The organism is Embleya sp. NPDC025285 (genome assembly GCF_055558835.1).
The window spans coordinates 1-170,143 of record NZ_JBVHLU010000009.1 but is presented as its reverse complement, the minus strand read 5'-3'; the positions used below and the strand labels follow the sequence as shown (position 1 = coordinate 170,143).

170 protein-coding genes, 4 tRNA genes and 1 pseudogene are annotated in these 170,143 nt (G+C 69.9%); 48 read left to right on the top strand and 127 right to left on the bottom strand.

Going from position 1 to position 170,143, the window contains the following annotated elements; translation table 11 throughout:
• Positions 1–146: 146 nt before the first annotated feature.
• From ACZ4FV_RS08750 to groES, 3 genes are all read right to left on the bottom strand, one after another.
• On the bottom strand, positions 147–965 hold the full coding sequence (locus ACZ4FV_RS08750) for an SDR family oxidoreductase (RefSeq protein ID WP_395871631.1): 819 nt from the start codon (positions 963–965) through the stop codon (positions 147–149).
• A 185-nt stretch (positions 966–1,150) separates the two neighbouring features.
• Entirely contained in the window at positions 1,151–2,779 is a 1,629-nt protein-coding gene (gene groL / locus ACZ4FV_RS08745) for a chaperonin GroEL (RefSeq protein ID WP_395871633.1), read from the bottom strand.
• Positions 2,780–2,913: 134 nt separating this feature from the next.
• Positions 2,914–3,222 (bottom strand): co-chaperone GroES, encoded by a 309-nt coding sequence (gene groES, locus ACZ4FV_RS08740; protein ID WP_161359282.1) that lies wholly within the window; start codon positions 3,220–3,222, stop codon positions 2,914–2,916.
• Positions 3,223–3,467: 245 nt separating this feature from the next.
• Here groES and ACZ4FV_RS08735 point away from each other — a divergent pair, with 245 nt between their 5' ends.
• A complete protein-coding gene (locus ACZ4FV_RS08735; protein ID WP_395871635.1) occupies positions 3,468–4,706 on the top strand; it encodes a THUMP-like domain-containing protein in 1,239 nt (412 codons plus the stop codon).
• Here ACZ4FV_RS08735 and ACZ4FV_RS08730 read toward each other — a convergent pair.
• From ACZ4FV_RS08730 to tsaB, 5 genes are all read right to left on the bottom strand, one after another.
• The gene (locus tag ACZ4FV_RS08730) at positions 4,694–5,587 is read right to left on the bottom strand and encodes a polysaccharide deacetylase family protein (protein WP_395871637.1); all 894 of its coding nucleotides are present in this window, start codon (positions 5,585–5,587) and stop codon (positions 4,694–4,696) included. The genes ACZ4FV_RS08735 and ACZ4FV_RS08730 overlap by 13 nt on opposite strands.
• Before the next feature lie 335 nt (positions 5,588–5,922).
• Entirely contained in the window at positions 5,923–6,198 is a 276-nt protein-coding gene (locus ACZ4FV_RS08725) for a hypothetical protein (RefSeq protein ID WP_395871639.1), read from the bottom strand.
• A gap of 58 nt (positions 6,199–6,256) precedes the next feature.
• On the bottom strand, positions 6,257–7,300 hold the full coding sequence (gene tsaD / locus ACZ4FV_RS08720) for a tRNA (adenosine(37)-N6)-threonylcarbamoyltransferase complex transferase subunit TsaD (protein ID WP_395871641.1): 1,044 nt from the start codon (positions 7,298–7,300) through the stop codon (positions 6,257–6,259).
• Positions 7,293–7,781, bottom strand: coding sequence for a ribosomal protein S18-alanine N-acetyltransferase (gene rimI / locus ACZ4FV_RS08715; RefSeq protein WP_395871643.1), 489 nt, complete (start codon positions 7,779–7,781; stop codon positions 7,293–7,295). Before rimI ends, tsaD begins: the two co-directional genes overlap by 8 nt.
• Positions 7,782–7,912: 131 nt before the next feature.
• Complete coding sequence (gene tsaB / locus ACZ4FV_RS08710; protein ID WP_402238228.1) at positions 7,913–8,596, bottom strand: tRNA (adenosine(37)-N6)-threonylcarbamoyltransferase complex dimerization subunit type 1 TsaB; 684 nt, start codon at positions 8,594–8,596, stop codon at positions 7,913–7,915.
• 173 nt (positions 8,597–8,769) lie between these two features.
• Between tsaB and ACZ4FV_RS08705 the strand changes: the two genes are divergently transcribed.
• On the top strand, positions 8,770–9,390 hold the full coding sequence (locus tag ACZ4FV_RS08705) for a L,D-transpeptidase (protein WP_395871648.1): 621 nt from the start codon (positions 8,770–8,772) through the stop codon (positions 9,388–9,390).
• Between the two features lie 177 nt (positions 9,391–9,567).
• The gene (locus ACZ4FV_RS08700) at positions 9,568–11,883 is read left to right on the top strand and encodes a transglycosylase domain-containing protein (protein WP_395871650.1); all 2,316 of its coding nucleotides are present in this window, start codon (positions 9,568–9,570) and stop codon (positions 11,881–11,883) included.
• 67 nt (positions 11,884–11,950) lie between these two features.
• On the opposite strand, the gene tsaE is transcribed toward ACZ4FV_RS08700, so the two are convergent.
• From tsaE to ACZ4FV_RS08670, 6 genes are all read right to left on the bottom strand, one after another.
• On the bottom strand, positions 11,951–12,469 hold the full coding sequence (gene tsaE / locus ACZ4FV_RS08695; protein ID WP_395871652.1) for a tRNA (adenosine(37)-N6)-threonylcarbamoyltransferase complex ATPase subunit type 1 TsaE: 519 nt from the start codon (positions 12,467–12,469) through the stop codon (positions 11,951–11,953).
• Positions 12,470–12,627: 158 nt separating this feature from the next.
• Positions 12,628–13,770: an alpha/beta fold hydrolase gene (locus ACZ4FV_RS08690; RefSeq protein WP_395871654.1), complete on the bottom strand. Its 1,143-nt coding sequence runs from the start codon at positions 13,768–13,770 to the stop codon at positions 12,628–12,630.
• Complete coding sequence (gene alr / locus ACZ4FV_RS08685) at positions 13,767–14,939, bottom strand: alanine racemase (protein WP_465322229.1); 1,173 nt, start codon at positions 14,937–14,939, stop codon at positions 13,767–13,769. The genes ACZ4FV_RS08690 and alr overlap by 4 nt, the downstream gene beginning before the upstream one ends.
• Positions 14,940–15,070: 131 nt before the next feature.
• Positions 15,071–16,537, bottom strand: a complete 1,467-nt coding sequence (locus ACZ4FV_RS08680; RefSeq protein ID WP_402238233.1) for an NAD(P)H-hydrate dehydratase — start codon at positions 16,535–16,537, stop codon at positions 15,071–15,073.
• A gap of 11 nt (positions 16,538–16,548) precedes the next feature.
• Positions 16,549–16,917: a holo-ACP synthase gene (locus ACZ4FV_RS08675; protein WP_395871658.1), complete on the bottom strand. Its 369-nt coding sequence runs from the start codon at positions 16,915–16,917 to the stop codon at positions 16,549–16,551.
• Positions 16,918–17,023: 106 nt separating this feature from the next.
• Positions 17,024–17,980 (bottom strand): EamA family transporter, encoded by a 957-nt coding sequence (locus ACZ4FV_RS08670; protein WP_395871660.1) that lies wholly within the window; start codon positions 17,978–17,980, stop codon positions 17,024–17,026.
• Positions 17,981–18,092: 112 nt separating this feature from the next.
• Here ACZ4FV_RS08670 and ACZ4FV_RS08665 point away from each other — a divergent pair, with 112 nt between their 5' ends.
• Entirely contained in the window at positions 18,093–18,632 is a 540-nt protein-coding gene (locus ACZ4FV_RS08665) for a MarR family winged helix-turn-helix transcriptional regulator (protein ID WP_395871662.1), read from the top strand.
• A 99-nt stretch (positions 18,633–18,731) separates the two neighbouring features.
• On the opposite strand, the gene glmS is transcribed toward ACZ4FV_RS08665, so the two are convergent.
• The gene (glmS, locus tag ACZ4FV_RS08660; protein WP_395871664.1) at positions 18,732–20,582 is read right to left on the bottom strand and encodes a glutamine--fructose-6-phosphate transaminase (isomerizing); all 1,851 of its coding nucleotides are present in this window, start codon (positions 20,580–20,582) and stop codon (positions 18,732–18,734) included.
• Between the two features lie 93 nt (positions 20,583–20,675).
• Between glmS and coaA the strand changes: the two genes are divergently transcribed.
• Entirely contained in the window at positions 20,676–21,644 is a 969-nt protein-coding gene (gene coaA / locus ACZ4FV_RS08655; RefSeq protein ID WP_395871666.1) for a type I pantothenate kinase, read from the top strand.
• A 19-nt stretch (positions 21,645–21,663) separates the two neighbouring features.
• Positions 21,664–22,638 (top strand): DUF389 domain-containing protein, encoded by a 975-nt coding sequence (locus tag ACZ4FV_RS08650; RefSeq protein ID WP_395871668.1) that lies wholly within the window; start codon positions 21,664–21,666, stop codon positions 22,636–22,638.
• 21 nt (positions 22,639–22,659) lie between these two features.
• Here ACZ4FV_RS08650 and glmM read toward each other — a convergent pair whose 3' ends face one another.
• From glmM to rplM, 3 genes are all read right to left on the bottom strand, one after another.
• Positions 22,660–24,027, bottom strand: coding sequence for a phosphoglucosamine mutase (glmM, locus tag ACZ4FV_RS08645; RefSeq protein ID WP_395871670.1), 1,368 nt, complete (start codon positions 24,025–24,027; stop codon positions 22,660–22,662).
• A gap of 160 nt (positions 24,028–24,187) precedes the next feature.
• Positions 24,188–24,673 carry a 30S ribosomal protein S9 gene (gene rpsI / locus ACZ4FV_RS08640; protein WP_395871672.1) on the bottom strand — a complete coding sequence of 162 codons (486 nt, stop codon included), beginning with the start codon at positions 24,671–24,673 and terminating at the stop codon, positions 24,188–24,190.
• Positions 24,674–24,714: 41 nt separating this feature from the next.
• Positions 24,715–25,158: a 50S ribosomal protein L13 gene (gene rplM, locus ACZ4FV_RS08635; protein WP_020549205.1), complete on the bottom strand. Its 444-nt coding sequence runs from the start codon at positions 25,156–25,158 to the stop codon at positions 24,715–24,717.
• A 357-nt stretch (positions 25,159–25,515) separates the two neighbouring features.
• On the opposite strand from rplM, the gene ACZ4FV_RS08630 reads away from it, so the two are divergent.
• Positions 25,516–26,562: a hypothetical protein gene (locus tag ACZ4FV_RS08630; RefSeq protein ID WP_465322221.1), complete on the top strand. Its 1,047-nt coding sequence runs from the start codon at positions 25,516–25,518 to the stop codon at positions 26,560–26,562.
• A gap of 45 nt (positions 26,563–26,607) precedes the next feature.
• Here the strand turns inward: ACZ4FV_RS08630 and truA are convergent, their stop codons facing one another.
• The 48 genes from truA to ACZ4FV_RS08390 form a co-directional block, all read right to left on the bottom strand.
• The gene (gene truA, locus ACZ4FV_RS08625; protein WP_395871676.1) at positions 26,608–27,450 is read right to left on the bottom strand and encodes a tRNA pseudouridine(38-40) synthase TruA; all 843 of its coding nucleotides are present in this window, start codon (positions 27,448–27,450) and stop codon (positions 26,608–26,610) included.
• 100 nt (positions 27,451–27,550) lie between these two features.
• Positions 27,551–28,072 carry a 50S ribosomal protein L17 gene (rplQ, locus tag ACZ4FV_RS08620; RefSeq protein ID WP_395871678.1) on the bottom strand — a complete coding sequence of 174 codons (522 nt, stop codon included), beginning with the start codon at positions 28,070–28,072 and terminating at the stop codon, positions 27,551–27,553.
• Positions 28,073–28,171: 99 nt separating this feature from the next.
• Complete coding sequence (locus tag ACZ4FV_RS08615; protein ID WP_465322219.1) at positions 28,172–29,188, bottom strand: DNA-directed RNA polymerase subunit alpha; 1,017 nt, start codon at positions 29,186–29,188, stop codon at positions 28,172–28,174.
• 100 nt (positions 29,189–29,288) lie between these two features.
• Positions 29,289–29,915, bottom strand: coding sequence for a 30S ribosomal protein S4 (gene rpsD / locus ACZ4FV_RS08610; protein WP_020549210.1), 627 nt, complete (start codon positions 29,913–29,915; stop codon positions 29,289–29,291).
• Between the two features lie 28 nt (positions 29,916–29,943).
• On the bottom strand, positions 29,944–30,345 hold the full coding sequence (rpsK, locus tag ACZ4FV_RS08605) for a 30S ribosomal protein S11 (RefSeq protein ID WP_020549211.1): 402 nt from the start codon (positions 30,343–30,345) through the stop codon (positions 29,944–29,946).
• A gap of 67 nt (positions 30,346–30,412) precedes the next feature.
• Positions 30,413–30,793, bottom strand: a complete 381-nt coding sequence (rpsM, locus tag ACZ4FV_RS08600; RefSeq protein WP_020549212.1) for a 30S ribosomal protein S13 — start codon at positions 30,791–30,793, stop codon at positions 30,413–30,415.
• Between the two features lie 182 nt (positions 30,794–30,975).
• Entirely contained in the window at positions 30,976–31,089 is a 114-nt protein-coding gene (rpmJ, locus tag ACZ4FV_RS08595) for a 50S ribosomal protein L36 (protein ID WP_009740505.1), read from the bottom strand.
• Positions 31,090–31,205: 116 nt separating this feature from the next.
• Positions 31,206–31,427: a translation initiation factor IF-1 gene (gene infA, locus ACZ4FV_RS08590; protein ID WP_018382544.1), complete on the bottom strand. Its 222-nt coding sequence runs from the start codon at positions 31,425–31,427 to the stop codon at positions 31,206–31,208.
• A gap of 195 nt (positions 31,428–31,622) precedes the next feature.
• Complete coding sequence (locus ACZ4FV_RS08585; RefSeq protein ID WP_395871680.1) at positions 31,623–32,003, bottom strand: DUF1707 SHOCT-like domain-containing protein; 381 nt, start codon at positions 32,001–32,003, stop codon at positions 31,623–31,625.
• Positions 32,004–32,021: 18 nt separating this feature from the next.
• On the bottom strand, positions 32,022–32,606 hold the full coding sequence (locus ACZ4FV_RS08580; protein WP_465322217.1) for a DUF1707 SHOCT-like domain-containing protein: 585 nt from the start codon (positions 32,604–32,606) through the stop codon (positions 32,022–32,024).
• 70 nt (positions 32,607–32,676) lie between these two features.
• Positions 32,677–33,444, bottom strand: coding sequence for a type I methionyl aminopeptidase (map, locus tag ACZ4FV_RS08575; protein ID WP_395871683.1), 768 nt, complete (start codon positions 33,442–33,444; stop codon positions 32,677–32,679).
• Between the two features lie 142 nt (positions 33,445–33,586).
• Positions 33,587–34,240, bottom strand: a complete 654-nt coding sequence (locus tag ACZ4FV_RS08570) for an adenylate kinase (protein ID WP_395871685.1) — start codon at positions 34,238–34,240, stop codon at positions 33,587–33,589.
• Positions 34,241–35,563, bottom strand: coding sequence for a preprotein translocase subunit SecY (secY, locus tag ACZ4FV_RS08565; protein ID WP_020549217.1), 1,323 nt, complete (start codon positions 35,561–35,563; stop codon positions 34,241–34,243).
• 349 nt (positions 35,564–35,912) lie between these two features.
• Complete coding sequence (gene rplO, locus ACZ4FV_RS08560; RefSeq protein ID WP_395871687.1) at positions 35,913–36,371, bottom strand: 50S ribosomal protein L15; 459 nt, start codon at positions 36,369–36,371, stop codon at positions 35,913–35,915.
• A 1-nt stretch (position 36,372) separates the two neighbouring features.
• Positions 36,373–36,555, bottom strand: coding sequence for a 50S ribosomal protein L30 (rpmD, locus tag ACZ4FV_RS08555; RefSeq protein ID WP_020549219.1), 183 nt, complete (start codon positions 36,553–36,555; stop codon positions 36,373–36,375).
• Positions 36,555–37,160, bottom strand: coding sequence for a 30S ribosomal protein S5 (gene rpsE / locus ACZ4FV_RS08550; protein WP_020549220.1), 606 nt, complete (start codon positions 37,158–37,160; stop codon positions 36,555–36,557). The genes rpmD and rpsE overlap by 1 nt, the downstream gene beginning before the upstream one ends.
• Positions 37,161–37,206: 46 nt before the next feature.
• Complete coding sequence (gene rplR, locus ACZ4FV_RS08545; protein WP_020549221.1) at positions 37,207–37,590, bottom strand: 50S ribosomal protein L18; 384 nt, start codon at positions 37,588–37,590, stop codon at positions 37,207–37,209.
• Positions 37,591–37,592: 2 nt separating this feature from the next.
• Positions 37,593–38,132 (bottom strand): 50S ribosomal protein L6, encoded by a 540-nt coding sequence (rplF, locus tag ACZ4FV_RS08540; RefSeq protein ID WP_020549222.1) that lies wholly within the window; start codon positions 38,130–38,132, stop codon positions 37,593–37,595.
• An 18-nt stretch (positions 38,133–38,150) separates the two neighbouring features.
• On the bottom strand, positions 38,151–38,549 hold the full coding sequence (gene rpsH / locus ACZ4FV_RS08535; protein ID WP_020549223.1) for a 30S ribosomal protein S8: 399 nt from the start codon (positions 38,547–38,549) through the stop codon (positions 38,151–38,153).
• A gap of 187 nt (positions 38,550–38,736) precedes the next feature.
• A complete protein-coding gene (locus ACZ4FV_RS08530; protein ID WP_020549224.1) occupies positions 38,737–38,922 on the bottom strand; it encodes a type Z 30S ribosomal protein S14 in 186 nt (61 codons plus the stop codon).
• Between the two features lie 44 nt (positions 38,923–38,966).
• A complete protein-coding gene (gene rplE / locus ACZ4FV_RS08525) occupies positions 38,967–39,536 on the bottom strand; it encodes a 50S ribosomal protein L5 (protein ID WP_020549225.1) in 570 nt (189 codons plus the stop codon).
• Positions 39,536–39,859, bottom strand: a complete 324-nt coding sequence (rplX, locus tag ACZ4FV_RS08520; protein ID WP_026217943.1) for a 50S ribosomal protein L24 — start codon at positions 39,857–39,859, stop codon at positions 39,536–39,538. The genes rplE and rplX overlap by 1 nt, the downstream gene beginning before the upstream one ends.
• A 15-nt stretch (positions 39,860–39,874) precedes the next feature.
• The gene (rplN, locus tag ACZ4FV_RS08515) at positions 39,875–40,243 is read right to left on the bottom strand and encodes a 50S ribosomal protein L14 (protein WP_020549227.1); all 369 of its coding nucleotides are present in this window, start codon (positions 40,241–40,243) and stop codon (positions 39,875–39,877) included.
• A gap of 62 nt (positions 40,244–40,305) precedes the next feature.
• On the bottom strand, positions 40,306–40,587 hold the full coding sequence (gene rpsQ, locus ACZ4FV_RS08510) for a 30S ribosomal protein S17 (protein WP_355532996.1): 282 nt from the start codon (positions 40,585–40,587) through the stop codon (positions 40,306–40,308).
• Complete coding sequence (gene rpmC, locus ACZ4FV_RS08505; protein WP_020549229.1) at positions 40,584–40,817, bottom strand: 50S ribosomal protein L29; 234 nt, start codon at positions 40,815–40,817, stop codon at positions 40,584–40,586. The genes rpsQ and rpmC overlap by 4 nt, the downstream gene beginning before the upstream one ends.
• Positions 40,817–41,236, bottom strand: a complete 420-nt coding sequence (gene rplP / locus ACZ4FV_RS08500) for a 50S ribosomal protein L16 (protein WP_020549230.1) — start codon at positions 41,234–41,236, stop codon at positions 40,817–40,819. Before rplP ends, rpmC begins: the two co-directional genes overlap by 1 nt.
• 5 nt (positions 41,237–41,241) lie before the next feature.
• A complete protein-coding gene (gene rpsC / locus ACZ4FV_RS08495; RefSeq protein ID WP_078975729.1) occupies positions 41,242–42,114 on the bottom strand; it encodes a 30S ribosomal protein S3 in 873 nt (290 codons plus the stop codon).
• Positions 42,114–42,458, bottom strand: a complete 345-nt coding sequence (gene rplV / locus ACZ4FV_RS08490) for a 50S ribosomal protein L22 (protein WP_026217944.1) — start codon at positions 42,456–42,458, stop codon at positions 42,114–42,116. Before rplV ends, rpsC begins: the two co-directional genes overlap by 1 nt.
• A 43-nt stretch (positions 42,459–42,501) precedes the next feature.
• On the bottom strand, positions 42,502–42,783 hold the full coding sequence (gene rpsS, locus ACZ4FV_RS08485; protein ID WP_020549233.1) for a 30S ribosomal protein S19: 282 nt from the start codon (positions 42,781–42,783) through the stop codon (positions 42,502–42,504).
• A gap of 11 nt (positions 42,784–42,794) precedes the next feature.
• Complete coding sequence (gene rplB / locus ACZ4FV_RS08480; RefSeq protein WP_020549234.1) at positions 42,795–43,631, bottom strand: 50S ribosomal protein L2; 837 nt, start codon at positions 43,629–43,631, stop codon at positions 42,795–42,797.
• A 34-nt stretch (positions 43,632–43,665) separates the two neighbouring features.
• Positions 43,666–44,007 (bottom strand): 50S ribosomal protein L23, encoded by a 342-nt coding sequence (rplW, locus tag ACZ4FV_RS08475; protein ID WP_020549235.1) that lies wholly within the window; start codon positions 44,005–44,007, stop codon positions 43,666–43,668.
• The gene (gene rplD, locus ACZ4FV_RS08470) at positions 44,004–44,681 is read right to left on the bottom strand and encodes a 50S ribosomal protein L4 (protein WP_395871689.1); all 678 of its coding nucleotides are present in this window, start codon (positions 44,679–44,681) and stop codon (positions 44,004–44,006) included. The genes rplW and rplD overlap by 4 nt, the downstream gene beginning before the upstream one ends.
• A 5-nt stretch (positions 44,682–44,686) precedes the next feature.
• Positions 44,687–45,331, bottom strand: a complete 645-nt coding sequence (gene rplC / locus ACZ4FV_RS08465; protein ID WP_391585394.1) for a 50S ribosomal protein L3 — start codon at positions 45,329–45,331, stop codon at positions 44,687–44,689.
• Positions 45,332–45,344: 13 nt separating this feature from the next.
• Positions 45,345–45,653, bottom strand: coding sequence for a 30S ribosomal protein S10 (gene rpsJ, locus ACZ4FV_RS08460; RefSeq protein ID WP_020549238.1), 309 nt, complete (start codon positions 45,651–45,653; stop codon positions 45,345–45,347).
• A 525-nt stretch (positions 45,654–46,178) separates the two neighbouring features.
• Complete coding sequence (tuf, locus tag ACZ4FV_RS08455) at positions 46,179–47,372, bottom strand: elongation factor Tu (protein ID WP_395871691.1); 1,194 nt, start codon at positions 47,370–47,372, stop codon at positions 46,179–46,181.
• Between the two features lie 132 nt (positions 47,373–47,504).
• A complete protein-coding gene (gene fusA / locus ACZ4FV_RS08450) occupies positions 47,505–49,634 on the bottom strand; it encodes an elongation factor G (RefSeq protein WP_395871693.1) in 2,130 nt (709 codons plus the stop codon).
• A 42-nt stretch (positions 49,635–49,676) separates the two neighbouring features.
• Positions 49,677–50,147: a 30S ribosomal protein S7 gene (gene rpsG, locus ACZ4FV_RS08445; RefSeq protein ID WP_020549241.1), complete on the bottom strand. Its 471-nt coding sequence runs from the start codon at positions 50,145–50,147 to the stop codon at positions 49,677–49,679.
• Positions 50,147–50,521: a 30S ribosomal protein S12 gene (rpsL, locus tag ACZ4FV_RS08440; RefSeq protein WP_020549242.1), complete on the bottom strand. Its 375-nt coding sequence runs from the start codon at positions 50,519–50,521 to the stop codon at positions 50,147–50,149. Before rpsL ends, rpsG begins: the two co-directional genes overlap by 1 nt.
• A gap of 449 nt (positions 50,522–50,970) precedes the next feature.
• Positions 50,971–51,483: a DUF4190 domain-containing protein gene (locus tag ACZ4FV_RS08435; RefSeq protein WP_465322215.1), complete on the bottom strand. Its 513-nt coding sequence runs from the start codon at positions 51,481–51,483 to the stop codon at positions 50,971–50,973.
• Positions 51,484–51,630: 147 nt separating this feature from the next.
• Positions 51,631–55,506, bottom strand: a complete 3,876-nt coding sequence (locus ACZ4FV_RS08430; protein ID WP_395871697.1) for a DNA-directed RNA polymerase subunit beta' — start codon at positions 55,504–55,506, stop codon at positions 51,631–51,633.
• Between the two features lie 138 nt (positions 55,507–55,644).
• Entirely contained in the window at positions 55,645–59,124 is a 3,480-nt protein-coding gene (rpoB, locus tag ACZ4FV_RS08425; protein ID WP_360308749.1) for a DNA-directed RNA polymerase subunit beta, read from the bottom strand.
• 668 nt (positions 59,125–59,792) lie between these two features.
• Complete coding sequence (rplL, locus tag ACZ4FV_RS08420; protein WP_395871699.1) at positions 59,793–60,173, bottom strand: 50S ribosomal protein L7/L12; 381 nt, start codon at positions 60,171–60,173, stop codon at positions 59,793–59,795.
• A 96-nt stretch (positions 60,174–60,269) separates the two neighbouring features.
• Positions 60,270–60,833: a 50S ribosomal protein L10 gene (gene rplJ / locus ACZ4FV_RS08415; RefSeq protein WP_395871701.1), complete on the bottom strand. Its 564-nt coding sequence runs from the start codon at positions 60,831–60,833 to the stop codon at positions 60,270–60,272.
• Positions 60,834–61,293: 460 nt separating this feature from the next.
• Complete coding sequence (gene rplA, locus ACZ4FV_RS08410) at positions 61,294–62,010, bottom strand: 50S ribosomal protein L1 (protein WP_020549249.1); 717 nt, start codon at positions 62,008–62,010, stop codon at positions 61,294–61,296.
• Positions 62,011–62,140: 130 nt separating this feature from the next.
• Positions 62,141–62,575, bottom strand: a complete 435-nt coding sequence (gene rplK / locus ACZ4FV_RS08405; RefSeq protein WP_020549250.1) for a 50S ribosomal protein L11 — start codon at positions 62,573–62,575, stop codon at positions 62,141–62,143.
• A gap of 172 nt (positions 62,576–62,747) precedes the next feature.
• Positions 62,748–63,596, bottom strand: a complete 849-nt coding sequence (nusG, locus tag ACZ4FV_RS08400; protein ID WP_395871703.1) for a transcription termination/antitermination protein NusG — start codon at positions 63,594–63,596, stop codon at positions 62,748–62,750.
• Positions 63,597–63,661: 65 nt separating this feature from the next.
• Positions 63,662–63,988: a preprotein translocase subunit SecE gene (gene secE, locus ACZ4FV_RS08395; RefSeq protein WP_079026295.1), complete on the bottom strand. Its 327-nt coding sequence runs from the start codon at positions 63,986–63,988 to the stop codon at positions 63,662–63,664.
• 119 nt (positions 63,989–64,107) lie between these two features.
• Positions 64,108–64,180, bottom strand: a tRNA-Trp gene (locus ACZ4FV_RS08390).
• 205 nt (positions 64,181–64,385) lie between these two features.
• Between ACZ4FV_RS08390 and ACZ4FV_RS08385 the strand changes: the two genes are divergently transcribed.
• Positions 64,386–65,627, top strand: coding sequence for a pyridoxal phosphate-dependent aminotransferase (locus tag ACZ4FV_RS08385; RefSeq protein WP_465322213.1), 1,242 nt, complete (start codon positions 64,386–64,388; stop codon positions 65,625–65,627).
• 188 nt (positions 65,628–65,815) lie between these two features.
• Entirely contained in the window at positions 65,816–66,889 is a 1,074-nt protein-coding gene (locus tag ACZ4FV_RS08380; protein ID WP_395871706.1) for an adenosine deaminase, read from the top strand.
• A gap of 37 nt (positions 66,890–66,926) precedes the next feature.
• Here the strand turns inward: ACZ4FV_RS08380 and ACZ4FV_RS08375 are convergent, their stop codons facing one another.
• From ACZ4FV_RS08375 to ACZ4FV_RS08325, 11 genes are all read right to left on the bottom strand, one after another.
• The gene (locus tag ACZ4FV_RS08375) at positions 66,927–67,979 is read right to left on the bottom strand and encodes a UDP-N-acetylmuramate dehydrogenase (protein WP_395871708.1); all 1,053 of its coding nucleotides are present in this window, start codon (positions 67,977–67,979) and stop codon (positions 66,927–66,929) included.
• Positions 67,980–68,014: 35 nt separating this feature from the next.
• Positions 68,015–68,443, bottom strand: coding sequence for a MaoC family dehydratase (locus ACZ4FV_RS08370; RefSeq protein WP_402238270.1), 429 nt, complete (start codon positions 68,441–68,443; stop codon positions 68,015–68,017).
• Positions 68,444–68,445: 2 nt separating this feature from the next.
• Positions 68,446–68,901 carry an FAS1-like dehydratase domain-containing protein gene (locus ACZ4FV_RS08365; protein WP_402238273.1) on the bottom strand — a complete coding sequence of 152 codons (456 nt, stop codon included), beginning with the start codon at positions 68,899–68,901 and terminating at the stop codon, positions 68,446–68,448.
• Between the two features lie 160 nt (positions 68,902–69,061).
• Entirely contained in the window at positions 69,062–69,226 is a 165-nt protein-coding gene (gene rpmG, locus ACZ4FV_RS08360) for a 50S ribosomal protein L33 (RefSeq protein ID WP_004571794.1), read from the bottom strand.
• Positions 69,227–69,302: 76 nt separating this feature from the next.
• Positions 69,303–69,378 (bottom strand) — tRNA-Met (locus ACZ4FV_RS08355).
• A gap of 45 nt (positions 69,379–69,423) precedes the next feature.
• Positions 69,424–69,496, bottom strand: a tRNA-Thr gene (locus ACZ4FV_RS08350).
• A gap of 68 nt (positions 69,497–69,564) precedes the next feature.
• Positions 69,565–71,382, bottom strand: coding sequence for a hypothetical protein (locus ACZ4FV_RS08345; RefSeq protein ID WP_395871714.1), 1,818 nt, complete (start codon positions 71,380–71,382; stop codon positions 69,565–69,567).
• Positions 71,379–75,023, bottom strand: a complete 3,645-nt coding sequence (locus ACZ4FV_RS08340) for a vWA domain-containing protein (RefSeq protein ID WP_465322212.1) — start codon at positions 75,021–75,023, stop codon at positions 71,379–71,381. Before ACZ4FV_RS08340 ends, ACZ4FV_RS08345 begins: the two co-directional genes overlap by 4 nt.
• 4 nt (positions 75,024–75,027) lie before the next feature.
• On the bottom strand, positions 75,028–76,188 hold the full coding sequence (locus ACZ4FV_RS08335) for an ATP-binding protein (RefSeq protein WP_465322211.1): 1,161 nt from the start codon (positions 76,186–76,188) through the stop codon (positions 75,028–75,030).
• Positions 76,188–81,068 carry a hypothetical protein gene (locus tag ACZ4FV_RS08330; protein WP_395871720.1) on the bottom strand — a complete coding sequence of 1,627 codons (4,881 nt, stop codon included), beginning with the start codon at positions 81,066–81,068 and terminating at the stop codon, positions 76,188–76,190. Before ACZ4FV_RS08330 ends, ACZ4FV_RS08335 begins: the two co-directional genes overlap by 1 nt.
• Complete coding sequence (locus tag ACZ4FV_RS08325; RefSeq protein WP_395871722.1) at positions 81,065–81,916, bottom strand: DUF4132 domain-containing protein; 852 nt, start codon at positions 81,914–81,916, stop codon at positions 81,065–81,067. The genes ACZ4FV_RS08330 and ACZ4FV_RS08325 overlap by 4 nt, the downstream gene beginning before the upstream one ends.
• Positions 81,917–82,140: 224 nt before the next feature.
• On the opposite strand from ACZ4FV_RS08325, the gene ACZ4FV_RS08320 reads away from it, so the two are divergent.
• From ACZ4FV_RS08320 to ACZ4FV_RS08310, 3 genes are all read left to right on the top strand, one after another.
• Positions 82,141–82,464, top strand: coding sequence for a hypothetical protein (locus ACZ4FV_RS08320; protein WP_395871724.1), 324 nt, complete (start codon positions 82,141–82,143; stop codon positions 82,462–82,464).
• A gap of 119 nt (positions 82,465–82,583) precedes the next feature.
• Complete coding sequence (locus ACZ4FV_RS08315; protein ID WP_395871726.1) at positions 82,584–82,826, top strand: chaplin; 243 nt, start codon at positions 82,584–82,586, stop codon at positions 82,824–82,826.
• Between the two features lie 229 nt (positions 82,827–83,055).
• Complete coding sequence (locus ACZ4FV_RS08310; protein ID WP_395871729.1) at positions 83,056–83,418, top strand: VOC family protein; 363 nt, start codon at positions 83,056–83,058, stop codon at positions 83,416–83,418.
• A gap of 19 nt (positions 83,419–83,437) precedes the next feature.
• Here ACZ4FV_RS08310 and ACZ4FV_RS08305 read toward each other — a convergent pair whose 3' ends face one another.
• The 5 genes from ACZ4FV_RS08305 to ACZ4FV_RS08285 form a co-directional block, all read right to left on the bottom strand.
• A complete protein-coding gene (locus tag ACZ4FV_RS08305; RefSeq protein WP_020549267.1) occupies positions 83,438–83,818 on the bottom strand; it encodes a RidA family protein in 381 nt (126 codons plus the stop codon).
• A gap of 59 nt (positions 83,819–83,877) precedes the next feature.
• A complete protein-coding gene (locus tag ACZ4FV_RS08300; protein ID WP_395871731.1) occupies positions 83,878–84,879 on the bottom strand; it encodes a sugar kinase in 1,002 nt (333 codons plus the stop codon).
• A gap of 136 nt (positions 84,880–85,015) precedes the next feature.
• Positions 85,016–86,212 carry a type III PLP-dependent enzyme domain-containing protein gene (locus ACZ4FV_RS08295; protein ID WP_402238283.1) on the bottom strand — a complete coding sequence of 399 codons (1,197 nt, stop codon included), beginning with the start codon at positions 86,210–86,212 and terminating at the stop codon, positions 85,016–85,018.
• Entirely contained in the window at positions 86,209–87,078 is an 870-nt protein-coding gene (locus tag ACZ4FV_RS08290) for an IclR family transcriptional regulator (protein WP_465322208.1), read from the bottom strand. Before ACZ4FV_RS08290 ends, ACZ4FV_RS08295 begins: the two co-directional genes overlap by 4 nt.
• Before the next feature lie 4 nt (positions 87,079–87,082).
• Positions 87,083–88,630, bottom strand: coding sequence for an N-acyl-D-amino-acid deacylase family protein (locus ACZ4FV_RS08285; protein WP_395871737.1), 1,548 nt, complete (start codon positions 88,628–88,630; stop codon positions 87,083–87,085).
• 340 nt (positions 88,631–88,970) lie between these two features.
• On the opposite strand from ACZ4FV_RS08285, the gene ACZ4FV_RS08280 reads away from it, so the two are divergent.
• From ACZ4FV_RS08280 to ACZ4FV_RS08260, 5 genes are all read left to right on the top strand, one after another.
• Positions 88,971–90,263, top strand: a complete 1,293-nt coding sequence (locus ACZ4FV_RS08280; protein ID WP_395871739.1) for an extracellular solute-binding protein — start codon at positions 88,971–88,973, stop codon at positions 90,261–90,263.
• A 4-nt stretch (positions 90,264–90,267) separates the two neighbouring features.
• Entirely contained in the window at positions 90,268–91,233 is a 966-nt protein-coding gene (locus ACZ4FV_RS08275) for a carbohydrate ABC transporter permease (protein ID WP_395871741.1), read from the top strand.
• A 113-nt stretch (positions 91,234–91,346) separates the two neighbouring features.
• A complete protein-coding gene (locus ACZ4FV_RS08270) occupies positions 91,347–92,177 on the top strand; it encodes a carbohydrate ABC transporter permease (RefSeq protein WP_395871743.1) in 831 nt (276 codons plus the stop codon).
• A 7-nt stretch (positions 92,178–92,184) separates the two neighbouring features.
• Positions 92,185–93,828, top strand: a complete 1,644-nt coding sequence (locus ACZ4FV_RS08265; protein ID WP_465322206.1) for a beta-N-acetylhexosaminidase — start codon at positions 92,185–92,187, stop codon at positions 93,826–93,828.
• Between the two features lie 284 nt (positions 93,829–94,112).
• Positions 94,113–94,556, top strand: coding sequence for a nuclear transport factor 2 family protein (locus tag ACZ4FV_RS08260; RefSeq protein WP_395871747.1), 444 nt, complete (start codon positions 94,113–94,115; stop codon positions 94,554–94,556).
• A gap of 165 nt (positions 94,557–94,721) precedes the next feature.
• Here the strand turns inward: ACZ4FV_RS08260 and ACZ4FV_RS08255 are convergent, their stop codons facing one another.
• The 3 genes from ACZ4FV_RS08255 to ACZ4FV_RS08245 form a co-directional block, all read right to left on the bottom strand.
• Positions 94,722–95,738 (bottom strand): NUDIX hydrolase, encoded by a 1,017-nt coding sequence (locus ACZ4FV_RS08255; RefSeq protein WP_402238294.1) that lies wholly within the window; start codon positions 95,736–95,738, stop codon positions 94,722–94,724.
• 293 nt (positions 95,739–96,031) lie between these two features.
• Positions 96,032–96,868 carry a DUF1932 domain-containing protein gene (locus ACZ4FV_RS08250; protein WP_465322204.1) on the bottom strand — a complete coding sequence of 279 codons (837 nt, stop codon included), beginning with the start codon at positions 96,866–96,868 and terminating at the stop codon, positions 96,032–96,034.
• A complete protein-coding gene (locus tag ACZ4FV_RS08245) occupies positions 96,865–97,317 on the bottom strand; it encodes a guanylate kinase (protein ID WP_465322203.1) in 453 nt (150 codons plus the stop codon). The genes ACZ4FV_RS08250 and ACZ4FV_RS08245 overlap by 4 nt, the downstream gene beginning before the upstream one ends.
• Before the next feature lie 893 nt (positions 97,318–98,210).
• Here ACZ4FV_RS08245 and ACZ4FV_RS08240 point away from each other — a divergent pair.
• The 6 genes from ACZ4FV_RS08240 (at position 98,211) to ACZ4FV_RS08215 (ending at position 103,298) form a co-directional block, all read left to right on the top strand.
• A complete protein-coding gene (locus ACZ4FV_RS08240) occupies positions 98,211–99,050 on the top strand; it encodes a 5'-methylthioadenosine/S-adenosylhomocysteine nucleosidase family protein (protein ID WP_465322202.1) in 840 nt (279 codons plus the stop codon).
• Positions 99,047–100,981 carry an NACHT domain-containing protein gene (locus ACZ4FV_RS08235; protein WP_465322200.1) on the top strand — a complete coding sequence of 645 codons (1,935 nt, stop codon included), beginning with the start codon at positions 99,047–99,049 and terminating at the stop codon, positions 100,979–100,981. The genes ACZ4FV_RS08240 and ACZ4FV_RS08235 overlap by 4 nt, the downstream gene beginning before the upstream one ends.
• Entirely contained in the window at positions 100,933–101,373 is a 441-nt protein-coding gene (locus ACZ4FV_RS08230) for a cytidine deaminase family protein (RefSeq protein WP_465322199.1), read from the top strand. The genes ACZ4FV_RS08235 and ACZ4FV_RS08230 overlap by 49 nt, the downstream gene beginning before the upstream one ends.
• A 51-nt stretch (positions 101,374–101,424) precedes the next feature.
• Positions 101,425–101,949, top strand: a complete 525-nt coding sequence (locus tag ACZ4FV_RS08225; protein ID WP_465322198.1) for a hypothetical protein — start codon at positions 101,425–101,427, stop codon at positions 101,947–101,949.
• Positions 101,950–102,152: 203 nt separating this feature from the next.
• The gene (locus tag ACZ4FV_RS08220) at positions 102,153–102,728 is read left to right on the top strand and encodes a GntR family transcriptional regulator (RefSeq protein WP_465322227.1); all 576 of its coding nucleotides are present in this window, start codon (positions 102,153–102,155) and stop codon (positions 102,726–102,728) included.
• A 9-nt stretch (positions 102,729–102,737) separates the two neighbouring features.
• A complete protein-coding gene (locus ACZ4FV_RS08215) occupies positions 102,738–103,298 on the top strand; it encodes an HD domain-containing protein (RefSeq protein WP_465322197.1) in 561 nt (186 codons plus the stop codon).
• Here the strand turns inward: ACZ4FV_RS08215 and ACZ4FV_RS08210 are convergent.
• Positions 103,295–103,765, bottom strand: coding sequence for an NUDIX hydrolase (locus ACZ4FV_RS08210; protein ID WP_465322195.1), 471 nt, complete (start codon positions 103,763–103,765; stop codon positions 103,295–103,297). The genes ACZ4FV_RS08215 and ACZ4FV_RS08210 overlap by 4 nt on opposite strands.
• Complete coding sequence (locus tag ACZ4FV_RS08205) at positions 103,765–104,529, bottom strand: DUF5919 domain-containing protein (RefSeq protein WP_465322193.1); 765 nt, start codon at positions 104,527–104,529, stop codon at positions 103,765–103,767. The genes ACZ4FV_RS08210 and ACZ4FV_RS08205 overlap by 1 nt, the downstream gene beginning before the upstream one ends.
• Before the next feature lie 559 nt (positions 104,530–105,088).
• Between ACZ4FV_RS08205 and ACZ4FV_RS08200 the strand changes: the two genes are divergently transcribed.
• The 18 genes from ACZ4FV_RS08200 (at position 105,089) to ACZ4FV_RS08115 (ending at position 119,995) form a co-directional block, all read left to right on the top strand.
• Positions 105,089–105,355: a hypothetical protein gene (locus ACZ4FV_RS08200; RefSeq protein WP_465322192.1), complete on the top strand. Its 267-nt coding sequence runs from the start codon at positions 105,089–105,091 to the stop codon at positions 105,353–105,355.
• Positions 105,352–105,750, top strand: a complete 399-nt coding sequence (locus ACZ4FV_RS08195; protein ID WP_465322190.1) for a hypothetical protein — start codon at positions 105,352–105,354, stop codon at positions 105,748–105,750. Before ACZ4FV_RS08200 ends, ACZ4FV_RS08195 begins: the two co-directional genes overlap by 4 nt.
• Positions 105,747–105,932: a hypothetical protein gene (locus ACZ4FV_RS08190; RefSeq protein WP_465322189.1), complete on the top strand. Its 186-nt coding sequence runs from the start codon at positions 105,747–105,749 to the stop codon at positions 105,930–105,932. The genes ACZ4FV_RS08195 and ACZ4FV_RS08190 overlap by 4 nt, the downstream gene beginning before the upstream one ends.
• Before the next feature lie 219 nt (positions 105,933–106,151).
• The gene (locus ACZ4FV_RS08185; RefSeq protein ID WP_465322188.1) at positions 106,152–107,474 is read left to right on the top strand and encodes a hypothetical protein; all 1,323 of its coding nucleotides are present in this window, start codon (positions 106,152–106,154) and stop codon (positions 107,472–107,474) included.
• A complete protein-coding gene (locus ACZ4FV_RS08180) occupies positions 107,471–107,719 on the top strand; it encodes a WhiB family transcriptional regulator (RefSeq protein WP_465322187.1) in 249 nt (82 codons plus the stop codon). The genes ACZ4FV_RS08185 and ACZ4FV_RS08180 overlap by 4 nt, the downstream gene beginning before the upstream one ends.
• Positions 107,720–107,856: 137 nt before the next feature.
• Positions 107,857–108,018, top strand: a complete 162-nt coding sequence (locus ACZ4FV_RS08175; protein WP_465322186.1) for a hypothetical protein — start codon at positions 107,857–107,859, stop codon at positions 108,016–108,018.
• A gap of 1,515 nt (positions 108,019–109,533) precedes the next feature.
• Positions 109,534–109,884 carry a hypothetical protein gene (locus ACZ4FV_RS08170; RefSeq protein WP_465322184.1) on the top strand — a complete coding sequence of 117 codons (351 nt, stop codon included), beginning with the start codon at positions 109,534–109,536 and terminating at the stop codon, positions 109,882–109,884.
• 170 nt (positions 109,885–110,054) lie between these two features.
• Positions 110,055–112,070 carry a hypothetical protein gene (locus ACZ4FV_RS08165; RefSeq protein WP_465322183.1) on the top strand — a complete coding sequence of 672 codons (2,016 nt, stop codon included), beginning with the start codon at positions 110,055–110,057 and terminating at the stop codon, positions 112,068–112,070.
• An 89-nt stretch (positions 112,071–112,159) separates the two neighbouring features.
• Positions 112,160–112,372: a hypothetical protein gene (locus tag ACZ4FV_RS08160; protein ID WP_465322182.1), complete on the top strand. Its 213-nt coding sequence runs from the start codon at positions 112,160–112,162 to the stop codon at positions 112,370–112,372.
• Between the two features lie 118 nt (positions 112,373–112,490).
• Positions 112,491–112,811, top strand: coding sequence for a hypothetical protein (locus ACZ4FV_RS08155; RefSeq protein ID WP_465322181.1), 321 nt, complete (start codon positions 112,491–112,493; stop codon positions 112,809–112,811).
• 98 nt (positions 112,812–112,909) lie between these two features.
• Entirely contained in the window at positions 112,910–113,383 is a 474-nt protein-coding gene (gene ssb, locus ACZ4FV_RS08150; RefSeq protein WP_465322180.1) for a single-stranded DNA-binding protein, read from the top strand.
• A gap of 88 nt (positions 113,384–113,471) precedes the next feature.
• Positions 113,472–113,840 (top strand): hypothetical protein, encoded by a 369-nt coding sequence (locus ACZ4FV_RS08145; protein ID WP_465322179.1) that lies wholly within the window; start codon positions 113,472–113,474, stop codon positions 113,838–113,840.
• Positions 113,837–115,216 (top strand): DNA cytosine methyltransferase, encoded by a 1,380-nt coding sequence (locus ACZ4FV_RS08140; RefSeq protein ID WP_465322178.1) that lies wholly within the window; start codon positions 113,837–113,839, stop codon positions 115,214–115,216. The genes ACZ4FV_RS08145 and ACZ4FV_RS08140 overlap by 4 nt, the downstream gene beginning before the upstream one ends.
• A complete protein-coding gene (locus ACZ4FV_RS08135) occupies positions 115,213–116,226 on the top strand; it encodes a hypothetical protein (RefSeq protein ID WP_465322177.1) in 1,014 nt (337 codons plus the stop codon). The genes ACZ4FV_RS08140 and ACZ4FV_RS08135 overlap by 4 nt, the downstream gene beginning before the upstream one ends.
• Positions 116,223–117,050, top strand: a complete 828-nt coding sequence (locus tag ACZ4FV_RS08130) for a bifunctional DNA primase/polymerase (protein ID WP_465322176.1) — start codon at positions 116,223–116,225, stop codon at positions 117,048–117,050. Before ACZ4FV_RS08135 ends, ACZ4FV_RS08130 begins: the two co-directional genes overlap by 4 nt.
• A complete protein-coding gene (locus tag ACZ4FV_RS08125) occupies positions 117,047–118,213 on the top strand; it encodes an AAA family ATPase (RefSeq protein WP_465322174.1) in 1,167 nt (388 codons plus the stop codon). The genes ACZ4FV_RS08130 and ACZ4FV_RS08125 overlap by 4 nt, the downstream gene beginning before the upstream one ends.
• A gap of 167 nt (positions 118,214–118,380) precedes the next feature.
• Positions 118,381–118,539, top strand: coding sequence for a helix-turn-helix transcriptional regulator (locus ACZ4FV_RS08120; RefSeq protein WP_465322172.1), 159 nt, complete (start codon positions 118,381–118,383; stop codon positions 118,537–118,539).
• Positions 118,540–118,627: 88 nt separating this feature from the next.
• The gene (locus ACZ4FV_RS08115) at positions 118,628–119,995 is read left to right on the top strand and encodes a tyrosine-type recombinase/integrase (RefSeq protein ID WP_465322171.1); all 1,368 of its coding nucleotides are present in this window, start codon (positions 118,628–118,630) and stop codon (positions 119,993–119,995) included.
• A gap of 164 nt (positions 119,996–120,159) precedes the next feature.
• Here the strand turns inward: ACZ4FV_RS08115 and ACZ4FV_RS08110 are convergent.
• A tRNA-Tyr gene (locus tag ACZ4FV_RS08110) sits at positions 120,160–120,242 on the bottom strand.
• 175 nt (positions 120,243–120,417) lie between these two features.
• On the opposite strand from ACZ4FV_RS08110, the gene ACZ4FV_RS08105 reads away from it, so the two are divergent.
• Positions 120,418–120,906, top strand: a complete 489-nt coding sequence (locus ACZ4FV_RS08105; RefSeq protein WP_026217952.1) for a YajQ family cyclic di-GMP-binding protein — start codon at positions 120,418–120,420, stop codon at positions 120,904–120,906.
• Between the two features lie 196 nt (positions 120,907–121,102).
• Here the strand turns inward: ACZ4FV_RS08105 and ACZ4FV_RS08100 are convergent, their stop codons facing one another.
• The 13 genes from ACZ4FV_RS08100 to ACZ4FV_RS08040 all read right to left on the bottom strand — a co-directional run bounded on the left by ACZ4FV_RS08100 (position 121,103) and on the right by ACZ4FV_RS08040 (position 133,351).
• Positions 121,103–122,083: a glycosyltransferase family 2 protein gene (locus tag ACZ4FV_RS08100; RefSeq protein WP_395871755.1), complete on the bottom strand. Its 981-nt coding sequence runs from the start codon at positions 122,081–122,083 to the stop codon at positions 121,103–121,105.
• A 214-nt stretch (positions 122,084–122,297) separates the two neighbouring features.
• Positions 122,298–122,702 carry a YccF domain-containing protein gene (locus ACZ4FV_RS08095; protein ID WP_395871757.1) on the bottom strand — a complete coding sequence of 135 codons (405 nt, stop codon included), beginning with the start codon at positions 122,700–122,702 and terminating at the stop codon, positions 122,298–122,300.
• Between the two features lie 112 nt (positions 122,703–122,814).
• Positions 122,815–123,675, bottom strand: coding sequence for a zinc metalloprotease HtpX (gene htpX, locus ACZ4FV_RS08090; RefSeq protein ID WP_395871759.1), 861 nt, complete (start codon positions 123,673–123,675; stop codon positions 122,815–122,817).
• A 169-nt stretch (positions 123,676–123,844) separates the two neighbouring features.
• Complete coding sequence (locus tag ACZ4FV_RS08085; protein ID WP_402240471.1) at positions 123,845–125,422, bottom strand: NADH-quinone oxidoreductase subunit N; 1,578 nt, start codon at positions 125,420–125,422, stop codon at positions 123,845–123,847.
• Position 125,423: 1 nt separating this feature from the next.
• A complete protein-coding gene (locus ACZ4FV_RS08080; protein WP_402240469.1) occupies positions 125,424–126,935 on the bottom strand; it encodes a complex I subunit 4 family protein in 1,512 nt (503 codons plus the stop codon).
• Between the two features lie 52 nt (positions 126,936–126,987).
• On the bottom strand, positions 126,988–128,886 hold the full coding sequence (locus ACZ4FV_RS08075; RefSeq protein WP_465322225.1) for an NADH-quinone oxidoreductase subunit 5 family protein: 1,899 nt from the start codon (positions 128,884–128,886) through the stop codon (positions 126,988–126,990).
• Positions 128,877–129,200: an NADH-quinone oxidoreductase subunit NuoK gene (gene nuoK, locus ACZ4FV_RS08070; RefSeq protein ID WP_395871766.1), complete on the bottom strand. Its 324-nt coding sequence runs from the start codon at positions 129,198–129,200 to the stop codon at positions 128,877–128,879. The genes ACZ4FV_RS08075 and nuoK (ACZ4FV_RS08070) overlap by 10 nt, the downstream gene beginning before the upstream one ends.
• 7 nt (positions 129,201–129,207) lie before the next feature.
• A complete protein-coding gene (locus ACZ4FV_RS08065; RefSeq protein WP_395871768.1) occupies positions 129,208–129,768 on the bottom strand; it encodes an NADH-quinone oxidoreductase subunit J in 561 nt (186 codons plus the stop codon).
• Positions 129,765–130,319, bottom strand: a complete 555-nt coding sequence (locus ACZ4FV_RS08060) for a NuoI/complex I 23 kDa subunit family protein (RefSeq protein ID WP_395871770.1) — start codon at positions 130,317–130,319, stop codon at positions 129,765–129,767. Before ACZ4FV_RS08060 ends, ACZ4FV_RS08065 begins: the two co-directional genes overlap by 4 nt.
• Positions 130,319–131,275 carry a complex I subunit 1/NuoH family protein gene (locus ACZ4FV_RS08055; protein WP_395871771.1) on the bottom strand — a complete coding sequence of 319 codons (957 nt, stop codon included), beginning with the start codon at positions 131,273–131,275 and terminating at the stop codon, positions 130,319–130,321. Before ACZ4FV_RS08055 ends, ACZ4FV_RS08060 begins: the two co-directional genes overlap by 1 nt.
• Positions 131,272–132,390 (bottom strand): NADH-quinone oxidoreductase subunit C, encoded by a 1,119-nt coding sequence (locus ACZ4FV_RS08050; protein WP_465322169.1) that lies wholly within the window; start codon positions 132,388–132,390, stop codon positions 131,272–131,274. The genes ACZ4FV_RS08055 and ACZ4FV_RS08050 overlap by 4 nt, the downstream gene beginning before the upstream one ends.
• The gene (locus tag ACZ4FV_RS08045) at positions 132,387–132,989 is read right to left on the bottom strand and encodes an NADH-quinone oxidoreductase subunit B (protein ID WP_395871775.1); all 603 of its coding nucleotides are present in this window, start codon (positions 132,987–132,989) and stop codon (positions 132,387–132,389) included. Before ACZ4FV_RS08045 ends, ACZ4FV_RS08050 begins: the two co-directional genes overlap by 4 nt.
• Positions 132,980–133,351, bottom strand: a complete 372-nt coding sequence (locus ACZ4FV_RS08040) for an NADH-quinone oxidoreductase subunit A (protein ID WP_395871777.1) — start codon at positions 133,349–133,351, stop codon at positions 132,980–132,982. Before ACZ4FV_RS08040 ends, ACZ4FV_RS08045 begins: the two co-directional genes overlap by 10 nt.
• Before the next feature lie 269 nt (positions 133,352–133,620).
• Between ACZ4FV_RS08040 and ACZ4FV_RS08035 the strand changes: the two genes are divergently transcribed.
• The 5 genes and pseudogenes from ACZ4FV_RS08035 to ACZ4FV_RS08015 all read left to right on the top strand — a co-directional run.
• Positions 133,621–134,955, top strand: a complete 1,335-nt coding sequence (locus ACZ4FV_RS08035; protein WP_395871779.1) for a sensor histidine kinase — start codon at positions 133,621–133,623, stop codon at positions 134,953–134,955.
• A gap of 119 nt (positions 134,956–135,074) precedes the next feature.
• Positions 135,075–135,719, top strand: coding sequence for a response regulator (locus ACZ4FV_RS08030; RefSeq protein ID WP_395871781.1), 645 nt, complete (start codon positions 135,075–135,077; stop codon positions 135,717–135,719).
• A 278-nt stretch (positions 135,720–135,997) separates the two neighbouring features.
• Entirely contained in the window at positions 135,998–137,860 is a 1,863-nt protein-coding gene (locus tag ACZ4FV_RS08025) for a 2-oxoacid:acceptor oxidoreductase subunit alpha (protein WP_395871783.1), read from the top strand.
• Positions 137,861–137,927: 67 nt separating this feature from the next.
• The gene (locus tag ACZ4FV_RS08020; RefSeq protein ID WP_395871830.1) at positions 137,928–138,923 is read left to right on the top strand and encodes a 2-oxoacid:ferredoxin oxidoreductase subunit beta; all 996 of its coding nucleotides are present in this window, start codon (positions 137,928–137,930) and stop codon (positions 138,921–138,923) included.
• 174 nt (positions 138,924–139,097) lie between these two features.
• Positions 139,098–141,053: pseudogene (locus ACZ4FV_RS08015) on the top strand (APC family permease); the annotation flags it as partial.
• Between the two features lie 371 nt (positions 141,054–141,424).
• Here ACZ4FV_RS08015 and zapE read toward each other — a convergent pair.
• From zapE to ACZ4FV_RS07995, 4 genes are all read right to left on the bottom strand, one after another.
• The gene (gene zapE / locus ACZ4FV_RS08010) at positions 141,425–142,630 is read right to left on the bottom strand and encodes a cell division protein ZapE (protein ID WP_465322167.1); all 1,206 of its coding nucleotides are present in this window, start codon (positions 142,628–142,630) and stop codon (positions 141,425–141,427) included.
• A 63-nt stretch (positions 142,631–142,693) separates the two neighbouring features.
• Entirely contained in the window at positions 142,694–143,200 is a 507-nt protein-coding gene (locus ACZ4FV_RS08005) for a helix-turn-helix domain-containing protein (protein ID WP_395871832.1), read from the bottom strand.
• Positions 143,201–143,324: 124 nt separating this feature from the next.
• Entirely contained in the window at positions 143,325–143,603 is a 279-nt protein-coding gene (locus ACZ4FV_RS08000) for a hypothetical protein (protein ID WP_395871787.1), read from the bottom strand.
• Positions 143,604–143,621: 18 nt separating this feature from the next.
• Complete coding sequence (locus ACZ4FV_RS07995; RefSeq protein ID WP_395871789.1) at positions 143,622–144,191, bottom strand: Uma2 family endonuclease; 570 nt, start codon at positions 144,189–144,191, stop codon at positions 143,622–143,624.
• Between the two features lie 134 nt (positions 144,192–144,325).
• Here ACZ4FV_RS07995 and ACZ4FV_RS07990 point away from each other — a divergent pair, with 134 nt between their 5' ends.
• Entirely contained in the window at positions 144,326–144,667 is a 342-nt protein-coding gene (locus tag ACZ4FV_RS07990) for a VOC family protein (protein ID WP_402240451.1), read from the top strand.
• A 123-nt stretch (positions 144,668–144,790) separates the two neighbouring features.
• Here ACZ4FV_RS07990 and ACZ4FV_RS07985 read toward each other — a convergent pair whose 3' ends face one another.
• The 22 genes from ACZ4FV_RS07985 to ACZ4FV_RS07880 form a co-directional block, all read right to left on the bottom strand.
• Positions 144,791–145,264, bottom strand: coding sequence for a GtrA domain-containing protein (locus ACZ4FV_RS07985; RefSeq protein WP_465322165.1), 474 nt, complete (start codon positions 145,262–145,264; stop codon positions 144,791–144,793).
• Positions 145,265–145,377: 113 nt separating this feature from the next.
• Complete coding sequence (locus tag ACZ4FV_RS07980) at positions 145,378–145,893, bottom strand: hypothetical protein (RefSeq protein ID WP_402240446.1); 516 nt, start codon at positions 145,891–145,893, stop codon at positions 145,378–145,380.
• Between the two features lie 122 nt (positions 145,894–146,015).
• On the bottom strand, positions 146,016–147,404 hold the full coding sequence (locus tag ACZ4FV_RS07975) for a S8 family serine peptidase (protein ID WP_402240443.1): 1,389 nt from the start codon (positions 147,402–147,404) through the stop codon (positions 146,016–146,018).
• A 78-nt stretch (positions 147,405–147,482) separates the two neighbouring features.
• Positions 147,483–148,403 (bottom strand): ABC transporter permease, encoded by a 921-nt coding sequence (locus ACZ4FV_RS07970; protein WP_395871799.1) that lies wholly within the window; start codon positions 148,401–148,403, stop codon positions 147,483–147,485.
• On the bottom strand, positions 148,390–149,343 hold the full coding sequence (locus ACZ4FV_RS07965; protein ID WP_395871800.1) for an ABC transporter ATP-binding protein: 954 nt from the start codon (positions 149,341–149,343) through the stop codon (positions 148,390–148,392). Before ACZ4FV_RS07965 ends, ACZ4FV_RS07970 begins: the two co-directional genes overlap by 14 nt.
• Positions 149,340–150,413: a LolA family protein gene (locus tag ACZ4FV_RS07960; RefSeq protein ID WP_395871802.1), complete on the bottom strand. Its 1,074-nt coding sequence runs from the start codon at positions 150,411–150,413 to the stop codon at positions 149,340–149,342. The genes ACZ4FV_RS07965 and ACZ4FV_RS07960 overlap by 4 nt, the downstream gene beginning before the upstream one ends.
• Before the next feature lie 247 nt (positions 150,414–150,660).
• Entirely contained in the window at positions 150,661–151,671 is a 1,011-nt protein-coding gene (locus tag ACZ4FV_RS07955; RefSeq protein ID WP_395871804.1) for a polyprenyl synthetase family protein, read from the bottom strand.
• A gap of 43 nt (positions 151,672–151,714) precedes the next feature.
• The gene (nuoN, locus tag ACZ4FV_RS07950; RefSeq protein WP_395871806.1) at positions 151,715–153,301 is read right to left on the bottom strand and encodes an NADH-quinone oxidoreductase subunit NuoN; all 1,587 of its coding nucleotides are present in this window, start codon (positions 153,299–153,301) and stop codon (positions 151,715–151,717) included.
• A 2-nt stretch (positions 153,302–153,303) separates the two neighbouring features.
• Positions 153,304–154,941 carry an NADH-quinone oxidoreductase subunit M gene (locus ACZ4FV_RS07945; RefSeq protein WP_395871808.1) on the bottom strand — a complete coding sequence of 546 codons (1,638 nt, stop codon included), beginning with the start codon at positions 154,939–154,941 and terminating at the stop codon, positions 153,304–153,306.
• A 64-nt stretch (positions 154,942–155,005) separates the two neighbouring features.
• Positions 155,006–156,940, bottom strand: a complete 1,935-nt coding sequence (nuoL, locus tag ACZ4FV_RS07940; protein ID WP_395871834.1) for an NADH-quinone oxidoreductase subunit L — start codon at positions 156,938–156,940, stop codon at positions 155,006–155,008.
• 70 nt (positions 156,941–157,010) lie between these two features.
• On the bottom strand, positions 157,011–157,310 hold the full coding sequence (gene nuoK, locus ACZ4FV_RS07935) for an NADH-quinone oxidoreductase subunit NuoK (protein WP_020549317.1): 300 nt from the start codon (positions 157,308–157,310) through the stop codon (positions 157,011–157,013).
• Entirely contained in the window at positions 157,307–158,311 is a 1,005-nt protein-coding gene (locus ACZ4FV_RS07930; protein WP_395871810.1) for an NADH-quinone oxidoreductase subunit J, read from the bottom strand. The genes nuoK (ACZ4FV_RS07935) and ACZ4FV_RS07930 overlap by 4 nt, the downstream gene beginning before the upstream one ends.
• Positions 158,308–158,892 carry an NADH-quinone oxidoreductase subunit NuoI gene (nuoI, locus tag ACZ4FV_RS07925; protein ID WP_395871812.1) on the bottom strand — a complete coding sequence of 195 codons (585 nt, stop codon included), beginning with the start codon at positions 158,890–158,892 and terminating at the stop codon, positions 158,308–158,310. The genes ACZ4FV_RS07930 and nuoI overlap by 4 nt, the downstream gene beginning before the upstream one ends.
• A 4-nt stretch (positions 158,893–158,896) precedes the next feature.
• Complete coding sequence (gene nuoH, locus ACZ4FV_RS07920; protein ID WP_395871836.1) at positions 158,897–160,225, bottom strand: NADH-quinone oxidoreductase subunit NuoH; 1,329 nt, start codon at positions 160,223–160,225, stop codon at positions 158,897–158,899.
• 11 nt (positions 160,226–160,236) lie between these two features.
• Positions 160,237–162,792: an NADH-quinone oxidoreductase subunit G gene (locus ACZ4FV_RS07915; RefSeq protein ID WP_465322160.1), complete on the bottom strand. Its 2,556-nt coding sequence runs from the start codon at positions 162,790–162,792 to the stop codon at positions 160,237–160,239.
• Position 162,793: 1 nt separating this feature from the next.
• A complete protein-coding gene (nuoF, locus tag ACZ4FV_RS07910; RefSeq protein ID WP_395871816.1) occupies positions 162,794–164,131 on the bottom strand; it encodes an NADH-quinone oxidoreductase subunit NuoF in 1,338 nt (445 codons plus the stop codon).
• Positions 164,128–164,988 (bottom strand): NADH-quinone oxidoreductase subunit NuoE, encoded by an 861-nt coding sequence (nuoE, locus tag ACZ4FV_RS07905; protein ID WP_395871818.1) that lies wholly within the window; start codon positions 164,986–164,988, stop codon positions 164,128–164,130. Before nuoE ends, nuoF begins: the two co-directional genes overlap by 4 nt.
• Entirely contained in the window at positions 164,985–166,322 is a 1,338-nt protein-coding gene (locus tag ACZ4FV_RS07900; protein ID WP_395871821.1) for an NADH-quinone oxidoreductase subunit D, read from the bottom strand. Before ACZ4FV_RS07900 ends, nuoE begins: the two co-directional genes overlap by 4 nt.
• The gene (locus tag ACZ4FV_RS07895) at positions 166,322–167,071 is read right to left on the bottom strand and encodes an NADH-quinone oxidoreductase subunit C (RefSeq protein ID WP_395871822.1); all 750 of its coding nucleotides are present in this window, start codon (positions 167,069–167,071) and stop codon (positions 166,322–166,324) included. Before ACZ4FV_RS07895 ends, ACZ4FV_RS07900 begins: the two co-directional genes overlap by 1 nt.
• On the bottom strand, positions 167,068–167,688 hold the full coding sequence (locus tag ACZ4FV_RS07890) for a NuoB/complex I 20 kDa subunit family protein (RefSeq protein WP_395871824.1): 621 nt from the start codon (positions 167,686–167,688) through the stop codon (positions 167,068–167,070). Before ACZ4FV_RS07890 ends, ACZ4FV_RS07895 begins: the two co-directional genes overlap by 4 nt.
• A gap of 94 nt (positions 167,689–167,782) precedes the next feature.
• Entirely contained in the window at positions 167,783–168,142 is a 360-nt protein-coding gene (locus ACZ4FV_RS07885) for an NADH-quinone oxidoreductase subunit A (protein ID WP_395871826.1), read from the bottom strand.
• A gap of 1,338 nt (positions 168,143–169,480) precedes the next feature.
• Positions 169,481–170,143 (bottom strand): DUF4232 domain-containing protein (locus tag ACZ4FV_RS07880; RefSeq protein WP_465322157.1); only part of this gene is annotated, 663 nt, incomplete at its 5' end.

Here is a 170,143-nt window from a genome sequence, read left to right as displayed (position 1 = left end):
CAGTGTGGGAAGACCCTTTTCCCCCCCCACGCTGTTTTTCGGGTGGGGGTGGGGGGGCGGGCCGCCGAGCTTGGGCGCGGCCCGGCACGTGTCACCACGAGCCGCGGCACGTGTCACCACAGCAGCGCCGAGGCGCTCGCGATCGCCTACCGGAGGGCGGACATGTCCATCTCCCACACCTTCGGCCAGTCCTTGCCCCGGAACGCCGCGTCGGTGCCGCCGTCGCAGAAGACCACCGAACCGACGAAGAAGCTCGACTCGCCGCCGAGCAGGAACGCCACCAGCGCGGCGATCTCCTCCGGCCGACCGCCGCGGCCGGCCGGGATCGTGTTCAGGAACATCTCCATGCCCTCGGCGGTCAACGGGTCCTTGCGGCCCTCGGCCGTCATCGGCGTCTCGATCAGACCCGGCGCGATCGCGTTCAGTCGGATGCCGTCGGCGATGTACTCGGCGCATTTGGTCCGCGCGTACCACGCGAGCGCGGCCTTGGTCGCGGGATAGGCCTGGAGCGCGGCGAACTCGCCGAACGCCTCGGTCGCCGCCGTCGCGCCCGCCTCGTCGCCCGCCAGACACAACTCGGCCACCTCCACCGGCCAGTTCGGCTGGGCGGTCGTCGAGTTCGAGCTGATCAGCACGACGGACGCGTTCGTGCCGGCCGCGAGCAGCGGACGCAGCCCCTCCAGGAGCGCGATCGCGCCGAAGTAGTTCACCGATACGAGCAGACCGCCCGGGCGCCCGGTGGCCGCCGCCAGACCCGCGAAGGGCACGAAGCCGTCGAGCGCGCCGCCGGACAGTTCGGTGACCCCGGCGATCGCCTCGGCGCGACCCTCGGCCGTGCTCAGGTCCACCTCGACGTCGGCGTCGTGCAGGTCGACGCCGATCACCCGGTGGCCGTCCGCCTCCAGCCGGGCCTTGGTCGCGGCGCCCAGACCCGAGGCCGCTCCGGTGATCGCGTAGGTACCCATGTCTCTCCTTCGATGGTGCTCGACCGACGGCGCTCGACGGCAGTCGCCCGGCCGACTCCTGACGGTCCGTCAGTTGACGGCTCCCGGCACTCTCGCAGATCGGGCCGGCACCGGAAAGGCCGACGGGCCCGACCGCTGCGAAGCGGTCGGGCCCGTCGGGGTGTCGCGAGGCGTCGCGGGTGGAACTAGTGCGAGTGGCCGTGGCCGCCGTGGTTGTGCGCGGCGGGCTCTTCCTCGGCCGGCTTCTCGACGACCAGGGTCTCGGTCGTGAGCAGCAGCGACGCGATCGACGCGGCGTTCTGCAGCGCGGAACGGGTCACCTTGACCGGGTCGATGACGCCCGAGTCGACCAGGTTGCCGTACTCGCCGGTCGCGGCGTTGAAGCCGTGCCCGATGCCGAGCTCCTGCACCTTGTTGACGATGACGTAGCCCTCGAGGCCCGCGTTCTCGGCGATCCAGCGCAGCGGCTCGACCGCGGCGCGACGCACGACCGCGACGCCGGTCGCGATGTCGCCGGTCTGGCCGAGGTTGTCGGCGAGCACGGAGACGGCGTGCACCAGGGCGGTGCCGCCGCCGGCGACGATGCCCTCCTCGATGGCCGCGCGGGTCGCGGAGACCGCGTCCTCGAGACGGTGCTTCTTCTCCTTGAGCTCGACCTCGGTGGCCGCGCCCACACGGATCACGCACACGCCGCCGGCCAGCTTCGCGAGGCGCTCCTGGAGCTTCTCGCGGTCCCAGTCGGAGTCGGTGTCGTCGATCTCGCGCTTGATCTGCTTGACCCGGTCCGCGATCGCGGCGGCGTCGCCGGCGCCGTCGACCAGGGTGGTCGCGTCCTTGGTGATGGTGATGCGACGGGCGCTGCCCAGCACCTCCAGGCCGACCTGGTCGAGCTTGAGGCCGACCTCGGGGGCGATGACCTGACCACCGGTCAGGATCGCCATGTCCTCCAGCATCGCCTTGCGGCGGTCGCCGAAGCCCGGGGCCTTGACCGCGACGGCGTTGAACGTGCCGCGGATCTTGTTCACGACCAGGGTCGACAGCGCCTCGCCGTCGACGTCCTCGGCGACGATCAGCAGCGGCTTGGACGCGCCGGCCTGGATGATCTTCTCGAGCAGCGGCAGCAGTTCGGCGATGGCCGAGATCTTGCCCTGGTGGATCAGGATGTACGGGTCGTCGAGGACGGCCTCCATACGCTCCTGGTCGGTGACCATGTACGGCGACAGGTAGCCCTTGTCGAACTGGAGGCCCTCGGCGAACTCCAGCTCCAGACCCATGGTCTGGGACTCCTCGACGGTGATGACACCGTCCTTGCCGACCTTGTCCATGGCCTCGGCGATCAGCTCGCCGATCTGCTGGTCCTGCGCCGAGAGCGCGGCGACGGCGGCGATGTCCTCCTTGCCGTCGATCGCGCGGGCGGTCTTGAGCAGCTGCTCGGATACCGCGGCGACCGCGAGGTCGATGCCCTTCTTCAGGTCCATCGGGGCCGCGCCGGCGGCCACGTTGCGCAGACCCTCGCGGACGAGCGCCTGGGCCAGGACCGTCGCGGTGGTGGTGCCGTCACCCGCGATGTCGTTGGTCTTGGTCGCGACTTCCTTGGCCAGCTGCGCGCCGAGGTTCTCGTACGGGTCCTCGAGCTCCACCTCACGGGCGATCGTCACGCCGTCGTTGGTGATGGTCGGGGCACCGAACTTCTTGTCGATCACGACGTTGCGGCCCTTGGGGCCGAGCGTGACCTTGACGGTGTCGGCCAGCGCGTTGACGCCGCGCTCCAGCGACCGCCGGGCCTTCTCGTCGAACTGGAGGATCTTCGCCATGAGGGTCTTCGTCCTTAAAGGTTGCTAGTCGACGTCGTACAACCGACTCCGCCCCGGGTCCACCGGCCGACAAGGCAGGGCGATCCGGGGCGGGGTCGTCGAACCGTCACCGGTTCCGGCGCGTCAGCGCGATGTCACTTCTCGATGATCGCGAGCACGTCGCGAGCCGAGAGAACGAGGTATTCCTCGCCGTTGTACTTCACCTCGGTGCCGCCGTACTTGCTGTACAGAACGGTGTCACCGACGCTCACGTCGAGCGGCAGACGCTGACCGTCCTCGAAACGACCCGGGCCCACAGCCAGGACGACGCCCTCCTGGGGCTTCTCCTTGGCGGTGTCCGGGATCACGAGACCCGACGCGGTGGTCTGCTCGGCCTCAAGCGTCTGGACCACGATGCGGTCCTCGAGCGGCTTGATGGCAACCTTGGTGTTGGCGGTCGTCACGATGCGACCTCCCCCTTCGGAGATCTCACGGAAAAATGTCTGTCGGCGATGGGACAGATCCGTCGTCGCGGGTGCCGGACCTGCTCGTATCGCACTGGCACACTCATGGGGAGAGTGCCAGCACAGACACTAGGTGGCGGTTAGCACTCCGTCAACCAGAGTGCCAGATTCAGCGCGTCGGACCGCATTGTTCATACCGGTGGCCTTCCCGACGGGGGCCGGCGGCGCTCGGCGAGAATGGGCGCGTGCACACCGAAGCTTTCACCGCGCTGCTGACCGACGAGGGCCGTTCGCTGTTGGACCTGCTCGCCGACCACGAGATCGGCGAAGAGCTGTCGTTGGCCACCCGGCTGCGTCGGGAGCACTCGCCGGAGCTGGTGGCCGCCGCGCTCACCCAGTCCCGGCTGCGGCAGCGCGGGCGGGCCAAGTTCGGTGCGGACGCGGCGCGGATGTACTTCACACCCCATGGGCTGGAACAGTCCACCCGCACCTCGGTGGCCGAGCACCGGGCCGCCCGGCTGGTCGCGGCCGGCGGGATCGACCGGGCCGTGGACCTGTGTTGCGGCATCGGCGGCGACGCGCTCGCGCTGGCCCGCGCCGGGATCGCCGTGCACGCGGTCGACCTGGACCCGCTGACCTGCGCGGTCGCCCGGGCCAACGCCGACGCGCTGGGCTTGGCGCACCTGCTCACCGTCGAGTGCGCGGACGTGACCGAGGTGGAGTTGGGCGGGTACGACGCGGCGCTGATCGACCCGGCGCGGCGCACCGCCCGGGGCCGCACCTTCGACCCCCGGGCGTACTCGCCGCCGTTCTCGTTCCTGACCACGCTCGCCGCCCGGGTGCCGTGCGGCGCGGCCAAGGTCGCGCCCGGCATCCCGCACGAGATCGTGCCCGAGGGCATGGAGGCCGAGTGGGTCTCCGATCGCGGCGACGTCAAGGAGGCGGTGTTGTGGTGGGGCCGGCTCGCGCGCGGCGGCCTGCGCGCCACCGTGCTGCCCGCCGGCGCCGCGCTGGCCTCGGGCCCGGCTCGCCGGGCACCGGTGGGCCCGGTCCGCCGCTACCTCTACGAGCCGGACGGCGCGGTGATCCGGGCGCACCTGGTGGCCGAGGTGGGCGAGTTGGTGGACGGCAACCTGGTGGACGAGACGATCGCCTACCTCGCCTCGGACAAGCTGGTCGCCACCGCGTTCGCGAGCGTGTACGAGATCACCGACGTGTTGCCGTTCAATCTGAAGCGGCTCAAGGCCCTGTTGCGCGAGCGCGGCGTCGGCAACCTCACGGTCAAGAAGCGCGGCTCGGCGGTCGAACCCGAGGAGGTCCGCCGCCGGGTCGGGCCGACCGGCCCGAACGCGGCCACGGTGCTGCTGACCCGGGTGGCGGGCGCGCCCACGATGTTGATCGGGCAGCCGGTGTCCCCGGGGCAGCCCACCGGCCCGGGCCTCGGCGGGGTGCTCGACCGGCCGGGAGGACCTCAACCGATGTAGTCCTCCAGGCGCGCGACCGTGTAGCCCTGGGCCTGGATCTTGCGCAGCATGTTGCCGAACATCTCGGTCATCGTGGTGCCCTTGAGCTCACCGGGCCCGCGGAAGTGGGCCAGGATGATGTCGCCCGGGTGCAGCTTCTTCTCGCCGACGTACTGCATGTCGTTGATCTGCATCGACTCCCGCCACTTGACGATCGCGTCGATCCCGCCGCAACCACCGGCCACCGTCTGCGTGGTCGCGTTCCAGTTGCCGTACGGCGGGCGGAACAGCGTCGGGCGCTTGCCGTAGATCTCGGCGAGCCGGTCCTGCTGACCGCAGATCTGGTGCTTCTGCGCCTCCGCGCCCAGCGTCTTGAGGTCCGGGTGGGACAGCGTGTGGTTCTGCACCGTGGCGCCGAGCGCCTGGAGCTTGCGGAAGTACTCCGGGTCCTGCCGCACGTAGGTGTCGTTGAGGAACATCGACACCGGGATCCGCAGGTCCCGCATCATGTCGAGAAACCCGGGATCCTTCTCCGCCCCGTCGTCGATCGTGATGAACACGATCTTCTCCTCGGTGGGGATCTTGTCCACCACCGGCGGCTGGGGCCCGCCGGCCTTGATCGGCTTGACCGCGGGCGGGGCGGGCGGCGGGGTGAACGGCTTCAGGTTCCACTTCGCGGCAAGCGCGGCGGCGTCGGCGCCCGGGGTGTCCGGCTTCGCGGCGGGAGTGGGCCTGGTCGGGTCGGTGGACGCGCCGCCGGTGGGCCGGCCGGTGCCCTTGACCGCGGCGGTGTCGTCGGAGCCGCCGCAGCCGGTCAGCGCGACGAGCAGCGCACCGGCCAGGCCGATCAGGGCCGAGGTGCGGGCCGCGCCCCGCCGCTTTTGTACCGTTCGATGCGCCACTGTCGCCGGACCCTTTCGTTCGTGTGCTCCGATCGCGCCCACGCTACGCGTCGCGGCGGCCTGTCACGGTCCGGACAAGGGCTGTTCAAGGGACTGTCGAAGGACTGTTGAGCAGCCGATGAGCTGGGCACACTCCCGGCAAGGCCAATGGCACGTGCGGCGGCACGCAGCCATCAGCCAAGGCACTCGGCCCGCGTCCGGCTTGCGAATGGCCTCCTCGTCGGACGCGGGTCGAGTGTTGCGCGGAACCGGACGCCGGACTCCGACGCGGACCGGCAACTCCGCCGCGGACCGGAACGCCCACTCGCGCGTGTCGGCCCGAACGCGGCGCCCGGTCAGGGGCCGACGCTGAGCCGTTCGAAGCTCCACGCGTGCGGCGTGCGGGCGACCAGCGCGGCCGGGGGGTCCGGCAGCGACACCGGCTCGCCGGTCCACAGCGCGATCACCACGACCCGGTCGCCGTCCCGCTCGTCGGAGGAGGCGAACACCTCGACCCGTTCCAGGCCGGGCGCGTCGACCAGGACCGGCAGCGCCGCGGCGTGCACCCACGCGGCCAGCGCCGCTCCCCCGCCGGCCTCGGCCCTGGCCTCCCACATCGCCGCGATCGCCATCTCGCCTCTCCCGTTTCCACCGTTCCCGAACCGTCGTACTCCGCGTGAGCGCCCGCGCCTACGACAGCGCCTGGGTCACCGTGACCGGCATCGAGGAGTCGGCCGGGATGGACAGCGTGGAGGGGGCCCGGTCCCGGGCGACCATCTCGGCGCCCAGCGCGGCGACCATCGCGCCGTTGTCGGTGCACAGGCCCGGCCGCGGCACCCGCAGCACGATCCCGGCCGCGTCGCAGCGCTCCTGCGCCAGGGCGCGCAACCGCGAGTTGGCCGAGACGCCGCCGCCCATCATCAGGTGCTCGACGCCGTTCTCCTTGCAGGCGCGGATCGCCTTGCGGGTCAGCACGTCCACCACCGCCTCCTGGAAGGAGGCCGCGACGTCGGCCACCGGCACCGCCTCGCCGGCCCGCTGCCGGGCCTCGACCCAGCGCGCGACCGAGGTCTTGAGGCCGGAGAAGGAGAAGTCGAAGGGCGCGTCGCGCGGTCCGGTCAGCCCGCGCGGGAAGGCGATCGCGGTTCGGTCGCCCTCGCGCGCCCGCCGGTCGATCACCGGTCCGCCCGGGAAGCCGAGCCCGAGCACCCGCGCGACCTTGTCGAACGCCTCGCCCGCCGCGTCGTCGATGGTCGACCCGAGTGGCCGCACGTCGGCGGTGATGTCGGGCACCAGGAGCAGCGAGGAGTGTCCGCCGGAGACCAGCAGGGCCATGCACGGCTCGGGCAGCTTGCCGTGCTCCAACTGGTCCACGCACACGTGCGAGGCCAGGTGGTTGACGCCGTACAGCGGCTTGTCCAGCGCGACCGAGTAGCCCTTCGCCGCCGCGACGCCGACCAGCAGCGCCCCCGCCAGGCCGGGGCCGGAGGTGACCGCGATCGCGTCGATGTCGCGCATGGTGACGCCCGCGTCGGCGAGCGCGCGGCGCACCGTGGGCACCATCGCCTCCAGGTGCGCGCGGCTGGCCACCTCGGGCACCACCCCGCCGAACCGGGCGTGTTCGTCGACGCTGGAGGCGACCGCGTCGGCGAGCAGCGTGGTGCCGCGCACGATGCCGATGCCCGTCTCGTCGCACGAGGTCTCGATGCCCAGGACGAGTGGTTCGTCAGCCACCGGTGGCCGTTCCTTCCCGACGTTCCTTGAGATCGCGGCGCATCACCAGCGCGTCCACGTTGGCGGGCTGGTAGTAGCCCCGCCGCACGCCGATCCCCTTGAATCCGAAGCGCTCGTAGAGCGCCTGTGCGCGGGCGTTGTCCACGCGCACCTCCAGCAGTACGTCCCGACAGCCGCGTTCGAGCGCCAGATCGAGCAGTTCGGTCAACAACACCGAGCCCAGGCCCGTCCCCCACCGATCGCGGCGCACCCCGATCGTCTGCACGTCGCCCTCGTCGCCGATCACCGCGAGCCCGGCGTACCCGGCGAGCGCCCCGGTCTCGTCCTCGGCCACCACGTAATAGCGCAACTCGGGCTCGGACAACTCGGACCAGAACATCCCGGCCGACCACGCGTCCTCGGCGAACAGTTCGTGTTCGAGTCGCATGACGGCCTCGATGTCCCACCACCGCATGCGCCGCAGTCGAGGGCCGGATTCCATGCCGGGAGTCTATCGACTGCCCCACCACCCCTTGAGCCCGATCGATCGGGCCGGCCCGGGGCGGGGCGACCGACAGGGGGCCGGCAGGGGTGCCGGGGCGGGGTGGGGCCGGCGTCGCGGATCGGTGACCGTCAGGCCCGGGGCGGCGGTCCGTCGGGGGTGACGGCCTTGTAGCCCGCGGGGACCTGCGCGTCGGGGCGGCGCAGGTACAACGGCTCGGGGGCCGACAGGGCCTCCCCGGCCGCCAGTCGCCGTACGGCGAACGCCGCGAGCGCCGCCGCGTCCGGGTGCTCCGGCGCACGCGCGTCGGTGAACGTGCCCGCGTACAACGCGGCGCCCGCGCCCACCGCCGGCAGCTTGGTGACGTCCTCGGGCAGGTCGCCCGCGCGATCCACCGCCGGGCCTTGCGCGCGCGCACCCGCTTCGTCGTACCGCGCCCAGTAGACCTCCTTGCGGCGTGCGTCCGTCGCCGCCACGAACGGCCCGGTGACGGTGCCGTCCCGGCGGGCCGCGTACGCGAGCGCGTCGAGGGTGCACACGCCGTACACGGGGATGCCGAGCGCGTCGCCCATCGCGAGCGCGGTCACGATGCCCACCCGTAGGCCGGTGTACGGCCCGGGCCCGACCCCGACCGCGATGGCGGTGACGTCGGAGCGGGTTCGGCCCGCCGCGCGCAACACGTCGGCGATGCCGGGCGCGAGCAGTTCGCCCTGCCGACGGGCGTCGACCCGGGTGGAATCGGCGAGGACGGCGGAATCGTCGTGGAGGGCGACCGTGACGGCCGGGGTGGCGGTGTCGAAGGCGAGCAGCAGCACGGCACCAGGCTACCGACCGCGCGCCGTGCTCTCGTCCGCCGCGCCCGCGGGACGCGCGGGTGCGCGGGGCGCCGCGGGCTGCCGGGAAGGAAAAGTGGACCCGGCTCCAACGCGCGGGCGGTGCCTGCCGGCACCATGGAGGCCACCACACGGCGGAAGAGGGACCCAAGGCAATGGCGAAGCGGCTCAACCCGGGCGTGGCCGTCGCGGGCATCACCATCGCCGCACTGGTCGGCGTCGGCTTCCTCGCGGCGCAGGCCGCGAACTCGGCACCGGACAACCGGGGGATAGCGCGCACGAACACGCCGACCCCCACCGCCCCGTCCGGGGCGACCGCGCCCCCGGTCTACGTACCGCCGCCGGTGCCCGCGGGCTCCGGCACCGGCAAGCGGGTCGTCTACGCGATCAAGGACAGCCACGTCTGGCTGGTCGACGAGGCCGACCGCACGCTGCGCGAATACCCCGTCGCGAACGCGCCGGTCAAGCCGCAACCGGGCTCGTACCAGGTGACCCTGAAGAAGGAGGAGGCGCAGACCGGCAGCGACAACCTCCGGATCACCTACTCGGTGCGCTTCGGCGCGGTACAGGGCATCCCGCTCGGCTTCGCCGCGACGGACACTCCGCTGGACAAGATCGACACCGGCGCCAAGCCCGGCCCCTCCCCCAGCGGCACCGCACGCCCGAAGGCCTCCACGTCGCCGGCCAAGAGCGCGGGTATCCGCTCCAAGCCGGACGACGGCGCGGCCCTGTGGGCCTTCGCCCCGGTCGGCACACCCGTCATCGTGGTGCCCTGACCGCACAGGTCCGATTCACCACGCCACGCCCACCATTGCCCCATTCAGCGGCGATTCCCGTGCTTTGCCCACATATCATCAGGATGATGATCCCTCCGGTCACACCAGCCCCATCGGGCACACGCGGCTGACCGACAGGGCCCGTCAGGGCAATGGCACCGAGGAAATGGTGGCGGCGTGGCGCACGACTCCTCCGGTCCGAGCGGTCCCGGCGACGTCCAGGGGCCGACTCCCCGGCGCAGGTTGTTCGACTACCCCCGGAGCAATCGGCGGGGACTCCGGCGTTGGTTGCCCTCGTTCAAGCACCTGCTCACCTTCGTCCTGCTGGTCCTGTCCGGCCTGTTCGCCGCCGTGGGTCTGGTCTACGCGGTCACCCCGGTTCCGCACACCGTCAACGCCCAGGCCCGGCAGCAGAGCAACGTCTGGTACTGGAGCGACGGCAGCGAGATCACCCGCACCGGCACCACCAACCGGCAGACCGTGCCGCTGGCCGCGATCCCGATCGACGTGCAGCACGCGGTGCTCGCCGCCGAGGACCGCTCCTTCTTCTCCAACGCCGGTGTATCGATCACCGGCACCGTGCGCGCCCTGCTGCGCAACGCCGCGGGTGGCTCGGGCGGCCTCCAGGGCGGTTCGACGATCACCCAGCAGTACGTCAAGAACGTCTACCTGACCCAGGAGCAGACGCTGGGCCGCAAGTTCAAGGAGGCGATCATCTCGGTCAAACTCGACCGCACCGTCTCCAAGGACGAGATCCTCACCGGCTACCTCAACAGCGTGTACTTCGGCCGCGGCGCGTACGGGATCCAGGCCGCCGCGCAGGCGTACTACGGCATCGACGTCGGGCAACTCACCGTCGAGCAGGGCGCCTACCTGGCGGTGCTGCTGAACGCGCCCAGCGCCAACGACGTCCGGAACACCACCGAGGCGGGCCGGCGGCGGGTACTCGCACGCTGGGACTACGTCCTGGACGGCATGGTCAAGGAGAAGTGGCTCACCCCCGAGCAGCGCGCCGGCATGGTCTTCCCGGAGCCGATCGACCCGCGTCCGGCGGCCAACCTGGCCGGCGTCAACGGCTATCTGGTGGAGATGGCCAAGCGCTACCTGCTCGACCACGACGTGGTCGACGAGGACCGGCTCGACGCCGGCGGCTACGCGATCACCACGACGTTCGACAAGCGCACGACCGAGGTGCTCCAGCAGACCGTGCAGGACCAGCTCGCCCAGTCGCTGGATCCGGCCGAGCGCTCCGCGGACGTCGGCGTACGCGTCGCCGCGGCGTCGGTGGAGCCGGGCAGCGGCCGGATCGTCGCGATCTACGGCGGCCCCAACTACGTCCGGCAGTTCGTCAACGACGCCACCCGCCGCGACGTGCAGGTCGGTTCCACGTTCAAGCCGTTCGTGCTGGCCGCCGGTCTGCGCGACGGCGTGCAGGACCGCGACGGCAGGCGGGACCGGATCAGCCCGCGCACGGTCTACAACGGCAACGACAACGTGGTGATCCGCTACCCGAACGGCAAGCCCGTCCTGCAGGACGGCGTGCCCTGGCAACCGGGCAACGAGGACGGCGTCGACTACGGGCAGATCACCCTGGCCCGGGCGATGGACAAGTCGGTGAACACCGTCTACACCCAACTGGGCATGGACGTCGGCCCCGACCGGGTGGTGCGGGCGGCGGTGGACGCGGGGCTGCCCGCGAGCACGCCGGGGCTGCAACCGATCCCGTCCGTGTCGCTGGGCACCTCCACCCCCAGCGCGCTGGACATGGCCTCGGCGTACGCCACGTTCGCGGCCGAGGGCAAACAGCGCGCGCCCTACCCGGTGGACCGGTTGACCCGCTCCGGCGACACCGTGGACCTGCCCGATCACGACACCGAGGACGCCTACGACAACCAGCAGGCGAACGCGGTCACCCAGGTGCTGCGCGGCGTCGTGGACAGCGGCACCGGATTTCGCGCACAGGCGCTGAACCGCCCGGCGGCGGGCAAGACCGGCACCACCGACGACAACCGCTCGGCCTGGTTCGTCGGCTACACCCCGGACCTGTCCACCTCGATGGGCATGTTCCGCGAGGACGCCGAGACGCACGCGTTCTTGTCCCTGTCCGGGGTCGCCGGACTGGACCGGGTGGACGGCGGCAACCTGCCGACCCGGATGTGGACGACCTACATGCGTGCCGCACTCGCCGGGCAGAAGGCGACCGACTTCCCGGAGGAGACCGCCGGCGGCCTCGGTGTGCCGGACACCAGCCTGGTGCCGCCGAACACCGGTACCGCCACGCCCAGCGCGCCGGCCACCGCGACCACCGGTCCGCCGACCGGCGACACCGGCACCACCGCTCCGCCGACCACGCCCCCGGCGACCGGCACCCGCCCGCCGGACACGTCCGCCCCGCCGGGCGGTTCGGGTGGCGGCGGCGCGACCAGCCGCCCGCCCTCGAACGTGCCCGAGTCCCCCGACGCGCCCGAGTCCCCGGCGGCGGCCGTCACCTGACCGGCCCAGGGCCTCGGTCCCGGTCCGGGTCCGGGTCCGGGTCCGGGCCGGTCGATCCCGGTCCGGGTCAGCCCGCCAACGCGTCGAGGTCGATGCTCGCCCAGCGGGCGCCGACCCCGGTCACCTGGATCGTGCGCACCTCGTCGCCGGCGAAGTCGGTCGCGCTCTCCGCGAGCGCGTCCGGCCCGAGCGCGTCACGCGCGATGGCGATGTCCAGGCGGTCCTCGGTCAGTTCCTCGACCATGCCCTCGCCCCACTCCACGACGGTCACCGACTCGTCGAGCGAGGCGTCCAGGTCCAGGCCGTCGATCTCGGCGGTGACGTCCGCCGAACCGCCGAGCCGATAGGCGTCGACGTGCACCAGGGCCGGGCCGCCGACCTCGGAGGGGTGCACCCGGGCGATCACGAACGTCGGCGAGGTCACCGCGCCGCGCACTCCCAGGCCGACCCCGATGCCCTGGGTCAGCGTGGTCTTGCCCGCGCCCAGGCCGCCGGACAGCACGATCAGATCGCCGGCCCGCAGCAACTTGGCCAGACGGGCACCGAGCGCGCGCGTGTCCGCGCCGCCGGCGACCGTCACCGTCACACTTCGCACCACTTCAGCACTCCCACCACGCCGAACTCGCGAACCCGAACCGCTTCGGGCCCGCCCTCCCCGAGTCGTCCCGGCTTCCCGGGACCATCGCTCGGGGTCATCACCCGGGATCACTGTCCCGCAGGATCACGGCTCGCGTCGATTCCGACCTATGCGGACGATCCGCCGCGCGCGTGCCCGCCGGATCGCCCGGCGCGCCGCCCGGGTGCACGCGTGGCGCGCGCGAGAAGATCGCGCACCGCCGCGTTGACCACCACCGGATGCTCCAGCGGGGTCAGGTGCCCCGACTGCGGCACGATCAGCAACTCGGCGCCGGGCAGCGCCTCCTTGATCGCCTCGCTGTGCGTGGCCGGCGCGATCAGGTCGCCCTCGCCGCCCACCACGAGCGTCTCCACCCCCGCCAGCGCCGGCAGCGCGGCCATCTTGTCGTGTGCCTCGAAGGCCGGGAAGAACTCGGCGATCACGTCGATCGGCGTACCGGAGATCATCCGGTCGGTGAACCGCACCAGGGTCGGGTCCACCTCGGAGTCGAACGCGTACCGCTCGGTGAACAGGTACACCAGGTCGCGGGCCGCCCGCCGACCCGCCTCCACCAGCGCGGCCCGCCGGCCGAGCGTACGCAGCAACCCGGGCGCGATCCGGTGCACGAGCCGGGCGCCGGCCGCGGGAATGCCCAGCGTCACCGTCGCCCAGCGGCCCGCCGAGGTGTTCATCAGCGCGACGCCGATCACCCGGTCCCCGAACAACTCGGGGTGCTGATCGGCCAGCGCCATGATGGTCATCCCACCCATCGAGTGGCCCAGCAGCACGAGCGGGCCCTCGGGCGCCAGTTCCGTCAGCACCGTGTACAGGTCGGCGCCGAGGTGATCGATCGTCGAGGTCTCCGGAGCGCCCCGGCCGGATCGGCCGTGGCTGCGCTGGTCGTAGAACACCAGGCGGTATTCGTCGCGCAGTTCGGCCCGCTGGTAGTGCCAGCAGTCCATGTCGAGGCAGTAGCCGTGACACAGCACCACGGTCACCGCCGCGTCACGCCTGCCGTCCACCTCGGCGTACAACTCGACGCCGTCGCCGGTGGTGACGATGTGCGGCTCGCCGCGCAGCGTGCCGAACTCCGCCAGCGCGTCCATCTGCGCCTCGGTCCGGCGGCGGAACGCGCGGCCGACGGTCATCCGCTCGATCGCCACGCCCGCGGCGGCGCCGGCCGCGAGCACACCGACCGCGGCGCCCACGATGCCGGCCCGGCGGCCGAGCGCACGACCGCCGCCGGAGGGGCCCGGCACGGGGGTGCTCACGGCGCGCCCGTCCCGGTGGCGGCCGTCCCGGCGGTCGTCCCGGCGGCGGTCGTCCCGGTGTAGACGCGAGGCACCCGCGCGCCGATCCGGGTGACGATCTCGTAGCTGATCGTGCCGGTCGCCACCGCCCAGTCCTCCGCGGTGGGCTCGCCCCGATCGCCCGGCCCGAACAGGATCGCCTCGTCGCCTGCGGCGGCCGGGTCGTCGCCGAGGTCGACCACGAACTGGTCCATCGCCACCCGGCCGGCGATCGTGCGCCGGCGGCCGGCCACCAGGACCGGACCGGCGTTGCTCGCGTTCCTGGGGATGCCGTCCGCGTAGCCGGTGGGCACCAGCGCGAGCGTGGTCTCGCGCGGCGCGATCCACGAGTGCCCGTAGGACACGCCGTGCCCGGCCGGAACCCGCTTGACCCCGGCCAGGTTCGCCGCCAGCGTCATCGCCGGGCGCAACCCGAAGTCGGCGGGGCCGCCGACCTCCGGCACGGGCGACAGGCCATAGCTGACCAAGCCCACCCGGACCAGATCGAAGTGCGCTTCGGGCAGCAGCAGCGTCGCGGGCGAGTTGGCCATGTGCCGCACCTCGGGGGTGACCCCGCAGCCCTCGGCGTGCGCCAGCATCTCGGTGAACTCGGCCAGTTGCACCGCAATCGAGGGGTGTCCGGGCTCGTCCGCGCAGGCGAAGTGCGACCACAGGCCGACCACCTCGACGGCGCCGTCGGCCTGGGCCTTGAGCCCGGCATCGACCAGGGCCGGCCAGTCGGCGGGTAGGCAACCGTTGCGGCCCAGGCCGGTGTCCGCCTTGAGGTGCACGCGCGCGGTCCGGCCGCTCGCCCGTGCGGCGTCCACCACCTCGCGCATCGCCCAGAGCCCGCTCACCGAGATGTCCACATCGGCGCGCACCGCGTCCTCGAAGCGGTCGCCCGGGGCCCACAACCAGGTGAGCACGCGCCCGGTGTCGCCGGCCGCGCGCAACGCGAGCGCCTCCTCGACCACCGCGGTGCCCAGCCACGCGGCGCCGCCCGCACGGGCCGCCCGCGCGCACGGGAGCAGGCCGTGTCCGTAGGCGTTCGCCTTGACCACGCTCATCACCGCCGCCGAGCCCACCCGAGCCCGGACGGCCGCGATGTTGTCCCGAATGGCATCGAGATCGATCCGCGCCTCGGCACGCATGTGGCTGGTGGTCCTTCCGACGACGGTCATCGACGAGAGCCCGCGTCCCGGCTCCGGACGGGATCCGGTGCCGGGCATCCCGGAGCTCAAGACTCCCAGTGTGGCAGGCCCGTGCCGGGGCGGTCTCCCTGTCACGTGCCTGTGACGTCCGCCCACACCGCGGGCAGCGCCCGGATCAGGTCCGGCGCGGTCACCGGACCGGGCAGCGCGCGGGCGGCCAGGCCGTGCAGGTAGGCGGCCGCCGAACCGGCGTCCAGCGGGTCCAGGCCCGCCGCGAGCAGCGCGCCGGCCAGGCCGGAGAGCACGTCGCCGCTGCCCGCGGTGGCCAGCCACGGGGTGCCGGTGGGATTGATCCGGACCCGGCCGTCGGGCGCGGCGATCACCGTGGTGGAGCCCTTGAGCAGCACCACGCAGTCGTAGAGCGCGGCGAGCCGGCACGCGTGCTCCAGCCGCTCCGCCTCGACGCGTTCGCGGGTCGTGACGACCCCGGCGGCGGCGAACAGGCGCACCGCCTCTCCCGCGTGCGGGGTGAGCAGCGCGGGAGTCGGCCAGGTGCCGGGTTTCGCCCGGGCGAGCAGGGTCAGTCCGTCCGCGTCCACCAGCACCGGCGCCGAGCCGTGCAGTACGCCCGCCCAGCGCGCCTGGGCGTCCTGGTCGGTGTCCAGGCCCGGTCCCACCACCCAGGCCTGCACCCGACCGGCGTCGACCGGGGCAGCCTCGGTCGCCAGCGTCTCCGGCCAGGCCGCGAGCACCGGGCGCAACACCTCGGCCGGACCCGCGCAGCGGACCGCGCCCACGCCGCCGCGCACGGCCGCGCCGACCACGAGCACCGCCGCGCCGGGGTATCGGGGCGAGCCGGCGACCACGCCGAGCACCCCGCGCGAGTACTTGTCGCTCTCCCCCGTGGGAGCGGGCAACAGCCGGGCCACGTCCGCGTGTTGCAGGACGTCCACCCGTGACGTCGGCAGGTGCGGGTCGAGCCCGATGTCCACCAGGTGCCGCACGCCGGCGTACTGCGCTCCGGGGTCGACCAGCAGGCCGGGCTTGTAGGTGCCGAAGGTGACCGTGACATCGGCCCGTACCGCCGCGCCCTCGACCCGCCCGGTGTCCGCGTCCACCCCGCTGGGCACGTCGACCGCGACCACGATCGAATCCCGCACGTGCGCGAGCAGTTCCGCGGCGGGTGGGCGCAGCGCGCCCTTGCCGCCGATCCCGACGATGCCGTCGAGCACCAGGTCGGCCCGCCCGAGCAGGTCGATCGTGTCGGCCCGGTCCGGCGCGCCGGCGTCCCACACCCGTACGCCGGCCCGCCGCGCCCACGCCAGGCCCGCCGGATGGGCCCGCTCCGGCGCGAGCAGCAACGCGTCCACCCGCGCGCCGCGTCGGGCCAGCATGCCGCCCGCGTACAGCGCGTCCCCGCCGTTGTCGCCGCTGCCCACGAGCAGCGCGACCCGGGTGCCGTAGACCCGGCCGAGCAGTCGGGCGCACGTATTCGCCAGGCCGGTCGCGGCGCGCCGCATCAGTGTGCCCTCGGGCAACGTGGCCAACAGCGCGGCCTCCGCGCCACGCACCTGCTCGACGTCGTGCGCTGCGCGCATGCGCGACCCCCTCAGCCCTCGGCGATGACGACAGCGGAAGCAATGCCCGCGTCGTGGCTGAGCGACACATGCCAGTGCCGCACGCCCAGTTCGAAGGCCCGCGCGGCGACCGTGCCGGTCACCGCGAGCAGCGGCCGGCCGGAATCCTCGGTGGTCACCTCGGCGTCCAGCCAGTGCAGGCCGCCGGGCGCGCCGAGTGCCTTGGCCAGGGCCTCCTTGGCGGCGAACCGGGCGGCCAGGGACGCGACGCCGCGTTCCTGCCCGGACCGCACCCAACGCTCCCCTTCGGTGAAGAGCCGATCGGCCAACCCGGGGGTCCGCTCCAACGACTGCCCGAACCGCGCGATGTCCGCGACGTCGATACCCACACCGATGATCACGGCCCGAGCCTACAAACACCGGGGCCGCCGGCGCCCCGGCCCACGACGAGTCCGGGCCGCACCCCCGGCGGGGGTGCGGCCCGGTGGGCTCGTGGGCGCTCTCGGGTCACGACGCCTCGACGACGTCGGCCCGGTTGCGCTCGTTGACGAGAGTCACCGGCGGCTCGACGCGCACCTCGGTGCGGCGCCGCGGCTGCCACTGGCCGAGCAACATCGCGCCGAGGGCGATCAGCAGCCCGAGCACCTGGAGCGCGGTCAGCGTCTGGCTCAGCACGACCAGGCCGGCCAGCGTGGCGACCACCGGGTTGACCAGGCCGAGGAAGGACGCCACGCCGGCGCCGAGGCGCTCGATGCCGCGGAACCACAGCACGTAGGCGAGCGCGGTGCCGATCAGCACCAGGTAGCCGAAGCCGAGCAGGTTGCGGCCGGTGGGCACCGGCGGCATGCCCTCGATCGCGAACATCATCGGGACGATCACCATGCCGCCGACGGTGAGCTGCCATCCGGTCGTGGCCAACAGCGAGACTCCCTCGGGTCGACCCCAGCGCGCCGACATCACCACGCCCATCGCCATCAAGGTGGTGGCCAGCAGCATCAGGCCGACACCGATCGGGTCGAGTTCCGCCTCCGAGCTGAGCACGAGCAGGGCGACGCCGACCACGCCGCCGACGCCGGCGAGCAGCACCCGCGGTTGTGCCCGCACCTTCAGGATCAGGAACGACAGGCCCGCGACGATCAGCGGCGACACCGAGCCGATGGTGGCCGCGACACCACCGGGCAGGCGGTACGCGCCGGCGAAGATCAGCGGGAAGAACAACCCGACGTTGAGCATCCCCAGGACGAATGAGCGCCACCACCACACCCCGGTCGGCAGCCGTCTGGACATGGCGACCAGGAGCAGACCCGCGGGCAACGCCCGCACGCCGGCCGCGAGCAACGGCCGGTCGGCCGGGAGCATCTCCGTGGTCACGAGGTAGGTGGTCCCCCACGTGGCCGGGGCCACGGCCGTCGCCAGGAGCATCCCCACCCGACCGATCCCCCTGCTACCACCCTGAACCGCCATGCCATTCACCTCAACGCTAGTTTTGCGAGCAGTAACTATCTGAACGTTGAGATAAGTAAATACCCTCCTTCTGTGAGCGTCAAGTAGATGAGCGTTGAGATAAATTGGCGGCATGACCGAACGCGGCACATCCGAGACAGACATCCGCGACGCGATCGACGACGTCTGGGACCAATGGCACCGGGAGCGGCCCGACATCGCTCCCGAGAGCCTCGACGTCATGGCGGCCGTCGGGCGGATGAACCGGCTGCGCCGGTTCATCGACCAGACGTTGCGCACCTACTTCGCCCGCTACGGGCTCGACTTCTCCGAGTTCGACGTGCTGGCCACGCTGCGCCGCTCCGGCGGCGTCGAGGGGGTCAGCGCGGGCACGCTGCTGCGCTCGGCGATGGTCACGTCGGGCGCGATCACCAACCGGGTGGACAAGCTCACCGCGAAGGGCCTGGTCGAGCGCTCGGTCAGCGCCGAGGACCGCCGCTCGGTCCTGGTCAAGCTGACCCCCGAGGGCGTCAAGCTCGTGGACGACATCCTCGTCGGCCACCTGGAGAACGAGGGCCGCTTCCTCGCCGTCCTCGACGAAAGCGAGCGCGACCAGCTCAACGCCCTGCTGCGCAAGCTCCTGATCGCCCAGGGCGACACCCACCTGGGCTGACCCGAACCGATCCGGCCCCGAGCGCCCCGCCCGAAACGCGAAACCGCCCCGCGCCCCCTCTCGATGAGGGGGCGCGGGGCGGTCGAGGATCGGGTCGGACTACTCGACCGTGACCGACTTCGCCAGGTTGCGCGGCTGGTCCACCTCGTGGCCCTTGGCCGTGGCCAGCTCGCACGCGAACACCTGCAACGGCACGGTGGACACCAGCGGCTGCAGCAGCACCGGCGTGACCGGGATGCGCACCAGGTGGTCGGCGTACGGCACGACCGCCTCGTCGCCCTCCTCGGCGATCACGATGGTGCGTGCGCCGCGGGCCCGGATCTCCTGGATGTTGGACACGATCTTGTCGTGCAGCACCGAGCGCCCACGCGGCGACGGGACCACCACCACGACCGGCAGGCCCTCCTCGATCAGCGCGATCGGACCGTGCTTGAGCTCTCCCGCCGCGAAGCCCTCGGCGTGCATGTACGCCAGCTCCTTGAGCTTGAGCGCACCCTCGAGCGCCACCGGGTAGCCCACGTGCCGGCCCAGGAACAACACCGAACCGGCGTCCTTGAGCGAACGGGCCAGCTCGCGCACCGGCTCCATCGTGTCCAGGACCTTGTCCACCATCTCCGGCATCGCCGCGAGCTGCTCGATCACCTCGGTGATCTCGTCGCCCCACTTGGTGCCACGCACCTGGCCCAGGTACAGCGCGACCAGGTAGCAGGCGACCAACTGGGTCAGGAACGCCTTGGTCGAGGCGACGGCGACCTCGGGGCCCGCGTGCGTGTACAACACCGCGTCCGCCTCGCGCGGCATCGTCGAGCCGTTGGTGTTGCAGATGACCAGCACCTTGGCGCCCTGCTCGCGGGCGTGCCGCTGGGCCATCAGCGTGTCCATCGTCTCGCCGGACTGCGAGATGGTCACCACCAGCGTCTGCCGGTCCAGGATCGGGTCGCGGTAGCGGAACTCGCTGGCCAGCTCGACCTCGCAGGGCACGCGGGTCCAGTGCTCGATCGCGTACTTGGCGATCAGGCCCGCGTGGAAGGACGTACCGCAGGCGATGATCACGACCTTGTCGATCTCGCGCAGCACCTCGTCCGCGATCCGCACCTCGTCGAGCACCAGGCGCCCGTCGGTGCCGATCCGGCCCAACAGCGTGTCGGCGACCGCCTTGGGCTGCTCGGCGATCTCCTTGAGCATGAAGTAGTCGTAGCCGTCCTTCTCGGCGGCCGACACGTCCCAGTCCACGTGGTACTCGCGAATGGCCGCGGGCGCGCCGTCGAAGTCGGTCACCGTGATCGCGTCCCGGCGCAGCTCGACCACCTGGTCCTGGCCCAGCTCGATCGCCTCGCGCGTGTGCTCGATGAACGCGGCCACGTCCGAGGCGAGGAAGTTCTCGCCGACACCGCGACCGACCACCAGCGGCGAGTTGCGGCGCGCACCGACCACCACGTCGGGAGCGTCCGCGTGCACCGCGACCAGGGTGAAGGCGCCCTCCAGCCGACGGCAGACCCGGCGCATCGCCTCGGCCAGGTCCTCGCCGGCGCCCGCGAACTCCTCGGCCAGCAGGTGCGCGACCACCTCGGTGTCGGTCTCCGAGGCGAGCTTGTGCCCGCGCTCGGCCAACTCGGCGCGCAGCGCGGCGAAGTTCTCGATGATCCCGTTGTGTACGACGCCGACCCGACCCGCGTTGTCCAGATGCGGATGCGCGTTCGCGTCGTTGGGCGCACCGTGGGTGGCCCACCGCGTGTGCCCGATGCCACACGTCCCCACCGGAAGCGGCGATTCCGCCAGCGCGCCCACCAGGTTGGCCAGCTTCCCGGCGCGCTTCTCGCTCACCAGGGCACCGGCGGAGAGCACGGCCACCCCGGCCGAGTCGTAACCGCGGTATTCCAGCCGCTTGAGCCCGCCGATGACCACGTCCAGCGCCGATTGAGCGCCCACATATCCCACAATCCCGCACATGGGGGCCAGCCTACGGGGTCCACATCGGGCCGGCGGAAACGCGTTCGACGGCCCGGCGACGGCGCGTGGGCGCACACTCGGGACAATAGGCACGTGCACTCCTTCGCGGCTCAGGGGCCGGCTCGCGACCTGTCCCCCTTCGTCGAACTCGACCGCGCCGCCTGGACCCGGCTTCGGGCCGGGACGCCGCTGCCGCTGACCGCCGACGAACTCGAACGCCTGCGCGGCCTGGGCGACGTGGTCGACCTCGACGAGGTCTCCGACGTCTACCTGCCGCTGTCCAGGCTGCTGAACCTCTACGTGGGCGCCACCCGGGGCCTGGGCCGCGCGCTCACCACGTTCCTGGGCAACGGCGAGAACCCGGGCATACCGTTCGTGATCGGCGTCGCGGGCAGCGTCGCGGTGGGCAAGAGCACCACCGCCCGCATCCTGCGCGAACTGCTCGCCCGCTGGCCCGACCACCCGCACGTCGAACTGCTGACCACCGACGGCTTCCTCTACCCCAACGAGGAGTTGGAGCGCCGCGGGATCATGCACCGCAAGGGCTTCCCCGAGTCCTACGACCGACGCGCCCTGGTGCGCTTCGTCGCCGACGTCAAGGCGGGCAAGCCCGAGGTCACCGCGCCGGTGTACTCGCACCTGACCTACAACATCGTGCCGAACGAGCGGCTGACCATCCACCGGCCCGACATCCTGATCGTCGAGGGCCTGAACGTGCTGCAACCCGCCTCGCCGACCGCCGACGGCCGCCCCCGGCTCGCGCTGTCCGACTTCTTCGACTTCAGCCTGTACGTGGACGCCCGCACCCAGGACATCCGCCGCTGGTACCTGGAACGCTTCGTCAAACTGCGCCAGACCGCGTTCCGCGACCCGGCCTCGTACTTCCGCAAGTACGCGGTGATGACCCCCGAGGACGCGCTGCGCTACGCGGAGAACACGTGGGCCACCATCAACGAGACCAACCTGGTGCAGAACATCCGACCCACCCGCGCCCGCGCCACGCTGGTACTGCAAAAGGATGCGGAGCACGCGGTGAGCAGATTGCGACTGCGCAAGCTGTGAAGGGCGGTACCGTCACGGGATGTTCCATCTGCGCCTGATCGTCCCGGCCGACCGCAGCGCCGCCGTGCGCGACCTGTTGCTCGGCGAACCGGGAGCGACCCACCTGGTGGTGTGGCCGGGCGCGGCGGTGCAACCCCCCGGTGACGTGATCGCCTGCGATCTCGCGCGCGAGACCACCAGCGCGGTGCTCGCCGACCTGCGCGCGCTGGGCCTGGAGGACGACGGTGCGATCGCGCTCGAGGACCTGGACGTGATGTTGTCCCGGTCCGCGGACCAGGCCGAGCGGAACGCGCCGGGCGACAGCGCCGACTCCGTAGTCTGGGAGGAGATCGAGGAGGCCACCTCCGAGGAGTCCACCCTCTCGGTGACCTTCCTGGCCTTCCTGACGGTGGCCACCATGATCGCGGCGTGCGGTGTACTGCTGGACAACCCGATCCTGATCGTCGGCGCGATGGTGGTGGGACCCGAGTTCGGCCCGCTCGCCGGACTGTGCGTGGCCACCGTGCAGCGCAAGCCCCGACTCGCCGGCCGTTCCGCGCTCGCGCTGCTGATCGGCTTCCCGGTGGCGATGGCGGTCACCATGGCGTTCACCGCGCTCCTGGGCGCGTTCGGCCTGTTCGACCGCGAAATGCTCGAACGCTCGCGCCCACTCACCGAGTTCATCTTCCAACCGGACTGGTTGTCGTTCTGGGTCGCGCTGCTCGCCGGCGTCGCGGGCATGCTCTCGCTGACCAGCGCCAAGTCCGGCGCGCTGATCGGCGTACTGATCTCGGTCACCACCGTGCCCGCGGCCGCGAACGCGTCGGTGGCCATCCGGTACGCCGACTACCGGCAGGCGGCCGGCTCCCTGGGCCAACTCGGCCTGAACCTGGTCGGCATCGTGCTCGCGGGCACCCTCACCCTGCTCGTCCAGCGCGGCCTGTGGAGCCTGCAGGCCGCCCGCGCGAAACAACGGCCCCCGTCGCGTACGACGGGGGCCGGGAAGTCATCGTGAACCCGCGGGGGTTCGGCCGTGCTACTCGAGCGCGAGCAGGGTCCGCACGACCTCGGCCAGACCCGCGGCCTCGTCGTGCGCCTGGTCGTGCGTCTGCGCCTCGACCATCACCCGCACCAACGGCTCGGTGCCCGAGGGACGCAGCAACACCCGGCCGGTGTCCCCCAATCGCTTCTCCGCCAGCGCGACGGCCTGGGCCAGTTCGGGCGTGGTGTGCACCCGGGTGCGGTCCACCCCGGCGACGTTGACCAACATCTGCGGCAGGCGCGTCATCACCGAGGCCAACTCGTGCAGCGGCGTGCCCGTCTCCGCGACGCGCGCGAGCAGGCGCAGCGCGGTCAGCGTGCCGTCGCCCGTGGTGGCGTGATCCAACAACACCACGTGGCCGGACTGTTCGCCGCCCAGCGACAGGCCCGAGGCCTGCATCGCCTCCAGCACGTAGCGGTCGCCGACCGCGGTCTCCACCATCTTGATGCCCGCGGCCTGCATGGCCAGCTTGAGCCCCAGGTTGGACATCACGGTGGCCACCAGCGTGTTCTCCACGAGATGTCCGCCGTCGCGCATCGCCAGCGCGAGCACCGCCAGGATCGCGTCGCCGTCGACCAACTCGCCGCGCGCGTCCACCGCCAGGCACCGGTCCGCGTCGCCGTCGTGCGCGATGCCCGCGTCCGCGCCGTGCTCGACCACGGCCGCCCGCAGCGCGTCCATGTGCGTGGAACCGCAGTTGTCGTTGATGTTCAGCCCGTCGGGCTCCGCGTGGATCGCGATCACCTCGGCCCCGGCCCGACGCAACGCGTCCGGCGCCACCGCCGAGGAGGCGCCGTTCGCGCAGTCCACCACGACCTTGAGCCCGTCCAGGCGATGCGGCAGCGAGGACAGCAGGTGCTCGACGTAGCGCTCGTGGCCCTCGGGATGGTCCTGTACCCGGCCCACCCCGGACCCGGTCGGCCGCTCCCACGCGGTGCCCAGCAGCGCCTCGATCTCGTTCTCCACGTCGTCGGGCAGCTTGTGCCCGCCCCGCGCGAAGAACTTGATCCCGTTGTCCGGCATCGCGTTGTGGCTCGCCGAGAGCATCACGCCCATGTCCGCGCCGAGCAGCCCGGTCAGGTAGGCGATCGCCGGCGTCGGCAACACGCCGGCGCGGTACACGTCCACACCCGCGCCCGCCAGACCCGCGACCACGGCCGCCTCGAGAAACTCTCCGGAGGCCCGGGGGTCACGACCCACCACGGCGAACGGCCTGCGGCCGTGCCCTGATTGCGGAATCCCGTCCCGGCCGCGTGATCCGAGCACCCGCGCGGCGGCGACCGCCAGATCGAGCGCCAGTTCCGCGGTCAGCCGGCCATTCGCCAGGCCACGCACGCCGTCCGTACCGAAGAGTCGTCCCACAGTTGGATCTCCCGCATACATTCCGGATGTCTCGGACACTACCTCGCGACGCCACTCCCCCAGGAGTACCGTCGGAAAATGCATCAGGCCCCGGGGGCACGAACCGTGCCCCCGGGGCCTGATGACGCTGCGTACAGCCGCAGAGGGTGCTGCGGGCTGTTTAGCGCTTGCTGTACTGAGGCGCCTTGCGCGCCTTCTTCAGACCGTACTTCTTGCGCTCCGTGGCACGCGGGTCACGGGTCAGGAAGCCGGCCTTCTTGAGCGCCGGGCGGTTCGACTCGACATCGGCCTCGTTCAGCGAACGGGCCACACCCAGACGCAGCGCGCCGGCCTGGCCGGAGACGCCGCCACCGTGGATGCGGGCGTGCACGTCGTAGCGGTCGTCCAGCTCGAGCACCTTGAAGGGCTCGTTGACGAGCTGCTGGTGCACCTTGTTCGGGAAGTACTCCTCGAGCGTGCGCCCGTTGATCTTCCACTTGCCCGTGCCCGGAACGATCCGGACGCGCGCGACGGCTTCCTTGCGGCGGCCGGTGGCCGAACCCGCCTGCGGCTCGCTGAAGCGCGAGGCGAGCGACTCGGACGTGTAGCTCTCGAGCGGAAGACCCTCGGTCTCCTCGATCGGGGTTTCTGCAATGGTCTCGGCCACTGTTCTCCTCAAACTATTCGTTCGTCAGGCGGTGGCCGTGACTACTGCGCGACCTGGGTGATCTCGAACGGAACCGGCTGCTGCGCCGAGTGCGGGTGCTCGGAACCGCGGTACACCTTGAGCTTCGACAACATCTGCCGACCCAGGGTGTTCTTCGGGAGCATGCCCTTGATGGCCTTCTCCACGGCCTTCTCGGGGTTCTTCTCCAGCAACTCGTCGTAGCGGACGGCGCGGAGGCCACCCGGGTAGCCGGAGTGGCGGTACGCCATCTTCTGGCTGCGCTTGTTGCCCGACAGGTGAACCTTGTCGGCGTTCACAATGATGACGAAATCGCCGGTGTCGACGTGCGGCGCGTACACCGGCTTGTGCTTACCCCGGAGCAGGGCAGCAGCCTGGGTGGACAGACGGCCGAGCACGACATCGGTCGCGTCGATGACGTGCCACTGACGCTGGACGTCGCCGGGCTTGGGGCTGTACGTGCGCACGGTCGATAGCCTTCGCTTCTTCGTGAGTGTGTGCTTACGGATGCCGACTGGCTGTCCGGGAGATGATTCCGAACCGAATGCGGACTCCGGTGGCCGGCGGCCCGGCGTACCGACTCCACTCAAGCAAGCCAATACGCACAACGAACCGGCACAATACCGGGTCAAGGGGGTGCCGGTCAAAACGAGCAATGGGGCGATGATCTGCTCACGCCCCTCCCCAGCGTAAGCCATCCGCGCGGGTGCTCCTACCGTGCCACGCCGGTCCTCACCGGATCGGCGGATAGGTACGATGCGCCGAACGATCGGGTCGTCGGCGCATGGGGAGCCGAGGCGGGTCACTCCTTGCAGGGGGCGGGTATGTCGGGGGTCGGTACACCGGGAGACGACGGGCAGCAGCCCTGGAGCGTACGCCCGGGCGGGCCCGGGTCACCGGGGCAGCCGGCCCACGCGTGGGATCCGTTCCCCACCCAGGCGCAGGGCCCCCAGGGGCCACAGCCGCATCCCCAACCACAGCAGCCCTTCGCCCGACCGGCGCACGAACAGCCAACGGGGCAACCGCAGTTCGGCTCCTCCACCGGTCCCGACTGGGACGCGCTGGCGGAGCGACGCGACGCGGCGACCCGCCGCCGCAGGCTGCTGTTCACCGTGGGCGGCTCCGTGCTCGGACTCGCCCTGATCGGCGGCGTGGTCGCGGCGGTCATGGCCACGTCCGGCGACGACGACAAGAAGAGCGCGGGACCGGGCGCCTCGGGCGTCCCGTCCGCCTCGACCTTCGCCCCGGCCAAGCCCACCTTCCGCCCCGCGCCCACGGTCCCGCCGCCGCCTCCGGCCCAGGCCGTGCTCGCCGACCCGGCCCTGGACAACGCGCCGTTCACGGTCGAATCGCTGTTCCCCGGCGCGAAGTTCACCGTCAACGGGCGGCAGTACTCGGTGGTCGCGAGCAAGCTGGACAACACCTGTTCGGACGGCACCGACGCCAAGCTCGGCCCGGCCGCGCGCAACCAGCAGTGCACCCAGCTCATCCGACTCGCGGTGGTCGGCCCGAACGGCATCGTCTCCACCGCCGCGGTCGCCTCGTTCCCCTCGGCCGACAAGGCCGCGGCGATCAAGAACGGCAAGGATGGCGGCGAACTGCTGCCGCTGGCCGGCCCCGGCGTCAAGGTCCTCGACGCCCAGAAGCAAAAGCACGGCAAGCTGCGCAACTCCGTCGGCCGCTACGCGCTGTTCACCCTGGACTGGTACGCCGACGGCAAGGACCCGGTCGGCGACGACAAGACCATGGCGCAGGCCCAGGACGACGTGGACAAGTTCCTGTGGAACTCGCTGACCGCGCGCGGCGAGGCGCGCTCCAAGCAGATCGACGACGAGAACCGGCGCAAGGCCCTGGAACAGATCCAGGGCTGACCCGGACGGGCCGGGGCCGCGCCCCGACCCCCGTCCGTCCCGACCTCAGCCGCCGTCCCGGCGCCGACGGGTGGCCGTCACCCGGTCCGCGAGCAACGCGTCCGCCGGGTAGGCCACCTCCTCCAGGGTCAACCCGTGCGCGGGCGCGACGTGCACGCCCGAGTCGCGCACCGCGCGCCCGAGCACCTCCAGCGGCCACTCCACCGGCTTGCGTCCGGTGCCCACCGCCAGCATCGCGCCCACCAGCGAGCGCACCATGTTGTGGCAGAACGCGTCGGCCCGCACGGTCGCCACGATCACCGGCCGAAACGCGGGACCCACATCGGCCCCGCTCGGCGTCTCGCGCGCCCAGGAGAAGTCCTGGAGGCAGCGCACGGTGGTGGCCCCCTCGCGCTTGCGGCAGAACGACGCGAAGTCGTGCTCGCCCAACAACCGCTGCGCGGCCGCGTTCATCCGGGTCTCGTCCAGCGGCCGGTCGTGCCACACCACGCTGCCCCGCCGCAGCGGGTCCACCCCGCCCGGCGCGTCGCACACCCGATACGCGTAGCGCCGCCAGATCGCGCCGAACCGAGCGTCGAAGCCCTCGGGCGCCACGGTGATGTCGCGCACCCGCAGATCCCGGGGCAGCGCCCCGGTGACCCGACGCAGCGCCACGTCGCCCAGCGCGGCCCACACCTCGTCGGGCACGTCGAGGTGGGCCACCTGACCCCGCGCGTGCACCCCCGCGTCCGTGCGCCCGGCCACCGTCAACTGGGCGGGCTCGGCCAGCCGCAGCACGGTGGTCAGGGCGCTCTCCAGCGTGCCCTGCACGGTGCGCAGCTCGCGCTGCCGGGCCCAGCCCGCGAACTCGGTGCCGTCGTACGACAGATCGATGCGCAAGCGCACCACGTCAACCACCTCCGGGCATGGCGCGAGCCCGCCCTCCGTACGGGTACGGGGGACGGGCTCGCACTGTGATTCACAACGCGTGGAGCACGCGACGAGACCGTCAGGCCTTGTCGGCGTCCTTGCTCTCCTCGGCCTTCTCGGCCTCGGCGGCGGGCGCCTCCTCGGTCTCGACGACCTTCGTCGTCTCGACCTTGGCGGTCTCCTGCTCCTTGACCGAGCGCTTCGTGGCGGCCTCGGCCTCGCCGACCGCGGTCTGCGCCACGGTCAGCGCCTCGACCAGCTCGATGACCGCCATGGGCGCGTTGTCGCCCTTGCGGTTGCCGATCTTGGTGATGCGCGTGTAACCGCCCGGGCGGTTCTCGTACCGAGGAGCGATCTCCTCGAAGAGCGCGTGCACGACGCTCTTGTCACGAACGATCGTGAGCACCTGGCGACGGTTGTGCAGGTCGCCCTTCTTCGCCTTGGTGATCAGTCGCTCGGCGACGGGACGCAGCCGACGCGCCTTGGCCTCGGTCGTGGTGATCCGACCGTGCTCGAACAGCGCCGTCGCGAGACCGGCCAGGATCAGCCGCTCGTGGGACGGGCCGCCGCCGAGGCGGGGACCCTTGGTGGGCCTGGGCATGTTCTCTCCTAGATATTCCTGCGCCGGCCGTATCAGGTACCGGCGTCAGTCCACCCGGGCCGGTCGGCCCGGGTGGTGGGCTACGCCTCGCGACGAAGCTCAGTACTGCTCGGTCTCGGCGAAACCGTGGTCGTCGTCGTCGCCGAAGCTGTCCGCGGCGGCGGTCGGGTCGAACCCGGGCGGGCTGTCCTTGAGGGCCAGACCCATCCCGTTGAGCTTCGCCTTGACCTCGTCGATGGACTTCGCACCGAAGTTGCGGATGTCCAGCAGGTCGGCCTCGCTGCGCGCGACCAGTTCACCCACGGTGTGGATGCCCTCGCGCTTGAGGCAGTTGTACGAGCGGACCGTGAGCTCGAGCTCCTCGATCGGCAGCGCCAGATCGGCCGCGAGCGCGGCGTCGGTCGGCGACGGGCCCATGTCGATGCCCTCGGCGTCGATGTTCAGCTCGCGGGCGAGACCGAACAGCTCGACCAGCGTCTTGCCCGCGGAGGCCATCGCGTCGCGCGGACGCATGGACTGCTTGGTCTCGACGTCGACGATCAGCTTGTCGAAGTCCGTGCGCTGCTCGACACGGGTGGCCTCGACCTTGTACGTGACCTTGAGCACCGGCGAGTAGATCGAGTCGACCGGCACGCGGCCGATCTCCTGGCCCGCCTGCTTGTTCTGCACCGCGGAGACGTAGCCGCGACCGCGCTCGACGGTCAGCTCCATCTCCAGCTTGCCCTTGGCGTTCAGCGTCGCCAGGACCAGGTCGGGGTTGTGCACCTCGACACCGGCCGGCGGCGCGATGTCGCCGGCGGTGACCACACCCGGGCCCTGCTTGCGCAGGTACATCACGACCGGCTCGTCGTGCTCCGAGGAGACGACGAGCTGCTTGATGTTCAGGATGAGGTCGGTGACGTCCTCCTTGACACCCGGCACGGTGGTGAACTCGTGCAGGACGCCGTCGATCCGGATGCTGGTGACAGCAGCGCCCGGGATCGAGGACAGGAGCGTACGACGGAGCGAGTTGCCGAGCGTGTAGCCGAAGCCGGGCTCGAGGGGCTCGATGACGAACCGCGAGCGGTATTCGTCGACGACGTCCTCGGTGAGGGTCGGCCGCTGGGCGATAAGCATGGGGATGCCTCCTGGTAATGACGCCCGCTATTTGACGCCAGTGGAAACAAGGATACGGGCGGACCGGCACAATCCCGGTCCGCCCGATCCCGTGGAGCTCTTACTTGGAGTAGAGCTCGACGATGAGCTGCTCCTGCACCTGCGTGTCGATGACCTGACGCGCGGGGAGGGAGTGCACGAGGATGCGCATCTTGCCCGGGATGACCTCGAGCCAGGCCGGGACGGTGCGCTCGCCGGCCTCGGCACGGGCGACCACGAACGGGGTCAGCTCGACCGAGTCCTTGCGGACCTCGATGATGTCGTTGTCGGAGACCCGGAACGACGGGATGTCCGTCTTGACGCCGTTGACCACGATGTGACCGTGGCGAACGAGCTGACGGGCGTGGTCACGCGACTTGGCGAAGCCCGCGCGGTAGACCACGTTGTCCAGGCGCGACTCGAGGATGCGAAGCAGGTTCTCGCCGGTCTTGCCCTGGCGACGGTTCGCTTCCTCGTAGTAGCCCTTGAACTGCTTCTCGAGCACACCGTAGATGCGCGCGCACTTCTGCTTCTCGCGCATCTGCAGCAGGTACTCGCTGTCCTTGGTACGGCCACGACCGTGCTCACCCGGCGGGTAGGGGCGAATCTCGATCGGGCACTTCGGGCCCTCGCACTTGCTGCCCTTGAGGAACAGCTTCATCTTCTCGCGACGGCAGCGCTTGCAGTCCGCGCCGGTGTAACGCGCCATTGTTCTTTAACTCCTAGTCAGCTGCTGGTCAGACGCGGCGGCGCTTGGGGGGGCGGCAGCCGTTGTGCGGCACGGGGGTGACGTCCTGAATGGAGCCGACCTCCAGGCCGGTGGCCTGCAGCGAACGAATGGCGGTCTCACGACCGGAACCCGGGCCCTTGACGAAAACGTCGACCTTGCGCATGCCGTGCTCCTGGGCACGACGCGCGGCGGACTCGGCGGCCATCTGCGCGGCGAAGGGGGTCGACTTGCGCGAACCCTTGAAGCCGACGTGGCCCGCGGAGGCCCACGAGATCACGTTGCCGCTGGGGTCCGTGATCGAAACGATGGTGTTGTTGAACGTGCTCTTGATGTGGGCGTGCCCGTGAGCGACGTTCTTCTTTTCCTTGCGGCGCACCTTCTTGGCGCCCGCGCGGCTCTTGGGAGGCATCTGCTGGAAACTCCTGAGGTCGTCGGTCCGCTACGAATTGAGGACCGCGTGATCCGTCGTACGCGGACTACTTCTTGCCCGGCTTCTTCTTGCCGGCGATCGCGCGGCGCGGGCCCTTGCGGGTACGCGCGTTGGTGTGGGTGCGCTGACCGCGGACGGGAAGACCGCGACGGTGACGCAGACCTTCGTAGCAACCGATCTCGACCTTGCGGCGGATGTCGGCCTGAACTTCGCGGCGGAGGTCACCCTCGACGCGGTAGTTCGACTCGATCCAGTCGCGAAGCTTGATCAGGTCGTCCTCGGCGAGATCGCGGACGCGGGTGTCGGGGTTGACACCGGTGTTCTTCAGCGTGTCCAGCGCACGAGTGCGCCCGACGCCGAAGATGTAGGTCAGAGCGACCTCGACCCGCTTCTCACGGGGGAGGTCGACGCCGACGAGGCGTGCCATATGTGTGGCTCCTGGTTTAGTCGGAGGTCTGGCCCAGCACCGGTCCGGCACACCTTCTGGAGATGTCCTCGGTCCTCGGCCTCCGGCCGAGGGTGGCGTCCCGCACGAAACGGGGGTCGGGTGCTGCGGCTCTTACGGGGTGCGTCGCGCGTCGATCGCTCGTTGTGCGAGGGGGGTGTTGCTCAGCCCTGGCGCTGCTTGTGGCGCAGGTTCTCGCAGATCACCATGACCCGGCCGTGACGGCGGATCACCTTGCACTTGTCGCAGATCTTCTTGACGCTCGGCTTGACCTTCATGATTTCTCCGGTACGTGTGACGAAGGCGTGCGGGCACGCCGCCGTCGCCGAGTCGGTTATCGGTTTGCGTCCAAGCCCCGCACACCACGCTCGGCGTGGGCAGGGCCGGGGCTCGCCTACTTGTAGCGGTAGACGATCCGGCCGCGGGTCAGGTCGTAAGGGCTCAGCTCCACGACAACCCGGTCGTCCGGAAGAATACGGATGTAGTGCATCCGCATCTTCCCACTGATGTGCGCGAGGACTTTGTGCCCGTTCTGAAGCTCCACGCGAAACATGGCGTTGGGGAGCGACTCGATGACGGTGCCCTCGATTTCGATGGCCCCTTGCTTCTTGGGCATGTCCTCCGCGCTTCGTATCTCGGGATCAGCTACCGTTACCCGGCGCACATGACGAAGCTCAAATTTTTGGCGCCCAGATGACGGGCGCGCCAAACCTGGCTACATGTGAGCCGACGAGTCAGTCTAAGGCACTCGGCCAGTGAAAGCGAAACCGGGCCCGGAACCGCAGGTTCCGTTCCCGCCGGGCCCGTCGGTCTACCTCAGGAAGTAGACCAGCGCCCACACCAGCACGCCGAGTGACATCACGACCAACCAGACCTTGTTCAACGTCGCGTTGGAAACCCGCGGACGCCGCTCCTCCGCCGGGCCGTAGGCACCGGCTCGTGGAGGCGCGTCGACGATCGGTCGGTACTCCGGCGGCGGCGTCGCACCCGCCGCGTCGTCTCGATCCTCACGGCCCGGCAGATTCGCCGAGACCGCGTCGAGCTCCCCCACCGTACCGGCTCGGCGGACCGCGTCCAGGCGCGCCCGGTATTCGGACAGCGCCAGCCGACCCGACGCGAGGTGCTCACGCAGCTCGGCGGTCACGCGTTCGCGGTCCGTGGGAGTCGCGGGAGCGTTCGGATCTCGGTCCATGAGACGAGGGTAGCCCGGTCACGGCGAGGAGCGCCCGTGGCGCCAGTAGACCATCTGGATCGAACCCAGCACGGCCGCGGCGGGACCGTAGACCCACACCGGCCAGAAGTACACGACCCCGGTACCGGCCACCGCGACCAGCAGCCAGATCACCACGTTCAACGCGGTGACCGCGTTCAGCGTGGTCCACGCCGCGCGCAGGGCCCGCGCGCCGGCGGCCCACCCGTCGCGCTCCCCGTGCGCCGGAACCACCTCCTGGCGCACCTGCGGCCGGACCGGCGGCGGCGCGGGCCGGGGCGCTGGCCAGGACGCGACCGGCGGCGGCTCCGGCGCGACCGGCCGCGCCAGGGTCGCCCGGGTACGGGCCACCTCGTAGGCCATCCGCGCGCGGATCACCTCGACATCCGCCTCCAGGTGTTCCGGCGGCGGCAGATCGGCGATCAGCCGAGCCAGCTCCCCCAGCGTGACCGCCTCGTAGGCGGCCCCCATGCGTTCGTTGAACTCTGCGAGCGTCAACCGTCCGACGGCGTGGTGATCGCGCAGCAGCGTCACCGCCGCCTCACGGTCCACGTCGGATGCCCGCATGGTCGGAGTCCTCACCATGTCATCGACACTAGGCAGGGCGCGAAGAGTCGTACATGGTGCCAGCCCCACCATCGAGGGGGGTCTGGCATCAGGGCAGCGTCAGTACCACGGGCCCGTTCTCGGTGATCGCGATCGAGTGCTCCCAGTGCGCCGCGTAGCCGCCCGCGGTGGTCTTGACCGTCCACTCGTCGGCCAGCGTGTACGTGTCCGGCTTGCCCAGGGTGACCATCGGCTCGATCGCCAGGCACACCCCGACCTCCAGGCGCGGCCCGCGCCCGCCGGGGCCGTAGTTGAGCACGTGCGGGTCCTGGTGCATCTCGGTGCCGATGCCGTGGCCGCCGTAGTCCTCGACGATGCCGTATTTGGCGCCGCCCGGCAGCGGGTTGGCCCGGATCGACTTCTCCACCGCGTGGCTGATGTCGGTCAGCCGACCGCCGGCCACCGCGGCCTCGATGCCCGCCCACATCGACTGCTCGCACACCCGGCTCAGTTCGAGCACCTCGGGCCGCACCGTGCCGATCGGCACGGTGATCGCCGAGTCGCCGTGCCAGCCGTCCAGGATCGCCCCGCAGTCGATCGAGATGATGTCTCCGTCGTGCAACGGCGTCTCGTCCGGAATCCCGTGCACCACCACGTCGTTGACCGACGCGCAGATCGACGCGGGGAAGCCGTGGTAGCCCTTGAACGAGGGGATCGCGCCCGCGGCGCGGATCGAGCGTTCGGCGATCGCGTCCAGGTCGGCCGTCGTCACGCCCGGCTTCGCCGCTTCGCGCAGCGCCTCCAGGGTGTGTGCCACGACGGCCCCGGCGCGACGCATCTTCTCGATCTGCTCGGGCGTCTTGCGTTCGATTCGCATCTGCCGCTTCCTGAACACCGGCATGGCCGTCCTCATTCGTATTCGTGTGTCGCCGAGGTTGTGTGTCGGCGCGAAAGCACGATGGGCGATCCGGGGTTTCCCCGGATCGCCCATGTGTGATGTCTGTCGCGGCCGACGCCGATCAGGCGCGGAACTCCCGAAGCGCGGCCATCGCGCGCTCGGTGACCTCCTTGACCGGACCGGTCGCCTGGATCGGCAGCAGGAGGTTGCGCTCGGAGTAATAGCCGACCAAGGGTTCGGTCTGCTCCTTGTACACGTCCAGACGGTGCCGAACGGTCTCCTCGCGGTCGTCGTCGCGCTGGTACAGCTCGCTCCCGCACTCGTCGCAGACCCCGGCGACCTTCGGCGGGTCGGTCAGGATGTGGCAGACGTGCCCGTTGGCGCGGCACTGCCGACGGCCGGAGATCCGCTGGATGATCTCCGAGTCGTCGACCTTGAGTTCGAGCACGACGTCGAGTTCGGTGTCGTTCTCGGCGAGGATCTCGTCGAGCACCTTGGCCTGGGCCGTGTTGCGCGGGAACCCGTCGAGCAGGAAACCGGCGGCGACGTCCGGCTGCGCCAGGCGCTCCCGGACCATGCCTATGGTCACCTCGTCGGGTACCAGGTTGCCCGCGTCCATGTAGGTCTTCGCCTCGCGGCCGAGCGGGGTGCCCTGACTCACGTTGGCGCGGAAGATGTCACCGGTCGAGACGGCGGGAATCGACAGGTTGGCGGCGATGTACTGGGCCTGGGTTCCCTTACCCGCGCCGGGAGGCCCCACGAGAACGATACGCATTTAGCGGAGGAAGCCTTCGTAGTTGCGCTGCTGGAGCTGACTCTCGATCTGCTTCACGGTTTCCAGACCCACTCCCACGATGATCAGGATGCTCGTGCCGCCGAACGGGAAGTTCTGGTTGGCGTTGAAGAGCACGAGCGCGATGCTGGGTACCAACGCGATCATGCCCAGGTACAACGATCCGGGCCACGTGATCCTGGTGAGGATGTAGTTCAGGTATTCCGCGGTCGGTCTGCCGGCGCGGATCCCCGGAATGAAGCCACCATACTTCTTCATGTTGTCGGCAACTTCTTCGGGGTTGAACGTGATGGCCACGTAGAAGAACGCGAAGAAGACGATCAGCAGGAAGTACGTGATCATGTACAGCGGATGGTCGCCCTTGACGAAGTGGCGTTCGATCCACACCGCCCAGTCCGATTTCCCACCGCTGAACTGAGCGATGAGGGCCGGGATGTACAGCAGCGACGAGGCGAAGATGACGGGGATGATGCCCGCCTGGTTCACCTTGAGCGGGATGTAGGTCGAGGTCCCGCCGTAGGCGCGACGCCCGATCATGCGCTTGGCGTACTGCACCGGGATCCGGCGCTGCGCCTGTTCCACGAAGACCACCAGGCCGACCATCACGAGGCCGATGGCGATGACGGTGAAGAACGGTACCCAGCCGCCGCCGATGGTGCCCTGCTCCTTGATCGTCCACAGCGCGGCCGGGAAGCCGGCGGCGACCGAGACGAACATCAGGATGGACATGCCGTTGCCGATGCCGCGGTCGGTGATCAGCTCACCGAGCCACATGATCGTCGAGGTGCCGGCGGTCATCACGGCGACCATGACGATCACTCGGAAGAGCGAGTCGTCCGGAACGATGCCCTGCGGGTCGCAGGTGGCGCTGCGGGCGCTGGAGAAGAGCGCGCCGCTGCGTGCGGTGGCGATCAGCGCGGTGGACTGCAGGATCGACAAAGCGATGGTCAGGTACCGGGTGTACTGGGTGATCTTCGCGGTGCCGGACTGCCCCTCCTTCTTGAGGGCCTCCAACCGCGGGATCACCACGGTGAGGAGCTGCAGGATGATGCTCGCCGTGATGTACGGCATGATCCCCAGCGCGAAGATCGTGAGTTGCAGCAGCGCGCCGCCGCTGAACATGTTCACGAGGCCGAACAGGCTGTTCCGGTTGGAGTCCTCTACGCAAGAGCGCACCATCTCGAACGAGACGCCCGGTACCGGGATATGCGACCCGATCCGGAAGAGGACGATGATCGCCAACGTGAACAGCAGCTTCTTGCGCAGGTCGGGCGTGCGGAACGCCCTGGCGAACGCGGTGAGCACACTGCCTCCTGCGCCTCGCCCGTCTTAGGGGCGAGTCGATCGAGTCGTCGGTCCGGTAGGACCACTGGTCAGGTCCCACACAGGAACCTCACGGACAATAACAGCGCCGACGGCCCGGAAGTATCGCCCCGGCCCGACGTTCCTGCGACATGACACAACACACGGTAAAAACACAGCAAGTCATGTGTGGGGGTGGAGCAATGAACCTGCCCCCACGTCACAGCAAACCACAGGGGCGCCACCACCTTACCGGCGTGACACCCCTGCGCTATAGCCTCCAACGACGTCAAGGCCCGTTCGGTACCGATCCGAACGGGCCATGACGATCACACCTTGTCCCGCGTTCGGATCAGACCGACAGTTCGTCGGTCGAACCGCCCGCGGCGGCGATCTTGGTCTTCGCCGAGCCGGAGAAGGCGTGCACCTTCACCTGGACGGCAACCGAGATCTCGCCGGTGCCCAGGATCTTGACGGGCAGGTTCTTGCGAACCGCGCCCTTCTCGATCAGACCCTCGACGGTGACTTCGCCACCGTTGGGGTACAGGGCCTCGATCTTGTCCAGGTTCACGACCTGGAACTCGACCCGGAACGGGTTCTTGAAGCCCTTGAGCTTGGGCAGCCGCATGTGCAGCGGCATCTGCCCACCCTCGAAGCGGGCCGGCACCTGGTAACGAGCCTTGGTGCCCTTGGTGCCACGACCGGCGGTCTTACCCTTGGAGCCCTCGCCACGACCCACGCGGGTCTTGGCGGTCTTGGCGCCCGGGGCGGGCCGCAGGTGGTGCACCTTCAGCGGGTTGTCAGCACCCATGTCAGTCGACCTCCTCGACGGTGACGAGGTGCGACACCGTCGCGATCATGCCGCGGATCTCCGGGCGGTCTTCCTTGACGACCACGTCGTGGACGCGCTTGAGACCGAGCGAACGGAGAGTGTCCCGCTGGTTCTGCCTGCCACCGATCTTGGATCGGGTCTGCGTGACCTTGAGACGTGCCATTACGCACCAACCCCCGCGCGGGCCCGCAGGAGCGCGGCCGGGGCCACGTCCTCCAGAGGCAGGCCACGACGAGCCGCGATCTCCTCGGGGCGAACGAGCCCCTGGAGCGCCGCGACGGTCGCGTGCACGATGTTGATCGGGTTCGACGAACCGAGCGACTTGCTCAGCACGTCGTGGATGCCGGCGCACTCGAGCACGGCGCGCACGGGGCCACCGGCGATGACACCGGTACCCGGCGAGGCCGGCTTCAGGAGCACGACGCCGGCAGCCTTCTCACCCTGGATCGGGTGCGGAATGGTGCCCTGGATACGGGGGACCTTGAAGAAGTGCTTCTTGGCCTCTTCAACACCCTTGGCGATCGCGGCCGGCACCTCCTTGGCCTTGCCGTAACCGACACCTACGGTGCCATCGCCATCGCCAACCACGACCAGCGCGGTGAAGCTGAAGCGACGACCACCCTTCACGACCTTGGCGACGCGATTGATCGCGACGACGCGCTCGACGTAAGCGGTCTTCTCGGCGGCTGCGCCACCATCACGTCGATCCCGCCGGTCCCGCCGCTCGCCGCCGCCGGCGCCGCCACCGCGGCGCTGGGGTCCAGCCATCAGAATGTCCTCACATCTGTCGTTCGAAGCTTGTCCCGGAGCGGGCTCAGAAGGTCAGCCCGTTACCGCGTGCGGCATCCGCGAGGGCGGCGATACGACCGTGGTACTTGTTACCACCGCGGTCGAACACAACGGCCTCTACACCGGCAGCCTTCGCGCGCTCGGCGACCAATTCGCCGACCTTGCGAGCCTGAGCGGTCTTGTCGCCCTCACCACCACGGATGGACGGGTCCATCGTGGAGGCCGAAGCGAGAGTGTGGCCGGCGATGTCGTCGATAACCTGCGCCACCATGTGACGGGTGGAGCGGCTCACGACGAGACGGGGCCGCAGCGGGGTGCCGGAAACCTTCTTCCGCACCCGGATGTGCCGGCGCTTGCGTGCGACAGACTTCTTCGCAACGCCCTTGCCGGTCTTCACGCCGACAGCCATGCCTACTTACCAGCCTTTCCGACCTTGCGGCGGATGACCTCGCCGGCGTACTTGACGCCCTTGGCCTTGTACGGGTCGGGCTTCCGCAGCTTGCGGATGTTCGCGGCGATTTCACCGACCTTCTGCTTGTCGATGCCTTCGACCGAGAAACGGGTCGGGGCCTCGACCACGAAGGTGATGCCCTCCGGGGCCTCGACGACGACGGGGTGGCTGAATCCGAGCGCGAACTCCAGCGAGGAGCCCTTCGCCTGGACTCGGTAACCGACACCGCTGATCTCGAGCTTCTTGATGTATCCCTGGGTCACACCAGTGATCATGTTCGCCACCAGCGTCCGGGACAGCCCGTGCAGGGCCTTCGAGCGACGCTCGTCGTCGGGACGGGTCACCGCGAGGGTGCCGTCATCCGACTTTGCGATCTCGATCGGGGCGGCGATGGTGTGCGACAGGGAACCCTTGGGGCCCTTCACGACAACCTCGCGGCCATTGATGGTGACGTCCACACCGGTGGGAACCGGGATGGGGAGACGTCCGATGCGCGACATTGCTCTCCTTCCCTTCCCTTACCAGACGAAGGCGAGGACTTCCCCGCCCACGCCCTTCTTGGCCGCCTGCTTGTCGGTGAGGAGACCGGTCGACGTCGAGATAATCGCGACGCCGAGGCCACCGAGCACCTTCGGCAGGTTCGTGGACTTTGCGTACACCCGCAGACCGGGCTTCGACACACGGCGGACGCCGGCGATCGAGCGCTCGCGGTTCGGGCCGTACTTGAGGACGACGGTGAGCTTCTTGCCCACCTCCGCGTCCTCGACGCGCCAGCCCTGGATGTAACCCTCCTGCTGGAGGATCTCCGCGATGTGCGACTTGATCTTGCTGAACGGCATCACGACATCGTCGTGATATGCCGAGTTGGCGTTCCGCAGACGGGTCAGCATGTCTGCGATGGGGTCGGTCATGGTCATGACGGCCTCAAGGCCTTTCTCGCCGTGGTTTCCCGGCGTGCGATCCCTCGCTCCGCCGCCCTCCCGAGGGAGAGCGGCGGAGCGACGACTGCGGTGCGGGACCTACGACGTCGTTACTGTTCTCGCCCGTCCCCGCGGGACGGGCGATGTGCCGGGTCGCGTCGGCCGTCGAAACGGCCGCCGCGAACTACCAGCTGCTCTTGGTGACGCCCGGCAGCTCGCCGGCGTGCGCCATCGTGCGCAGGCACACGCGGCACAGGCCGAACTTGCGGTACACCGAGTGAGGGCGGCCACAGCGCTGGCAGCGCGTGTAGCCACGAACCTCGAACTTCGGCTTGCGGGCGGCCTTTGCGATCAGGGCCTTCTTCGCCACGTCTCAGTCTCCTTGTTGCGTTCCTCAGTCGGCGAGCCGACTGCTCACGCTTCCTTGAACGGGAAGCCGAGGAGACGCAGCAGAGCGCGGCCCTCGTCGTCGTTCTTGGCGCTGGTCACCACAGTGATGTCCATGCCGCGAACGCGGTCGATCTTGTCCTGGTCGATCTCGTGGAACATCGACTGCTCCGTGAGACCGAAGGTGTAGTTGCCGCGGCCGTCGAACTGCTTCGGCGAGAGCCCGCGGAAGTCGCGGATACGCGGCAGAGCGATCGACAGCAGACGGTCGAGGAACTCCCACATCCGGTCGCCGCGCAGTGTAACGTGCGCGCCGATCGGCTGACCCTCACGCAGCTTGAACTGCGCGATGGACTTGCGGGCCTTCGTGACCTGGGGCTTCTGGCCGGTGATGGCCATCAGGTCCTTGATCGCGCCGTCGATCAGCTTCGAGTCGCGGGCGGCGTCGCCCACACCCATGTTGACCACGATCTTGGTGACGCCCGGAACCTGCATGACGTTCTCGAACGAGAACTCCTCACGCAGCTTGCCGAGGATCTCCTCGCGGTAACGCTGCTTCAGACGCGGCAGTTCGCGCGCCTCAGTGGTGACCGTCATCAGATGTCCTCACCGGTCCGCTTGGCGTACCGGATCTTGTTGCCCTCGTCATCGAACCGGAAGCCGGTCCGCGTCGGGACCTTCTTACCGTCCTTCTCCACGACCAGCATCACGTTGCTGACGTGGATGGAGGCTTCCTGGGTGATGATGCCACCGGTCTTGGCACCCTTGGCGGACTGACCCACCTTGGTGTGCTTCTTGATCCGGTTGACGCCCTCGACCAGGACGCGCTCCTTCGGCGGGTAGGCCGCGATGACCTTGCCCTGCTTGCCCTTGTCCTTGCCCGTGATGACCTGTACCAGGTCACCCTTCTTGATCTTCATCGCCTTCGCCATTGGTTAGAGCACCTCCGGCGCGAGCGAGATGATCTTCATGAACTTCTTCTCACGAAGCTCACGGCCGACCGGGCCGAAAATACGGGTGCCTCGGGGTTCGCCATCGTTCTTCAGGACAACGGCGGCGTTCTCGTCAAAGCGGATGTAGGAGCCGTCGACACGCCGGCGCTCCTTCACGGTCCGCACGATGACCGCCTTGATGACGTCACCCTTCTTCACGTTGCCACCGGGGATCGCGTCCTTGACGGTGGCAACGATGACGTCCCCGATGCCCGCGTAGCGCCGGCCGGAGCCACCGAGCACACGGATGCAGAGAATCTCCTTCGCACCCGTGTTGTCGGCGACTCGCAGTCGCGACTCCTGCTGGATCACGTCTAACTCCTGATCGTCACGTCGCGGTCACGACCCACGGTTGGTGGGGCGACCGGCGCTCGCTACTTGGCCTTTTCGAGGATCTCGACGATGCGCCAACGCTTGCTGGCGGACAGCGGCCGAGTCTCCATGAGGACGACACGGTCACCGACGCCACAGGCGTTCTGCTCGTCGTGAGCCTTCAGCTTGTTCGTGCGGCGGATGACCTTGCCGTACATCGGGTGCTTCACGCGGTCCTCGACGGCGACAACGACGGTCTTGTCCATCTTGTCGCTGACGACGAGGCCCTCACGGGTCTTGCGGAAACCCCGGGTTGCTTCAGTCATCTCAGTCTTCTCGCTCACGCCGCGCCTCCGGTCTCCTGCACGTCGATGCCCAGCTCGCGCTCGCGCATCAGCGTGTAGATCCGGGCGATGTCCTTACGGACAGCCTTGAGCCGCCCGTGGTTTTCGAGCTGCCCGGTCGCCGCCTGGAAACGGAGGTTGAACAGCTCCTCCTTGGCTTCGCGGAGCTTGGCGACGATTTCCTCGTCACCGAGTTCGCGGAGCTCGGACGCCTTGGTAACGGCCGCCATCACGCCTCACCAGCCTCGCGCCGGACGATCCGGCACTTCATCGGCAGCTTGTGCACGGCGCGGGTAAGCGCCTCACGAGCCACCTTCTCGTTCGGGTACGACAGTTCGAACATCACCCGACCGGGCTTGACGTTCGCGACCCACCACTCGGGCGAGCCCTTACCGGAACCCATGCGGGTCTCGGCAGGCTTCTTGGTCAGCGGACGGTCGGGGTAGATGTTGATCCACACCTTGCCACCACGGCGAATGTGCCGGGTGATGGCAATACGAGCGGACTCGATCTGACGGTTGGTCACGTACGCCTGGCCGAGGGCCTGGATGCCGTACTCGCCGAACGCCAGTTCCGTACCGCCCTTGGCGCGGCCACCGCGCTTGGGGTGGTGCTGCTTGCGGTGCTTGACCCTGCGGGGGATCAGCATCGGGGTCAGGCCTCCGATCCGGATTCGGGCGCCGAGTTCACAGCCTCGGCCGCCGGCGCGGAGCCGGTGTCCGAGGAACCGGTGGCCTGCGCGTCGTTCTGCTGCGGACGTCCGCCGCGGCCACCACGGCCGCCGCGCTCGCCGCCACGACCGCCGCCGCCACCCTCGCCACGACGGGGACGCTCGGGAGCGCCACCACGGGCGGGACGGTTGCTGGCGCGAGCCGCGGCGTTCTCGGCGCGAACCTCGGCGATGTTCTTGACGTCGCCCTTGTAGATCCACACCTTCACACCGATGCGACCGAACGTCGTACGGGCCTCGAAGAAGCCGTAGTCGACGTTGGCGCGCAGCGTGTGCAGCGGCACGCGACCCTCACGGTAGAACTCCGAGCGGGACATTTCGGCCCCACCCAGACGACCACCGCACTGGATCTTGATGCCCTTGGCCCCGGCCTTCATGGAGCTCTGCATCGCCTTGCGCATCGCGCGGCGGAAGGACACGCGGCTCGAGAGCTGCTCGGCCACACCCTGCGCCACAAGCTGAGCGTCGACCTCGGGGTTCTTGACCTCGAGGATGTTCAGCTGAACCTGCTTGCCGGTGAGCTTCTCGAGCTCACCGCGGATGCGGTCGGCCTCCGCACCACGACGGCCGATGACGATGCCCGGCCGGGCGGTGTGGATGTCGACGCGGACGCGCTCACGGGTGCGCTCGATCTCTACCTTCGAGATCCCGGCGCGCTCCATGCCCTTCGTCATCATCTGACGAATCTTGACGTCCTCGCCGACGTAGTCCTTGTACAGCTTGTCGGCGTACCACCGGGACTTGAAGTCCGTGGTGATGCCGAGACGGAACCCGTGCGGGTTAACCTTCTGGCCCACTAGCGGGTCCTCTCCTTCTCGGCGACAACCACGGTGATGTGGCTGGTGCGCTTGCGGATGCGGTACGCCCGGCCCTGTGCCCGCGGACGGAAACGCTTGAGGGTCGGACCCTCGTCCACGTAGGCGGCGGACACGTACAGGATGTTCGTGTCCAGGTTGTGGTTGTGACCGGCGTTGGCAATGGCGCTGTCCAGCACCTTGCCGACCGGCTCACTCGCGGCCTGCGGAGCGAATCGCAGGACCGCCTGGGCCTCCGCGGCGTTCATGCCACGGATGAGGTCCACCACACGGCGGGCCTTCATGGGCGTGACGCGGATGTACCGCGCCTGAGCCCTGGCTTCCATCGACGTCCCCTTGCTCATCTCGATATCCATGCGATTCGCCGCGTCAGCGACGACGCGACTTCCGGTCGTCCTTCTCGTGACCGCGGAAGGTCCGAGTCGGCGCGAACTCGCCGAGCTTGTGGCCGACCATCGACTCGGTCACGAACACCGGGACGTGCTTACGGCCGTCGTGCACCGCGATCGTGTGGCCCAGCATCGCCGGGACGATCATCGAGCGGCGGGACCAGGTCTTGATGACGTTCTTGGTTCCCTTGTCGTTCTGTACGTCCACCTTCTTGATCAGGTGGCCGTCGACGAAGGGTCCCTTCTTGAGACTGCGCGGCATCGAGACTGCTCCTAGCGCTTCTTGTTCGTCTTGCGGCGGCGGATGATGAGCTTGTCGCTGGCCTTCTTCGGCCGGCGAGTACGACCCTCGGGCTTACCCCAGGGGCTCACCGGGTGGCGACCACCGGAGGTCTTACCCTCACCACCACCGTGCGGGTGGTCGATGGGGTTCATCGCCACACCGCGGACGGTCGGGCGCTTGCCCTTCCAGCGCATGCGACCGGCCTTGCCCCAGTTGATGTTCGACTGCTCGGCATTGCCGATCTCGCCGACCGTCGCCCGGCAGCGCACGTCCACCAGGCGAATCTCGCCCGAGGGCATGCGGAGGGTCGCGTGAGCGCCCTCCTTCGCCAGCAGCTGCACGCTGACACCCGCGGAACGGGCGATCTTCGCGCCGCCACCGGGCCGAAGCTCGATGGCGTGGATGACCGTACCGACCGGGATGTTCCGGAGCGGCATGTTGTTGCCCGGCTTGATGTCGGCGCCCGGACCGTTTTCGATCCGGTCGCCCTGCTTCAGCTTGTTCGGGCACAGGATGTAGCGCTTCTCGCCGTCCGCGTAGTGCAGAAGAGCGATGCGCGCGGTGCGGTTCGGGTCGTACTCGATGTGAGCGACCTTCGCCGGAACGCCGTCCTTGTCGTTGCGCCGGAAGTCGATCAGTCGGTACGCGCGCTTGTGGCCGCCACCCTGGTGGCGAGCAGTCACACGGCCGTGGTTGTTACGACCACCCTTGCTGTGCAGAGGGCGGACCAGCGACTTCTCCGGCTCGGACCGCGTGATCTCGACGAAGTCGGCGACGCTGGCGCCACGACGGCCCGGCGTCGTCGGCTTGTACTTGCGGATGCCCATGGCTTCTCTTAGTCCTCGTCCGTATCAGCGGCCGTCAGCCGACGGGTCCACCGAAGATGTCGATCCGCTCGCCCTCTGCAAGGGTGACGATCGCGCGCTTCGTGTCCTTGCGCTTGCCGAAACCGGTCTTGGTGCGCTTGCGCTTACCGACGCGGTTGATCGTGTTGACGCTCTCGACCTTGACCCCGAAGACCGCGATGACGGCCTGCTTGATCTGGGTCTTGTTGGCGTCGGGGTGCACGATGAACGTGTACTTGTTCTCGTCGATGAGCCCGTAGCTCTTCTCCGAGATCACCGGCTTCAGCAGCACATCGCGCGGGTCGGTGTAGGTCTTGCTGGTGACCTTCGTCGTGCTCTCGACGGTGTCGGTGCTCACGCGTGGCTCCCTTCGAGCTCGTCGGAGCTCGCGACCGCCGAGGCGGCCTGGGCCGGTCCGGCGATGAAGCGCTCCAGAGCGGCCTTCGTGAAGACCACGTCGTCGGAGACGAGCACGTCGTAGGTGTTCAGCTGCCCGACCTCGAGCAAGTGCACCTGCGGAAGGTTGCGGGCGCTCAGCCAGGCAGTGGTGTCGGACTTCTCGACGACCAGGAGCACGTTCTTGCGCTCACTGATCTTGCCGAGCAGCGTCTTCGCCGCCTTGACCGACGGCTTGTCGCCCTCGACCAGCGCGGAAACGCAGTGGATGCGCTCGTGACGCGCCCGGTCGGAGAGGGCACCGCGCAGGGCGGACGCCTTCATCTTCTTCGGGGTCCGCTGCTCGTAGTCGCGCGGCACGGGACCGTGCACGACGCCACCACCGGCGAACTGCGGCGCGCGGGTCGAGCCCTGACGGGCGCGACCGGTGCCCTTCTGGCGGTACGGCTTGCGCCCACCGCCGCGGACCTCGCCACGAGTCTTGGTCTTGTGCGTGCCCTGACGAGCCGCGGCGAGCTGGGCCACGACGACCTGGTGGATCGTCGGGATGCTCACCTGGACGTCGAAGATCCCCTCGGGGAGATCGATCGTCCCGGACTTCTCGCCGGCGGGCGAAAGAACGTCAATGCTGGTCATGAAATTCACACACCCTTCGCAGCAGTGCGCACCAGCACCAGGCCGCCGTTGGGGCCGGGGACCGCGCCCTTGATCAGGAGCAGGCCCTTCTCGGCGTCTACGGCGTGCACGGTCAGGTTCTGGGTGGAGACGCGCTCGTTACCCATGCGGCCTGCCATGCGCACGCCCTTGAACACACGACCCGGGGTGGCGCAGCCACCGATCGAGCCGGGCGAGCGGTGCTTGCGCTGCGTACCGTGCGAGCTGCCGAGACCCTTGAAGCCGTGTCGCTTCATGACACCGGCCGTGCCCTTGCCCTTCGAGGTGCCCATGACGTCGACCTTCTGGCCGGCCTCGAACACCTCGGCGGTGATCTCCTGCGCCAGCGTGTACTCGCCGGCGTCGGAGGTACGGAGCTCGACCAGGTGGCGACGCGGGGTCACCCCGGCCTTGGCGAAGTGGCCGGCGAGCGGCTTGTTCACCTTGCGCGGGTCGATCGCGCCGAACGCGATCTGGACGGCGGAGTAGCCGTCGACCTCGGCGTTGCGGACCTGGGTCACGACGCAGGGCCCGGCTTCGACCACAGTCACTGGAACGACGCGGTTGTTCTCGTCCCAGACCTGGGTCATGCCGAGCTTCTTGCCCAGAATGCCCTTCATCTGCTTCGTCATCGTCGGTGCGTCCTCAGAGCTTGATCTCGATGTCGACGCCGGCCGGCAGGTCGAGACGCATAAGCGAGTCGACCGTCTTCGGCGTGGGGTCGAGGATGTCGATGAGCCGCTTGTGAGTGCGCATCTCGAAGTGCTCGCGCGAGTCCTTGTACTTGTGCGGCGAGCGGATGACGCAGTACACGTTCTTCTCGGTCGGCAGCGGCACCGGTCCCGCAACCTGCGCACCAGTACGCGTCACCGTCTCGACGATCTTCTTCGCCGAACTGTCGATGACCTCGTGGTCGTAGGCCTTGAGCCTGATGCGGATCTTCTGTCCCGCCATGGCTGCTTCGAATTCCTTCTCTCGTACCGCTGCGGATCACCCCCGCTGACACGGGGAGAAGACTTGGGCTGAAAACCCCTTGGGGTTTCCCTTCCCCGCCGACCCCCGCGGTCGGGCGTGTCGCTCTGTTGCTCACAAGCGCCCCTTGGAAACCCTTACGGGCGGCCTGGGGGCCTGGGCAACGTACTCTCGGCGTCACCTTCGCTGCGGCAAGCGAAAGGACGGCACGAGGTCGCTAAGCGACGACGCCGGCTGCATGGGTGGCAGGACAGAAGTCCACCGATTGTTCGGAGCCAACGGGGCCGGCGCCACGGCTCTGTCTGTTCGACAGGCACGGCGCAGCCCGTTGTCTATCCGAGCAACTTGGCTAGTATGCCCCACGAATGGCGGGCTTGGCCAATCGAGCGACTCCCCCAGGTTTGAGAGAGCCCCCGAGCAATGGATATCCGGTCCCACCTAGGGGGTGGAATCGATCCGGACAAAGCCCCGCCCGCCGACCCAGGTGGACCGGCGGGCGGGATTTCATCACTTCTTGATCTTGACGACCTGGCCGGCGCCCACGGTGCGGCCACCCTCGCGGATGGCGAAACGCAGACCCTCTTCCATGGCGATCGGCTGGATCAGCGCGACGTCCATGCCGGTGTTGTCACCCGGCATGACCATCTCGGTGCCCTCGGGGAGGGTCACCACGCCGGTCACGTCCGTCGTACGGAAGTAGAACTGCGGCCGGTAGTTGTTGAAGAAGGGGGTGTGACGGCCACCCTCGTCCTTCGACAGGATGTAGACCTGAGCCTCGAAGTCGGTGTGCGGCGTGACCGAACCCGGCTTGATGATGACCTGGCCGCGCTCGACGTCCTCGCGCTTGATGCCGCGCAGGAGCAGACCGACGTTCTCGCCCGCCTGACCCTCGTCGAGCAGCTTGCGGAACATCTCGATGCCGGTGACCGTCGTGGTGGTCTTGGTCTCCTTGATGCCGACGATGTCGACAGTCTCGTTGACCTTGACGATGCCACGCTCGATGCGGCCGGTGACGACGGTGCCACGACCGGTGATCGTGAAGACGTCCTCGACGGGCATCAGGAACGGCATGTCGGTGTCACGCGGCGGGGTCGGGATCGCCTCGTCGACGGCGGCCATGAGCTCGAGCAGCTTGCTGCCCCACTCCTTGTCGCCCTCGAGCGCCTTGAGCGCCGACACCCGCACGACCGGAAGGTCGTCGCCCGGGAACTCGTACTCGGAGAGGAGCTCGCGCACCTCGAGCTCGACGAGCTCCAGGATCTCCTCGTCGTCCACCATGTCGGCCTTGTTCAGCGCGACCACGATGTACGGAACGCCGACCTGGCGGGCCAGGAGCACGTGCTCCTTGGTCTGCGGCATCGGGCCGTCGGTGGCGGCGACCACGAGGATCGCGCCGTCCATCTGCGCGGCACCGGTGATCATGTTCTTGATGTAGTCGGCGTGCCCGGGGCAGTCGACGTGCGCGTAGTGACGGTTCTCCGTCTGGTACTCGACATGCGCGATCGAGATCGTGATACCGCGCTGCCGCTCCTCCGGCGCCTTGTCGATCTGGTCGAACGGCGTGAAGGGGTTCAGGTCCGGGTACGCGTCGTGCAGCACCTTGGTAATCGCCGCGGTCAGCGTCGTCTTACCGTGGTCGATGTGACCAATGGTGCCGATGTTGACGTGCGGCTTAGTCCGCTCGAACTTAGCCTTCGCCACTGGGGTCCTCCTGTGGACTGGTTCTTTACGCCGTACGACGTCGGGTATCGGGGGTGAGCCGGGGCGGGGGCACCGGAGTCCGGATACGGACCCCGGGTCCCCCTGGTATCGCTGCTGCCGCTGGGGCGGTGATTACTCGCCGCGCGACTTGGCGATGATCTCCTCGGCGACGTTCCTCGGAACCTCGGCGTAGGAGTCGAACTGCATGGAGTAGCTCGCGCGACCCGAGGTCTTGCTGCGGAGGTCGCCGACGTAGCCGAACATCTCCGACAGCGGGACCAAGGCCTTGACGACGCGCGCACCGAAGCGCTCGTCCATGGCCTGGATCTGGCCGCGACGCGAGTTGAGGTCGCCGATCACATCGCCCATGTAGTCCTCGGGCGTGGTGACCTCGACGGCCATCATCGGCTCGAGAAGAGCCGGGCTGGCCTGCCGGGCCGCTTCCTTGAACGCCTGCGAACCGGCGATCTTGAACGCGAGCTCGGACGAGTCGACCTCGTGGTAGCCACCGTCGATCAGCGTCAGACGCACGCCGACCATCGGGTAGCCGGCGAGAACGCCGTACTGCATGGCCTCCTGTGCACCCGCGTCCACCGAGGGGATGTACTCCCTGGGGATACGGCCACCGGTGACCTTGTTGACGAACTCGTACGCGTCACCCTCGAGCGGCTCGAGCGCGATCTGCACCTTGGCGAACTGACCGGTACCACCGGTCTGCTTCTTGTGCGTGTAGTCCACGCGCTCGACGACCTTGCGGATCGTCTCGCGGTAGGCCACCTGCGGCTTGCCGACGTTGGCCTCCACGCGGAACTCGCGCTTCATCCGGTCGACCAGCACCTCGAGGTGCAGCTCGCCCATGCCGCCGATGATCGTCTGGCCGGTCTCCTCGTCGGTGTGCACCTGGAACGAGGGGTCCTCGGCGGCGAGGGACTGGATGGCGACACCCAGCTTCTCCTGGTCGCCCTTGGACTTCGGCTCGATGGCCACCTGGATGACCGGGGCCGGGAACGTCATCGACTCCAGGATCACCGGGTTCGCCGGGTCGCAGAGCGTCTCACCGGTGGTGGTGTCCTTGAGACCCATCACGGCGATGATGTCGCCCGCGCCGACCGACGGGATCTCCTCACGCTTGTTCGCGTGCATCCGGTAGATCTTGCCGATGCGTTCCTTCTTGCCCTTGACCGAGTTCAGCACGGAGCTGCCGGCCTCGAGGACACCCGAGTAGACCCGGACGAAGGTGAGCTTGCCCAGGTGCGGGTCACGCATGATCTTGAAGGCGAGGCCCGCGAAAGGCTCGTCATCGCTCGGCTGGCGAACGATGACCTCTTCCTCCTTGTTCACCGCGTGGCCCTGGATGCCCTCGATGTCGAGCGGCGACGGCAGGTAACGGACGACCGCGTCGAGCAGGGGCTGAACGCCCTTGTTTTTGAACGCGGTACCGCAGAACACCGGAGTGAACGTCGGCTGGCCCTTGTTGTCACCCTTGGTCGAGGCGATGGTGGCGCGACGGATCGCGGCCATCAGCTGCTCCGTGGTGGGCTCTTCGCCCTCCAGGTACAGCTCCATCATCTCTTCGTCGTACTCGGCGATCGTCTCGAGCAGCTTGCCGCGGTACTCGGCGGCGGCCTCGGTGTGCGTGGCCGGGATGTCGACGACGTCGTACATCTCGCCCTTGGCCGCCTCGGCCGACCAGACCAGCGCCTTCATGGCGACCAGGTCGACAACGCCCTGGAAGTCCATCTCGGTGCCGATCGGAAGCTGCATGACCAGCGGAACCGCGCCCAGCCGCTCGTCGATCATGTCGACACAGCGGTGGAACTCGGCGCCGGTGCGGTCGAGCTTGTTCACGAAGCAGATACGCGGCACGCCGTACCGGTCGGCCTGACGCCAAACGGTCTCGGACTGCGGCTCCACGCCGGCGACACCGTCGAAGACGGTGACGGCGCCGTCGAGCACACGCAGCGAACGCTCCACCTCTACGGTGAAGTCGACGTGGCCCGGGGTGTCGATGATGTTGATCGTGTGATCGACGTCTTCGAGCGTCCAGTGACAGGTCGTCGCGGCAGACGTGATGGTGATGCCGCGCTCCTGCTCCTGTTCCATCCAGTCCATGGTGGCAGCGCCCTCATGAACCTCACCGATCTTGTAGTTGACCCCGGTGTAGAACAGGATCCGCTCGGTGGTGGTGGTCTTGCCCGCGTCGATGTGGGCCATGATGCCGATGTTTCGGACCTTGGCCAGATCAAGAGCAGTGGTAGCCATCGTGGCTTGTCTTCTCTCGGCTTCTCGTCGTTGCGGGTGGAACTACCAGCGGTAGTGCGCGAAGGCCTTGTTGGACTCGGCCATCTTGTGCGTGTCCTCGCGGCGCTTGACCGCGGCACCGAGACCGTTGCTCGCGTCCAGGAGCTCGTTCATCAGACGCTCGGTCATCGTCTTCTCGCGACGGGCGCGGGAGTAGCCGACGAGCCAGCGGAGAGCGAGGGTCGTGGAGCGGCCCGGACGGACCTCGACCGGCACCTGGTAGGTCGCGCCACCGACGCGGCGGCTGCGGACCTCGAGGGTCGGCTTCACGTTCTCGAGCGCGCGCTTGAGCGTGATGACCGGGTCGGTACCGGTCTTCTCGCGGCAGCCTTCGAGAGCGCCGTAGACGATCTTCTCGGCGACGGAGCGCTTGCCGCTCATCAGGACCTTGTTCACCAGCGAGGTGACCAGCGGCGAGTTGTAAACCGGGTCGATGATGACCGGTCGCTTGGGGGCAGGGCCCTTACGCGGCATTAGCTCTTCTCCTTCTTCGCGCCGTAGCGGCTGCGCGCCTGCTTGCGGTTCTTGACACCCTGGGTGTCGAGCGAACCACGAATGATCTTGTAGCGGACACCGGGGAGGTCCTTCACACGACCACCGCGAACGAGCACAATCGAGTGCTCCTGGAGGTTGTGACCCTCACCGGGGATGTAGGCCGTCACCTCGATGCCACTCGTGAGGCGCACACGCGCGACTTTGCGAAGCGCAGAGTTCGGCTTCTTCGGCGTCGTCGTGTAAACACGGGTGCACACGCCGCGACGCTGCGGGCTCCCCTTGAGCGCCGGAGTCTTGGCCTTGTCGACCTTGTCCTGGCGGCCCTTTCGGACCAGCTGCTGGATCGTGGGCACCGCGTCTCCGTCTTCTTCGTGCCGAGCGGTCTTTTTGAAGCGACTGCAATGTCTGAATCGGCCTGCATCCCGGTCGACGCCGGAGCCAACCGCAAGTCCGACCCCCGCGGTCGGGCGTGTCGCCCGGTCTTGGGAGTGTGCTTGCTGTGGAGGCTGCGGGTCGGTCCCTTACGCCCTCTCACGCACGCATCCCGTGGGGATTGCGGTGAGCGCAGGCACAAGAGCCCGGGGACACCCCAGGCACAAGGAGAGAGACTACCTACCACAGCAGCAGAGGTCAAAGCGAAAAGAAAGACCCCCGCCACGACATGGAATTCGGCGCTCTCACCTTGGCGGAGCACCGAATCGTTCAGGGCGGTACATCACCCTCCGAGCCCCACCGTACCCGGCATTGCGGCCGGAGGCGAACGAGCGCACGCGTGGTGGTCGCCCGGGCGGGACGCGGTGACTCAGCACACGGCGCGCAGCGCGCCGAACAGATGCAGGTGATCGGAATAGTCGTGGCCGTCCGAGTCCAGTACGACGATCACGATGACCAGCGCCAGCAGCGCCATCCCGATCCAGCCCAGCACCACGCCGGCGATCGCCATGCCCCGACCCTGCTGACCGGTGCGCTCGGTCTGGGCCAGGGCTATGTGCCCGAAGATCACCGCGAGCAGGCTGCCGATCCAATAGATCCAGACGATGCCCAGGATCATCGACGCGATGGCCAGGCCGTTGGTGCCCGGCTGAGGCAGGTATCCGCCGTAGCCGGGGTGTTGGTAGTAGCCGTAGGCGTACGGCTGCTGCTGCCCGTACGGCGGCGCCTGGCCGTACCCGTACGGCGGGGGCTGCTCCCCCGGACCGTAGCCCTGGCCGTGCGGCGGGGGCGGCTCGCCGTAGGGGCTCCACGCGGCGCCGGGGGGCTGATCTTCGTGGGGCTCGTATCGGGGCTCGTACTGGGGCCCGTCAGGGGTGCTCATGGGGTTCTCCCGGGGTGGGACGGCGCGTTGGCAGCATCGTCGCACCGATCGGCGCCGGCATGGAGGGCCTGCGGACAACCCGGGTCCGCGCACGCGACAGGGCCGCCACCCCGAAGGGTGACGGCCCTGTTCCCGGCTGTGGGCCGATCAGCCCTGGTAGCCGCCGAAGTCGTACTCCTCCAGCGGGACGGCCTGGCCGGAGCCCGAACCGAACGCGGAGTAGTCGGCCTCGTCGTACCCGGACATCGAGTACATCGCGGCCTTGGCCTCTTCGGTGGGCTCGACCCGGATGTTGCGGTAGCGGGGCATGCCCGTACCGGCCGGGATGAGCTTGCCGAGGATCACGTTCTCCTTCAGGCCGAGCAGCGGGTCCGACTTGGCGTGGATCGCCGCGTCGGTCAGCACTCGGGTGGTCTCCTGGAAGGAGGCCGCCGACAGCCACGACTCGGTGGCCAGCGACGCCTTCGTGATGCCCATGAGCTGCGGACGGCCCGAGGCCGGGTGCCCGCTCTCCGACATCACCCGTCGGTTCTCGGTCTCGAACCGGCCGCGCTCGACGAGCTCGCCCGGAAGCAGCTCGGCGTCGCCCGACTCGATGATCGTCACGCGGCGGAGCATCTGCCGAATGATGATCTCGATGTGCTTGTCGTGGATCGACACACCCTGCGAGCGGTAGACCTGCTGGACCTCCGCCACGAGGTGGATCTGCACCGCACGCTGGCCGAGGATGCGCAGCACGTCGTGCGGGTTGACCGCGCCGACGAGCATCTTCTGACCGACGTCGACGTGGTCGCCCTCGTCGACCAGCAGGCGCGAGCGCTTGCTGACCGCGTACGCCAGTTCCTCGGAACCGTCGTCCGGGACCACCACGACCTTGCGGGTCTTCTCGGTGTCCTCGATGCGCACCCGACCGGCCGCCTCGCTGATCGGGGCGACACCCTTGGGGGTGCGCGCCTCGAAGAGCTCGACGACACGCGGCAGACCCTGCGTGATGTCGTCACCCGCCACACCACCGGTGTGGAAGGTACGCATCGTGAGCTGGGTGCCGGGCTCACCGATCGACTGGGCGGCGATGATGCCGACCGCCTCGCCGATGTCCACGAGCTTGCCGGTCGCCAGCGAGCGGCCGTAGCACATGGCGCACGTACCGACCTTGGACTCGCAGGTCAGCACCGAACGCGTCTTCACCGACTCGACGCCTTCGGCGACGAGGTGGTTGATGATCACGTCACCGAGGTCGGCGTTGGCCGGGGCCAGCACCTTGCCGTCGACGACGACGTCCTCGGCCAGGTTGCGGGCGTACACGCTGGTCTCGACGTCGTCGTCCTTGCGGAGCACGCCGTCGGCACCGCGGGTGGCGATCGACAGGACCAGGCCGCGGTCGGTGCCGCAGTCCTCCTCGCGCACGATCACGTCCTGCGAGACGTCCACCAGACGACGGGTCAGGTAACCCGAGTCGGCGGTACGCAGCGCGGTGTCGGCCAGACCCTTACGGGCACCGTGCGTCGAGATGAAGTACTCGAGGACGGACAGACCCTCACGGAAGGACGCCTTGATGGGACGAGGGATCGTCTCGTTCTTGGCGTTCGACACCAGACCACGCATACCCGCGATCTGACGCATCTGCATCATGTTTCCGCGAGCACCCGAGTCGACCATCATGAAGATGGGGTTCGTCTTGGGGAAGTTCAGGTTCATCGCCTCGGCGACCTCGTTGGTCGCCTTGGTCCAGATCTGAATCTGCTCCTGCTGACGCTCGTCCTTGGTGATCAGGCCGCGCTCGTACTGCTTCTGGACCTTCTCGGCCTGGGCCTCGAAGCGCTCCAGGATCTCCTTCTTCGCCGGCGGCACGACGACGTCGGAGATCGAGACGGTGACACCGGAACGGGTGGCCCAGTGGAAGCCGGCCTCCTTCAGGTTGTCCAGCGTCGCCGCCACGACCACCTTCGGGTACCGCTCCGCCAGGTCGTTCACGATGATCGACAGCGTCTTCTTGCCGATCTCCTCGTCGACGAACGGGTAGTCCGCCGGCAGGAGCTCGTTGAACAGCGCGCGGCCGAGCGAGGTGTGCACGCGCAGCGGCGAACCGGGCTCCCAGCCCTCGGGCGCGACCCAGCCGCGCGACGGGACGGTGCCCGCCGGCAGTCGCAGCTCGATCTTCGCCTGCAGGTCGAGCTCACGGGCGTCGAACGCCATGATCGCCTCGGCCGTGGACGCGAACACGCGTCCGTCGCCCTTGGTGTTCTCCCGCTCGGAGGTCAGGAAGAACAGGCCCAGCACCATGTCCTGGGTCGGCATGGTGACGGGACGACCGTCGGCCGGCTTCAGGATGTTGTTGCTCGAGAGCATCAGGATGCGGGCCTCGGCCTGCGCCTCCGCGGACAGCGGCAGGTGCACGGCCATCTGGTCACCGTCGAAGTCCGCGTTGAACGCGGTGCACACGAGCGGGTGAATCTGGATGGCCTTGCCCTCGACGAGCTGCGGCTCGAACGCCTGGATGCCCAGACGGTGCAGCGTCGGTGCGCGGTTGAGCAGCACCGGGTGCTCGGCGATGACCTCTTCGAGCACGTCCCACACCACGGGGCGGGCGCGCTCGACCATGCGCTTGGCCGACTTGATGTTCTGCGCGTGGTTGAGGTCCACCAGGCGCTTCATCACGAACGGCTTGAACAGCTCGAGCGCCATGGCCTTCGGCAGACCGCACTGGTGCAGCTTGAGCTGCGGGCCGACGACGATGACCGAACGCGCGGAGTAGTCCACGCGCTTGCCGAGCAGGTTCTGGCGGAAACGACCCTGCTTGCCCTTGAGCATGTCGGACAGCGACTTGAGCGGCCGGTTGCCCGGGCCGGTCACCGGACGACCGCGGCGGCCGTTGTCGAACAGCGCGTCGACGGCCTCCTGGAGCATCCGCTTCTCGTTGTTCACGATGATCTCGGGGGCACCGAGGTCGAGCAGACGCTTCAACCGGTTGTTGCGGTTGATCACGCGGCGGTACAGGTCGTTCAGGTCGGAGGTCGCGAAGCGGCCACCGTCCAGCTGCACCATCGGACGCAGGTCCGGCGGGATCACCGGGACGCAGTCCAGGACCATGCCGTTGGGGCTGTTCCGGGTCTGCTGGAACGCGGAGACGACCTTGAGGCGCTTGAGCGCGCGGGTCTTCTTCTGGCCCTTGCCGGTGCGGATGATCTCGCGCAGCTTCTCGGCCTCGGCGTCGAGGTCGAACGACTCCAGTCGACGCTGGAGCGCCTGCGCGCCCATGCCGCCCATGAAGTACGTGCCGAACCGGTCCCGCATCTCGCGGAACAGGATCTCGTCGCCCTCGAGGTCTTGGACCTTGAGGTTCTTGAACCGGGTCCAGACGTCGTCGAGACGGTCGAGCTCGCGCTGGTTGCGGTCGCGGAGCTGCTTCATCTCGCGCTCGGCACCTTCGCGCACCTTGCGGCGGACGTCGGACTTGGCGCCCTCGGCCTCCAGCTCGGCGAGGTCGGTCTCGAGCTTCTTCTGGCGCTCTTCGACGCTGGCGTCGCGACGCTGCTCGATCTGCTGCCGCTCGACCGAGATCTTGGCGTCGAGGGACGGCAGGTCGCGCTGGCGACGCTCGTCGTCGACGTACGTGATCATGTACGCCGCGAAGTAGATGACCTTCTCGAGGTCCTTCGGGGCGAGGTCGAGCAGGTAGCCGAGGCGGCTGGGCACGCCCTTGAAGTACCAGATGTGCGTGACCGGCGCGGCGAGCTCGATGTGGCCCATGCGCTCACGACGCACCTTGGCGCGAGTGACCTCGACGCCGCAGCGCTCACAAATGATGCCCTTGAAGCGGACGCGCTTGTACTTGCCGCAGTAGCACTCCCAGTCCCGGGTCGGACCGAAGATCTTCTCGCAGAAGAGCCCGTCCTTTTCCGGCTTCAGGGTGCGGTAGTTGATGGTCTCGGGCTTCTTGACTTCACCGTGCGACCACTGGCGGATGTCGTCTGCGGTAGCGAGGCCGATACGCAGCTCGTCGAAGAAGTTGACGTCGAGCACTGTTTCGTCAATCCCTCTTTCGGGGTTTGGTCCCGGCGGTCACGGCGGGGGCTGTGCCGTGATCACCAGTGTGTGTCTTCATCAGGACTGGGGTCGAAATCCCGGGGCCGGCCTCACGGCCGGACCCGGGAGGGAGCCTCAGACCTCTTCGACGCTGCTCGGCTCACGCCGCGACAGGTCGATACCAAGCTCCTCCGCAGCGCGGAAGACGTCCTCGTCGGTGTCGCGCATCTCGATCGACATACCGTCGCTGGAGAGGACCTCCACGTTGAGGCAGAGCGACTGCATCTCCTTGATGAGCACCTTGAAGGACTCGGGGATGCCCGGCTCCGGGATGTTCTCGCCCTTGACGATCGCCTCGTACACCTTCACGCGGCCGAGGACGTCGTCGGACTTGATGGTCAGCAGCTCCTGGAGGGCGTAGGCGGCACCGTATGCCTCGAGTGCCCACACCTCCATCTCACCGAAGCGCTGGCCACCGAACTGGGCCTTACCACCCAGCGGCTGCTGGGTGATCATCGAGTAGGGACCGGTCGACCGGGCGTGCAGCTTGTCGTCGACCAGGTGGTGCAGCTTGAGGATGTACATGTACCCGACCGAGACCGGGTGCGGGAACGGCTCGCCGGAGCGGCCGTCGTACATCTTCGCCTTGCCGGTGCCGTCGATCAGACGGACGCCGTCGCGGGTCTTGTTGGTCGAGTCGAGGAGACCGGTGATCTCCTCCTCGCGCGCACCGTCGAAGACCGGGGTGGCGACGTTGGTGCCGGGGGCACCCTGGTCGGCCGCGATCGCCCGGAGGCGACCCTTCCAGTCCTCGTCGTCGCCCTCGACGCTCCAGCCGGTCTTGGCGATCCAGCCGAGGTGCGTCTCCAGGACCTGACCCGGGTTCATGCGGGACGGGACACCGAGCGGGTTGAGGATGATGTCGACCGGGGTGCCGTCCTCCAGGAACGGCATGTCCTCGACCGGCAGGATCTTCGAGATGACGCCCTTGTTGCCGTGGCGACCGGCGAGCTTGTCACCGTCGGTGATCTTGCGCTTCTGCGCGACGTAGACGCGCACGAGCTGGTTCACGCCCGGCGGCAGCTCGTCGCCGGCCTCGCGGTCGAACACGCGGACGCCGATGACCTTGCCCGACTCGCCGTGCGGGACCTTGAGCGAGGTGTCGCGCACCTCGCGCGCCTTCTCGCCGAAGATCGCGCGGAGCAGGCGCTCCTCCGGGGTCAGCTCGGTCTCGCCCTTGGGCGTGACCTTGCCGACCAGGATGTCGCCGGGTACGACGTCGGCGCCGATCCGGATGATGCCGCGCTCGTCCAGGTCCGCGAGGACCTCCTCGGAGACGTTCGGGATGTCCCGGGTGATCTCCTCCGGGCCGAGCTTGGTGTCCCGGGCGTCGACCTCGTGCTCCTCGATGTGAATCGAGGAGAGGACGTCGTCCTGCACCAGACGCTGCGACAGGATGATCGCGTCTTCGTAGTTGTGGCCCTCCCACGGCATGAACGCCACGAGCAGGTTTTTGCCGAGGGCCATCTCGCCCTCTTCGGTGCACGGACCGTCGGCCAGCACCTGGCCGGCCTCGACCCGCGCGCCCTCGTCGACGACGACCTTCTGGTTGAAGGACGTGCCCTGGTTCGAGCGCATGAACTTCTGCACGCGGTACGTGGTGTACGTCGCGTCGTCGTTCATCACGGTGATGTAGTCGGCCGAGACGTCCTGGACCACGCCCGGCTTCTCGGCGGTGATCACGTCGGCGGCGTCGACCGCGGCGCGGTACTCCATGCCGGTGCCCACCAGCGGGGACTCCGCCTTCAGCAGCGGCACGGCCTGGCGCATCATGTTCGAGCCCATCAACGCGCGGTTCGCGTCGTCGTGCTCGAGGAACGGGATCATCGCGGTCGCGACCGACACCATCTGGCGCGGCGAGACGTCCATGTAGTCGACTTCGTCGCCGGGGATGTAGTCGATCTCGCCGCCGCGGCGACGCACGAGCACACGGGCCTCGGCGAAGACGTCGTCTTCCTTGAGCGGCGCGTTCGCCTGGGCGATGACGAAGCGGTCTTCCTCGTCGGCCGTCAGGTAGTCGATGCCGTCGGTGACCCGGCCCTCGATCACCTTGCGGTACGGGGTCTCCACGAAGCCGAACGCGTTGACCCGACCGTAGGACGCGAGCGAGCCGATCAGGCCGATGTTCGGGCCTTCGGGGGTCTCGATCGGGCACATCCGGCCGTAGTGCGACGGGTGCACGTCACGGACCTCGAAGCCGGCCCGCTCACGGGAGAGACCACCGGGGCCCAGCGCGGACAGACGACGCTTGTGGGTCAGGCCCGACAGCGGGTTCGTCTGGTCCATGAACTGGGACAGCTGGCTGGTGCCGAAGAACTCCTTGATGGAGGCGACGACCGGCCGGATGTTGATCAGGGTCTGCGGCGTGATCGCCTCGACGTCCTGGGTGGTCATCCGCTCGCGGACGACGCGCTCCATCCGGGCCAGGCCCGTACGGACCTGGTTCTGGATGAGCTCGCCGACGTTGCGCAGACGACGGTTGCCGAAGTGGTCGATGTCGTCGACCTCGACCACGATCTCCTGGCCGGACGCGCCTTCCATGGCCTCTTCGCCGGCGTGCAGCTTGACCAGGTACTTGATGGTCGCGATGACGTCTTCGACGGTCATGACGCCGGCGTCCAACGCCTGCTCGACCCCGAGCTTCTTGTTCACCTTGTAGCGGCCGACCTTGGCGAGGTCGTAGCGCTTCGGGTTGAAGTAGAGGTTCTCGAGCAGGGTCTGCGCGGCCTCGCGGGTCGGCGGCTCCCCCGGACGCAGCTTGCGGTAGATGTCCAGCAGCGCGTCGTCCTGGCCCTGGGTGTGGTCCTTCTCCAGGGTCTGCCGCATCGACTCGTACTGGCCGAACTCCTCGAGGATCTGGGAGTCGGTCCAGCCGAGCGCCTTGAGCAGCACGGTGACGCTCTGCTTGCGCTTGCGGTCGATGCGGACACCGACGGTGTCGCGCTTGTCGATCTCCAGCTCCAGCCAGGCACCACGCGAGGGGATCACCTTCGCGCTGAAGATGTCCTTGTCGGACGTCTTGTCGACCTGGCTGTCGAAGTAGACACCCGGGGAGCGAACGAGCTGGGACACCACGACACGCTCGGTGCCGTTGATGATGAAGGTGCCCTTGTTCGTCATGAGCGGGAAGTCGCCCATGAAGACCGTCTGGCTCTTGATCTCGCCGGTCTCGTTGTTGGTGAACTCGGCGGTGACGAACAGCGGCGCCGAGTAGGTGAAGTCGCGCTCCTTGCACTCCTCGATGGAGTTCTTCGGAGGCTCGAACCGGTGGTCCCGGAACGTCAGGGACATCGACCCGGAGAAGTCCTCGATCGGGGAGATCTCTTCGAAGATCTCTTCGAGGCCGGACTTCGTGGGCACATCCTGTCCGCCCGCGAGGGCGGCCTCGACCCGTGCCTTCCACGCACTGTTGCCGAGCAGCCAGTCGAAGCTCTCGGTCTGCAACGCGAGAAGGTTCGGAACCTCCAGGGGTTCCCTGATCTTGGCGAAGGAGATGCGGAGCGGGGCAGTGGCGGCGCCGGGGTTGGTAGCGGAGGCGGTGCGCGAGGCGGCCAAGAGGGGTCCTTCCGAGGGCTCGGACTCACTATGCGCATACAAGACGGCCCGGGTTCATACACCGGGAGAAGTCGATAGGCAGCGCAAAGGGTCAGTGTAGCCACAAGGCACACCGCTGTCCAGCCCCTACGAAGGGCCGGTCCACAACCCGGATTCAGAAACCATCCGGCAACCGTGCTTCAGGGGTGCGTCCGAAGAATTGCGCGCCCCGAACCGTTCGTCAAGGGGTTGCTTTCCCCCTCAGAGCCGACGGAACCCTTCCGCGGACCGAGAAAACCGGACGGAGGTCCCGATCCCGCGGCCTGCGACGAGAGTCTCGTCACAGTGGCCGACCGCGCTCGCGGAGAGCCTCGGGAAGCCTGGAAAACACGGTAGACCGGCGGTCCGACAACGACCGGATCCGGCGCTCGGAAGTCGCCGCGCGCGCCGTGGCGCGCGCCCTCGCCGAGGGGCGACGGGCCTGGTACGAAGGGGTCCGACGGGTGCCGAGGGTGTTGGGAGTATCACCCTTTCGAGCGAGGCCGACAGGGGTATCCCCACCCTCGCGCGGCCCGCTGCGGCGCTCGGCCGAGGAGGTGCGGCGCCCCCGGAGAACCCCGGAAAAGCCCGAAGGCGACCGCCCTGACGGACGATCGCCTTCGGTGATGCCACCCGGGGGCGGCGTCGAATTACTTGACCTCGACCGAGGCGCCGGCGCCTTCGAGGGCAGCCTTCGCCTTCTCGGCGGCCTCCTTCGAGACCTTCTCCAGGAGCGCCTTGGGGGCGGAGTCCACGAGGTCCTTGGCCTCCTTCAGACCGAGGCTCGTGAGCGCGCGCACCTCCTTGATGACCTGGATCTTCTTGTCGCCGGCACCCGTGAGGATGACGTCGAACTCGTCCTGCTCCTCGACGGCCTCGGCGACAGCGCCCGGGCCGGCGGGGCCCGCGACGGCGACCGGGGCGGCAGCCTTCACGTCGAAGGTCTCCTCGAACAGCTTCACGAAGTCCGCGAGCTGGATGAGGGGCATGGCCTTGAACTCTTCGATGAGCTCTTCGTGGGTGAGCGCCATGATCGGCGGTCCTTCCTGATCAATTCGGCTGGTGCCGGGTGGTGTGGATGGGCGGGGGCGCTGCCCCCGGCGACGTCGGTCGCGACTGCCGAACTACTACTCGGCGGTCTCGGCCTCGGCGGCGGGAGCCGGCTCGCCGGCACCGCCCTGCTCGACCTTCGCCCGAAGCGCGTCCGCGGTGCGGACGAACTGCGAGAGCGGAGCCTGGAAGGTCGCCGCGGCCTTGGCCATGGATCCCTTCATGGCACCCGCCAGCTTGGCGAGCAGCACCTCGCGGGACTCGAGGTCCGCGAGCTTCTTGATCTCGTCGGCGCTGAGCGCCTTGCCCTCAAGGACGCCGCCCTTGATGACGAGAAGGGGGTTCGCCTTGGCGAAGTCACGCAGGCTCTTCGCGGCCTCCACGGGGTCACCCGTGACGAACGCGATCGCGGACGGGCCCTCGAGGAGGTCGTCGAGCTGATCGATGCCCGCCTCGTTGGCGGCGATCTTGGTCAGCGTGTTCTTCACCACGGCGTACTGCGCGTTCTCACCGAGCGAACGACGCAGCTCCTTGAGCTGCGCGACGGTGAGCCCGCGGTACTCGGTCAGCACTGCGGCGTTCGAGTCACGGAACTGCTCCGTGAGCTCGGCGACCGCGGCCGCCTTGTCGGGCCTCGCCATAGGGCTGGCCTCCTTCCGCGATGCGATTGCCGATCGACCGTGGCGGTCGATCGTGTGCCGGATGAATACGCCGGTCCGCAGGGCGGAAGGGGTCCACATACGAAAAACGCCCCGGCGCAGGCGCACGGGGCGTACATCCTCGAATCACGCGCCATGCGCGTGCCTCGGGGGCAACGTCTCACGTTCACACCTGCGCAGGTCGTCCGCGATGCGGAACCTTCGTTTGCCGACCCTGCCTTACGGCACGACGACAACGACCGACGGTCTTTGGCTTGGACTCAAGGTACGCGACGGCACTCGTTCGGAGCAAATCGGTTGCCGGCGAGCGGGCAACGACGGTTCTTCCGGCGGGCTTTCGGCCCGTCCTCGGTGCCCGCGCCCCGGTCGGCCGGGCGGGGACGAACGTGCCGAGGCCCGGCACACCGTGTGGTGTGCCGGGCCTCGTTCGCGTGCGGGGCGGTCAGACCGCCTCTTCCTCCACCAGGAGGTTGCGGGTGCGGTTGGGGTCGACCTGGATGCCGGGGCCCATCGTGGTCGAGACGCCGACCTTCTTGATGTAGCGACCCTTGGCGGCCGACGGCTTCGCGCGGAGCACCTCTTCGAGGGCGGCGGCGTAGTTCTCGACGAGCTGGGTGTCGTCGAACGTCGTCTTGCCGATGATGAAGTGCAGGTTCGAGTGCTTGTCGACGCGGAACTCGATCTTGCCGCCCTTGATCTCGTTCACGGCCTTCGCCACGTCGGGCGTGACCGTGCCGGTCTTCGGGTTGGGCATGAGGCCACGCGGGCCGAGCACGCGGCCCAGGCGGCCGACCTTGCCCATCAGGTCCGGGGTGGCGACGACGGCGTCGAAGTCGAGCCGACCCTTGGCGACCTCGTCGATGAGCTCGTCGGAACCGACGATGTCGGCGCCGGCGGCCTTGGCAGCCTCGGCACGGTCACCGGTCGCGAAGACCAGGACCCGGGCGGTCTTGCCGGTGCCGTGCGGGAGGATGACGGTGCTGCGGACCATCTGGTCGGCCTTGCGCGGGTCGACGCCCAGACGCATGGCCACCTCGACGGTGCCCGCGAACTTGGTGGGCGAGGTCTCCTTGGCCAGACGAACGGCCTCGAGGGGCGAGTAGAGCCGCTCGTGGTCGATCTTGGTGTCGGCCTCGCGGTAGGACTTGCTGCGCTTCACTGAAAGCTCCTGGAATTCTGAAAGGAGTTGTGGTGGGAGCGGGTCGCGCGGACCCTTCCACTCCGCGGGGCCGTGGGCTTTCGCGCACGTCCTCGCGTCGGTTCCGGTACTGCCTGACTGCGGGGCTCGATCAGCCCTCGACCGTGATGCCCATCGAACGCGCGGTGCCGGAGATGATCTTCTCGGCGGCGTCGATGTCGTTGGCGTTCAGGTCGGCCATCTTGGTCTGCGCGATGCCGCGGATCTGCTCGCGGGTGACCTTGGCGACCTTGGTCTTGTGCGGCTCGCCCGAGCCCTTCTCGACACCGGCGGCCTTGAGGATCAGGCGCGCGGCCGGCGGCGTCTTCGTCACGAAGGTGAAGGAACGGTCTTCGTAGACCGAGATCTCCACCGGGACGATGTCGCCACGCTGCGACTCGGTCGCGGCGTTGTAGGCCTTGCAGAACTCCATGATGTTGACGCCGTGCTGACCCAGCGCGGGGCCGACCGGCGGGGCCGGCGTGGCTGCGCCGGCCTTGATCTGCAGCTTGATGATCGCTGACAGCTTCTTCTTCTTGGGAGGCATTTTTTCCGGGTCCTTCGACGAGATGTACGTCCCGATCACCACGCGGAGCGCGGACGTGTTCGGGCCCGCCACGCGGTGCGGCGCCCCCTCAACGATAACCACCGTTGTGAGGGCGCCTTGTCCACCACCCGGATGCGACCCCGGCGAAACGGGGTCCCACCTGGGGGAAGTATCAGTTCTTCTGGATCTGGTTGAACGAGAGCTCGACCGGCGTCTCGCGCCCGAAGATCTCCACCAGGCCCTTGACCTTCTGCGAATCGGCGTTGATCTCGTTGATCGTCGCCTGCAGCGTCGCGAAGGGACCGTCGATGACGGTGACCGAGTCGCCGACCTCGAAGTCGAGCACCTTGACCTCGGTCGTGCTCTTGGCACCGCTGCCGCCGCCGGTCGCCTTCTCCTCCTCGGGGGCGAGGATCTTGACGACCTCGTCGAGGGTGAGCGGGAAGGGCTCGTGCGCGTTGCCGACGAAGCCGGTGACACCGGGGGTGTTCCGGACGGCGCCCCACGACTCGTTCGTCAGGTCCATCCGGACCAGCACGTAGCCGGGGAACTTGTTGCGCTTGACGGTCTTGCGCTGGCCGTTCTTGATCTCGACGACCTCTTCCTGCGGCACCTCGACCTGGAAGATGTAGTCCTCCATGTTGAGCGAGGTGGTGCGGGACTCGAGGTTGGCCTTCACGCGGTTCTCGTAGCCGGCGTACGAGTGGATGACGTACCACTCGCCCGGGGCGCGGCGGAGCGCTTCCTTGAAGTCCTCGATCGGGTCGCCCTCGGGGGCGTCCTCGAGCTCGGCGTCGTCCTCGGCCTCGGCGGCCTCGTCGTCGTCCTCGAACTCTTCGTCGTCCACGCCCTCGGCGTCGTCCTCGGTGGCCTCGGCGTCTTCCACTTCGTCATCGGTGGAGACGGCCGGGGCCTCGGCCGCGTCCTCGAGGGCGTCCTCGAGAGCAGCGGCCTCCGCCTGCTCCGACAGGGCCGCCGTCTCGTCGGCGGAGTTGTCGGCGGACAGGTTCGGGTCAGACACGTTGGGTGCTTCTTCCTGGCTGGGGGTCGAACGGTCGTTGCAGGCGCGCTGCGCAAGGGTGGGGCTCAGCCGAAGATGGCGAGCGCTGCCTTCGCGAAGCCGAGGTCGAGTCCGTAGACGATTCCAATGATCATCAGACAGAACACGATGACCACCGTGGTGTACGTGCTCAGCTCGTTGCGGGTCGGCCAAACGACCTTGCGCAGCTCGGCGATGATTTGCCGGTAGAAGAGAGCCGCCCGCGCGAACAGGTTTTTCTTCTTCTGCTCCGGCTTGCCCGAAGAGCCCTTCGGGCGGTTCGCCCGGCGACCGCCGGGGGGCTCGTCGTCGGAGCCGCGGCCATCAGAGCTGCTGTGCTCAGGCGTAGCCGTGGAGCCGTGGGCCTCCGTCAACTCGTCCTCACCTGATCCGGTCCGACCGTGGATCACCGACGGGGTTGTCGGCGCCGACAGTTTGCGCTGACTGCGTGCGAGTCACGGTCGATCCGGGGATCGACCGCGGTCACACATCGCAGGGCACGAGGGACTTGAACCCCCAACCCCCGGTTTTGGAGACCGGTGCTCTGCCAATTGAGCTAGTGCCCTTCATCCGATCATCAACCTAGCGGAGTCGCCGACCCGAGAACACGAAATTTTCGGGCGCGGCAGCACGCAGGTTGGGACCGCCAAGCGTCGAGTGTACGGGGTCGAGTGCGTCAGGTCGAACCCGTGCCGCGCGGGCCGGCCGTCGGGCGCCGCCGGCCCGTTTTCCGCGTGCCCCCGGTGGGACCGGAATGGCACCATGCCGGGCATGACGGCTCCCACCTCCAGTTCCCCGTCCGTGCCCGCGTCCGAGCGTCGGATCTCCGCCCTCGTCGGCGCCATCGCCGAGTCCGCGACGCTCGCGGTCGACGCCAAGGCCAAGGCGCTCAAGGCGGCCGGTCGCCCCGTGGTCGGCTTCGGCGCCGGCGAGCCGGACTTCCCGACGCCCGACTACATCGTGGACGCGGCGGTCGCGGCGTGCCGCGAGCCCGGGTTCCACCGGTACACCCCGGCCGGCGGGCTGCCGGAGTTGAAGGCCGCGATCGTCGCCAAGACACTGCGCGACTCGGGCCTGGCGGTGGAGCCGGACCGGGTGCTCGTCACCAACGGCGGCAAGCAGGCCATCCACGAGGCGTTCGCCGCCATCCTGGATCCGGGCGACGAGGTGCTGGTGCCCGCGCCGTACTGGACCACCTACCCGGAGTCGATCAAGCTCGCGGGCGGGGTTCCGGTGGCGGTGGTCGCCGACGAGACCACCGGCTATCTGGTGTCCGTCGAGCAGTTGGAGGCGGCGCGCACCGAGCGCACCAAGGTGCTGGTGTTCGTCTCGCCGTCGAACCCGACCGGCGCGGTGTACTCGCGGGCCCGGACCGAGGCGATCGGGCGCTGGGCGGTCGAGCACGGGCTGTGGGTGCTGACCGACGAGATCTACGAACACCTGGTCTACGACGACACCGAGTTCGTCTCGATGCCGGTGGTGGTGCCGGAGCTGGCGGATCGCTGCGTGATCGTCAACGGCGTCGCCAAGACCTACGCGATGACCGGCTGGCGGGTCGGCTGGGTGATCGGTCCCCGGGACGTGATCAAGGCCGCGACGAACCTCCAGTCGCACGCCACCTCGAACGTGTGCAACGTGGCGCAGGCCGCCGCGCTGGCCGCGCTGACCGGCGACCTGACCGCGGTGGACACGATGAAGGTGGCCTTCGACCGCCGCCGGCGCACGATCGTGCGGATGTTGAACGAGATCCCGGGCGTGCGGTGCCCCGAGCCCAAGGGCGCCTTCTACGTGTATCCGTCGGTCAAGGGGGTGCTGGGCCGAAGGATCCGCGGCGCCCGCCCGAGCAGCTCGGCCGAGTTGGCGAGCCTGATCCTGGACGAGGTCGAGGTGGCCGTGGTGCCGGGCGAGGCCTTCGGCACCCCGGGCTATCTGCGGTTGTCCTACGCCCTCGGCGACGACGATCTGGTCGAGGGCATCGGGCGGATCGCGCGGCTGCTGGCCGAGGCCGAGTAGGCGTCCGCGTGCCCTGGGGCCGTCGCACGGGAGACCGGGCGGCGGCCCTTTCGCGGCGGTCTTGGGTGCGGGCGCGCGGGTGGACACGGAGGCGTTCACGCGCCGGCCCCCGAAGTTTCCGCTCTCCTTCAGGGGGATCATCCGCGGTACCCCTCACGTGGACGGGGCCGGTGGTCCATGATCTGTGGATGGATCGTCCCGCACGCGATGTCCGCACCCTCCCGAAGGCTCATCTCCACCTGCACTTCACGGGATCCATGCGGTCGGAAACCCTGTTGGAACTGGCGGATCTGCACGGAGTGCGGCTGCCCGACTCGCTGACCTCGGGTCGACCACCACGATTGCGGGCCACCGACGAGCGGGGCTGGTTCCGCTTCCAGCGGCTGTACGACATCGCCCGCTCGTGTGTGCGGACCGCGGACGACATGCATCGGCTGGTCCGCGAGGCGGCCGAGGACGACCGGGCCGAGGGGTCGGGCTGGTTGGAGATCCAGGTGGATCCGACCTCGTACGCGCCTCGTCTGGGCGGACTGACGCCCGCGGTGGAGATCGTGCTGGACGCGGTGGAGGCCGCCCGCGCGGCGACCGGGATCGGGATCGCCGTGGTGATCGCGGCCAATCGCACCAAGCACCAATTGGAGGCGCGCACGCTGGCCCGGCTCGCCGCGCAGTACACCGATCGCGGCGTGGTCGGGTTCGGGTTGTCCAACGACGAGCGGCGGGGTCGGGCGCCCGCGTTCGAGCGGGCCTTCGAGATCGCCCGGCACGCCGGGTTGTTCGCGAACCCGCACGGTGGCGAGTTGGACGGGCCGCGCAGCATTCGCGAATGCGTGGACGTGTTGGGCGCGCGCAGGCTCGGGCACGGGATCCGGGTGGTGGAGGATCCCGAGCTGATGGCGCTGCTGGCGCGGCGGCGGATCGTGTGCGAGGTGTGCCCGGCCTCCAACGTCGCGCTCGGCGTCTACGACAAGGTCTCGGACGTGCCGCTGCGGAGGCTGTTCGAGGCGGGGGTGCCGATCGCGCTGGGTGCCGACGATCCGTTGTTGTTCGGGTCCCGGTTGGCCGCGCAGTACGAGCTGGCCCGGGACGAACACGGGTTCACCGATCCGGAGTTGGCCGAACTGGCCCGGCAGTCGATCCTCGGGTCGGTGGCGCCGGCGCAGGTACAGCGGGCGTTGCTGGACGGGGTGGACGGGTGGCTGGCGGCACCGGGTGCCGCGCCGGCGCCGGATCTGGTTCCGGCCCGGCCGCCGGTCGGGTGAGCCGGCGGGGGGCGCGGATTTCGGGCGGCCCGAGCGGTCAGAGCTTGGCGTTGATCAGGACCGGTTCGTTGACCAGGGTGACGCCGAACGTCGCGTGCACACCGTCCCGGACCTCGCGGGCCAGGGTGAGCAGGTCCTCGGTGCTGGCCCGGCCCCGGTTGGTCAGGGCCAGGGTGTGCTTGGTGGAGATCCGCGCCCGGCCCTGCCCGTAGCCCTTGGGGAAGCCGGCGCGTTCGATCAGCCAGGCCGCGGAGGTCTTGACGTGGTCGTCGCCGGACGGGTAGCGGGGCGGGGTGGCGTCGGGGCCCAGGTGCCGCGCGGCCCGCGCGGTCAGGTCGGCGAAGGCGTCGTGGGTCAGGATCGGGTTGGTGAAGAACGAACCCGCGCTCCAGGTGTCGTGGTCGGCCGGGTCCAGCACCATGCCCTTGCCGCGCCGCAGGCCGAGCACCGCGGCGCGGGCGGCCTCGACCGGGACCCGCTCACCGGGCTCGACGCCGAGCGCGCGGGCCAGTTCCGCGTACCGGATCGGCGCCGAGCGGCCGGCGTCGTCGCGCAGTCGAAAGCGCACCCGCAGCACCACGTAGCGGTCGTCGCCCTTGAACACGCTGTGCCGGTAGGTGAAGCCGCACTCGGCGGCGGTCAGCGTGCGCGGCGCGCGCTCGGTGCGGTCGTAGACCTCGACCGAGGCGATGGTCTCGGCGACCTCCTGGCCGTACGCGCCGACGTTCTGCACCGGGGTCGCGCCGGCGCTGCCCGGGATGCCCGCGAGGCATTCGATGCCGGACAACCCCGCGGCGACGGCGGCGGTGACCACGTCGTCCCACGGCACGCCGGCCTCGACGCTCACGTCGGTGCCGTCGACGCGGAGTCCGGTGGTGGCGATCCGCAGCACGTCGCCCGGGAAGCCGTCGTCGCCGACGACCAGGTTGCTGCCGCCGCCGAGCACGAGCAACGGGATGCCCTGCTCGTCGGCGGCGCGCACGGTCGCCAGTACCGCGTCGGTGGTCGTGGCCGTGTGGAGCCGACGAGCCGGACCGCCGAGGCGGAGGGTGGTCAGGGAGGCGAGAGGCGCGTCGGTTTCAGGCTGCACCGTTGGATTCTCGCATCACCCGACCGGGGCGGGACTCAGGCCAGCTGCACGATGGCCCGGGGCACGCCCAGGACCTTGGCGCCGGCGGCGGTGACCAGCAGGTCCACCCGGGCCCGGCGGTCGTCCAGGAGCACCGCGACCTTGCCGCTGACCTCGATGGTCGCGCCGTCGACGGTGTCGGGGACCACGACCGGCTTGGTGAAGCGCACACCGAACTCGATCAGCGCGCCCGGGTCGCCGAGCCAGTCGGTGACCACGCGCGCGGCCTCGGCCATGGTGAACATCCCGTGCGCGATGACGTCGGGCAGGCCGACCTCGCCGGCGAAGCGGCCGTTCCAGTGGATCGGGTTGAAGTCGCCGGAGGCGCCCGCGTAGCGGACCAGGGTCTCGCGGGTGACCGGGAAGCTGCGCGCGGGCAGTTCGGTGCCGACCTCGACGTCGTCGAAGGAGATCTTGGCGGTCATGATCAGGCCTCCGAGCCGGCGGCCCGGGCCACCAGGGACGAGAGCGCGGTGACGATGTGCTCGCCCTCCACCGTGGTCACCTCGGCGCGCGTGGTGAGGATGTCGTTGCCCGCGAGGGACTTGATGTTGTCCACGGTGGTCACCACGGTCAGTCGGTCGCCCGCGCGAACCGGCCGCGTGTAGGTGAACTTCTGGTCGCCGTGCACGACGCGCGAGTAGTCCAGGCCCAGTTCGGGGTCGTACACCACCTGGTCGGCCGCGCGCATGGTGACCACGATCGCGAACGTCGGCGGCGCGATCACGTCCGGGTGGCCGAGCGCCTTGGCCGCCTCGGGGTCGTTGTACGCGGGATCGGGGTCACCGATCGCCGCGGCGAACTCGCGGATCTTCTCCCGACCCACCTCGTACGGCTCGGTGGGCGGATACGTCCGTCCGATGAACTTCGCGTCCAGCGGCATGAAGCGGGTCTCCCTGATGGATGGGCGGGGCTGATGGATGGCGGACCGTTGCACCGCGGGCCGGCGGAGGCGGGCCGGCGCGGGCGACGTTGCGGAGAATACGACAACGAGGCCACCCCCCTTGCGGGGAGTGGCCTCGTCGGTGTCGTGGTGCGAACCGCTAGCGGGTTTCGCGGTGCGCGGTGTGCGCGTTGCAGCGGGGGCAGTGCTTCTTCATCTCAAGACGGTCCGGGTCGTTACGCCGGTTCTTCTTGGTGATGTAGTTCCGCTCCTTGCACTCCACGCAGGCCAGCGTGATCTTCGGGCGGACGTCGGTGGCAGCCACTGGAGTGCCTTCCTTGCGGTCAGGGGTGAATACAGCAAAAGCAGCCGATGCGGAGTCTCCCCCGAATCGGCTCGCTTGGTAGCGGCGACCGGACTTGAACCGGTGACACAGCGATTATGAGCCGCTTGCTCTACCGTCTGAGCTACGCCGCCTCAACGAGGCCCCCGCCTGTTCCCAGGCGGGGATCCCATCGTCTGAGCCCCAATACGGAATCGAACCGTAGACCTTCTCCTTACCATGGAGACGCTCTACCGACTGAGCTATTGGGGCGAGCAGGAAAACCATACACGCTGCCCGTCACCGATCGGAAATCGATTGGCGCAACGCCCCCGGCTCGACTACTCGGTGGACCAAACAGACCTGGTCAGAGCCCCTTCGACGGTTTGCGCGTACACGGCGGCGGCCAGCCACGCAGCGGACAAAAGGTCGTTGTCGCCCGTGCGAAGACGCCCGAAAACATCCCGTTCGCGGCCCGCCGCGACGTGCGTGAGGCGCTCGACCAGATCCGCCCCCGTGGTCAGTCCGACCCGGCGCAGTCGGGCGGTGTCGCCGGCGGTGGAGCCGGCCAGGGCGAGTACCGGCCGGCCGCCGCTGATCGCGCGTTCGACGTGACGGTGCATCAGGTACAGCGGGGCGGGCGACGGTTCCTCGGCAGCGCCGGTCGGCGCCCCGGCCGGCGCTGCACTCGGGAGGTCGGCACGATGCAGCCGGTCCAGGCCCAGGTCGATCCGGCCCAGCCGCTCCTCGGTCAGCCGCAGGGTGGGCCCGTCCCCCGGTGGGATGCCGATCGCCAGCACCCGGACCGCGCGGTCGGCACCGGGTTCGAGCCGACCGATCAGCCGCAGCCGCAGGCCGGGGCAGGTTGCCAGCAGGCGCAGGTTGTCCCGGTAGGCGAAGGCGGGGTCGGCGTGCGCGACCAGCAGGTGCACATCCAGTTCGCCGCACGCGGCGTGCACCCGGTCCCGGGCGCCGGCGGTGGTGCCGAGCACGGTGACGTCGAGGAAGAGCAGGTCGGCGCCGGCGGGACGGTCGTCGGGGGGCAGGTCGCGATGACCCACCACGCGGTCGACCTGGGCGGGCAGCGGGACCTCCCACAGATCGCGCAGGGGTTCCTCGGTCCAGGCCACGCCGCTCGCCCGTGCCGCGCGCACGCCCTGGCCGGCGCCCAGTCGGCCGCCCGCGGACGCGGTGGCACCGGAGACGACCAGGCCCGCACGGGTCAACGCGACCGGGTCGATGGAGGTGTCGCCGACCCGGATCGCGCGGGTCGCGGCACCGACCGCGCGTTCGGCGCCGCCGGGTGCGACGTCGCCGATCGTGCGCAGCGTGCCGGTGGAGTCCACAGTGGTGGTCACCGCGCCCGCGAAGCCGCGTGCGGTCAGCACCGGTTCGGTGAACAGGCCGTACAGGCGCAGCGAACCGGCCGCGGCGTAGGCCCGGCGGGAGGTGCCGCGCAACGCCTCGAGCGCCTGCGCGGCCTCGCCCGTCGAGGTCCGCAACGCATGGGCGACGTCGAGCAGTTCGCGCAGTGCGGCGACCAGCTCGGCGAGCCGGTACGCGGGATCGTCGGCGCGGGCGGCGCGCAGCCCGGTGGCCACCGCGACGGCGGCGGCGGACGCGCGGTGCAGTCCGGCCAGACGCGCGGTGTGCGCGGCGCGCAGCAGGCCGGCCTGGAGCACCGCGCCGGCGCTGTCCAGGCCGGCGTCCACGATCGCGGCGCCGGCGGTCCACAGCGCGTCGGCGGCGGCGCGTTCGGCGTCGGTGGGGCCGGCGGGTTCGGCGCCGATGGGTTCGACGGCCTCGGTCGGCGCCGCGGTCCCGGCCGGGTCCGTGGTCTCGGTGCCGGCGTCGGCGCCGGGTGTGCCTTCGGCGACCGGGGCCGAGGCGGCGGCCGCGGCGCGGTGTACGCAGGCGGGTGCGAGCAGGCACGAGCAGCGCAGGTCGGCGGTGGTGGTGACCGCCCCGGTCGGGATGTACAGGGTCAGTTCGGCGTCGTCGCCGACGGTGATCCGCACGGTGTCGCCGTCGCGTTCGACCGCGCACGCGGCGAGTTTGCCGATCGCGGCGTCCAGGCGTTTGCGCAGGCGCGGGGTGAGTGCCTCGACGATGTCGGCGGTGACGTCCGGCGCGACGGGTGGCAGGCCCTGCGTGCTCATCGGACCTTCTCTCCGACCCAGCGGGCCAGTTCGGTGGGGCTCAGGGCGGCGACCGGCATGCCGGCGGCGACGAGGCTGCCGGCGACGGCGGTGGAGTAGCGCGGCCGGCCCGCGTCGTCCAGGCTCGCGCAGCCGAGGATGTGGCAGCCGGAGGAGGCCAGCGCACGCACCTCGCCGAGCAGGCCGCCCAACGGGTAGCCCTCCTCGAAGTCGCTGATCACGGTGATCAGCGTGCGGGAGGGCACGGTGACCAGTTCGCGGGCGGCCCGCAGGCCGGCGGCGATGTGCGTGCCGCCGCCGACGTTCACCTCCAGGAGCAGGCCGAGCGGGTCGTGCACATGCTCGGTGAGGTCGATCACCTCGGTGGAGAAGGCCAGGAAGTGCGTGCTCAGCGACGGGACGCCGGCCAGGATCGACGCGGTGAGCGCGGACCAGATGGTGGAGGCCTCCATCGAGCCGGACACGTCGACGACCAGGATCAGCCGCCAGTCGTTGCTGCGGCTCGCGCGGGTCCTGAAGATCGGCCGCTCCGGGACCACGACCACGGTGCCCTCCGGGTTGCGGCGGGCGGTGGTGAGGTTGGCGCGGAGGGTGCGCGGCAGGTCGAGCGCGCCGCCGGGGCGGCGGGTCGGGCGCGGTGTGGTGATGCCGGTCAGGGCGGGTCGCAGGCGGGTGGCGAGTTCGCGGGTGAGCTCGGCGACGATCCGGGCGATCAGCGGGCGCAGCAGCGCGAGTTTGCCCTCGGGGAGGCCGCCGGCGTGGGCCAGGACGGTCTTGAGCAGGTCCACGGAGGGGCGGGCGGCGGCCGGGTCGAGGTGGGTGAGCACGTCGGTGCGCCCGGCCGCCGCGGCGGCGGCCAGCACCTCCTCGCGGACGGCGGGGCCGAACAGGGCGATCAGTTCCTCGGACCATTCCCGCACGCCCGGGTAGGGGGCTTCCCGGCCGCCGCGGTCGCCGTCGCCGAGGTCGCCCCGGGCACCTTCGCCTCGGCCGGTGCCGTAGAGCTCGTCGAGCGCGGTGGCCATCCGGGCGGCGTTGCCCGGGAGGCGGTCGGAGCGGCGGCCGAGAATGAGCTTCCAGCGCTGGGCGCTCGGGATTTCGTGGGCGGGTGGCGGGATTGCGGTCCGGTGGGCCGGCAATTGTGCGCCCTCGCCCACCGGTTGCGCGGAATTCGGAGGCTGCGGTGTTACGGCGCCGGGCGAGCCGATCTCGTCTCGCGACGCGCCGGCGGTGGGTTCGGGTGGGGGTAGCAGGCCGCGTCGGGTGAGGGCTTCGCGGGCGGCCAGGTCGGCACCGGTCCAGCGGGCCAGTTCGAGCGGGTCGGTGTCGGTGTCGACGCGGTCGCCCAGGTGGTCGGCCACCGCGTCCAGTACCCGGTCGCGGGCCGCGGGGCTGAGCGTGTCGAAGCCGCCGCGCAGCGCCGGCAGGCGCTCCAGGAACGGGCGGTCGGCGAGGGTGTCGACGCGGTCCAGGAGCGCGGTCGACACCGGGCCGCCGGTTTGCAGCAGCGGGCCGGCCGCGGTGAGCAGGCCGGTGAGTCGACGGGTCAGGTCGGCGCGGGCCGCGGGAGTGGTCGCGGTGTCGATCCAGGAGCCGATCCGGTCGCCGAGGACGACCGCGTCCTCGTGCCCGAGCAGGACCCGGATCGCACCGGCGGCGGCGGACATCAGCGGCGAACCGTCGGCGGCCAGCCGGGCCAGTCCGGTGGACAGCCGCAGTCCGCCGAAAGCGTCGGCGCGCCCGGCCAGATCGGCCAGGGCTCGCGCGTCGGCGGGATCGTCGGATCCGTCCAGGCCGTCGAGGTGGCGGACGGCGGCGGTGAGCAGGGTCCGGGTGATGTCGGGTCCCCCGGCGGAGCCGGACTTCGAGTCGACCGCCTTCGGGTCGGCGTCCGCCGTCTCGTTGCCCGGCGCGTCGTTGCCCGGCTCGGACTCGGATGCCGCCTCGGGCTCGGGTGCGGGCTCCGGTGCGACGCCCAGGTGGCCCGCGTGGATGCGGTCGGTCAGGGTCAGCGCGGTGAGCAGGTTCGGAAGGGTGGCGATGCCGGGGAGGGTGTCGGCGGTCTCGGTCAGCCGGGTCGCGGTGAGCTCGGTCAGGCCGCACGCGGCGGCGCGTTCGAGCCCGGTGAGGATCTGTTCGGCGGTGGGGCCGCCCTCGTCGAGTTCGGTCCGGTGCCGCGCGCGCAGGGTGCCTTCGGCGGCCTGTTCGGGGGTCACGCCGCGCGTGCCGGCCGCGTCCAGCAGTGCCGCGGCGGACGGTGTCCAGCGCACCCGCCAGCGGGTGGTGACCGCGTCCGCACCGCCCGCGCCGACCACCGCGACCGGTTCGGCGTACGGGATCCGACAGGTCGTCAGTTGTTGCAGGAGCAGTTCGCGGCGCCGATCCAGGTCGCTGCGCAGCGGGTCCAGGCGCAGGTCGCGTTCGGCCGGGTCGGCGGGGCCGGGCAGGCCGAGTTCGGCGATCCGGCGTTCGACCTCGGGGCCCAGGCCGCTGCGCGGCGCGGCCGGCGCGGGGCGGCCGGCCCGGGTGCCGACCAGAACGTGTTCGAGCGCGCGGGCCACCGAGCGGCCCCGGCCCAGCGGCTCGCCGTGCGTGAGCACGGTCTGCACCGCCTCGAGCAGTTCGCCGCGGCCCGCCGCGGGCAGCCCGCGCAGGTTGGCCAGGTCGCCGGCGAGCCGGACGATCTCGCGGGCGTCGGCCGGCCCGCTGGGGTGACCCTGGCGGCGCAGTTCGGCGCAGATCCGGACGGCCGCGGCGATCAGCGCCTCGTACAGCGCGGCCGGGTCGCCGCCGGATTCCAGCACACTCTGCTGCCACTCCGGGTCGCGGATGCCGGCCGGGTAGCCGGAGCGCGCGTCCAGGAGCGGGTAGGTGTACGGGATCAGCGACATCGTGACGTCGGCGATCTCGGCGGCGGGCGCGACGGTGTCCTGGTCGAGCAGGGCCGGCGCGTGGAAGGCGCCGAGCACCACCGCGGCGCGCGCGCCGCCGGCGGTCGCCTCGCGCAGGGTGGCGCGCATCCACGCCTCGCGGCGCAGGTCGACCGGGTCCACGCTGCCCGCGTCGCGGCGCAGTGCCCAGCCGACGGTGAGCGCCGCCCGGCGGATCGCCTCGGCGGGCGAGCCGGGTGCGGTGGCCTCGACCAGCCGGTCCCACAGGTCGTCGCCGGCGCGGCCGGTGAGCCGGTCGCGCAGCGCGGCGTGCAGTGTCCCCGCGCCGTGTGCCGCGCCGTCGCCGGCGTCCGCGGGCACGTGGTCGGTGCGGTCCCATCCGGGGTGCCCCAGCGGAAGGTCGCACGGGATCGCGGGGACGCCGTTGCGGGCGGCCCAGCGCAGGGCGGCCAGCTCCGGCGAGAAGTCGGCGAACGGGTAGAAGCCGAGCCCGTTCGGCCCGGTCCCGGCCAGTGCGATCGGAGCCCGGGTGTCCTTGTGCGCGAGCCACTCCAGCCAGGGCGCGGCCTCGTGCGGCAGTTCGACGAGCAGGACCTCGGGGCGGGCCGCGTCCAGCAGGGCCGGGACGGCGGCGGCGAGCGAGGGGGCGTGGTGGCGCACGCCGATCAGGTAGGGCTGCCGGGACGCGGCCAGGCGCTCGGCGGCGGGACGGGCCTCGTCGATGGGCCCGTCCGTACGTGTGGTCGACACCTCGTCAGCCCTCCAGGACTCCGCGCAGGTCCCACAGGGTGCGCCAGGTGGCCGAGCCGTGTTCCGCGCGGCGGCGCACCGCCGCGTCCCAGTAGGACAGGAGCCGGGCGGCGTCGGCCGGGTCGTCCTTCTTCGCGACGCCGAGCAGGTGTCCCGGGAGCAGGCTCAGCACGTCCCGGTCGCCCGGGAAGTACGCCGCGGCCAGCGCGAGCGAGGAGGCCACCGAGACCGCCTCGGCGGTGCTCAGCACGGTGGACGGGCGTTCGATCTCCCAGCCCTCGGCGGAGCGGCCGGTGCGCAGGTCGCGGAACGCGGTGACCAGTACCTCCAGGACCGTGTCGTCGACGGCGTACGCGGTCCCGGTGCGCTCCACCGCGGCCTTGGCCTGGCGGCGGACCAGCGCGATCTCCGCGTCGTGGTCGCCGATCGGGCCGACCGTCTCGAAGTTGAACCGGCGCTTGAGCGCGGCGGACATCTCCGAGACACCCCGGTCGCGCAGGTTCGCGGTGGCGATCAGGGTGAAGCCCGGCGCGGCGTGTACCTGCGCGTCGGTGCCGCCCGCGAGTTCGGGCACCGCGATCCGGCGCTCGGAGAGCAGCGACACCAGCGCGTCCTGCACCTCGGGCAGGCAGCGGGTGACCTCTTCGATCCGGGCCACCCCGCCGGTGGTCATCGCGGTGAGCACCGGCGAGGGCACCAGGGCGCCCCGGCTTGGGCCCTGGGCGAGCAGCAGCGCGTAGTTCCAGCCGTACTTGAGCTGGTCCTCGGTGGTGCCCGCGGTGCCCTGCACGGTGAGCCCGCTGGTGCCGCACACGGCGGCGGCCAGCAGTTCGGACAACATCGACTTCGCGGTCCCGGGCTCGCCGACCAGGAGCAGGCCGCGTTCGCCGGCGAGGGTGACCACGCAGCGCTCGACGAGGGCGCGTTCGCCGACGAACTTGGCGCCGATGGTCAGGGTGCGCGGCAAACCGTCGACCGGTTCGGGCAGCTTGAGTTCGTCGCCGCTGCCCATCACGAAGGTGACCACGGCGCGCGGGGTCAGCCGCCAGGCCGGCGGGCGCGGGCCGCGGTCGTAGGCGGCCAGGAAGGCGAGTTCGCTCGCGTACAGGTCCTCGGGGGGTTGTATCTGGCGCGCGCTCGCGGCGGATTCGGTTGCGGTTGCCATCAGCGGCGGCCCTTCCGGGTGGTGCGGGTGACGAGTTGTTCGAAGCCTGGCGCATCGCCGTCCTGCACCCGTCGCCAGGCCCGGTGGAACAGTTCGGGCACCGGGCATTCGGGCACGATCGTGGTGTGGGTGGGCGTCGCGTACAGCCCTTCCTTCCAGGTCTCCACGGGCAGTGCGGGGGCCTTGAGCGCGCTCCAGCCGCCGGGCAGGAACAGCGTGCGGCCGGCGCGCGAGCGCTTGGCCTCGACCACCAGGTCGGTGCCCGCGAGTTCGGTGCGGGCCTTCTTCAGGCGCGCGGGCTTCCAGCCGGTCCAGCGGGCGACGTGCCGGTCGGTGGGGTCGGGCAGGGCGAGCAGTTGCAGGTACAGGACCGCCGCGTCCTCGCCGATGCCGTGCGTCTTGGCCACCTCGGCGACCAGGTCGGGTACCGAGTACGCCGGGTCCTGCTGGATGCCGGGCGGGCCGTCGGCGCGCAGCAGTTCCTCGAAGGCCGGGTCCAGGATCCGGCGGAAGGACTTGAGGCCGGCAGAGTCGGCGGCGCCGCGGAGCGCGATCAGCCGGTCGAACCACGGGTCGTCGGCACCGGTGAAGCCGGCGGGTCGGACCTCGGCGAATTCGCTCTCGCCGTACCAGGGCCGGAGCCAGAAGCGGTCCTCGAGCCGGAGTATGCCGTCGGGGTCGCTGCCGCCGGTGGCGGGCAGTCCGACCGCCTCGCGCAGCAGGGCCGCGGTGTTGCCGCGCTCGGCGTACTCGATGTCCAGGTCGAACACCAGGCCCGGGTCGGCCAGTCGGGTGCGCAGCAGGCCGAGCACGTGCGGCAGGTGCGCGCGCAGCGGATCGCCGTAGGGCAGCCGGTAGGCGAGCCAGGCGAGCGCGGTCACGGTGGCCTTCAGGCCGTGGCCGCTGGGCACCGCCTCGCTGTCGGAGGCGCGCAGGCGGCCGTCCTTGTCCACCGTGTGGGTGGAGGTGCCGGTGATCCACTTGCACGATTCCGGGGTGAGCACGCTCTCGAACGATCCGGCGGACAGGCCCCGGACGTCCGCCGCGACGTCCTCGGGCAACCGGAGCACCCGGCCGAACGCGGTGTTCCAGGCGCGGCAGCCGGCCTCGATGTCGTGGCCCGTCGTCCACAGGGTGTGCACGTCCTCCGGGCGTTCGGGGATCAGCGCGCCCAGCACGCCGGCCCGCGCGCTGCCCTCCAGTCGGTCCAGCTGCGAGCGGGCGCTGTCGATCTCGGCCACCTTGAGCCGGAGCAGGGCCCGCTGGTCCTTGTCCAGGTCGCCGGCGGTCAGTCCGGTCAGCAACAGGCTCGCCTCGGCCCGGCCCAGGCCGGTGCCCTCCATCAGAGCGGTGACCGCCTCCGGCCGCCAGGTCAGCGGACCGTGTTCGCGGATCCCGCGCACCACGGCGGCGACCCGCTCCGGGGACATCGGCTCCACGTAGCGGTGTTCCTCGTGGGTGGTGAAGCCGTCGATCGCCGCGAACGTTCCCGAGGGGTCGTGGTCGAGCGCGGTCCAGTGCTCCTTGTCGTTGCCGTAGGTGTACTGGCTGTCCAGGATCACGATGGTGCGGTCGCCGCGGCGGATCACCCGGCCCCGGCGCTTGTTGTCCTTGTTCTTCTTGCGGCTGGGCTCGCACAGGGTGACCGAGCGCAGCGTCCCGGCGGGTGTGCCCAGCGGGCCGGCGGCGAGCGCCTCCAGTGCCACGAGCAGCGACGCGCGGTGCTCCTCGGAGGTGAACGGGGACAGCGCACGGGCGAGCATCGCGGCGCGGTGGTCGAGCAGTTCGTGCCAGGACATGTGCGGATCGGTGAGCCGGTCGGACTCGGTGGTCCACTCGGCCGGGCCGTCGGTGCGGGCCAGCATCGCGGCCACGGCGGTGATGTGGTTCATCGTGGTCCACGCGGCCGGGCTTGTGCCGTAGTGCCGGTATCCGCCGTTGCGCGCGATCCCGGCGAGGGCCGGGTGCAGTTCGGCGTCCTGGCCGTGCGCGGGGCCGGTGGGCACCACGCGGGCCTTGCGCTCCTTGACGGTGACCTTGCCGAAGTCGCGGAGTCTGCGGGCGAGTCGGGAGGTGTCCGCGGCCAGCCCGGCAACGCAGCGCACGAGTCCGGCGTGGCCGATCTCGGGCAGCAGTCGGCGCACCGGCTCGATCCGCACGGCGTCGGGTCGGCTCGGCTTGTTCTTGTCCTCGGACTTCTTGGCGATCGCGTACTCGGCCATCGCCCGCTCGTGGTCCGCGTGCACCTCGGCGACCAGTTCGGCGGCCCGCTCGGGGGTGAGCGCGCGCAGGGCCAACGAGCCGGCCTCGTCGCGCGGGCGCAGTGCGTGCCAGAACGCCGGCGGCGGGACGATCCGGCTGCCCAGGGCCAGGTCGCCGACGCCGCCCCGTTGGCCGCACTGGCCGAGCAGCACGTCGCCGGCCCACAGCGTCGCCTTACCGCCGCTCTCGACGACCGCCGTCGGGGCCGCGCCGCCGGGCAGGCGCAGCGCGCCGATCGGCACCTCCTGCGGCGTGTTGTCCCAGTGCCGCCGGTTGCGCACGGGCGCGCCGACGGTGCGGCCGTCCACGGAGCCGGCGGTGATCGTGTCCCCGTCGACGCGGACCCAGTGGCCGAGCAGTGTGCCGTCGGTGCCCAGCGGAGTGTTCTCCAGCCCGGGCAGCAGCGGCAGCAGTTCGCATCGGTCGGCCACCAACGCGCCGCCGTCGGCGACCGCGGCGGCGAACGGCGCGGGCAGCGAGACCCGGCCGTGGGTGCCGGTGGCCGGGTCGTACTCGGTCCACTTGCGGTCGCTGCGGTCGAAGTCGAGCGACCAGTGCGTGGTGCCGTCGGTGAGCACGCCCCGGCGCGGCGGCAGCTTGGTGTCGCCCGCGTACAGCGGCCGGCCGCCGGTGGTGCGGCCGCCGTCGGGCAGCGCGAGGGAGAGCATCGAGTTGGCGTCCGAGCCGCCGTTGGGGCTCTCGCCGGTGAGCGGGAAGGTCTCGGTCGGGCGCCCGGACCAGTACGCCTCCCAGTCGTACTCCTTGTTGTACCAGGCGACCAGGAGTTGTCCGTCGACATAGCGGAAGGCGGGGCGCTGCCACGAGATGCGCTCCTTGGGCAGCCGCGGCTCGTGGTCGAGCAGGATGCCCTCGGGGCCGACCACGACCGCGCGCTTGTCGGAGGAGAGCACCAGCGCGGGCCACGCCTCGTCGACCCGGATCTCGCTCTTGCGGCCGAAGAGGTCGATCGCCTCCTCCAGCGCGGGCCAGCCGAGTTCGTCGTAGACGCCGGCGCGCAGCGTGGTGGTCAGCAGGGCGACGGCGTCGAACGCGCGGATCCGGGAGACCAGGTCCGGGGTGACGTCCTCGACCACCTCGCGGAACTCGTTCAGTACCTTGAACTCGTGCTCGACGGTGGGCAGGCCGGCCGCCGAGGTGACCCGGGCGCCCTGCTCGGTCAGCCAGCGGGCGAGCACACCGCGCAGCACCGGGTGCGCGGCGGTGGCCGCGTGGTGGTTGCCCTTGAGGCCGCCGATCGCGGCCTGGAGCAGGGCGGTGTAGCGCTCGTCCGCGGCGACGTGGGCCAGTTCGCTGCGGCCCGGTTCCTGGTCGTTCCACCATTCGCCGAGGTCGATCGAACCCTTGGGGTCCGGGTCGGCCAGCGGTATGCGCTCGGACAGGGCCGTGTCGAGCAGGTCGATGTCCACGCTGGAGCGCCAGCCGTTGCCACTGAACAGGTCGACCGGCACCGCCTCGGCGCGCAGCGCGTCGGCCATCTCGGCGAGCAGCTTCGCGGTGCGCTCGCTGCGCGCGTTGTAGCGCCAGCCGCGCTGCCGGTGCGTGGACCAGCGGGTGACCCATTGGGCCCGGGCGCCGGCGACCAGGTCGCCGCCGACCAGCAGATCCAGGACTCCGGCTTCGGCGAGCAGGTCGAGCCACAGATCGTCGAGTTCGGCGTCCGGGGTCGAGCCGCCGGGGGTGGGCAGGATCTCCAGCAGCCGGACCCGGATCTCCGGCTCGGCGGCGGCCAGCGCCGCGATCGGCTTGCGGTTGACCTTCCAGAAGGACAGCGGCGCGCGGCCGATCGCGGGCGTAGCGAGCAGTTCGCGCAGCAGCGCGTGCTCCTCGGCGGTGTGGTCGCCGCCGGCCGCGCGGATCAACGCGCGGGCGTCCTCGGCCAGGCCCGCGTACGGCGGCATGCCCGCGGTGCAGCGCTCGACCGCGAGTTGGCGGAACTGCGCCCATGCCTCGATCGGACCCAGCCGCGCGGACAGTGCCTTGGCGTGTTCCTTGAGCGCCTTGGCGGTCAGCGCGCCGGCGAAGGCGAACTCCAGGAAGACCGCGCGCAACCGCTCCTCCTCGATCGGCAGGTTGTGCACCCGCTCGGCCTCGCGGGCCTTGCCGAAGAACGCGGACGCGTAGGTCGTGTTGTCGTGCTTGAGGAAGATCCGCGCGGCCTGCTCGTGGAAGGTGGGCAGGAAGTGCGGTACGGCCCGGCCCAGTCGGGTCGCGAGCTGGTCGAAGCCGTCCTTGGCCGCGCCGGGCTTGGTCTTGGCCTGCCGGTCCAGCCGCTCGATGTCACGGACCAGGGCCAGCGCGTGGTGGCCGTTCGCCGGGTCGTTGACCAGGGCCCAGGCCGGGAAGCCGAGCGCCTCGCGGCGGACCTGGCCGACCTCGGGCGCGTCCTGTTCGCGGGCCAGGCCCAGGAATCCGAGCGCCAGGTCCTCGGCCTCGCCCAGCGTCGCCGGGACCAGCCGGACGATCGGGCGGTCCTCGAACGCGGGGTGCAGGTAGGTGCGCACCGTGAGCGTGTCGATGTCGTCGCCGGTCAGGGTGCCGGCGGGCAGGATGCCGCCGGCGTCCAGCAGCACGCGGGACGGGTCGGGGGTGGTGCTCATGCCGCTTCCTCCGTGGTCTCGATCGTGCGGCCCGCGTACAGCGCGGCGCCCATGCGCATGCCTTCCGACCAGGCCACCGGCGGAACCCGGTCCAGGGTCAGCGTGCTGCCGCCCTCGGTCCAGGTGACCGAGCCGGTCTCGGTCGATTCGTAGCCGTCGTAGTCGCCCAGCCACATCCGGGCCTCGACCTCGCGGTCGCCGTCCAGCACCGCGCACACGGCCTGGCCGCCGCGCACCTGGTAGCCCAGTTGGGTGGCCCGGCCGATCAGGAAGCGCAACTGGTCGTAGCGCCCGCCGGAGAACTCCTCGATGCCGCTGCGGGTGCCGTCCAGGTCGGCGGGTCGGTGCCACACCTCGCGGTAGAGCTGCTGTACCCGCTGCTCGACGCCCAGTTCGACGGCGAACTCGCGCAGATCCTCCAAGTCCTCCAGCAGCACCGGGTGCGGGATCCGCACGGTCCGCGCGTCGAGGTAGACGGTGTCGCCGTCGGGGTCGACGATGCCGACGCCGCGCTCGGGGTCCGCGCCGCGCAGAAATCCGGCCACGTCGGCGCCGTCGGCGGTGACCACCAGATCGCGCAGTACCCGCTGCCAGGACGGATCCGGCCACACCCGGGACAACACCGCGACCGGGACCGGGAGCGAGCCGATCATCCAGCGCTCGACCGCGTCCTGGCACGAGCGGTCGTGCCGCTCCAGCCACTCGACGAGCTGTCGCAGGCCCACCACGGCCGGGTCCTCGGCGAGTTTCCCGGGCACCGACTTCAGTTGCCGCCCCTTGGCATTGCGGCACACCACCTTGCCGTCCTGCACGGCGACCTCATAGTCGCCCGCCCGGATCCATCCCACGATCGTTCCCTCCACAGCTCTTCGCGAATGTCGGTGACACCCCGTCAAATGCCAAGCGGCACAAGGCGCTCGGCGCCGGTGACCAGGTTGGCGGGAACGTTAGCCGCCGATTCCGACAGCGCCGTCACCCGCCAGGATGAAACCCCGGGGAAATCCGCCTTCGATGGCCGAATATCGCGCCCGAGAGGCAAACTCGGGGCGGCGCTTGGACTAACTTGCGTGGAATGACAGTGCCCGCCGCACCCCGAGGTCTGCGCAGCCTGATTCCCGGTCCCGGGCCGGAAGGGGATCCCGGCGCCACGGCCGGCGGTACGGCCGCCGGCGCGCCGATCTCGGCCTGCCCGGTGTCGCAGCCGGCCGAACCCGCGCCGGTCGCGGCGCGTACCCGCTCGATGCTGGACGCGCTGGCGCCGGTAGCGGTGCCGCGCGCGGTCGCCGAGGCGTCCGCGGACGTGTTGTGCGCGCTGGCCGCGACCGCGCCCGCGGAACTCGCGCAGGTGGCCCAGGAACTGGCTCTGCGGCTGCGCGCCGCCGCCCATCCGGCGTAACTTCACCGATCACGACCGCTCGTTCGGCCGTGTCGCCGTATCCGACGGCAGGTTGGCGCGTTGTTCAGGATCCACCCGCCGCGGGTGGGACCTGTACGAACCGAAAGGACCGACACAAGATGTCGCGTATCGCCAAGGCCGCAGTCCTGACCGCCACCGTGGGCGCCGCTCTCGCGGGCGCTGCCGGGCCCGCCATGGCCGGCTCCGAGGCGGACGGCGCGGCCGTGGGCTCGCCCGGCGTGCTCTCCGGCAACAACATCCAGGTTCCGGTTCACGTCCCGGTCAACTTGTGCGGCAACACCGTGAACATCATCGCGGCGCTCAACCCCACCATCGGCAACACCTGCATCAACGGCGGCTGACGTCGACATCGGCTGACGAACACTTCGGCCCCGCTCGGTGCGTTCTTCCACGCATCGAGCGGGGCCGCGTCGTGTGCCGCGACGACCGGCGGGGCGGATCGGAACCGGCGCCCGGCGGCCGGCCGGGGCTCCCCGGCTTCGGACCGGCCTTCATCGGTTCGTCGGTTCATCGGGTCGTCGGTTCGAACCGGGGTTCGGTGCGGCGCGGCGCCGGGGTAGGCATCCGCGCATGACGACCTACGCCCTGCACCACGTACAGCTCGCCATCCCGGCCGGCAGCGAGGACGCGTGCCGTGCCTTCTACCTCGGCGTCCTGGGCATGACCGAGGTGGCCAAGCCGCCGGTGTTGGCCGCGCGCGGCGGCCTGTGGGTGCGGGCCGGCACGCTGGAGATCCACCTCGGTGTCGAGGCCGACTTCCGACCCGCGCGCAAGGCGCATCCCGGCATCCTGGTCACCGACCTGGACGACGTGATGGCCAGACTCACCGCGAACGGCACCGAGGTCGTCCCGGACGGCGAGTTCCCCGGCCACCGCAGGTGCTACGCACAGGACGCGGTGGGCAACCGGCTGGAATTCCTCCAGCCGCTGTGACCGACCGCGCGGCCCGAGGTCACGGGCGGCGGGCCACCACGTCGATCTCGACCAGGATGTTCATCAGGTCCGAGCCGACCGTCGTGCGCACCGGGTACGGCGCGGTGAAGTACTCGCGGTAGACCTCGTCGTATCCGGCGAAGTCGCGCTTGAGGTGCTCCAGGTGGGTGGTCACCTTGACCACGTGGCTGAAGTCGAGGCCGGCCTCGGCCAGCACGGCCTTGAGGTTGTCCAGCACCTGGCGGGTCTGGGTGGCCACGTCGTCGCCCACGGTCGCGCCGGTGGCCGGGTCGATCGGGCCCATGCCCGCGGTGTAGACGAAGTCGCCGGCGTCGATGCCCTGCGAGTACGTGCCGCCCGGCTTGGGCGCGGCGTCGGTGCGGATTTCCTTGTGTGCCATGGGAGTTCGCTTCCTTGATCGCATTGTTCGTGCTTGTGGACAGTAGGTGAGCGGGCGGCTCAGCGGACGACCGCGTCGTCCTGGTGCAGCAGCCGCAGTTCGTCCCGGCGGGGCAGGCCCTCCCAGTCGCCGGGCACGGTGACCGCGAACGCGCCGGCCGCGGCGGCGGTGGCCACTCGGGCGGCGACCGAGCCGCCCTCGACCAGTTCGGCGAGATAACCGGCGGCGAACGCGTCGCCCGCGCCCACCGGGTCGACCGCGTCGACCCGGTGCAGCGGCACCTCGTGCGGCCGGCCGTCGACGAGCGCGACGGCGCCGCGCGAGCCCTGCTTGAGCAGCACCTGGGTGGGGCCCAGCGCACCGAGTTCGCGCGCGAGGTCGAGCACCGGGGTGTGCTCCGGCGCCTTGAGCACCAGGCGGGCCTCGTCCTCGGTGGCGAACACGATGTCCGCGCCGGCGGCCAGCGCGCGCAGTTCGGTCGCCGCGTCCTCGGCCGACCACAGCGCCTTGCGGTAGTTCAGGTCGAGCGAGACCGGGACGCCGGCCGCGTTCGCCTCGGCCACGGCCGCGCGGACCGCCGCGCGCGCGGTCGTGGACAGCGCGGGGGTGATGCCGGTGACGTGCAGGATCCTCGCCGAGCGCACCAGCGCGGGATCCACGTCCTGCGGGCACAACCGCGAACCGGCGCTGCCCGCACGGTAGTAGCGCACGTCGGTGGCCGCGCTGGTGCGCCGCGCCTTGACCATCAATCCGGTGGGCGCGTCCGGGTCGACCACCGCGCCGCGGGTGTCCAGCCCCTCGCCGCCGAGCACGGTCAGCACCAACCGACCGAACTCGTCGTCGCCCACCCGACCGATCCAGGCGGCCCGCCGGCCCAGTCGGGTGATCCCGATGGCCAGGTTGCTCTCCGCCCCGCCGGTGGCGACGTCGAGTGTGCGAGCGTGCCGCAGCGGGCCGATGTGCGGCGCGGTGAGCAGCACCATGGTCTCGCCGAGCGTGACCACGTCCGGGGCTTCCCGGGGTTCGGCGGTCATGATGTCCTCTCGCGTGATTCGCGTCATCGGTGGCATCGGATTCGGGGTCGGGTTCCGAGCCGGCGTCGCGCTCGGGTTCGGAGTCGGGTCGGGTTTCGGATTCGGGACGGCTCGGCCGCGGATCGAGGGTCGGGTGGCCGGCGCGGCGAGCCGAGCGGTGGGCTCAGAAGTGGGTGTTCAGCACGTCCACGACACGATGGTCGTCGTCCACCACCGGCACCGCGCGCCACTTGTCGAACGCCGTACAGGGGTGCGAGATACCCAGGCAGACCAGCTCGCCCGGGGCCATCGTGGTCCCGCCGAGGTCGACGTACGCGTGCTGGTCGTCCAGCTTGACCACGCGCGCCTCCCCCGCTTCGCGCATCGTCCCGTCCAGCGCGCGCACCCGCAGCGGAGTCGGCAGGTCCTGGTCGAACGGCACGTCCCGGCGGCCCGCGCCGAGCACGGCCAGACCCGGTTCGGGCGCGGAGAGCACCTGTGCCCACACCTCCAGGGCGGCCGCGAGCGAGCCCTCCTCGGGGTGCCTGGCGAACGGCGTCACGCGCGTGTAGAAGCCGTCGTCGTGCGAGACGTAGGCGCCGCTGCGCAGGATGATCGTGCGGTCCGGCAGCGGCTTGCCGTCCGGCGCGAGCACGTCCACGACCGCGTCGAACCAGGCGCTGCCCCCCGCCGAGACGATCGGCGTCCCGGGCACCAGGTCGGCGATCGCGTCGGCCAGCCCGGCCAGTTCGCGCATCCAGTCCGACACCGCCGCGGCGTCCGGCAGGCCGCCCTCGTAGCCGGCCACGCCCGCCACGGTCAGCCCCGGCACCTCGGCCGCGGCCCGGGCCAGTTCGACGCCCTCGGCGATGTCGCGGCAGCCGGCCCGCCCGCCCGGGCGGCCCAGCTCGACCAGCACCGACAACTTCCCGCCGGGCACCGCCGCCAGCGCCCGCGCGGCGACCTCGACGCCGGCCCGGGAGTCCACGTAGAACAACAGGTCCGGCCGGGTGGCGGCCCAGCGCAGCACCTTCTCGTCCAGCACCTCGTTGGCGATCAGGATCCGGGGCACCCGGAACCGGTGCGCGGCCAGCGCCTGGTTCGCGGTCGCCACGCTGATCCCCCAGGCACCGGCTGCCAGTTGCTCGGCGAACAGCTCGGGCGACATGGTGGTCTTGCCGTGCGGCGCGAACAACACGCCGTGCCGCGCGGTGTACTCGCTCATCGTGGCCACGTTCGCGATCAGCGCGGACTTGCGCGCGACCATCACCGGCCACGTGAACGGCCCGTCGAACAGGCTGTGTTCGGCGGCACCGAGTTCGTCGTCGGTGAGTTCCTCATACGGCAGCCAGGTGCCCTTGGTGTATGAGTCGAGGGTCATCGGGTCGCTCCCAGGGTGCGCGATACACGGAGGGCCGCCCCCGCGACGGCGGGTCCCAGCTCGCGGACCCGCGCGGCGGTGACGCGGGACGTGAGACCGGAGACCGACAGCGCTCCGACCACGACGTCGTTGTGATCGAAGATAGGCGCTGCGACACAGCGCACCTCGGGCTCGTTCTCCCGATCGTCCACCGAGTAGCCCCGGTTGCGGATCCGGGCCAGTTCGGTACGCAGCAGCACCGGGTCGGTGAGGGTGCGGGCGGTGACGGTGGGCAGGCCAGCGTCGACCACCTGCGCGAACACGTCCTCGGGCAGCCAGGCGAGCATCGCCTTGCCCACGGCCGTGCAGTACATCGGCGCGCGGCTGCCGATCCGCGACGCCATCCGCACGGCGGTCTCGTTCTCGACCTTGTCGATGTAGACGATGTGCGGCGCGTCCGGAACGCACAGGTGCACGGTGCCGCCCGCCTCGCGCATCAGCCGGTGCGCCTCCTCGGCGGCGGCGGTGCGCAGGTCGATGCCGGCCAGGTACGCCTGGCCGAGCGCGAGCGCGCCGGGGCCGAGCCGGAAGTGGCCGTGCCGGCGGTCCCGGGCGAGCAGCCCGGTGTCCAGGAGCGGCTGGGCCAGGCGCAGCACGGTGCTCTTGGACAGGCCGAGCGTGTCGGCGAGTTCGGTCAGGTTCAGGCCCTCGGCGCCCGCGTGGTCGCGGACCTCCTCCAGGACGGCGAGTGCGCGGCGCAGCGACGCGGACTGGTTGCGCGCCGCCGGCGGGCGGTCCTCGCCGCGCGGTCCGCCGCGGGTCTCGCCGCGGGGCTCGCTCGGCGACTCGTGGGCGCCGCGCTCGTGCTCGTGAGTGCTCACTGGCATGTCCTCAGGACGGTCCGACCGGGCGCCCGGGCGTGTTGCCCGTCAGGGCTCCGGACGAGAGTACGGGGACACCGGCCACCAGGACGTCGTCGATGCCGGCGGCGGGTCGGCGGGCGTCGCCGTAGTCGGCGAGGTCGGCCACCCGGGTCGGGTCGATCACCGCGATGTCGGCGGCCAGGCCGACCCGGAGCAGGCCCCGGTCGGTCAGCCCGAAGCGGCGGGCCGGGTGCGACGCGAGGTGCACGGCGGCCTGTTCCCAGGTCCAGTCGCCCAGTTCGACCACGTGTCGGGCGAGCAGTCGGGCGAACGCGCCCCAGCCGCGCGGGTGCGGGCTGCCGCCGATGTAGATGCCGTCGGAGCCGCCGATGTGTGCGGGGTGGCGCAGCAGCGCGCGGACCGATTCGTCGCTGTTGGTCGGCGGCTGGTCGAACACGGCGCTCGCCACCAGGTCGGTGGCGATCAGCAGGTCGGCGCAGAATTCCGCGGGACTCGCACCGGCCTCGGCGGCGGCGTCCACGAGGCGGCGGCCCTCGGCCCAGCGGAAGTCGGCGGCGGGCACGTGCGCGAGGGTGATCCGGGGCCACAGGGCCGGGTCCACCTCGTCGGCCAGGAGGCGTCGGGTGGCCGGTCGGGCCAGTGCGTCCACCACCCGGTCGGGATCGGGATCGTCCAGCGCGCGGGGCAGCGCGACCATCGCCAGGATGCTGCAGCCGCGCAGGTAGGGGTACGCGTCGTAGGTGAGGTCCAGGCCCTCGGACCGGGCCGCGTCCACCATCGCGATCAGTTCCTCGGCCGGGCCGTGGTAGTGCGAGACGTGGGTGGCCACGCCCGCCGCGCGGGCCACGTCGAGCATCTCGCGCATGGCCGGTCCGGCGGCGCCCTCGTAGCCGCGCATGTGCGAGACGTGCGGCAGGCCGCGGGCCGCGACGGGGGCGAGCAGGGCGGCCAGCTCGGCGGTGTCCGCGTAGCGGCCGGGCACGTATTCCAGGCCGGTGGACAGGCCGCACGCGCCCTCGTCCAGGCCCTGTTCGACGGCCTTGGTCATCGCGGCCAGCTCGGCGGCGTCCGCGGGGCGCGCGGTGGGGCCGAGCGCGCTGTAGCGGACGGTGCCGTGCGGCACGAGGTAGGCGGTGTTGACCGCGGTGCTGCGGTCGTAGGTGTCGAGCAGGTCGGCGACCGAGACCGGACCTTCGCCCAGGCCGGGGTGGGTGCCGTTGATCGCCGCGAAGTAGCGGGTCGCGTAGGCCAGCGCGGCGGGGGTGGCGGGGGCGTAGGACAGGCCGTCCTGGCCGAGCACGAAGGTGGTCACGCCCTGGCGCAGCGCGGCGAGCTGGACGTCGGGGTCGAGCACGGCGGCGTCGCCGTGCACGTGGGCGTCGACGAAGCCGGGCGCCACGTACCGGCCGCTCGCGTCGAGCTCGGTCGCGGCCCGGGCGCCGTCCAGGCGGCCGATCGCGGCGATCCGGTCGCCGGTGATCGCGACGTCGGCCCGGAAGGCGGGTGCGCCGGTGCCGTCGAGCACTTGCCCGCCGCGCAGCAGTACGTCGTACATGCGAGCCCTCCCTGCCCTTCGTGGTCCCTCGCGTCCGAGCCGGTCGGAACGGGCGGTGTCCTGCGGATGGCCGACGGATCGACCGAGCAGGGACGTTACGTGTCCGTGAGCGCTCGGTGCCACTTTCGCAGCACACCATTTTGCAGTGCACAACGTTCGGCGGGACGCCTTGTCGGAACGCGGCGCCGCTTTCTAACGTCCCGCTCACGCCGCACCGGATGTTTCCCCCCTTGCGGCCCGTTCGTGTCGATTGATGCAGACGTCCAGACGTACAGGCCGACCCTCGGGTCGCGGCATCCCCGCGATCGCTCCGGCCTGCCTCGCCGCAGGAGGAATTGTCGTGAAGATCCGGAGTTTGGCCGCCGTCGCAGTGGCCGGCATCGCGCTGGCGGCGTGCGCGCCGGGCACGGCGTCCAAGTCGAAGTCCGCCGACGAACAGACCGGCACGCTCAAGGTGTGGCTGTACGACGAGGCGAACCGCGGGCCCAAGGAGAAGGTCGTCAACGCGGCCGTCGCCGAGTTCAAGGCCGCGCACCCGAAGGTGAACGTCGAGCTCGGCTACATACCCACCGACGCCGGCCCGCGCGCGGAGAAGATGAAGGGCGCGTTCAACGATCCGAACAGCGCGCCGGACGTGGTCGAGTTCGGCAACACCGACCTGTTCGGCTACGTCCAGGCCGGCGGTCTCGCGGACATCTCCGCCGACCTGGGCAACTGGTCCGAGGCGGGCGACCTGCCCAAGGACCTCAAGGACACCACGCTGGTCGACGGCAAGACCTACGGCCTGCCGTGGTGGCTGGGCCTGCGCTCGCTGTACTACCGCACGGACGTGTTCACCGAGCTCGGCCTGAAGCCGCCGACCTCGTACGCCGAGCTGGTCGACGCCGCGAAGAAGGTGCGCGCGGCCAAGCCGGACATGTTCGGCATCGCGGTCGGCGGCAAGTACACCTTCGGCGGTCTGCCCTTCCTGTGGGCCAACGGCGGCGATATCGCCACCCAGCAGGGCGGCAAGTACGCGGCCTCGATCGACTCGCCGCAGTCGCAGGCGGGCGTCAAGGCGTACACCGACCTGTTCTCCAAGGACATCTGTCCGCCCCAGCAGTGCGCCGACCTGACCGGCGGCAAGACCGTGGAGGCCTTCGCGGCCGGCACCGCGGGCATGGCGATCCTGCCCAACTCCTCGCGCAGCGCGGTCGAGGCGGGCGTGGCCAAGGGCAAGTACGCGGTGGTCCCGCTGCCGGGCAACGCCCCGGGCTCGATCGCGCCGGCCTTCTCCGGCGGCAACGACCTCGGCGTGATGAAGTCCTCGCAGCACCGCTCACTCGCGGTCGACTTCATGAAGATCCTGGGCGGCAAGAAGTACCAGCTCCAGATGTTCGACGCGATGGGCAACCTGCCCACACTCGCCTCGGCGCGTGGCGACGTGGTGGCCAAGGACCCGTGGCTCAAGCCGTTCATCGACACCCTGAACGCGGGCACCAAGTTCGTGCCCAAGGACGCCGCGTGGGCCAAGATCGACTCGCAGTCCGTGGTGCCGACCATGTTCCAGAAGGTGGTCACCGGCAAGTCCGACGTCCCGGGGGCGACGGGCGAGGCCAAGACCGCGATCGACAACGCGTTCGCCGGGAAGTAGCACGGTGACCACGACCACCACGCCCGCGCGGGCGGACCGGCCGGCCTCGGCCCCGGTCCGCCCGCGCGGCGGCGCGAAGAAGACGAGGCCCGGGCGGCGCCGCTCGTGGATGCCGCTGTGGCTGTTGCTGCCCTCCGCGGTCGTCCTGATCCCGCTGTTCGGCTACCCGCTCTACCAGCTCGGCCTGCTCTCCTTCCTGAAGTTCGGGCAGCCGCAGGCCTCGGCGGGCGAGGTCGCGGAGTTCGTCGGCTTCGACAACTACTCGACCCTGCTGGGCGACGACCAGTTCTGGGACGTGCTGACCCAGACCGTGATCTTCGCGGCGGCCTGTGTGGTGGCCACCCTCGCGGTCGGCGCGGCGCTCGCGGTGCTGTTGACCCGGATCGGCAAGTGGCCGCGGCTGCTGCTGATGTTCGCCGCGCTCGGCGCGTGGGCGGCCCCGGCGATGACCGGCTCGACGGTGTGGATGTTCCTGTTCGACACCAACCTGGGCCTGGTCAACGAGGTCCTGGGCATGCAGGGCCACAACTGGTTCTACGACAAGTGGTCCGCGTTCGCGCTGGTCGGCGTCGTGGTGGTGTGGCACTCGTTCCCGTTCGTGATGATCTCGCTGTACGCGGGCATCGAGTCGATCCCGGTCTCGGTCCTGGAGGCGGCCCGGCTGGACGGCGCGTCCACCTGGACCACCTTCCGGCACGTGATGTTGCCGATCCTGCGGCCGATCCTGACCATCGTGGTGATCCAGTCGATCATCTGGGACTTCAAGGTCTTCACCCAGATCTACGTGATGACCGGGGGCGGCGGCATCGCCGGCCAGAACCTGGTGCTCAACGTGTACGCGTACCAGAAGGCGTTCGCGTCCTCGGACTACAGCCTGGGCGCGGCGATCGGCGTGCTGATGACGCTGATCCTGCTCGTCGTCACGGTCTTCTACATCCGCGCGCTGCGTCGCTCCGGGGAGGAGCTGTGAGCACTGTGTCCACTTCTTCGGGCTCCGCGGTTCCCGGGTCGGGCGCCGCCGCCGTTCGCCCCGACCGGCCGCGTCGCCCCGTCGGGCCGCGTCGCTCCAAGGGGAACCGGAAGGTGTCCCGGCGGATCGCCAACACGACCGCGATCGTCGTCGCGCTGCTGACGGTGTTCCCGCTCTACTGGATGGTGCTCTCCGCGATCAAGCCGGACGGCGAGATCAACTCGGTGAACCCGCGGCCGTGGACGTGGCATCCGACGCTGGACAACTTCCGCGACGCGTTCGGGGTCAGCGGCTTCGGCGGCTATTTCCTCAACAGCCTGATCGTGGCGACCGTGGTGGTCGTACTCTCCGGACTGGTGTCGTTCCTGGCGGCGGTGGCGCTGACCCGGTTCAACTTCAAGTTCCGCACCACGATCCTGGTGATGTTCCTGGTCGCCCAGATGGTGCCGGTCGAGGCGCTGACCATCCCGCTGTTCTTCCTGGTCCGCGACATCGGCACGGTGGCCCCCGGATTCGGGCTCAGCACGCTGGGCTCGCTGATGCTGGTCAACCTGGCCTTCTCGCTGCCGTTCGCGATCTGGATGTTGCGCGGCTTCGTCAAGGCGATCCCCGAATCGCTGGAGGAGGCCGCCCGGATCGACGGCGCGAACCGGTTCACCATCCTGTGGCGGATCCTGTTCCCGCTGGTCGCGCCCGGGCTCGCGGCCACGTCGGTGTTCTCGTTCATCACCGCGTGGAACGACTTCGTGTTCGCGAAGACCTTCATCCTGGACACCGACCACCAGACGCTGCCGGCGGCGCTGATGGTGTTCTTCAAGCCGGACGAGAACGACTGGGGCGGCATCATGGCCGCCTCCACCCTGATGACCATTCCGGTCCTGATCTTCTTCGTGCTGGTCCAGCGGCACCTGGTCTCGGGGCTCGGCGGAGCGGTGAAGGACTGATTCCTCCATGACCACCTCCTCGTCCTCCTCGACCGGCGCCTCCTCCTCGCCGTCGCCGGCGACGTCCGTGCTGCCGCGGCCGGCTCGGGTCGTCCCGGGCGCGGGCACGTTCACCCCCACCGCGACCACGGGTGTGACCCATCCGCCGGAACTGGCGGCCGAGGCGGCGTGGTTGCGCGGCGCGCTCGGCCCGGCGACCGGATGCCTCCTGGGGTCCGGTCCGGGCATCACGCTGCTGCTCGACCCGGACGCGCTGCCGGTCGAGGGGTACCGGTTGGAGGTCACCGCGACGGCCGTCGAGCTGCGCGGCGGTTCGGCGGCCGGGGTGTTCGCGGGTCTGCAGACGCTGCGCCAACTGCTCCCGGCGGACGCGTTCCGGCGCGCGCGAGTGGGCACGGCCGGGTGGTCGCTGCCGGTGTGCGTGATCGAGGACGAGCCGGCCTTCGCCTGGCGCGGGGTGATGCTGGACGTGGCCCGGCACTTTCTGCCCAAGCAGGACGTGTTGCGCTTCGTGGATCTGATGGCTGTGCACCGGTTGAACGTGCTGCACCTGCATCTGACCGACGACCAGGGCTGGCGGATCGAGGTGCCGGGGTGGCCGCGGCTGACCTCGGTGGGCGCGTGGCGCACGGGCAGCATGCGGGGATCGCGGCAGCACGAGATGTTCGACGAACGTCCGCACGGCGGCTACTACACCGGTGCGGACCTGCGCGAGATCGTCGCGTACGCGGCCGATCGGCACATCACCGTGGTGCCCGAGATCGACCTGCCGGCGCACGTACAGGCGGTGGTGGCGGCCTATCCGTCGCTCGGCGCGGTACCGGTGGAGGGGGTGCGCACCCGGTGGGGCGGGTTGTCCGACGGGGTGCTCGCGCCGACCGAGGAGGCGCTGGGGTTCTGTCGCGACGTGCTGGCCGAGGTGTGCGCGATCTTCCCGTCCCGGTACGTGTGCGTGGGCGGCGACGAGGTGCCGACCGGGCCGTGGGAGCGGATGGGGCACCCCGATCCGGGGTCGCTCGGCGGCTGGTTCGTGGCCGAGTTGGCCAGGATGCTGGCCGCGCGGGGGCGGCGGCTGTTCGGCTGGGACGAGGTCCTGGCGGGCGGCGCGGCGGTGCCGGCGGACGCGCTGATCGGCGGCTGGCGCGGCGAGCACGGCACGATCGCGGCGGCGCGGGCCGGCTTCGAGGTGGTGGCGTGCCCGGACACCTCGGTGTACTTCGACTACCGGCAGAGCGAGGGCGCGGACGAGCCGATTCCGGTCGGGCCGTTGTTGACGTTGGCGGACGTGTACGCCTTCCGGCCGGTGCCCTCGGCGCTGACGGCCGAGGAGGGCGCGCGAGTGCTGGGCGGGCAGGCGCAGATCTGGACCGAGCACATGGACTCGGTCCGGCGGATCGACTACATGGCGTTCCCGAGGTTGTGCGCGTTCGCCGAGGCGGTGTGGTCGGGTCCCGGCGACTTCGCCGAGTTCACGGAGCGGTTGACGTCGGCGCACCTGGCTCGGCTGGACGCGCTGGGGGTGGAGTACCGGCCCTTGGCCGGACCGCATCCGTGGCAGACCCGGCCGGACGCGATCGGGTGGCCTCGGGAGCGGGCGGATCGTGAGGCGGAGTTGTTGGAGTTGACGAGGGACATTCGGCGGGGGGTTTGAGGCGGGACTGGGCGGGGGTTGAGGCGGGGCTGGGGCGGGGGTTGAGGCGGGGCTGGGGCGGGGGTTGAGGCGGGGCTGGGGCGGGCGGGGCTGGATCGAGGCATTCGAGCCGAGACATCTGACGCCGCGTCAGCTACGGTCGGGCTGCGGCGGGCTGCGGGTCGTAGTGCGTCGCGGGACGCGGTGGGCTGCGAGTCGCGTTGCGTTCCGTTGCGGGACGCGATGCGCCGTGGGTCGAGCCGTGGCCGTCGGTCGAAGCGTCGAGAGGTCGAGAGGTCGCCGTCATGTCGTCCGGATACCACGCGATTCCGAATCTGATCGGGCTGTACGCCGAGCGCATCGACGCCGGCGACTACGCGGGCGTGGGCGAGTTGTTCGCGCACGCGGTGATCACCGCCGAGGGCCAGGACCTGAAGGTGGCCGGGGCGGACGCCGCCCGGGCGATGTTCGAGGCGTGGACGCGCCGCTATCCCGACAACGGCACACCGCACACCCGGCACGTGACCACGAACCTGATCCTGGACGTGGACGACGAGGCGGGCACCGGAACGTGCCGCAGCTACGTGACGGTCTTCCAGGCGCTTCCCGACTTCCCGCTCCAACCCGTCTTCACTGGCCGCTACCACGACACCTTCGAACGGCCCGAGGGAACCTGGCGCTTCACCCGGCGCCACATGATCACCGACTACGTGGGCGACCTGAGCCGGCACCTGAACCAGTCGTTGTGACCGGGTGGGCGTGCCCGACTCGTGGTGACGCGCCGAAGCGCGCCCGACCGGACCGGTCGTCGTGACGGAGCGAGGTACACCCGACGGTCGGCCCGATCACACCGGACCGCTCGTGGCGTCCCCGCGGTTCCGGCAGCCGGTGCGGGCCGCGCCCGCTCCGCGCGCCTACTCGAACGTGACGCCCTCCGGTGGTACGTCCACCCGGCTGTCGTCGTCGAGGATCGGGACGCCGAGGCGTTCGTGGGCGATGCGTTGCGCGGCCAGCGCCTGGGGCAGGCGCGCTTCGTAGCCACCGCCGAGGAGTGCGGCGGCTCGGCGCGGGGTGACCAGGGCGCGGCTCCACGACCATCCCGTCGCCGGGTCGGGGGCGAGCGGTCCGAGTGAGGCGATCCGGGCGGCGCTGCGGGACCTGACGTCGCCGCCGTCCGGGTCGGACAGATAGCCCACATGGGTGGTCTTGCCCAGCACCGCGTTGGCCTCCTCGGCGACCTCGCGCGTCAGGGTCGCGAGCGCGTCCACGTCCTCAGGTTCGGCGCCGCCGCCGGGCAGCGCGTACCCGTCGTCCGGGTCACCGACCAGCAGGACCCGACCCTCCGGGTCGAACAGCCAGCCCGCCGCGCGGCGGACCGGGGCCCCGGCCGGGATCGGTTCGTCCTCGTGCCACACCCGCTCCTTGGCCGGCCGGTACTCGCGCCCGTCGACCACGTACAGACACGCCCCCGACGCGTACGCCTCCAACGCCACCGACACCCGCCGCCGAGTCCGCCCGGCAAAGCGCGGCAGCGCCTGGTCGGGCGTGAGCACGTACACCGCGTGTGACCCGGCGTCGACCGGGACCAGTGCGGCGACCTGCTCGTCGGTCAGCGTCGGCCCGTCGAAGAGGAAGTCGAGCACGACCCGGCCGTACGCCCCGGCCGTCGAGGTGCACACCGCGAGCAACCGGCCGACGGTGAGGTCGAGAGCCAACACCTCCCGCACCGCACGCCGGGCGGCCTCGTGCGGAGCCTCCCCCGGCTCGGCCGTCCCGCCCGGAAGGCCGAGTCCCGGCTTGCGACCGGGATCCAACACCACCAGCCCGCCATGCCGATCGCGCAGCAGGACGGACGCGGCCACCGGCATCCCCGGCGAGGTCGCGTGGTAGTCGATCGGTCCCTGGGATACCGGCTCGTCGTTACCGCTCACGCTCATCCGCTCCCCCGCCGCGTCCGTCGTAGTCGTGGCTCCATCCTGGCCGACGATCGGATGTACCGAATTTCGGGGGCTGGATGCGGGGCCGGAGGCGGGGCGAACGTGGGGCGGATGGGCGGGTCCGATGCGCGAGTTCGGCGCGGGTGCCGGGGGCCGGGCACCGGGGCCGGCCGGGTACCAGGGCCGGGTACCGGGGCCGGGTACCGGGGCCGGGAGTCGGGGCCGGGAGTCGGGTGCGGGTACCGGGGCCGGGAGTCGGGTGCGGGAGTCGGCCACGGATGCCGCCGCTACGGGGTGTCGCGCAGCATCTCGATGGCCTCGGTCGGGTCGAGTTCGGTGTCCTTCGCGGGCGCCCACCGCGCGAGGACGTCGGCGGCGCCGAAGGCCATCTCGGCGGGCAGGCCGACGGCCGTCAGGGCCGCGGCGACCTCTCTCATCTCCGGCTCCCAGCGCCAGGCCTTGGCGGCGGCATCCGCGATGTAGTCCGGCTCCGCGAGATGCCGCGTGGAGTGATCCCGGGCGATGTCGAGCAGTTCCGCCCCGACGCCGTATTCGCTCGCCATCGCATGCGCCACGGCGGCAAGCGCCCTGCTCGCCTTCTGATAGCTCGCGAACGACAACTTCAGCCCGGACGCCTGCCCGATCCCGCCGGGAAGGGCTCGCACCCGCACCCTCGTGTCGGCGAACAACTCGGCGACACGAGCCACCTCGTCGCCCGCACCGGACAGGTAGAGGCGAGGAGACCGGGTCGGCGAAGGCGGGGACCCGACCACACCTCCATCGACAACGGCGGCGCCGCCCGCGCCAAGCAGCGCGGCCATGCGCCCCATCCGCTCCGGGCTCACCGCGTTCGCCTCCACGTACAACCCGGCGTACCGCCGCTCGGCGACCGAACGGGCAACCGCCTCCGCCGCCCCGGGAGGGCACAGCGAGATCACACAGGCACAGCGATCGAGCAACTCGTCGAGCTCCTCGACGGGTTCGAGACCGAACCTGTCCGCGCGTGCCGCGGTCGCCGCACCACGACCCGTGGGACACCACAACACGGTGATCCCGCGGCCGGTCAACTCCCCCGCCACCGCCGCGCCCATGCTGCCCGGATGAAGAATTCCGATCGTGGTCATGAGGCCCCTCGAAGCAGGTGGGCCGGGGTGAATCGATCCGGCGCCCGGTCACGCACAGCCTGCCGGATCAGCACCGCGGACTCGTCCGGCGACGTCCGATCGGTCCGCACGATCACGGACCACCGCACCTCGCGGTGCGCCTCCAGATCGGCGTACGTCTCCTCCCAGACCCGCAACCGAGCATCACCGTCGACATCACCCCGACCGACCGAACGCTCGGCGGTGACGTCCCGCGAACACCACAACAGAACCCGCGTCCAGTGCACCGGATACGCCGCAAGCGCGAAGACCGCGTCGACCTGTCCGACGTGCACCACGGGAACACACCCGCGTGCCGTAAGCCGATCGAGCTCGGGTACGTCCGTCGCGTATTCCGCCCCGTAACGCCGGTTGCCGTGCACGATCAACCCGTCCCGCCGCATCCCCGCCAACACCCGGGAATCCGTCATGCGATACCCGGACGAACGCCCCGGCCCGGCCTTCAACCGCCGGAAGTGAACAAACGCCCCGTCCAACCGCGACAAAGCCGCCGTGACCGTGTCCTTCCCAGCCGCCGGCGGCCCATAAAGAACCACAGCCCCCGAAGTCACCGCCACCCTCCCCACCCACAACCCATGAGCGCAGCAGTATGCCGCCGACCCCACCCCACCCGCCCACCACCCACAACCCGCCGAACGGCCGGCCTCCGGACACGACAAAGGCCCCCGACCAGCGTTTCCGCTGGTCGGGGGCCTTCGTTTCGGTGTGGCGGGTGTTGGGTTCGAACCAACGTAGGCATACACCGGCAGATTTACAGCCCGCGCAATGACGTCGTTAGACATCGTTCTGACGTGCTCAAAGTGAAAGAACGAGAGCGACCCCGTCCCCGCGCCCCTCAGGTACCCCATCCGTGTGATCTTTCCTCCGACACAGCACAGCCCACGAGCACACCTATCGCCGAACCCAGCTCAACGCGGGTCATCCCGTGTTGTCAGCCTCGCATCACTCGGCGCGCTGCGCAGACGATGGCGGATCGCTAGCACTGTTCGCATGGGACGACGCAGTCACCTCTGCACGGGCACGAGGCATGTCAACCACCTGTGATGCTGCGCCCCGAGGCGGGAGGCAGGACGTTCGTCGTTCATCACGCATAAGTACGCTGTCAGCCGCAACTGCCAGACTCGCCGCCATGCGCGAAGTGCAGCGTCTACAGAGGCCTCTAACGGCCCATCGCCGCTTCCGGAACGATCACGGGCTCTTGGATTCGGACAAGTTGATGCAGTCCCAGGGGGGCAAGCCGAGCAGTAGCATCCTGGCAGCTGCTCGTCCACTCGCGCGGTGTCTTGATGCTTTGGGAGTCTGCATGCCAGCAACCAGGGGACGGCGCGGTCATGCGCGGGTAGCGATTCTCACAGCGATCGAGGACGAAACACAGGCGCTTCGACGAATCAGCAACCTCGGGCAGCGCATCCCTGGGACTCCCTATTTCATAGCGCCAGAATCCAACGCTCAATACCCGAATGTAATTCATAGAGAGGTCGACCGCAATAATCTCCAAGCAGGAGAGCGGGTACGAGAGGTGATTGAACACTGGCAGCCCGAACTACTTGTGCTTTGCGGGATCGCAGGCGGTATCGGAAATCGCCAAGACATCAAGGTCGGCGATATTGTGATTCCACAGTATATTCATTACTGCTCTTTTGCCAAACTAACTGAAAGCGGGTCACAAAGGCGCTATATTCCATTCGATTACCCGTCCATCAATCTTCACTCGGACTATGCCGCTCCGTTGAGAGACGACAGCACGTGGCTGACTGACGAACTCAGAAGTACCCTGCCTGACGGCTGCTCTCCAAAAGTTCTTATTGAGAGCCTCATTGCCGGCGACAAAATCTACGGTGATCCTGACTCCGAGGAGCAGCGTAAAATTATCGCGCAATACGATGAAGCTGTAGCTATTGACATGGAGTCGGTCGGGTTCTGCCGTGGCGTAGCCGCTTCGAGGAATAACCCACAATACAACCCACGTCTTCTGATTGTGCGAAGCGTGTCCGACATCATTGACGAACCCAATAATAATGAAATGCGAAAGATCTGGCGCCCACACGCATGCGCGATCGCTAGTTTCTTCACTTGGAGAGTAGTCAGTGATATTCTGAATCACGAAACTGACCCTAGGCAGATTACGGAGCCCGCAGCATGACCTCCGAAACGAGCCGTGCGAGCCTCTGGGCTGACGTAGCTAATCTAGCTTTCCAGGTACTGAATTCCATCACGGGCGAGCGAGATCACTTCGAGCTCAAAGTTGCTTGGCCAGAATCCTACGATCAATTGCTTTCCTCTCGTTGGAACCAGGAGTCAGTCGGCACCCCATTGGCAGCAACAGCTCTTGAATATGGACGTGTAATCCTTAGCGCTGAGGCCGGTAGCGGGAAAACCCACCTCCTAGCGCGCGCTGGTATTGACGCTCTCCAGAATCATGAGGCGATTCCCGTATGGGTTCCTCTTAGAGACATTCCATCGATTGTCGAGGCAAAAGGCCCCGATTCGTTCCTCCGTGCAATTGTGGAACTAGGCCGGCCATCCCTAAAACCCGTACTAGCCAGCTCGGGGAAGGTTCCGCCCGTACTAATCCTTGCGGATGGATTGAATGAAATCCCCAAGGAATACTCGCAGCAAACGCTCGATGCGCTGGACGAAATGGCTCGTCGCTATCCTTTTATCAGCGTAATCGTAAGTGAGCGGCTAGCTAGGCGCCCTCTTCCCGTCGATCGGTGGCGACTTGCCACAGTCCTGCCCTTGTCTGAGGACCAAGTCCGCAGAACGTTCGAGGCGAACTCGGAAGCGTATCCAGTCCCTCAAGTAATAAAGCTTCTTAAGAATCCGTTCTTTCTCGATACGGCCTCTAGGTTCCGTCTCGACGGTTCAAGCAGGGCAAAAATCATTGAGGCATATTTTCGTGAGCCTGCCGGGCTTGACTCAAAGGCCCTTGATCGACTAGGTGAAGTCGCATTCAAGGCATACTCTCGTGAGCGTGGGATGCTGATCCCGAAAGAGCTTCTCGCCTCACAAGGGAAAAGCACTATCCAAGCTCTAACCAGGGCAGAAATGCTTCGGAAAAGTGATAAGTTCTTCTGGTTTTCACACCATCTCTTCCATGACTATCTCGCATCACGACACCTAGTACAGCATTCCTCCCAATGGGGATGGGAAGCATTTGATATTGTCACGACGGGCGCTGCATCATTTGACGCCCTGCGCTTGGCCGTGGATCAAATTCGCGACCCAAACCTGGCTGACGACTTTGTGCGGCTAGTGTACGACTGGAACTACTTTGGAGCCGCTTATTCATTGGTTCCTGGCCGCGTCAGCTACGAGATGCGCGTGTCATTGCTCGCCATGCTGGCTGACAAGCGTTGGGACCCAGTCGCAGCCACCGTACAGATGGTCACCGATGCGCTGCGAGTCGACTCCACTCCATTCTCTGAGGAGTTGCTTGAGGTGCATTCACGATCAGACCTCTTGCGTCTGATCGGAGACATTTCCTCACCGAATCAGCGATTCATCCACTGGCAAACAATATTCACTATTCCCGACGATGAGTTCGTTGATGCCGATGTGGTCCGCAACCTCCGTTCTGACGACCCAGTGGAGGCATGGACTATGGCAAATGTTCTACGTCGTTGTCGCCTAACAACCGATGGCGAAAACGAGCTTCTCAATATTGCAAGCAGTGATTCAGCCGTGTGCCGATGGCGAGCCGTACACGTACTGGGGCTGCATCCAAGTAAGAGGAACGCCGAAGTCGTCGAAAGACTGACTCGGGATTCGCATCGATGGGTCAGATACGGCGCGGTGCGCGCCGCCGTAGAAATCGCCGCTAAGACCCCGGATACGCAGCTTAGAGCTGACCTAGTCGGTGCCCTCCTTCAAGAGGTAGTGGCTGATCATATGGATAGCAAAATGCTGCAGGAGCTCGCCAGGGTCTTGGACTTTAGACCGCAGCCTATTGGATGGCCTGAAGCCGTGGCACCTCTCGTCCAACAACTAGCAGGAACGTCAAGGAATCTGCTTGAGCAGGATCGGTGGACTTCTCTGATGTCAAATATCTCCTCCGGAAGAGGTACCTCGTGAACACTCTGTCTGACGCTATCCGAAAATCTCTTTCAGATGTTGCATGGCTAGCTCGGGATAATGCAAGGACACACGGGCCCACCCGAGTCGGCTGCGCCGTGCTGTCTACCGACGGAAGAATTTTTGCAGGGTGCAATATCGAGCACCGATTCCGCTCACACGATATCCACGCAGAAGTTAACGGAATCTCATCACTAGTAGCAGGAGGAGGGACTGGTCTCGTGGCAGTCCTAATCGCAGCCGAGAGGGATAGGTTTACCCCTTGCGGAAGCTGTATGGACTGGATATTTGAACTTGGCGGAGAGGAGTGCATCGTTCTAAGCGAGCAAACCCCAGGATATATTGTCCACGAACTCAGAGCCGTAGAACTCATGCCATATTACCCGCGCTAGTGAAATCTTTTCCATTCTACTATCCCTTGGAGCTGAGTCGAATTGTCTAGCATGGAGTTAGCTAAGATTGAATATGAAAGACTAAAGGAAGAGCAGGTTCGAAGAATTGGATTCCGCGACAATCTTATATACGTGGCGCTAGTTTCCTCTGGCGCCATCTTCAGCTTCTCGATGAGCAAAACGGACCAGCTCCACGCACTACTCATCCTTCCCTTTGCTCTTTCCGTCCTGGGGTGGACGTACCTTGTCAATGACGAAAAGATCTCAGCCATTGGCGAATACATCCGTGGGGAATTGAGCAATCGCCTCGTCGCACAAGGCGCGGCACAAGGTGGGCAGCCTTTTGGATGGGAAAGGTTTCATCGAGTCGACAGTCGGCGTGTATGGCGAAAGCGCACTCAAACTGCCGTAGATCTATTATCCTTTTGTGCACCATCCGCCACTGCCATTATCATCTTTATGGTGAGGGGGACGTCCGTACCCTTACGCTTCATCGCAGCCCCGCTTGAAATTCTCGTGGTTCTTCTGCTGTCGTGGGCATTCTGGAATTTTGCCGACCACTCCAATACCGCTTAGCGCCGCAATTTGTATCACTCGCCCCAGATACGTCCATCGGGACGAACGGCGTGGACCCGGGATGCCTGTAGGTCGGTCTGTCTCTGAATCGCACTGCAACGACCCGGGCGCCCCGCCGTCCTGTGTCACCTGCGTCTACCGGCCCTTAGACTCGCAGATTCGAGATTTTGACCGCCGTACAGGTCCTACATATATATTTACTTATGCCAGATCGAGGCATAAGCCCTCAACCGTGGGAGTACCTAGATCGCAAAGTAAGCGGTCTCAACGGCAAAGGAGATGCTTTCCAGGTGGGTGACGCGAGTCCGCGTGGCACGTATCTGACGATCGCCAATGCTCTGAGAGCTGAACTGGCTAATCGATCTAAGCCCGACGTTCTACTGATCGAATCAGCGCTGCGGCAGCGCTTTGGCGTGTCTCGGACGACCGTGCGACGCGCCTTGGGTGTTCTGGCAGCCGAAGGACTCGTTGAAGCCCGCAAAGGTACCGGGTGGCGCCCTACCTCCGGCGCTGGTACCCGAGAGCCGCTATCCGAGCAAATCAGGGCGCACATGGCGGGGGGCGTTCTGCGAGGAGAGCTTCGTGTGGGCAATCCCATCCAGAGCGAGGCGGAGTTGGCTCAAGCGTTTGGAGTCTCCCGGGGCAAGGTACGCCAAGCGCTGGCACATCTCGAAGGAGCGGGTTTGCTCGTCGCGACCCCTGGCAAGCCTCGGCGGCTTTGTGCCAATCCGGTTCTCGAGCGCGATGGGGATAGCGCTCCTCCCCCGTCTGGCTCGTAGCCTCGGAGCATGGAGCTGACGGAGTGGGCGTACGAGCTTGCGGGGAACGTGCTGGCGGATGCGTTGCCGCGGCGGTGGGAGCACTCCAAGGGAGTCGCTGACCGTGCGCGCTCCCTGGCGCCCGTGCTTGGTGGTGATGCCGAGTTGCTCTATGCAGCTGCGATTCTGCATGACATCGGCTATGCGCCGGACTTGGCTAAGTCCGGGTTTCACCCGTTGGATGGCGCGCGGTTCCTGCGGGACGTCGCCCATGCCGACGACCGGGTCACGCGCCTCGTGGCGCACCATTCCTGCGCGCTGCTCGAAGCAGAGGAGCGGGGCCTGCGAGCTGAGTTGGCCGGGGAGTTCCCGCTTGAGAAGGCTGACCTTGTCGACGCGCTGATCTACTCGGACATGACCACGACTCCAGACGGCGAGCCGACCAATCCTCGCGATCGGGTTGCCGAGATCGTGAGTCGATACGGACCGGACAGTCTCATCGGGCGGTTCATCCGGCGAGCCGAGCCGGAGATCTACGCCGCCGCCGCGCGGGTCGACAGCCGGCTTGCCGACTACCGCGGGCGGCGTTAGCCGATGTAGGGCTTCGGGTCGTCGGCCAGGCCGTGCGTGATGCGTAGGCGGATCGATTGGTGGATGTCGAGTGAGTCCAAGTCCCGCGGGTCCACCCACCGCACGGCCTTGGACTCGTCGCTCGTTCGGAGTTCGCCGCCGACCGGGCGGGCCCGGAAGCACATCGAGAACTGTTGCCTTACCTCGCCGTCGCTGTATGCAATGACGTGCTGCGGGTCGGTATAGATGCCGGAGAGTTCCACCACCTCAACGTCGATGCCCGTCTCCTCCCGGACTTCCCGAATCACCGTGTCGCTGATGGACTCGCCCACGTCATGGCCGCCGCCCGGGATTGCCCACAGGTTGTTGTCGGTGCGGTGGATCATCAGCAACCTGCCGCGGTCGTCCACCACGATCGCCGTCACCGACGGCACCACGGAATTCGCGGCCGGCGCTTCTGGGTCGTGGAAGTAGTCGATACGAGGCATCAGCCTTCTCCAACGTCGGTGGAACTGGTCACCGGGCGAGCCTCCGCCCACACGCGCTCGAAGCTCTCCACATAGGTGGCGAACATCGTCCCCTGGGGCAACCGGCGGAGATGCAACACCGGTGCGAGGTAGGCCCCGACGCCGTGGACGTGTGGGTTGACGAGCAGTTCGTCATCGCCCCGATAGATCGAGTTGTAGAGCACGGTGCCATGCACACGGAATTCGACCCCTGGAAGCCCGAACAGGTGGTTCCTCTCGTAGTTCACGAGCGCGTTCCGGATCTTGCTCGCCATGGCGCCGTGGATGCCCTCATCCGCACCGCGCTGGGCCACCGCCGCCGACTCCGGGTCTCCCAGCAGCAGCCGAATGTTTGCGCCGGACTCGGACTTCTCGCGGATGATGCGGAGGAACGACGGGTCTTCGGATAACCAGAAGCTCGAATATCCCAGCAGGTCCAGGCACATGGTGGCCCGACCGTACAGGTCGGTCCAGGACGTGTTCGGGACGCCGTTTCGGTGCGGATACAGGGCGATCAGCTCTGCCTGGCCGATCGCCGTCGTCTCTGCGGTGCTCTGTTCGTCTGCCCAGAGGTACGCGACGTCGCGGTTGAGGATCGACGCGAGCGCGTACTTGTTCCGGCGGTGCGGAGCACGCCCGTTGATCCACTTCTCGATCGTTTTCGGATCCACACCCACCCTCGTCGCGATGGTGGCGATGTCGAGGTCACTGCTCAGGATGGCCGCCCTCAGGCGCTCGTTCGACACGTCGATCCCCCTCGGACGTTCCGGAACATTGTCGACAGTAGTCCGAGACGTCCCGAGACAGCCAGAGACGGGGTGATCACGGATCGGTGACTCGCGAGAACGTTGAGTTGTCGACGGGAACGTCGAAAGAAATCCCCGAAGGGCTTGACGTGGCGAACCTGCCGCGCAAGCCTGAGATACATGTTCAACATGTATCTCATGTTGGACGGGCTCCCCAGGAGCGCGCAAGGGCCGGTCGATTCGACGGCTCGACTCGATACGGCGGCGGACGCTCGCCGCACGTCGACTTGGCTCCGTTCTGCGATCCGACTGATACGGCAACGGCCTTCCGTCGCACGTCTTTCGGCAGCGGGGCGGACTTGCTACTTGATAACTGGATCGATCCGAGCACCGCACGTTGGCCGCTACCCCGGGCCGCTCGGATGCGTGCTTCACAGGGGTGCAGGTCTTCCGCCGCCATCGCGGCAGGGCCTCTTTCAGACGTGTTCCGGGGCAGCCGCCGGTCCTTGGCCGGGTGGCGGCTGCCCCGTGAGTCGTTCCTTCAGAGAGGAGCACGACCGTGAGAATCATTGTTGCGGATCGCCAAGCGATCACGAAGCCGGAGTTCAGCGAGTTGGCGCTGGGCTTCTCGGCGCTGTTCAAGGGAGTGGACGGGGAGTCCGCGATGGAGCGGGCCACCCGGCTCGACGTCGCTCGCGATGTCCTCACCGAACTGTGGCGCGAGGATCGGGAGTTGGCTGAGCACGCCGCGCGACTGCTCGACGACCCGCCGACGGACGTCGTCGAGTTGCCGGTTCGGATGGTGCCAGGGCGGTGGGCAGCATGAGCGCCCCGCGCTCGAAGTACATCTCCAGTCTCCGCAGGCTCGCGGACTGGCTCGACGCTCACCCGGACATGCCGGTGCCGTCGTACCGGTCTGCTGTCAACCTGCCTGTCCTCACCAATGCCGCCGTGGAAGAGTTCGCGACCACGCACGCGCACACCGTCGTCTACGACTCCGAGGGGAACGCCTCGGTGTCCATTTCCTTCGGCTCGATCGACTACCACGTCTACGGCTACGTGGACTTCGAGGCGCACGTGGCAGCCAGCAACGAGCGGGACGCTCGCCGGTGGGCCGAGAAGCACGGCGTCGACTTGGTCAGGCGTGAGCCGGGGGCCGGCAGGCCGCAGGTTGCACTCGCCAAGCGGGAAGCCGTCGTTGTGGCTGGTGAGCAGTCGTGACGCGGCAGGAGTACGCACACGCTCGGGCGGTCCTGGAGTTCGAGGAGATGCACGACAGTCCGGAGCACTGGGCGCCGTGGGAGCACATCGAGTTCCCGCAGTTCGTCGCGGCCCGGGAAGCGGCTCTGTTGAACATGCCCACCGCGCCCTCGAAGGCGTCCGCGGTGCCCGTCGACGCCTGATCGAAGGCTGGATCTTCCTGCGCGATGCGCAGGTTCGGAGTCCGTTGTCCAGGTCCCTCCCGGCCCGTGGGGTCTGCCGGGCCGGGAGGTTGACCCATTGCTTCGCGCGGTATCGGACGCCGCGATCTCAGCACTGCCGACATGACCGGGGCCGGTCGCGCATCCCGTCAGAGCGTGCGACCGACCCGGCACCCATCCCATTCAGGAGGGGCCACCATCATGGCCGAGATCTACACGTTGCGGGCAGGGCGTCGACTCGATCGGGCCCGAATCGCCGAAGCCGATGCGGCTGCCGCCGAACGACAGGCCGCGTCGGCTGTTGTCCAGGCCGAGGCCGCCGCGCGGATCGCCGCGATCAACCGCGGTGCCGTTCGGGAGGCCCAGGCCGACGCGAACGAGGACAAGGCCGCCGCCCGCGCACGGCGCGCCGAGAAGGTCAGGAAGGCCGCCGGCGCGGTGCGGGAACGGCGGGACTTCGCCGCAGTGACCGGCGTCATGGTCGCCAGTGTGGGGACCGCGTGGCCGGCGCAGATGTCGTTCTATCTCGCGCTCGGGATGCACCCCGCGCTCGCGGTGCTCGTGACGGGCATGTCGGAGGGAGCGGCCTGGGCCGGCGCCGCGATGGCGTCCCGCGCGATCGAGGACGGTCGGCCCGCCGGGCTCTACCGATTGATCACGTGGGGTTCGGCGGTTGCCGCCGCGGCGCTGAACGTCGCGCACACGATCCACCGCAGTGTCCCGCTGGCTCTGGTGCTCGGGATCGCGAGCGTGCTCGGTGTCCTGTTGTGGGAGGCGTACGCCCACTCGCGCAGCCAGGCCGCCGACGAGCGAGGAGGGGACCGGATCCGGGCCGACCTCTACCGGCGGCTGCGTTTCCCTCGCGTCTCCCGTAAGGCACGGGCGCTGGTGGCGTCGGTGCCCGACATGACGCCGGATGCCGCCTGGATCATCGCGTGGCGATCGGTCCACGCCGCCGAGCCGGGTGTCACGCGGGCTGGGCTGAAGCGTCACCGCAAGGCCGCTCGTCGCATCGCGAAGCTGCTCGACAAGGCGCCCGCCGGGCCGAGCGCCTCGCTCGCCGACATGGCTCCGGGCGGTTCTGTGGTCGACTCTGCCGACGCTGCCCACCTCGCCGCCGAGGACGCGTTCGCCACACACGCCGCGCCGCTCGCAACTCTGCTGGGTCGAGCACCCACTAAGCAGTCCGATGAGTCGGTTGGTGAGTCCGATCACGCAGCCGACTATCTCCCGTCCGACCTGCGCGTCTCCGCTGCGACCGATGGCGAGGCGCCTACCGACAACGAAGCGAACGAGTCGGTTGCCGAGTCGGATTCCCGTCCGACTCCTCAGCTCGACGAACAGCTGTTGAATCGGGCCCGGCGGCTCACGGAGAGGCTGACGACACGGCAACTGACGGTGGACCGGATCCGGCAGCGGCTGCGGGTATCGCAGGCGACCGCCCGTGCTCTCCGGGACGTACTGAAGGCTGACCGCGCGGAAGGCCGGTCGGAACTGCGGTTGGTCACCGAGGAAGCGCGATGACTCGTCAGCCATCGGCTTGGCGAGACGCCGCCGCCTGCAAGGGCATGGACCCTGAGCTGTTCGTCGGGCCGGATCTGCGGGAGGGCATCGCGGCGCGGCGCATGCGCGAGAAGGCCGCCCTCGCCGTTTGCGGGGCCTGTCCGGTGAGTGATGAGTGCCTGGCAGCTGCGGAGTTCGAGCACGACACAGACGCCGTCCGCGGCGCCACGACTCCCCGGCAGCGACGAACGTCCAAGGTCGCGTGATGGGGCGCCCGCCGATCATCGGGAGTGCGATGTGGCGACCGGTCATGGATCGGGAGGGCTCACGTTGCGCATGCCGGGGAGCGTGCGGTGGTTCGCACCGCAAGGAACCTGACGGCAAGTGCCCACGTCCGGACGGTGTGACCGTCGCACCGCGCGACCTGTCGGTGCCGCTGCACGTCGCGGTGACCCTGAGCCCGGAGGATCTGACCGTCTGGTGCGACCGATGCCGGGCCGGCTCCGAACGCTTGCTTCGGACCGCCGCTCGGGCCGCACAGGCGGCGACCATCGAGCTCTTCTGACCGCGCCGCGATTCACGTTCGGTGACGGATCGCGGTGGACGTCACCCGGTGGCGTCCACCGCGACCGCCCCGGGATCCGGGTTCATCCGCCTGCCTCCCCCCGGATGCCCCGCGCGGGGGTGATTACCGCGTCACCCCGTTCTGATCAGCGCATTCGCCGTATTCACCCGTGACGTCACCCGGTGGCGTCCGGTCGATTCCTCACCCCTGGGTCCGTTACGGGTGACCTCACCCCGTGACCGTCGCAGTCGGTCGCGGACCCGCCGATACGCAGATGGAAGGAGCGCCATGTCCGAGACGACCAACGCCGTCTCACCGGCGCCGCCGCCTACTCCCAGTCCACCGCCCGGACCGGCTCCGGCCCCGCCCACTCCGGAAGCCGCCAAGTCCCCCGCCGGTACGGCGACACCGCTCCCCGCAGTTCCGCTGTCGATCGCCACGGGCAACGCGTTCGTGGTCGCGGGTGGTGCCGCCGTGGCCGCGCCCATGGTGGCCATGGCCGTTGCCGGGGGTGGAGCCGCTCTCGCCGCCGGTACCGCCGCCGCGCGTCGCTGGTCCGCCAAGCGGGATGCACGCGGTCCTCGATCGACCGGACGGCGCGCCGTGGGTCGACTCGCCCGCACCCACGCATCACCGACTGCCGGGCGCAAGAACCTCGGAGGCAGCGCCGGTCGATCCCCGGCCGGTGCCGGCGGCAAGCCGGTCGGCGGCCCCGGAGCACGGGGTCGTGTCGGCACGGCGTCGGGAACGACAGGTCGGGCCTCGAAGGCCAACCCGAAGGCACCGCAACACCCTTCGGGAGTCGGAGCCCGATCCGGCCCCGGCGGACGTCCCACATCGCGCATGGGACCGGGCGCGGTCCGCGCGGCCCAGGCCGGAGCGACGCGTCCGGGAGGCAAAGGCCCGGCAAGCGGTTCGCGAGCCGGTACTGCTCCCAAGGGCAGCTCACGAGCCGCCGGAGGATCCCGAAGCGGACGCTTGAGCAACGCCGCTCGATCGGCAGCCGCGCGAACGCGCTCCGGACTCGGTGCAGCCGCGCAACAGGCATCCCGCGCCCGCGGTCCGGTCGCGTCGGCAATGGGTGCCACACGCAGCCGAGCCGCACACCTCGCCCGGCGCGCCTGGGCCCGCTCCGAACCGGCACGCTCCCGAGCGGCGGCTGCGACCCGGACACACGGTCGCCGGGCCCGACAGGCAATGACGGCCGGATCCCTCGCCGGAGCCGGCGGCCTCTTGGCCGGGCTCCTCACCCTCAGCCCCCGTCGGGGCGCTCGCGTGGCACGGCGGATCTGGGCATGGCGGCGTCGCCGACAGGCCGCCGCGAACGCCCGCAAGTCCCCGCCGACCGAGGAAGCCCCGGGCCCGGCGGTCGCCGGTTCCGGTCACGGTCCGACGACGTCCGCAGGTACCTCGCCCCCGAAGACTCCTTCGACTCGAAAGCACGTCCCGCCCGGCGGCCTCGCCGGAACGGGCCACAACGCCCGGAACGGTCCGGGCACAACCACAGGAGCAGGCATGGGATTCAGCCTGGTGGACGCGGCACAGCAGTTCGCGACCGCTGCCGCCGCCTACAGCGTCGACCCGGATGAAGCCGGGGCAATGATGCAGGTCAAGAACGACTTGACCCAGTTGTCGGACGTCAACGACCACATCGCCGAGGGATTCCGGGCGTGGGTCACCAAGCTCAATGACGGCTACGCGCTGCACCACTCGGTGCTCGAAGCCCTGCATGCGGTCTACACCGCGCAACTCGCCGTCGGGGTCGCCGTCGCGCAGGTACCGGCGACCTTCCACGTGGTGCACGCCGACGACATCGCCCGCCACGAGGCGCCGCGTACGGGCGAGCGCGGGTGGAACGTCGCCTAGTCCCTCGCCGGTCGGCCACTCGCATCGGGTGGCCGACCGGCCCGGATCCATCCTCCGAATCGAAAGGCACCGCTGTGACCGGCACGAAGAAAGCCCGATCGACTCAGACCCTGGATTGGTCCGGCTGCCACTCCCCTGTCTGGGCGGCCATCAGCGCCAGTGGAACCGCGATGTCATCCAGCGTCGTGGCCAACCTCGCCGGAACCGCCCCCGGTTGGGCCGTCGCCGTTGGCGCTGTCGGAGCGGGCGCTGGCCCGCTGCTGGCTCGCGCCCGACACCGGGTCACCACCTTGACCGCGTCCGTCCAGACGACACTGTGGCTCGGCTACGGCGGCTGGTCGGCACACGCCATCGCGGGTTCGCCTTGGGCGCCGGGAAGCCTGGCCGCTCTCGCGGTCGGCGGCGTCGCCACCTACGGCCTGACCCATGCGACGGGCCGCCACGAAGTCGCGGAAGGCGCTCGCCAAGCCGAAGCCGCCACCCTCGCGGAGCGGATCGCGCTCGCCGACGAATGGTCCCTGCGTCTGAAGCGGGTCTGCCGCATTGACGGCGCCGGGATCATCGCGATCGAGCAGTGGCCGGCAACCGCCGACGGCACACCGACGGGCTACTCCGTGGACGTCCAACTCCCTTACGGCGGTGCCGACGTCGACTCTGTGGCGCGCTACGCCAAGGCCCTCGCCGCAGACCTGCGACTGCCCGACGGGTGCGGAGTCGAGCCCCGCCCGGGGCCGGACCGCAGCCGCGTCGTCCTCCACATCGCGACGCTGGACATGTTCGCCGTCGACATCCCGTTCCCGGCCGAGATCACCCCGCTGTCGATCAACGACGACTTCGACATCGGACTGCACCGAGACGGCATCCCCGCGCTCCTGCACAAGCGCGAGGCATCCACGCTGCTCACAGGCCAGAAGCGGTCGGGAAAGACGAATCAACTCAACGTCTTCCTCGCACAGTTCGCCAGGATGACCGACTGCCTGGTGTGGGTCATCGACTTCAACGCGGGGAACCTGGCGCTTCCCTGGATTCGACCGTGGATGTTGGCGCACGCGGCCGGGGAAGGCGCGCGGGTACCGAACCCCGTCGTGGACTGGGTCGCCTCGACTCCGGAAGAGGCAGCCCTGATGACCGAGGCCGCCTTGCGCATCGCCAAGGCGCGCAAGGCCGGTTACCAGGACCGCAAGCGCGCGGCGAACACCGACCTGTTGCCGATCGACGACGATCTTCCCGAGATCGTGATCGTGGTGGACGAGTGCGCCGAACTGCTCGGGCAGTCGGCCATCACGCGCAACCGGCCCGGATCCGCGTTGCGGCGCGCGGCGGACGCGCTCGCGGAGGGTCAGCGCATCGCGGGCGACTCGGGCGTCAACTACGAGATCTGCGGGTTGCGCGCCACCGCCGACATCGTGGCCGACGCCAACATCAAGAAGCAGTCGGAGAACAAGGTCGGCATGCGCACGCCGGACTTCGCGGAGTTGGCCTACCTCTTCGACGGCGACTACACGCTCGACCCGCGCGACGTTCCCCACAAGGGCTGCGGATTCATCAAGGTGGGCGCGGCAGCCCCGCGCCCCTTCAAGGGCTACCGGATCCTGCCGCAGACCATGGAGGACATCGCCACCACCACCTCGCCGTGGCAACCGCCGTTGGACGCCCTGAGCGAGCGCGCGGCAGGCCCGGCGTACACGGAACGGTGGACGTGGGAGCGCTACGGCCACCTGTTCACCGAAGCCGCCGTCACCACCACGGCGAACGCCGCATCGCGACCTTCGGCGACCGCCACGGGCGGCAAGACCGACCCGACCGCCAATTGGCGGGCCCGTGCCGAGTCCAGCATCGCCGATCTCGACATCGACGCCCGTTTCCGCGAGATCACCGACTCGCTTGGCTCGGACGACGGCAGCGTGGACGTCACTGACCCGCGCACCTGGAACTCGTCGACTGCGGCCGATGGCGACACCGACGCCATCGCCTCATCGCGTGATCGCATGCTCGACCAGCTGAACGCGGCCGGGCCGAAGGGCATGAGTGCCGCCGAACTCGCCGCCGCCCTCGAAGTCAGCCGGAAGACGGTCTACGAGCACCTCGGTTTCCACCTGGAGGCCGGCGCCATCGTCAAACTCGCGCGCGGCCGGTACGCGCTCACCGAGCACCAAGTCTCGGACGGCGAAGAGCCCGGCGAGTAGCCCAACCACCGAACCACGCACCTCCGGGGCGCGGCCACGTCCGGCCGCTTCCTTCCACCGTCACGCCCTCACACACCCAGGAGTCCCACGTGATCTCCGACTTCATCATCGTGCTGGTTCTCACTGCCGCCTACGTCGTGCTGTGTCTGGTCTCGCCGCTCGGCCTCTGCCGCCGGTGCGACGGCACCGGTGACGCGCAGGTCGGCTTCTTCCGCCCGTGCCGCCGCTGCCACGGCAGCGGCCTGCGGGCCCGGCTCGGCCTGCGCTTGCTGGAGAGCGTTCGCCGCCGCGAAACCAAGTGACCCACCGCGGCTGGAGCTTGCTCGTGTCCGTTCGGCCCGTCCACTTCCTCTCGGGCAGTGGGCGCGGCCGTGGGTGCACGACCCGCCCGTCCCGAACGGAACAACCACGGAGGCATCCATGCGCACACGCCACAACGCCCGCCGGGTGACCACCATCCTCGGTATCACCCTGGTCATCGCGCTCTCGCCGACTGCGGCCTTCGCCGCCGGACCGGCGACGGGAGCGGCTGGCGGCACCACGCTCAGCATCGGATCGGGCGTACTGCTCGCCGTCATCGTCGGCCTGTGGGCCCACCGCGTACGCGGCATCCCGCTCGCTCTCGCGTCGTTCGTCGCGGGCGTCATGCTCGCCGGTTCCACGATCGCGCTCTCCGCCGCCCGTGCCGGAGACCAGTTCGTGGCCGCCGGAATCGGAGCCGTGACCGGGATCTTCGCCTGACCGCTCGCACTCCATGGCCCCGGATCCCGCTGTCCCGGAGTCGTGGAGGACGAGCCGGCCCGGCCGTCCTCATCCGTATCCATGTCGGAGGCGCACAAGTGACCAACAACGCCACCCACACCACCATCACCGGCAACCTGACCCGAGACCCCGAAATCGGCTTCACCGCGTCCGGTGTCGCCTACGCCCGCCTGGCGATCGCGGTCACCCCGCGGCGGTTCGACAAGGCCACCGACAAATGGGCCGACGGCGAAACGACGTTCTGGGCCTGCACCGCCTGGCGCGGGCTCGCCGAGAACATCGCCGAATCCCTGTACAAGGGCGACCGCGTCGTGGCGACCGGCACCATCAGCACGCAGCGGTGGAACGACAAGGAATCGGGCGAACCCCGCGAGCGCATCGTCGTGGAACTGGACGACGTCGGCCCGTCCCTGACCTGGGCCACCGCCAAGGTCACCAAGGGCGGCCGAGCCAAGCCCCGCTCGAACGGCGACCCGTGGGACATGCCCGCCCCATCCCCGCAGCCCGCCGGAGTCGGTGCCACGCCGCCGGGCGACATGCCGCCGTTCTGACCATGCCCCGGGGCGACTGACGACTTGGCGGAAGACAGTCGCCCCGGGCCCAACCCAATCCCGCAAGGACCCGGAAGGGACCATCAGCATGACAAATCACATCCCACAGTCGTTCCCGATCGACGAGATCGCGACGAACGCGTTCATGGCTGTCTCCGCCGAGATCGCCGCCGAGCGCACCGCTCAGGACGCCAAGTTCGGTGAACAGAACTGGGCGGACGGTACCGGTGGGCCGGTCATGCGCTTCGAGGCCGACCGGCACCGCAACAGCTGCCAGTACCTCGCCGCGCACGGCGGCCCGGACTGGCGCTCAATCCTCTTGGAGGAGGTCTACGAGGCTCTCGCGGAGGAGGAAGCGACCCTTCTCCGAGCTGAGCTGGTGCAAGTCGCGGCCGTCGCCGCCGCATGGATCGAGGCCATCGACCGCCGCTCGACCGGTGAAGTGAGGGCTCTGTGACGTTGACGATGACCGACCTGTTCTGTGGGGCGGGCGGTAGTTCGACCGGAGCCCTTCAGGTGCCCGGGATATCCGTGCGAATGGCCGCGAACCACTGGCGGCTCGCCGTCGACACCCACAACACCAACCACCCGACGACGGACCACGACTGCGCGGACATCTCCCAGGTGGACCCGCGCCGTTACCCGACCACGGACATCGGCTGGTTCTCCCCGGAATGCACGAATCACTCAATCGCCAAGGGAAACCGACGGGCGCCGGCGCAGGCGTCGTTGTTCGACGAGGCACCCTTGCCGAACGAGGCGGCTACGCGGTCACGGGCGACGATGTGGGACGTCGTCCGCTTCGCCGAACACCACCGCTACCGCGCGATCGTGGTGGAAAACGTCGTGGACGTGCGGGACTGGCCGCTCTTCCGCGCGTGGCGTGTCGCCCTCGCCGATCTCGGCTACTGCGTGCATCAGGTGTTCATGAACTCGATGTTCGCCGCCGCGCTCGGGCCGGCCGCGCCACAGTCCCGGGACCGCTGGTACGCCGTCGCCCACCGCACGCCGTCCCCGTGCCCGGACCTGGACAGGTGGACCCGGCCGACCGTGCGGTGCACCTCGTGTAACCGCGATGTGCGGGCGGTGCAGGCGTGGAAGCGCCACGAGCGGCCAGGCGGCCGATACCGCGCCCAGTACGTATGGCGCTGCCCGACCGCGCGCTGCCACGTCGAGGTCCACCCGGCGGTGCGGCCAGCCGCCGACGCAATCGACTGGTCACTGCCCGCCCAGCGACTCGCCGACCGCGCCCGGCCGTTGGCGGACAAGACGATGCGCAGGATCCGAGACGGCTTCGCTGCCTACGCTCGGCCACTGCTGGTCCCGGCCGGAGGCACATGGAACGACAGCGCGTATCCGGTGAGCGAGCCGGCTCGCACCCGCACCACTCGCGAGACCGAAGGACTCGCCATCCCGCCCTACATGGTCGAACTCCGGGGCGGGGGCTCAAACCACCGGGCCGTATCGGCGCCGTTGGCGACGGTGTGCGCGAACGGTAACCACCACGGGGTCGTCACCGCCCCCGACCTGCTCATGACGTACTACGGCAACGGGTCCACCTACCCCACCTCACAGCCCGTTCCGACCGTGACCACACGCGACCGGGCGGCATTGATCGAGGGCGGCGCGGTCACGTCAGTAGAGGACTGCCGTTTTCGGATGCTGAGTCCTGGCGAGTACGCCGCCGCGATGGCCTTCCCCGGCACCTACGTCTTGCTCGGCACCAAGCGCGAGCGCGTTCGAATGGCTGGCAATGCCGTCACACCACCCAGTGCACGCGACTTGATCGCCGCCGTCACGCAGGCCCTCACCGGAGAGGAGATTCACACGTGAACCAGACCACGAAGAAACCGGCGTTGCGCGTCCTGAGTCTGGGAGCTGGGTTTCAGTCCACCGTTCTCTTCCTGATGTCCGCCCGCGGCGAACTCCCCCGCGTAGATGCCGCGATCTTCGCCGACACCGGCTGGGAACCGGACGGTGTGTACGCCCATCTGGATCGCTTGGAGCGGGAAGTGGGCGCACCGGCTGGCATCCCAATCCATCGCGTGAACAACGGGAACTTGCGGGATGACGTCCTGGACCCGGACATGATGCGAAGCATCCCGGCCTACACGCTCGGCCCCAATGGTGAGCGAGGGATGCTCAAGCGGGCCTGCACACAGCAGTACAAGCTCCGACCGATCCTGGCTCAGACCCGGCTCATGCTTGGTGCGCGCACCCGCGAGGAGAAATGCCGGTACTGCGATGGAGTCGGTACGCGGATCGCGCCGTGGCGTGCGCGACGCGGGGAAACCGCCATCGGTCAGTGCTCCGTCTGCTGGGGACGAGGGACGATTCGCCTCGTCGGACAAGCCCCCAGCAAGGCCTGGGCCGAACAGTGGGTGGGCTTCTCCACCGATGAGGTCGAACGCGTCTCCCCACGTGGCGACACCCGCTACAGCCGCAGCACACATCCGTTGCTCGATCTGGGCATGTCCCGCACTCAATGCGGAACCTATCTCGCCCACCATGGATGGACTGCCGTCCAGAAAAGCGCCTGCATCGGCTGCCCGTTCCACCGCAACCGCGAATGGCGGCGCATCCGCGATACCGACCCTGGGGCTTGGGCGGATGCAGTCGAGTTCGATCGCGCCTATCGCACCGGTGCCGGAATGCGCCACAAGCGGTATCTCCACCCCACCTGCCTGCCTCTCGATCAAGCCCCCATCGACCGAGTCCGTCCCTCCGATCATCACCAGACGGACCTCTTCGACGCTCTCTACGAAGACGGTCTCGAAGAGGGGGACGTAGGCGGCTGCTCTCCCTGGGGCTGTGTAAATGATCCGAATGGGGAGGCAGCGTGAACGCGTCCCGGCTCGCTGCCGCAGCACTGGCGTACTCTCGCGCCGGTTGGCGGGTGTTCCCGCTCGTCGAAGCCGACAAGGTGCCCGCTCTGCCGCGTGCTCATCCGGCGGGTGACCCGTGCCGCGGTGGGTGTGGAAAGCAGGGGCACGGCTACCTCGACGCCACGGCCGATACGGACCACGTGGGCGGGTGGTGGCGGCGGTACCCGCAGGCGAACATCGGTCTGCCGTGTGCGCCGAACGGGATCGCCGTTGTCGACGTCGATCCGCGCCATGGTGGTGACGTCACGCTCAGCCGCTTGGAGCTGGACATCGGCGAACTGCCCGCCACTCTCTCCGCCTTCACGGGCGGAGATGGGCTCCACCTGCTTTACCGGCACCCAGGAGTCGCGCTGCCTGGGTCACTCGGGCCCGGGATCGACGTCAAGGCGAACGGCTACATCGTCGTCCCGCCATCGATCCATCCGGACACCGGACACCGGTACGTGTGGACGGGCTCCCTCCGACGACCAGCGCCGTGGCCACGTGCACTCACACCGCGCCCGCGTACCCGGCTGCCGACGCAGGCCCGTCCCGGAGTTCGGTCCATGCGCGCCTTCCAGGGGCTCGTTGCCACCGTTCTGAGCGCCCGTGAGGGACAGCGGAACACGCGGCTGTTCTGGGCCGCGTGCAAGGCGTTCGAGCACCGCGCGCACGGCGCGGTGGATCCCGCTGCCGCCGCGCGCGTGCTGCTCGAAGCGGCGCTGCGGATCGGGCTCCCGGAGAACGAAGCGCGTCGGACCATCACCAGCGCCTATCGAGCACAGCACTTGGAGCACGTGTGACGACTCCCGAACCGCCGGAAGACTTCAACGAACAGGCGCGGGACATTCTCGCTCGCAACGGCATCACGGAGCCCGAACTGCCGCCGTTGCCGAGCGATCCCGAGCAGCCGCAGATCGGGCGACGGCTGCGGATCACGCCCGCGTCCGCGATCGAGCCCGCGCCCGTCTCGTGGGCCTGGGAAGACGAATCGGGCGGGCGCATCCCCGCCGGGGCCATGGCCGTGGCCGCCGGTCGGGAGGGTACGGGCAAGAGTTCCTTCGGAATCTGGATGGCCGCCCGAATCACCGAGGGCAGCCTTCCCGGGTGCTACCAGGGCCGTCCCCGCGTGGTGTTCTACGCCGCGGTGGAGGACTCGTGGGAACAGACCCTCGTCCCCCGCCTCATCGCCGCCGGGGCCGACCTGGACCGGGTGTACCGCGTGGACGCCACGGAAGCCGACTTCGGTGACACGACCCTGTCCCTCCCGCAGGACAACCTCATGCTCGAGCGGGCCCTGACCGAGCACGAAGTCGCGCTGCTCGTCCTCGATCCGCTGATGTCGTGCATCGGGCGCGGCATCGACACCCACCGGGAGCGGGAAGTACGGCACGCGCTCGATCCGCTCGCCCGCATGGCCGACCGGACCGGCAGCGTGGTACTGGGCATCGCGCACTTCAGCAAGGGGCAGGGCGACCCGGCCGCGCTCATCACCGGGTCCGGTGCGTTCAAGAACGTCCCTCGCGCCATCTTCGGATTCGCTCGCGATCCCGACGGCGACCGCGTGATGACGCAGGCGAAGAACAGTCTCGGCAGCTGCGACCTGCCATCACTCGCGTACACGATCGAATCCGTCGACATCCCCACTCCTTCCGGGACGGCGACCACCGGACGGTTCGCCGTTCTCGGCCATGCCGTCCGCTCGGTCGACGACATCCTGACCGCGGTCCCGGACACCGATCGGGGCGGCACCCAGGACGCCGCGTCGTGGCTGCACGCGTACCTCACCGAGCAGGGTGGCGAGGCACCCGCGGCCGAGGTGAAGAAGGCCGCCGCAGCCGATGACATCCCGGAACGGACATTGCAGCGGGCTCTCCCACGCGCAGGTGCGGAAGCCATCCGACGAGGGTTCGGCAACGGCTCCGTCTGGCGACTGCGCGACCCGACCCCCGCTGACACTCCGTAATCGCAGATCGAGCCGAACGGCCATTCGCGCCACATTCGCGCCTTCGCGCCAAGCCCTGGGGCTTGGCGCGGCTGGCACGAATGGCGTGAATGGCGGGCTCCAAGTCACACAACGTCACTGCCACTCGGATCGGATTCCGCCCTCTCTCCATCGAGGAGACGCCCCACATGAGTCCCGTCGAAAAGCTGAAACTGCCGCAGGTCCTCAAGGAGCTGAAGATGTCGCGCGCGGCGTTCTATCGCCTTCGCGCCCGCGGCCAGGCTCCCGAACTCATCAAGCTGCCCAACGGACAGCTCCGGGTCAGCCGCGCGGTCCTGGACGCCTAGTGGGCCTCGCAGGAGACGTCCGTCTGATCGGCAGCGCCGCTACCGCCGGGGGCACGGATCGTGCCCCCGGCTCACTCGGGAGGACAGCTTGAGCAAGCCGACACACAAGGTCCGTGTCTGGGCCGTGCGCCAGCGAGGCGACCGCGGCCAGAAGTCCGGCGAAGTCCGCTGGAAGGTCGGGCCGAACGCGTTCTCGGAGACCTACAAGACCAAGACACTGGCCGACGGTCGCGCGGCCAAACTGCTGACGGCCGTGAACAACGGCGAGCCCTTCGACGAAGTGACCGGGCTGCCGATGTCCGAACTTCGGGCCCGCGACGACGTCAGCTGGTACGTGCACGCTCGCGACTACATCGAGATGAAGTGGCCGCCCTCGCCCGCCAAGACCAGGACCACCCTGGCCGATGCCCTTGCCACGGCGACGCCCGTACTCGTGAAGTCCCGACGCGGCATGCCGGAGTCGCGACTGCTGAGGCGGGCGCTCTACGGCTGGGCCTTCAACGTGAATCGGTGGTCGGAGGATCCGCCGGAGGACATAGCCGCAGCGCTGGAGTGGGTCGAAGGGCACGCGCTCCCCATGAGCGCCCTGGACGACGCGCTACTCATGCGGAAGGTGCTGACGGCCTTCACGCTGCGGCTCGACGGCAAGCCCACCGCCCCCTCGACCGTGATCCGCAAGCGCGCCATCTTCCACAACGCGCTCGGCTACGCGATCGAGGCCCGGCGGCTGACCGCCAACCCCCTGGCGTCGGTCCAGTGGACGGCGCCGGAAACGGTCACCGAGGTTGAGCCCGCCTGCGTGGTCAACCCGCGCCAGGCACGGACCCTGCTCACAGCGGTACGGGCCCAGAACGCCCGCGGGCGGCACCTCGAAGCGTTCTTCGGCTGCCTCTACTACGCGGGCATGCGGCCGGCCGAAGTCGTCTGGTTGCGGACCGACGACTGCGACCTGCCTCGCCGCGGGTGGGGCACGTTGACCCTCAAGGGCTCGCGCCCGCGCGTCGGCTCGTCCTGGACGGACGATCGCACCTCGCACGACGACCAGGGTCTGAAGTGGCGGGCCCGCAAGGTCACTCGCCCGGTGCCGATCCCGCCGGAGCTGGTCGCGATGCTCCGCTGGCACATCTACCGGTACGGCGCCGCTCCCGATGGGCGGCTGTTCCGCACAGCCCGGGGCGGAATGGTGCAGGAGAGCGGATACGGGGAGGTCTGGGGCCGGGCCCGTGAGCGGGCACTGACGCCCCGGCAGCTCGCTTCGCCGCTCGGTGCCCGCCCGTACGACCTGCGACACGCCGCAGTGTCGTTCTGGCTGAATTCCGGCGTCGACGTCGCCGAGGTGGCCAGACGCGCCGGGCACAGCATCGCGGTGCTGTTGAAGGTCTACGCGAAGTGCCTCGACGGAGCCACCTCGTTCGCCAACACGCAGATCGACGACGCGCTCAAGAGGTGGGAGTAGAGAGCCGCAGCTGCCCCACGTATGCCCCACGGAAGCTGGTCAGGGGCCGAATCAGGGTGAGACACACCGGGACGAAGCAGTGAGTTTCGAGCATCGCTCCGGCATGCTCGAACGAAGAAGGCCCCTGTCTGCGTTTCCGCAGATCAGGGGCCTTTTTCACGGTGTGGCGGGTGTTGGGTTCGAACCAACGTAGGCATACACCGGCAGATTTACAGTCTGCTCCCTTTGGCCACTCGGGCAACCCGCCGTGTGCGCCTTGCGGCGCGACGGGACAACAATAGCGGACCACCCGGGGTGCTTCGCCACTCGGTATCGGATCGGGCGGGGTGGGCGCGGCCGGAGTCCGGGTCGTGGGGGACGCTCTAGGCTGGAGGGGTTGCCTTCCCTCTCACTTCAGATCCCACAGAAAGCGATTCCGAGCCTTGGCTGACTCCTCTTTCGACATCGTGTCCAAGGTCGACCGTCAGGAGGTCGACAACGCGCTGAACCAGACCTCGAAGGAGATCGCGCAGCGGTTCGACTTCAAGAACGTCGGCGCGCACATCGGCTGGACCGGCGAGCAGATCGAGATGCGCGCCAACTCCGAGGAGCGCGTGAACGCGATCCTCGACGTGTTCCAGGGCAAGCTGATCAAGCGCAGCATCTCGCTCAAGTCGCTCGACGCCGGGGAGCCGAAGGCTTCCGGCAAGGAGTACAAGATCTTCGCGTCGATCCAGGAGGGCATCTCCCAGGAGAACGCGAAGAAGGTCTCCAAGATCATCCGCGACGAGGGGCCCAAGGGCGTCAAGGCGCAGATCCAGGGTGAGGAGCTGCGCGTGTCGTCCAAGAACCGGGACGACCTCCAGGAGGTCATCGCGCTGCTCAAGGGCAAGGACCTGGACTTCGCGCTGCAGTTCGTGAACTACCGCTGACCGAGGCCGCCACCCTGCGGCGGCGGGATCGTGGCGGGCCCGGTGGGTGACGGGTCGAGGGCACGGCGAGGGCGGATCGCCGGTCGGACACGGCCGGCGGATTCACCGCCCTCGCTGTGCCCTTTCTGTGCTCTTTCGCGCAGTCGAGGAGGGCGGTGTCCGCGTGCCGCGATCGGGTTCCCGAGCCGGAACCGCCCTACTGCTGCACGCGCTCCACCAGAGGCCCACACGCGTCGATCGTCGGGGTGTGGGCGCCGGTCAGCACGGCGGACAGGCGGGTGGGTACGGCGTCCTCCTCCAGCCGGCCGGTGAAGCCCGCGTGCAGGACGCGCAGGGCGTCCTCGTAGGCGAACGGCGCCAGGTGGGCGCCGGTGGACAGTTGTTCCCGGGCGATCGCGAACATGGTCAAAGCGTGTCGGCGGAAGCGCGCGACACGGCCGGTGGGTGGGACCGGCCAGCGGGCGATGATCGTGCGGTAGGTGTCCTCGTACCGGCCCAGCGAGTCGAGTCGGGCCGCCGCGCCGCCGGACAGGCTGGAGTCGGCGGGTTCGCGGTGGTAGACCACGCCGGGCTCGGACAGCCGGGCGAACGACCAGCCCCGATCGTGCACCAGCCGCAACCACAACGACCAGTCGACCAGGAGGGGCAACTCCGGGTCGAAGCGGAACCACGACGCGGGCGCGGTGTGCGCGGGATTGCGGGCGACCACGGCGGTGGTCGGCACGAAGTTGGCCACCGAGAGCATGTCCGGGTCGTACGGGAAGTCGTAGCGATACGGGCTGCCCGGTGTCTCGCCCGGCGACGCCCGGTCGCCGCTGAGGATGCAGTCCGCGTACACGGCGTCGGAGCCGGTGCGCTCCAGGGCGGCCAGGGCCCGGTCGAGATGGCCGGGCAGGTACATGTCGTCGTCGTCGAGGAACGCGACGAACCGCCCGGTGGCGATCTCCAGACCGGCGTTGCGCGCCGCCGCCGGGCCGCGCGAGCGCGGGAAGGAGAGCAACCGCACGGTCATCCCCCGCACGCCCAGCGGCAGCACGCCCGCCACGTCCGCGCCGCCGTCGTTGACCACGACGACCTCGATGTCCCGCGTGCCCTGGAGGGCCACGCTGCGCAGGGCATCGGCCAGCAGGGCCGTACGGTCGCGGGTCGGAACGATGACACTGACCGTCGCCGCCACGGCAACCTCCGCGCTTCCCGGTGTGGGTCTGCTTCCCGGGATGGGTGTCTTCTCCGTCCACCCGGGCCTACCGGGACATATCGACACACCGGGGGCGCGGCTGGAGCGGTTGGCTCCGGTCTCCCTCGTACGAGACCACACGATTGGCCTGTCCGGGCTCAGCAACCACCCGACGGGCGATCACCGAGGCCCGAACCCGCTCGAACCGACCCGCTCAGACGCCCACGTGCATCGGGTCGTCGGTCGAGACGATCTCGCGGCCCAGCGGAGTCAGCGACACCGGGATCAGCTTGAAGTTCGCCAGCCCGAGCGGGATGCCGATGATGGTGACGCACAGGATGAGGCCGGTGACCAGGTGCGCGAGCGCCAGCCACCAGCCGAACAGCACGATCCACAGGATGTTGCCGAGCATCGACCCGGTGCCGGCGTCGCGACGCCATTCCACCCGGCGGCCGAACGGCCACAGCGCGTAGGCCGCGATCCGCCAGGACGCGATGCCCAACGGGATGGTGACGACGAGGAAGAACAACAGAAAGCAGACGATGCCGGCGATGGCGTAGCCGATGGCCAGCCACAGGCCGGAGAACACGAGCCAAATGATGTTCAGGACAGTTTTCACGAACTTGTTCTACCCCGACCCGGGCCCGCTGACGTCCCCCGCAGGACTGGCGGCCCACCGAATGCACCCGCCGGGCCGACTGCCGCCTCGGCGCCCCGCCTCGGCGCCCGCCTCAGTGCCCCGCCATCGCCTCGAGCCGCGCGATCCGCTCCGCCATCGGCGGGTGCGTCGAGAACAGCTTGCTCATCCCGCCCGCGCCCCGGCGGAACGGGTTGGCGATCATCAGCGAACTGGTGGTCTGCAGCTTCGGCTCCGGCGGCAGCGGCAGCGCCTGCGTGCCCGCGTCCAGCTTGCGCAGCGCGCTCGCGAGCGCCATCGGGTCTCCGGTGAGGCGGGCCCCGGAGGCGTCCGCCTGATATTCACGCGAACGACTGACCGCCAACTGGATGACACTGGCCGCCAGCGGACCCAGGATCATGATGGCCAGCATCCCGAACAGGCCCGGCCCCTCGTCGTCGTTGCTGCGGCCGAACGGGATCAGCCAGGCGAAGTTGACCAGGAACATGATCACGCTGGCCAGCGCACCGGCCACCGACGAGATCAGGATGTCCCGGTTGTAGACGTGCGACAGCTCGTGTCCGAGCACCCCGCGCAGCTCGCGCGCGTCCAGGATGCGCAGGATGCCGGTCGTACAGCACACCGCCGCGTTGCGCGGGTTGCGGCCGGTGGCGAACGCGTTCGGCGCCTCGGTGGGCGAGATGTACAGGCGCGGCATCGGCTGCCGGGCGTCGTTGGAGAGCTCGCGCACGATCCGGTACAGCTCGGGGTTCTCCGCCTCGCTGACCGGTCGCGCGCGCATCGAGCGCAGCGCGATCTTGTCGCTGTTGAAGTAGGCGTAGCCGTTCGTGGCCAGGGCCACGAACAGGGCGATGATCAACCCGGTCCGACCGAAGAAGCTGCCGACGACCAGGATGAGCGCCGACATGCCGCCGAGCAGTACGGCGGTCTTCAGTCCGTTGTGCTGGCCGTGCACGGCAGAGTCCTCTCGCAAGCGTCCCAGGGGTGACAATGCGGGTCCGTGCGGGGTATCCGCCGGCTTGTCGCCCTCTGCCCGTTGTCTCTTCCTTCGCAACGGGACAACGCCTCGCAGAGTTCCCTCCCGAGGCGGGCGTAACCCCCCGCTCCGGGACCGGAACCGCAGGTCAGCCGAGTAGACCCGGCACGGTGAGCACGTGCAGCACAAGCTGTGGCGCGACCGAGAGCAGCACCCCGAGCGCCCCCGTGAGCACCAGCGCGGCGACCAATGGAGCCGGCGTCCGACCACCGTCGACACCGCCGGGCGAGCCGGCCGAGACGCCCGAGCCCTCCGCGCGCCCCGACTCCCCCGCGCCCCCGACCGCGCCCGGCACCCCGGGTGCCGCGGGAGCGAACAACTGCGCCGTCCAGGCCAGGTAGTAGTACAGCCCGATCACCACGTTGACCGCCATCACCACCGCGAGCCACCCGGTGCCGGAGTCGATCACCGCCTGGAACACGGTCACCTTCGCGAACAGCCCGGCCAGCCCCGGCGGGATGCCCGCCAGACACAGCAGGAAGAACGCCATCGCCGCGGCGCCGACCGGGCGCGAACGGAACAGCGCGCGGTGGTCGGAGACCAGCCCGCCGCGCTCGCCGGCCACCAGCGTCACCACCGCGAACGCGCCGAGGTTCATCACCGCGTACACCGCGAGGTAGGCGACCGCCGCGGGCAGCGTGTCGGCCAAGTCCTCACCGTGCCCGGCGGCGGTTCCGAACGGGACCAGTACGTAGCCCGACTGGGCGATCGAGGACCACGCCAGCAGCCGCACCGCGTCGGTCTGCCGCAGCGCGGCCAGGTTGCCCGCGGTCATCGTCACCGCGGCGAGCACCGCCATGGCCGGACCCCAGATGTGCGCGTACGGCCGGAACGCGATGCCGGCGACCAGGAGCAGCCCGGCGAACCCGGCGGTCTTGGAGACCACGGACAGGTAGGCGGCCACCGGGATCGGCGCGCCGCGATAGGTGTCCGGCACCCACGAGTGGAACGGCACCGCCGCGACCTTGAACGCGAACCCGACCATGGTCAGCACCGCGCCGGTCGCGGCCACCTTGGTCAGCCGCGGGTCCAGGTTCTCCAGGTCGCTCGCGATCCTGGCCAGGTGCACGCTGCCGGTGCTCCCGTAGACCAGGCTCACGCCGAACAGCATCACCGCCGTGGCGGCCACGGACAGCAGGAAGAACTTCAGCGCGGCCTCGCCGCCCTGGCCGTCCCGACGCAGGCCGACCAGCGCGAACGCGGGCAGCGACAACGTCTCCAGGGCCACCACCAGGGTGAGCAGGTCGCGCGCGCCGGCCAGCGCGACCGCGCCGGTCACCGAGGACAGCAGCAGGAAGTGGTACTCGCCGCCGGGCACCTCGCCCTCGTCGCCGTCCGCACTGTGCCGGGTCATCGGCATGGACAGCAGCACGACCACGAACGCCGACCCGAGCAGCACCAGTTGCAGCACCAGGGTCAGGTCGGTGACCGCGTACGAGCAGCCCGACGGCGAACAGAACGTGCCGCGCGCCTCGGAGTCGTCCGCGCGCAGCGGCACCAACAGCACCAGCGCCGCGCCGAGTCCGGCCAGGGTGAGCCAGGGCAGCGCGGCCTTGCGCGCGCCCTCCAGGAACAGGTCCGCGAGCAGCACCACGAGGGCGGCGACCGCGACGGCGACCACCGGCCCGATCGCGAGCCAGTCGATCGACTGGACGTCGAACGGCATGTCAGCTGCCTCCCATGAGGGCACGCACGGCCGGGTCGGTGATCGCGAGCACGGTGGCCGGCCACACTCCGGCAAGCAGGGTCAGCGCGACGAGCGGGGTCCACACCACGACTTCGCGGCCGGTCACGTCCACCTCGGGCCGCCCGGTCGGGGGCTCGCCCGCCGGGCCCATGCACAATCGGCGCACCAGGCCGAGCATGTAGGCCGCGGTCAGCACGGTGCCCAGGCCGGCCAGGACCAGGAAGGTCCGGTAGCCGCCGGTGGACAACCCGGCCGCGGGCTCGTACGCGCCGTACATCGCGAGCAGTTCGCCCCAGAAGCCGGCCAGCCCGGGCAGCCCGAGCCCGGCCACCGCGCCGAACGCCACGAGTGCGCCCAGTCGCGGGGTCCGCCCGTACATCCCGCCCCCGAGTCGGCCCAGCAGCGCGGTGCCGTGCCGGTCCTTGACCGCGCCGGCCAGGAAGAACAGCAGGCCGGTGATCAGGCCGTGGCCGATGTTGACGAACAACGCGCCGTTGATCCCCTGCGGGGTCAGCGTCGCGATGCCCAGCAGCGCGAAGCCCATGTGGCCCACCGACGAGTAGGCGATGATGCGCTTGAGGTCGCCGTCCGGGTCGCGCAGCAGGGCCAGGCACACCAGCGAGCCGTACACGATGCCCACCACGCCGAACGCGGCCAGATACGGCGCGAACGTCTCGGCGCCCTCCGGCAACATCGGCACCGCGATCCGGATCAGGCCGTACGTGCCCATCTTGAGCAGCACGCCGGCCAGCAGCACCGAGCCCGCCGTCGGCGCGGCGGTGTGCGCGTCGGGCAGCCAGGTGTGCAGCGGCCACATCGGCACCTTGACCGCCAGGCCCAGGCCGATCGCCAGGAACGCGAGCACCTGGGCGCCGTGCGACATGCCCGCGCCGTGCCGTTCGGCGAGCTCGACCATGTCGAAGGTGCCGGTCTTCGCCTGGATCAGCAGGAAGCCGAGCAGCATCACGGCCGAACCGAGCAGCGTGTACAGGATGAACTTGTACGAGGCGGGGCCGCGCTCGCCCGGACTCCCCCAGCGGTTGATGAGGAAGTACATCGGGACCAGCACGACCTCGAAGAACAGGAAGAACAGGATCAGGTCGAGCGCCGCGAAGGTGCCCAGCGTGCCGGTCTCCAGAAGCAGGAACAGCGCCACGAACGCCCGCGAGTCGCCGCCCGGCGGAATGTTCCACAGGCTGTGCACGGCGACCAGCAGCGTGAGCAGTGCGGTGAGCAGGAGCAGCGGCAGCGAGATGCCGTCGATGCCCAGGTGAAAGCGCAGGCCCAGCGAGGGCGCCCAGGACGCGTCGGTCTCGAACTGCATGCCGCGCCCGCGGTCGAACCCGCACGCGAGCACGACGGCGCCGACCAGGGTCGCCGCGCTCGCGGCGACGCCGACCAGCCGGGCCGCGCGATCACCGACCCCGGGCAGCAGGAGCAGGGCGGCGCCGAGCAGCGGCGCGGCCACGACGAGGATCAGCACGACGCTCACCGCGAGGTCTCCTGGGCATGAGGGGGCGTCGGGGGCAACGGTCGACGGCGCGTCACGAGCCCACCGCCACCGCGACGGCGAGCACGACCACGCCCGCGAACAGGCCGGTCAGGTACAGCCGGACGTTGCCGTTCTGGCCTCGCCGGATTCCGCCGCCGAGCAGCCACGCGCTCTGTGCGGCGCCCTTGACGTAGGTGTCGACGACGGCCCCGTCGGTGAACCGGGACGCCTTGGCGGCGAGTCGGACGGGGGTCACGACCAGCGCCGCGTACAGCCCGTCCACGTCGAACCCGCGCAGTGCCGGGCCGCGCAGCGGACCCAGCGCGCGGGCCGGATCGGCGGCCGGGTCGCGCCGCCACAGCGCGGCGACCGAGCCGGCCCCGAGCCCGAGCGCGATCAGGGCGAGCACCGTGGTCAGCGGGTTCGGGGTCAGTTCGGCATAGCCCAGGTCGCTGCCGAGGGGCGGCAGGCCCGGGAAGGCCACGAAGCCGAACAGCACGGTGGGCACCGTGAGCACGATCAGCGGCCACACCATCGCGGCGGGCGCCTCACCCGGGTGGGCGGGCTCGCCGTAGTCCGCGGCGTCCGCGTGCGCGGGCACCTCCGCGCCGGGCGCCGTCTCGCGCGCCGGCCCGAGGAACACCCGCAGCCACACCCGGGTCGCGTAGGCCGCGGTCAGCACGGCGGTGAGCAGGCCGGCCACCAGGACCAGCCAGCCGGCCACCTGCGGTACCGAGCCGTGGCCGGCGGCGGTGTGCTCGGCCGCGCCGAGCACCGCCTCCTTGCTGAAGAAGCCGGAGAACGGCGGGACACCCGCGAGCGCGGCGAGCCCGGCGGTCATCGTCCAGAACGCGATCGGCGCGCGGTGCCGCAGCCCGCCCATGCCGGCCAGCGCACCGGTTCCGGCGACGTGGATGGCCACCCCGGCGCCGAGGAAGAGCAGCGCCTTGAACGCGCCGTGCGAGAGCAGGTGGAACACCGCCGCGTCGCGCCCGCCGACCGCGAGCCCGCCGGTCATGTAGGCGAGTTGGCCGACCGTCGACCACGCGAGCACCCGCTTGAGGTCCTCTTGGGCGAGCGCGGCCAGCGCGGAGCCGATCATCGTCACCGCGGCCAGCACCGCGAGCACGATCAGCGTCGCGTGCGCGGCCAGGAAGGCCGGGTACAGGCGGGCCACCAGGTAGGCACCGGCGGCGACCATGGTGGCCGCGTGGATCAGCGCGGACACCGGGGTCGGGCCGGCCATCGCGTCCGGCAACCAGGTCTGCAGCGGTACCTGCGCGGACTTGCCCGCGACGCCGCCCAGCAGCAGCAGGGTGCCCGCGGTCACCCACCCGGCGCCGCCCTCGGGCACGGCGGCGAGCACGTCCCGGATCCGGAACGAGTCGGCGCCCGCGGCGAGCACGAGGATGCCGATCAGGAACGGCACGTCGCCGAGCTTGGTGACCACGAACGCCTTGATCGAGGCGGAGCGGGCCGCCTCGGTCTCCCAGTGGTGGCCGATCAGGAAGTACGAGCAGACGCCCATCACCTCCCAGCCGACCAGGAGCACGATCAGGTCGCCGGTGAACACGACGAGCAGCATCGCCGCGGTGAACAGCGACACCAACGCCGCGTAGGACGAGTAGCGCGGGTCCTCGCGCAGGTAGGCGGCCGAGTAGACCTGCACCAGCAGCGCGACCACGGTGACCAGCACCGCGGACAGCGCGGCGAGGCCGTCCACCCGCAGCCCCAGCGTGATGTCCAGGGCGCCGGTGGGGGTCAGCCGCACCACCGACTCGCGCGTGTCGTCGCCGATGCCGGCGGCCACGACGATCGCGAGCACGGTCGCGACCAGGGCCGCGGGTACGGCGAACAGGACCGGGCGCACCCGGCGCCCGAGGAACAGCCCGAGCAGGGCCGCGAGCGCGGGCAGGCCGGTGGCCGTCGCGGCGGCGACCGTCATACCGATCCCTCCTTGTGCTCGGCGAGCTCGCGCAGTTCGGGAACGTCGGTGGTGGCCCGGTTGCGGAACACCATCAGCACGATGGCCAGCCCGAGACCGATCTCGGCGGCGGCGATGGTGATCACGAACAGGGTCAGCGCCTGACCGGCGTGCAGCGTGTCGCGCAGATACATGTCGAACGCGACCAGGTTGACGTTGACGGCGTTGAGCATCAGCTCGATCGACATCAGCACGAGAATCGCGTTGCGGCGCGCGATCACCCCGTAGAGCCCGATGCCGAACAGCAGGACGGCGAGGACGAGCGGATAGACCAGATGCATCGCGGGGTCAGTCCTTCCGGCCCGAGCGCACGCCCGATCGGGAGCGGGACAGCACGATGGCGCCGATCAGCGCGGCCAGGAGCAGCACGGACAACACCTCGAACGGCAGCACCCACACCTTGAACAGGCTCTCCCCGGTGACCCGGGTGCTGCCCACGCTGTCGTCGCCCAGATGCAGGTAGGCGGTGCGGAAGGCGTCCACGATCACGGTGAGCAGGGTCGCGGTGGCGCCCAGCGCGACCACCGCGGCCGGGATCCGGGCGGCGGGGTCGGCCGGTTCGGAGTATCCGATCGGCGCCTTGGTGAGCATCAGGCCGAACAACAGCAGCACCACGACGGCGCCGACGTAGATCAGCACCTGGACCCAGGCGATGAACTCGGCGGTGAGCAGCAGGTACTCGGCGGCCAGCCCGCCGAGCGTGACCACCAGCCACAGCGCGGCGTGCACGACCTGACGGGTGCTCACCACGAGCAGCGCGGAGCCGAGCACGACGACGCCGACCAGGACGAAGGCGATCTCGGCGCCGGTGGGCGAGAGGAATCCGTGCTCGGTGGCGGCGAGGTTCACGGGGTCTCCTCCGCTTCCGGTGTGGCGGCCCGGGCCGCGGCCGCGGCCTTCTCCGCCTTCTCGACGGCCTTGCGAGCCTGGATCAGTTCCTTGGGGTCCTCGGCGTGCTCGTCCAGCGCGGGTGGTGGCGGCACGGTCCACATCCACTCGCGCAGCTTGTCCTTCTCGTGCGTGAGTTCGTGGATGTCGCCGGTCGCGTACTCGAACTCCGGCGACCAGAACAACGCGTCGAACGGACACACCTCGACGCAGATGCCGCAGTACATGCACAGCGCGAAGTCGATCGCGAAGCGGTCGAGCACATTGCGGGTGCGGTCGCGCGCGCCGGGTTCGCGGGCGGGCACGACCTCCTTGTGCGAGTCGATGTAGATGCACCAGTCCGGGCATTCGCGCGCGCACAACATGCAGACCGTGCAGTTCTCCTCGAACAGCGCGATCACCCCGCGCGAGCGGGGCGGCAGTTCCGGGAGGACCTCCGGATAGGACTGTGTGACGGACCTCTTGGTGAGCGTCCTCAGGGTCACCGCGAGGCCCTTGGCCAGGCCCTTCATCAGGTCGCCACCTTTACCACGCCGGTCAGGACGAGTTGGCCGAGCGCGAGCGGGACGAGCACCGTCCACGCGAGCTTTTGCAGTTGGTCCTCGCGCAGTCGCGGATAGCTGACTCGCAGCCAGATCACCACGAACGCCAGGAGGCCGGTCTTGAGCAGGGTCCACAACCAGCCGACCGAGTCCGACCACGGGCCGTGCCAACCGCCCAGGAACAGCACGGTGGTCAGCGCGCACACGATCAGGATCCCGGCGTACTCGGACAGCAGGAACAGTGCGAAGCGCAGGCCGGAGTACTCGGTGTAGGCACCGAAGATGATCTCCGAGTCGGCGACCGGCATGTCGAAGGGCGGGCGCTGGATCTCGGCGAGGCCGGCGGTGAAGAACACCACGCCGCCGATCGCCTGCCAGGGCAGCCACCACCACTCGAAGCCCTCGACGATCCCGGTCAGCGACACGGTCCCGGCGGCCATCGCGACCGAGGCCGCGGCCAGCAGCATCGGCAGTTCGTACGCCATCAACTGGGCGGCCGAGCGGATGCCGCCGAGCAGCGAGTACTTGTTGGCCGAGGCCCAGCCGCCCATCAGCGAGCCGAGCACGCCCACGCCCATCACCGCGAGCACGAACACGATGCCGGCGTCGACGGTCCGGCCGACCAGGCCGTTGGGGCCGATCGGGATGGCGATCAGCACCACGAAGTAGGGGATCAGCGCGACGGCCGGCGCGAGCTTGAACACCCTGCGGTCGGCGCCGGCCGGGACGATGTCCTCTTTCTGCGCGAACTTGACGCCGTCGGCGACCAACTGCGCCCACCCGTGGAAGGCGCCCGCGTAGATCGGGCCGACCCGCGCCTGCATGTGCGCCATCACCTTGTGCTCGGTCTGCCCGATCAGCAGCGGCAGCACGAGGAACGCCCCGAGCACGAGAACGAGCCGGAGGCACACGTCGAGGAGACTCACGGGGTGTCCCCTTCGGTGGACGGGCGGGTCGGACCGCTCTCGCGCGGTTCGACGGCGGGCGCCTCGGGCGACGCGGCGGATTCGGCGGGTGCGGTGGACCCGGCCGGCGCCTCGGGCTCGGATGGCGCCGCAGGCTCGGATGGCGCCTCGGGCGACGCACCGGATTCGGAGGGCGTCGTGGACTCGGGCCGCGCGGCGGGCTCGGGTGGCGCCCCAGGCGCCGATGCGGGCTCGGGTGGCGCCGCAGGCGCCGGTGACGCCGGCTCGGTCGGCGGAGTCGAGTCGGTCGCGGGAGGCTCGGGCGACGCCGGCTCCGGCGCGGCCGGCGGCGCGGCGCTCTGGCTCGCCGAACCCTGCGACACGCTGCGGGTGCGACGCGCGGGCGGTGCACCCTCGCCCGCCTGGCTCGCGGAACCGGCCGCGGCGCCGCGGGTGCGGCGCGCCGGCGGCGCGCCCTCGCCGGCCTGACTCGCCGAGCCCGCCGCGGCGCCGCGGGCGCGGCGTGGGCGTTCCTCGGCGGCGGTAGCGGCCTCGGCCGCCGCCTCCTCCTTGTGCGGACCCCAGGTCGCCGGATCCGGTACGCCCGGCGGCAACGTACGGCGGCGGCCCGGCGAGCGGCCGGGCCCGGCACCGTGGTCGGACTCGCCCGGTTCCTTGGCACCGGGCCACGCCTTGGCCACCCGCGCGGCCAGGACGAACTCCTTGCGCAGCGGGTGTCCCTCGAAGCCGTCCGGCAACAGCAGCGGATCCAGGCCCGGGTGGTCGGTGAAGTCGATGCCGAACATCTCGTGCGTCTCCCGCTCGTGCCAGCGGGCCCCCGCGTACACCCCGGTCACGGTCGCGAGCACGGCGGCCTCGCGCGGCACGCGGGTACGCAGCAGCAGCCTGGGCCCGGTCGGGATCGCGCACACGTGCGCGACCACGTCGAACCCCTCGGCGAGTTCGTCGACACCGGTGAGCCAGTCGAAGAACGCGCAGCCGAGCACGTCGCGCGCGGCGGTCAGCGCGGCCGGCCAGTTCTGCGCCGCGACATCGACGGTGACCAGTCCGTACGCGTCCGACACCGCGAGCACCAGATCCTCGCCCAGGCCCGCGCGGATCTCCTCCGGGGTCATCCGGCATCCCCCGCCGCGGGCTTCGGCGGCGCGACCAGCGGTCGCGCGAGCGCGGCGGCGGGCAGCTTGCGGGCGTACCGGGCGGCCGGGTTCTCCACCGCGATCCGCTCCTGGAGCTTGAGGATGCCCTGGAGCAGCGCCTCGGGCCGGGGCGGGCAGCCGGGCACGTACACGTCGACCGGCACGATCTGGTCCACGCCCTTGGTGACGCAGTACGAATCCCAGTACGGACCGCCGCAGTTCGCGCAGGACCCGAACGAGATGACGTACTTGGGCTCGGGCATCTGCTCGTACAGCCGCTTGATCGCGGGCGCCATCTTGTCGCTGACCGTCCCCGAGACCACCATCAGGTCGGCCTGCCGGGGCCCGGGCGCGAACGGGATCACGCCCAGTCGGATGAAGTCGTGCCTGGCCATCGAGGACGCGATGAACTCGATCGCGCAACACGCCAGGCCGAAGTTGAACACCCAGAGGGAGTAGCGCCGTCCCCAGTTGAGCACGAGCCGCACCGGGTCCGGCGCGAGCCGCGAGAGCACCCCGAGCCGCGGCTGCGGGAGGTCGACCGGTGTGCGTTCCACCGGTGCCGGTGTCAGGTCCATGCGAGGACACCCTTTCGCCACGCGTACAGCAGTCCGGTGGCCAGGAAGCCGACGAACACGAACATCTCCACCAGGGTCGCGGCGCCGAAGCCCGGCGCGTCGAACACCGTCGCCCAGGGGAACAGGTAGATCACGTCGACCGCGAAGATGACGTAGAGGTACGCGTAGAGGTAGTACCGGATGTGGACCTGCGCCCACCCCACCCCCACCGGGTCGACCCCGCACTCGTACGTCGTGAGCTTCTCGTGCGTGGGTACGCTCGGTCGCAACAGTCGCCCGCCGGCGAACGCCACCGCGACGAAGGCCGACGCGACGAGCAGCACCAGACCCACGAGCGCGTACGTTCCGTAGTAGCCCTCCACCTGGCGCCTGCCTCCCGATCCGACATTGCCCGAACGTTGCGTGGACGTTGCTTACGTTTGTGGCACGGGAGTCTAGGGGGGTTGCGCCGGACCTGTCCCCGGTGTCCAATCCGCCGACCGGCCGGATCGGCGATACCGCTCCCGAAGCCAAGGTGGTAGGGACAACCCCACCCCCAAGACACCGACCCGCGCCATGGGACCCGCCCGGGTCACCGGGCAGAGTTGACCCAACGGATCGGCTTCTCTCCCAGCGAGGCAACTCCATGTCCATGCCCTCACCCGTGACTGCCTACGACGGGTCCACAGGTGATGCCCCGGCCCGAGCGCGGCCGGGCATCCTGCGCGCGCCGTTCACGGTGCGCACGTGGACCGACACGATCCATCTCGTGCTCAATCTGCCCATCGGCATCGTCGGTTTCACCTACGCCGTGGTGTTCATCGCGCTCGGCGTCGGTCTGACCCCGCTGTTCCTGATCGGGTTGCCGATGTTGGCGTTGACCCTGATGGGCAGCCGGCTGTTCGGCCGGATGGAGCGGGCCCGGGCGAGCGCGCTGCTGGACGAGCATGTGCGCGCACCGGCCCCGCTCCGGCCGCGGCCGGGGTTCACCGGCTGGATCAAGTCCGCGCTGACCGACCGGACCGGGTGGCGGGCCTGCCTGTATCTGTGCGTGCAACTGCCCTGGGGCGTCTTCACCTTCGCCGTCACCACGGCGCTGTGGGCGGCGTCGCTGACCATGGTCACCTATCCGCTCACCCAGCCGCTGTATCGCCGGGCCGACATGCCCGGCGCGAAGCTCTCCGGCGACGGGCCGCACGCGCCGGGCGCCGACCACTACCTCGCCGGGCCTGGCCCGGTGACGCTGACCATGGCGGCGGGCGTGCTGCTGCTCCTGGCGACGCCGTGGCTGGTGCGCGGGATGGCCAACGTGGACCGGGTGATGGTGCGCGGACTGCTCGGCCCGAAGTTCCTGTCCGAGCAGGTGCGCGACCTGACCGTGTCCCGGGAGGCCGCCGTCGACACCGCCGCGTCCGACCTGCGCCGGATCGAGCGCGACCTGCACGACGGCGCGCAGGCCCGACTGGTCGCCCTGGCGATGGACCTGGGCATGGCGAAGGAGAATCTGAACGCGAGCCAGGACACCGAGACCGCGCGGATGGTCTCCTCCGCGCACGACGAGGTCAAGCTCGCCCTCCAGGAACTGCGCGACCTGGCCCGGGGCATCCATCCGGCGGTGCTCACCGACCGGGGTCTGGACGCGGCGCTGTCCTCGATCGCGGCCCGCTGCACGGTCCCGGTCCGGGTCGAGGTGGACCTGCCCGGTCGGCCGGCCGCGCCGATCGAGTCGGTCGCCTACTTCTGCGCGTCCGAACTGCTGACCAACGTCTCCAAGCACGCCCGGGCCACCCACGCGTGGGTGACCGTGGGCCACCAGGACGGCCGGATGTATCTGATCGTCGCCGACGACGGCGCCGGTGGTGCCTCGACCGGCAAGGGGTCCGGGCTGGCCGGCCTGATCGAGCGGGTGCGCGGGGTGGACGGCACGCTGACCGTGGACAGCCCCGAGGGCGGGCCCACCAGGGTCACCGTGTGGCTGCCGCTGTGAGGACGCGGCGGGGCTGAGATCCGACCCGCCCGCGGTACACCGCATCGACTCGAATCCGGAAGACTGTAGCCGCACCCGCTCCTCGGGTGCGGCTACCGGATTTGGGGGATGTGAACGCTGTGCGCGTCGTCATCGCTGAGGATTCCGTACTACTTAGAGACGGTTTGTCCCGCCTGTTGACCGCTCGCGGCCACGAGGTCGTGGGCGAGGTCGGGGATGCCGAGCGGCTGGTCGCCGTCGCGGGCGAGCTGCTCCCGGACGTGTGCGTGGTGGACGTGCGCATGCCGCCCACGCACACCGACGAGGGCATTCGCGCCGCGGTGCGGATGCGGGCGACGCTGCCGCAGGTCGGCGTGCTTGTCCTGTCACAGTACGTCGAGGAGCAGTACGCGACGGAGTTGCTGGCGGGCAACACCAGCGGGGTCGGCTATCTGCTCAAGGACCGGGTCGCCGACGTCGGCGACTTCGTCGCGGCGGTCGAGCGGGTCGCGACCGGCGGCACGGCGCTCGACCCCGAGGTCGTCTCCCAGTTGCTCGGCCGTTCCCGCAAGCGCGACGTGGTGGAAAAGCTCACACCGCGCGAGCGCGAGGTGCTCGGCCTGATGGCCGAGGGGCGCACGAACGCGGCGGTCGCGCAGGCCCTGGTGGTGTCCGACGGAGCGGTGGAGAAGCACGTAAGCAACATCTTCGGGAAGCTCGGTCTCGCACCCAGTGACACCGATCACAGACGAGTCCTCGCGGTACTCGCATATCTCGGATCCTGACATCGTAGGGATCGAATTACTGGACCCATGCAATCATCCGGTCGATCGGAGCAGCCGTCCCGAATCGGGACGGGCTCTTGGTTTGCTCGGATATAGGCGGATATGTGCCCCCCTGCGGGTCATGTCCGCAGCGTGACACCGCTCACGTCACGCGCCAGGGCGGATCCTCGCCCGCTCCGGGGGGCGCCACGGCCCCCATCTGTACCGCCGTACGATGAAACTGCGACATCCGCGCGGTGCGCGGACCAACCGCCGCAGCGCCGAGGAGGTCCTTCCCCGTGACCAAGCAGGTCAAGCAGCTCGACCGGGTAGTGATCCGGTTCGCCGGCGATTCCGGTGACGGAATGCAGCTGACGGGCGACCGTTTCACGTCCGAGACGGCGACGTTCGGAAACGATCTGTCGACCCTTCCCAACTTCCCCGCCGAGATTCGGGCGCCCGCGGGCACCCTGCCGGGCGTGTCGAGTTTCCAGCTCCACTTCGCCGACCACGACATCCTGACGCCGGGCGACGCCCCGACCGTCCTGGTCGCGATGAACCCGGCGGCGCTCAAGGCCAACATCCGCGACCTGCCGCGCGGGGCCGAGATCATCGTCAACACCGACGAGTTCTCCAAGCGCGCGATGGCCAAGGTCGGCTACGCGAACAGTCCGCTGGAGGACGGCTCGCTGGACGCGTACAACGTGCACGCGATCCCGCTGACCACGCTGACCGTCGGTTCGCTGGCCGAGTTCGAGATCTCCAAGAAGGACGCCGAGCGGGCGAAGAACATGTTCGCGCTCGGCCTGCTGTCCTGGCTGTACCACCGGCCTACCGAGGCGACCATCGCCTTCCTGCGCAAGAAGTTCGCCAAGCTGCCGGTGATCGCCGAGGCCAACGTCGCGGCGTTCAAGGCGGGTTGGAACTTCGGTGAGACCACGGACGACTTCGCGGTCTCCTACGAGGTGGCCCCGGCGAAGCTGCCGGCCGGGACGTACCGCAACATCACCGGCAACCTCGCGCTGTCCTACGGCCTGGTGGCCGCCGGGCAACTGTCCGAGCTGCCGGTCTACCTCGGTTCGTACCCGATCACCCCGGCCTCGGACATCCTGCACGAGCTGGCCAAGCACAAGAACTTCGGCGTGCGCACCTTCCAGGCCGAGGACGAGATCGCGGGCATCGGTGCCGCGCTCGGCGCGTCCTTCGGCGGCGCGCTCGGGGTGACCACCACGTCCGGCCCCGGCGTCGCGCTCAAGTCCGAGACGATCGGCCTGGCCGTCTCGCTGGAGCTTCCGCTGCTGATCGTCGACGTGCAGCGCGGCGGACCCTCGACCGGCCTGCCGACCAAGACCGAGCAGTCCGACCTGCTCCAGGCCATGTTCGGGCGCAACGGCGAGGCCCCGGTGCCGATCGTGGCCCCGCAGACCCCGTCCGACTGCTTCGCGGCCACCATCGAGGCGGCCCGGATCGCGCTGAAGTACCGCACCCCGGTCTTCCTGCTCTCCGACGGCTACCTGGCCAATGGCTCGGAGCCGTGGCGCCTGCCGGAGACGTCCGAACTGCCGGACCTGCGCGTCGAGTTCGCGACCGAACCGAACCAGGAGATGCCGGACGGGACCAAGGAGTTCTGGCCCTACAAGCGCGACCCCGAGACGCTGGCCCGCCCGTGGGCGGTCCCCGGCACGCCGGGCCTGGAACACCGGATCGGCGGCATCGAGAAGGCCGACGGCATCGGATCGATCTCCTACGACCCGGCCAACCACGACCTGATGGTGCGCACCCGACAGGCCAAGGTCGACGGGATCGCGAACGACATCGAGCCGCTGTGGGTGGACGACGCGACCGGTGACGCCAAGGTGCTCGTGATCGGGTGGGGTTCCACCTACGGTCCGATCGCCGCCGGTGTCCGTCGGGTGCGGGCCGCGGGCGGCAAGGTCGCGCAGGCCCACCTGCGTCACCTCAACCCTTTCCCGGCCAACACGGCCGAGGTGCTCAAGTCGTACGACAAGGTGATCGTCCCGGAGATGAACCTGGGTCAGCTCGCCCTGCTCCTGCGCGGGAAGTTCCTCGTGGACGCCATGTCCTACACCCAGGTTCGCGGTCTGCCGTTCAAGTCCGAGGAACTGGCTCACGTGATCCAGGAAGTGATCGAGAGTGTCTGAGTCTGCGAACGGCGCCGGCGGTTTCCCTTCGCTGTCGCTGATCCCGAAGGCCGACGGCAAGCAGTCCATGAAGGACTTCAAGTCGGACCAGGAGGTGCGCTGGTGCCCGGGTTGCGGGGACTACGCGATCCTGGCGGCCGTGCAGGGCTTCATGCCCGAACTCGGTCTCCGCAAGGAGAACATCGTGTGGGTCTCGGGCATCGGCTGCTCCAGCCGCTTCCCGTACTACATGAACACCTACGGCATGCACTCGATCCACGGGCGCGCGCCGGCCATCGCGACCGGTCTGGCCACCTCGCGCGAGGACCTCTCGGTATGGGTGGTCACCGGTGACGGCGACGCGCTGTCCATCGGCGGCAATCACCTGATCCACGCGCTGCGGCGCAACGTCAACCTGAAGATCCTGCTGTTCAACAACCGGATCTACGGCCTGACCAAGGGTCAGTACTCGCCGACCTCCGAGACCGGCAAGATCACCAAGTCCACCCCGATGGGCTCGCTCGACCACCCGTTCAACCCGCTGTCGGTGGCCATCGGCGCCGAGGCCTCGTTCGTGGCCCGGTCGATCGACTCCGACCGCAAGCACCTGACCTCGGTGCTGCGCGCGGCGGCGGCGCACGAGGGCACCGCGCTGGTGGAGATCTACCAGAACTGCAACATCTTCAACGACGGCGCGTTCGAGCAGCTCAAGGACCCGGAGAAGCGGGACGACGTGACCATCCGGCTGGAGCACGGGCAGCCGATCCGGTTCGGCTCGGACGGGCAGTTCGGCGTGATCCGGGGTGCGCGCGGTTCGCTGGACGTGGCCGAGGTGGCCAAGGTCGGCGAGGACGCGCTGATGGTGCACGACGCGCACGCGGACAACCCGGAGTTGGCCTTCGCGCTGACCCGGCTGGGCGATCTGACCAGCAACACGCACACCCCCATCGGCGTCTTCCGCGACATTCGGCGCCCGGTCTACGACCGGCTGATGTCGGCCCAGATGGCCGAGGCGGCGAGCACCCAGGGCGCCGGCGACCTGGCCTCGCTGATCCGGGGCAACGACACCTGGACGATCAACTAGCGACACCGGCACGACCGGCGACGCCGGTACACGCGGATGGGGCCCGGCGGAATTCCGCCGGGCCCCACGCGTGTGCCGGGCCCGCGCCCGGCCGCACGTGCCGGGCCTGCGCCACGGCCCCTGTTCGGCCGAGCACGGGCATGTGCGGCGGGGCGCCGGGGCAGCCGAGGGGTCATGCAGCCACCGACCGGCCCGCCCGCTCCGCTCAGCGTGGACGTCCGGATTCCCGAGACGGTCGGATACCGGCTCAAGAAGCGACTGCTCGGCCCGCCGCTGGTGACCTCGCGGCTGCGCGGCGAGAAATTGTCCAACCCGACCGCGCTGGGCGTATTGGCCTCGGACTGCATCTCGTCGTCGGCGTACGGCACCGAGCAGATGTTGCGGGCGCTGGTGCCCTACATCGGCCTCGCGGCGTTCACCCTGCTCCTGCCGGTCACCTACGCGATCCTCGCGGTGCTGCTGTTGCTGACCCTGTGCTATCGGGACGTGGTGAGCCTGTACAGCAAGGCGGGCGGCTCCTACATCGTCGCGCGCGACAACTTCGGGCCGCGCGTCGCGCAGGTCGCCTCGGTCGCGCTGCTGATCGACTACGTGGTCACCGTCGCGGTGCAGACGGCGGCCGGCACCGACGCCATCGCCTCGCTGCTGCACCTGCTGTGGGGCACCGACATCAGCGGCTGGAAGCCGGAGATCTGTGTCGGCGTGGTCGCGGTGCTGTTCTACGGCAACCTGCGCGGGGTCAAGGAGGCCGGGCGCACGTTCGCGCTGCCCGCATACCTGTTCATGGGCGCGATGGCGATCGTGTTCGTGGTCGCGCTGGTGCGCTGGGCGAGCGACGGCGCGCTGCCGCAGGCGGACGTACACGCCGCCGGCGCCGTGCCGCTCGGCGAGTCCGGCAACGGACTGCTCTACGGCGCCTCGTTGTTCGTGGTGCTGCGGGCGTTCGCCAACGGCGGCTCCTCGCTGACCGGTCTGGAGGCGCTCTCGAACAGCGTGTCCACCTTCCGCGAACCGCGCGCCCGCAACGCGCGCAAGACGCTGGTGGCGATGTCGCTGGTGCTCGCGACCCTGGTGCTGGGCATCTCGCTGCTCGCGCACGCCACCCACGCGATCCCCTACCTGGAGGGCGATCCGACGGTGATCGCGCAGGAGGCGCACCTGGTCCTGGGTGAGGGCGTGCTCGGTCGGGCCGGGTTGATCTTCGTGCAACTGGCCACCGCGCTGATCCTGTACACCGGCGCGAACACGCCGTTCAACGGCTTCCCGTTCCTGGCCGACTTCGTCGCCGAGGACGCGTTCCTGCCGAAGATGTTGCGCAAGCGCGGCCACCGGCTGGCCTTCTCGAACGGGATCATCCTGCTCGCGGTGCCCGCCGTCGCGCTGCTGCTGGCGACCGGGGCGAGCGTGGACTCGCTGGTCGCGCTGTACGCGATCGGCGTGTTCACCGGGTTCATGATGGCCGGCGCCGGGCTGACCAGGCACCACTGGAGGGTGCGCACCGGTCACTGGCGGGCCGCGACCGTGCTCAACGCGCTCACGGCCGTGGTCTCCGCCGCGGTGGTGCTGATCTTCGCGGTCACCAAGTTCACCGAGGGCGCGTGGCTGGTGGTGGTGCTCTTCCCGTTGGGCGTGTGGGCGCTGATCGGGGTCAACCGGCGCTACCGCGAGGAGGCGGCGGCACTCGCGGTGGCACCGGCCACGGCGGACTTCAACATTCGCGATCGCTCGGTGGTCGTGGTGCTGGTCGACTCGCTCGACGTCGCGGTGCTCCAGGCGGTGCGCTACGCCCGCTCGCTGCGCGCGGACGACCTGCGCGCGGCGCACTTCGTGCTGGACAGCCGGCACGCGAAGAAGCTGAGCAAGCGGTGGGAGGCGAGTCGGGCCGCCGACATCCCGCTGGAGCTGATCGAGTGTCCGGACCGGCGGCTGGCCCGGGCGGTGCTGGAACTGGCCGCGCGCGAGGTGGCGGACGGCGCGTCCGGAATCACCATGCTGCTGCCTCGGCACACCTATCCACCGGGCATCGGGCGCCTGCTGCACGGCCGCACCACCGACTCGATCGCGTCGGCGCTGACCCGGGTACCGCACGCGATCGCCACCATCGTGCCGTTCGACGTGGCCGCGGCGATGGCGCACCGGCCGATGCCGACGGAGCCTGCGGCGGCCAGGTGTGTGACCCGGTTGTTGCCGACGATGGACGCCGAGCCGGAGTCGGCGGACCGCGTGGCGGGTGCCACGTCGGTGGCCGAGCTCAAGTGGCGGCAGCGAGCCGAGGTGGTCGGCCGGGTCCGGTCGGTGTCCACGTCGCCGGAGAGCGCCCGGCCGGCCCTGGAGGTCGAGCTGTACGACCGCACCGGCGGCCTCAGGCTGCTCTTCCACGGCCGCCGGCACCTCGCGGGCGTGGAACCGGGCCGCCGGATGCGGGTGCACGGGGTGGTCGGCGAGTCGGAGGGCCACCTGGCGATGTCCGACCCGAGCTATGAACTGCTGCCGGAGGACGACTAGCGGGAGTGCTCCGCGCCGCCGCCTTTGTCGGCGCTCTCGGCGCCCTCGACGCCCTCGACGCCCTCGACATCCTCGACGCTCTTGCCGCCGACGCCGTTGTCCGAGCCGACGCCGTTGTCCGAGCCGTCGACGCGGCGGAGCAGGCCCAGGCGGCTGGCCGTGCGGGTGATGTCCGTCGGCAGGTCGTCGCCGGCGAGGATTTCGGTCAGGGTGCGGTCGCTGCACAGGAAGAGCCGTACGTCGGCGTCGCAGCAGACGTCGATCAGGTTCACGAACCGCTGCCGGGCCTCGGCGCTCGCCGTCTTGAGCGCGGGCAGCCCGTCGAGCACCCACGTGGGGTACGTCTCGGCCAGGACGAGGTAGTCCAGCGGCGACGTCCGGCCCTCGCACAGCTCCGCGAACCCGCCCCACAACTCGCCCGGTCGGGCCGCCGCGACGGCGAGCTCGCGGTGGTTGACCCGCAGCGTGACCGCCTCGTCGGGCGTGGGCGGTACGAGTTGCTGCCCGCGCAACTGCTCGGGGTCGCCGGGCCACAACACCGCTCCGCGGGCGAACGCGGTGTCCAGGGTCTCGATCCGGGGCAGCGACCGGTAGTCATGCGGTCCGGCGACCGTAACCACGGTCATCCGCGCCTCGATCTCGCGGATCGTCGGCTCGAACAGGTGGTGGTGGAGCGGGTTGGGCAGCAGCCCGGCGGGCGGGTAATTGGACGTGCAGACCAGAACCACCCCGCGCGCGTGCAGTTCCCGCAGCAGGCGGGTGACCAGCATCGCGTCGCCCGGGTCGTGCACGTGGAACTCGTCGAAGCACAACAGGTCGACGTCGCCGACCAGTTCGGACACGGCCGCGTCGACGGCGCTGCGCTCGTGGCCGTGGTCGTCGCGGTGCCGGCGGACCGCCTCGTGCAGGCGTCGGAAGAAGGCGTGAAAGTGCACCCGCGTTCGGCGCTCGGCGGGCAGCGGTACGGCCGCGAAGAACGTGTCGAGCAGCCAGGTCTTGCCCCGGCCGACCGGACCCCACAGGTACAGCCCCGCTGCCGGCCGGCGATGGAACAGGCCGTGCCCTCGGCCCCGACCCAGCGCCGCGCCGAGCTCGGCGAGCCGATCGGCGGCCTGCTCCTGTGCCGCGTCGAGCAGGTATCCGCGCGCACGTGCGGTCTCGTGGAAGTGGCCTCGCATCGTCTCGACCGTCGTCCGCCCCATGATCGGGATCGTAGTGAACGGCCCTTCGAGGGCTTCGCCGCCGGCCGGGATCGGCGGCGCGGGTCAGGGGCGCGCGGCGAACAGCACGGTCAGGAGCGGTACGACGCGCATCGCGGGTACCTCGTAGTGCCCTCGGCCCACGGTGCGCAGCCAGCCGGCCGCGACCAGTTGGCGCAGGTGGTGGTAGACCTGCCCGCTGGTCCCCATCCCCTCCAGGGCGCCGAGTTCGGCCGCGGTGTCGGTGCCGCGCAGGATCTCGCGCAGCAGGGACAGTCGTACGGGGTGGCCGAGGGCGCCCAGGTGCTCGGCGAACGGCGCCCAGTCCTCGGCGAGCAACGCGTCCGCGTCGGCGGCCAGTTGCCACTCGACGGGCGTTCCCTGGGGCAGTCGCAGGGCGCCGGTGTACAGCAGCGCGCCGATCCCGTAGTGCTCCTTGAGCCCTTCCAGGGCCCAGAATGCCTCGGCGTCCGGGCTCGGCACGAACCGGTCGGCCGATCCGGTCGGCGGTTCGGCGGCCGCGGCCTCCAGCGCCGCGACGCGCTCGGTCAACGCGTCCAGGCGCGCGAGCAGGGCGGCCGGGTCGATCTTGTCGGCCTTGTCGGTCTTCTCGGTCGCAGTGGTCGGGTCGTTCCGTTCACTGTCGTCGTCCGGTCGATGCGCCACGTCGTGATTGTTACGCAGTTACGTAATCTCTTCAATCCATCGACGAGTCGTCGGCCCGCACGGGTATCGCGTGGTATTCGACCTCGACGTAGAACTGACCGTTGGGCTTCTTCAGCCGGCGCACGGTGCGGTGCCCGGTGGCGCCCAGTTCGCGCAACGCCTTCTGCACCCGGTACGGCCCTTCCGGCATCACGTCGGCCACATCCTTACCGGTGAACTTGATCCCCGCGGGCACCGCCAACATGCACGCGAGCACCCGCCGGGCGAGCGGGCTGAGGTCACTGTCGGCGCGCTCCGGTTCGCCCGTCACGGCGTCACCTCCCGCTGTTCAGTCGACCAGGTCGGCTGTGTCGATGGTCACCGAGAACGGTGCCGGCAGGGTCAGCTTCTTGCCGAAGGCAACCTCGTTGCGGCCGGCATAGGCATCACGCTCGGGGTCGGAGTACAGGATCACCTTCCCGTTCTGCCGGTCGATGAGCAGGTGGAACGGGATGCCGGCGAGCGCGTACGCCCGATGGTTCTTCATGCGGTCGCGGTTCGGATCGGAGGACGTCACCTCGACCACGAGCAGCACGTCGTCCGGTGGCATCCAGGACGGCGCGTGGCGCAGCCCTCCGTGCGGCACATAGGTCGCGTCCGGCACGACGAAGTCGCCACTGGGCAGCGCCAGCCCCTTGTTCCCGGACGCACTCAGCGCGACCGCGGACCCCAGCATCTGCAACCGGAGCTGGTCGACGATCGTCTCGTGGTCTCCGTCCGGCGGTGGCGCCACATTGGTATTCCCGTCGATGAACTCCACACGATCGTTTTTCAGCCGCTCGGACAGCGCGAAGAACTCGGCGAGTAGCGGCTCCTCATCGGTTTCCACATGATGGGGATACACCGATCCGACGGTCATCACACCCGGTCCTCCTCTCTCCGAGGCAACTCCGTCAGCCTAGTTTCGGCTCCGACCACACGGTAGCCTCCCCGATCCGGTTCACCCGATCGAGCCGAGGCGGGCTCTTCCGGGCTTGGCCTAGGCTGCGGCGTATGCGCGTGGACCTGCATCAGATCGTGGTGGACGCCCGGGAGCCCCGGCAGTTGGTGCGGTTCTGGGCCGGCCTGCTCGGCGGCGAGCCGGTGGATCGGGAACGGGGTTGGTCGCATGTCGAACCGCCCGGGGCGGTGCGCATGTCGTTCCAGCCGGTGCCCGAGGACAAGGCCGGGAAGAACCGGCTGCACCTGGACCTGCGGGTGACCGACATCGACGCCGCCGTGACCCTGGCGGTCTCCCTCGGCGCCGACGCCCGGGGCGCCACGGTCACCGACGAGCAGGGCTCGTTCCAGGTGATGAGCGACCCCGAGGGCAACGAGTTCTGCTTCGTGACCTGATCCCGGCGGCCGCCCGCAACCCCCGGAAACGCGGCGACGGATCGGCACGAGACAGCGAGTCGGCGGGACACATTCGCCGCTCGCTGCTTCGCGCCGATCCGTCGATCGTCGGGTCGGGCCCGGTCAGGCCGCCGGGACCACCGCTTCGCGGGCCAGCACCCGCTGCGTGGCCTTCGGGCCCTTCTTCGCGAAGATCACCAGGCGCATGAAGGCGAACCGGCCGACGCCGGCCAGGCCCGACGCGGACAGGTACACCGACTGCTCGACCAGCACACCGGCGTTCGGCTCGATCGCGCGCAGGACGAGCATCGCGGCGGTGGTGAACAGGTAGCAGACCAGGACGGTCAGCGCCGCCTTGATGTGGTCGCTCTTGCCGGGCTTGTCCTGGCCGAAGGTGAACCGGCTGTGCAGTTCGGTGGCGATCAACGTCGAGCCGACGGTCACCAGCGCGTTGGCGGCGGCGAACGGCACGCGGCCGGAGAGCAGGACCAGCGTCGCGCTGCTCGCGAGGCCGACACCGCCGCCGAAGACGACGAAGCGGACGAAGGAGCCGATCACTCCGGGTGCCTTGGCGGTGGTGTTGCCCGTGGTGTCCATGTGCAAGAGCATCCGCTTCACCGCCGGCAGCCCCCGCACAAACCACTGACCGCCCCGACAGCCCGCTGTCAGCGCCGGCCCCGGCTGTCAGCCGGCCCCGCCGACCTGCGCGTTCACTCGAAGTTCCAGTCCCGCGGCAACTCGGCGGCACAGCAGGCGCAGACGAAATCGTCCTCCTTGACCACCGCGCGCTCACCGCAATCCGGACACCGGCGGAACACGAACACGTCGGTGAAAGCGTCCGGACGGGCCACACCGATGCGCGCGAGGGCCGCGGCGACCGCCGGCCACGAATCCGGTTCCGGGCAATAGCCGGACGACTGGTTGCCGATCCCGACCACCGCCCACGCCCCGTCCTCGACCCCGAAGGCGATCTCTCCGGCGCCGAGCACCCGTCCGCCGCCCGCACAGGCCACGTGCTCGCTGCGACGCGGGGCGAGCCGCAGCACCCCGTCGAGCGCGACCACGTACGTGAAGGGCTCGGCCAGGTCGCCGCGCTCCTGCGCCCCGAGCCAGGCCGCCAACTCGCCGGCCGAGCGGATCGGCCGGCCCCCGCCCGAGCCACGCACCACCTCGGCGCGGATGTCCGCCGGCCCGACATAGCGATAACTGCGGAAGCGAGCACTCACGGCACCACCCTGCCGGCCCGGGCACGCCGACACGCGGGTGTTTCGGCGCGGGCCGAGGTGTCGGGTGACCCGCTCCGCGCGCCCGTGGTCGGCGCACGCCCCCGGTGCCGTGCGCGACCGGCTCACTTCCCCGGGCGCACCGCGTGGAGCGCGTCCACCAGGCCGTGGCCGTGGAACGAGTCGATGTCGCCGGACGCTGTGCACGGCGCCGCGCACGGCAGTCGGGTCGCCGTCGCGTACAACCGGGCGGTGATCGCGGCCGGCCCCCACGCGGGATGCGCCGAGGCGATCAGCGCGGCCACCCCGCTCACCGCCGGCGCCGCCATCGACGTGCCCGCCTTGTGCGCCCAACCGCCCTCGCGCGCCGTCGACAACACGCCCTCGCCGCCCGCCCCGCCGCCGCCCGGGCCGGCCAGGTCCACCACACCCAGGCCCGTGTTCGAGTAGCCGGCCCGGCGCCCGTCCGCACCGACCGCCGCGACCGTGACCACACCCGGGAGTTCGGCCGGCAACATCCGGCACGCGTCGGTCACCGGCCGCGGCCTCACGGGCCGTTCGGCCGCGTCGTCGGGGCTGTACGGATCCACCGTCTTGTGCGCGAGGTCGTAGTCGGCGTTGCCCGCCGCCGCGATCGACAGCACGCCCCGATCGGCCGCGTACGCCGCCGCCCGGCGTACCGCCTCGTGGATCACCGCCTGGTCCTCGTCGTCCGGACACAGCAGCCACCACGGGTCGTTGTAGTAGCTGTGGTTGGCGATCCGCAGCCCCCGGTCCGCGTGCTCGGCGAGCCAGACGAACCCGCACACGCTCGCCTCGCCGTGGAACATCGCGTCCGCGTCACCGATCCGCAACGCCGCGATCCGCACCCCGGGCGCCACGCCGACCACGCCCGTGCCGTTGCGGGCCGCCGCGATGGTGCCGGCCACGTGTGTGCCGTGATCCGAGCGCGGGGCCCGCCACGCCGCGTCCGCCTGGATCGGCCGGCCCGTCGAACAGTCCGCGGACAACGCGGCGTCGAAGTTCGGCGCCAGATCCGGATGCCGATCGTCCACGCCCGTGTCGGCCACCGCGACCACGACGTCGGGAACCCCCTCGGTGATCCGCTGCGCCTCGTACGCGTGCACCATCGCCAGGTTCCACTGGGCCGCCTCGGCCGGATCCGCGGCCGGCGCGCCGGTCCGCTCCGCCGCCCGCACCGGCACCGTGCGCGTCGCGCCGACCCGCGCCACCCCGGGCCGCCCGCGCACCGCCGCCGCGAATCCCGGCCCGCCGTGCGCCACCACCACCCCGATCCGCCCGTACGCCTGCACCACCGTGCCCCCGGCCCGCCGCACCGCCGCCTCGGCGAGCGCCGCGCCCGCCGCGCCGTCGGGCCGGGTCAGCACCAGGTACGAGTAGGTCTCCGGCGGTGTGTCCGCCGACCGCGCCGCCGCGGGCACCGTCCCGAACACCGCGGCCGCGGCCGCGGACACCATCGCGATCGCCGCGCGCATCCTCATGGGGCCGTACATGCACCCGGGACACCCGCGCCAACCGGACATTCACCCGGACGAGTCGCCCACCCGGACCACCGGCCGACCCGCCCGCGCTCACGTGGTGATGTCGCGTTCGGTCATCCGGGCCCAGGCCGCCGCGCCGAAGATGGCCGTGTAGGCCGTCTGGACGCCCAGGTTGCGCAGGATCTCGTCGGTGGGGATCGGGTCGCGCAGCAGGTCGCCGAAGCTCATCCAGCCGTCGGTGAACAACCACGGGTGGATACCCGACAGTTGCGGGATCCCGGTGAGGATCGCGGTCACGATGACCACGCCCACCGTGGTGGCCATCGCCGCGACCGGCACCGTGGTCAGCGTCGACACGAACAGCCCGATCGCCGCGAGGCCGACCAGCGAGGCCGCGACGCACAGCGCGATCAACAACGCGCGCCAGGACGCCTCGGCCATCGAGATGGTGTCCCCGGTCAACAGCGGCACATCGCCCATCGGGAACAGCGCGGCGCCCACCACCAGCGCGGACAGCGCCACCGTGAGCGTGGCGGCCAGGCAGAAGGCCAGCACGCCGGCGAACTTCACCAGCAACAACCGGGTCCGGCCGGCCGGCGCGACCAGCAGATAGCGCAGCGTCCCGGCGTGCGCCTCGCCCGCGATCGAGTCCCCCGCCACCACGCCGACCGTCATCGGCAGGAAGAACGGCAGCGCGGCGGCCAGCGACGCGAAGACCAGGAACAGCCCGTTGCCGGTGACCTGGTTCACGAAGTCCATTCCCCCGCCGCCACCGCCCGAGGAACCCCCGTCGTGGAAGTAGCGCAACGCGACCCCGAGCATGACCGGCACGAAGGCCAGGAAGCCCAGCATCGCGGCCGTGCGCGGGCGCAGGAAGACCAGGCGCAGTTCGCTGCGCATCAGCCCGCGCAGCCGCGGCAGTCGCTCGGACCCGAACGTCTCGGTGCCCGTCGAGTACCGGAACGCGGGCGACAGGACGCCCGTCTTGGGCAGTGCGTCAGTCGGTGACATCGAAGCCTTCTCCGGTCAGGGCGACGAACGCGTCCTCCAGGGACGGCCGCGCGAGGGTGAACGAACGGACCCGGACGTCGGCGCGCACCAGCGCCGCACAGACCTCGTCGGGCTCCAGGGGAGCGGGGTCGGCCTCGACACCGTCCGAGGTGGTGACGATGTCGCTCGCGCCGAGCCTGGTCAGCACCACGACCGCCGCCTCCGCGTCGGGAGTCGTGACCACCAGGCGGGCCCGGGTGCCCGCGCGCAGCGATTCCACCGTGCCCTGGGTGATCAGCCTGCCGTGGCTCATCACCGCCACGTCCGTGCACACCTGCTCGATCTCGTCCAGCAGATGCGAGGACAGGAACACCGTCGTGCCGTCCGCGGCCAAGGCGCGGATCAGCGCCCGGATCTCGCGCATCCCCTGCGGGTCCAGGCCGTTGGTCGGCTCGTCCAGCACCAGCAGGTCGCGCGGTCGCAACAGCGCGGAGGCGATGCCGAGCCGCTGCTTCATGCCCAGCGAGTACGCCCGCGCCTTGCGCCCGGCCACCGCCGTCAGCCCGACCTTGGCCAGTGCCTCGTCCACCCGGGCGGCGCGGGTGCGCGGATCCGACGTGGGGTCCGCGGCGTCCAGCCGCTCCAGGTTCTGCCGACCCGTCAGGAAGCCGTAGTGGGCCGGGCCTTCGATCAGCGCGCCGACCCTGGGCAGGACCTGCCCGACGGCCCCGGGCATGGGGCCGTCGAGCAGGGTGACCGAACCGCCGGTCGGCCGGATCAGGCCGAGCAACATCCGGATGGTCGTGGTCTTGCCGGAACCGTTGGGCCCGAGGAACCCGAAGACGGAACCGGCCGGCACGGTCAGGTCGAGTCCGTCCACGGCGAGCCGGTCCCGGCCGTAGCGCTTGGACAGCCCCTCGGTACGGATCGCCGCGGCGCCGACCGCCGTGGACGCGCTCATCGCTGTGCCGCGATCCGCTGGAGCGTGTCCGCGTCGACCGCGCCGGCGAAGATCCGGCCCGAGTCGGTGCTCAACACGTTCAGCAGCCGGGTGTCGATCAGCGTCCCGCCCGGAACCGGCTTGCCCAGCTTGCCCAACAGCCGGGTGGCGTCCTCGGCCTCCCCGCCGGCGGGCAACTCGACCACGGTGGCCCACCCGTCGCCGAACAGACCCGGGTTCTGCTTCGGCTGCTCCCCGGTGGGAGCGGTGGGCGGGTTCGGCGCGGCGGGCGGCTCGGGCATCGCCTCGTTCGTCGGCACCTCCTTGACCCGCGCCCCGGCCGGCGGCTTGAAGTCGAACGTGTCGGCCGCCGGCTTGTCGTAGGAGACCTTCTCGAAGCCGATGTCGATCGCGGGCTTGCCGCCCTTGACGGTGTCGACCGTCACCCGCAGCGGCACCCCGGTCCTCGCGTCCACGAACACCGTCGCCGCGGCGATCAGGCTGCCCTGGGCCTTGGGCGCGAAGCGGAGCTTGTAGACGTCGTGCCCGGCGACCCGGGCGGTGCCGTCGGCCCGGACGTCGGTGCTCGGGCCGACCAGGTCGAGCAGTTGCCCGGCCGCGTCCTGCGGCGTGACCGGCAGCAGCGAGGCCACGTCCGGCCGGCTCGTGTCGATCGTGCCGTGGGTGGCCGCGTGCGCACGGCTGTCGTAGGTCCACACGTCCCGGCCGTTGTGGATGACGTTGTACTCGGCCAGATCGGACATGATGCCGATCCGCTGTCGGTCCGGGCCGTCCACGGCCACCTGGAGCTTGTTGGTGCCGGACAGCAGCGCCTGTGGGCCGCCGCCGGCCTTGCCGGGCAGGGCGGGCAGGCCCAGGTCGGTGTCGATGCGGACGGTGCCGGTCAGCGCGTCGGCCCGGGCGGCGGCGACCTTGGCGACGAGTTGATCGGCGGTCTGGTCCGGTAGCCCCGGATGCGAGTCGTCGGCGAACGCGGCGGGGCCGAACGTCACGGCGCCCACGGTCGCCGCCGCGATCGCGGCCGGCACCGCGAAGCGCCACGGAACGGATCGGCGGGTGGTGCGGGTCATGGAGATTGCCCCCTGATTCGAGTGTCGAATGCGACACCACAAGGGGATCATCGGGACCGGGCACTCGGCGTCGGCCTCACGTCACCGCAAAACGTCACCCTCAAGACGTGCGCCGCACCCGAGCACGGGACTTGATGGTGACGCACCACCTCCCGCGCTACTCCCGAGGGAGCAGCCGGCGAGCACTCCCGCGGTAGACCGCGGCCCGCCCACCCGACGTCACGGGTGGGCGGGCCGGCATCGAAAACTACGCGCTGCGCTCCACGACCAACTCGCACAACGAGGACAACGCCCGCTTCGCGCTGCACTCCGGCAGCGGCGCCAGGACCTCCCGAGCCGCTTCGGCATAACGCCGAGTGTCCTCGCGGGCCTTGGCGAGTGCCGGGTGCGCGCGCAACAGCGCGAGCGCCTCGGCGTGCTCGTCGTCGTCGGTGATCGGCCCGTCCAGGAGGTTCAGCAGGTGCCGGTCGGCCGCCGGCGACGACCCGGCCACGCCCGCCCGCAGGTGCAGCACCGGCAACGTCGGCACACCCTCGCGCAGGTCGGTGCCCGGTGTCTTGCCGGACTCGGTCGCCTCGCTGGCGATGTCGAGCACGTCGTCGGCCAGTTGGAACGCGACGCCGAACCGCTCGCCGTAGCGGGTCAGGATGTCCACCACGTGCTCGTCCGCGCCCGCGAACATCGCGCCGAACTGGCCCGAGGCCGCGATCAGCGAGCCGGTCTTGTCCGCCATCACCGACAGGTAGTGCTCGACCGGGTCGTCGCCGGGGCCCGGTCCGACCGTCTCGCGGATCTGGCCGGTGACCAGTCGGGCGAACGCCCGCGCCTGGATCCGGACCGCCTCGTTGCCCAGGTCGGCGACGATCTCCGAGGCTCGGGCGAACAGGAAGTCGCCGGTCAGGATCGCGACCGAGTTGTCCCACCGGGAGTTCGCGCTGGGCGCGCCGCGCCGCAGCGGAGCCTCGTCCATCACGTCGTCGTGGTACAGCGTGGCCAGATGGGTCAGTTCGCACACCACCGCCGCGGGCACCACGCCCGGGGCCTGCCAGTCGCCGAACTGGGCGGCGAGCAGCACCAGCAGAGGCCGGAACCGCTTGCCGCCCGCCTCCACCAGGTGCCGCGAGGTCTGCGTCAGGTAGGGGAACTCGCTCTTGGTGGCCGCCAGGAGCTCCTGCTCCACGGCGGCCATCCCCGCCCTGATATCGGCGTCGAGAGTCTCGTCCGTGACGCTCAGCCCGAAGGGCCCCACGATCGCCATGACGGTTCTCTCCTGTCGATCACGCAGAGTCTCTGCGTCGTGCTCAATGGACGAACAAGGCTGCCTTGTCCGCGAGGTCCAGTACCGGCTGCGGGAGGATGCCAAGGACCACGGTAACGGCTACCCCGAGCGCGATGGCAGCGGTGGTCATCACGCTGGGTACGACAACCGTCGGACCGTCGACCTTGGGCTCCGAGAAGAACATCAACACGATCACCCGCACGTAGAAGAACGCGGCGATCGCGCTGCACAGCACACCGACCACCACGAGGCTGCCCGCACCCCCTTGCGCCGCCGCCTGGAAGACCGCGAACTTTCCGGAGAAACCGCTGGTCAGCGGGATTCCGGCGAAGGCGAGCAGGAACAGAGCGAACACTCCTGCGACCAGCGGGGAGCGCCTGCCCAGACCCGCCCAGTGGGACAGATGGGTCGCCTCGCCGCGGGCGTCGCGTACCAGTGTGACCACCGCGAAGGCACCCAGAGTGACGAACCCATAGGCCACAAGGTAGAACATCGTGGACGACACGCCCGCGTCGTTCATCGCGATCATTCCGGTCAGAATGAAACCCGCGTGGGCGATCGACGAGTAGGCCAGCAGTCGCTTCACGTCGGTCTGGGTGATCGCGATGATCGCGCCGGCGACCATGGTCAGGATCGCGACGCCGATCATCACCGGCCGCCAGTCCCAGCGCATGCCCGGCAGCGCGACGTAGAAGAACCGCATCATCGCGCCGAACGCGGCGACCTTGGTGGCCGCCGCCATGAACCCGGTGATCGGGGTCGGCGCGCCCTGGTACACGTCCGGCGTCCAGGAGTGGAACGGCACGGCGCCGACCTTGAACAGCAGGCCGACCGCCACCATCGCGAGCCCGATCAGCAGCAGCGCGTCGTTGTCCATCGCGCCCGCCGAGGCCACGCCGATCCTGTCCAGCGAGACACTGCCCGAGTAGCCGTACAACATCGCCACGCCGAACAGGAAGAACGCCGAGGAGAACGCGCCGAGCAGGAAGTACTTGAGCGCCGCCTCCTGGGAGAGCAGCCGGTTGCGCCGGGCCAGCCCGCACAGCAGGTAGAGCGGCAGCGACAACACCTCGAGCGCCACGAACATCATCAGCAGGTCGTTCGCCGCCGGGAAGAGCAGCATGCCCACCAGCGAGAACATGGTCAGCGGGAAGACCTCGGTCTGCGTCCACCCGGCCGCCGTCGCGTCCTTCTCCTGCTGACTGCCCGGCGCCGCCGCGGCCTGCGGGGCGAACGCGTCGCCGCCGGCCGGTTCCAGCCTGCGCTCGCCGATCAGCAGCACCGAGGCGATGCCGATCAGCAGCAGCGTGCCCTGCAGGAACAGCGACGGGCCGTCCACGGCGACCGCGCCCATCGCGGTGATGCTGCCCCGGTGGTCGTCCGGGAGGTCCCGGGCGAGCCAGACGACCGCGCCGAAGGCGCCGATCATGCCGACCAGGGCCACGGTGAGCTGCGCGCGGTAGCGGGCCGGTCGGGGCAGGAACGCCTCGATCAGCACGCCGACCACGGCGACGCCCGCGATGATCAGGATCGGCGAGAGCTTGCCGTACTCGACGGTGGGCGCGTCCACCTTCGTCGCGGCGAGCGTTGCCGTAGCGGCGGTGCTCATGCTCACTTGGAGCCTCCAGTGGTGTGCGCCTCGGTGCCCGCGGCCTGTTCGATGGGCTTGGTGGGCGCCGGGTCCTTCTGCTCCACCCGGCTGAGCGTGTGGTCCACGGCCGGGTTCACCGCGTCGAGCACCGGCTTGGGATAGACGCCGAGCACGAGCAGGAACGCGATCAGCGGTACCACGACCGCCAGTTCACGCGGCACCAGGTCGCGGAGCTTCTCATTGCCCGGCCGCAGTGGGCCGGTCATCGTGCGTTGGTACAACACCAGCACGTACAGGGCGGCGAGCACGATGCCGGTGGTGGCGAAGATCGCGGCCACCTTGTACTTCGCGAACGCGCCCACCAACACCAGGAATTCGCTCACGAACGGGGCGAGTCCCGGCATCGAGAGGGTCGCGAGTCCGGCCACCAGGAACGTACCCGCGAGAATGGGGGCGACCTTCTGCACGCCGCCGAAGTCGGCGATCGTCTTGCTGCCGCGGCGGGTGATCAGGAAGCCCGCGATCAGCAGCAGGGCCGCGGTGGAGAAGCCGTGGTTGACCATGTACAACGTCGCGCCCGACTGACCCTGACTGGTCATCACGAAGATGCCCAGGATGATGAAGCCGAAGTGCGAGATGGACGTGTACGCGATCAGCCGCTTGATGTCGGTCTGGCCGACCGCCAGCAGCGCGCCGTAGATGATCCCGATCACCGCGAGCGTGACGATCACGGGGGCGAAGTACTTCGACGCGTCCGGGAAGATCTCCAGGCAGAACCGCAACATCGCGAACGTGCCGACCTTGTCCACCATCGCGGTGACCAGCACCGCGATGCCGGGTGTGGCCTCGGTCATGGTGTCCGGCAGCCAGGTGTGGAACGGCCACAGCGGGGCCTTGACCGCGAACGCGAACATGAAGCCCAGGAACAGCGCCTTCTCCGCGGTCGGATCGATGTCGAGCTGACCGGTGGCCACCGCCTGCGAGATCTTCACGAAGTCGAACGTGCCGTTGCCGTCGATCCCGATGCCCTGGTTCGCGGTCGCCACGTACAGCCCGACCACGGCGGCCAGCATGACCAGTCCGCCGAGCAGGTTGTAGAGCAGGAACTTGACCGCCGCGTACGAGCGTTGCGCGCCGCCGTAGCCGCCGATCAGGAAGTACATCGGGATCAGCATGGCTTCGAAGAAGACGTAGAACATGAACACGTCGGTGGCCGCGAAGGACACCACGACCATGGCCTCGACCAGCAACATCAGCGCGAAGAACGCGTGCGTGCTGCGCGGCGCGGGCTTGCCGGTGCCGGCCGAGCCGTCGGCGTTCACCGGCGCCTGGTCCGCGTCGTGCCAGGAGGCCAGGATCAGCAGCGGCATCAGCACCGCGGTGAGCAGGATCAGCACCAGGCCGATCCCGTCCACACCCAGCGACCAGCGCACCCCGAACGAGGAGATCCAGCTGTAGCTCTCGGTGATCTGGAAACGGCCGCCGTCGTTGTCGAACCTGGTCGCCACCGCGATCGCGACGGCCAGTGTGAGCAGGCTGAACAGCAGCGCCACGTTCTTGGCGAGCTTGCGCTTGCCGGCCGGAACGGCGGCGACGCACAGGCCACCGACGAACGGCAGCGCCGCCAGCGTCGTCAGCCAGGGAAAGTGGCCGTTCATCGAAGTCCCTCCGCCGAGGCGCCTACGGTGTGGGCGATCTGGGGTCGTGTCCGGATGGTCATGTTCAGGCCATCCGAGCCATCAGCGTGCAGGCCACGACCAGCAGCGTGCCGCCGAACATGGACAGCGCGTACGAGCGGACGAAGCCGGTCTGCACCTTGCGCACACGCGCCGAGGTGCCGCCGAAGAACGCCGCGAGTCCGCCCACGAATCCGTCCACGCCGCGGTTGTCGAACCACACGAGCAGGCGGGTCAGGTACTGACCGGGCCGCATCACCAGGCCCTCGTTGACCGCGTCCTGGTACAGGTCCCGACGAGCGGCCACGGTGACCAGGCTCGCGGCCGGCGCCACGGCGGGCACGTCCCGGCGGGCGTACTGCACGTAGGCCACCGCCGAGCCGAGCGCGACCATCGCGAGCGCCATACCGGTGACCGCCCACTCGCTCATCGGCAGGTCGCCGTGCGAGAAGCCGGTGACCGGCGTCAGCCACTTCACGAACGAGTCGTTGAGCACGAACAGGCCACCGGCGAACACCGATCCGAACGCGAGCAGGATCATCGGGCCGGTCATCGAGGTCGGCGACTCGTGCGGGTGCGGCTCGTGCCAGTCCGCCGGGGCGCCGACGGGCGCCTCCTTCCAGCGTTCCTTGCCGAAGAAGGTCATCAGCATCACGCGCGTCATGTAGAACGCGGTGAGGCCGGCGGCGAGCAGGGTGACCGCGCCCAGGATCCAGCCGGAGGTGCCGCCCTTGGCGAACGCCGCCTCGATGATCTTGTCCTTGGTGAAGAACCCGGACAGCAGTGGGAAGCCGATGATCGACAGGTAGCCCAGGCCGAAGGTGGCGAAGGTGATCGGCATGTACTTGCGCAGGCCGCCGTAGCGGCGCATGTCGACCTCGTCGTTCATGCCGTGCATGACCGAACCCGCGCCCAGGAACAACCCGGCCTTGAAGAAGCCGTGCGTGACCAGGTGCATGATCGCGAAGGCGTAGCCGATCGGACCCAGGCCCGCGGCCAGGATCATGTAGCCGATCTGGCTCATCGTCGAGGCGGCCAGCGCCTTCTTGATGTCGTCCTTGGCGCAACCCACGATCGCCCCGAACAGCACGGTGATCGCGCCCACGATGGTGACCGCGAGCTGGGCGTCCGGCGAGGCGTTGAAGATCTCCGCCGACCGCGTGATCAGGTACACGCCGGCGGTGACCATGGTCGCCGCGTGGATCAGCGCGGAGACCGGGGTCGGGCCCTCCATCGCGTCGCCGAGCCAGGCCTGGAGCGGGAACTGCGCCGACTTGCCGCACGCGGCGAGCAGCAGCATCAGGCCGATCGCGGTCATCGTGCCGTCGCTCGCGCTCGCACTGCCGCCGAGCACGTCGGCGAAGTCGAAGCTGCCGAACGTGGTGAACATCAGGAAGATCGCGACGGCCAGACCGAAGTCGCCGACGCGGTTCATGATGAACGCCTTCTTGGCGGCGGTCGCGGCGCTGGGCTTGTGCTGCCAGAAACCGATCAGCAGGTAGGAGGCAAGACCCACACCCTCCCAACCGACGTACAGCAGAAGGTAGTTGTTCGCCAGCACCAGCAGCAGCATCGCGGCGACGAACAGGTTCAGATAGGCGAAGAAGCGTCGACGGTTCTCGTCGTGCGCCATGTAGCCGATCGAGTAGATGTGGATCAGCGAGCCCACACCGGTGATCAACAGCACGAACACCATGGACAGTTGGTCCAGGTGCAGGCCGATGTCGGCCTGGAACTCGTTGACCGGCGCCCAGGTCCACAGGTGCTGGTCGACGGAGCGGTCCGCGTCGTCCTTGCCGAGCATGGTCACGAACATGAGCGCGCCGACCACGAACGACCCGAGGGCCAAGGCGGTGGCGAGGATGTGGCCGAAGGCGTTGGTGCGCTTGCCGCCGACGAGCAGCAGCAGCGCGCCCAACAGCGGCAGGCCGACGACCAGCCACAGCGCCGAGAACGCGCCACTCGCCGCGACGGAGTGCAGCCCGCCGCCGCCCTCGTTGGCGAGCACGACGCCGGAGGCCAGGGAGGAGGTTTCGATCACCGGTTCCGACCTACCACTTCATGAGGCTGGCGTCGTCGACCGAGGCCGAACGGCGGCTGCGGAAGATGGCGATGATGATGGACAGTCCGACCACGACCTCGCACGCGGCGACGACCATCGTGAAGAACGCGATGATCTGGCCGTCGAGGTTGTCGTGCATGCGGCCGAACGTCACGAACGCGAGGTTGCACGCGTTCAACATCAGTTCGACGCACATGAACACGACGATCGCGTTGCGCCGGAGCAGGACCCCGGCCGCGCCGATGGTGAACAACAGCGCGGACAGGTACAGGTAGTTCACCGGGTTCACGGGCGCCCCTCCTTGGAGCCTGCGCCGGCGGCAACCTCGTTGCCCGACCCGTCGCCCGCCGAGGTGTCGGCGTCGTCGTGTTCCTGCCGGGCGGTGGGCACCGGCGCGGACGAGGGTCCGTCCGACTCGTCCGGCCACGCCTCGTCGTCGGTGTCGGTGCCGGCGCTCTCCAACTCGGCGACGCTGTGCACCTGCTCGGCGCTGACGTCGCGGATCTGTCCGCGCGCACGGAGCGTGTTGTTGATCGACAACTGCGAGATGCTGCCGTCCGGCAGCAGCGCGGGCACGTCCACGGCGTTGTGCCGGGCGTACACGCCGGGCGTGGGCAGCGGCGCGACCTGCTTGTTATCGCGCACCCGCTCCTCGGAGAGTTCGCGCTGGGATTTGCGCGCCACCAGCCGCTCGCGGTGCGCGAGCACCATCGCGCCGACCGCCGCGGTGATCAGCAGCGCGCTGGTCATCTCGAAGGCCCAGATGTACTTGGTGAAGATCTGGTGCGCCAGGCCCTGGACGTTGCCCTCGGCCACCGCGCGCAGTGCCTCGTCGTCGGTCTCGGCGGGGTAGACCGGACGGCTGCCCGGCGTCTTGGTGGCCAAGGCGCTGAAGTGTGTGATGGACGCGTTGGCGATGCCGGCGACGAGCAGGATGCCGAAGCCCAGGCCGAGCCCCGCGGCGGCGATCCGCTGGCCCTTCAGCGTCTCCTTGAGCGAGTCCACCGAGGAGACGCCGACCAGCATCAGCACGAACAGGAACAGCATCATGATCGCGCCGGTGTAGACCACGATCTGCACGATGCCCAGGAACATCGCGCCCTGGGCCAGGTAGAAGATCGCCAGGCACATCATCGTGGTGACCAGCGCGAGCGCGCTGTGCACCGCCTTCTTCATGAAGACGGTGGCCAGGGCGCCGATCAGCGCGACGGCCGCGAGCACCCAGAACTGCAGCGCCTCACCGGTGGAGGTCTTGGTGACCTCGGCCGCGAAGTCGATTCCGGGGCTCATCGGCCCGCCTCCGTCCCCTGCTTGTGCGCCTCGGCCGTCTCGCGGGGCTGCCCCTGGGTCACCGTGCCGGGCGCGGCCGCGGTGACCTTGCCCAGGTAGTAGTCGGTGTCGGTGGTTCCCGGGTACATCTCGTGCGGCGCCGGGACCATGCCCTCGTACAGCGGCGCGAGCAGCTGTTCCTTGGTGAAGATCAGGCTCGCCCGGCTGGTGTCGGCGAGCTCGAACTCGTTGGTCATGGTCAGCGCCCGGGTCGGGCAGGCCTCGATGCACAGGCCGCAGAAGATGCAGCGCAGGTAGTTGATCTGGTAGTTGCGGCCGTACCGCTCACCGGGCGAGAAGCGCTCCTCGTCGGTGTTGTCGGCACCCTCCACGAAGATCGCGTCGGCGGGACACGCCCACGCGCACAGTTCGCAGCCGATGCACTTCTCCAGGCCGTCGGCGTACCGGTTGAGCTGGTGCCGGCCGTGGAATCGCGGTGCGGTGACTTTCTTCTCGTACGGGTAGTACTCGGTGTTCGCCTTCTTGAACATCGTCGCGAAGGTGACACCGAACCCCGCGACCGGTCCGAGGAACTTGGGCACGGGTCTATGCCTCTCCTTCAGTGCGGTCGGCCGGGGGCTCCGCCGCGGCCGGCACTCCGACCGGCTCGGGTTTGCGCACGTTGCGGCGCGGCACCGGCGGGAGTTGCTGTCCCGGCATCGGCGGTACGGGGAACCCGCCCGCCATCGGGTCGAACGGTTCGGGGCCGGCCGCCTTCGCGTCGGCCTCCTCGTCCTTGTTGGGCGTGACCGCGTCCCACAGGATCGACAGCAGGAGCAGGGCGACCACGCCGCCGGCGACCCACAGCACGATCCGGGACTGCTCGTAGCCCTCGTTCTTGAGCGCGCGCACGGTGGCCACCAGCATCAGCCACACCAGCGAGAGCGGGATCAGCACCTTCCAGCCGATCTTCATGAATTGGTCGTAGCGGAACCGCGGCAGCGTGCCGCGCAGCCAGATGAACACGAAGATGAAGGCTTGGACCTTGAGGAAGTACCAGAGGAAGGGCCACCAGCCGGAGTTGGCGCCGTCCCAGACCGCGGTGATCGGCCACGGCGCGAGGTAGCCGCCGAGGAACAGGGTGGTCGCCAGCGAGCTGACCACGACCATGTTCACGTACTCGGCGAGGAAGAACAGCGCGAACTTCAGCGACGAGTACTCGGTGTGGAAGCCGCCGACCAGCTCGCCCTCGGCCTCGGGGAGGTCGAACGGCGCGCGGTTGGTCTCACCGATCATCGCGACGACGTAGATGATGAACGAGACCGGCAGCAGGACGGCGTACCAGGTGTCCTGCTGGGCGGCGACGATCTCCGACGTGGACATCGAGCCGGCGTAGAGGAAGACCGCCGCGAACGACAGGCCCATCGCGATCTCGTACGAGATCATCTGCGCCGAGCTGCGCAGCCCGCCGAGCAGCGGGTAGGTCGAGCCCGAGGACCAGCCCGCGAGCACGATGCCGTAGATGCCCACGGACGCGACCGCGAGGATGTAGAGGACCGCGACCGGCAGGTCGGTCAGTTGCAGGTGTGTGCGCTCCCCGAAGATGGAGACCTCGGGGCCGAAGGGGATCACCGCGAACGCCATGAACGCCGGGACCATCGCCACGATCGGGGCGATGATGTAGACGGCCTTGTCGGCGCCCTTGACGGTGATGTCCTCCTTGAGCGCGAGCTTCACGCCGTCCGCGAGGGACTGGAGCAGGCCCTGCGGTCCGGTGTACTTGGGCCCGATGCGCATCTGCATCCAGGCCACGACCTTGCGTTCCCACCAGATCGCGAACAGCGTCATCACGACGCAGAACGCGAAGATGAGCACCGCCTTGAGCAGGACCAGCCACCAGACGTCGGTGCCGAACCCGACGGCGGCGAGCTGCATGCCGCTGTCCGTCACCGCTCCTCCTCGTGAACGTGTGCGGTCCGACCGTTGTGGCCGGTGCCGTTGGGTGGGCCTTCGGCCTGGGCGAGATCGACCACTGCCGGCCGGATCTTGACCACCTCGCCCGCGCCGACGCCCAGTGCGCGACGCACCGAGGAGCCCGGCGAGTTCGCGGGCAGGAACACCACGCGCTCGGTCATGTCGGTGACGCGCAGCGGCAACGTGACCTCCCCGTGCAACGAGGTCACGGTGACGCCGCCCCCGTCCTCGGCGCCGATCTCGGCGGCCGTGGACGCACACAGCCGGACGACCGGCGCACGCCGGGTGCCCGCCAGATGGGGTTCGCCGTCCTGGCCCCGGCCCTCGTCCAGGAGCAGACGCCAGGTGGCCAGTACGGCCTCGCCCGCGCCGGGACGAGGAAGTTCGCGGGCCCGGCCCTCGGGGGCCGGCCCCCGGTCGCCGGTCCACCGGCCGAGCCGGCGCAGTTCGCGCCGGGCGGCGGTGAGCGAGGGCAGTTCGATCGCGGTGCCCTCGCGCTGCTCGGCCATCGCCTCGGCGATCGCGTCGAGCACGCGCAGGTCGGACATCACCGCGGCCAGGTCGCCGGTGAGCTGGTCCTTCTTCAGCACGGTGGCGAACGGGCGCTCGCGGCCCTCCCAGTCGACGAAGGTGCCCGGCTTCTCGACGGGCGCGGCGACCGGGAAGACCACGTCGGCGCGTTCGGTGACCGCGCTGTGCCGCAGTTCCAGGCTGACCACGAAGCGGGCCGCGTCCAGTGCGGCCAGGGCGCCGGCCGGGTCGGGCAGGTCGTCCACGTCGACGCCACCGACCACGAGCGCGGCCAGGCGCTGTTCGCGGGCCGCGGTGAGCATCGAGGTGGTGTCCAGGCCGTAGCCGCCGGGCAGGTCGGCGACCCGCCAGAGCGAGGCCACCTCGGCGCGGGCCGCCGGATCGCCGAGCGGTCGCCCGCCCGGGAGCACGTTGTACAGCGCGCCCGCGTCGAGCGCGCCGCGCTCGCCGGCCCGGCGCGGGATCCAGGCGAGTCGGGCTCCGGTACGCGCGGCCAGCGCGGTGACCTCGGCCAGTGCGCCCGGCACGCCCGCCAGTCGTTCGCCGACGAGCACGACGGCGCCCGGGGTGCGCAGCAGGTCCGCCGCGCCCCGGGCCAGTTCGCCCTCGATCGCCGGGTCGCCGAGGGCGGACAGCCACTCGGTCTCGGTGCCGGGCGCGGCCCGCAGCAGGCTGCCCTTCATCCGGATCAGGCCGGCCGAGGCGAACGGCGCGATGCCGTACACCTTCAGGCCCTTGCGGGCGGCCTTGCGCAGCCGCAGGAACACGATCGGCGACTCGTCCTCGGGTTCGAACCCGACGAGCAGCACACCGGGGGCCTTCTCCAACTCGGCGTAGGTCACGCCCAGCCCGGTACCGGCCACCTCGGCGGCGAGGAACTCGGCCTCCTCGGCGGAGTGTTCGCGGGCCCGGAAGTCGATGTCGTTGCTGTCCAGCGCGACCCGGGCGAACTTGCCGTACGCGTAGGCGTCCTCGAGGGTGGCCCGGCCGCCGACCAGGACGCCGGCCGAGCCGCGGGCGGCGGCCAGCCCGCGAGCGGCCACGCCCAGTGCCTCGGACCAGGACGCGGGAACCAGTTCGCCGCTGTCCTCGTCCCGGATGAGTGGGGAGGTGAGCCGGTCCTGTCGAGTGGCGTAGCGGAACGCGAAGCGGCCCTTGTCGCAGTTCCATTCCTCGTTGACCTCGGGGTCGTCGCCGGCCAGCCGGCGCAGCACCTTGCCCCGCCGGTGGTCCGCGCGCAGCGAGCACCCGGACGCGCAGTGCTCGCACGTGGTCGGGGAGGACACCAGGTCGAACGGCCGGGCCCGGAACCGGTAGGCGGCCGAGGTGAGGGCGCCGACCGGGCAGATCTGGATGGTGTTGCCGGAGAAGTAGGACTCGAACGGCTGCTTCTCGTAGATCCCGACCTGCTGGAGTGCGCCGCGTTCGATCAGCGCGATGAACGGGTCGCCCGCGACCTGCTCGGAGAAGCGGGTGCAGCGCGCGCACAACACGCAGCGCTCGCGGTCCAGGAGCACCTCGGAGGAGATCCGCAGCGGCTTGGGGAAGGTCCGCTTGACCTCGGTGAAGCGCGAGGTCGAACGACCCGCGCCCATCGCCTGGTTCTGCAGCGGGCACTCGCCGCCCTTGTCGCAGACGGGGCAGTCCAGGGGGTGGTTGATCAGCAGCAGCTCCATCACCCCGTCCTGCGACTTCTTCGCGACCGGCGAGGTGAGCTGGGTGCGCACGACCATGCCGTCGGTGACGGTGGTGGTGCAGGACGCGAGCGGCTTGCGCTGGCCCTCGACCTCGACCAGGCACTGCCGGCAGGCGCCGACCGGGTCGAGCAGCGGGTGGTCGCAGAACCTGGGGATCTGGATGCCGATCAGCTCGGCGGCCCGGATCACCAGGGTGCCCTTGGGCACGGAGACGTCGATCCCGTCCACCGAGATGGTGACGAGGTCCTCCGGCTTGGGGGCCGGCGGCCCGCTCGCGGGGGTGTTGGTCGTGACTGTCATGTCAGCTGTGCGCTCCTGCCCCGGTTGAAGCGGGGGCTGTCTTCGCCCACGCGGTGGATGCCGCGGTGTCGAACGGACAGCCGCCGTGCTCGAAGTGCGCCAGGTACTCGTCGCGGAAGTACTTGAGCGAGGACTGGATCGGGCTCGCCGCACCGTCGCCGAGCGCGCAGAAGGACTTGCCGAGGATGTTGTCGGCGACGTCGAGCAACGTCTCCAGGTCCTCCTCGGTGCCCTCGCCGCGCTCGAGTCGGGTGAGCAACTGGGTGAGCCAGTAGGTGCCTTCGCGGCACGGTGTGCACTTGCCGCAGGACTCGTGCTCGTAGAACTCGGTCCAGCGCAGCACGGCGCGCACCACGCACACGGTCTCGTCGAAGATCTGCAGCGCCTTGGTGCCGAGCATGGAACCGGCCGCGCCGACGCCCTCGTAGTCGAGCGGCACGTCCAGGTGCTCGTCGGTGAACATCGGCGTGGACGAGCCGCCGGGCGTCCAGAACTTGATCCGGTGCCCCTCGCGCACGCCGCCCGCCAGGTCCAGGAGTTGGCGCAGGGTGACCCCGAGCGGGGCCTCGTACTGGCCGGGTCGTTCGACGTGTCCGGACAGCGAGTACAGCGTGAAGCCGGGCGACTTCTCCGAGCCCATCGAGCGGAACCACTCGACGCCCTTGTTCAGGATCGGCGGCACCGAAGCGATCGACTCGACGTTGTTCACGCAGGTCGGGGACGCGTACAGGCCGGCCACCGCCGGGAAGGGCGGGCGCAGTCGGGGCTGGCCCCGGCGGCCCTCGAGCGAGTCGAGCAGCGCGGTCTCCTCGCCGCAGATGTACGCGCCGGCGCCCGCGTGCACGGTGAGTTCGAGGTCGAAGCCCGAGCCCAGCACGTTCTTGCCGAGGTAGCCGGCGGCGTACGCCTCGCGGACCGCGTTGTGCAGTCGGCGCAGCACCGGGACCACCTCGCCGCGCACGTAGATGAACGCGTGTTCGGAGCGGATCGCGTAGGACGCGATGATCACACCCTCGATCAGCACGTGCGGGTTGGCGTACATGAGCGGGATGTCCTTGCAGGTTCCCGGCTCGGACTCGTCCGCGTTGACCACGAGGTAGTGCGGCTTGCCGTCGTTCTGCGGGATGAAGCCCCACTTCATGCCGGTGGGGAAGCCCGCGCCGCCGCGACCGCGCAGACCGGAGTCCTTGACGGTCTGGATCACCTCGTCGGGGTGCATCGCCAGCGCCTTGCGCAGTCCGTCGTAGCCGCCGCCGCGCCGGTAGGTGTCCAGCGTCCACGGCTGGTGCTCGTCCCAGTTCGCGGAGAGCACGGGGGTGAGGAGGGAGGGCTCGGTCACGGCGCTTGGTCCCCGTCCTGGTCGGTGGCGGGCGCGGGGTGGGCCGGGTCGGACTCGGCGGTGGGCGCCGGGGCGTCGTGCGAACTCGGGGTCCGCGGAGCCTCGTCCGCGCTCTCCTCGCCGGCGCGCCGGGGGGCGGGCGGGGTGGCGGTCCGGGCCGGCCGTTCGGTGTGCGTGCCGTTGGCGATGCGCAGCCCGACCAGACTGGCCGCGCCGCCGGCGCCGCCTTCGTCGACCGCGCCGGGTCGCTCGTCCGGGAAGCCGGCCAGGATCCGCGAGGTGTCCCGGAAGGTGCACAGTCGCGCGCCGCGGGTGGGCACCGCGTCCTTGCCCGCGCGCAGGTCGTCCACGAGTTCCTTGGCCGACTGCGGGGTCGCGTCGTCGAAGAACTCCCAGTTGACCATCACCACGGGCGCGTAGTCGCAGGCGGCGTTGCACTCGATGTGCTCCAGGGTGACCACACCGTCGGCGGTGGTCTCCTTGTTGCCGATCCCGAGGTGGTCCTTCAGGCTCGCGAAGATCTCGTCGCCGCCCATCACCGCGCACAGCGTGTTGGTACAGACGCCGACGTGGAAGTCGCCGCCCTGGCGGCGCCGGTACATCGTGTAGAAGGTGGAGACCGCGGAGACCTCCGCCGTGGTCAGGCCCAGCATGTCGGCGCAGAACTCGATGCCGGTGCCGGTGACGTAGCCCTCTTCGGCCTGCACCAGGTGCAGCAGCGGCAGCAGCGCCGAGCGGGCCTGCGGGTAGCGCCCGATCACCTCCTTCGCGTCCACCTCCAGGCGCGCGCGCACCGCGGGCGGGAACGGCGGAGCCGGCTTGGCCGGCGGCATCGGCATGCCCAGGTCCGTACTCATCGGTCGACACCTCCCATGACGGGGTCGATGCCCGCCACTGCGACGATCACGTCGGCCACCTGACCGCCTTCGCACATCGCGGCCATGGCCTGCAGGTTGTTGAACGAGGGGTCGCGGAAGTGCACGCGGTAGGGGCGGGTGCCACCGTCGCTGACCGCGTGTACGCCCAGTTCGCCGCGTGGCGACTCGATCGCGCTGTAGACCTGGCCCGGTGGTACCCGGAAGCCCTCGGTGACCAGCTTGAAGTGGTGGATGAGGGACTCCATCGAGGTGCCCATGATGTTCGCGATGTGGGCGGGCGAGTTGCCCAGGCCGTCCGAGCCGAGCGCGAGTTGCGCGGGCCAGGCGATCTTCTTGTCGCCGACCATGACCGGGCCGGGGGCCAGCCGGTCCAGGCACTGTTCGACGATCCGCAGCGACTGCTTCATCTCCTCGATGCGGATCAGGTACCGCCCCCAGGAGTCGCAGGAGTCCGCGGTGGCCACGTCGAACTCGTAGTTCTCGTAGCCGCAGTACGGCTGCGTCTTGCGCAGGTCGTGCGGCAGTCCGGTGGAGCGCAGCACCGGGCCGGTCAGGCCCAGGGCCATGCAGCCGGCCAGGTCGAGGTAGCCGATGCCCTGGGTGCGGCCCTTGAAGATCGCGTTGTCGTTGAGCAGCAGTTCGTACTCGCGGATCCGGCCGGGCAGGATGTTCACCAGCTCGCGGACCTTGTCCACGGCGCCGGGCGGAAGGTCCTGGGCGAGGCCGCCGGGGCGGATGTAGGCGTGGTTCATCCGAAGCCCGGTGATCATCTCGAACACGTCGAGGATCAGTTCGCGGTCGCGGAACCCGAAGGTCATCACGGTGAGCGCGCCGATCTCCATGCCGCCGGTGGCCAGGCAGACCATGTGCGAGGAGATCCGGTTGAGCTCCATCAGCAGGACCCGGATCACCTGCGCGCGCTCGGGGATGTCGTCGGTGATGCCGAGCAGCTTCTCCACCGCGAGGCAGTACGCGGTCTCGTTGTGCAGCGGCATCAGGTAGTCCATGCGCGTCACGAAGGTGACGCCCTGGGTCCAGTTGCGGAACTCCAGGTTCTTCTCGATGCCGGTGTGCAGATAACCGATTCCGCAGCGGGCCTCGGTGACGGTCTCCCCGTCGATCTCCAGGATCAGCCGCAACACACCGTGGGTGGAGGGGTGTTGCGGGCCCATGTTGACGACGATGCGCTCTTCCGCGTCCGCCGCGGCCTGGATCACTTCGTCCCAGTCGGAGCCGGTGACCGTGTAGACCCGGCCCTCGGTGGTCTCCCGCGCGTGCGCGGCGGATGGGGGTGTCGTTGTCTGATCGCTCATCAGTTGTACGACCTCCGCTGGTCGGGCGGCGGGATCTGGGCGCCCTTGTACTCGACGGGCACGCCGCCGAGCGGGTAGTCCTTCCGCTGCGGGTGGCCGGGCCAGTCGTCCGGCATGAGGATGCGCGTGAGCGCGGGGTGGCCGTCGAAGACGAGGCCGAAGAAGTCGTAGGTCTCGCGCTCGTGCCAGTCCAGCGCGGGATACACGCTCACCAGGGACGGCAGGTGCGGGTCGGCGTCGGGGACGCTCACCTCGAGCCGGACCGCGCGATTGTGGGTGATCGAGCGCAGGTGGTAGACCGCGTGCAGCTCGCGGCCGGTCTCCTGGGGGTAGTGCGTACCGGAGACGCCGGTACACAGCTCGAAGCGCAGTGCCGGGTCGTTGCGCAAGGTCAGCGCGATCCGGGGCAGCGACTCGCGGCGCACGTGGAAGGTGAGTTCGCCGCGGTCGACCACGACCTTCTCGATCGCGTCGTCGAACTCGATGCCGGCTTCCGCGAGGGCGCCGGAGAGCTCGTCGGCGACCAGGTCGAACTCGCCCTCGCCGTCCGCGGTTCCGCGCGGGCCGCCGTAGGGGCGGGCGGCGGAGCCGGGGAAGGCGACGGTACGGACCAGCTTGCCGTAGCCGGAGGTGTCGCCCGATCCGCTCGCGCCGAACATGCCGTGCCGGACCTCGATGGGTTCCACGTCGGCGTCGCGGGGGATGGGCAGCTGGGCCTTCTCCTCGGGGGTGCTGCCGGGAGTGGTCATCGGGCGCTCCCGTCGGGTGCGTGGCCGACCGGGATGCCGGGATCGAGCTCGTGCGCGCCGCGGCGGGCGCTCGCGGGCAACATCTCGATGGTGGGCAGCGCCTTCAGGGCGGCCTGTTCGGCGGCGCGGGCGGCCTTCTCGCGGTTGACGCCGAGCGGCGCCGCCTGGATCTCCTCGCGGAGTTTGATGATCGCGTCCATCAGCATCTCGGGTCGGGGCGGGCAGCCGGGGAGGTAGATGTCCACCGGCACCACGTGGTCGACGCCCTGGACGATCGCGTAGTTGTTGAACATGCCGCCCGAGGACGCGCAGACGCCCATCGACAGCACCCACTTGGGGTTGGGCATCTGGTCGTAGATCTGCCGCAGGACCGGCGCCATCTTCTGGCTGACCCGGCCGGCGACGATCATCAGGTCGGCCTGGCGCGGCGAGGCGCGGAACACCTCCATGCCGAACCGGGCCAGGTCGTAGCGCCCCGCGCCGGTCGCCATCATCTCGATCGCGCAGCACGCGAGTCCGAACGTGGCCGGCCAGAAGGATCCCTTGCGGAAGTAGCCGGCCAGCCCTTCCACGGTGCTCAGCAGGAAGCCGCTGGGCAGCTTCTCCTCGATACCCACGCGGATGCCCTCTCTCCGTCAGTCGTTGGGGGAAGCCTGTGGGGAAGCCTGGGCGTCTCGGCTCATCGGTCCCACATCATCCGTTGCTTCCACGTCAGTCCCAATCCAGGCCGCCGCGACGCCACAGGTAGGCGTACGCGACGAAGACCGCGGCGACGAACAGGACCATCTCGACGAGACCGAACATCCCGAGCGAGTCGAAGTACACGGCCCACGGGTAGAGGAAGACGATCTCGATGTCGAAGACGATGAAGAGCATCGCCGTCAGGTAGTACTTGACCGGGAATCGCCCGCCGCCGATCGGCTGCGGGGTGGGCTCGATGCCGCATTCGTAGGCTTCGAGCTTGGCCCGGTTGTAGCGCTTGGGCCCGGTGAGCGCCCCCATCACGAGGGAGACCACTCCGAAGGCCAGGGCAATGCCCCCGAGCACGAGGATCGGCGCGTACAGGTTCACCGCGCTCCCATCTCCCTTCTCAGTCCCCCGGAGTCACGCATGTGACCGGGTTCACAAGCTGCCGGAACGGCGCCCATCCTAGGCCCCTCACGATGTGATCTGCGACACGGGTAGGGAACGATCATGGTGTGATCTTCCCCACCTGATGATCGATCAGAAACGGTTGCGTGCAGGCAAAAATCACACAGGGTGAGAAATAGGGGAGCCTAAACGGTTCGGCACTCACGGACGATGTTGATCACGAAAATCGCCTATACCACCCGTTCACAAGCTCATCAAATTTGGCCGAACATGATCGGTTGTGATAGCCGCCGAGGGCGTTCGCACACAGAGTGTCACTGGAAAAGCCGCCTGCGGGCGGGGCGGCTGCGCCGCCGGCGGCCTCCGGCCGCTCCCGGAAACGCCGCGCTTCGCGCGGCGGCGGCGGCCTCCGGCCGCTCTCCTCACGCGCTCGTCGATCACTGGTCGGCGATCAAGTCGCGGGCGCTGACGCGCCGGGGAGTCACCGAGTTCGCAGCGGCGCCGGAAGGGGGTGACGTGGATCGTGGCGGAGTGGTGGGCGGCGTGCTCTCGAAGCGGCACTCGGGGGTTCAATCGGTCGACCGGCCCGCGTCACGTCACCTGGCGACCCTCCCCGCCCGGGCGGCCCAACTACCCCATCCACCACATCACTCACACCGGCGAACCAGCACATCCCGGGCACCGAGCGACACGGCATTACTCGCCAAGTCGTCAGCCCACCGAGCGCACGAACGTCTCGAACCGCGGCCCACTCTCACGCGGAACGCTCGGCCCCAACGTGCGATATCCCCGGCTCGTCCAGAAGGCCAAGGCTTCCGGCGCATCCGCCCGAGCGGGCTCGGTGGGTCGGTTGCGTCCTGTCGCCGAGAGGGGCCTGGATGACGTCTCGCAGGTTTCCTGGTAATCGACGGCAGCGGCAGGGACGGGTTGCTCTGTCTACGTCCGCTTGAGCACATCGCGGTCACCGGCGCGGGAGAACATCTCGGCGGGGTCCGTCGACGTGGCCTCGTGTTCTTGGTTCATGTGCCGAGTGTCGGTCTCGGCTCCGTCGACCGCGCCCGTCGGTTCCCGCGGGCGTATCGGTCGATGACCTCGGCGGACGGCGGGGTGCTCACGACGACGCATAGCGTCGGTGCGTCGGTGCACATCGGGACCGGGTCGCTGGACGCCGATCGATGAATCCGTCGGCGCCGGCACTGACGCCGACCGCAGGCCGGCATGTGGGTGGCTGTGTTGATGGGTCTGTGGGCAGGGGCCCCACCGCTTGAAGCGGTGGGGCGGGGCCCGGGGTGTGCGTCGGTGTTGCGCGGGTGTGGGTCAGCCGCCCTGGCCGGCGCCGCCCATGGGGCCGACGTTGATCGGGGAGCCGGCGCCGTCGACGACCGGCACGGTGGGGGTGCCGGGCCAGTTCAGGGTGATGGTCCTGGTCTCTCCGGGCGGGGTGACCCGCAGGCCCGTGACCTTGACGCCGTAGTCGCCGGTGGCTCCGCCGGGGTAGGTGACGCCGAAGGACACGGACTTGTCGCTCTTGAGGACGAACGGGTCGGCCGGGGCGCCGAGGCGCTCGGCGGACAGGGGCCCCTTGGCGGTCTGGAGGTCGACGCCCGCGAATCCGGACATCGTGCAGTTGTGGCCGATGTTCTTGAACGTCACCATGACGGTGAGTTCGTCGTCGCCGCTGATGGTGGCGTCCTGCGCGGTGGCCCTGAGGTCGTCGGTGCGGCACTTGCCGATCGAGCCGTTGTCGCCGGCTCCGGCCCCGCCAGTGGTGCCGGTGCCGGTGGTGCCCTGGCCGGCGGAGGTCTTTCCGGCGGGGGTCGTACCGCCGCTCTGGCCGCCGCTCTGGTTGCCGCCGGTGGTGGTGGAGGCGGCGGGTTGGGTGGGGGCGTTGCCGGCCTGGCCGGCGGGTGCGGAGGCGGGGGGCGGTGCGGCGCCGGTGTTCTTGTCCGAGTCCGTGTCCTGGCACGCCGTCATCAGCAT

Excerpts from the sequence above, each read along its gene's own strand:
- ACZ4FV_RS08320 (WP_395871724.1), top strand. The coding sequence starts at position 82,141 with ATGACAGTGCCCGCCGCACCCCGAGGTCTGCGCAGCCTGATTCCCGGT.
- nuoN (WP_395871806.1), bottom strand. The coding sequence starts at position 153,301 with ATGAGCACCGCCGCTACGGCAACGCTCGCCGCGACGAAGGTGGACGCG.
- rplQ (WP_395871678.1), bottom strand. The coding sequence starts at position 28,072 with ATGCCCAGGCCCACCAAGGGTCCCCGCCTCGGCGGCGGCCCGTCCCAC.
- ACZ4FV_RS08210 (WP_465322195.1), bottom strand. The coding sequence starts at position 103,765 with ATGCCTCGTATCGACTACTTCCACGACCCAGAAGCGCCGGCCGCGAAT.
- rpsH (WP_020549223.1), bottom strand. The coding sequence starts at position 38,549 with ATGACCATGACCGACCCCATCGCAGACATGCTGACCCGTCTGCGGAAC.
- ACZ4FV_RS08245 (WP_465322203.1), bottom strand. The coding sequence starts at position 97,317 with ATGACGGATTCCCGGGTGTTGGCGGGGATGCGGCGGGACGGGTTGATC.
- ACZ4FV_RS08185 (WP_465322188.1), top strand. The coding sequence starts at position 106,152 with ATGGCCGAGATCTACACGTTGCGGGCAGGGCGTCGACTCGATCGGGCC.
- ACZ4FV_RS08615 (WP_465322219.1), bottom strand. The coding sequence starts at position 29,188 with ATGCTTATCGCCCAGCGGCCGACCCTCACCGAGGACGTCGTCGACGAA.
- rplB (WP_020549234.1), bottom strand. The coding sequence starts at position 43,631 with ATGGGCATCCGCAAGTACAAGCCGACGACGCCGGGCCGTCGTGGCGCC.
- ACZ4FV_RS08215 (WP_465322197.1), top strand. The coding sequence starts at position 102,738 with ATGGAGCTGACGGAGTGGGCGTACGAGCTTGCGGGGAACGTGCTGGCG.
- ACZ4FV_RS08650 (WP_395871668.1), top strand. The coding sequence starts at position 21,664 with ATGTTCCATCTGCGCCTGATCGTCCCGGCCGACCGCAGCGCCGCCGTG.
- ACZ4FV_RS08020 (WP_395871830.1), top strand. The coding sequence starts at position 137,928 with ATGAAGGACTTCAAGTCGGACCAGGAGGTGCGCTGGTGCCCGGGTTGC.
- rplD (WP_395871689.1), bottom strand. The coding sequence starts at position 44,681 with ATGACCAGCATTGACGTTCTTTCGCCCGCCGGCGAGAAGTCCGGGACG.
- ACZ4FV_RS07915 (WP_465322160.1), bottom strand. The coding sequence starts at position 162,792 with ATGACAGTCACGACCAACACCCCCGCGAGCGGGCCGCCGGCCCCCAAG.
- ACZ4FV_RS08045 (WP_395871775.1), bottom strand. The coding sequence starts at position 132,989 with ATGGACCTGACACCGGCACCGGTGGAACGCACACCGGTCGACCTCCCG.
- rpsG (WP_020549241.1), bottom strand. The coding sequence starts at position 50,147 with ATGCCGCGTAAGGGCCCTGCCCCCAAGCGACCGGTCATCATCGACCCG.
- ACZ4FV_RS08680 (WP_402238233.1), bottom strand. The coding sequence starts at position 16,537 with ATGCGCGCAGCGCACGACGTCGAGCAGGTGCGTGGCGCGGAGGCCGCG.
- rplX (WP_026217943.1), bottom strand. The coding sequence starts at position 39,859 with ATGAAGATCAAGAAGGGTGACCTGGTACAGGTCATCACGGGCAAGGAC.
- ACZ4FV_RS08170 (WP_465322184.1), top strand. The coding sequence starts at position 109,534 with ATGGGATTCAGCCTGGTGGACGCGGCACAGCAGTTCGCGACCGCTGCC.
- ACZ4FV_RS08165 (WP_465322183.1), top strand. The coding sequence starts at position 110,055 with ATGTCATCCAGCGTCGTGGCCAACCTCGCCGGAACCGCCCCCGGTTGG.
- zapE (WP_465322167.1), bottom strand. The coding sequence starts at position 142,630 with ATGGGGCGGACGACGGTCGAGACGATGCGAGGCCACTTCCACGAGACC.
- ACZ4FV_RS08300 (WP_395871731.1), bottom strand. The coding sequence starts at position 84,879 with ATGACGCGAATCACGCGAGAGGACATCATGACCGCCGAACCCCGGGAA.
- map (WP_395871683.1), bottom strand. The coding sequence starts at position 33,444 with ATGCGAATCGAACGCAAGACGCCCGAGCAGATCGAGAAGATGCGTCGC.
- ACZ4FV_RS08585 (WP_395871680.1), bottom strand. The coding sequence starts at position 32,003 with ATGGACCGAGATCCGAACGCTCCCGCGACTCCCACGGACCGCGAACGC.
- nuoH (WP_395871836.1), bottom strand. The coding sequence starts at position 160,225 with ATGCAGCTCGCCGCCGTCGGGTTCGGCACCGACGTCTGGTGGCTGGTC.
- ACZ4FV_RS08725 (WP_395871639.1), bottom strand. The coding sequence starts at position 6,198 with ATGGCGATCGCGGCGATGTGGGAGGCCAGGGCCGAGGCCGGCGGGGGA.
- rplP (WP_020549230.1), bottom strand. The coding sequence starts at position 41,236 with ATGCTGATCCCCCGCAGGGTCAAGCACCGCAAGCAGCACCACCCCAAG.
- ACZ4FV_RS07930 (WP_395871810.1), bottom strand. The coding sequence starts at position 158,311 with ATGAGCCCCGGAATCGACTTCGCGGCCGAGGTCACCAAGACCTCCACC.
- rpmD (WP_020549219.1), bottom strand. The coding sequence starts at position 36,555 with ATGGCACGTCTCAAGGTCACGCAGACCCGATCCAAGATCGGTGGCAGG.
- rplO (WP_395871687.1), bottom strand. The coding sequence starts at position 36,371 with ATGGGTGCTGACAACCCGCTGAAGGTGCACCACCTGCGGCCCGCCCCG.
- ACZ4FV_RS08290 (WP_465322208.1), bottom strand. The coding sequence starts at position 87,078 with ATGCCAGTGAGCACTCACGAGCACGAGCGCGGCGCCCACGAGTCGCCG.
- ACZ4FV_RS08220 (WP_465322227.1), top strand. The coding sequence starts at position 102,153 with ATGCCAGATCGAGGCATAAGCCCTCAACCGTGGGAGTACCTAGATCGC.
- ACZ4FV_RS08750 (WP_395871631.1), bottom strand. The coding sequence starts at position 965 with ATGGGTACCTACGCGATCACCGGAGCGGCCTCGGGTCTGGGCGCCGCG.
- ACZ4FV_RS08050 (WP_465322169.1), bottom strand. The coding sequence starts at position 132,390 with ATGACCCCGGAGGAGATCCGCGCGGGCCTGGGCGAGGATCTGGTGCTC.
- nuoE (WP_395871818.1), bottom strand. The coding sequence starts at position 164,988 with ATGAGTACGGACCTGGGCATGCCGATGCCGCCGGCCAAGCCGGCTCCG.
- ACZ4FV_RS08265 (WP_465322206.1), top strand. The coding sequence starts at position 92,185 with ATGACCACCTCCTCGTCCTCCTCGACCGGCGCCTCCTCCTCGCCGTCG.
- ACZ4FV_RS07895 (WP_395871822.1), bottom strand. The coding sequence starts at position 167,071 with ATGACCACTCCCGGCAGCACCCCCGAGGAGAAGGCCCAGCTGCCCATC.
- ACZ4FV_RS08260 (WP_395871747.1), top strand. The coding sequence starts at position 94,113 with ATGTCGTCCGGATACCACGCGATTCCGAATCTGATCGGGCTGTACGCC.
- ACZ4FV_RS07965 (WP_395871800.1), bottom strand. The coding sequence starts at position 149,343 with ATGAGCGCGTCCACGGCGGTCGGCGCCGCGGCGATCCGTACCGAGGGG.
- rpsD (WP_020549210.1), bottom strand. The coding sequence starts at position 29,915 with ATGGCGCGTTACACCGGCGCGGACTGCAAGCGCTGCCGTCGCGAGAAG.
- ACZ4FV_RS08310 (WP_395871729.1), top strand. The coding sequence starts at position 83,056 with ATGACGACCTACGCCCTGCACCACGTACAGCTCGCCATCCCGGCCGGC.
- alr (WP_465322229.1), bottom strand. The coding sequence starts at position 14,939 with ATGCGTGCCGAGGCGCGGATCGATCTCGATGCCATTCGGGACAACATC.
- ACZ4FV_RS07985 (WP_465322165.1), bottom strand. The coding sequence starts at position 145,264 with ATGGACACCACGGGCAACACCACCGCCAAGGCACCCGGAGTGATCGGC.
- rplJ (WP_395871701.1), bottom strand. The coding sequence starts at position 60,833 with ATGGCGAGGCCCGACAAGGCGGCCGCGGTCGCCGAGCTCACGGAGCAG.
- glmS (WP_395871664.1), bottom strand. The coding sequence starts at position 20,582 with ATGTGCGGGATTGTGGGATATGTGGGCGCTCAATCGGCGCTGGACGTG.
- ACZ4FV_RS08705 (WP_395871648.1), top strand. The coding sequence starts at position 8,770 with ATGGCGAAGCGGCTCAACCCGGGCGTGGCCGTCGCGGGCATCACCATC.
- ACZ4FV_RS08380 (WP_395871706.1), top strand. The coding sequence starts at position 65,816 with ATGGATCGTCCCGCACGCGATGTCCGCACCCTCCCGAAGGCTCATCTC.
- rpsM (WP_020549212.1), bottom strand. The coding sequence starts at position 30,793 with ATGGCACGCCTCGTCGGCGTCGACCTCCCCCGTGAGAAGCGGGTCGAG.
- ACZ4FV_RS08060 (WP_395871770.1), bottom strand. The coding sequence starts at position 130,319 with ATGAAGGGCCTGGCCAAGGGCCTCGCGGTGACCCTGAGGACGCTCACC.
- ACZ4FV_RS07955 (WP_395871804.1), bottom strand. The coding sequence starts at position 151,671 with ATGGCGATCGTGGGGCCCTTCGGGCTGAGCGTCACGGACGAGACTCTC.
- rpsS (WP_020549233.1), bottom strand. The coding sequence starts at position 42,783 with ATGCCGCGCAGTCTCAAGAAGGGACCCTTCGTCGACGGCCACCTGATC.
- ACZ4FV_RS08120 (WP_465322172.1), top strand. The coding sequence starts at position 118,381 with ATGAGTCCCGTCGAAAAGCTGAAACTGCCGCAGGTCCTCAAGGAGCTG.
- ACZ4FV_RS08235 (WP_465322200.1), top strand. The coding sequence starts at position 99,047 with ATGACCTCCGAAACGAGCCGTGCGAGCCTCTGGGCTGACGTAGCTAAT.
- ACZ4FV_RS08365 (WP_402238273.1), bottom strand. The coding sequence starts at position 68,901 with ATGCCGCTGGACGCGAAGTTCATCGGACGGACGTATCCGCCCACCGAG.
- ACZ4FV_RS07945 (WP_395871808.1), bottom strand. The coding sequence starts at position 154,941 with ATGAACGGCCACTTTCCCTGGCTGACGACGCTGGCGGCGCTGCCGTTC.
- rpsJ (WP_020549238.1), bottom strand. The coding sequence starts at position 45,653 with ATGGCGGGACAGAAGATCCGCATCAGGCTCAAGGCCTACGACCACGAG.
- ACZ4FV_RS08670 (WP_395871660.1), bottom strand. The coding sequence starts at position 17,980 with ATGGCGGTTCAGGGTGGTAGCAGGGGGATCGGTCGGGTGGGGATGCTC.
- rpsK (WP_020549211.1), bottom strand. The coding sequence starts at position 30,345 with ATGCCTCCCAAGAGCCGCGCGGGCGCCAAGAAGGTGCGCCGCAAGGAA.
- ACZ4FV_RS08570 (WP_395871685.1), bottom strand. The coding sequence starts at position 34,240 with ATGCGTATCGTTCTCGTGGGGCCTCCCGGCGCGGGTAAGGGAACCCAG.
- rplL (WP_395871699.1), bottom strand. The coding sequence starts at position 60,173 with ATGGCGCTCACCCACGAAGAGCTCATCGAAGAGTTCAAGGCCATGCCC.
- ACZ4FV_RS08330 (WP_395871720.1), bottom strand. The coding sequence starts at position 81,068 with ATGAGCACCACCCCCGACCCGTCCCGCGTGCTGCTGGACGCCGGCGGC.
- ACZ4FV_RS08315 (WP_395871726.1), top strand. The coding sequence starts at position 82,584 with ATGTCGCGTATCGCCAAGGCCGCAGTCCTGACCGCCACCGTGGGCGCC.
- ACZ4FV_RS08085 (WP_402240471.1), bottom strand. The coding sequence starts at position 125,422 with ATGCCGTTCGACGTCCAGTCGATCGACTGGCTCGCGATCGGGCCGGTG.
- ACZ4FV_RS08385 (WP_465322213.1), top strand. The coding sequence starts at position 64,386 with ATGACGGCTCCCACCTCCAGTTCCCCGTCCGTGCCCGCGTCCGAGCGT.
- ACZ4FV_RS08285 (WP_395871737.1), bottom strand. The coding sequence starts at position 88,630 with ATGTACGACGTACTGCTGCGCGGCGGGCAAGTGCTCGACGGCACCGGC.
- rpsE (WP_020549220.1), bottom strand. The coding sequence starts at position 37,160 with ATGGCTGGACCCCAGCGCCGCGGTGGCGGCGCCGGCGGCGGCGAGCGG.
- ACZ4FV_RS08225 (WP_465322198.1), top strand. The coding sequence starts at position 101,425 with ATGGAGTTAGCTAAGATTGAATATGAAAGACTAAAGGAAGAGCAGGTT.
- rplK (WP_020549250.1), bottom strand. The coding sequence starts at position 62,575 with ATGCCTCCCAAGAAGAAGAAGCTGTCAGCGATCATCAAGCTGCAGATC.
- groL (WP_395871633.1), bottom strand. The coding sequence starts at position 2,779 with ATGGCGAAGATCCTCCAGTTCGACGAGAAGGCCCGGCGGTCGCTGGAG.
- ACZ4FV_RS08665 (WP_395871662.1), top strand. The coding sequence starts at position 18,093 with ATGACCGAACGCGGCACATCCGAGACAGACATCCGCGACGCGATCGAC.
- ACZ4FV_RS07990 (WP_402240451.1), top strand. The coding sequence starts at position 144,326 with ATGCGCGTGGACCTGCATCAGATCGTGGTGGACGCCCGGGAGCCCCGG.
- ACZ4FV_RS08035 (WP_395871779.1), top strand. The coding sequence starts at position 133,621 with ATGCCCTCACCCGTGACTGCCTACGACGGGTCCACAGGTGATGCCCCG.
- nuoK (WP_395871766.1), bottom strand. The coding sequence starts at position 129,200 with ATGCATCTGGTCTATCCGCTCGTCCTCGCCGTCCTGCTGTTCGGCATC.
- ACZ4FV_RS07975 (WP_402240443.1), bottom strand. The coding sequence starts at position 147,404 with ATGTACGGCCCCATGAGGATGCGCGCGGCGATCGCGATGGTGTCCGCG.
- ACZ4FV_RS08155 (WP_465322181.1), top strand. The coding sequence starts at position 112,491 with ATGCGCACACGCCACAACGCCCGCCGGGTGACCACCATCCTCGGTATC.
- ACZ4FV_RS07960 (WP_395871802.1), bottom strand. The coding sequence starts at position 150,413 with ATGACCCGCACCACCCGCCGATCCGTTCCGTGGCGCTTCGCGGTGCCG.
- ACZ4FV_RS08250 (WP_465322204.1), bottom strand. The coding sequence starts at position 96,868 with ATGACCACGATCGGAATTCTTCATCCGGGCAGCATGGGCGCGGCGGTG.
- rplF (WP_020549222.1), bottom strand. The coding sequence starts at position 38,132 with ATGTCGCGCATCGGACGTCTCCCCATCCCGGTTCCCACCGGTGTGGAC.
- ACZ4FV_RS08145 (WP_465322179.1), top strand. The coding sequence starts at position 113,472 with ATGACAAATCACATCCCACAGTCGTTCCCGATCGACGAGATCGCGACG.
- infA (WP_018382544.1), bottom strand. The coding sequence starts at position 31,427 with ATGCCCAAGAAGCAAGGGGCCATCGAAATCGAGGGCACCGTCATCGAG.
- ACZ4FV_RS07995 (WP_395871789.1), bottom strand. The coding sequence starts at position 144,191 with ATGACCGTCGGATCGGTGTATCCCCATCATGTGGAAACCGATGAGGAG.
- rpmC (WP_020549229.1), bottom strand. The coding sequence starts at position 40,817 with ATGGCGGCCGTTACCAAGGCGTCCGAGCTCCGCGAACTCGGTGACGAG.
- rplR (WP_020549221.1), bottom strand. The coding sequence starts at position 37,590 with ATGGCTGTCGGCGTGAAGACCGGCAAGGGCGTTGCGAAGAAGTCTGTC.
- ACZ4FV_RS07900 (WP_395871821.1), bottom strand. The coding sequence starts at position 166,322 with ATGAGCGATCAGACAACGACACCCCCATCCGCCGCGCACGCGCGGGAG.
- rplV (WP_026217944.1), bottom strand. The coding sequence starts at position 42,458 with ATGGAAGCCAGGGCTCAGGCGCGGTACATCCGCGTCACGCCCATGAAG.
- ACZ4FV_RS08180 (WP_465322187.1), top strand. The coding sequence starts at position 107,471 with ATGACTCGTCAGCCATCGGCTTGGCGAGACGCCGCCGCCTGCAAGGGC.
- rimI (WP_395871643.1), bottom strand. The coding sequence starts at position 7,781 with ATGGAATCCGGCCCTCGACTGCGGCGCATGCGGTGGTGGGACATCGAG.
- ACZ4FV_RS08580 (WP_465322217.1), bottom strand. The coding sequence starts at position 32,606 with ATGGTGAGGACTCCGACCATGCGGGCATCCGACGTGGACCGTGAGGCG.
- rplE (WP_020549225.1), bottom strand. The coding sequence starts at position 39,536 with ATGACGGTCACCACTGAGGCGCGCGAACTGCCGCGTCTGAAGCAGCGT.
- ACZ4FV_RS08195 (WP_465322190.1), top strand. The coding sequence starts at position 105,352 with ATGAGCGCCCCGCGCTCGAAGTACATCTCCAGTCTCCGCAGGCTCGCG.
- ACZ4FV_RS08435 (WP_465322215.1), bottom strand. The coding sequence starts at position 51,483 with ATGAGCACCCCTGACGGGCCCCAGTACGAGCCCCGATACGAGCCCCAC.
- ACZ4FV_RS08295 (WP_402238283.1), bottom strand. The coding sequence starts at position 86,212 with ATGACCCTCGACTCATACACCAAGGGCACCTGGCTGCCGTATGAGGAA.
- ACZ4FV_RS08335 (WP_465322211.1), bottom strand. The coding sequence starts at position 76,188 with ATGGCAACCGCAACCGAATCCGCCGCGAGCGCGCGCCAGATACAACCC.
- ACZ4FV_RS08370 (WP_402238270.1), bottom strand. The coding sequence starts at position 68,443 with ATGACCGCCAAGATCTCCTTCGACGACGTCGAGGTCGGCACCGAACTG.
- fusA (WP_395871693.1), bottom strand. The coding sequence starts at position 49,634 with ATGGCTACCACTGCTCTTGATCTGGCCAAGGTCCGAAACATCGGCATC.
- ACZ4FV_RS07970 (WP_395871799.1), bottom strand. The coding sequence starts at position 148,403 with ATGTCACCGACTGACGCACTGCCCAAGACGGGCGTCCTGTCGCCCGCG.
- ACZ4FV_RS08630 (WP_465322221.1), top strand. The coding sequence starts at position 25,516 with ATGTCGGGGGTCGGTACACCGGGAGACGACGGGCAGCAGCCCTGGAGC.
- ACZ4FV_RS08305 (WP_020549267.1), bottom strand. The coding sequence starts at position 83,818 with ATGGCACACAAGGAAATCCGCACCGACGCCGCGCCCAAGCCGGGCGGC.
- ACZ4FV_RS08240 (WP_465322202.1), top strand. The coding sequence starts at position 98,211 with ATGCCAGCAACCAGGGGACGGCGCGGTCATGCGCGGGTAGCGATTCTC.
- rplC (WP_391585394.1), bottom strand. The coding sequence starts at position 45,331 with ATGACGAAGCAGATGAAGGGCATTCTGGGCAAGAAGCTCGGCATGACC.
- ACZ4FV_RS08345 (WP_395871714.1), bottom strand. The coding sequence starts at position 71,382 with ATGAGCACGCAGGGCCTGCCACCCGTCGCGCCGGACGTCACCGCCGAC.
- rpmJ (WP_009740505.1), bottom strand. The coding sequence starts at position 31,089 with ATGAAGGTCAAGCCGAGCGTCAAGAAGATCTGCGACAAGTGCAAGGTG.